Below are 230686 nucleotides of genomic sequence, written 5' to 3' on the forward strand. Positions count from 1 at the left end.
CCATGAACTCAGGCTTGGCAGGCAGCGTTAAACCGAAGTCGATCAACTTGCACGAGCGGCAATCGGGGGCCGCAATGAAGTTTCGAGGGCAAATATCGCGATGGATATAGCCCGCTTCGTGGACACACGCCAGGGCATCGGCCATTTGCCGCAAAAGAACGAGCTGCTTCCCTTCCAGCATCGGATCGCGGTCGACGATCAGCGAATTAAGCCCTTTGCCATCCAGGTACTCCATCAGGACGTACTGCTGACCGGTGGTCACCAGCCCGTGTTCGATCGTGCGGACAATACAAGGATGGATGAGGGACATCGCGATTTCCCCTTCTTTTGGGCGAGTCAGCCCAGCAAAACGGGAATCGAAGAACTGCTGCTTCTCGAGATCGAGTAGCTTCAAACCAAGCGTGCGACCGGTCGAGTGCTCGCGAACCTTGTAGAACTCGCTCATCGTGCCGGAGACCGCCTCTTTCAGGATCTCGAAACGAGAAGCAATATCCAGCTTGGCCTGGCTGGCGAAGAGAGAGGTGAACTTCTTAAGCAGGTTCATGAGAGAGGGGGACTCACGCGTGAGGGGCAAACTTGAACAGGTATTTCAAATTTAGGCCCCTGAACGGATCCCGCCTTCAAAATCAGCGCACGGGGAGCCGATTTCGTTGCCGAAGGGATGATTTTTAGGTTGTCTGTTCCGGTGCCTCTACCCCCCACTTTAAGCTGGCATGCAAGTCGAGACAAGCGGCTCTCGCTGGAAGAGCCGCTGGCGGGGGCAGAAGGAACAGCAACTATTTACCGCAATAGTCGATCGAGCGGGCGATTTCGAGCTTTAGCTTGTTACGAGGAACAATGCGATCCACGAAACCATGTTCCTGCAGGAACTCGCTGGTCTGGAAGCCGTCTGGCAGGTCGATGCGGATGGTCGCCTTGATCGTACGTGGACCGGCAAAGCCAACCAGGGCCTGCGGTTCGGCGAAGATCAAGTCACCCAGGGAAGCAAAGCTAGCCGCAACGCCACCCATGGTTGGATTGGTGAGCACGGAGATGAACAAGCCGCCCGCTTCGTGGAACTTCGCCAGAGCAGCCGTCGTCTTGGCCATCTGCATCAGGGAGTAAATCCCTTCGTGCATACGAGCACCACCGCCGGAACCACTGATGATGATCAGCGGCAGATCCTGGGCCGTGGCTCGTTCGATCAGTCGAGTTAGCTTCTCGCCGACAACGCTTCCCATGCTACCCATGATGAAGGCACTGTCGGTCACGCCGATTGCCACGCGGCGGGCACGGATCATACCGCAGCCGGTGATGGCGGCATCACGAAGCCCGGTCCGGCGCTGCTCCGAGACAATTCGTTCGGCATATGCCTTTTTGTCTTTGAAGCCGAGCGGGTCGAGCGAAGTGAGATCAGCATCCCATTCTTCAAAGGTGCCGGTATCGAGGACCTGTTCCAGACGCTGCTGGGCCGAGATGGTCCAGTGATAATCGCATTCAGGGCAGACGCTGAGCATTTGCTCGGCCTGCTTGCGGAAGATCACGGCCTGACAGCCGGGGCATCGTTGCCATAGGCCTTCAGGCACACCACGTTTCTTTGGCTTACCAGATTCATCAGCTTGAGAAACGAGATCCGGTGATACGGATGCCATATTCGGGTCCTCGACGAGGGGAGTAGTCGGAGAGGTTGCTTCCTCGGTCTTCGCTGCGTTCTTGCCCTGCTTAGACTTTGGAGACGACTGCGTTTTTTTCATACTGGATCAATTCCCACCATCCACATCGACGTTCGGCCTGCCACAAATCACCGAAGTCGGTTTGCAGGATCTCGCTGCGAATGATGGATGCCAGAGGTTCTGGGGCAACGACGATCACGGTGCCGTCCCCTTTTTGATGCTTTTTCCATATCTTGTCTAAGGCGTTCTGGACACGCAAGCGCACCTCGCCCAAAGTCTCCCCTTGGGGGGGACAGACCGCCTCTGGGTTTTCCTGCCACAGTCGATAGACCGTCGGCTGGTTTTGCTTGACCTCGGTGATCAGCTTTCCCTGCCAGAGACCGGCATTCAGATTCGCCAGAGAGTCCATCTGGCGTACTTTCTTACCCAGCGTCTTGGCAAACGCTTCCGCCGTCTGCATGCAGGCCTGACAGGGCCCACAATAGATTGCTTCGATTTGAATGGCTTGGAGCTGCTCTACCATCTCCGAAGCCTGACGGGTTCCTTCTTCGGTCAAAGGAACCGCCAAACGACTACGAATACGACCTTGGAAATCGTATTCAGTTTGGCCAGGACGAACAAGCACTATACGCAACATGGCAAGCTGTTCTCAATTAGTTCGAAACTTGGGCAGTGCGATAGAGCTCGTCGATCGCAGCACCGTAATCCGATTGATTGAAAATCGCTGATCCTATTACTAGAAGATCGGCCCCTGCTTCGGTACAAGCCTGAACGGTTTCCAGGTTCACGCCGCCATCTACCTCCAACAGGAGTTCCGGTGGGGCCACTTCTCGCAAGGTTTTAAGCTTCTCTAAGGCCACAGGGTTAAACGCCTGCCCGCCGAACCCTGCGTTAACACTCATGATTAGTATCAAGTCTGCCTTGTCAACGAAAGGCAGAACTCTCTCGACCGGGATATCGGGGTTGATGGTCACGCCAGCACCACATCCCAGGCTTTTGATCTCTTCGAGAATCTTGCCGGTATCGCTGCCAGCAGCCTCCTCATGAATCGTAATAATATCCGCGCCCGCCTCGTAGAACTGTCGGATATATCGTTCCGGATTCTCGATCATCAAATGGACATCGAGCGGAAGTTCTGTCAACTTGCGAAACGCAGCGACAATGGGCATTCCGTAAGTCAAATTGGGGACGAAATTTCCATCCATCACGTCCAAATGAAGTGCTTGCACGCCAGCGGCTTCCAGCTTCTCTACCTCACCGCGCATATCGCTAAAGTCAGACGACAGCACTGATGGCAAGATGACTGGGGCTTGTTGGCGAAGTCGTGCAAGATGCGAACGACGGGACATGCCAGACCTTGAGTCGGGGGGATGAACACTTCGGCGGCAGCAAGCGACATCGCTTGAGCCAAGGCAGCCAACACTAGAGTCTGCAGAAGTGGATTTAGGGGCACCAAGAGCCCCTCAAATTCGATTGGGTCGCATTGTATCACGCGGAATCGGGCTCGTCAGCTGCTAACGTTTAAGATCGAGGTAACCTGCTTCCAGGCCATCACTTAGACGCAGTGCATTTTACCGTAGGACACCTCATAACCCTTAAAATTGGTAGTTAGCGCGATCCACGACTGATCGGGACCAACCACGGCTGGCTAGTCGTCCCACGACTGTGGCTGGGGTAAATCGTCGATTGTCGTCAGGCCGAACAGTTGCAGAAAACGTTCGGTCGTCGTGTAGCGTTTGGTTCGTTTGTCTTCAGGATCTGGCTGCACGCGGAGCAAACGGCGACGAACGAGTTGGTTCAAAATTGGGCCGCTCGGCTTGGACCGCATGTCGTCAACTTCTTCGCGTGTCGCCCCTTGGTTGTAGGCAACGAGCGTCAGCACATCGATTGCCGGCTGCGACAGCTTGGCTTCGCGAACCTTGCCATAGAACTTCTCGCGCAGCGGGCGGAACTCGTCTCGCAGAGCCATTCGATACGTGCCACCAACCGACGTGATTTCGTAAGGGCACCCTTCGGCCAGATACTTTCGATTGAGCTGATCGACCAGGTCGTCGATCTCGTCTGGCTTCACACCACGCATCACCGATGCTGCTTTTTCGGCGGTCAGCTTATCGTTTGCCGGATTCCCGACAAACAAGATCGCTTCCAGAATCGTCGTCGGCGAAAGTTCGCACGGATCGTCCGCTTCGGCTTCATCAGCCAGGCGAGAAAGGGCTTCGGCGGTCGATTCGTCTTCGTGCGGCTCTTCCGCTTCCGCCTCTTTTTCCTCCTGAAACGGAGCAGGGCGGTTGCCGAGGGCTTCGGCATAGGTGGCCGATAACGCATCCAACGAAAGCCCGCCATCGTCGGCATCTTCCGCGAACATCGCTGCGAGATCGAATTGGTCCTCGTCGTCGGTCATATCGGAACTATAGCGATGCCGCCCCCCAAAGCTCAAGGCGAAGTCGCTGTTTCCCTTACCGCGCAGCAAAAAGGCCGCCCAATGAGCGAGCGGCCTTCGATGTACGACTTATCGCCTGAAATTCAGGCCAATCGCTTACCAGCGTTTGGCGACTTCGCGCTTCATCAGTTCCAAACCATCCTTCGCCAGTTGCAGTTCGGTATCGAACATCTTGCGCCAGATCTTGGTCGCGGCGGCAATTTCCGGCAAAGCGAGACCAAATGCTTCGACCACCATCCAGCCGTCGTAGCCCACTTCTTTCAACGTGTCGAAGTTGGTATCGAAATCGACATGCCCGGTGCCTGGCGTGGCACGATTGTTTTCAGAGATGTGCACGTGGTGCAGCACGTCCGAGCAATCGCGAATGGCCTGGGCGATGTCCCCTTCTTCGATGTTCGAGTGGAAGGTGTCGTACATCATCTTGCAGTTGGGGTGATCGACTTCACGCACGAACCGGGCCGAGTCTTTATGCACGTTCAACAGGTAACATTCAAAGCGGTTGAGCGCTTCGACGCCGAGCATGACCTTCACGTCGCCGGCGTATTCGGCAACTTGACGCATCGAATCGACGCCCCACTTCCATTCGTCTGCAGTCGGGCCGGCACCACTGAAGTGCCCGATGGCCGAGTGATATGGACCAACCAACGTTTCCGCCCCCAGGGCAGCACAGCAGTCGAGCGTCTTCTTGTTCAGTTCGACACCTTTGGCACGCACGGCAGCGTCGGCGCTGATCGGGTTGTCTTCCAGGTTACGAACCGTAACGGCGGTACACTTCAGATCCAGCGCCTTGATCTTCTCGCCATACTTGGCCCACTTGTCGACGTCCAAGTTGAACAGTGGAACTTCGACCCCGTCGTAACCCATGTTCTTCAATTCTTCGATCACCGGCAGCAAGCTGTCATCGGGATCGCCGGACCAAAGCAACAAGTTCATGCCAAATTTCATCGACGGGGTCTCCTGGAGTTGGTTTCGAGAGAGAACAGATGGGATTCTAGCTGGAGTGTGCCGGCAGCAATTGAGCCGACGATGTCCGAACGTCCTGCCTTAGCTCTGGCAGAAGGGTAGTAAACGTGTCAGGCAACGCTGGTAGTTTGACTCGTTGCATCACCTGATTCAACCGGTAGAGAAGTTTTTCGTCGTCGGGATAATCCTCGAGAAAACGGACCTCCACAAACCGCCCGATGAACCAGTCGAGTCGGTCCGCGGGACGCCCGGCAATCCGCTCGACGGTTTGCTGCACGAGCATGCCGTCAACCTCATTCATCGCAGCATAGTAGGCATTTAGCTCGGCCGGATCGTCTTCAATCAGGACCGAATCGAGGAGCAACTCGACCAGGATGTGTCCCAGAAAACTGGGACGCATGCCACTGTCTTTGCCCAGAAAATCGCGAATCCGCTTCGTGAAATCCCACTGCAGCCGGTTAAATTCTTCGGTTCGATGAAACCAGTCATCGTCCGCATGATGCTGCACGATACCAGCCGCAATAAGGGCTTCGCAGGGATCTTCCGATTCACAATATGGAATCGCTTTCTTGGAACGTGCCCGACATTTGCGATCGACCACGTTCAACCAATCTGGCACTGCCGTGCCAGCCAGAAAATAAGGCTCGTCCAAAAATCTGCGACCGTGGGCTAAGTAGTTCATGCCTTCATCATTGCCAACCAACGAAAAAGGGAAAGGGGCCATCGGCACCCTTTCCCTCGGTGTTTCCTGTAATTCAGGACCTCGGCAAGCCCTAAGTTCTCGCGACTAACGACGTCGCGCCCGCTGAGATCGCATTTGCCTGAGCTGCTCTTCTTTCTGTTGACGCTTGGCCTCAGCTTCTGCGGCTTTTTCACAATTGTCGAGCCCCGGTACCTCTTCGATATGCACGACGCCACCGGGAGTCCATGCTTTCACTTCGATCTTTTCCAACTGCGACGCAACGATCGTCGGGACGAGCAAGTTCACCCGCAGCGAGTCGCCAGCGGACGCGGTATCCAAGACAAACGTCGTCACGTAAGGAAGCTTGGCCGATTCCTCCGTAGCACTCGCCAGCATCGCTGCTTCGGTTTGCGACTGAGCGTCCATACCGGTCACGCCTAGCCCACGCACAATCGCATTGCCGGTTAATGTCGCCCCGAGGAGTTGCCCACCCGATTGCTTCTTGTGCATTGTTACCTGCACCACCGGAGAATCGAAATCCGCGGCCGTTTCAGGAATCGTTCCGCTCAGCTGAATCATCCCCTTGGTAGAGATCAGCTTCAGGGGCAGTTCTTCGGCGTCCCGTTTCTCGCCGGCACGGGTTTCTAAATTTCCGAGGATTGCAGCCAAGTGCTGATCAGCCTCTTGTCGCGCAGCGAGACCTCGGGTTTGCCATTTCGTCTGGAGATTCCAGACTTCTTGAACGGCCCGATTGCGAGTGTTCATCATTTGATTGGTTGCTTCGACAGCTCCATCCAAATCATTGCCACCCAAAACGGCATTCAACACCGCGGTGCCGACAGCTGCTTTCGACGCCTCTTGAACGTCTTTCATAAGCGATTCGTACTGCTGCATCTCCTCCGGTGTTACCGTCATCTTCTGATAAGCATCTGCGATCCCTTGCACATGCTCTTTCAGTGGCGGCTCGGATCGTTCCGCGATCTCGCCAAACGATTCGACTTTGGCCGAACGTTGCAGTGGCCTTCCGGCGACAGTCGCGTCGACCCCGAGGGCCTGAAAGAACTCGACTTCATCCGGTCGTAGCCATGCCTCAGCCGGCGCGAGTAGCTGCGCCGACGCAAGACTGGGACAAAGAAAGAGAATTGCAGTCCAACAGCCAACTGCCCACCAACCGCGCAAGATCTGAACGGAAATCATGGATCGTTCCCTGAGTGTGAGATTCTGACCGGCTTGCCTACCGAAAGGCAAAGCAAGGGTGCTCACCAGGAGGCCTCTCGCCGACGCGATTCGCTCCCCCTTGGCCCCGCTCGTTACACCACTCGAACAGGGGCCATGCAAACAATCTCATTGCGGAACGATGGCAGTCGAGACTTAGACGTCTTTCCAGCACTTTTCGGCGGCACTAGACAGAACGGCGTCGCAGACTTTGGCGGTCTCGAGGGCGCTGCGGAACGTTGGTTCGCACGGCTTGCCTTCTTCGATCGACTTCAGGAAGTCCGCCACCTGGTGCACGAAGCTGTGTTCGTAACCGATGCAGAGCCCTGGCACCCACCAATGATCCATGTACGGATGATCGCCATCGGTGATATGAATCGTTCGCCAGCCACGTACTTCGCCCACGTCGTTGTGATCGAAGTATTCCAGCTTGTTCAAGTCGTGCAGGTCCCAGCGAATCGAGGCGTTTTCTCCATTGATCTCGAAGGTGTACAGCGCCTTGTGACCACGAGCGTAACGCGTCGATTCGAACAAGCCGAGCGAACCGTTCTCGAAGTGGCAGAAGAAGGTACAAGCGTCGTCGATCGTGACGGCCTGCTTTTCGCCGGTCGCGGTGTGCGTACGTTCTTTGATGAACGTCTCGGTCATCGCATTGACGTCTTTGATCGAACCGTTCAGCCACAGGGCCGTATCGATGCAGTGAGCCAGCAAGTCACCGGTCACGCCGCTACCGGCCGCCGCCGCATCCAGACGCCACAGACCAGCACCACCTTGTGGCAGATCGGCACTGATGGTCCAGTCTTGCAAGAAGTTCGCACGGTAATGGAAGATGCGTCCCAGCTTGCCGCTGTCGATGATCTTCTTCGCCAGAGTCACCGCCGGCAGACGGCGATAGTTGTACCAGATGGTGTTGGCAACGCCTGCTTCTTCGACCGCTTTGACCATCTCTTCGCCTTCGGCGGCCGTGCGACCGATGGGCTTTTCACAGAGGACCATTTTGCCGGCCTTGGCAGCCGCGATCGAGATCGGCGCGTGCGTATCGTTCGGCGTGCAGATATCGATGGCGTCGATATCGTCGCGAGCGATCATCTTTTCCCAGTCGGTTTCGTACGACTCGTAGCCCCACTGCTCGGCGAAGGCCTTGGTCTTTTCTTCGCTACGACCACAAACGGCTTTCAGGACCGGTTGGTATTCGAGTTCCGGAAAGAAGTCCGGCACACGCTTATAGCCGTTCGTATGCGTGCGGCCCATGAAGCCATATCCAACCAAACCAATGCGCAGAGGTTTCTTTGCCATGATGTATTGTCTCCCAGAGTGAAAACGCGGCCCGATGCCGCGTTGGTGGTGATAGGGGATGGGTTCGAAGGTGGACTAGTTCCAACCGCACTGGTCGCGGACTTTGATCATCACGTCGAGGATCGTGTTCCACGTTTCCTGCGTCTCCAGCATCTCGTTGGGGAACATGCAACCGTCCCAGCAGATATGCTTGATGCCCCGATCCTGGGCTCCGTCGAGCCAGTACTTGCTACACTTCACGATGTCGAGCTTGCCGTTTGGATCGTCGGCTGGGCAGTGACGTCCGGTCTTATCGTGCGAGCCAGTTCCATGCACCGAACCATCGTTCTGGGCAACATGGAAGTCGATCGTCCACTTCTTCAGGGCTCCGGTCATTTCAGCATAAGCCGCCCAGAATTGTTCATCCGAATAGCCATCCTTCAGCAAGGCATGTTCCGGAGCGTTGTAACCCATCAGGTACAAGTAGGTGTGTGCCAGGTCGGCCTGGAAGCCAACCGTTTCTGGCATGCCGACCGCTTCGAGCAGATTCAGCATGTCCTTCCACGAGTGCATGCCGCCCCAGCAGATTTCGCCTTCCGCCGCCAGGCGTTCGCCATGATCGGCAGCGACTTTGCCCGCTTCTTGGAACGTTTCGGCAATCAGCTTGGTGTTGCCGGCGGGATCGGCTGACCAAGGCTCGACACCGCTGGCCGAGTCAATTCGGATGACGCCATACTGACGAACGCCATGCTCGTTGAAGATCTTCGCGATGCGGCAAGCTTTCTTCACAGCCAGCACGAAGTTGGCTCGTTCTTCGTCGGTCCCCATCGCAGGGCCACCGACGGTGCCTGGCCAAACCGGAGCCACCAGCGAACCGATCGCCAGATTCTTCGAGGCCACCAGGTCAGCAATCCGCTTCAATTCGTCGTCGGAAGCATCGGGATCAGTGTGTGGGTGAAACAGAAAGTAATCGATCCCGTCGAACTTGATTCCGTCGACTTCCGCATTCGCCGTCAGCTCCAGCATCCGTTCCAGGCTGATCGGTGGATGGTCGGTGCCTTCCTCTTTACCAACCAGGCCAGGCCACATGGCGTTGTGAAGTTTGGGGGCTGCATTGGGATGTTCGCTCATGAAGAGGCTCCAAGGGAGATGAATGGCGGATAAGTAGATGCCACTGCGGAATCAAAAGCAGCGGCCAGCGTGGTGGTCTCGCTCGAAGTCCAAGCTGTCCTGGGCAATCGAAGATTGCGATCAGAGCACGAAGCGACGAAGCGGAAGGAATAAATAGTTGCGGGGGTCGCTGGCGTTTGAATCACCATCCACGACTTCGGCGATGCCATCCCGTTGGACGATGATCTCGATCATCTCGGTTCGTCACTTCGGTGTGGTAGCATAATGCGGTGGACGGTGCCCCAGCGGGCACCAGACTGCCGAGTTACTGCCTCGCAAGGCAGTCCCAAGACGGTCAAGGGAAAGCGCTTGTTTTAACAATTTTTGTTGCCCTGACAAGTAAATGCCTTTCGTTTTCACCCCTTCTGTGCTGGAATTTCACACCTAGCAACCGTATGTTAGCGGACTCTTGTCCGTTAGCGCCTAAATCCTGTCCAGAAACGCCTAATACGGAAATGCCCCTGATGAGCAATCGCTGGATCCTGAGCGAATACGATGTCGAGTCCCCATTTCAGCAGCCAGCGCAGTTCTTGAAGACTGCCAAAGAGCATGGCTTGAGTGTCACCCACACGCGGATGTTCGGCGGGCGACGTGATGGCGTGGAACTGCTGACAGTGCAGAACGGCGACTTCTCGTTCACCACCATCCCAACGCGCGGCATGGGGGTCCATCAGGCCAAGTATGGCGACACCCGCATCGGTTGGAACTCGCCGATTGAAGGTCCGGTCCATCCGCAGTTTGTTCCTCTTTCCGATCCGAGCGGGCTCGGTTGGCTCGATGGCATGGACGAGCTGATCGTGCGCTGCGGTCTGGAAAGCAACGGTGCCCCAGAGTTCGATGCCGAGTCTGGTCGTTTGAAGTATGGCCTGCATGGTCGTATCGCAAATCAGCCGACCGAAGATGTCGTCGTCGAAGTTTCCGACGCAGGCGAGATGTGCATCACAGGCGAAGTCCGTGAGTCACGCTTTCTTTGCTACAACGTCGCCCTCAAGACCGAGATCCGCACGAAGGCAGGCGAGAACGGTTTCCGCATTCGCGATCAGATCGTGAATCGTTCGGCTCAGCCAAGCACCGCTCAGATGCTATACCACATCAACATGGGCGCTCCGATCCTGGGCGAAGGTGCCTCGGTCGTTTGCCCTGCGACCGAAATCTGCCCCCGCACCGATGTCGCGGCCGCTGGGATCGAGAACTGGTCGACCTACGACGCACCGACGACTGGCTATCAGGAACAGGTCTTCTTCTTCCAACTTGCCGCGGACGAAGCGGGCCAGACATGTGCCTTATTGAAGAATGCCGCCGGCGACCAAGGCGTCTCGGTTCATTTCAATATTCAGCAGCTGCCCTACTTCATCGTCTGGAAGAACACGGCCGCCGAAGCCGATGGCTACGTCACCGGCCTGGAACCAGCGACTAACTTCCCGAACCCACGTTCGTTTGAGGAGACGCATGGTCGCGTTCTGCAGCTTGCCCCAGGTCAGACCTATGAGATCGACCTGGGACTGCAATTCCATCCCGATGCTGTCAGTGTCGCGGCGATCGAAGAGAAGATCGCCGGTCTGACGAAGGGGACCGAGGCGAAAGTTCATACCTCGCCCCAAGCCAACTGGTGCAGCTAACGCGCCTTCACCGCTGCAAATGAACCGAAGCAGGCATTCAGATGCAGTACTTCTGCTTGCTGAAAGCCAACTTCGCGGCAGAGATCGACTTGATAGAGGACACTCCGAGGGGTGTCCTCTTTTTCGATATAGTCGAACACGGTTTGACGATAGGCGTCATCCTTCAAGCTGCGGAGGTACTCGCCGTAACGTTCCCACTGCACCTGGGTGGCCGCCGTCACATCCTGAGCGACCAGATCACTGACCAGAAAGATTCCGCCTGGTTTCAGCGATTGAAAGACCTTGGTGAAGACCTGCTTCCAGTCGGCATCGTCGCGAAGGTGATGCAGCACGGCGGCGGCCATTGCGACATCAAACGCTTCCTTGGGCAGCTCAAGGTCGCGAACATCGCCGCAAAGGGTCGTTACGTTGTCGGCGGAACTGGCTTCTAAACGCTGCCGGGCGCGATCGAGCATCGGCTGGCTGAGATCGATCAAAGTGCAATCGAGATTGGGAAGACGTTCCAGTAGTTTCAGCGTGTAGTTGCCCGCTCCGCAGCCGATGTCGAGCACGCCGGTGGCGTCGGGGCACTGCGCCGCGGCGACACGTGTAATCAGCTCTAGCACCACCGGGGCATCCATGGTGGCCGATTGCCCTGTTTCGAGATTCGAAAAACGCTCCACATCGTTGTCGAACCGGGCTCGAATTTCTTCGACGGTCGACTTGTTCGCTGAACTCATGAAGTCTCCTACAAAGATCAATGGGATTGTCTCGTTTCATCAGACAACCTGATTACGGGTTCGGTTCGCGGACGAACTAATCGCTACCTTCGGCATGATAAGTTTCGCATCCGCGCAATTCCGCTAGCGATGCTTGTTCTTTTTTTCTTTTGACGATTGCGCAAAGCCGATAAAATGCGACAGTCACCCCGGAGGCCCGCCCCCAGCTTCCCAGCCTCTTCCCACACCCAATCATAGCTGAGGTACGCATCGGATGGAGAACGTACTCACCGTGATCCTTGCTGGCGGCAAGGGTTCACGTCTGGAACCGTTAACACGTGACCGGGCCAAGCCGGCGGTCCCCTTTGGCGGCGTCTATCGCATCATCGACTTCGCCCTCTCGAACTGTCTCAATAGTGGATTTCGCAACATCCAACTGCTGACCCAATACAAGGCTCAAAGCCTCGACCGACATATCAATGTCGGCTGGCAGCGATTCTTTTGCCGTGAACTGGGCGAATGCATCGATGTCGTGCCACCACAACAACGTATCGACGAGCAGTGGTATCAAGGCACAGCGGATGCGGTTTATCAAAACATCTACGCGATCGAGAAGCATCGTCCTGAGTATGTCGTCGTCCTGGCTGGCGATCACATCTATAAGATGAACTATGCCTCGATGCTCGACTTCCACATCGAAAACGGAGCCGATCTGACGATTGGAGCACTAAAGACCACGGTCGAAGAAGCACGTTCGTTTGGCGTGATGCAGATCGACCGCGAGCAGCGGATCCTTGGTTTCGACGAGAAACCGGCCAATCCGAAGACCATCCCTGGCGACAACGAGCACTGCCTCGCTTCGATGGGTATCTACGTCTTCAACGCCAAGTTCCTCTTCGAGCAGCTTTGCAAAGACGCAACCAATCGGACCAGCGCCCATGACTTCGGCCGAAACATCATTCCGTCGATCATCGACACGCATCGCGTCTATGCGTTCCCCTTCCGGGACGAGAATCGCAAGCGGGATGCTTACTGGCGAGACGTAGGTACGCTGGATGCCTATTACGAAGCGAACATGGATCTCGTTTCGGTCGATCCTCTGCTCAACATCTACGACGAGGCCTGGCCGCTGCGAACCTACCAGCCGAATGTCCCGCCACCGAAGTTTGTCTTTGGCAGTGAAAGCGTATCGGATCGTCGCGGGTATGCCATGGACAGCGTCGTTTGTGGTGGCTCGATCATTTCTGGCGGCGAAGTCGAACGCAGCATCATCGGCCCACGCGTCCGTGTGAATAGCTTCTCGTCGGTGCATGACTCGATCTTGTTCGAGGGAGTCACGGTCGGGCGACATTGCCAGATCAACCGAGCGATCATCGACAAAGGGGTCTCGATTCCTGCTGATACGCAAATCGGTTTCGACCTGGAACTCGACCGCAAACGAGGCTTCACCGTGACACCTTCCGGCCTTGTGGTGATCGCCAAAGAAGACCTGATCGAGCCGCAGATGACCAGCGGCAAGCCACGCGTCGCGTAGGCCTAACGGTAACTTAGGAAAACTGACGTGGTTCGAATTTCGCGAAAGTTCTAAACTGACGTGAAATTCCAACCACGATGTTTCCAGATTGTTGCCGAGCCATGATTCGTGCCAAGAGTCGCCAAAAGACTGAGTTTGGCGATTTTCAAACGCCCCCGGAACTTGCCGACGCCGCCTGTCGCTTACTGCGTCAGGAAGGGATCATGCCTGCTTCCATTGTGGAACCGACTTGTGGTGAAGGCTTTTTCTTGAAGGCAGCCGCCGACACGTTTCCTCAGGTGAAGCAGTTGGTGGGGCGTGAGTGGAACGACACCTACGTCGACACGGCTCGCTCGCGACTTGAAGCCTGCGACATGTCGATCGACATCGCCCAGGCCGACTTTTTTCAGCAGGACTGGCAAACGACACTCGAGCAACAACCAGGCCCGCTCCTTGTGCTTGGCAATCCGCCATGGGTCACCAACTCGCAGCTCGGAACCCTCGACAGCGCGAACCTACCGGCCAAATCGAACTTTCAGAACGAGCGGGGCATCGCAGCGAAGACCGGAAAAGCGAACTTCGATATCTCACAGTGGATGATCACGCACCTGCTGGAATCGATGCCCGAGCAGGGAGGCGTGCTGGCCATGCTCTGCAAGACGGCGGTCGCCCGGAAGGTGCTTCAGCATGCCTGGAAACAGGGACTTCCACTGGAAGACTGCTCGATCCGCTGCATCGATTCGCGCCGCCACTTTCAAGCCGCGGTCGATGCGTGCCTGTTCATTTGCCACGTTCAACCAGGTGCTGCGTCGCGTCAGTGTGCCATCTTCCACGAACTCGAAGATCCCCGGCCGGCGTCGATCCTGGGCTATTACGAGGGAAGCTTACTGGCCGACCGGGAAGCCTTCGAACGTCATCGCGAACTATTGGCAAACGAACCGACCCGGCGTTGGCGTAGCGGACTGAAGCACGACTGCCGCGACGTGATGCAACTGCGCCGCGAAGGTTGGACGCTGGTCAACGGCCTTGGCGAAGCAGTCGAACTGGAAGACGACTTCCTCTTCCCCTTGATGCCTGCCGGCGCGATCCATCGGGGCGAAACCAAGAGCACCGAGCAGTTTGTGCTGGTTCCCCAAACGCATACTGGCGAAGACACGTTAAAGATCGCCACCATCGCTCCACGAACATGGGCTTACCTGCAGAAGCATTCCGAACGCCTGGCGGCGCGCAAAAGTTCGATCTATCGCGGCCGGCCACCATTTTCGATCTTTGGAATCGGCGAGTATTCGTTCGCGCCGTGGAAGGTCGCGATCTCGGCTTTGCACAAAGATCTTCGGTTCCGCGTGATTGGCCCGCAGGATGGCCGCCCGGTCATGCTCGACGACACGACCTACTTCCTCTCGTTTACTTCGCGAAAAGAGGCGAAGGCCGCCGCGGCACGCCTGCATAGCGACGAAGTGCAAGAATTTCTTTCCGCCTGGATCTTCTGGGATGCCAAGCGCCCAATCACGACTGAAGTGCTCCAGCGATTGGCGGGCTAAGTCTTACGTCGTGACAAAGGCCATCGGTGGAAAGCATAGGATCGGAATGCTCAGCGAGAGCGTTCCCAGCACATAACGAAAAGCGCCAATCGGCACACTGTCGTCGCTGGTCGGCGGATGGTCTGGCCGCATCAAGATCACCAGAAACAGCATCAGCAGCCAGTTGTACGCCCCCATAGTGATGATGAAAATCACGGCGAACGCCAGGAAAGCTCGGGCAATCAAGTGAGCCTTCTTGCCGAACAGCGTATAGGTCACATGGCCGCCATCTAGCTGGCTGACCGGAATCATGTTCAGCCCGGTCACCAGCAAGCCAACCCAGCCCGCCATGAAGTAGGGGTTCAGTTGGCTCTGGTAGATATAGAGCCCCGACTTGTAACCAGGGACCTGCAGCCACTGCATCATCCATTGCATGGCGAGTGGCAGATCGAGCTTGAACGAACCTTCGCCCGGTGTCGTCAAATCCATTTGAGTAATGCCATACCACAGGATCGGCACGGCAACGACCAGTCCGGCCAGTGGGCCTGCGAGACCGATATCGAACAATTGCTTTCGATTGGCCCGCATCCCATCCATCCCGATCACCGCCCCGAAGGTTCCGATCGGCGAGATCGGTACGGGAATGAAGTAGGGCAGACTGGCATGCACGCGGTAACGTACCGCCATCAAGAAGTGCCCCATTTCGTGGGCGAACAAAATCCCTAACATCGCGGCCATGTAAATAAAACCGATTCGCCACGCGGACGCGTAGTTCAACAGATCGCGGCGAAGCTCGGCTGCGGGATTCGAGAGATAGAGATCGTACTCACGCGGAATGCCCAGAGATTGAGGGTTCGACCAGGCCATAAGATTGATCGCCGCTTCGCCGGGCTCCCAGTGGGTCATGCCGGCGAAGAAGCAGGAAAGACAGGTGGCGATGAACAAGATGATCGGCAATCGCACGCGACGTTTTCGCGTTTGCTGCTGGATCATGCGGGTCGCTTCGGAAGAGAATTCGACCGAATCCGAATCCCATGACGTCTGCCGTCCTTCCTGCAAGGACGTTTCGGGCGAAGACGTTTGCTCGTCGGCACGAGATTCCATCGATTCGTTCATTTCGGCAAAGGTAACACGAGTCCGCGACGTGGCGGAGGCCGGACAAGCGAGTGGCCAGGCTGGAGTGGTCAGTCCCTAAAGCCTATAACGGTCGACTCGAATGGTAAAGGTAACTGCAGCCTGGCACATGTTCCGTCTCGATAAGCACCGTCAAAAAACTGCGGGATCAACTCGCCGCGACCCAACGGAAGCGGCGTAAATCCTTGGTGATTAGAGGACTTCGATGCTCTTGATTGCGTTGCCGCCCCCTTTGGCGGCGGCCAATATACAGCGTTTGGCCGCTTGAAAGATTTCGTCCGCCGGAAGACTCTTCGGTGGCACGCACGCACACGCGACCCCACCGCTCAGGGTGAGATCGACCCCGAGATGACTCTCGCGACGCTGCGACCAGTTGGTCACCAGGTCAATCACCTGTCGGGCCAGCGTCACGGCTTGATGCCGATCGTGGTCTTCCAGCATGATCGCCACGCTCGAGTCACCACATGGCATCACGCGTCCGAGACCGTCGCTCAATCGATCCACAATCGCCGCCACCAACTGACGCCACACTTCCACTTCGTCGATACCGGCAGTCACCAAAAAATGATCGAAGCGATTGATCTGCACCAGGGCCAGCGAGAACTCGCAGCGTTGACTGCGACTATGTTGCATCGCGATTGAAATCTCGCGGAGCAAGCGAGCATCGGCAAATATTGCTTCGGTCGGGCCTTCCTCGGCGGCCTCTTCTTCTTTCGTTTTCTTCTTCGGCAACACTGGTGGAATGCCACCGTTATCGGTCAGGCGTTTCACCGAATCGATCAGGCTTTGGGCTTCCGGAGCACGGATTACCAGGTCGCGATTCGGATTCGCCGAAATCGCCAGCGGAGCCGCGACCGACTCGGCCAACTGCGTGATCTGCAGATAGGCCTGACTCACGATCTCGCAGTAATTCATCCCGTCGGGAAGCGAGACCGAAAGTACGTTGGCCAATTGATATAGTTTGTCTTGAATGTCGACCACCAAGGTTTCGACTTGCTCGTCCGCGTCGTCAATCGTCGCTTTAAGTTGCTGCAGAAATTTCGGCATCAAGTACAAACGATGATGCGACAACACTTCTGCCAGGTTATGAGCCAGACGCAGCGTGGCCGATTGACCGCGGAGCCGACCGAACTCGATTCCAGACGAAGGATGCCCTTCGCGAATGACCTGCACCAGTGCCTCGGGCAGGTTCCAGCTTTGCAGCAACCGACAGCCGAGAATGTTGTGATCGAAACCGAGCGTTTCCCATTCCATCTCCGACAGGTCCGCTTCTTCCTGCAGGACCTTGTTGGCGAAGTTGGCATACGCATCCCCCAGGTCTTGCAGCATGACCAGGGCACCGATCTCGGAAAGCAGTCCGGCGATGAAGGCTTCGTCGCCGTAGTTCTTTCCCTGCATGTTGGCGATCTCGCGCGCGGCGACTGCTTTGGTCAACGCGAACTGCCAATATTGGGCGAGCACTTCCGCTTCGATCCCTTGCAGCATCTCTTTCGGCAAACTGAAGCCGAGCACCAGCAATTTCAGCGGCTTGATGCCTAGTAAAGCCAGGGCCTGATTGAGGTCCGAGACTTCGCCGGAAAGACCGAACAGCGGACTGTTGACCACCTTCAAAATCTTGACGGTCATCGCCGGGTCGCGCTGGATGCATTCCTTGATCTGAACGACCGTCGCATGCTCGTTGGCGGTCAGCTTCAAGACTTCCATGGCAACGGTTGGCAACGAATAGAGTTGCTGGGCCCGGGCCACCATTTGAGCGACCGGACTTGGGTCTTGCGACAGCTCCGCCCCGCGATCAAGTGTCTCTCGATCGCCGGTTGTTTCTGAAGGTACTCCTGCCACAGATTTCGTCCTTTGTCTCGTCTCGGTATCCAGAATCCGCCTCGATTCATTCTGCATCCTGAAAATATAGGTCAACTAATTCCCTTTGAACCCAGATTTCCCAACCTTGCCAAGCGACGTAAATTCCTTCCATGGAAGGCACAAATCGTTTGCCTAAAACCACCCTGCGGGGTACCTTCAAATGTGTTTCTACCGCAACAAGATCGCTATTACTGATACAGCCGTACCCCTGTAATGCCCCTCCGCCCCTCTCGATCGCGAAACGCGTTGCCGTCCGGGTTCACCCTGGTCGAGCTGTTGGTGGTCATTGCGATCATCGGGATTCTGATTGGGCTGCTTCTACCGGCGGTGCAGCGTGCCCGGGAAGCGGCTCGCCGCATGCAGTGCGTCAATCAGCTCAAGCAGATCGGGCTGGCCTGGCATAACCATACCGATACCTACAACGCCTTCCCGACCGGTGGCTATGCCCAGCAGGTTTACGTCTCGTTTAAAGATGGCCGCCCCGGGATGCTCGACAAGCAAGCCGCTGGCTGGGCTTTTCAAATTCTGCCCTACCTGGAGCAAGGTAACGTCCACGCCGGAAAGCCTGGCGGGACCGACAAAGAATCGGCCGAGTTCGCCATGGGAACCGCCATCGATCAATACTTCTGCCCAAGCCGTCGCTCGCCGACCGTTGAACCTGGATCGTACGCCCCCTTCTGTTGGAGCTACGATGGCCAGAACGGGACGCAGCTCAATCGGGTTCCATTGGCACAGATCGATTACGCCGGCGGCACGCAGGAAGATACCGGTGTCTTGGCGCGCAACTTAAGCGGGACTTGTGGCAACACCTCTTCCGGCAGCGTCTATCCCAAACGAAAGCTATACGACTTTGCCGACGTCACCGACGGTACCAGCAACACATTGATGGTTGGCGAGAAGCGGATCAATGTTGCCCGGCTCGGCAATGGCAGTCAGTCTGGCGATATCTATGGCTATACGTCGGGCTGGGAAAGTAACTCGATGGTGACGCACGAAACGATCCGCCGGACCGACCTGGCCCCGCTGGCCGACACGCATGGTTCCGGCGATGGTGAAATGCGTTTCGGCAGCTCACACGATGGCGGTCTGAACGCGCTGCTGGTCGACGGCAGCGTGCGGTTCATTCCTTACACCATCCAGCAGCAACTTTTCGAGCTATTGGGAAACAAAGCAGACGGCCAGGTCTTCGAGTTACCGCAGTAACTTCGAGTGCCTCACGCGAAAGGCAATTGCCAGATGCCTCTCGATTCTTCTGCACCGAAAGGCAACACGACGTACCAATCGATCATCGGCCAGACCATAGCACAACGTGGCGGCTGGGAAGTCGTTACTTTCTTTTCACTGGTCGCGTCGCTTGGCATGCTTCTGTTTGCAGGCTATCACCTTTGGACACAGCCGGCGCTGAAAGTCGATCAACGGATTGCCTTGCACCTGGGGATCGCCTTGCTGATCATCTATTCGCTCTATCTCGTTGCGACATTGCGGCGTTCACCTACACGTCCGATCACGAAGGTGGCTATGGAATTTATACCCACTCTCATCACAGCCTGGCCATCGAGCAGAAAACGAAGGCAAGCCGGCCGCTGAAGTTTCACTGGACATCGACGACCAAAGATCAGCCTGATATCGATGCCGCGTTAAGCCGACTTAGCGGGCATCTGGCAACCGAGATCTATCAGGCCATCGCGAAGGGAGATTCCGTCGTATGGACGAACGAATGCATCTTGCAGCCAGAGGGCTTGAAGGTTTCCAGACGGGGTGATCTTCCGGTCTCGATCGCTTACAGCGACGCGGCCTTCCTGGTAGAAGATGCCAATGAAGGCAGGCTGGTGCTGCGGGATCAATCAACCGGCAACGACGCCTTGCGATGCCGGTTGGGCGAGAGAAATGCCCGGCCGGTTTTGATTGCCGTACGACTACTCGCCCTGAGATCTCAGAGCGAGCAGCCTTCGTAACGGCTTGTTAGTCGAACTTCAGCGAGATCTGCTTCAGTCGTTCTTCGGTGTCGGCCATCAAGGCATCTTCGGCGGCTTCATCCGCGGCGACGTACGTTACCGAGAAGCGAAGGAACGAGCCGGCGTCGTCCCAAGGCACGGTGCAGATCGACTGCTGGGTGATCAGGTACTGCGAAGCTTCTTCGGCGTTGGCGAAGCTTGGACCACCTTCGATCCCGGTTGGCGACTTCGTGTACAAGAAGTAGGTACCGCCAGGCATTTCGCACTGGAAGCCGCAACGCTTCAGCATGGCCACCAGCTTTTCCAACCGGCGCTGATACTTGGCCTTGGTCTGCTTCGGGATTTCTTCGTTCCCCAGAGCCGCGGCGGCAGCCTTCTGGATTGCCATGAACTGACCGCTGTCGCAGTTGTCTTTGACGTCGCTGAAGGCCTGGACCAGCAGAGGATTGCCGCAGACCCAACCGATACGCCAGCCAATCATGTCGAAACCCTTCGACAACGAGTGGACTTCGACGCCGACATCCTTGGCACCAGGAACGCTCAGGAAGCTGAGTGGTTCGCCTTCGAAGGTAAGCACCGTGTGAGCGGCGTCTTGCACGACGACTAGGTTGTTTTCCTTCGCGAAGGCAACGACCTTTTCGTAGAACGCCTTGGTCGCGACCTTGCCAGTCGGGCTGTTGGGATAGTTGATCACCAGCAGCTTCGCCTTTTCCTTCACTTCCGCTGGAATGCCGTCCAGGTCGGGGAAGAAGTCGTTTTCGGCCAGCAGTGGCAACTTGTAGACGGTACCGCCGTAATAGGCCGAGTGCGTACCGGCGACGGGATAACCAGGCACCGTCATCAGGCAGATGTCGCCTGGGTTGATGAAGCAAGCTGGCAGCATGGCCAACGCGGTCTTGGAACCGATGCAGTGGTTCACTTCGGTCGCGGCATCCAGCTCGACGCCGAAGAATCGCTTCATGAAGCCAGCGACGGCGTTCTTGAAGTCGGCGATGCCATTGTCGGCGTAGCCACGGTTTTCTGGCTTGTTGATCTCGTCGGCCATCACCTTGCGAACAGCTTCGGGAGCCATCTCGTCATTTTCGCCGATACCGAAGTCGATCAGCTTGCGATCAGGGTAGTCGGCCAGGGCCTTACGCTTGGCCCGCTTGATCTTCTCGAACTTGTAGATCGCGGTTCCCTTACCGTAGTTTTCACCACCAATACGTTCGGCAAACAGCTTCTGGAAATAGGGATCGCTCATGGTCTTCGTTCTGAGGTTTCTATAGGTTCAAACGGATGGCCAGAATTCAAACCTACTAGCCTACCGCTGCCCGAAAGAGACAACAACCGGGGCAGGGCGGTTCGGCGGGCGGCTGCCAGCGAGGGGGAAAGCTCGACTTGTAAGCTGTTTGAGCGTGGGCCTTTAGAGCCTAACGCAGGCTTTGATAGAGCCGGACATGGCGGTCGATCATCTGCGGAATACTGAACTGCTCGGCGATCGTCTTGCGGCCAGCTTCGGCGAAACGGTTCCGCAAAGCTTCGTCTTCCAGCAGGAAGTTGGCGAACCGCGAGTACTCAGTCCGCTGCCCCAGGCCGACCAGATAGCCGTTTTCGTCATGCTTCACCAGGTCGCGGTTGCCCGGAATATCACTCACCGCGACCGGCAATCCGGTTGCCATCGCTTCCATCAACGCGTTTGACTGTCCTTCGTATCCGCTGGCCAGCATGAAGAGCGTGGCATGCTTCATCAAGTCAGGCACATCGGTCCGCGCCCCGACGATGCGGACGCGATCGTGAATGGTGACTTGTTCGGTGTAGCGCTGAAGTCGCTCTCGCTGGGGACCATCTCCGACAATCACCAGATAGGCGTCGTCGCGGATTCGCTTGAGGATCTCGGTCGCCCAGATCAGATCTTTCATCCGCTTCTGCGGCCACAGGCGGCCGACGGTCAGCATCATCTTGGCATGCGGGGGCAACTTCAAGTCTTGCCAGATTGCTTCTTTGCTCTGAGTCGGCGGGCCATCGATCAAATCGATCCCGTTGCCGATCGTCACAAACTTGTCGGCCCGACGTCCCTTGCGGGTATAAAAGTCGACAATCCCGGAACTGTTGCAAACGATCTTATCGGTGAATCGATCGAGATAGCGATCGATCAGATGCTCGTGGGTGATCTTCCATGGATCGACGCAGCGCTCACCGCAGAGGATATGCGGAACCTTCGCGGCCCGGGCAGCCTTGCGGCCGTAGCTGTTGGCGGCGAAGAGCCACGTGTGCACGATGTCGGGCTGAACCGCTCGAATATGCTTCTTCAGTCGGTAATATGCGGCCGGGTCGATCTTCAGCTTCTTCCCAATTACGGTGACCGGGATCCCGGCGGCCGAGAGTTCTTCGCTGTAAGGACCACCTCGGGTAAGACAGCAGACCGAGACATCGAACTGGTCGCGCGGAAGCCCCTTTGCCAGAAGGGTAAGCTGTTTCTCGGCTCCCGATCGATCAAGCGTCGGGATGATGAGCATGAGTTTCTGCATCGGTGCGTTTGCGACTTCCTATGCCACGCGGCGACGTTCTTTCTCTAGCGATTCCCACAGGAACTGCACGATTTTGGGGGCCATCAGGCTGTAGTAATTGTATCCATGGCCGCCCCCCTTCGTCTCGAGGTCGCAGGTATGCGGAACTCCCAAAGACGCGAGTTTCATTCGTAGCCGATCCGAGCTTTCCCACCAAGAGGTGTCCTCGGGACAGCAGCAAAAGAACTGGTTTCTCGGCCAATTCAGCGGATGAATATGAAGCGTCGCCGTATCCTGACGGGCCTGCTCGGTGCTGTCATACATCTGCCACAAGTTGTCTTCGTCGTCGTCCCGCATCCGATTCTGATAGTCGATCGCCGGACTGACGGCCGCCACGATCGGAAACAGATCCGGGAACTTGTAAGCGAACCGCAGCGAACCCTGCCCCCCCATACTGGTACCGAACAGGGCCACCTTGGGTGCCTTCGCCGCGAATTCACGCTCGATGAAAGGGAGCACACTGTCGAGCAGATATTGCTGCGACGTCCGCTCGGCGTCGAACTCGGGACAGATCCGATCAGTCCACCAGCTTCGCTCGGTTACCGGTGCCACCACCGGCAAGCCAACTTCTTCAAGCGACTCGACAAACGCCGGGCTATGGAAAAGCTTCCCCAGATGCACGCCATGTAAATAGATCCCGACGTACCCGTGCTCGTTTCGCTTCTGGGGCTCGAAGACCTCGCAAACGTGGCCGTCGACGTCGACATCTTTCCAGTTGCCGAAGGTTGGTTTCTCGGTCATGCAACTTCTTAATGACAGAACAAAAAGTTTTCTAGGATTCCTACTTCGGAAGTGGTATGATACTGCCCGATATCCCAGGCAGGGATCGTGTTTGAAGCAGAAACATTGATTGTATCACCACGAAGGCGTTACGGAATTAACGAAGGAAATCATTCATGAAACCACATCGCGGCGTTCTCATCCTGGTCCTTGGTATCTTGGGATTTTTCTGCTGCATCTGCGCGCCACTCGCATGGTGGATGGGCTCGCAGGACATGGCTGAGATCGAAGCTGGACGCATGGATCCCGAAGGCAAGCAGCTCACTCAGGTCGGTATGATCCTGGGTATCGTTGGCTGCGTGCTGCTGATCTTGGGTATCATCTTCCAGGTTGCCATGATGGCTCTGGCTGGCGGCGTCGCCGCAGTCGGCAACTAAAGCACAATCGACGGGATCAGGTCGCCACGACGAAATTCGTGTCGCCAAGGACCTGCTCGCCGTTCCAGCGATAGGCACACAAAAAGCCGCCTTTCGCTACGCTGTAATCAAGACACGCCACATTGCTGCCAAGCAACTGTGGCGTGTCTTTTTTTAGCCAATAATGCCCGACAAACACCGGTTTCTCGGTCGCTTCGTACGGCCTGGCCCTCTCCGCGATCGATGCCGGCAGCGGCAAATCGCACGTAATCGGATCGGTCATCGCGTAGCTGCCATAGGTATGCCCTTCTGGCGAAAGATACCAACGCATCCGCGTCTTCGTCCGTACATTGCCATCTTTGTCGGCGAACTGGATTCCTTCCGGCAGCACCATCTCTTTTCCCTTCAGCACCACTTCCACCGGATGAAACAACTCGCCATCCGGCAGACATGCCGCTTGAATCAGGCGATCGGTGAGCTGGCTTTCCCTGGCAAACGCCTCCTGTAGATGGTCGATTTCTACCCGGTCCCAGCAGGCATGCACCGCCCGCACCCCTTCCAGATCGAGCCACAACGGCAGCGTGCGGAACCAATCCAGGGCATCGGCAAGTTGACTGTCGCTCAACTGCTGCAACGTCTGCTGGCACTGCTTCTCGTTCTTGGGGGTATGCTGGCGGACGTATTCGCCTGGGCGATCAGGGTGCGGCAGGTGGAAGGCGAGCGTGTTGAGCTCGTGGTTGCCCATCACCGCTAAGGCTGCTCCGGTCTGGACCATCGGCCGTACGATTTCCAGCACTTCGCGAATCTGCGGGCCGCGATCGACGAAATCACCGAGAAAAATTACCTTCCGCTCGAGATGCTGATAAACTCCATCCTGCTGCCGATAGCCAAGTTTATCGAGCAAGGCCATCAGGGGCTGGGCGTGGCCGTGGATATCTCCGATCAGGTCGTACATTGCATTTCCTCGAGGCAGCAAAGCAATTCGCGCGGGTTCTACAGATTTTCTCAGGGCCAGCTTACAATGGCGATTCCAACGAAGAAATGCTCCCCCAGGACCATCCCAGGAAGTACCGTTGCAGATTCTGATTCCTCCCAACAAGCTGGCGGCCCGGGTCGCTGAACTTTCTGACGAACTGCGCGAAACGTACGGAGACCGGCCACTGACGGTCCTGGGCGTGATGACGGGCAGCCTGGTGCTGATGGCTGACTTGATCCGTCATCTCGAGATGCCTTTGAAGGTGGGCGTGATGCAGGCCCGCAGCTATCGTGGTACGGCGACCTCTTCGGGCGAACTGGCACTGAATCTCGACATGATGCCCAATGTGGCCGACCAGGACGTACTGGTGGTGGACGACATTTTCGACACCGGTCGCACGCTGGACCGAGTGCTGACCAGCATCAAAGCAAATGGGGCCCGTTCGGTTCGCTCGCTGGTGCTGCTCTCGAAGCCGGATCGCCATGAAGTCGATCTTCAGCCTGACTTTATTGGGTTTACGATTCCCAATCAATTTGTGGTCGGTTACGGTTTGGATTACCAAGATCTGTATCGCAATCTGCCATTCGTTGCTGTCCTGGAAGAACACGAGATCGCCGCGCACGCATGACCCCTCTCCGACTGGCTCTTGTCACTCGCCGATTTTGGCCATTGGTCGGCGGTGCCGAAATGGTGATGGCTAACATGGCGGAAGAGCTGACCCGTCAGGGGCACCACGTTCAGGTTCTCACCGCCCAGTGGCATCCCGATTGGCCGAAGCAGATTTCGCACCGTGGCATTCCGGTCGTTCGTTTGCCCAACCCCTCGGTCCGGGGCTGGGGAACGGTGTGCTATATGATGTCGCTCGGCCGTTGGCTTAGGACCCAACAACACGAACTCGACGGCGTCTACGTCTCGATGCTAAAGCATAGCGCCGTGGTGGCGACCTCTCGGTTGGCCGGCAGCAAAGTGCCGGTCGTGCTGCGTGCCGAAGGTTCCGGCGACACTGGCGATTGTGCGTTCCACGACACCGCCAACTTTGGCCTGCGGATTCGTCGCTATTGCCAGGAGGCCGATGCCTTCATCGCGCCGAGCCAGCAGATCTTCGACGAGATGCTCTCGGCCGGGTTCGAGCGAGAGCGGATTCGCTTCATTCCCAATGGCGTGAGGGTCGGCCCCCTGCGCACGGCGGAAGATCGTCGCCATGCCCGAGCTGCTCTCGGTGCGGCGAATCCGATCATGACCCTGGCCGAGTCGGCTCCGTTGGTAGCGTTCACCGGAAGGTTACACCCGGGCAAAGGGCTGGCCAAACTGGTCCGTGCGTGGCCCCAGGTTCTGCAGCGGTTTCCAGCGGCTCGGTTATGGCTGATCGGCGAAGGCCCGCAGGAAAGCGAACTCGCGGCGATGATTGGCGCGATGGGGCTACAGAGCCGCATCATTCTGCCTGGGGCTTTTGATACGGTGGAAGATGTGCTGGCCGCCGCCGACGCCTTTGTGCTTCCCTCCCTGCACGAAGGGATGTCGATCGCTCTGCTGGAAGCGATGGCCGCCAACTTGCCTTGCGTGGTGAGCGATATCCCTGGCAACCGAATTCTGATCGAGCCCGAAGAAACAGGCCTGACCTTTCCGGTCGACGACGTGCAAGCCTTGGCCGACGCATTGATCCGGATCCTGGAAGATCAGCAACTTTCCCAGGCACTCGGCAGCGCGGCGCGTAAACGAGTGATCGATCATTTCAGCCTCACGCGAACCGCCGAAGATCACGTCTCGCTCTTTCGCTCGTTAAGAGAACAAAAGCAGTTCGCTTAATCCTGCGAGCTTTCGACCTTCGATTGCGACGAGACCGGCTGAAGCTGCGAGTGCTCGACGATCTCGTTCAGAAACAAACGCCGGATCGCATCGTAGCCGCGATCGTTCGGGTCTTCGATGTTCTCGTAGAACCAGTAATACGGATCGTCGGCCACGTAGGTCGATCGCCAGAACTGCCGGCAATGCGAGCCATGCCCCAGAAAGGCCGCGTGGAGGGGCACATGATGCACATTCTCGCGAGCGTCAATCGCTTCGAGGATCGCCTCGTTGTAGCGTGAGTGAATCGCTAACGCGTCGGGCCAGTCGGGCAGAAATACGCTCGCGGGATCTCCTACTCCATCGGTCGGATCGTAAATGTCGGCCAGGTAGATCTCGCATCCGCCCGGGAAAGCCGCGTCGATCTTATCGAGCATCGCTCCGAGACGTTCACGAAACGCTTCGATCCAGGGCTCGGCCTGGGCCAGCGTTGCCCCGTACATCGCACACTCGCGTGGCGGTCGACGACCATAGCTATGAATCAAGTCGTTTCCGCCAGTGGTCATCACCACCAGGCCGAAAACGTCGTCGGGATGTTCGGGCAGGCGCTGCTCGATCGTCCGCATATGATCTTCAGATGTCGAGCCGGAGACCGCGAGGTTCTCGGTTGTGATGTTCGGCAGAACGACCGAAAGCGACTTGTCATGCATGTCGACATATTCGCCTTCCGGGTTTTTCCACAGCCGATTGAAGTAGCTGCGATCGCCCGAATCAGCTCCGAGCCCCGCCGTGATGCTGTCGCCAATGCCGAGCAGCAAGACCTTCTGCTCGGACCAGACATTGTCGAACGGAGCCGACGGCACCAAAGGCCCCGCTGGGCCGCTGCCAATCGGACGGAGCATGAAGTACTGCACGTAGAACAGCGCACCCGCCACCACCAGCAAACCGGTCGCGGCGAGAACTGCCAGACGGATCTTGTTGAACTTCATCGTTGCCCAGCTATTTCCGTTAATTGTGTGACCTACTGCGGTAGGTCTTCCAGCGGACGCAGTTCGACCGTTCCCTTTCGGGCAGGCGGGATCCGCGAAGCAATTGCGATCGCTTCTTCTTCCGTTTCGACATCCAGCAAATAGAAGCCCCCCAGTTGCTCGGTCGTTTCCGCGAAAGGCCCCGTGGTGACAAGCTGCTGGCCTTCGCGAACGCGGATGCTCTTGGCGGTTGTCACCGATTGAAGCGGAGCCGAGATGATCAGCTTTCCTTCTTGAACCAATTCATCGCAGATGCCCATGCTCGTGCGCATGCAATCTTCCCGTTCGTCGGAAGTCCAACTCGATTCGGCGCCATAAACTAGCAGCATGTATTTCATGTTGTTCTCGTTCTCGTTTCCGATCCGCAGTGGCATGGCTGAGTTCGCCTAATCCACTTCTGGTGCAAGTGTGATTGTAATTCGACGTATCGGCCTGCTACAAGGAATAGCCCCCAGCGATACGTGCGATCACGAGTTACACTAGAAGTAACCCATCACCTAACCTCGATCGATTCCTTGGATTGCGAGAATCGCCATGCCTCGAATGCCCCAACTCACCGCTTTGGCCGCCGCTGTCTTGCTTACCTTCACTTCGCTGCTGCTCGCGGCGGACGACACCGCCAAACCCAAGATTGTTCTCGCGGGCGACTCGACCGTGACCGACGGGGCAGGGTGGGGCGTTGGTTTTGCGAAGTCCCTCAGCGACAACGCCACGTGCGTCAACCTGGCGATGGGGGGCCGCAGTAGCAAGAGCTTTCGCGACGAAGGCCGCTGGAAAAACGTGATTGGCGCCGAGCCGACCTACGTGATCATTCAGTTCGGGCACAACGACCAGCCGGGCAAAGGCCCCAAGCGTGAAACCGATCCGAAGACAACCTTCCGCGAGAACATGGCCCGCTATGTCGACGAGGCTAAAGCCGCCGGCGCCCAGCCGATCTTAGTCACGTCGGTTTCGCGACGTTTCTGGGATGCCGATGGGAAACGGATTGAATCGATCCTGGGAGGCTACGCCGAAGGAACGCGAGCCGTTGCGAAGGAGAAGAACGTTCCGCTGATCGATCTGCACCAGATCTCGATCCGCGTCTACGAAGAGCTAGGCCAAGAGGCCTGCATCAAGATGCAGCCGCCCGGCCCGAACGGCAAGGAAGACATCACGCACTTCAATGCGGTCGGCAGCCAATTGTTTGGAACGCTGGTCGCCGCCGAACTGGCGAAGGTGTTGCCTGAGACCAAGCCGCTGATTCGCGACGACCTGCCATCGGAAGCAGAAGCGATCGAAATCTATCGCCAGGCAAAGTAATGTCGCGGCATAAAAAAACCGGAGAGCAGCCACGGCTGGCCAACTCTCCGGTCTTTTCGGTTGGGTCCGAACCAGGTTCGTCCCCGAACATTTGCTGACGGCTAAGCCCCAGGCCCGGAAACCGACATCTGAGGATGGGTATCGCGGAACTTATCGGCGGCACCATTGGTGATCTTGGTTTCGGTCAGTTCCAGCGTTTCCAGCTTCGGCATCTTTTCCGCGGTGGCGAACACTTCGTTCGTCAGATCACCGTTGTAATTCAAGTGAAGGTGCTTCAGTTCTGGCAGCGAGACGAATTGATCGAGATCACTATTCTGCAGCCCGGCACCTTCCAGCCAGACGGTCACAATATGCGAGTTCTCGACTTCAACCATTCCCCCTTTGCCTTCGACAAACTGCTTGACGGGGGCCTCTTTCGCGTCGAGTGAGCCTCCCATGCCACAGCCGCTGGCAAATAGCATGACGGTCAACGCCAGGCATGACGCACCGGCGGCGATGCCTGTGAAGTTACGAAACATTTGCATCGGTTCTATCCTGATCATTGATAAAAGTCTGGCGAATGGTTAAGGAAGCGTGACCGGCTGGCCATCGTTTCGCGAGACGAGCAACTCCAGGACCGTGTCTGGCGTGTTGTCCGCATCGAACTGAACCGTGTCCGGGATAAACTGCACGCTGCCGTCGCAGAAGACGAACTGTACGCCACCAGGATGCAAGCTGCTGTAAGACGAGCTTTCGTAGGCATCGTTGCGGGCGTAGTTGAGGGCACGAACCGTGCCACCCACGACCGAGTACAGCGTCAACGTGCTGATCGGGCTACCACCGGTCACCAGTCGACCTTCCACACCATAGATGTTGCCAGCGTAGTAATTTGCCTTGCCAGTGCCATTCTTGCGATTCATCTGCCAGCAGCGTTCGCCAATGGCAACCGTGTTCGAGGTTCCATCGGTAATGTCTTTGAAACGGCACTCGCTGTTTTCCCAGAAGATGCCGTCCGCGCCGTAGTTAGTGCCGGGGATGCCATCGTTACGGCAAGCCAGGTCGCTTGAGTTCGAGCCGAGGTAGTTCGACACGGCGGTTGCCTGATCATCGAGCTTACGCTGGTCATTCAGTTTTGGACCGGTATCGGTTGGGCAGCGGAACGCGCTCAGCGGCGTCTGCAAAACCTTCAGATCGTTGGCGGTATCGGCGATGGCCGTTGCCAAGGTCTGGTTCTGTGGATCCAAGGCATCGTAGACAGTCACTTGTTCAATGAACGGAAGGATGAATGCTCCCCAGCCCCAAGTCGGATCGCCGTCGGTGAAGCCAGACGGAAATTTGTAGCCAGGTGGAAACTGGCCGTAGGTGTCGTGGTGGTTGTGAAGAGCCAACCCCAACTGTTTCAGATTGTTGGTGCATTGCATCCGACGAGCTGCCTCTCGGGCTTGCTGCACGGCCGGCAAGAGCAAGGCAATTAATACACCGATGATGGCGATCACCACCAGCAGTTCCACCAACGTAAAACCCGATCGCACGAAGCGCATTTTCATCACGATCTCCCAAGTTAAGAAAAGGAATGAGGAGGTTTGCTAACGGCCAGTTGCCACAAGTGCAGACATACCGGTAGCCAAGAGCCACAATCACTGCCTTAGTCGCGGTTGGGGGAGATTAACCGCCAGAAGAGCTCAGGCAGAAAGTCGGGCTCGAACAGGGACCAAATGAGTTGAGATAAGGAATTTCTAATTCAACCGCACCCCAAACGGAGCGCAAGCTGGCCAGAATTACTTGGAGGATATCAAACTACCCCAGCAGAGCGAAAGTGATATTTTTGCCCTTTTAAAACCTTTTTGCGTTTTATTTTCAGGCGATAGCGTGTCCACCTAGTGGAGTGTCTCGCCAAAAATCTAACGATAAAACGCATCACTAGTGACGAATATCGCTGTCACGCCCGTTCATGCTCGAAGCTTGCTCGCGCAATCAACTTCAAAGCGAATGAAACCAGTCTCCAATCGCTGCCCCCATAGCCTTAGTCGATGAACGGCCAGAATTTAAATCGGAAATTGTGCTCGTCTGGGGTCAAATTCCAGGCCAAAAACAAAGCGGCGATGGCGAGTGCTTACAAACCTTTTCTTCCATGCAAATCAAATAGCGTGGCCTTAGGTTCGCCGGTTACCTACCCCCGGAAAGTGCCCTCCGCTGCCGATTTTTGATATAATTGAACATCTATATCTGACTAGAATGAACTGCTTACGGGAAGCCATTTGGTCTCTCCTGGTGTGCGTCTGATACCTTCCCGCCTGGCACTTCACCCCACCCACCCTATTCGTGAAGCACTTCCTGATGCTTCCTTCCTCAAAGGAATTCCTAGCTCATGTCAAACTCTCGCCATAGTTCTCGACGTCGGTTCCTGCAGGGCATGGCCGCTGTTGGTGCCGCCACCGTCATCATCCCATCGTCGCAACGTGCGTTCGGCTTCCAGAATGCCAACGACCGCCCCAAGTTCGCCACGATCGGTCTGCGTAATCAAGGCTGGACGATCACCTCGAAGACGATTCCTTTCGCCGACTTCGTTGCCCTGGCCGACGTCGATGCCGGAATCCTGGAGGACAACGTCGCCAAGGTCGAAAAGAAGCAGGGTAAGAAGCCTGACTCGTACAAAGATTACCGCAAGGTTCTCGATCGCAACGACATCGACGCCGTCATGATCGCCACGCCAGATCACTGGCACACCAAGATCGCCATCGAAGCGATGTACGCCGGTAAAGACGTCTATTGCGAAAAGCCACTGACGCTGACCATCGCTGAAGGCAAGCTGATCGAAAAGGTCGTCAAGGAAACCGGCAAGGTCTTCCAGGTCGGTACCATGCAGCGGAGCGAATGCGACAGCCGCTTCCTGCAAGCGATCGCCATGATCCGCGACGGCCGCATCGGCAAGGTTCAGAAGGTGACCTGCGGAATCAACGGCATGACCGGTTCACCAGAGATTCCGGTTGCGGAAGTTCCTTCCGGCTTGGACTGGGATTTCTGGCTCGGCCCAGCCGAGAAGGTCGACTACCGCGCGTTGCCAGAAATGCGCAAGGGATACGGCGGCGGTGTTCCGCTCTATAGCAATGGTCACTACTCGTTCCGTAACTGGCACGAATACTCGGGTGGTAAGTTGACCGACTGGGGTGCTCACCACGTCGACATCGCCTGCTGGGCGCTGGGCGCTTCCGACAGCGGCCCAAGCAAGGTCACGCCTCTGGAATACGAACTGGCCTGCGAATACAAAGACGGCAACCCAGTCGTCCACGATCGCTACAACGTGGCCACCAAGTTCAAGATCCAGGCCGACATGCCAAACGATGTCGAAATGATCATCACCAGCGAAGGTGACAACGGCATCCTGTTCGAAGGTACGGAAGGTCGCTTCTTCGTGAATCGTGGCAAGATCGTTGGGAAGCCGGTTGAAGACCTGAAGGAAAAGCCGCTCGCCGACGACGCGATCGAACTGGTCTACGGTGGCAAGGTTCCTGCCAACCACAGCGTGAACTTCATCGAATGCATGGATTCCCGTAAGCAGCCAGTCTCGGACGTTTGGTCACACAACCGTATGCTCGAAGTTTGCCATCTGTCGAACATCGCCATGCGTCTGGGCCGCCCACTCAACTGGGACGCCGACAAGCGCGAAGTCGTTGGCGACGATCAGGCCAACTCGTTCCTGTCGCGAGAAAGCCGCAAGGGCTACGAAATCCAGATGGGTTAAGCCTGTGGATTCATTCCCAAGCAAACTACCAAAAGCCACCGGTTGTCGCCGGTGGCTTTCTTCGTGAAGTCAGCGTTACCCTTTGATGGTCATAATCGGCCGCAGTTCCGCAACCGGCCGGGCCAGGCCGCCGCTCTCAATCGTTTCAATCACCGGGCCAATCCCTTTGTAGGCAAACGGGGCCTCTTGCCGTAGATCGGCCAGCTTCTTGGCGACAATATCACGACGTCGGGCGATCTCTTGGCGGCGAAAGTCGACCGGAGTCACCACGCGAAACGCCTTCATGAATTCATCGAACTCGCGGTCATACTTCTTCATCGAAGCACCACGTGAAATCTGGCGGCCGGCTCCATGGGCAGCGCTGTGGATGGCATTCTCTAGCCCGTTACCAGCCAGGACATAACTGCTCGCTCCCATCGAACCAGGCACCAACACTGGTTCGCCGTAGTATGCGAACGGCGTCGCTTCCATCTGCTCGAAACCGCGGGCCGGGCAAGCTCCCTTCCGATGCACGTAGACCGTGCGGCCGTCACGCTGCTCGGGCCAGATCATGTTATGCGGGGCATCGTACAACAGCGGAAAGGTGATTTCCCCTAAGACCTTTTCGAGACTCGCCCAGGCCATCAACCCCAGGAACATCCGATTGGCGAAGGCGAAGTTGGCGGCGTTGTGCATCGCATCCCAGAACACCCCTTCCTGCGGCGAAGCGAGCGGCAACACGTAGATCTCATTCGCGGGATGCGGCAGCGAAGAAGGGTAGTGCGTCCGAAGCTGACTACGGTAGTGGCTGCCGCTGGCGTAGCCGATCGACACGCTCCCCGTGTGCACCATCACGGTCACTTGCCCTGGCCGAAGTCCCCAGGCATGCGCGATCTGCGGCTCGATAATCCGCTCGACACGCTGAATCTCGACAAAGTGATTCCCACCGCCAATCGAACCAATCTGGCTATCACGATGCACACGGTCTGGCTCCCCTAAGTAGCTCTCGAGCCCCACGATCTTCGCCGCTGGCAAACTGCCTGCTCGATCGATCCTCGCCAGCGTTTGTTGCCGATCGGTTCGATGGAAGTAGCTCCAGAGACCGCCGTCGAATCTTGGATCGACCGTATCAAACAGGCCACGAATCCCATCGAGCAGCAGCGACTCCCGGTGCTGCCACTGCATCGGAATCCGTCGACCTGCCTCGAAGTACATTTCGCGAAACGTGGTCTCCAGGCTGTCGGCGTGTGATTCAACTTTGTCGACCGAGAGGTCAGTCAGATGCAACCGCATGCCGCAGTTGATGTCGTTGCCAATCGCCTGAGGAATGACGAAGCCTTCGGTCTGCAGCACCGTGCCGACCGGGATGCCACTTGCCTTGTGAAAGTCTGGCGTGACGGCGACTTTCTGCAGATGCGGCTCGGCATGAAACTGATCCGGGCAGGCCTGGTACATTGCCGTCGCGGTTGCTTGAACTTCAAGCATCGACTGAAGTTCCGCCACCGCAACGGGTTCGATCGGGACTTGCTCGTTCGCAAATACCGTGACGGGGATTTTATCCGAACGCAGCAGTTCGAGACAATTGGCATCGCGCCGAACCAAATTACCGAAAGCCATGCATCACCTGAATCCTTTGCAGAAAGCGTTTGGCTGGTCAGACACCGCCTGCTACGAAAGGTTCTGGCGTTGCGATTATTTTCCCTTGTCTTTCCACCATGCTTGCCACTGGGCGTTAAGCTCTTGGACCTTCTTCGGCTGCGTGGCTGCCAGGTCATTCAGCTCGGTGGGGTCGCTTGCCAGATCGTACAGCTCCCAATCGGTCTTTCCGTACTTCACCAACTTCCAATTGCCATTGCGGATCGCTTGGGCTTTGCCGAACTGCCAATAGATCGGCCCAGGTCGCGGCAAAACTTTCCCTTGCAAGGCATCGACAAGCGAAACCCCGGGCAGGTCGTGCTCGATATCGGCGCCAGCCAGGTCGAGCATCGTTGGCAGGAAGTCGACCAGGTGACCGGCCTGATCGGTGAAGCTGCCTGGCGAAATACGTCCCGGTGCCCAGGCAATCATCGGCGTGCGTGTGCCACCCTCGTAATCGGTCGTCTTGTACTTGCGGTAGGGCGTATTCGAGGCGTTCGCCCAGTTGCGTCCCTGGGTCAAGTAGCTGGTCACTTCCCACGGCATCGAACGCTTGACGGTCGAGCGATCCGAAGAATCTTCGCAGGCACCGTTGTCCGAAAGAAAGAAGATGACCGTGTTGTCCGCTTTGCCGACATCGTCGAGCTTCTTCAGAATTCGACCAATGTTGCGGTCCATGCGATCGATCATCGCGGCATACGTTGCCATACGCAGATCCCACCAATCACGGTCTGCCTCGGGAATCTCGTCCCAGCCAGGGAGGCCTGGATCGCGGGGCGAAAGGGTCGCGTTCGGCGGCAACACGCCGAGCTTCTGCTGTTGGGCGAAGCGTTGCTCACGCAGCTTGTCCCAGCCGATCTCTCCGTACTTGCCGCGATACTTAGCGATGTCTTCTTCACTGGCGTGCATCGGATAATGTGGTGCGGTATAAGCGACATACAGCAGAAACGGCTTCGTCTCTTCCTTGTACGTCTCCAGGTATTCCACCGCATAGTCGGTGAACGCATCGGTGGTGTAGAAGTCTTTGTCTTCCGGCGTGTAAGGCAGGAACTCTTGATCGTCGATCGCCCAGCGACGCACCTTCTTCTTGGCCGGCTCAGGTTCATCTTCGCGAGCATGCCCAGGGTTCCAGAAGTTACAGCACCCATCAGTCAGACCGTAGTAACGATCGAAGCCTAGCTTGTACGGTGTTTGCCCCGCGTGCCATTTGCCGACCATTAAGGTGCGATAGCCGGCCACGTCGCGCATCATCTCGCCAAAGGTCGGAGCCGAGTAAACCACATTGGCCGAGGCCCCCACGTGATGCCACCAATGCCCCGTCAACAGCGAGGCACGTGTGTGTTCGCACTTGGCATTATTGTAGAAGGTTCGGAATCGCATCCCTTCGTTCGCCAGGCGATCGATGTTGGGCGTATCGATCTCTCCGCCATACGCTCCGACGTCCGAGAACCCCATGTCGTCGCACATGATCAGAATGATGTTCGGCTGCTTCGCTTCGTCGGCCGATGCAAGGCCAGGGACACAGCACAATCCAAGCAAGGTTAACAACAACCAGTTCGTTCGCATGATGCAAACACCTTTCGGGGAGGGCATGATCAGGTGGGCGTGATCGATTCGATCGAGAGGGGAAACCGCGCGTCAGCACGTGCAGCTAGAAAGCATTCCTGCTGCGTGTGACGTTCTCGATTGTCTCTGCAATCGAGGTCCGTTTCCAGTTGAAAGTGGCGAAGTCGCCGAGCGCGGTCAAGATTTCCCGCGATGCGTGTGCGTTATTCCTTCTTCGGAATCACGCTCACCTCTAGATAATTGGCCAGTTCAACGACCGGCGGTGGAAAGTGGCTGTCGCAGTAGACTTCTTTTTCGTAGTCGCCTGATACGATTGTCAACGCGATCTGCTTGCCGGAAGGAACGTCGGCCAGATACTCGTCACCCAGCGTGACAATTTGCGACTGGTTGATCTTGTCGCAGATCGCTTTCACCTGATCGGGATCCAAGGTGAACTCTTCTTTCGCCTGGCGAAGTTTCTCGGCTCCCTTGTCCCAATAGGTATAAAGTGACGCACCATCGCCATGCACCTTCAAGATGTCGTAACCATCGTCGCCGCTTCCCAAGGCGTACTCTAAATAGAACTCCTCGCTCGGCTCGATGGTCACTGGCTCTCCTTTGAACAACTCGGCTTCGCTGGCCTGCGAAACCGGATGCGAGATCAACAGATGCGAGCCCACCACGACCTCTTGCGATTGCTGAGCGGGATCGCTGCAGCCGACGACCAGCAAGGTGGTCCATAGCACGATGGCGAAAGGACAATTGGAGGAAAGAAGGGCAGTTTTCATCACGAGGACAAACCTGAACAGCGCGCGAAGAGGATACCAGCCAGAATCAATCGGTCTCGATTCTTCTGACAGACAAAAGATAAAGCACCTTGCGCGGCATCGCAACGAGTTTCGCCACCGGCGGGGGAAACAATCGACTTCTACAGAATCGTGCTGCCGGTTAGAGGTACACCAGGAGGTTGTACCTTGGGCAGTACTTTCGCTTCCAGAAACTGCGTGATCTTCATGACCTCGTCAGGAAAGAGGTTGTCGCACGCAACTTCCTTGCGAATGGTTCCGATTTGCAGCGTGCAGTAGATCGATGTCCCGCAAACGACATCGGTGCTGTAACTGTCAGGCAGATTGATGAACTCGATCTCGTTCAACAGATCGCAAAACGCCTGGACCTCTTCGGGAGTGAGTTTTGCTTTGGTGGTGGGCTGTGGATTGGGACCATTGACGAGAAAGACGCCGGAGTAAACCACCGTGCCGTCCAAGAAGATCGTCACGTCGTTGATGACCATTCCTTCGCCACACTCCACGAACCGAAACGAGGTAGCCGGCGATGGCTCGATCTTCACGCCATCGTACCGCGGTGAAGTACGTACGATCCGTGGAGAAGAACCCGGGTGGGTCGAAACTATGCCGAAGGGACCGAACCAATACGCTACTTGAAAGATCGCCACCACGAAGATGCCAACTGCCAGAACCACTCCGGCTCGAAACATCCAAGTTGATTGTTGAACCATCGGAAAAACGCTCGCGGTGAGGGAACTGTCTGCCAGACAACCACTCTGGTCGGGTGGCGTACCAGTCTGACGATCCGCGATGGTGGATGGTTTCTTGTTTCGCGCAGCAAAAGAGGAGGCCGCGAAGCCTCCTCTTGGATTGAATTCGTTCGCCGAGCGATCGACTACATGTCAAAGATGCTCTTCGCTTCCTCGGGCTTGGCGGGACCGTCGTCGTCACGTTCGCGGCGATTGCGGCGAGCCTTCTTGGGATCTTCGGGAGCAGCGAATGGCTGGGAGGCTTCGATTTCGACCTGGCCCTTCAAGATGCCCGCGCCTTCGTTGTAGTACATGACGGTACCTTTCACGGTGTCGCCAATGCGAATCAACCGTGGGTCTGGCAGTTCGACCGAGACCTTGGCATCTTCCGCGACTTCAACTGTCACCTTGGCTCGACCTGCGGTCACGCTCCACTTGCCATCTCGGGCCACGCCACTGAGGCGTCCGACGACGGTGTACTTCGAGACTTCTTCATCGCTCGCTTCCGAGCTTTGTTCGGTCAGCGTTGGCAGCGACGAGTTGGTCACGCCCAGCTCGATCTGCGGGGTAGGGGTGAAAACGCTTACTTCGCTCACGGCTTCTTGGCCGAAACCTTTCTTGTCGAGGGTGGCCTGAAACATGACGAACATGCCAGGGCGGACCCATTCTTTCTCGGCTTCACCTCGGACGATGATTTCGTCCGGCTTCGATTCAACGCGGATCGTCCACTCGGTGTTTCCCTTTTCCGGCTTCACCTTGATCAGCGGGGCTTGAGCGGCAGTCAAGGTTCCGGTCAGGTTCAGTTTCTCTTGCTTCTGGCCTGGCTTCCCTTGGAAGTTGGGCATTCCCTGCTGCGGCGGCTGGTTGGGGTTCTGAGCCGAAGCGGACGACGCCACGAAGGCTACCGCAAGGCAAAGCGAGACAGACGAACAGAGTCGAACAATCGGGTGAAGCATGAGAATCCTGCCTGGTTCCGGAGGGGGAGATAAGCGCGGAGAGGGAGTTGATCGTTCAGAATAACGGCTTCATGGCGAATTTGCCAATCAATTCGAACCGCCCCCAACCCACAAGGAAACTGGGCTTTCAACCGCGAGTTGCGTGCCGAACTCGCCTAAACCAAAGCATGTCTGTCAGGAAATTTCACGAGGCTCCCCGTTGGCAGCGGTTGCCGCCCGGAAGTGCACTCGCGAAAATAAGTGCTGACAGGTTCGAAACTTGCAATGAAGAAGGCCCAGGCAAATGTCCACGCCCCCCCGAGGCAAATCGCGTCTCACCGTTCCCCAGTTCGTCGCACGGAAAGCAGAAGGCAAAAAGCTAACCGTACTAACAGCTTACGACTATCCGATGGCCAGTCTGGTCGATCAAGCTGGAGTCGATGCCATCCTGGTGGGCGATACCCTGTCGATGGTCGTTCAAGGGCACGATTCGACCATTCCGGTGACCCTGGACGAGATGATCTATCATGCCGAAATGGTGACCCGAGCCGTTCGTAACGCATTGGTCATCGTCGATATGCCATTTCCGTCGAACCTTTTAGGGGTGCACGAAGCGATCCGCAACGCAGGCCGGATCCTCAAAGAGACCGGCGCCCAGGCGGTCAAGCTGGAAGGGGGAGCCGATCAGGCGGAGGTGATCTCAGGCCTGGTGAACGCCGGGATTCCGGTGATGGCCCACATTGGCTTGCGTCCGCAGTTGGTGCATCAGATGGGTGGCTACAAAGTCCAACGCGATCAAGACCGTCTCTTCAACGATGCTCGGGCCGCGGCGGATGCCGGTGCGTTCAGCATCGTGCTGGAATGCATTCCGCAGACCGACGCCGCCGAGATCACCAAGATGATCGATATCCCGACCATCGGAATCGGCGCCGGCAAAGAATGCGACGGGCAAGTCCTGGTGCTCAATGATATGCTGGGACTAACGGAAGGCCACGTGCCAAAATTTGTGAAGCAGTACGCTAACATTCGCGAAACAATCACCGACGCCGTTCGCCAATACTGCGAAGAAGTCCAATCAGGCGAGTTCCCTGCTCCGTCTCATTCGTTCCGCTAGAACGAACCCGCGCCCCACTATCCGCGCGGCGAACGATCGCGTGAAAGGAATTTCGAACGATGCCGAATCGACTCGCCGAAGAAACGAGCCCTTACCTCCTGCAACACGCCAACAATCCTGTCGCCTGGTATCCGTGGGGAGAAGAAGCCCTGGCAAAGGCCAAGCAAGAGAACAAGCCGATCTTTCTTTCGATCGGCTACTCGGCCTGCCACTGGTGCCACGTGATGGAGCACGAAAGTTTCGAGTCCCAAGAGATCGCCGACTACCTGAACGAGCACTTCGTCAGCATCAAGGTCGATCGAGAAGAACGACCTGACCTCGACCAGATTTACATGAACGCCGTGCAGCTTCTGACGGGGCATGGCGGCTGGCCGATGTCGGTCTTCCTGACGTGCGAGCTCAAGCCATTCTTTGGCGGAACTTATTGGCCGCCGACTGCCGGTCGCGGCATGCCTGGCTTCGACCAGGTTTTGAAGGCGGTGGTCGATGCATGGGTGAACCGCCAGGACAAAGTCTTGGAGCAGTCCGGCATTCTGACCGAGCGTTTGCAAATGATCGGAGCCGGCACCAGCGAATCGTCCGAGATCGCCCCAGGTCGCATCCTGTTGGCGATCGATCAGATGCGACAATCGTTCGACGCAACGCATGGCGGCTTCGGATCGGCTCCGAAGTTTCCGCATACGATGAACGTCGACTTGATCCTGCGTTATTACGATCAATCGCAAGACGACTCGGTCTTGCCGATGGTCACGACAACGCTCGACAAGATGTCGATGGGCGGCATCTACGATCATCTTGGTGGCGGGTTCGCTCGCTACAGCGTCGACGAGTTCTGGCTTGTTCCGCACTTCGAGAAGATGCTGTACGACAACGCCCTGCTGGTTGGCAACTACGTCGATGCCTATCGCCTGACTGGCAACCCGAACTATGCTCGCGTCATCCGCGAATCGTGCGACTACATCCTGCGCGACATGACCGACGAACGGGGCGGTTTCCACAGCACGGAAGATGCCGACAGCGAAGGGGAGGAAGGCAAGTTCTACGTCTGGACTCCAGCGGAGGTGCATCAACTGCTGGGCGATCCGGTAATCGCCGATCGGTTCTGCCAGGTCTACGATATCACCGAGTCTGGCAACTTCGAGGGGCACAGCATTCCGCGACTGAAGAAGCCACTAGCTGAGTATGCCCGGCTGCTGGAAACTTCCGAGGAAGAACTGCGTGACGAAATGAATCGCGGCAAGGAAGTATTGTTCCATGCTCGGTGTGACCGTGTTCGCCCAGGCAAGGACGACAAGATTCTCGCCAGTTGGAATGGCCTGATGATCGAGGCGATGGCTGGCGCCGGAGCTGCCCTCGCCGAACCAACCTACATCGCCGCCGCTGAAAAGGCGGCTCGCTTCGTCTTGCAAGATATGCGAAACGAAGCTGGCCGCCTGCTGCACACCTATCGCCATGGCAAAGCCAAACTGGCCGCGTATCTGGACGACTACACCTACCTCGCTTCGGCGATGTTCGCCCTGTATGAAGCGACCTTCGACGAGCAGTGGCTGGTCGAGTGCAAGTCACTCGTGGATCAGGCCATCGAGCATTTCTACGACGACGACCAGGGTGGCTTCTTCTATACGGCCGACGATCACGAAGCGTTGATTTCCCGCAACAAAGACTTTTACGATCACAGCGTCCCCAGCGGCAATGGCGTGGCAGCCCTCGTGTTGGCAAAACTTGGACGACTGCTCGGCAACGAATCGTATCTGGCGCTGGCCAACGAAACGATTGCCGCTGGGGCCGATGTCTTGCAGAAACATCCGTTCGCGGCTGGCCAACTGCTGATTGCCCACCACTACCTGGAATGTGATTCGCGCGAAGTCGTGATCGCGGCGAACGATCGTGCCGAGATTGAACCACTCGTCCGACAATTGGCAAAAATCTATGACCCGACGGTACTTGTCGCCATTGCTCTCGAGGATGAGCCAGAAAGTCCGTTGCTGAACTTGCTGAAGGCAGGCAAAAAGCTGCTTGATGACGCAGCCCAGGTCTATGTCTGTGAGAACTTCCACTGCAACGCTCCGATCGCCGCATCGCAGTATTTGTCAGACTTAACGACGAATGGAAACGAAGCGGGACCTATGGTTTAATGCTGTATGGAGCGGAATCCTTTGCTCCACCACCCCGCAGCGAATGGAACACACCCGCGAGGTCCCCCACCTCGCTTCTCGACACCACAGCAACGACGGAGGATGAGACAATGCGTTTAATGGGTTTATTACTGGTACTTTCGATTGCCTGCCTGGGCTGCAAGCCACCTGAAGGCAAGACCAATCCCGGCAAGACCGGCAGCAACGAAACGGCTGCTCCAGCAGTTTCCAATGAAACCATGCCTCCTCCGGCAGAAGACGTGAAGCCGGCCGAAGAGCCTGCAGCTCCTGCTGAGGAAACAGCAAAGCCTGCGGAAGAAGCTCCGAAGGAAGAGATGACCAAGCCGGCCGAAGAAGCCGCCCCGATGGAACCGCCAAAGGAAGAACCGAAGGCCGAGCCCGCTCCACCGGCGGAAGCTCCGAAAGAAGAAGCCAAGACGGAAGAAGTCGATCCAGCTGCGGCTGCTCAGCCAACGCCAGCCGATGCCGTCGAAGGCCTGTTGGATGAAAAGCCAGCTCCTGAAGCAGGCGCCGAGATGAAGAAGCCAGAGCCAACTGAGACCGTTTCGACCGAAGCGACCGGCCCGGTGGAAACGGCTTTGACTCCGGAAAACACCCTGGTTCAGTTTGTCGGTACCCACGTCGGCGACAAACCAGATCCTCGGACCGGCAAGTTCGGCAAGCTGAGTGGCACCGCCAAAGCCGCGGACGGCAAGCTTTCGGAAGTCTCGGTCACGATCGAAACTGCTTCGATCGAAACCGAATTTGAGAAGCTGACCAACCACTTGAAGAGCCCCGACTTCTTCGACGTTCGTCAGCACCCTGAGGCGAAGTTCGTTTCGAAGAAGATTGAAGCAGGCGATGATGGCAAATTCAACGTCACCGGCGACCTGACACTGCTCGGCGAAACGAAGTCGATCACTTTCCCAGCGGTGGTGACCATCGGTAAGGAAGTGAACCTGACCGCTGAGTTCGTGATCGATCGTACCGAGTTCGGCATGAACTATAGCCCGGACAAAGTTCACAAAGATGTCACCATGACGATCAAGGTTGGTAAGTAAACCACGATGCCTTTCTCGTCGAATGATCTGATTTGGAGCCTGGTCGTCCCGCTTCTGGCGGCGACCGGGCTTCGTTTTGTACTGTCGTGGGTTGTCTCTCGGTTCGAGGCTGCTCCCTCAATCGAAACGTCCGAAGAGCCTTCAACGTCAACGATTGCTCCATCCGCGCTTCCGCTGGAAACCGCCATCCCGCTGATTGCCGCCGCAGCGATCGGCTACTTTCAACTTGAGCTGGGGCCGCTGGTTCCCAAGGCCCATTACGAATGGCTACCGCTCGGCGTTTTGATTGCCGCCGTGGTGGCGACGCTGGTTGGGTTCTTTCAACGATATGCCGTCGTTAGGTTCGGCCTTTTGCCTTTGGCCTACGCTGGGGTCGTCGGTGGCGTCGGCTATATGTTGATGCCGACCTGGGACGATCTTTCTCCTTCGTACCCCGTATACCTGACGTGCTGGTGCGCCGGGGTCTGGCTGTTGGCATGCACGACCGAATGGGCCCCCGATCGAGGTCGCTGGTCGTTCGCGATCGTCTGGTTGGGAACTTGCTTAGCGGTAGCGATTGTCGTGGCACTTTCCGAAAGCCTTCGTTTCGCCCAGATCGCAGGGCTTACCTTTAGCGGTTCGCTCGGTCTGGTAATTGGCGGTATGCTGATGCGGCGAGGCCTGCTGGGGGGCCTGGGCCTGACTTTAACGACCTACCTGGGCGGGATCCTTCTGATCGCCCACGTCAATTCGTTCAGCGATGTCCCTCTGGTCAGCTATTGGCTGCCGATGATGGGACCTCTGTTATCGGTTGCCTTTGCCACACTTTTGCCTGGCAAAATATCTGGGTTTGCCCGTGGCACCTGCGTTGTTCTGGTGGCAGCAATACCATCGCTGGTTGCCATCACCTTGGCAGTTCTCGCAACAATGCCTGAGTGATCTGAACCCGTTGGTTGCCAGCCACCCAGCGGCAATCAATGGCAGCCATAGACCGTTGCAACCTATTGAAGCGAGGCGATTTATGTTCTTTCGCCACAATTCATTCGGCCACATTCGGCCGTGCTGGTATAGCGATTGCTTCTGATTCTTCTGCACTCTTTCGTGCAGCCCCCTTTTGAATCGGTGAAAAGCCATGAGTATTCGCTATTTATCTCCCAATACGTCTCGGCTCATGCCACGTCGTCCGCAATATCCCGACGAAGTTGGCAAGGCCGGGAAGAAGGTTCAATCCTCGCTCACCAGCGACGATCGCGAGAAACTCGTTGCTCGACTGCGAACGATCGCCAAGCTGTTCGACGACGCCGTGACCGTGCCAGGTACCAAGATCACGCTCGGTTGGGATGCCGTCATCGGTTTGATCCCATTCGTCGGTGATACGGCGACCACTGCCGTTTCGGCCTACTTCCTGTGGGAAGCCTATCGACTCGGTGCGAGTCGCTGGACCTTGGTGAAGATGGTCGGCAACGTGCTGGTCGACTTCCTGGTAGGTCTGGTTCCGCTGGTCGGTGACCTGATAGACGTGACCTGGCGAGCCAATCGCCGGAACATGAAGCTGCTCGAGAAAGAACTTGAGAAGCAGCAGAAGCGTAAGAAGATCTAGGCCGCGAATTCGCTGCCTAGTACCACCATCCACTGCGAAGCATGATGGTGTCGCTCATATCGAGCGTGGCAGGATCGTACTTGTATTCGAGCTTTCGCCCGAACACATATCCGATCTCGACGAACGACTTGCCACCCCCGTCCGACTTCCGCTCCATGCCAATCAGCACGCGGTAGTCGCTGAGGGTCAAGTCGTCGTTCTGGCCGATTGGATGTTCGACGCTCCAGGTACCGCCACCGAACTCCCCCGAGACATACCACCAGTCTTCGTGCCCGTCGCCGTAGTTGAACAGCTGCATGTAACGAGGCCGAGGGAAAGTGAGTTCCAATCGGTGATCGTCGTCGGGCGTCCAAATTAAACCGACGGCAGGCAGAACCGAATAGTCTTCTCGGTTCAAGTACACCACACCCAGCAGGAACTGAACCGTATCAGTCCATTGGTACGAGAGCAGTGCCATTCCGCTGACTCGGAACGCGTCGCCATCGGTTCGCTTGAAGTCGCTATATACACCCGGCGTAACCGAGAGTACGGTTCCCCACTTGGGCGAAAGCTGCGACATCCAACGCGTGGTGAGGTAAGCCTGGTACAACGTAGCCGGGGCCTGGATCGAGTCAGGTCCGACCAGAAAGTACATGCCATAGCCCGGCGTTAACAACAGCGGCGATTCGCGAGTCGGGGCCGGAAAGCCGAGCGTGGCACTGCCACTCACTTCAGTCATCCCAATGTTGTCGCCACTGCCAGCAATCCAGGTGCTTTGGATCGTCAATGACTGCAGAATGCCGTTCTTCGCTGGGCTTAGCTTTGGTCGCGAGGTGAAGACTTCATCTTCGGTTAGAAACAATGCATCTTGCTTTTCGACATCGTCGGACAAGGTGCTCAGCTCGGGCGGATTCTCTGCCAGACGATATGCCGGCCCATCCGGATTGCTCAAAGCAGGATTGCTCTCGAACTGCGAAAGCGGATAGTTGTTCGGAAAGACTTCCGTGGGGGGAATCCGCTGAATAGGCTGGAACGAATCGTTGCCGAACTTCCCGAAATCTCGCTGAGCCCAAGGCTGCATTTGCGCGCGAGCTTCGTGCACGCCATTGCCCAGTAGCAATGTGCACACCACAAGCCAACACGTCGCGAAGATTGCTGGTAGCTTCAAAGACTCGTCCTAGAAATTGAACCCGGCCCGGATCATCAAGGTGTCGTCAACTTTCAGGTTCGGAACCGTCGGCGATCGATACAGAATGTTTCGATCCCAGACGTAGCCGATTTCGGCATAGGCCCGCAGGCGATTCGGATGGGTCGCCTCCAGACCGACGAAGACGCGGTAGTCGTTGATGTCGATCTGATCCGAAACGTCGTCCATCGTGGGGAAGTCGTACCGATGAATGGTCCAACTGCCGCCACCATATTCGCCACCGACATACCACCACACCTTTCGATCGCCAACCGTCGTCCAGTATTTCGACAGGCGAGGGTAGGGGAAGGTAATGTCGAATCGCGTCAGACTATCTGGTTCCCACAACAGCCCGAGCACAGGCAAAATCTTGGTATCCATACGGTCGAGATAGACCGCACCTGCCTTCAAGGTCATCGTCGGTGTCAGACGAATATTACCGACACCCAAGCCTTGCAGTCGAAGGCTGTCCGAATTGATCGTCTCGAAGTCGGTATACACACCCACGCGGAATCCGAGTTCCGCATACAGTCGCGGCGTCAGTTCTGGATTCCAGGCCAGGTCCAAGTAGGCACTGTAAGCATTCGCAGGCAAGTCTTGCACGCCGGTCGACGGACCATCCCATAAGTGCAGCACGAACGCCGGAGTCACCAGCAGCGGATGCTCGCTGAACAGGAAGTTCGGGAACAACGCCGTGACCGAGGTCTCGAAGTCCTGGATCTGCAGCGTGTCCGGGTCGTTGCTCAACTTTGGCAGGAAGGTCGTCTTGAACGCCAGGTTTTCCATGAAGCGTTCATACGGGATCTGAAAATCCTGCTGGTTGTAAGCGAATGGCTGAGCCGGCTGATAAAGCGGCTGCGGCTGCTGCGGATAAAGCGAGTTGGGGCCCGTCGAAAAACTCGGCGGTGGCGCAGAAGGAGCCGGTGGGAAACTACTCGGCGGTGGATAGCTCGAAGTCGGTGGAGCTGCGTAGGTCGGGGCGCTATAGGTCGGCGCCGCTTGCCCATAAGATCCGTACTGAGGTGCCGTTGAGTAGGGATCCCAGCCAGAGATTGAAGCTCCGGCTGAAGAACCAGTCACCGGGGCAGGGGCCACGGTTGTTTGCGCATCGGCAGACTGCTCGGTTACGAACACGCTCAGTGCTAGCAACAAGCAGCTTAAGATACGGAATAACGGCTGATGAGAAATTTTTTTCACGATGACGCTCAAGTCCCCCGTCAACTTGTGACGATACCAATTAGCTGGACCGGAGCGTGTAACTACCAAAGGGGCATCTTGCAGGTCAAGGCAAGATTGCCCCATTCTTATCGATAACGGCTAATTCTTTGCCGCCGTGGCCAATCGGCCAGTCGATTCCGCTTCCAGGAATTGAACCTTCAACCCCTGCTGGCGTTCGCCAAGGTTGATAGCAACCGTCAGACGGTGCTTGCCAGGCTTCCATTGGGCCTCGAACGTCTGGCTTGTTGGAATTGGCTTGCCATCGATCCACAGCGAAAGCCCTTCCGTACCATCCAGAGCGAACTTGAACGTCCCTTCGTTGGCGACATCCAGTTCGGTTTCCAGGTACGCAAAGCTTGGCTGATTGCGGTGAACGTCGAACTTCGGCAGCTCGGCCAGTGGCACGCTACCGTCGACCTGGGCGAAGATCGGCTGCCAGACGAACGCTTCGTTCCCCTGACCAACCGAGTTGTTGCTCGAGCGATTGATCACATGACGGGCAGCGTCGCTGTACGTCAGCGTCTGCCACGATCGTAGATAGCGTTTGTTGCCAATCGAAAACGCTTCGTCCTTGCCCAGCTTCGAGAGGAAGCTCGCCAGGTCAACGATTTCCTTCTGGGTCAGCGAGTCGATCGAACCATCGGGCATCAGCGAGCGTCCTTCCGCCCGATCGTCGATCGCCTCCTGAGGGATCTCGATCTCTTTGCCGTCAGCATCCCGCAGGACCAGCATCTCTTGGTTCTCGCGAACCGGGATCCCGGTCACCACCTTTCCTTCATCAGTCAGAATGATCAACGAGTGGAAGTTCTCTTTCACCTTGGCACTCGGACGGAGCAGTGACTCGACGATGTAGTCTGGCTGCGCACTGGCCCCCAGGCTGATCAAATTCGGGCCGACCTTTCCGCCTGACTCGCCGATTGCGTGGCACTTGTAGCAGTTGAGGGCTTCCTTGCGATAAATTGCCTCGCCGGCGTGCGGGTCGCCCGACTCCATGACCAGTTGCGTGATCTGAGCCAACTCTTCGTCCGACCATTGGCGAATGCCCTGAGTCAGCCCGCCCGCGGTTTGAACCGCACTGACCAGCTCAGGCGAAGCCTGGCTGCTGCTACGAACGGCCCGGAGTGCCAACTGAGCGGCGTCTCGCGGGAGCTTCTTATCCTTCAAGGCTTCTGCCAGGCGAACCTGACCTTGCTTGCGGCTGACGAATGGAGCCAAGACTGCTTCCGCCGAGACGTCCGACTTCTCTTTCGAGAGCAGCTCGGCGGCCTGATTGGCAGCCACCGGCAGATTGATTGTCGCCAGGCTTTCGATTGCCGCGATGCGGACAGGTGCCGTAGCCTGGTCGCTATGAATCAATCCCTTGAGCAGTTGCACGGTTGCTTCGCCGGGCATCTTGGCCAAGGCTCGAACGGCCGCTACGCGAGCTGCTGGTGGCAATTCTTTTTCACCAGCGGCGTACGAACGAACCAGGTCCTGCGAAGCAACGTTCCACGAGATCGCGGCGTCGAAGGCCAATGCAGAGACTTCTGGCGAATCGGAGCCGTACAACTTTTCGATACTCGCCAGATCCCCTTCCGGCTTGGTCTTGCGAACTTGCATCGCCACCAGGAACGACTTCAGAATCGGTACGATCTGAGCGTTGTCTTCTGCCCGGCTTCCGCCTGGCAGGATCGACGTGAGCAGTTTGCCCAACAGTTGCGAGTCACCCCGTTGTGCGGCCAACTGAACCAAACGGTTCGAGGTTGGTGCGTCCGCTTTGGACAGCATCACGACGGCCGCTTCCGCTACTTCCGGATTGGTGATCGATTCGAGGGCGAAGACCCAGCTTTCGGGATGCGCGAGGGCATCTTGCAGAATCTTCGAGTTCGTGTCGTTGCTGGCAACCGCTTCCTTCAGTTCTGGCACCCACTGCGGAGCGAGGTCTTCGGTCAATTGCCAGACAGCGAAGTCGAGAAATCGGTCCATTGGCTGACGCGTTGCTTCCAGGCCAACGATCATCGACTCGGAAGTTGGAATGGTCGCCAGGGCGCGAACCCCTTCCAGGCGAACGCGGGGATGTTCGTCACGAACGGCCGCAGCGAACATTGCCATCGGGTTAGACAGCTGATCGTGCCACTGCGAAGCGACGCGAACACCAGCGGCACGGATGTTGTGATCTGGCGAAGCCAACGTTTCGCTTAGAAGCGGTTCATTGATTTCGTCGAGCGTCTGATACGCCCACAGGCCTTCCAGGCGATGATGAGCGGTCGCCGGATCATCTTTGGCTTGAGCCTTCATCCAGGCGGCCAGTTTCTCTAGCACTTCGGCTCGTGGACGCAGCTTCAACTGCAGTTTGGCATGCGTGCGAACCCACTTTTCGGACGAGGTCAGCGCGGCTAACAGTTCGTCGACCGAAGCGGCTTCCAGATTGGTTGGCTTGACCAGCGGGCTTCCCTTCTTGGTGATTCTCCAGATACGACCATGGACATGATCGCGACGCTTATCACGGAAGTCGACTTCACCATGCTGAATGATCGGGTTGTACCAGTCGGCAACGTAAATGGCACCATCAGGCCCCATCTTGATATCGACCGGACGAAACGCTCCGTGGCTTGCTTTGATCACGTCTTCGGTCTGACGGCTCGCGAAACCGGAACCATCTTCTTCCAGCACGAAGCGGCAAACGCGATGGGCACGGAAGTCATTGGTCAAAGCACTGGTCTGCCAATCTTCGGGCAGGTGCGAACCACCGACCAGTTCCAAACCGCAATGCTTCGGGCTGCCTGGGTTCAATCCGGTCAACAGACGACGCGAGTTGGCGGCCGTGACAAACACGGCTCCTGGGAAGGTGTAGTTGATCCCTTCGCCATAGGCCCCGTCGGTCGCGAAGTTGGCACCATAGTTGTTGTAGTGATGTCCCCAGGTATTCACGAAGCCACGGCAGAAAACATCGAGCTCCATCGTTTCAGGTCGGAACTGCCAGATACCACCGGCATTCAAACGACGGACGCCATGCGGGGTTTCGATATGGCTGTGAATGTAGATCGACTGATTGAAGTACATCATTCCGTCGTAGCCCCACCGCAGCGTGTGCAGAATGTGGTGGGTATCTTCCGTACCGAAGCCAGACAAAACGACTCGCTTCGAGTCCGCTTTGCCGTCGCCATCGGTGTCTTTCATGTGCAGCAATTCCGTACTGTTGGCGAGATAAACGCCACCATCCCCGGGCAGCACGCCGGTAGGAATCAGCAGGCCATCGGCGAAGACCGTCGACTTGTCGGCCTTGCCGTCGCCGTCGGTGTCTTCCAGCATCAAGATCTTGTCGTTGGCGACCTGACCTGGTTCGATCTGTGGATAGACCTCGCTGGAGGCAACCCACAAACGTCCCTGGGCGTCGAAATTGATTTGAATCGGGCTGGCGATCATCGGCTCGGAAGCGAACAGGTTCACCTCGAAGCCTTCCGCCACGGTGAACGACTTGCGTTCCGCTTCAGGATCGGTGTCAGGGATCACCGTCAGGTTGCGTTGAGCCAGCGCGGAAGCAACCGGCGCGATCAGCATTAAAAGCAAGGCAAGGGCAGAGCGATACATTGGGTTGGTTATCTCAGTAGGAAGGATGAATTTCGCGGAAAAGAGCAGGCCGGCAAGCTCGATTAGTCGAGCTGAACTTTCACGTTCATGGGCTGCTTAAGCTCGAAGATCTTCTTGTCCTGAGCTTCCACCAAAGGATCGAACTGCGGGATCTCCACAGCGTTGTTGCCCTGTTCGTGCTTCCGAAACAGGTAGAGATACGTTTCGTTCTGAGGACGATAACGATCGAAGAAGAGCTGGTTCTTTCGCAAGATCGCCTCACGAAGTTCTTCCGCACGATCAGTGAGCGGGGCAGCCGGAACATCGACACCTTCGGCCCACTGCTTGGCGGTCGCCGTCACTTTAGGCTGGTCGTCGAGCTGGAGCGAATGCTCTCCTTCGTTCAGGAAATGTATCGCGTAAGTGATCGTGTTCTGATTGTCGGCCAGGGGCGAACGAGGATAAGGAATCGGCATCGCAACCGCTTTGCCCCCTTCCAATTCACTGGCAGGATTTGCCGTCGTCAGCGATCGCTTCGGCGAAAGCCCTATCCGTGAGGTCATCACCGGTGCGAGCTTCCAGTAGCCATAGCCAGTCAGGTGCAAGCCGTTGTCGGTGAGAAACGCAGGATCGCCCGACTCTTGTGGCTTATACCCAGAGACCGCCTTGCTCGCGTTGACGAACGGATGTCCCCGGTCGTAGGCAATTTCGGAGATCGCCTTCGAGTAGAGTTCAACATTCTGGTTGTACTGCTCGGGATTCGGCAGAGGCTCGCCAAGGTTTTCCATCGGCAGCGGCAGGATCATCACGATTCGCTTAGTTCGCTTTTCGAGTTCGTCGAGCAGCTTGCCGTAGTTCGCCTTGAAAGCCTCCAACCCTTTCTCACCTTCGAATGCTTCGTTGGTGCCGTAGCAAACGAAGATCACCGTTGGGTTCACCAGATCAAGCGACTTGGTTAGATGCGACCAGCCTTCTTGCTGATTGCCAAACCGGGCTCGGGCAATACCGGTGGCCGTATCACCACTCCAACCCAGATTGCGGATGCTGAAGTTGGTTTCGGGTAGCGACAACTGCAGCGCAAGCTCGAAGTAGCCATACTGCTGTTCGCGTTCGATGAAGGTGCCACCAACCAGAGCGATCCGGTCACCATCGTGGATTTCGTATGGCGTGGGGGTACCAACCGAGCCGAATTGGGCCAGTGCCGAAGTAACTGACAAGCAGGCGAAGACGATCCCCATGCAGAAGGGGGCGAACCTAGGGTTCGAGAAGCAGCGAATCACGGGCAGCTCCAGATCTGAGCGATTGAAAGGTTGGAAAGGCAGGCTTTAGGGGAGAACCGCTTAGTTTAGCCCGCTCGTATCGGAACTTCCAGCTAGGCAACCATTCGACGCGGTTTTAAGGAAATCTTATACCCCTTTACCCCAATCCGACCCTTTTCCGTGCAATCCTGTTAATATAATTGGTTGCTTCGGGCTGCCTGGGGAGCTCCTTGTCAATTGTTCCCTCCCGCGCTTCATGGTTGCCTGGTAGACATCGGAAATTTTCGGAGCCCCACATGCTGTTGAGTTCCTGCCCGCGTTGTCACGATTCGATACGTATTCCTACGGCGGCGACCGAGATGTCGGTCATTCGTTGCCCTCGTTGCAGCGAACAATTCCCGTTAGGCGAGATCATCAATCAGCTTCCCCCGGAAGCCGAGATCATTTCGGGTCCTGGCTCGGAAGTGAAGCTGGTCTTTCCGAACGAGCCGAGCGACGGCTCGGAATACGCGTTGGTCGACAACAACGAGGCACCGCGTACCGACTTTCAGTTCAAAGATTCTGGCCCGATGGCCAGTTCGCCTCCGATGGCGAAGATCGACTCGAATCGTCCGCCGCGACGGCCCAAGCGTCCCGAGCCGAATGTTGCGATCGAGTTCGTGAAAGTGATCGTGGGTGGTGTGGTCGGTCTTGGCCTGGCTCTCTTCGCCGTGATGTGGTTCATGCACAAAGATCCCATCGGGATCGTGAAGCAGCTTCCGGCTCAAGCCTACTTCATTGTGCCGCATGAACTGCGAACGCCGGACATGAAGACGCTCGCCAACAAAAATGGCGCCGAAGAAGAAGCTGCCGACGCGATGACACCAACCGTTCCGACGGAAACGATCCCGCTGGACAATCAGCCTCCTCAACACGGAGACGGGACGAACGAACCGGTCTCACGCAACGCACCAGCGGCCGAGAAGGAGGACGAAAGCCCTTTGGCAGCCGCCTTTCAGCAGCAAGTAAACGCCTCGAAGCAAGAGAAGCCCGCTCCCAAGCCTCGCGCCGCCAACAAACCTGCCAAGGTTGAACCGAAGGCCACGCCAAAGCCAATGGCAGAAGAACAACCCAAGGTCGAAGAGAAGCCGGAGGAAGAAACGCCTCCGATGATGACCGAAGCGGCCAAGCCGATGGTCGACCCCGAAGATGAAGAAGGGGAACCGACCGAACCTACGCCCATTGAGGCAGAAGTGATCGAAAAGATCACGCTCGCCAGCGAGGAACTCGGCGAGATCGGAGCTGAGATCCCGCCACATCCATCTGCCGAAACCACACCTATTGATGTGGGTAATGTTGACCTATCTCCGGTCGGTGATGGCGATAATTAGTCGCGAACTTCGGCGGCTTGACGCTCTGCGGATGGTTGTGAGCGATCTGATTTAAGATCTGATCGACCGCCGCAGCCAGGTCGTCGACAATGTTGGTCACCAAGGCAGCACCGGTGGCTTCTGCTTCGCGAAGCAATTCTTCTTCGGTCTGACGGCCGTAACCGGTTCGGACCAGAATGCCTCGGGCTCCGCAGTTCACCGCGGCCCGCAAGTCAGATCGCTTGTCGCCGACGACATAGGCCTGGCTCAGCGAGACATTTTCCTGAGCCGCTGCCGCGCTCAGCATCCCGATGCGAGGCTTGCGGCACTCGCAGTCCAGGGCATACTTCTTCACGATCGCAGCCGGGTGATGCGGGCAGTAATAGTACGCATCGACCGATGCCCCATGGTCTGCCAGCAGCTTGTCCATGTAGTTGTGGACGTCTTGCACGTCGTCTTCGGTGTAGTAACCGCGGGCAATCCCCGATTGGTTGGTCACCACAATCACTGGAATGCCAGCCTGATTCAGCCGAGCAATCGCTTCCGCCGCACCTGGAATGATGCGCAACTGGTGAGGCGATCCGAGGTATTTGACTTCCTCGTTGATCGTGCCGTCGCGGTCCAGAAAAACAGCCGGGCGACCGGGGCCAGTCCAGATTTTGGTATCAAGTGCCATGACAGCATTCCGTGGGCAGAAGCCAAGAGAGACCAGGTGAGGGGGGTGTTTGTACAATTTTCGTCGGCCGTACCCAAGGCCAATCTTAACTATGATTTGCCAGCGAATGGGGTATCCGGGGGGCTCGAAGAAGCTCAGTTTGGGCTAAAATGCCGTTCTCTGCCCTGAATTGTTGCCAGCATGTTTTCCGCAGGAATAGGCTCGAAGGACTGATGACGCAGGAAATTACGGCTCGCCTAATCGACCAGAACCTTAAGAACGGTCACCCTGAAATCGACTGGACCGATGCTTCGTGGCGCGAGGCTTACTCGGACCGCGATCTGGGCTGGCTCCAATTCAACAGTCGCGTGCTGCACGAAGCGCTCGATCCCCGCAATCCGGCACTCGAGCGGATCAAGTTCCTGGCCATCTTCACGTCGAACCTCGACGAGTTCTTCATGAAGCGTATTGGTCTGCTACGTACCCGTAGCCAGGCCGAACGCCTGAAGAACAAGGTGATCGGCCCCGTTCCGGTGCAGCAGCGATTGCAAGAGATGCGTCAGGTCATCCTGCCGATGCTATCAAAGCGAGCCCGTTGCTTCCGCCGCGATTTGAAGCCGCTGCTGGCAGAGCACAATATTCACCTGCTCGATTGGGAACAGCTTTCCGACTCGCAGCGTGAAAAAGCCAACCTCTATTTCAATCGGAACGTCTATCCAGCGCTAACGCCGCTGGCGCTCGACCCTGGGCATCCGTTCCCGTACATGTCGAACTTGTCGACGTCGCTCGGCTTCGTCCTGCGAGTTCCCGATTCGGAAGAAAACCTGTTTGCCCGCGTGAAGGTGCCCAACATCTTGCCACAGTGGATCCAGCTCGATTCCGAGATGGAAGAAGGGCGTTCGTACATTCGCCTGGCCGACCTGATCCATAACAATGCCGAGAAGCTCTTCCCCGGCATGACCATCATCGATTCGAGCCTCTTCCGGATTACACGAAACTCGGAAGTCGAAATCGAAGATGACGACGAATCGGAAAGCATCCGCACGATTGTCGCGGAAGAATTGCGTCAACGAAAGTTCGAGCCGGTGGTTCGCCTGGAACTGTCCGAGAATCCTAACCCGTGGGTTCGTTCGCTGCTGATGCATCAGTTCGAGCTCTCGGAAGATGACGTCTACGAATTCCAAGGCGAACTCGACTATGCCGGGATGTGGCCGCTCGCCTCGCTCGACATCAAAGAGCTTCGCGACGAACCGTGGAATCCAATCGTTCCCGCCGACCTGGCAGGGGAAGAAGCCGATATTTTCTCGGTCATCAAATCAGGCGACTTCCTGGTACATCATCCGTATGAAAGCTTCGACGCGAGTGTCGAGCAGTTCATTCGTGCGGCCGCTAACGATCCTAAAGTGATCGCGATCAAAATGACCGTGTATCGCGTTGGTGACGATACGCCGTTCGTGCGCAGCCTGATTCGCGCTGCCGAAACAGGCAAGCAGGTAGCTTGTTTGATCGAGCTGAAGGCCCGCTTCGATGAAGAACGCAACCTGCACTGGGCGAAAGAACTGGAAAAAATCGGCGCTCACGTCGTCTATGGCGTGCTGGGTCTGAAGACGCATACCAAGATCGCTTTGGTCGTGCGGCAAGAGTCGGACGGGATTCGCTGCTATGCCCATATCGGCACCGGCAACTATCACGTGAAGACCGCCCGGCTGTATACCGACTTGGGGCTGTTCACCTGCGATCCGATGCTGACCGACGACGTGGTCAACTTGTTCCACGCCCTGACCGGTCGCTCGCGAGAACCAAGCTTCCAGAAGCTTTTGGTCGCTCCGCCGAACATGCGCGATCAGTTCCTGGTCAAGATTCGTCGCGAGATCGAAAACAAAAAGGCAGGCAAACCGGCATTTATTGTCATCAAGGTCAACCAACTGGAAGACCCTGAAATGTGCCAGGCGATCGTCGCCGCTTCGCAAGCAGGCGTGAAGGTCGAGTGCATCGTCCGCGGCTTCTCGTGCTTGCGCGCCGGAATCCCCGGGCTGACCGAGAACGTCACGATCCGCAGCATCATTGGCCGCTTCCTCGAGCACTCGCGGATTTTCTTCTTCGCCAACGGTTCCGAAGATCCACTTGAAGGCGAGTTCTACATCGGTTCGGCCGACTGGATGCAGCGGAACCTGAGCAATCGCGTCGAAGCGGTCGCCCCGATCGAACTCCGTTCGCACAAGGAGCGTCTCTGGGAAATCCTCGACGTCGCCATGAAAGATCGCCGCCAGGCCTGGGTGATGACGCCGGACGGAGACTACGAGCAACTCATTCCCACCGAAGAAGATAGCGATATCGCCCGCCTGGGATCGCATCGCACGCTGATGTTGCTGTCCCAACAGCGTATCAAAGAACGCATCAAGTAATTGGCAGGGGTGCCAGAACCATTTGTGGCTTGTTACGTAAATGGCGATGTGTGAATAATTAGGTACCCCCACCACGACAGGAGTCCCCCCAGTCGAATCAGGAGCACGATCGATGCATGCATTGAAGAGCCTGACCCTTTGTTTTGGAATTGCTTTCCCACTGCAACTCGCCATCGCTGCGAACACGTTGCTGGCTCAAGCACCTCTCGAAGAGCGGGAAACGGTCTACGAAATTCAGCGTGACCAGCAGCTGAAAGTGGTCCCCGGTTCCGATACCACGCTGATCAACGATATTAAACATCGTACGACGCCCGTGATTCCTGAAGGGGAACTCGATCTGACGCCAGACGAGAAACGCAACATCTTCGTCTATGAAAAAGGGAACCGCGCCGTTGTTCATATCACGACGCGAAGTGTCCAGATCGACAACTTCTATCTGATGGAACGCCCGGCGGAAGGCTCTGGCAGTGGCAGCGTTCTCGACAAGCTTGGCTTGATCCTGACCAATTACCACGTCATCGAAGGGGCCCGTGAAATCCGGGCGACGCTTTTCAACGGCGAAAGCTACCCCGCCACGCTTGTTGGTCAGGACCCTGTTAACGACATTGCCGTGGTGAAGATCGATGCTCCGTCCGACCTGCTGCACCCGGTGCAGTTCGGCGACTCGTCACGACTACGCGTCGGCCAGAAGGTGTATGCCATCGGCAATCCTTTCGGTTTAGAGCGGACGATGACGATTGGCATCATTTCGAGCCTCAACCGCGTGCTGCCATCGCGGAGTGGACGAACCATGAAGTCAATCATTCAGATCGATGCCGCCTTGAATCGGGGTAACTCCGGCGGGCCGCTCTTCGACAGCAACGGCCGCTTGATCGGCATGAACACCGCCATCGCTTCCAGCACCGGCGAAAACACGGGCGTCGGCTTTGCGATCCCGGCTTCGGCGATTCAGCGCGTCGTGCCGCAGCTGCTCGAAAATGGACGTGTGATTCGGCCGGACATTGGCATCACGCGCGTCTATCAGACTGAACAAGGCTTGATGGTGGCGACCGTGGCTCAAGGTGGTCCTGCCGACCGAGCCGGAATCAAAGGCTTTCGCCTCGTCCGCGAACAGATCCAGCGTGGCCCATTCATTTACGAGCAGAGCCGACTCGATCGTAGCGAAGCCGACACGATCGTCGGTATCGACAATGTTCCCGTGCAGACCGCCGACGATCTGCTTTCGGCGATCGAGAACAACAAGCCGGGCGAGACGGTCGTGCTGAGCGTGATCCGCAAAGGAAAGAAGGTTGGCGTTCAAGTTGAACTGGCGGTTGGCGATTAAAGCCCTTCGCCGACTGGTTGAACGACCACGTCGCCCAGCGTCGTATTGTTCTTGATGAACTCCCGTGGGCTTCCTTCGCTCTGCAGCCAGACATCGAGAATGCCAGTTCCTGGCGTCAATTGCAGCGCGGCGACTGGCTGGCGTGGGTCTTCGATCTCGAAGGCCTGGACGTTCCCCATCCATTGCACCATCAGCGATTGGCCTGCTTCGGCGGGTTGATTGAGTCGAAGCTGCACCAGCATGGCATGCGGAACACTAACCTTCCAGCCCAAGGCGCGGTCTTGTTCGTAGTAGGCATCCTGGTAGCGGCACATCAGCGTCGATTCGGTGGCTTCCGAACCTAAGACGATCGGCGGCGTCTCGAAGTTGCGGGTCGCTTTCACATCCGCAAACCAGGCATTGTACGCTTCCGTCAACTGCTCGACCTTCTCCGGCATCGATGCCGCCAGGTCATTCGTTTCGCCAGGATCTTTCTGCAGATCGAACAACTGGATCCCGGTCCGCCGCTTCGGAGGAACTTCGTCGAGCTTCTCGAAACCGAAGCTACCGACATTCATCACCAGCTTGTACCGCTCGCCGAGCACCGCCGCGTTGTGATACGGCTCTGGCTGCAGCCCACGATGGACCTGGAAGAAAAGATTCCGCTCGCGCCACGCATCCCGCTTCCCTTGAAGCAGCGACCAGAAGCTGACGCCGTCTAAACGATTCGGCAAATCGGCCTTGGTTTGCGTCGCCTCGATCAGCGTCGGCAGCCAATCGATATGAGCCAGCCGAGTAGCCACTTTCTGGCCACCTTCCAACTGACTCGGCCACTGCACGAAGCAAGGAACGTGAATACCACCTTCCAGCACCATCGACTTCCGGCCGTTCAGGTCCCCGTTAAAACGGCTCTGCTGCGGCCCGTTGTCGGTCAAGAAGATCACGATCGTATTGTCGCGCAGCTTCAGTTCATCCAGTTTTGCGAGCAACCGGCCGAAGTTCTGATCGATGTTATCGACCATGGCGTACACCTTGGCGGTGGACTCGTCTTGCCCTTTCGCGGCATACCCTTTCCAGGCGGTCTCGTCGACAATCAGCGGCGTATGCGGGGCGTTGGTGGCGATGTAAGTAAAGAAAGGCTGGTCCTGATTCTGCTCGACAAATTGGATAGCCTCGGTGAAGAATATGTCGGTGCAGTAGCCTTTTGCCTGGACTGGCTGTCCGTCCTTCCACAACATCGGATCGAAGTAATCGTTCGGCTGATCGGGCGGCTGGGTAATTCCGCCTGACTTATGGATCAGGCTATGCTGGAAACCTTGATCCTGGGGGCGCATCGGATAGTTGTCGCCCAGATGCCATTTCCCAAAGACCCCGGTGACATAGTCCGCATCCTGAAAGACCTCGGCCATCGTCTTTTCGTCGCTGGCCATCCGAGCACCACCTCGGGAGGTGTGAATCACGCCGGTTCGATAGAAGTAGCGACCAGTCATCAGCGCCGCACGTGTCGGGGCGCAAACCGGGCTACAATAAAACTGCGTGAGCTGAACGCCCTGCTTCGCGAACTGATCGAGGTTCGGCGTTTGCACAATCGTGTTGCCATGCAAGCCAACATCGCCGTAACCTTGGTCGTCGGTCATTACCAGAATGACATTCGGACGAGCCTCGGCCTGGCAAACCTTGACGGTCGACAGCAGGGCACTCAAAACGACAAGAGAAAATGCGATACGAATCATCATGCAATAACCAATAGTTCTCATCCACGAACGTAACCGTGTCGAACCATTCTCTCGAATTCGCGAGCCTGTTTCCACGAAAAATCGGCTTGGATCGGTGCTTCCTATCCAAGCTTCATGCAAAGCGGATCCTATGCCACTGGAAGTAACCTACGAAAACGAGTCGTCCGATATTATCGAGGTTTTGCAGGGGATGTCGTGGACAGAGCGTCTGCAGGACTATTTCCGAGCCCTCACCCTGCTGACCATCTTATGGCCAATTGCCCTCTTGCTGGTGATCGTCCAGGAATGGTATTTCCTGATGCTACTGGGGGTTTTCGTCTTGATGGTGGGCGTGTTGCTGACCGGGATCTATATGTGGATGGTTGCTCGGCTGAAATACAAAGTCGCCGTCCCCCCTGGCAAACAAACGCTTCGTCTCTTTAACGACTACCTCGAATTCCAAGGCGATCGAGGTTGTTGCCGTCTACCGTGGAGCTATATCAAGCGGATCCGCATCTCGAAGAACTCGGTCGCGATCTATATCGAGTCGCTACGCGCCTACATCATCCCGCGGCGATACTTCGATTTCCCGGAAGCCGCCGAGGCGTTCGCCAACAAGGCGGAGGAACTGTTCCTCAAAGCTCAACAGCAGACGATGCCTCCTCCGACCTGGGAAGACTTTCATCGCGATTTCAAACTTGCCGAGTACAACCTGATCCAGGACGAAGTTCAATGGGAGAAGAATCTCTCATTGGAGTCTCGGCTGATCATCAATGGCCCCGACCCGGATGGCACCAATCCGATGCCAACGCCGGGCGGACTGGCGGTGCAGTTCATCTTTCCGGTGATCTTGATCGCGGCACTGATCGCCTTGAAGACGTTCGACTGGGACTCGCCCCGGTTGATCGGCACGCCATCGGAACCAACCTTCTTCTATTACTTCCTGCTGGTCCTGGCGACGTTCTTTATGTTGATCCTGGGGCAGCAGATCTCGAACTTCGTTCGATACTGGCGAGAACGAGCCCGGCAAGCGAAAAAGCCGAGACTGACGCGGATGTGGATCTATCGCGAAGGGATCGCGACATGGACGGAAGAAGGAGTCGGCCTCGACCAATGGGGGCTCTTCGGTCAAATTTCCGATGACCGCGAGGCGATGGTGTTTTACGATGCGAATCGCCAGATGTCCCAGATCATCCCCAAAGCGGTCATCAACAAGACTTCGCGTCCGGACGAACTGGTCGAACAGATTCATCGCCTGGTCGAAGAAGCGAACACGAACCAGGAAGAGATTGTGCTGGCCGAAGTGTCGGACAATCCATATCAGTCGCCATCCGCACAGTAGCCGCCTGGCTTACATCCGGGGCGAACTCCAACGGGCTCGTTGCTGCTGCTTTCGCTTGAGTACCGGATCGTTGGTCGTTAAGAGTTGCTCGACCAGTCGCTGGGCATCGTCCGCCAGATTGACGATGCGTGCTTCCCACATGGGATTGATGAGCGTGTTCTGGTCGAACAGCTCCGTCCCGAACGTATTCATCACCGCGCCGGCAATGTCGCGATTCATATCGGCATTGGCAGGCTCGTTGACCAACTGTGTGCCGAACGCCTCGATCGCCGATTCCAAAAGTAACGTCCACGAAGCGGTTTTGTGCGAAGAGCCCCGTTCCGATCGGATGTCGTTGCCAAACTCTCGAACCCGTTCCTGGTCGAAGCCGAAGCTGTTCACGTCGGTATCAGCGGCGATATACCCCAGCAACATGTCGGTCCAACGTTCGCTTCGTCGTCGCAGCCGGTTCAGCGGCACCATCATTGTCGCTTCGAGTCCTCGGCCATGCAGCAGTAAGTTCAAGGCTCGATTGCGAGCTTCCATGTGCCCGAGAAAGACACTGCGGGCCACCGGCTCGGCCACGTTCTTCATTTGAATACGGTCGTGGGCCACGCAGATCGAAATCCAGACTCGTGTCAGGATATCGCTGACCAAAATCTCTTCGATTACCGGCCGAGCCGCGTTCCAGAACCGTGGCAGATCGGAGACGCTGCCTGTTTCCAAAAGCTGCGAGTGCGTTTTCAGGCGGATCCCCCAGCGATCGAGGCGACACTTCGAGGCGATCCAGTATTGCTCCAAAGCAGTAGGACTATAGGTAACACGACCACGGAGATAGGCAGGGGCATGGATGGCAAGGTAGGCAGCAAGCTGGACATGTTCGCGGGCATGCATGGAGGAGTTACTTTACGTCTAGCAGTGTCTGGAGATCTTCTCAGGCGTCGCTAAAGCAACGTTTCCTGGCTCGCTATTCGAGCAATACTTCTAGAAGCAAAGAGGGTGCCAGACCGGCTGCCGGTGGCTGCAACAGACACGTAACCAACTTTCATAGCAGCACTTACAGTTTCTCGCCAACCTCTTCCCAGGGGCGTCCCAACCCAAAAGGGATGTTGCGGCAAGGCAACGTGTTGCCTTACCGCAACCTGAGATTAGGGATGGATTACCTCAAGTCCGCAAACGACGGATCGTAGGCCCGGGAGAAGTCTCATTCTCGACGAGGAGCAGGGCGTCGGCTTGTCGGCGCAACAAGGCCTCGCAGGCCGATCGAATCGGGAGCATCACTGGACCAAACGCTCACACGCCGAAGCTGGAAGGGATCAGACGTCCCGACTGGATTTCCCAGTAATAGCAATACATATCTTGTTTCTCACCGGCGACGAAGAACGACAGTTCGAGACGATTGGGATGAATGCTATTCAGACAGGTGGTGTTAAAGAGACGGTCTGGCGAGGGAACGTCGATCCGATGAAGTTCTTGGTGATCGAGCGTTTCGAGCAGAACCTGAACACCGGTGTTAGGACCTGACCGATTTCCGTTCGCCTCGAAGACATAGACGTTGTACGTGATGCCGCCGACCGACTCGATTTGAAACTCGGAATGCAGCTGATAACCTGCCTGGCAGAACTGCCCGTTGTGTCGGCGAAGCCATTCACCACCGCAATCGGCCAGACGCCTGATCGACGACTCGTAACAGAAACAAAAGGCGGCCAGCACGCAAACGATCAGTAGAATCGACTTGATTTGCTTCGACATGATCACCCCCCTGCCCAGCCAGAAGCCGCCTACCAGGATCAACTAGTTCGTTTACCGTAAGCTAATTCCCTAGAAGTGGCAAAATATTGGGCGAAAATTCTGACATCGGCCACCGATAGCTCTGATATCACGCCGCAAAGCAAGCACCGCAAATGTTGCCAAGAACCGGAAAGACCACGATTTACGATCGGGATTCGACCTTGAACCGATACTGCTTCCTCGTTATTAATCTCCAGCCCTTCGACGAACCCTCTCGGGATCCGTCAAATAGGACGAGACAGATTGCCAGATGGATCGGGCAATCTCGCCACCGCCAGAACGTAGAAATCACAAATCCATGCTGCGCGAAGAGTTACAACCGCTAGTTTTGCCGGAACTTGGTCTAGCCGACATCTTGGTGCGAACAAGCTTGTGGCTTGTTCCGCGTGGCTCTTTCGTTCGCGAAGGAGATCGCGTGCTGGAAGTTCTGGCCGGCGAAGTGACCTTCGATTTGGTCTCGCCGGCGACCGGGGTGCTGTGTGAAACCAGCACCGAAGAAGACGACATCGTCTCCGAGGGTCAAGTCCTCGGAAAGATTCGCGTTGGGGCGTAAGCAGCGCCCGATTCTCGCTTACTGATCGCGCGACAAGGAATCGATCTTCTCGATTCGTCGCTCGTGTCGGCCCCCCTCGAACTCGGTTTCGAGCCAGGTATCGACAATCTTCAGCACATCCCCTTCGGCGGTCAGACGTTCGCCGATCGAGATCATGTTGGCCTTGTTGTGCTGACGGCCAAGCTGGGCGGTCTCGATATTCCAGGTCAATGCGCAACGAACGCCGTGGATTCGATTTGCGGCGATTGCTTCGCCGTTGCCCGAGCCACCCAGAACGATGCCTCGCTCGCACTCGCCGGCTGAAACAGCCTTGGCGGCCGGAATAATGAAGTCGGGATAGTCACACGATTCCGCGGAATCGGTCCCGAAATCGACCACCTCGTGTCCCAGCGACTTCAAGTGCTCGATGATGATGGACTTGTAACGATAACCGGCGTGATCCGAGGCGATGGCGATCTTCATGGTGAAGCGGCAGGGAAAGAAAACAGCTAATCAGGAAAATGGAGGACCTACGCAGTTCGCATAAATCATCCCACAGGTGACCATTCGAGCGATCAATGATACCTCAATCCGCTCGGTTTGCCATGTCCCTGAGACCGGAGAGATTTGTCACGCGACGAACCTCCTGCCCATCGTTCGCTGGCAGATGCCACTGCTATCGTATCGGTAGCGTGTCGATCGCGGGGAACCAGGGTGGCGAATAGTCGAACAATTGCGAGGCAACATGCACTGCCACCTGCGTCGAGGCCTGGATCTCGCCTCGCTGGACCATAGCTTCAATCGGCAAGTCCCCCAGGACCAGCCGAACCAGTTGAGCCCCACTTAGTTCCAGGTAGCTTCTCCCTAACTTGCCGTCGGTCAACGTACCTTTGCGTTTGCTGAGTTGGATGCAGAATTTTTCTCCGTCGACCAGCACCCCCAGATCAACCGGCAGTTCCAACCCTCGCAATTTGGCTCGTTGATGTAGCAGCGTGCAAAACTCTGCCAACTGCTGCACGGCGTTCGGCATGCGGACGAGAATTTCTTCTCCTGGAGGCGAATTGCTGGTTCCGCCAACGCTCCGCAAAACCTGATGCAGCGGATCGTCGACCGACGATTCAAGTCGCAGTTCGCGATAGTCGGCTTCATAGAGATCGCTGCAGATGCGATTCACCAGCGGCACACGCACGGCGCGTTCGTGCGGCTGGGTGACGACCTCAAGAATCTGCCCTTCCTGCACGATGGCATAGCCGGCGATTCGATCGATCGCGTCATCCAGCGCCAACTTGTTTCCACCTCGGATCGCCACGTATAGGGCGTCGAACGCCTTTCGCCGAAGCAACCAATCCCACATGCCTGCGGTCCGGGGAGTTCCGACCTGGTGCGACTGAAACGACTTCTCGTACAGCGCGACCAACGCGTCCGCTTCGACCTGCCGCATCAGGCGAATCCAAAGCCCGGCTTCCTTGCGAGGTGGCTCTTCCCAGGTCTGCGACGTCGACTCGCCGCGGACAGAAGCCAAGAACGGCTCCGTAGCGGCGATACTTCGGAACCCGCTGGATAGCTTGATCCAGCCAAATCGCGTGAGCCGTTGTGCCATCGCCGCACTCGTGCGATGCATGATGAACGAGCCGGAAAGGTGATGAAATGATTCGTCGAGACAACCAAAGAACGCGTCGACATTCGTCACATCGACATGCTCGGGTGCCAGAACGAACTCGCTTGCGCGGAGGTAAGGCACCAACATACCGTGCAGCCAGATCTGTTGCGGGACGCAACGAATATGGCCGATGATTTGATTACCCAGCCGAAACGTGAGCCGTTCGCGGGCGTCGTAATCGGGGCGTTCCTGCTGCGAGTGGAACTCGTTCTCGTCGTACGAATACAGACAGTGTTTCATCAGTTGCAAGATGGCAAACTGATCACCTTCCTGGCTGCTGGTAAGTCGGAACCGGTCCGGATCTCGGCGAGAGAATCTCGCGAGGGCAGGTGTGCTGGGTGGCTGTTGAGTCGATGGCGGATAGGTCGAAGAAACGACGCGACGCATTCAATCCGACTCCGTTCAATAAAGACAAATCCCTTTGCGAAGTGAACTCTTCTCTTAGGTTAAGACTCTTTTTCAGCAAGGTCCAGTAGCAAATTCCGCAATCGTTCGATTGGAAAGAGAACGAACGAAAACTCGCGCGACGCCAACAACTGTTTGTCGTGCAACTGGTGCGTTAACTGATCACGCTCAATTCGAAGGCGCGCAACAGGTTCGGTGATTTGCGATCGTAGCTTCGCGTTGACTTCTTCCAACTGTCGATGCCACGCAGCTTTTTCCGGAAATTCAGGAATAGCGTCCAGCAAGGTTCGCTTTTGCGAGACGAGTGCCTCCCACTCGATGGCATCTTCCGCACACACTTCTACCGCGCGATCTGGATTGAAAACCGCATCGCGCAATTTGCGATCGATCGCCCGGACATCGTCCGCTTTCGCAGCAGGGCGTTCGATGGGCAGCAGCGCGGTTGCCGTAGCCGTGACGTACTGAGGTGGCTTGATCCCGTAGAACTGCCGAATGATTTCGTCGGTGACCTGATCATATTTCGCCCCGCCAATGCCATGGACAATCAGGTCGGATGCGGCGAGTCGCAGGATTGTCGTGTTCGACAAAGCGCGAGGCCGCAAGTAAGCTCCGTGCTCGACTAAACCTTGCAGCGTCGGCACCAGTCGATCATCCGCCGGGCAAGACACTTCCCAGCCGGCTCGATCCGATAAACGCAGGCCATCTTCATCGTGGGCGACCCACAGTTGCCGCCGATGCGCGTTGTCAGTCGTCCAGATCCAGAAGGGGACTTCGATCCAGCCATCCTTCATTTCCAAGTCGGGGACGGGATGGGAGGTACTGCGAATCCCCTGGACTTTGCGGTATTGGTTCACGCAGTCGTTGTAGATCGATCGGTATCGCTCCGCCTCGTTCAAAATTGAGGCCACGAACTGGCAAAACCAACTGGTCCGACATAGCTGGCTCAAGGGCACATCCAGCGTGTTCAAACCGAACGCCGCTTCCAAGCGATTCCGTGCCACCGAGAACGCTAACCCGAGCGGCTTGCCTGCTTCCACTTCGCGGACTACATCGGGCCAAACATGCAGGACCGCAGGGTCGTCGACAAAGGGCTGGAAGGTTTCGGCAACTCGCTGTGCAAAGGAGCGAAGCGTGTCGAGCGATTGGACCGAAGTCATCTCCCACGGTACGCGTGGCCCTGGTTCGTCGTAGGCGATACGTGCCGGGACGGGCTCGGCTGGCGTGCCGGTAAGCGCCGCGATCGAAGGGGCAGGGGCGACATCGTTGTCGACGATGACGTTGATCGCCAGTCCGTTGGTTTTGTTGGCGATTTGATCGATCAGAAAGTTCTTGAACCAGACACCTGGATGATACAGAGCCGGCTGATGCCCAGAAACAATCAGTGGCATCTGTTCGTCGATCGCGGCGGGAACCTCCCGATAAGGGGCCGAATGTTCCATCGCCAGACGGATCATATCGGCATGTGCCTGACGACGTAGGGTTGCGAGCGAAACGCCCCCGATCGATGCTTCCGCGGCGACCTGATATCGGCGGGCATTCTCTTCCAGCAGCAAGCCAGGCTCGAGCGGGCTTGGCTCGATCATCGCTTCGGCATGGCCACGCGGCGCGCGGATACGATGGTACCGGATTCCTGATTGCTCGCCGGTCATGGAAACTGCCGCGTTGGGAGAGAGGTTCAGCACGAGGCCATCGTTTGGACGCCTGCCTTGGCGAGGCCACTGCGTGCCAGGCTGCGATCCAACACGAAATGGTAGTAGTTCAAACGCGTTCCGCCGTCATCGAGCGCACCGCCGAACGAACGATTTTCGTCGAGGTAGATCAGCGGCACCGGCAGTTCCACGATTGTCAGGCCAGCCTTGGCAGCTTCAACCCACAATTCCAGCGGCATCGCATAGCCGGTTTCAGTGACGTTCATCTTCTGCAACGCTTCGACGCGATACGCTTTGAATCCGCAGAACGCGTCGGTCAATTGAAAGCCGAGCAGGCGATTCAATTCCGACGTGACACGACGATTGATAAACAACCGTTGCGCTGGCGGCTCGCTTTGTCCCTCGAACTGCTTCAGGTAACGGCTACCGGAAACGATGTCGACCGAACGGCACGCTTTGACGAACTTCGGAATCAACTGCGGTTCATGTTGTCCATCGCAGTCCATCGTGACGAGGATGTCAAACGCATGTTCCTGAGCGTATTGAAACGCCGTCAGTAGCGCGGCACCGTAGCCCGAGTTCTTTTCGTGGGTCACGACGATGATGTCGTCCCGCTCTTGCAGCAGCGACAACGTATCGTCGGTCGAGCCGTCGTTGACCACCAACACGGGGTGACCATAGCCGACGACCTGGTCCAGCACGGCATGAATCGTTTTGGCTTCGTTGTAGACAGGGAGGGCGATAAGGGCCTTCTCAGAATGTTGCATAAAGTTCGCCGATCGTTGCTGGACGTTAATTTACGACAGGTTTTTCGTAACCATTCTGCGTCGCGGTCAAACGGGTGGGGCCAGAATTCTTAGCCCAAGCTTCCGCTTGGCGGCTCGCTGCCCGGCCCGAAGTCGTCATAACCATTGTTATCTCAATGCCTTAGATTGACAAACTCCCTGCGGAAATTCGTCAACGCGGATCGTAAACCCGCCATTGGGGACACAACCGTTGTGGCAACAGTAGTTTGGATGCCGACTAAATCGGAGGCGTTGCAGAAATTTTACGCGAAGTGGATCGGGTCGGATTCCTGCTGACTGCTCCAGATATTCAGGTCAGGGAACGCTTCGGCCAGGATGGCCGCCAGGTTCTCTACCGCAAACCGTTCGCTCGCATAATGACCGGTCAGAATTAAAGCGATTCCCTGGGCTTTCGCTTCCAAGCAAGTGTGGAAGCTCGTTTCTCCCAGGATCAAGCAATCGACCTCTTTGGCGATCGCTGCCCCAAGCAGTTCTCCAGCCGATCCGCAACCAACCGCAACCGACTTGATTTCCGAAGTTCCCCGGCCCACCACTTTGACCATGGCGGCTTGGGTTGCCTGCTTGGCTTGTTCGGCGATCTGGGCCAACGGCATCGCGCCATCCGCCAACACTCCCCAGCGTCCGGTCCCCACCTGCGAGGTCGGCCCCGACACGCCAAGCAGATCGACCGGCAACAGTGGCTGAATATCGGATAGCCCCAAAGCGGAAGCCAACTGGAAATTGATTCCCTCGGCACACGAGTCGAACGCAGTATGGGGACTGTAAACCGCGATTCCGTTTTGGATCAGCTTCAGCAGCATCTGGCCGGTTGTATCGCGAGTCGTGATTCGCTTCAGCGGACGGAAGGGAAGGGGATGGTGCGTGACAATCAAGTTCGCTTTTCCCTCGATCGCCTCGTCGACGACCTCAGGTGTAATCGTCAAACAGGTCACCACGGCATGGACTTCTTGTGCCGTGTCGCCGATCAGCAAACCGACGTTGTCCCATGACTCAGCCAATTGGCTGGGGGCAAAGCGTTCCAGGAAGTCGCAGACATTGCTGAGAGGGATCGATGAAGCCACAAGCTACTCTTTCGTCACGAATCGAAGGCCAAGGGAACCGTTTTCCCTTAATCCTTCACTTCCACACGATGATTGAAAACCCGGGTACCGCCAATTTCTCGCAATCGTAGCAGCAATGTCGAGCCTTGCAGCTGTTTGCCATCGGGAATGCGATAGACAATCGTGGTCCGTCCCAGGCCGAAGTTCATGATCCGCTGCCGCATCTGTCGACGTCCGCTGGCATACAGCAAGCAGTCAAACGACATCAACTCTTCGGACAAGTTGTAAATCGTCGCTTCAACAATCAATTCGCCTGATTCTTCATCAAGGACCGAGGAGGACTCGACCTGCATCATGCCTGATCCGACTTGAATTTCGCGGTAAACGCTGAATTCGTATTCCTGATCGGTCGTGATGTTGAAGTCGATCCGCACCGGTTGCATCCCACTGTCGGCGTCGGCTCGCAGCAAAATCTTATACGGTGACTTCAATTCTCCACCGCGTGTCAGCTTGAATCGCAAAATGCCGGGGTTCACGTTCCAGACGTCGGGGGCCACAAGCCGTGCCGTGCCGCTAATTGCCGCCGGGAAGGTATTCTTGATCGTGGCATCGATCCGCTGCGTTCGTCCGAAGTCGCTTTCCAACTGAGCGGGATCGAACTGGAATGCCAAACGCATCGTCGCGACACTGTCGTTCAAGCCGATCAGAAACTGTGGAAAAGGCCCGACCGGTACGATTTGCTTGTTGCCATCTTGCTTCGGAACCATTTCGCGGCCCCACAAGTCGACGATCTTCACATCATCGCCCAGGTAGAGTGTCTCTTCCGTTTCTCGCGAGTTCCACACCACCATCACCGTTCGGCCTTCCCGCGCGAAGACGTAATTCCGGCTGCGGTTGGGGAGTTGAATCGATCCCTGGTACTTGGTTCCTGAAATCAAACGAGCGGTCGTACGCCAAGGCAGTAACAGTTCTGCCGGCGAACCATCTTCGTTCATTAGGCCATATTCGTGGTCGAACGGTTTCGGAATGAACGCGGCGTCGGCTTCGTGGATCTTGGCGGCCAGCATCTTCTCGACCAGGTCGCGGGCCCGCTCTTCGGTCGTATAACGCGAACGTGGCAGCGGGTAGATGGTTGCGAACCGAGTCGTCTGCCCCTTCGATTTATCGAGGTAAGCTCCCAGTTCGTCCTTGGTCATCGGGATCAGGCCGTCCAAAGAACCGTTTGGGGGCAAGATCGAATAGGCGAGGAAGTCGTACGGCGGCTTCTGCCCCTCAGGTGTCTGCGCCATCCAACGCCACGGAATCCCGAGCATGATATCCTGACCGCTGGTCCGCAGTTCCTGGCGAATCTGCTGTAGCTTCTCGAGTAGGTTCGTGTAGCCGACAAAGCTCACGTCGTCGTCAGCCCCCAGTTGCCAATAATGCACCGTCAACGAGAGCCGCGTGAGAATCGGTTCGACATAAGGTCGCCACAACAGCGGTTCGGCGAACACGTTGGCGACTAGCATCGTTTCCTGTTCACCAAACAGGTTGCGGATGTCAGCCGGCGGCTTATCGATCACCGCGACCATACTGATATTGTGCTTATGCAGCCGTTCGGCGAACCGGGCCAGGTTATTAGCCCGATCAGTATCGTTGTCGTTGTACCAGACCGGGAACTTCACCCAGTTGACGCCGGCGGTCGTCAGCAAGTCGAACATCCGCTGGAAGTCGAGCGGCTCTTCTCCATTGGGAAGCGACCAACCGAACTCGCCCCGTTCAGGGACTTTGTCGCGTGAAACAACCGCCAAGGTCATGATGCGGCGATGCATCAGCCCCGAGCTTCCGAGCATCGTCGCACGAATTTCGTAGAAGCCATTTTCCTCGATCGGTGGCTTCCAGTTGATATCGCCGGCGTAGCCAACATCCCAGTTCTCGTCCTGGTAGGCACGTTTGCCGAACAGTTCCGAGATCTTTTCCGTCTTACGGGCCACCACCTTACCATCGAGTCGGCTTTCCTGCCGGGCCAGCGACTGCCTCCCGACGTCGACAAGCTCGAAGATCACGGTCGGATTTTGTTCGAGGATGCCCGAGACATTGCAGGTTACTTCGATCTCTTGATCGTCGAGGTAAACGCTGCCGCCATCGAGCGTTGCCAACGTCATTTTCGGCAACCGGGCAAACCAGATATCGTCGAACCAGACCTTGCCGGTCAGGTCTTCATCAACCCCAGCCTCTGGCACGACATGCAGACCAATCACCGCCAGATCGAGGCCCGTGTTTTGCGGAGCGATCGGTCCGATACGGATCTTCACCCAGCCGCCAGATTCGCGGAACTTCTCTGAGTAGTAGGTCTCGACCGGTTGCTGCTTGTCGTTGAAGAACGTCAGCGAGATGTAGGCTTTGTCGTAATGCAAACCTTCGGTCTTCAGTCGGCCTTCCAGGACATAGCTGAAGATATCGCGAACGGCGATTGGCGGGCTGTAGATCGTGGCCGCCCCACCATCCAGGTCGACGAGCAGCGAGCGGCCATTGCCGGCGGTTTCGTCTTCGTTGATTTCGACATCGATATAGCGGGGATAGCCCGGGCCGGTTCGGCGGGTCCATTGATCGGGCCAAAGGTCGTAGTTCAAGTCGACCGTTTCACCGAAGTCGCACTGAAACAGTTCGATCGCCTCGGGATGCCGCTGTTCAATGGGCGCATCCTTCCAGTCCGCGGCCAGAATAAACAGAGACAAAAGAAACAACGGCGACATGGCTTTTCACAGGGGATTTTCAGAACTTCGTCCAGCAGAGCACGCAGCATCCACGCGCAATCCGCTAAACTCTTGCATACCCCGACGGGACCGCTGGCATGGCTCCGGAATTCCGCCATTCGCCACCACGATGAAAGTCGCGTCAAGCGTTATAATCGATGCATCTGTTCTGATTCCTGGTTACCTTCACGTGGTTTTCCATCATCTATGATCCGGCTGAGCGTCCAACTTCGTAGTCTTCGTCTTCCGTTCCGTAAGGCCCTGCAAACCGCTGGCGAGCTGGGTGCCGATGGTATCGAGATCGATCTGCGCAACGAATTGCGTCCGGAAGACCTCTCGCAAACCGGGATCCGTCACCTCAAGAAGATCCTTTCCGACTACAATCTGAAAGTTGCTTCGGTCAGTTTCCCAACCCGGCGCGGCTATAACGTGCTGGATGATCTCGAACGCCGTGTTGCCGCCACCAAGACGGCGATGACCGCAGCTTACGACCTGGGCGCGAAGGTATTGGTCAATCACATTGGCGGTATCGATCCCGACCTAGAAGCCGAAACCAATGGACGCCTGTTGGAAGTGCTCGACGACCTCGCTCGCCACGCCGATATTTGTGGCGTCACCTTCGCCGCGAAGACCGGCCAGGTCGATGGCCCCGTGATGAAGCAGTTTCTCGACCAGCTTCCCGAAGGAGCGATCGGCGTCGACTTCGACCCTGGGGCCTTGATCATCAACGGCTTCTCGGCGGACGAATCGTATCAGGCACTTGCCAAGTACGTGGTCAATGTCCGCGGTAAAGATGGTGTGAAAGATCTCGCTCGTGGTCGTGGTATTGAAGTCCCCTTGGGACGGGGCACGGTCGACTTTCAATGGTTGATCGCCTCGCTGGAAGAAGCGCGTTATCGCGGCTTCATCACCATCGAACGCGAACATCCAGAGAATCCCGTCCAGGAAGTGTCCGACGGACTGGAGTATCTCCGAAACGTTCAGATTCCGTGATCTTGTTTGGCGGTCCTTAGCCGGCACGCTAGGATGAACGAGAACGTCCACCGCTTGAGCTTTCTCGGAGAACAACCATGCCTCGTATCGCCCCTCTGCTGCTACTAATGACTTTGGCCGCGTCGATCTTGCTGCCGACTACTTCGTCAGCGGACGAGCCTGCCAAGCCCGAAGATACCCAGGCCAAACTATTCGAGGCTTTCACCAACGACATGAAAGATGTCGCGTTGATCGGTTCGTTCACGATCGTCGGCCAGGAAAACAAAGGGCTCAAGCCGGAACGCTACGAGATCAAGAGCGTCCGCAAACTGGACGAAGGAGACCTTTGGGTCTTCAACGCTCGGATCAAGTACGGCGACCACGACGTTCAGTTTCCGATCCCGTTGGAAGTAAAGTGGGCGGGAAAGACCCCTGTGATCACGCTTGATCAAACGACGATCCCGGGCCTGGGCACCTTCAGTTCTCATGTCGTGATCGATGGGGACAAGTACGCTGGTACCTGGATGCATGGCCCGGTCGGCGGTCACCTGTTCGGTCGAATCGAGAAGCTGGAAAAGGCTAAGGCCCCGGCGGAATCGTCACCAAACTAGCCATCGCCAAGGCTGCCGTTTCGACTCGCAGAATACGAGGTCCGAGCGATACTATCTGGCAACCAGCGGCGGCCGCTTGGGCGACTTCTTCCTCGCTGAAACCACCTTCCGGCCCGATGATTCCTAAGACCTGGCCGGCAGCCGCAATCGTTGCCGGCTGAATCGCGTCGCCGCTGGGATGCAGCATCAGGGCGACTTCCGGCTGCGAGGCCAAGACCTGCTCGAGCGTCTGCCCTTCAGCCACTTCCATCAGCACGTTGCGTTCGCACTGCTTGCTGGCTTCAATCACGGCTCGGCGTAGCCGTTCAATCGCCTTCTCGACCGGCTGGGCAACTCCGCGCTGCGTGAGTAGCGGAATCAACCGCGCGACGCCCAGTTCGACACACTTTTCGATCAGCCAGCGTTGACGATCCCCTTTCGGCAAGGCGACCGCCAGGGTCAGTTGCCGAGTCGCTTCGCGGGAAACTTCTTCCTGCTGGCGAACCGTACCGATCACCTTCTTTTTGCCGACCGAGATAAGCTCGATCTGGTATTCGATACCGGCACCGTCGAAACCGACGACCATGTCGCCCACGTTGGCGCGCATCACTTTGGCCAAATGCTGCGACTCGGCGTCGTCGAAGGTGACTTCACCGGCGACGGGAGGTTGATCGAGAAAAAATCGTTCAGACATGCGGCGTTGCGCAATCAAGGTTCAGGAATGCGTGAAGACTGCGGCCGGATTCTACCGAAACAAACTGAGGGCAGGAATGCCCTGCGCGGGTGCTATCGCCCGCGACCTGCTAGCAGCCTTCAAACGATTGTCCCCTACATGAGTCCCTTTTTCGAGAGCCCAGCTTATCTGGAGGCCGTCGCCCGTCTGGAGTATGCCCTCCAGCGTCGCGATCGCGTTGCGATTTTGACCGGCCCGATGGGTAGCGGAAAATCGACTTTGCTCGAGAAATGGACCGCCCAGCAGCGTCGCCAGGGATTGATTGTTCCCTATCTGAAGACGCCAGGAACCTTCGAACACGACTTCTTGTGGGAACTGGCCACGCAGCTCAAAGCCGACGTCGGCATGACTTCGACGCCGGCCGAACTGTGGTTCCAGATTCGCGAACAACTGACGGCTTATTCGCTCGAACAACGTCCGGTCGTCGTTGTTGTTGACCATGTCGAGGAAATCGCTCGCGAAACAGCCGATATCCTGCTTTCCTTGGCCCGCATGCACTGCGGGTCCGAGGCCAACAGCACGCTGCTGCTGTCGGTCGATCAGAAGTACCTGCACTCGTTCGATATCCGCTTGCTGAAACTGGCCGATCTGAAAATCGAACTGGAAGCCTGGGAACCGAGCGACGTAGCCCACTACACGGCCGCTTATATGGCGGAACACCCTGAGCCAACCTTGGAGATCGACGAAGCGGCGATCGAAGCTGTTTCGCGCTACTCCGAAGGCTTGCCGCGGGTGATCTCCCAGATCCTCGATCTTTCCCGGCTGGCCGCTGAAGCGGGCCAATCGGAAACAATCACGCCAGAATCGATCGAAGCGATTCGCGAAGAACTGCTCTAAGCCCAGTTCCGAAAGGCCCAACCGGCGATCATTTTGTCGAATCGGCCCAAGCTTTCGCGACCACTTCAAGCACTGCAAACAATTGCCATCTCTCGAGTTGCATCACGTGGCAACGCGTTCACAGGGCGATAACTGGCCTGGATTCAAGGGCGTATTCGGCTAAGATTGAGAGATTACGCAAGCAGAATATTTTAACCGGTCTAACCTATGTCGAATGACACCGGGTCCCAGCCTACCGCATCGGACCAAGATCCTTACGCCCCCATCCCGGTCGATCTGAAGAACCCGACGACTGCCGCCATTCTGGCCTGGCTCGTCCCGGGCGCTGGGCATCTTTACCAGGGTCGCCGTGGCAAAGGGATCTTGTTCTTGGTCTGCATCCTGTCGATCTACTTCCTCGGCTTGTCGATGGGTGGTGGTCGCGTGGTGTATGCCAAGTGGGATAACACCGAGAAGCGTTTGCCATTGTTCTGCCAGTTGGGCGTCGGACTGCCGGCGATGCCAGCGTTGATTCAGTCGGCGCTGATTCGTCAGAAGATGGACCCAATCGAAATCAATGGCGTCCGCTTCATGGCGCCGCCGGCCGATGTCAATGAGATGGCCGACCTGCATCGCACCTACGGCTACCTGTTTGAAATGGGCACGCTGTACACGATGATCGCTGGCCTGCTGAACGTATTGGCAATCTACGATGCTGGGGCCGGCCCAGTTTGGATGATTCCCGATTCTGAAAAGAAGAAACGTAGTCGCGAGGCAGCAGATTCCAGTAGCGACGACGAAGAGGAAGAAGCTCCGTCCGACGAGACGAAGCGTAACCAATCGGCCGAAAGCCCCGCCTAATCGCCTTCAACTGGAAGACCTTCGACCATGTTTCCCATCTCGCTCTTGGCTATGTTCCCTGGCTCGCAACTGGTGCTGTACGCGTTCCCACTGATCGTCGTGGTTAGCCTCGTATACGGTGCGACTCGGCACGAAACCTGGCCAGCCATCCTGAAGCACTCATGGGATACCGCCGTCTGGATCCTGGGATTTATGGGAGCGGTTTTTCTGGTAATTCTTTTGGCGGGCTGGACTCAGTAGGCGTCGCTTTCTGCGGAGCAATCCGCTTGTAGCCACCTTCCAGCCAACGCGGCACGTCGCTTTTGTAATACCACGAAAAGCGACTCTCGCTTGGCCCGCCTGGCAAGTTCGTCCAGGCCTCTTCCTTCGCCATGTCGGTCACCAGGTGATAACTTGGGGCGAAGGTCGACTCGCGTGTCGCTGTCTGCAGCACATGCCCTTGAAACACCGTGGCATGGCAACCAGGCATCGCATATTGCGGACTGTCGAAACCAAGCAGCCGCCCCACGTGCCCGCCACCAAAGAAGCGATCGGTAAAATGGAAGCTGTTGAACTGGCCCCAGGTCGTCTCCTTTTCGAGCAGCACCTTTTTCCCCGCCGTATGGATCATTTCGCCTTTGTCACGCGACTGCCACCACAGTGACAGGTCCTTCTTCAAGATCGCATCGCAGGCCGCGATGATCATGCTCGAGAAACCTGCACGTGTCACCAGGTACAACGTTCGGCGCGGGCCCATGCCTCGCTCATGCCCAAAGATCTCGAGCAAGGTGTTGCGATAGAATCGCTGAAAGGCGACCGCTTCAGTGCTCGCTGGATCGTAGCGGAAGTCCCAGCCTTTCAGCCTTTCCTTCAGTTCATCCGGCGCGAAAGGGAGCAGTATCGGCAGGATCTCGCGGGCTTGAATGCTCAGCAGGTCGTACTGCAGTTGCTGCATATCGGTGACCGTGATCTGCTCCATCTCGTTCAGCCGTTCGACGATTCGCCGCTTGCGATAATCTGGCAACGTCTGGCTGACCAGCTTCGGATGATCTGGCTGATTGATGTCTTCGTTGGCGGTCGCGATGTAGCCACACTCCGGGTTATAAATTCGCGGCAACTGGTCGATCCCGATCGAACCTTGCCAATGATTCCGCGCGTCCCACGCTGCCACCGGGCCCAGCCCGGATACATCGTGTCGCCGCCGTGGGAATCGCCCGTTCCCTTGCAGGCCGATATTGCCATACACATCGCTAACCACCCAGCACAAGGTTGGTTGCGGGCAATGCTTGGCGACATCTAAACCCTCGGCCGTACTCTCGGCCCGGAGCATCTGCAGCCACGAGGCGATTGCCATCCCTGAGCGTGCCTGCGTCCCGGTCCAGGCCAGCGAGAAGTAGTAGCCATCGCCGAACTGCTCTGGGTCGACTTCCAGAACGCCTTGCGGATTCTCGAACACCCGCATCATCGTCGCAGGCTTTCCTTTACAGCCAATCGCTTCTTCGCGGACGTGATAGTCGAACCAATCTTCGTCGCGGCGATACTGCCAGTTGCCTTCTTCCGACTTGCGAACGTCCTCGATGAAAAAGTCGGTCGTGTCCCCCTTCATGTAGGTGACACCCCAGCTAATTTTTTTGGTCCGCCCCACGGCAAACAATGGACACCCGGGCAGGGTCGCTCCCATCGCGAAGTTATCGTCCCACTTCAAGACCGCCTCGTACCAGATGGCAGGCAGGCGGTTCGTCTCCAGATGCGGGTCGGAGCAAAGGATCGGAGCCCCCGACTTCGACTTGGCTGGCCCCACCACCCAGGCATTGCTGCCCGCCAGTCGTGGCAGGTCCATCAGCACTTCCAACGCTTCGTCCGACATCCGCCGCACGTTGTGGACTTGGCGAACAAGATCGAAATCGACATGTTCGAGCCGGCCGGGAAAGAGCTCGCGCAGGGCGTCTTCGTCGCCGCCAGCTTGAATCAGTTCGATCACAATGCGTTCGTTTTCCAACTGACTCACCGCCAGGCCACCAAAGCTCAGCAGATTGCCGATGTAGAGCACCGAGACCGGATCCCAAGGGGTTGCCTCAAAGCCCGTTGCCCACATTGGTAGAGTGTGCCCGATCGCCTTCATCCCGTCGTTCACACCGGTGCAATAGTGGTGCACTTCGTGCTGGATGTCTTCGGGCCAATACTCCATCTCGTGCGGCTGATTGCGATGCAAACCGACGCGGCGAAAGAAGCGATCGGTTTCCAGCAGTTCGTCGCGGGGAGCAATCGCCTGGGCTGCTTGCCCGGAGGCAACTGCCCGGGCGAATAGAATCTGCGTCAGACGATCGGTCGCATGCATATAGCCGAGGCCATAGAGCGCATCGTCGCGAGATTTGGCGTTGATATGCGGAACACCAGCGTCGTCGCGCTGGATCGTGATGTCACGCGTAAGACGGGGAAATTCCATACGGTGTTAAGTCCTGTCGGCTGACCAGGTCTGTCGTCGCGTCAAAGTTGTTGAAACCCAAGGGACCATACTGTCATCGTAGCATTGTTCCTGGTCTTGTTTTATCGCCATGCGACCAATGGGGCGTCGTAGAAGCAATCGTACGGGGGCGTCTGGTTCCCTTGAAGGTTAAATTCCTTCGGGTAGCCCTCTTCTCGCGAACCGAGGGGACACAAAAGGGCCGTTTATCAGTTAACATCGGCATAATCCACCAGTCGTTGCCACCCGATCGGCTCGAAAACCAGCTTCCCACTCTCGGAAATTTACGGCAATTCGCGACTTGCAACAGCGTTTCAACAGCACGGACACGACGGCAAAGCCATCGCAGCATCGGCGGCGATGGCTGGGGTCATGGCTAACGGCCGTTAGCTTCGCCAGTCCATGGCTAGTGGGACTGGTCGCGCTGTTCATTTATCCATTCCTGGTATCGCTGTACTGGAGCTTCTGCGAATACGACCTGATTAACCCGCCTCGGTTTGTCGGGATGCAGAACTATCAGCAGTTGGCCAACGAGTTCGCCACAGGAACCGGTATCGCCACGGCCCTTTGGAACACCGGCTACTACGCCTTACTTTCGGTACCGCTGTCGATTGTTCTGGGGGTCGGCCTGGCGACCCTCCTGTCGTGCGATGTTCGCGGACAATCGATCTTCCGCACGCTGTTCTACTTGCCATCGGTGATCCCGGTCGTCGCTACCAGCATCTTATGGATGTGGCTCCTCAATCCGGCCGACGGCCTGGTGAACTCGATCCTAGGATCGCTTGGGTTATGGCAGCCGCAGTGGTTTGCCTCGCCAGCGGAACTGGTTTCAACCCAGTCGCTGCAGGCTTCCGCTTGGGAGAACGGCTCGGCCCCAGTCGGCTCGAAGGATGCCCTGATCTTGATGAGCCTGTGGGGCATGGGCAACTTTATGGTGATCTACCTGGCCGCGATCGGCGACATTCCGAAATCGCTGTACGAGGCCGCTCGCATCGATGGAGCTGGCCCACTTCGCCGCTTTTGGAACGTGACCCTTCCGCTGCTGACGCCGATCATCTTCTTCAACCTGGTGATGGGACTGATTCAGTCGGTGCAAGTGTTCACGCAGATCTACATCGTCAGCGAAGGACGTGGTGCTCCGGCCGACTCGACCCTGGTGATCAGCCTGCACTTGTTCTTGAGTGCCTTCCAGCATCTGAACATGGGCTATGCGTCGGCGGTGGCCTGGCTGCTGTTCGCTTTGCTGGGCGTGGGAACCTGGTTCCTGTTTACGACCTCGAAACGCTGGGTTTACGAGGGGATTCGCTGATGCATCGTCGCGCCGCGTTTCGCACCATCGCCTTGGTACTCTTAACCGCGATCCTTGCGATTGGTCTTTTGGTCACTCAGCAACTGCTCTCGAACGTCCGGCATGAAATCCCGGCCGATCGCGAAGAGGTCGTGTTCTGGCATTTCTGGGGCGGGGCAGATCGGGCCATCGTCGAAGACGTCGCCCAGCGATTCAATCAGTCGCAGGCGAAGTACTTTGTGCGACCGATCGCCATGCCCGGAAACAACCTCGACCTGAAGTTCTTCCTGAGTGTTACCGGAGGAGATCCACCCGACCTGCTGAACATCGACGACCCGGTGATCGCCGATTGGGGGCATCGCGGGGCGATCTTAGCACTCGACGAAGTTGCCACGCCCGCGGAGATCGACGCCCTAAAAGCCTGGCTTTTCCCGGCCGCAAGGCGTTTGGTCACTTACGAAAATCGCTTGTACGGGGTGCCCAACGGTCTCGATATCCGGGCGTTGTATTACAACCAAACGTTGCTCGATCGTTACGGTCTTTCGCCCCCGCACACGATCGAAGAACTCGACCACATCGCCACGACGATCGCTCCGCCCGACCAGGCCGAGCCGTACCAGCATCATGGATTTTTGCCTGACTCGCGGCGAATCTGGGCCTGGGGGCCGGTGTTCGGCGGGCAATTTTACGATGCCACGACGCACGAAGTGACTCTGACTTCTCCCCCCATCGAATCGGCGTTGGCCTGGATGGCCAGCTACCGAGATCGTTATGGCCCATCCGAGATCGCTCGCTTTCGGCATGGCGATCAGTCGCTTCCCGGCAAAACGTTTCCGCTGTTCGCCGAGCGTTACGCTGTGGTGATGGATGGTCAGTGGCGCGTGCGAGACATCCGTGCATTCCAGAAGTCGCAAGCCGAGAAGGGGGAGCCGGTGACGCAGTTCGGAGCGATCGCGTTGCCATCACCTCCGGGCGGAAAGCAGAACGCCGGTTGGGTCAACGGAAACAACTTTGTCATTCCCCGCGGTGCGAAGTCGGCAAGCGGTGCGTGGGCGTTCATTCAGTTCTGGTGCGGTTTCGCCGGCCACGAAGCGGAAGCGGCCCGAACCTGCGTTGCCGGCGGTTGGATCCCGGTTTCTCAGCAAGTGGTCGACCAGCCTGATTTCCAGACGTTTCTGAACGACGAACCTTTGTTCCGGACGTTCATCGAACTGGCCGGCAGCGACGAGCAATACCCGGTGCCGGTGATCCCAGGGGCACCTTATTTCAACAACGAAGTGAAGAACCTGGCCGAGAGCGCCATGGCCAGCCCGACACCACCGGACCTGAACCAGATGCTGCAAGACGCCCAGATGCGGATTCAATCGCACATTGATCGCGCGAGGAACTCCGAATGAATCGCCTGCAGAAATCGACCATCTATTGCCTGTTGATATTCTTCGTGGCGATCTACAGTATGCCGCTGCTAGTGATGGTCTCTGGTTCATTGAAGTCGCCATCGGAGATTCAAGCAGACCCGAACGGCTTGATACCGGAATCGTGGCAATGGCAAAACTATGTCGCCGCGATCGGGGCGATGCCGTTCTGGCAGTACCTTGCCAATACGCTGGTACTTTGCATCGGGTCGGTTGCCGGCACCGTTATCTCGTGCTCGATGGCGGCGTACGCGTTTGCCAAGCTGAAGTGGTGGGGACGGGATCGGCTGTTTGCCGTGCTGATCGGGACGATGCTGCTGCCGTGGCACGTGACGATGATCCCGCGATTCCTGCTGCTACGCGAGATCGGACTCTACAACAGCCTCGGGGCGTTGATCCTGCCGACGTTTCTGGGAGATGCTTTCTCGATCTTCCTGCTGCGGCAGTTCTTCCGAACGATCCCGGAAGATATCAGCGAGGCAGCCCGGATCGATGGCCTGGGCGAGTGGGGAATCTATTGGCGAGTGATTCTGCCGATGTCGATTCCGGCCCTGGTGACGGTCGGTTTGTTCCAGTTCGTCGCCTCATGGAACGATTTCAGCGGACCGCTATTGTTCTTGAGCAACAAAGACAAGTTCCCGCTCGCGTATGGGCTGGAACAGTTCGTCAGCAGCTACGCCGACCAGACGCACCTATTGCTGGCGGCGGCAACGCTTTTCACGCTGCCGATCGTGGTACTGTTCTTCTTTGCACAGAAGACGTTTTTGAAGGGTATCGCCACCACCGGGCTAAAAGACTAGCCGGAATTTTCAGCGCGCAGAAGCAAATGCCGTCGCCTGACATTTCGAGAGGCGACGGCGGCGCTGTTTGAGGAGGGCAGACCAAGGGGAGCCGATCTTACGATCGCTCGCCGCAATTACTTCTTGCGATGACGGATCTTAGCACGCATACGGCGTTTTTTGCGTCCAATCTTCCGTCGACCCTTACCGGTTTTCTTCGTTCCCACGAAATTCTCCGTATCGCTTCCGCTGTACTAATTGATATTGAAATCCCCCTGAAGGGGAAAGCTATTCAGGTGGAAACGTCGCATTCTACCAGAGAGACGCCATCATTGACAAGGAACCCACCCAGAGGTTTGCGGTCGATCTAGGCAGAGTCTTTCCCCAGGACGAATAGCTTGATCAACAAAGGCAGAATAATCAGGTTGCCCGCCAACGCCCCAAGCATGGTCAGCCCCACCAGCACGCCGAAGTAAATCGTTGGTACGAAATCACTAACGCACAGGATGCTAAACCCGGCAATCAAGGCAAAGGTGGCAAATATGACCGCTTTGCCCACGCTCTGCTGTACCTCGACCAGGGCAGCTGAAGGAGCGTTGCCGGCGGCAAGACTTCGCTGGAATCCATAGATATAGTGAATCGACGCATCGACACCGAGCCCCATCGAGACCGCCGCGATCATCGCCGCCCCCATGTTGATATGATAGCCCAGCAGCCCAAACGCGCCGGTCACCATCAAGATGGGCAAGATATTGGGGATGAGCGCCAACAAGGCAAGCTTCAAACTGCGGAAGGCTAAGGACATCGTCAGCCCGATTCCCACGATGGCCAGCCCAAACGATCGCCACTGATCCCGGATCAGGCTATCGATCAAATGCGTCAGCAGCACAAAGAACCCGCTGACAATGGGCGGATGGTTTTCGTACTTCGCGTCGGGCTCGGCCGCGGCCAGCTTTTTCTGGTGATACTCTTCGACGATGCGATGGACCGCGTCGATCGCTTTCTTTTTGGTCTCGGCGTCCTGGCGTTCTTTCGACAGAAGCATGATCCGGAACCAATACTGGTCCGGGTTCTGTTCATCTTCCGAGTACAGCGAGTCGAGCGTCTCCGGCATTTGCGACCGCAACGACTTCATGCCGATATTCATCAGGGCGAACTTCGGCATGAAGCTCAGTCCCTTCTTGTCGGATGATTCGATCATCGCCGAGATCACGTCCGCCAGGCTCAGCACTTTCTCCAGTTCAGGTACTTCCTCGCGCAGCTTGTTCTCCAAGGCGCGGATCTCTTGGATGTATTCCCAGGTCAGGTGATTGGGCGCCGGCACCGCGACATCCCAGACGCCAGCTCCACCCAGGCGATCTTCGACGAAGGCATAGGCCTGCACGATTGGCGTGGTATCGCGGAAGTTCTTGGTGAAGTCGCTTTCGACCTTCAGCCGCGTCCCACCCCACATCGAAATTGCAAACGCAGCCAGAATAATTGCGCTGATCAGGACCGGGCGTTTAACGATCGAATCGACCGTTCGCGACAGTCCGTTCCCCAGCTTCTCGTCCCCCCACGGTTTCGCCGGATCGACCGCGAAAGGACTGCCCAGCAGCACCAAGCCAGGCAAGAAGACCAACACCGCCGGCAAGACCAGGATCGCACCGACCGCCATCATGATGCCGAAGTCGTGAACCGGACCAACGTTCGTGATCAGCAGGGCCGAGAAGCCGACCGCGTCGGTGGCACACGCCCAGAAGACCGGGGCCAACAAGTACTGCGAAGCGGAGGCCAAGGCTTCTTTCGGTTCTTGGCCTGCATCGCGGCACTCGCGAAACCGCAGGATGTAATGCACCACCGTCGCCACGCCGATCACCGTAACGATCGCCGTCAGCATCGAGCTCACCATGCTCAGCTGCATGCCACTTAATGCCAACGCGGCGTGAGTCCATTGCAGCGTGACTTGAACGACGACGATTGCGATCACCATCCAGCGAAGACTACGAAATACCAGCAGGATGACGCATGCCAACAATATCGAAGTCGCCCAGCCGAGTCGCGCCCCATCTTCTTCGACGTATTGGAAGCCATCGACCACCATCACAGGCTCGCCGGTAACCATCCCTCCGGGCAGTTCCGCGAAGATCGCTCGCAGCTTGCGAATCAGTTCCGCTCGGTCGACCTCGGTTTCATCTTTGGGGGTCAATTGGATCGGTAACGCGACGATCGTTCCTTCGTCGTTGTGGGTATAGCCAGCGAAGAGCCTCTTCAATTGATCGCCGGCGTCAGAGTCGGGATCGATGACGAAGTCGCGGGTCAACTCTCGGTCGAGCGACAGAACTTCGCGAATCCCGTCGAGCTTTTCGATCTGCAGACGAACCTCGTGAACGCGGTCGAGGCCGCTGCCATCGGCGTTGAAGAGCTCGGGGTCCTGGTAAACCCCCATGATCACTTCGTTTCCGCCGAAGATGCGATTGAACCGCTTATGCGATTCGATCAGCGGATCGTCGGCGGCGAACATGTTCTCGATCGAGCGATCAAAAGAGAGGTCATGTCCGAGAAACACAGCCCCAACGGTCAGCATAATACCAACCAATAACAGGGGCCAACGCAGAGCGATCCATTTCTCGAACAAGCTTTTCACTACGAATCCTTACCTAGGGCGGTTGTCGTCACCGGGGTGAAACGTCTGGTATATTCTACGAAGTCCCCCTTTTCATACGAGTCGGCTTCTTCTGATCGGTCTGCACGATGGATTCCACCCCAGATCCCACACCCACCACGCCCCGTCGCGAAAGTGTGTGGCTCGACTGGCAGTGGTACCTGGTGTTAGTGCTGGCCCTGGTGATTCGTGGGGGAATCGGTCTCGTCCAGATGGATAACTTCCACGACGACCCCGACAGCTATCGCTTGCTGGCCAACAACATTATCCAGCTGCACTCGTTTACCACGTCCGATCCGGTCGAGCCGACCGCATTTCGACCGCCGCTGTATCCACTTCTGCTGGCCATCACCAGCATTTCGCGGCATGTTCTGCCGAGCGAAGTCATGGGATTGCACGTGATTGTCGGCCTGATCACCGTAGGCCTGACGTTCTTCTGGACAATCCAGATGGGGCTTAGCCGATGGCGAAGCCTGGCGACGCTGCTGGTGGCGGTCGATCCGATCTTGCTCAATCAATCGACGCTGGTCATGACTGAAACGCTGGCAACCTGCCTGGCGATCTTGACCCTCGTGGCCGTTTCGGCCCTGGCTTCGACCGGGGAGACGTCAGAGTCGGCTCCAACCAGCCGCGATCTTACCATCCAAGGGATGAACGTCGCCGGGGCGGTGGCCCTGGCTATTTTCTGCCGGCCCACCTTCCTGATTTGGGGTGCTCTCATCCCGCTGTCCCTGCTGGCCTGTCGGTTTAGCTGGAAGCTAAGATTTACATCGATTGCTGCGTATGGCTTAACGATCCTCTTCCTGATGGCACCCTGGGTAGTCCGCAACTGGATGGTGTTTGATGCTCCGGTTCTGGGAACCAGTCACGGGGGGCACACGCTGTTGTGGGGGAACAACGAGTCGTATTACGAGTACCTTCGTTCGGGCGACACGCCGGTCTGGGACAACACCGAGTTCCATCAGAAATTCGCCAAACGCCATCCTTACGATGGCACCTCTGCTAGCGAATTGGCTCGGGATCGGGCCGCTTATGCAGAAGCAATCGAGACGATGCAGGCCGATCCGGGCATGGCAGCTTACAGCTCGCTGGTCCGGCTGGGGATGTTCTGGCGACCACTTCCGAATGCGTTGAGCGTAGATGAAAGCAGCAAGCGTGCTGCCGTGCGATATGCGATCGGGGCATGGTATCTGGTGCAGTTTTCCCTGATAATTGCCGGGCTAATCGGACTTGGCAAGCAGCTTCTGCGGCCGGGCTGGATTGCGGCACTGACCTTAATGGGCAGCTTTACGCTGGTTCATCTCTTCTTCTGGAGCAACATGCGGATGCGTTCGCCGCTGGTGCCAATCTTGGCGGTGCTAGCATGTGCTGGCATCGAGCTGATTCTTCGCCGCCGCTCGCCACGTTAAATGGCCTGAAGCTGGCTTGCCCTGGTCAAGACGCATCCCTATAATCCGCCCCGCTTTAAAGTCTCGGGGTGCCGCTCGCAATCATAACGGCACGTCGGGAATGACCAACATTCAGAGTCAAGCGGCAAGGAAGCCAGGACCCTGTTCCCCCCTCGCAGGAAAAGTCCGAAGACGCGCTCGATGATTTCGATGCGTGGTTCCGCGTACTTCACGCGTGCGCTCAAAATGTGCGCATCGCTGGTGGTGTTGGCCCTTCTATCGGCATTCGCTTCCGCCGAAATTCACCTTCCTTACGAAGATGTTACCCGGCCGATCTACGTCCGAGCCGACGATGCCCGGCATTGGCAAGATGGCGACAAAGAAGTGTGGATCTTGCATGGCGACTGCGAAATCGTCCAAGGCAAGACGATCGCCAAAGCCAAAGATGCCGTGCTGTGGATCGAGTACGCTCAGCCATTCCGCCTGGTGCCGCACAAAGTCACCGTTTACCTCGAGAACAAAGCGAACGTCACCTGGCGCGACGCCAAAGGGCCAGCCTCGGTGGAAGACTCGACCTGGCTTGGTCAGTTCTTCACGACCTCGCGTATTCAACTGCCAGTCGATACGACGAAGGCTCCGCCTGCGGTCGCTCCGGCGATTTACCATCGCGGACAGAACGCTCAGCCTTCCGACGAAGACTACGCCCCCAAACAGGCCATCGAGGCCCCAATCCAGCAGATCCAGTTTGAAGCTGGCGATCCAATGCCACCGGCATTCGCGGCCCCACAGCCTCAGATCCGTGTTCGCTTGTCACAGCGTTATTCGACCGGCTTCCATGTCGATGTCGAAACCGATCCAAACACGGGCGAAACGATCGGCCGTTTCGATCAAGGGATGAACCTGATGATCGATGGCCTGGGCGAATTGAACTCAGTGAGCCTCCTCGCCGACCGGGCCATCATCTGGTCGAAGCAAGGACTCGAGGGACTCGGTACAACTGACGGAATCGTTGGCGATGGCGAGTTCGAGGTCTACCTGGAAGGAAACGTCGTCTTCCGCCAGGGAGAGAAAGTCGTCTATGCCGAGCGCATGTATTACAACGTCGCGCAGAAGTATGGCACGATCCTTAAAGCCGAACTGCTCACCCCGGTGCCCGAGTACCAGGGGCTTGTTCGTTTGAAGGCGGACGTGCTGCAGCAAGTCGATCCGTCGCGGTACCAGGCCTTTGGGGCGGCGATCACCACAAGTCGCATGGGCGTGCCACGGTACTGGTTCCAGTCGAATCAGATTGAATACACCGACCAGGAATCGGTCGTCACCAATCGCCTCGGCGAAGCCCAGATCGACCCGATCACCGGCCAACCCAAGATCGATCACAAGCGACTGGCGACTTCACGGAACAACACGCTGTATGTCGGCGGCACGCCGGTCTTTTACTGGCCCGTTTTGTCGGCCGATATCAACGATCCCGTTTTCTATCTGAACAAGATCAGCTTCAAGAACGATAGCGTCTTCGGCTTCCAGGTCCTGACCGAGTTCGACAACTACGAGGTCTTCGGCATCGAGGATCCGTGGGAAGGAACCGAGTGGCTGACCGATCTCGACTACCTCTCCAATCGCGGCATGGGTGTCGGAACGCGGTTTAACTTCAACAACACGTTCTTCCCGTACTTCAACAATCCAGCCACCGGCTTCCTCGACGCGTGGGCGATCTACGATACCGGCACCGATAACCTGGGGGCCGATCGTCGAGACATTCCACCTGAAACCGACTTCCGTGGACGGGTCTGGGGCCGCCATCGCCAGATGACCTTCTGGGACTTCCAGTTCACTGGCGAGTTGGGGGTGATCTCGGACCGCAACTTCCTCGAATCGTATTACGAAAAAGACTGGGACACCCAGAAAGACTTCGATACCCGTTTCGAGCTGAAACGACTGGTCGGCAACCAAAGCTTCAACATTCAGGGAGCCAACCGGGTCAACGACTTCTTCATGCAGACCGAATGGCTGCCGAAGCTCGACTACTACATGCTGGGCCAACCGTTGGCGTTCGATCGCTTGACCTATTTCTCGCACTCAACGATTGGCTATGCCCGCCTTCGTCCGTCTTCGCCGCCGGAGGATCCAACGGAACTGGCGAAATGGTCGGCCCTGCCGTACGAAACAGACTCGGAAGGAATCGTTGGTTCGAGTCGTCACGAGATCGACATGCCGCTGGAGCTATTCGGCTCGAAGGTCGTTCCCTATGCCCTGGGGGACGTCACCTACCAGGCCCAAGACATCAACGGCGACGACATGCTGCGTGGTTATGCCCAAGGGGGTATCCGTGGCAGCATCATGGCCTGGAGCGTGAACCGCCAGATTCAATGCCAACTGCTGAACATCAACGGCATCGCCCACAAGGTGACGCTGTATGGCGACATGTACTATGCCGACTCGAGCCAGGACCTCTCACGGGTCGCCATCTACAACAAACTGAACGACGATTCGCAGGAAGCGTTCCAGCGACGTTTCGGCGTCGACACGTATGGCCTGCCAGCCGGGGTGCCGGTCCCATGGCAGGTCGATCCGCGAAACTACGCGTACCGTACCAACCAGCAAGGCCAGGTCACTTCGTCGGTCAGCGAAATCGCCGACGACATGACCGCCGCCCAGCTTCAATTGCGACAGACCTGGCAGACCAAGCGTGGCGGACCAGGCAACGAAAAGATCATTGACTGGGTCAAGCTCGACGTCGGCGGAACGATCTTCCCGGACGCCGACCGCGACAACTTCGGCGAAACGGTCGGCCTGCTGAACTACCAGTTCAACTGGCAAGTCGGCAACCGCCTGTCGGTGTTCTCGAATGGTTTCTGGGACCTGTTCGACGACGGCCTGCAGACGGTCACCATCGGCAGCGCGATCAACCGCACCCAGGTCGGCAACTTGTACCTCAGCTACACCAACACGGTGCAGCCGTTCCAGAGCCAGTTGATCCTGGCTTCGCTGCAATATCGCTTGAGCGACAAGTGGTTTGGCGGCCTCGGTACTGCTTACGACCTGACCGGCAACACGAACCTCGGCCAGAACGTCTTCCTGACGCGGATCGGCGAGTCGAGCCTCGTAACGCTGAACTTCACGGTCGACAACAGCCGAAACAATGTCGGCATCGGCATCAACATCGAACCACGCTTCTTCGCCTCGGGCCAGTACAGCAAGATCAACGGCGAACCGATTCCGCCGCTGGGAGCTTACGGGCTCGAATAAACCTCGGAGCAGGGGACCAGCAGCGGATGAAGAACGACCCGACACCCAGCGGCTGGATTCGCAAGTTCCGCCTCGCCTTCTCAGGCATCTTCTGGGCGATCCGCACCGAGACTAGCTTCTCCGTTCACCTCCCCTTGGCGGCGATCGTCATCGCAGCCGCAGCGCTGCTTCAGTTCGACCAGGTTCGTTGGGCGATCCTTTGGCTGACGATCGGGCTGGTTCTGGTTGCCGAGCTATTGAACACCGCGCTCGAATCGATGGCCCGGGCGGTGGACCAAGAGTTCAACGTGCATCTCAAACGAGCGCTCGACGTCGGAAGTGGAGCTGTCCTGGTAAGCAGCATGTTCGCGACGGTCGTCGGCGTGATGCTGTTCTGGAACCCGTTCTGGGCGTGGTACGCGTCTTAGAACGTGGGGCAAGAGCGATCAATAAACAACAGTACCCTGCGGTAGGGTGAATACCGCAGGGTACTGTCAACATCACAGTCGAGCTGAAGAAATTTGCTTAGCCGAATCCATCCCCCAAAGTTCAGGCTCGATGTGTTTGGCAACCTCCTGTCACGGTCGCATGGCAGCGTATGGGCAAATGCAAACCAGGTCAGCCTTGACCTTCGAAAGCTTGTCTCCCTTGGACTTTCGATTGCTGGCCCCAGAGGTGGTACCCTCTCGCATGGGGAATAACTTATCGACCCCAGAACAATTTGGCTAGTCTTTTTTTGATTTTCTTCACGATACCGATCGTGAGAATTTCATCGGCTTGTGAAGTCGCGATTCGCGCAGCAAAAAAGCCGCCAGCAACATGTGCTCGCGGCTCTTTTGTATTGTGCGTTGTTCGAAGTCGAACTAAGCGACGATCTCGTTGATCTTCACCTTGGTGTAGACCTGACGATGGCCCGTCTTACGCTTGCTGTTCTTACGACGACGAAACTTCTGGATGGTCAGCTTTTCGCCCTGGACGACGCCCAGAACTTCTGCGGTGACCGAAGCACCAGCGACGGTTGGCTTGCCGATCTTCACGCCGCCTTCGCCCGACACGAGCAGGACGTTTTCAAACGTGAGGGCGTCGCCAGCGGAAGCTTCCACACGGTAATCGATGCGGAGTTCCTGGCCTTGTTCGACTTTGATTTGCTTACCGTCTTCTTGAATGATCGCGTACATCCGATTGAATCCAATCGTGGTTCTATATTTTGAACGGCCCCAGGCGGGGCAAATGGGTTCAGGGGAAACCACACAATTTACCGACAAACACGGCAACTGTCGAGGGCTCCCAGCCGATTTCTTGCAACTTCAGCGGTCGTCCGCGACCGCCGGATGCAATCTGCCACAGGCCCCTCTGCCGTGGCAAAACATGCGGCAGAGGGTAATAACCTAACTCACGGCAAGTCAAAGACTTACCGACGGCCGTTACGGGCCGTTTCCTGAGGGTCGGCCATGTAGATGCGGCGTCCTTCGGCATCTTTGCATTCCACTTCGACATGCTCGGGGAAGACCGATTCGCTGCCGATGATGTGGACCACCACGCTGTTGTCGTCTTCAATCTGGGCGATTTCGCGACGCTTCTTGTTGTTCAGATAGGCTGCCACTTCTTCGTTGACGCGGCAGTTGATCAGCGAAGCCTTTGGCTGCTGAGCTGCGGCAATCAGAACACGCGTCACCTCGATGGCCATGCTTTCCGATGACTTCACCACCCCGCGGCCACTGCAGCATGGGCAGTCGCGGAAGATGCTTCGCTTGAGGCTTGGTCGGACACGCTGACGCGTCATTTCGACCAGGCCAAATGGGCTGGTTCGCAAGATCTTGGTCCGAGCCCGATCACGCTTCACGGCATCCTTCAGGGCTCTCTCGACGTTCGCACGATGCTTTTCACGACGCATGTCGATGAAGTCGTTGACGATCACGCCACCCAAGTCACGCAGACGCAGCTGCCGAGCGATTTCCTTGGCTGCCATCAGGTTCAACTGATAGGCCGCTTCCTCGGAGGAGCCGTCGTAACGGAAGTTACCGCTGTTCACGTCGATCGCCACCAGGGCTTCCGTCTGATCGATCACGATCGAACCGCCACGCGACAAAGGAACCTCACGCTGGTGGATCTTGGCGATCTCTTCGTCGAGGTTGTATTTGCGGAACAACGCTTCCTTGGTGTCGTGTCGCTGCAAACGATCGACGAAACGCGGCATGACCAGTTGCAGGAACTCTTTGGCCGCTTCGTATTGTTCTTTACGGTCGATGTAAATGGCGTCGACATCCGCCGCGAAGATATCGCGAATCGTGCGGATGATCATGTCGCTTTCTTCGTAGATCTCGCAAGGACCAGTGGTCTTCTTGATGCGTCGGACGATCAATCGCCACAGACGCAGCAGGTAAGCCATGTCGCGCGAGAGATCCTTCTTGGTTCGATCCTGACCGGCGGTGCGGACGATGAAGCCAAGCCCCTTCGGCGGATCGAGATCGAGCAGCGTGCTACGCAGACGGCGACGCACCTGATCGTCTTCGATCTTCCGCGATACGCCCACGCGGCCCAGTGCTGGCATCAGTACCAGGTAACGACCTGGGATGCTGATGTAGGTCGACAGCGTTGGACCTTTGTTGCCGATCCCTTCTTTGATGACCTGGACGAGGACTTCGTCGCCACGCTTGAAGATCTCTTGAATCGGAGGCTTCACGCGAGGGCGGGCCCCTGGACGCTGACGGCGACCACGACGCTGCTGCGTCTTGGTGCCACCGCTGGAAGGTGCGTCGTCTTCGACGTCGTCGTCGCCATCTTCTTCATCGTCATCGCCGAAATCGCTGCCGAAGCGCGACGCGGCGAGGTCTTCAGGACGATCGTACTGGGCAGCTGGATCGTAGCCACCCTGACGGAAGTACTGGGGCTCGACGTCGCTGATGTGCAGAAAGCCATTCTTGCCGACACCGAAGTCGACAAAGGCAGCTTGAATGCTGGGCTCGAGATTGACGACGACACCTTTGTAGATGTTGCCGACGAAGTTTTCCTGGCTGGTGCGCTCGAGATAAAACTCTTCGAGAATCCCATCTTCAACGATCGCAATCCGGCATTCTTCCGGCTGCGAGACGTTGATCAGCATCTCTTTTTTCATGAAAAGCTCGCTTTGGTGCATGGGGTCCATGACCGCGAAAAGCTTTTTCGAAAGGGATGGTATCAACTGATGTTGTCTCAGCCAGGCAGAAGCCCCGCAGCCGAGTCCGGTCCGGTTCTTCTACTGCAGCAGCTGTTGAGCAATCTGAAGTGGTATGTCGCGGGTTGTCCGGTTTTCCAACAGTGTGTTCCTTGCTGGGCAAGCGATTTCAGGGCGAGCGATCTTCGTAGGACGCCAGATAGGGATCGTGCGATGTCTCATTTCCGCCTAAGGAACCTGCAGAGCTTTTGGTCATTGTGTGGTCCTCCGAGTCGGAGGAGCTGAGCTCTGGCGGTTGGCGGCTTCTGGATCGCGGCCTCTTACCTGGCGATCAACAGCAACGTAGCTGGGCCACGGGTATGTCGCTGGTCGCGTGAAATCGGGTCAGATCGCTGGCAGGCTTTTTAAAAGTCCCCGCTGACGATCCGCTTGCCTTTCATTTCGATAAAGCGTTCGAGTCTTGAACCTGTGTCAAGGGATCCAGCGAATTTCGATTCGCCGGACAAGTATTTGTGTGATTTGTCTGCCAGGCAGTGCATGGGCATTGCCTTCAATGTCGCTGCCACTTCTGCCCATGAGGGCGGGCGTGGTCTAGGCCTCGTCGGGGAACAATTGCCGTAAGTGTTCTCGTAGCAATCGCTTAATTTCCCAAGCGTTGTCCATATCTCGCACGCGAGCGGCCAATTCGCGGCATTTCTCGGTGGAAACGGTGCGGCAAATCTGCTTGATCTCTGGAATCGCGCTCGGCGTAACACTCAAGCTACGCAAACCCATGCCAATTAGCAACATGGTGTAAACGGGATTCCCCCCCATCTGGCCGCAAAGCGTGACATCGATCTTTGCTTTTTGGGCCGAGTCGACCGCCATCTGGATAAGTCGTAAAACAGCCGGGTCGCAACTATTGTAAAGTGCGGCCACGTCTGGATTATTGCGATCGACAGCTAATGTATACTGAACCAAATCGTTGGTTCCAATACTGATGAAATCGATTTCCCGAGCGAATCGGTCCAGCATTACCACGCTGGATGGGACTTCAACCATAATGCCGACTTTGAGGTCTCGGTTGAAGGCGATCGACTGCTCTTCCAGGTCTTCCATCAGATCGGAAAGCAACATCTTGGCCTGCCGCAACTCGTGCAGCGTACTGACCAACGGGAACATCACCGAGACATCCCCCAACACGCTGGCCCGTAAAATGGCCCGCAATTGTCGACGGAACTGGTCGGTGTTTCGGAGCGAAAGGCGAATGCTTCGCAGGCCCAAGAAGGGATTCTGCTCTGGCGGATGATCTTCGCCGAAGATCTTGTCCGCCCCCAGATCGAGCGTCCGAATCACGATCGGGCTGCCCTGCATGTCGCGAATTACCTTGGCGTAGACCTGGTAATGGTCTTCCTCGGTGGGCTCGCAATCTTGACCGAGATACAGGAACTCGGTCCGGTATAACCCCACGCCGCTGGCACCACGTTCGATACACGCGTCGGCTTCGTGGGGGAATTCGATGTTGGCCATCAACGTGATCGTCTCGCCATCGGTGGTGATGGCCGGCAAATCACGGAGGCCGCGAAGTCGGATCTTGGTTTGACGCTGCTGCTCGACTTCCTTCTCGTAGCGCGCGATCGTCTCTTCGTCTGGCGAGACAATCACACGGCCTTGATGCCCATCGATAATGAGCATTGTATCGGTCTGGATGTCTCGCAGATTCGCCCCGACACCAACCACAGCTGGCAACTCGAGGGCTTCGGCAACGATAGCGGAGTGACTACCAGGTCCGCCCACTTCCGTCACGATGCCACGAATGTTGACCCGATCGAGATTTGCCATCTCGCTGGGCGTCAGATCGTTGGCAAGCACGATTGAAGGCTGCTTGGCCGCCAACTTCTTCTTGGCATCCGCCCCGAACAGAACGTTCAGCAGACGCTGTTCGATATCACGAAAGTCGCCGGCTCGTTCCCGCAGAAATGGATTGGGAACGCGTTCAAAGAACTGGATATAGCGGGCAAATGACTGCGAAACGGCGTATTCTGCCGTGTAATGACGATAGCGAATCGAGTCGATCAACGACTCGTTAAGCTTCTCGTCACGGACCATTTGCAGGTGAGCCGAGAAGATCGCGCCATACTGGTCCCCCAGTTCGACAGCGACTTCATCCTGGCTGGCCTGGATCTGTTCGGCAACAAGATCCATGGCCCCAGACAGACGCTTCAGTTCAGCGTCGACGTTCGCCCGAGAGATGAATCGACGTGTCACGCGAGGTTGCTGGTCGTCGACCACCATCGCTTTTGCGATAGCGACGCCGGGAGAGACAGCAATCCCTTGGAGAACACGCATTGATGATTGACTCACTTGATTAGGGAGAAACGAGCTGCCGCTTTCAGCGAACGACTACTCGCCCTCTTCTTCATCCTCTTCGACGAAGCGACGGACAACTTCGACCAGAGCATTTGCGGCGGTTTCGGCATCCGGACCGGTCACGATGATCGTTAACTCGGTACCTTGCTCGGCGGCCAGCGTCATCACATCCAGGATGCTTTTACCGCTGACCGTCAGGCCATCGCGAGCGATCTCGACCTGGGACTGATACTGTAGCGCGACCTTGACGAACATGTTCGCCGGACGTGCGTGTAGTCCCTGCCGATTCGGCACGACGACTTTTCGAATGATGGATTCCTCGCCCATCCAACCATTGCCCCGTATGAAGGAGCTGTCGAGAGACTCTTGTCGGCGTTACCCCAACACCGACCGATTCGACAGCTCCGCCAGGAATAATGCGACTGTTTAGCTGCCGAACTGGTTGTTGTCCGCTTCGTCCAGCAACGTCTTGATGTCTTCGACCGACTTCGACTGCTTGAGGAACTTGCAGAACATGTCGTCGCGCAACTGACGCGAGATGTTTTCCAACGCTCGCAGGTGATCGCCAGGGCGATCCGGAGGGGAAACCAGCAGGAAGAACAGGTGAACGGATTCACCATCGAGGCTGTTGAAATCGACCCCTTCGGTGCTCACACCGACGGTGCCAACCAGCTTTTCGACGCTTGGATGCTTGGTATGCGGAACAGCGATGCCACGGCCGATGCCGGTGCTACCTAGCTCTTCTCGCTTGAGGATCGCCTTGATGATGCTTTCGGCGCTATCTTCCATGATATCGCCTGAGGCAACGAGACTGCCGGCCAATTCGCGGATAACGGCTTCCTTATCCTTCGACGCCAGTTCCGGCTTGATTGCCTTCACACTGATAAAATCGGCAAACTTCATTAGCTAGGTTCCTTTTCATGATGGACCGTGCCGGTCCAAGTCGCTGCAGAGACTCGGTGCCAGATGTCCAGCGTGGTTTCGCCAGCGTGGTCGATATCTTATCCCTCGAAGTTCGTTTCCGCGTCGGGAGCAGGCTGCTGCCCCTTACCGCGGTGAGCCTTCAGCTTCTCTTTATGCTTACGCAGCTGTTGTTCCATCTTGTGAATCGTGCTGTCGAGTGCTGCGAGCAAGCTTTCCGCCGAATCGGTCGCGACGAAGTCCTCGGTCTTCTCGGCCGTAACGCGCAATTCGACTTCTGGCTTTTCGGTGTGTTCCAGGTCGATCGTAACTTCCACCCCAGTGATCCGTTCGAACAAACGATTCAGCTTCGAAACTTTCTCGGTGATCGTCTCTTGCGAAGCGGGGCTCAAATGACCATGGCGCGTTGAAATGTTGACTTGCACGTCTGAAATCTCCTGACGGGGATGATCCGACTAAGTGGGGCTAAAGCGTGGGAAATCGGTTGGGGACCGACGTTGCCGACGGAGGACTAGCCACTGTTTCATCATCGATGCTATAGCGGAAACATCCCAGTCTACAAGCAACGCAACGAGCTGACAAATGGAGCCACCACCCGTTTCGGTTCAATTTTTCAACGTTTTTTGATAAATCGAGAACGACCTGTAGGCGGCACCTCGGTCCCATATTCACTCTACCTCATTCCCCCCGCAAGGCGAGCAATCTCGTCAATTCAACCATATACACCGCAAGGGGTGTCTCTAGGGTGGGCTCGAACCACATTTCCCCCACATCGACGGGAACACTCGCCAGAAAGAGAGTTCAGAAGGTCCAATCTTTAGCGATAGAGCGATGCCGGCTGACTGGCCACCTGATCGGTATCGTCCAGCAGGGTCCTGGCCCATCCTCGAACGGCCGTTTCTGGGTGCTGGCAAAGAGTTTCCAGCTGCGAGCGGGTCTGCTCGGTCATCTGATCCGATGAGAAACCACACAGCAAACGGTAGATCAGCGGTCCATGTTCAGGGCTGTGACTTTCCAGGGCGTATTTAACACAACGAGCCAGGTGCGGATCTTGTCCAACGAACTGCCGGGGATCGAATCCATGAACTTGAAGTTCAAACGGTCCTTGGCTCCAGATCGCGGCGAGCGACTGGGCGTCTTCGACCTGAGCCAGAGTTACCTTGGCCAGGCTGGCCTGACCAATCTCGGCCCGCTGGCTCAATCCACGCAAGTAGAGCAGGGGATCGTCGACCGTTTGAAGCGTTTCCGCGAAGTGGGTCCCGGTGCGAACGCTCAGCTCCGATGCGTCTTCCGCGGCAGGCTCTTCCGAGCGAACACCTTGATGTACTTGCGCGGCAATCCGCTGGCCCGGCTTGAGCGTGAACGGCCCACGGCAACTCGATAGATGCAGCTCCGAGGTTCCTGCGAGCCCTTCAATGTGGACTTCCTGATTTCCCTGGGCCGAGGCAAAGTCGATCCCAGCGGCAGTAACGGCCGAGGTTCGGAGGCGAGCCCGAACTGGCAAATCACTGGCGACCATCTCCAGGTCCTGGCCGGCAATCTGAAGCTTCAGCTTGGCTCCAGCCTCAAGAGCGACTTCCACGGTGCCATACCGAACGGTCAGAATTTCACCGGTCCAATTCAGCTCCGAAATCGCGGCGACTTCGATTTCCACGTCATCGTGCTTCAGCAGGCACTGCCCACCAGGCGTGATCACCATTCGACCGTTCGCAAAGCGATCGAGGTCTCGCGAAACCCACGAGGCCGATCCCTTCGAGAGCAGCAGCGTTCCGGCAGCGGAATCGATTTGATAGGCATGCTCGTCCAGCGGCCGCAAAGAATTGCCACTGGCAACTGGCATGTGGAACGCAGTCGTGGCGACTTCCGGCAGACGACGCGGAGGCTCATTGGTGACTGGGACTGGCTCTTTGGGAGGCGTTTCCATGGGCATAGCTTGAGCCAGGAATGCCTCGGGGGCAGGCGTTTGCGGGGCGATCATCGGCCCGGTGGGCTGCGGTGCGTCGGCTGGGGCAAGCTGCTGTTCCCACTGCTGAAGCACGATTTCGCGAACCTTCTCGCGATTCATCACGGCAGCGGTTACCAATGCGGTGACACACGCGGCCAACGTGGTGAGCTTGAACATCGTTCCGATCAGCGAGCCTTTTCGGGCCGGCTGTTCGGCTTGTGGCTTTCGTTCAGCGCGCGGCCGCGATGGTGCTTCGCTGCTGAATGCCAGGGCGGGCAATTCAATGGCGATCTCGTCATCGGTTCCTGCGACGGCGGCGGAAGTGCCTGGGATAACGGCATACAAACGTTGACGAAGAGTTGGTTCGACAGGGGCAGGGGTCGAAAGCCACTGCGAGAGGATTTCGTGACACGCCGCGACTTCGGCCAGCAAGCGATCGGAAGCGAAGCATTCGTTTTCTAGCTTGACCACTTCTTCGGCAGGCAGGGCGTGATCGAGGTAACGCATCACTTTCTCGAGACTCGCGCAGCCACGTGCTTCGATCGTCAATGGAACGATTTCGCGCCGGCCGACGCGATCTTGCAAGTGCCGAAGCAACTGCGCGACGAACGGGCTTTGTTCGATTTTCTGCGAAATGATTGCCGCTTGCTGCTCATTGAGAAGACCGTGCTGGTGAGCGAGCAAGGTTCGTAGTGTCAGGCGCATCCGTTCCCCTGGACTGGTCTAACCGTGCCGAAGATCCTTTCTTCCAGGAATGAAGAAAGATGATCCGCCGCATGGTACCGGGGCCCCAACGATTTACCCAATAGCGGTTTATGCATCAAACGCCCCCACGGATGACCCAGAAGAAACAGCTTTCTTAGTCCGTAGTTTTTGACAGCGTCGATTTCGAAGGGTATCTATTCCCATCTCCGAAAATGAGCGACGAAGTTCGCCTTCCGACTGCCCATCCGGGCCTCTATTTACCGGTCTAGCGATATGGTGCTAGCGATTAGTCGGGTTCTATGACAGCAGTGCCAGCGAAAAACGGCAGCGTTGCCGAAATCCACCTACGAATGCCGCTAGCAGCAGTCGATGAATGCTAACGGCCACACGGTTGTGGTCACGCATGGCATGGTCGCCGTGTGACGCAGGAAGCCAGAGTGTGGAACGGATGCCAGTATCTCCGCATTGTTTGGCAGCCTTGAGGACCGTCCCTTTCGGCAACCCAAGGCAAAGTCGTGGAGCAATTTGTCATGAAGACGTTTCTAATTGTACCTGGTGCCTTGGCAGGATTGCTAAGTGCCAGCGCTTTGTTTGCCCAAGCCCCGGGCAATCCGTATCAACCTTCGGCGTATCGCCCCGGTGCGACCTACTATGCCGAACCAAGCGCGCCCGCCAAGTTGTGGTCGCAGCCAACCCAACCGGTAAGCTACAAGCCGGAAGCCTCGCTCGAACCAATCCAAGGCGATAAAGCCTATATGGATGCCCTGGAAGGAAAGCATCAGCCCGCTCCATCGGTGATGGACAGCATGGGCCCTGCTTCCTCCCCTTACTCGCCGAGCGACTGCCTCACCGGCGATTGCAATTCGGGATATCCCTCGCTGGGAGCTGTTTACGGCGACTGCTGCCAACCATGCTCGCGCTGGTTCGCTTACGGCGGTGCCTTGATCATGAACCGTGACCTCGAAAAAGAAGTCTGGCTCAGCTACGACACGGGCGACATTGGCCGCCAGGTGATGGGCTCGCACGATGCCGGTATGGACTGGTCCGCTGGTTACGAAGTTCGCTTGGGTAAATACCTCGGTGCCAGCAACTGGGCCGTCGAAGGTGTTTTCTGGGCCGTTCGTGACTCCACCGAGTTCACCGTCACCAACAACGAAGTCACCGGTAGTTTGAACACCGTTCTGGAAGACGCTTTCCATAGCCTGTCGTACAACAACGGTGGTGTTTCCAACGTCAGCTCGTACTTCAACAATGCGTTGAGCCATCGTCTTCGCCGTACTTCCGACTTCTACAACTTGGAACTGAACCTGTTCCAGGATCCAACCCTGTACTCGTGCAACACCGGCTGCACCAGCTTCTCGGTTGGCGTGCTCGGCGGTATCCGATACTTCCGATTCTCGGAATCGATGTCGTACTCGGCTGACACGGTCGACTATGCCTACACCGGCGAAGTGAACGAAATTAACTATAACGTTGACGTCTCGAACAACCTGATCGGTCCCCAGATCGGCTTCATCGGCAACCTGTCGCACGGTCGCTGGAACGTCCACCTGGGTAGCAAGCTGGGTATCTACGGCAACATCGCGACGCAGGACTCGGAAATGTTCGGTGCCGCTGGTTACGCCTTCGTCAACGACCCTGCCAGCCCGAACGATGGTCGCGAATTCAACCTGAGCAGCTCGCGAGGTCGCGTGTCGTTCCTGGGCGAATTGGACTTGGGCTTGGACTACAAGCTGTTCGATTGCTTCACGCTCTCGGGCGGTTACCGTGCGGTCGCTGTCAGCGGTGTCGCCTTGTCGGCCGACCAGATTCCGCAGAACTTTGAAGACTATGCCATCATCAATCACGTCCAAGCTTCCAGCGACGTGATCCTGCATGGTGCTTACTTCGGCGGCCAGTTCGTCTGGTAAGCCCAAACGTTCACGACCTGTTTTGCCAAACAGAAAAAAGCCGTTCCTTCCGGAGCGGCTTTTTTTTAGTTCTTGATTCAGACGTAACCGCTCCTCGACGGGTAGGAAGAGCGGTCGATCGCATTTCTAACGCAATGCGTTAGGTCGCGGCCTTGGCTTCGGCTCGGTGGAGCAGTTCGACCAGCGTGATCGAAGGATTGCTCAACTTCAGAACCGGAGCGAATTCTTCGTAGTCCTTGTCGACCTTTTCCAAGGTCTCGGCCACCGATGGGCCACCCTTCATCACCTTGTCGTAGGCGGCCTGGAATCGATCCAGTTCGTTCCACGATTCGTCAGCGGTCGCCGGCAACAGGGCCGACAGGGCAACAGCGACTTTGCCAGGTTCTTTGTTTGGCGATTCAATGTAGTCTTCCAGATCGAGGTGCGATTCGATCAGCTCGGCGAAGCTTTCTGGCAAGCTCCAACCACGAGCGATCACGCCACCTGCTTCCGCATGGGTCCAACCGAACGTCTGGCGTTCCAGGTCAGAGATACGGGCCTGGCCTTCGCTACGACCTTCGATCAGGCCGCGATATTTGTCGCCCAGTTCCTTGGCCAGCAGTGGCACGGCCATGTCTTGCAGCAGAGCGGCGGCGAAAAGATCTTCAGCATCCTTCAAACCAAGGTGCTTACCAACAGCGCGGGCAAACAAGCCACGACGCAGCGAGTCTTGCCACAGACTCTTCAGATCGAATGGACCGCTCTTGGGGTTGGGCATCAGGCTGAAGACCGCGCTCCACAGAGCGAAGTTCTTGATCGTGCGGATACCGACCAAGGTGATGGCAAGCTTTACGTTCGAGATCTCGCGCGAGAAACCAAAGTACGAAGAGTTCACGAAGCGCAATACCTGGCCGGTCAGACCTGGATCGGCTTCGATTGGTACCGCGAATTCGGCAGGACCATTTTCTGGATCTTGTGCCAGTTCGAGCAGACGAATAGCGCTTTGTGGAAGTGCTGGCAACTGTGCCCCGGCCAGCAGGTCTTTCAGAGAGTTGTTTTGAGTCATCTTGAATTGCATCCCGTCATTCTTGAAAGCAGATAAGTTCCCCGGTCGCTGTCGGTGAACGCAGACTACACGTGAAATAAATAGGTCACTCCGATCCTTGGGGCAACTTTCGAACCGCGAACCGCTCGCATTATGCAAAAAGTCTTTGATGCAACGCCGACAGACGATGATTTTTCGCCTCATCAGCGATGAACTCAGTGATGCGAAAAGAAAACGCGCCGCCAGATTGCGACAAAAGCGCAGCAGCTTCAACCTTATCTATTGATTGAAGTTAAGACGAAACGCCCTTCGACTACCGGCGTCGCGGCACACTCGCTGCAAATCAATCTGACCAGTCAAACCTTGCTTGTCAGATCTCGCAGAACCATAGCCCCCGTGACTCGCGTCTTATTCATCTTTTTGCTCGTCCTTTTTGCCCTATGGCTGGGGACCAGCGTGGAGCTTCCCGCACCGCCGCAAGGTGCCGAAGCGAACTCGCTGGTGATCTGGCGAAGGACCGAGAGTGGCTGGATCCGGGCAGAGAGTTGGCTCGTCTCGCGCGACCATCTCAATCGCGAGCCAACGCCACCACTTTACCCCGTGGCAGCTTTGCCAATGATTATTACGCTGAGCATCGGCGCCCTGCTGATTGGACAGCCGAAAGAATGTCGTGATCAGATACTAGACCAATAGCCAATTCGGCGCGTGGTCTATTCTTCTTCCATATCCTCGCCGCTGTCGGCATTAGCTTCGATTTCGGCCTTCAGTTCGTCGATCTTCAACGCCAAGCGGGTCAGATCCGGGATGTTATCGACACCCATCTTCTTGAAAACGTTGTGACGGCGCGCTTCGACCGTACGCAGGCTGACGTCCAGGCGATTGGCGATCACTTTGTTCGCCTTGCCGATCATCATCAGCTTCATGACGTCGCGTTCGCCGGAGTTCAGCTTCTCGTAGTTCTCGCGAGCCTCGGTCGCTTCCCGCGATTCCAATCGCCAACGCGAGTCGAGCGTGATCGCTTCATTCACGGCGTCGATAATTTCCTGCTGCTGACAAGGCTTCTCGAGGAAGGTGATCGCGCCGTTGCGCATCGCTTTGACCGCGATCTGCATGTTGGCGTGGGCCGAAATCAAGATGACCGGAATCCGCTCGCCCATCTCGACCAACTGCTCTTGCAGCTCCAGCCCGCTCAACCCGAGCATCCGCATATCGGTAATCACACAGCCAGGGCGATTGGGATCGAACGACTGCAGATACTGCTCGGCCGATGCGAATGTCTCGACTTGAAGACCAAGTGAGCGAATAAGCATTCCAATCGATTCCCGTGCCGCAGGGTCGTCATCAATGACAAACACGGTCGGATTCGTCGACATCACCAGTTACCTGTTGAATGGAGGTGGGAAGCGTGAAGAAAAAGATCGTACCGCGCGAGGGAGCAGGTTCAACCCAAATTTTCCCCCCGTGCGATTCGATGATGGTACGACTGATCGAGAGCCCCATGCCCATTCCGGTCTCTTTGGTCGACTGAAATGCCTCAAAAACATCGAAGTTGGGTGGGACCCCAATACCATAGTCCCGAACCGAAACCTGAGCCAGTGACTCGTCTTTGTTCTGCACCAGGCTCGTGTGAATCTCGATGATTCGTTCGCTGTTGGTATCATCGATCGCATCGGTCGCGTTGCTAATCAAGTTGATCAATACTTGTTCAATTTGAATTTTATCGACAAATACCTGCGGTGTGGAAGGATCTATAGCGATCGAGACTTCAATCGCTTGTTCTTCCAACAGTGGCGCGAGCAAGGCGATCGCATCGTTCATCAAGTCGCTCATGTCGACTCCTTCGACGCGTGGCGCCGTTCGACTCACGTAATTGCGGAGTCGTCGAATGATCTCGGCGGCTCGTCTCGCTTGCTGTCCGATCCGGGAAACGCACTGCTGCACGCTGGCCTTGTCGACCGGATCGGGTGCCTTCAGCAGGTTCTCGCACGTACCGGCGTAGTTCGAGATCGCGTAGAGTGGCTGATTCACCTCGTGAGCGAGGCCTGCCACCAGTTCGCCCATCGCTGTCAGCCGCAGGAAGTGAGCCAGCTCGGCATTGCGACGGCGGATCTCTTCTTCGGCATGAACCTTCTCGGTGATGTCGTGCACCACGCCGACAACGTGCGTGAACTGACTTCCGGAAACATGCACCGGAGAAATGGATATTTCAACCCAGCGGAATTCGTCTTCGTTGGCATGAATTCGCAGCGTATCGCGGGCCGGCCGACACGAATGAATGCCGGCGACGATCACGCGGAAACGGGCTTCGTACCGCGAGTCGCAGCGAATCACGCTTAAGCCGTTTACGCGGACAGCTTCCCGCGGACAACCGACGATATCGAGGAAGGCCTGATTGCAGTCGACGACGCACATTTCTCCTTCGACCAGCTGCACGATGAAGATCCCATCGCTGGCCGAGGCAATCGCACGGTCGCGAATACGCATCTCAGTTTCGGCTTCTTTGCGAAGCGTGATGTCCTGAAAGACGTACTGGGTCGCCTCTTGGCCGTAGTAATCGACCGAAGTCGACATCAGCTCGACATCGAGAGGCCGACCATCGATGCGTTTGAGAACGTACTCGTTCATCTGCAGCGGGGCCCGGTCGCTAACCGCCGATTCGGTCAGTTTTTCCATTTCGTGCACGTCGGGGATTTTAAAGTCGGCGATCCCCTTGCCGACCAGTTCCGATGTCGTATGGGCTCCGAGGCACTTTAGCGCCATCCCATTAGCGAGAACGATCTTCCCTTCGCAGGCCACCACAATCGAAGTGGGTGAATGATCGATCAACGCTCGATAACGCTGCTCGCTGTTACGAAGGGCCTCTTCCGCTTCGACCTTCTCCCGCTGCAGACGCCATTCGCGAATGGATCGCTTGGCCAGCCGAGGCAAGTCCGAGAAGCCGCTGTCCGACTTCACAACGTAGTCGATCGCCCCTCGCTTGAGCACGTCGACCGCCGTTTGCTCGTCCCCCTGGCTGGTGATGATCATCACTGGGTAGCGAGAGCCTTTCCCTTGCGGTTCGATGAGTTCCGCGCCTAAGCCATCTGGGAGCGAAAGATCGACGATCACCAGATCTGGCAGAGATGCGTCGATCGACTTCCGCGCATCCTTCAACGAGAACTGCGTGGTGAGCTCGAAATCTTCCATTTCGGCTCGGAAGCCACGCACGATCAGACGGGCGTGGGCCGGGTCGTCTTCCACAATCAGTAGTCGTAGCTTTCTTGCCATCATTCTACCGCGAGAGGATGTCCGGCGCGATCCGTCGCCAAGGGAGTGTTGCCGGGAAACAATCAGGTACGCCGCTTAATTATTACTGCGGGGCGCGTGGTTCAGTTCCGTCCAATAAGTGCCGATGTGCCGCATCAAGTTGGCAAACTGCATGTATTCAATCGGCTTAACCAGATAGCTATTGGCGAATCGATCGGTCGCGCCCTTAACATCCGCCTCGGCATCCGACGTGGTGAGAATCACCACAGGAATCTGTTTCAGCTGCGGATCTTCTTTGATTCGCTGCAAAACGGTCAGCCCGTCGAATTTCGGAATTCGTAAGTCGAGCAGGATCAGGTTGGGTAGCGGCTTGGGCTCTTGCCCCTTGCCATCGCGACAGAGATAGGCCAGCGCGGCTTCACCGTCGGTCACATGATCGATGAACAACGCTTCGCCGAATTCTCGAAGGGTGCGCATCATCAGCTTGGCATGGGCGGGATTGTCTTCTACCAGCAAGACACGCCTTGAATCGGATACCATCGATTTGCCCCCAAGTGTGATCAACCAGGCGAGATGAGCTTTCCTGGTTTCAATCGTCATCCATCGTGACGATCTTCCAACGCTTTCACGTATTTCTCGTCGGATTGCTGACTACCAAACTTTCTTTCAATTAGTATCGTCCCGAATGCGAGCAAAAGCAACGAGATAAAGATCCAAGCCAAGTCACACAAAGCCGTTAAAGCCGCTGGCACCGCTAAAAACGGAGTGCACATGGCGCCCACGATGTTGCCCAAGACGTAGCCCACCACGGCCCCTGGCCAGAATCGTTCGCGCACCCAACCAACCAGGAAGCCAATCATGCCTCCTCCGCCCACCATGCCGGCGCTCCATGTCACCCACTGATCAGTCGCCACGGCCGAACCATAGACATCGGTCGCTTGAAACGACTGCACGATCGGCATGGCAATGCGTGCCAGGATCGCCGAGAAAGCGACCAGCAGCATTAGGAAGATAAGTGGAAAGGACTGACCTTTAAACATCCGCGGCCTCGATTAATAGTCACCAACACGCAGTTGGCCATCCGCACGATGCCCAAGCTGGCGATAAGTCACGCCGTTGATGCTCTCGGCAATGAACTGCACGCTACCGTCGCCATGGGCGGCGTTCAAACCGCCTGGATGGTGGCTACCAACACCGCCGACATAAAGCAGCGGATCGTTGGGAATCACTCCAAAGATTCCAGCCGCCTTGGAAGGCAGCGGAATGCCTTTGCCGTCGAAGTTCATAAAGTCCTTCTCGGTTAAAAGCTGAGCTTTCGCGTTCGCTTCTTTGGCCTGGGTATCTTCTTCGGCCTCTTCTTCGTCATCTTCCGAAGCAAACTCTTCGATCCCACCGAATTCCCCCTGGATATCCATCGAATCCTGCGGAGACATCTCGAGCGTATTAAGCCATTCCTTGTCGGTGTAAACGTTCGGCAACGGAATCGGAGCCCCACCAGCGTTCGGCTGCGAGCCGGTGTTTCGCAGCGAGGCACGGGTACCGCTCATCCATCCCAGATTGCTCGGAGGCGTTACTTCCGCTTCGCCGAGGAACAGCGTGAACGCGAGACCATCGCGGAAGTCGTTGGCCGAGAGCGCCTTATTCAAAATGAACGCGCCGGTATTGGTCGTGTTGATCGGTAGCTCGCAGTGGTTATGAAAACCAACGTAGTGCGACAGGCCGACGCGACTATTGGCGCGACTAGTCGGGCTGGAAGGACAATCGAGCACTTCCAAATAGAGCTCGCGTGGACCGTTCTGAGCCTTGTCGTAAACGCTCTTGGTGAAGTCGATGTGATCGTACGTCGTCGCATCACCCAGGTAAGGCAGCGTCGCCGAGATCCAGTTGTGATGGTATCCGTGCGGCGAGTTCTTGATCGGGCCGGTGTCGTTGATCGAGCCAGCAGGGAAGACGTTGTTGGCCGATTCGTAATTGTGCAGAGCCAGGATCAACTGGGCGAGGCGATTGGTGCACGACAAACGTCGAGCGGCCTCGCGTGCCTGTTGAACGGCCGGCAGCAAGAGAGCGATCAAAACACCGATGATGGCGATCACCACCAACAGTTCCACCAGCGTGAATCCGCGTTTGTTTCGTGTAGTCATTTATTCTTGCTCCGACTCAGGGAGGGAAAGATTGATAGTTCGTTTCGCTCGGATCGTTCTGGCGGGGTTGTCTCCCAATTGAACGTCGACCTCGACCTTCCGCTGGCTGGGTTGGTCGGACTCCGAGGTCTTAATTGTGACCGTGGCCGGGTACTTCATTCCCTGGGCACCGGCAGCGAGATTCCAGGTTTCTCCGGAATAGGCAGCATCTTGGGCCAATCGTACCTGGGCAAGCGAGATGCCGGCTTCCGCCAGAAGATCGACTTGCGATTGATCGATGTTGCGGCGCTGGCTGGAAGTCTGTGTCGTGACACGCGACAACGACGCGGTCGCGATCAACACCGCAGCGACCATTGCCACCAGCACGATCACCGTCACAAAGCCACGCCGGCAGCGAGGGGAACGTTTCATGGTTGCCTCCCGACCGCTTGTTCGATGCGATACGTTTCCGAGGAAGGCTTGCCGACGTTCGGCTTCACCACCAACTGAACCAAATTGCTCGAGGGCTGCGACAACTTGACCTCGCAGCCACGCAGGCGATAACCTTCGTGGCGTTTGCCAGAGGACTCGCCTTCATCGAATTGCTCGATCCGCTCGACAAGGCCCTCGTTGATGTCGTACTGGACGGACGACTGAGGCAACTTCAGTTCAAGCCGGTTCGGCTCGGGTAACGTGGCAGACTCGGCGGACCGCAAGTCTTGCCGCAACTGTCGTTCAAGTCGCACGACACCTTGCTGCAGATCGATCCAGCTGAACGCATTTCTAGCCTCGATCTGCGATTGGTGCACCAGCTTGATCGACAACGTCGCGATCACGCTTCCCACCGCCATCACCACAATACATTCGACCAGACTCGATCCTTGTATTCGGAAACGTTTCATGGCTGAGCCTCCTCGGCTGGAGCGTCCGGACCTGCAGGGGCCTTGCCCGTGAATCGCCAAGTCACCAACGAGTAACTGGGCAGCGTCCTCGAGGCAGGTACCCACGACAGTTCAAACCGCTCTCCGGCGACTGGTTCGTCGACCTGGTTGATCGCGATCTGCAGTGTCTTTGGGGGCAGACTTTGCTGCTGCTCCATGCTGGTTGCCCACTGCTGGACGACTTCGGGCGAGACCGATTCACCGCTTTCTGCCGCCAGGATTCGCTGGGCGAGATTGTTCAGGGTTTGCTCGGCTGCCAGGCGATGCTTGGCCAGACTAATGCGTGTCGACTGCAGCACCTGGATCGACAACACGGTCGTCAACATCGCGGCCAATACCGACAGTGCGACCACGCACTCGAGTACGGAAAGTCCCGATTTTTGAACGTTGCGTTGCATATCAGTTCCACCCCGCCGTGGATAACGAAAGATTGGTCACCAGATTTATGATAGGCAGGAAGATTCCGATGGCACCAAAAAGAACCGAAGTTGCGGCCAACAAAACCAGAATTGGGAGAAGTATTTTCATCGCTGGCGCCATCCGCAACAGATGCCGACGACGCTTTCCGACGGAGACCTCCTTAAGCGCCCACGCCAGATTGCCAGCCTCTTGAGCCGAAGTGACCAGCGCTGCTTCCCCCCGATTCAAAACACCTTCCATCCGTAGGGCTTCAATCCAGTTGCCGCCGGCCCTTTGCTGGGCATGCACATGCCGGGCAATCCGCCGCACCCGGTCGGCCGGGAACTTGGTCTTGATCACCTCCAAGGCACTTTGCAGCGGCAAGTCGGCCGCGACCACTACCGATAGTACGTTCAGCAAGCGACATTCGTTCAACGGACCATGCACCCAACGCAGGCCCCAGGGGAGCTCGCTAAACCAACCGAACTGCACCATCACCACCATCAAAAACAGGAGGAAGGCAATCGGAATCACAAAGTACAAGCACCACAAGATCACGTCGGTCGACCATTCGCTCCAGCCCCAGATCGCCGGGAACGTGCTCGAACCAATATCGAAATCGTTCAGAATCATCGCCAAGACCGGCTTGATCTTCGCTTCCATGAACGTGAGTAACGCGACCTGGAAGAAACCCACCATCACCACGGTGATCAAGCCGCCGAGGAAGATGTCGAGGTTGCCATAGTTCACGGTGTCGTCACCGGTGAATCGCTTGGAATGTCGATTCACTTCCGGAATGCTTCCCAGGGCACTTCCCAGTTCCAGAGTCATCAACGTTTCCGCGGGCAGGAACACCTTCGACTTGCGGGCCGCGTCGACCATTGGCATGCCGGCACCCATCGACTTGGCCAACTGACCTGCCCGGCGTTCTTGAAGCCCGGTTGCTTCCTGCCGATAGGCCACCACGCTGGCGATCGGCGGGATCCCTTTTTCGAGCCCTGCCAAAACAACCGACATCAGCCCGCGATTCTCCATCACGCGATACCGCTGAATCCCGAAGCCAAACAGGACCAGGCAAACAAACGGAATGAGGATGATCGCCACGAAGCCCGACACACCAACCCACCAGCCCATGCCGCCAATGCAGATGAATAGCCACGCCAACAGTCGCAGCGAGCGACGCATCATCGTCGGCTGCTCGTGCGTGGTGCTATCCCACTGGGTAGCCAGAACCAGCAGGACCATCCCAAGCAGGACAGCCATCCACAGATTCTGAAGGTGATAAAATACGTCCATTTAGCTCAACGCTTGAATGAGATCGATCATCGGCGAAATCAACACCGCCAAACGAATGGCCGCCCAGAACAGCGCCGCCAGCACGATGGTGGTGATAAACGGAGGTCCAATCTTTCGAATCAACTCACGCCGCAGCGCGAGGCGTTCTTTCAACAGCAGCTCGGCACTCTCGAGGGCTTCGTCCAATTGGCCACTTTGTTCGCCCCAGCGAATCAAAGGCAAGATCGACGAAGGAACATCGAACGAGTTCTGCCAAACCTCGGCCAGTGACTTGCCTTGTTCCAATTGTTCGCCCCAGATGACAACCAGTTCAGAATAGCGTCGACTGGAAACAGCATCTTTCAGCAGCGGCAACGCTTCCGAGATTGGCAGCCCCTGGCGAATCAAGATTCGTAGCTTTACCAACAAGTCGAGAACTTCGTACCACCAATGCACCTTGCCCAGGATCGGCAAACTGCGACGCAGCATGGCGGCCTGGGCTGGGGTTAGACAGGCCGGAATCAACAGCATGCCTACCATGCCCAGACAAAAGAAACTGGTCCAGGAAATCGTGGTCGACTGGAAAATGGCCGGGTCGAATGGCAGGTCGAGTTCAAACTCTTCGTAGATCGACATGAACTGCGATTGGATCATCGGCATGATGAACACGTTCAGCAGGTCAATCAGCACCAGCGTTACCGTCGCCAGCAACATCGGATATGAAAGGGCGGCCCACAGGTCTCGCCAGTATTCTTTACGCCAGCTTTCTTCTTCCAGCAGATCGAAGAGGGTATCCCCGAGCCGATTCGACTGGATGCCAGCGACCAGTAGTTTTTGATGGTACTTCGGCAGACGCACGAAGCTAAGGTCGTGATCGACCAGGGGATTACCCCCAGCACGTACCTCGGCAGCCAGTTGATGGAAGGCCTGTTTCAGCTTTCGGCGCGAGGCCTCTTCCGCAAACGCATCCAACCCTTCGTCCAGCGGCAAGCCCGCCTTCGACAACTCGCTGATACAACGTAGCAGTTCGGCCGATTCCTCTTCGTTCAGTTCGATCGTCTGCGGCGGCGAAGTCGCCACGGATGAACCTCCGGTCGACTCGTCCAAGCCGGACGGCGCGCGATCCCGATCGGAATCGTGGTTCGAATCTTCCAAAGGTGATTGCATGAACGAAACGCGGGGAAGGGGATTTAGTTAGCGGGAATCAACACGTAGCGAAGAATAGAAATCCAAGGAATGAAGAGCATCAAGGCATACAACACCACCACGATGCCACCAATGCCCAGCGTCGCGTAGATCGGCAACTGGTTCTGGATCCAAAGGCTCTGGCGCCGGGCCTGGGCGAAATATCTCTGCCCGGCCAAAGCCAGGCTCTCGGCTAAGGCATCAGGTTCGAGCTTCGACGCCAACAACCAACGACTGATTGGCGTTAACTCGGCTGGAGCGGAATGCACGTCCCCTTTTTCAATTCGGTCGGCCCACTCTTTGCCGCTGGCGGTCATCTTGCGGCTACCAGTGGCGGCGGTGGCCAGTCGCACCGCTTCTGGCAAAGGACATTGATGTTTCAGCAACAGGCCCATCAGGTCGAATACCATTGCCCACTGACAATTGCGAGCGATCTTCCGAGCCCCAGGTAATAGCCAGGGCACGATACCATTGCCCAGAAACAGCGACGAAGGCCAAACCTGAAGCAGAGCGATCAACAGTAGCATCAGCGTGCCGATCGGGATCAAGGCGAGGAACATCGGTCGCAGTGCCAGGAAGAAATCGATGGCGGTATAAATGTGCGAGTCGGCCGGAATGAACGAGGTCTCGCAGACCGTTCGCATCTGGTGCAGCTGCTCCATCCCGATCGTGGCGCCGAATACGCCGGTCAAAATCAGAATAATGGCGGGATACACCGAAGCCGTGAGGTACGAGATCCGCACCTTTTGAATCCGTCGAGCGGTGGCGGCGATATCCTCTAAGGCAGAGGTCAGGCGACCACTTCTCAGCCCGGCCGTCACGACAGCCCGGTACATGGGCGGGAAGCCAGTGCCAAGTTCTTCGATCGCTTCGTCGAGCGATTGCCCGGCATGAATTCGCTGAGCAAGATCCTCACCCAGTCGACGCAGCCGGCCGCTGAGTTCCTTGCTCATCCGTCCCAAGTGTGGGTCGAGAGGCAATTCAACCCGCGATAGAGAAATAATCTCGGCGTTTAAGGCGAGAATATCTTCCAAACGGTATGATGGACGAGACGATGCCACACACACTTTCCAGAGAAAAGAATCGAAAGCCGAACCGTCGTATTCTAGCAACCAATCCCCCTCGAAGGAAGAAATCGGCTACTTTGTCTGCACTCAAATTTCCCCTGACATGTCTCGTCGCGTGCCTGGTGGTTGGCTGCCAGAAGCCGGAAGAACCTCCGAAACCGACGCCTCCGCCCATTCGTACCGAGTCGATTGCCCCGGCCCAGACCCCAGAGCCGACCGCCAAGATCGATCCGCCAGCGACCGTTCAACAAGACTCGGACCGGACCGTTCGGCTTTCCCCTTTGATGGCCGCCCTGGCCGGAAAGCAGCTAGAAGTCGACGATCGCGACCGGATTTCAGGCTTCGGTACCCGAGCCGACCAGGCGATCTGGCAAGTTCATTTGGCCGTTCCTGGCACCTACCGAGTCGAGGTCGACGCCGTTTGCTTGAGCCCAACGCAAGAAGCGCAGATGCGCATTCACATCGGAGAACGGCGATTCGTTGAAGAGAAGATCACGCTGAGTAAAAACGATCAGCCGGTGATAACGACGCAAATGGGAGAAATCACTCTGGACGCTCCGGCCGACTATCGCGTCGTGGTTGAGATGACCGGAATCCCGCTGGTGGGAGAGTTCGCGATGACCGAGATGCGACTCGTTCCCCTGGAAGATGAACCGCTCCCGCTACCGAAGTTCGAGGCCGGTGACGGGTCGCCTCAGAAGTAGGCTGGTTCAGCCGAAAGCTACTTCTGTTTCTTCTGCTGCTTCAGAATCGATACGATAAAAAACATTGCTATGCCTCTCTCAAAAACCGTTGTTCCTATAACCATCTTAAGCAGAACCCAATCAGGTTCGCTGTGGTTAGCCGAATTTAGACGAGAGTACGGCTCTACTTGTTCCATCGGCGGTTTCACGGGCGAATGATTGCCCAAAACCGAAAGAATGCGTCCCTTCGCTGCGGGTCGATGGAACCGTATCTCACCACAGCAGTGCTGGCGATCCCCGAGAGATTCTGCCTGCTGAATTCACGCGAGGGGCTTGTCAGGCGCTAGTAAATTTCGCAACATTTCTCAAAAGCTCCTAAGATTTTCTCATTGTTACCTCGTCGGCCCGGGTTAACCTCAAAGGTTTGCCCGCTCCTCATGCTCCCGCAATAGTTCACAGGCAGCCCCAATGCTTGAAACGATCATTACGCTTGGTTCGTTCGTCTTCTTCACCGCGCTTGTCGGTGCCATCACCTGGGTTCTCACCCGGAAAGACGACCATAGCTCGTCGGCTGGTTACTTCCTGGCCGGACGCTCGCTGACTGGCGGTTACATCGCTGGCTCGCTCATGCTGACTAACCTCTCGACCGAACAATTGGTTGGGCTCAATGGAGCAGCCTTCAAAGATGGTATCTGCGTAATGGCCTGGGAAGTCCTGGCCGGTGCCTCGCTGGTGATCATGGCGTTGTTCTTTCTGCCACGTTACTTGAAGAGCGGTATCGCGACGATTCCGGAATACCTCGAGAACCGCTTCGGCGACTCGACCCGTGCGATCACGTCGCTGATCTTTATCGTCGCTTACGCAGGGATCTTGCTGCCCATCATCCTTTACACCGGGGCGATGGGGCTGAGCGGTATCCTTGATATTAAAGGCATTCTGGGCATTACCCAGGACGCAACCGCCAGCGGTGCACCGGACGCCGGCATGAGCGGTGCCGACTATGGCATCTTGTGGGGCACCGTTTGGTTGATCGGCATCATCGGTTCGGTCTACGCGATTTTCGGTGGTCTGCGAACGGTTGCCGTCTCTGATACCATCAACGGCTTCGGCTTGCTGGTGGGTGGTTTTCTGATTGTTTACTTCGGTCTGCAAGCAGTCGGTGGCGATGGCATCTTCTCCGCTTTGAACACGATGCAGGAAGCCCACCCCGAGAAGTTCAACTCGCTCGGACCGTCCACGTCTTCGGTGCCATTCACCACGCTGTTCAGCGGCGTGCTGCTGCTCAACTTGTTCTATTGGTGCACCAATCAGCAGATCATTCAGCGTACCTTCGGTGCCAGCAGCTTGAAGGAAGGGCAGAAGGGCGTGCTGATGGCGGGCGGCTTGAAAGTTCTGGCCCCGATGATCCTGGTTGTGCCTGGTTTGATTGCCTATCACTTGTATGGCGACACGATTGCTAACGACCAGGCCTATGGCGAGTTGGTGAAGAACGTCTTGCCGAAACCACTGGTTGGCTTCTTTGCCGCGGTGATGGTGGGTGCGATCCTCAGCTCGTTTAACTCCGCTCTTAATAGCACGGCAACCTTGTTCAGCCTGGGTGTCTACAAGCAGATGCTGCACCCCGATGCCACCGACGATCGCGTGATCTGGTCGGGCAAGGTATTCGGTACGATCCTGGCGATCGTCTCGATGACCATCGCTCCGCTGCTGGCGGGCCAAGAGAGCATTTTTGGTTACCTGCAGAAGATGAATGGCTTGTACTTCATCCCAATTTTCTCGGTCGTTTTGGTCGGAATGATCTCGAAGCGTGCTCCGAAGATCGCTGCTGACATCGCGCTAATCACTGGCTTTGCCGTGATCGCGATCTTCTATTTTGGCATTCAGCCTCTCACTGCGGGAAAATCGTTCGACTTGAACCAGTCGTTCTACGACTTCCACTTCCTGGGCCTGGTCTTCATTATCCTGGTTGCCTTCCAACTGCTGATGGCATTGGTCGCACCACGCGATACGCCTTACGTCCAGGAAGATGCCGGCGTCGTCGACATGACCAGTTGGCCGTTCGCCTGGCCCGTCGGCATTGGCCTGATTGTTGTGGTGAGCAGCATCTATATCTACTTCGCGAAACCGGAAGTGATCTTCCCGCTGGTTCCACCTCCATCGGCAGAAGCGGCCGAGGTTACCATTCCGGAACTCGAAAGTTAGATCGAGCCGGAAGCGACATGATCGCGGGCGAGGCTACGAGGTGCCTCGCTCGGACTGAGCGATCATCACCTCGAGACATTCTTTCAGATGGGTTCGTGCTCGATGCAGTCGACTGCGAACCGTTCCGACAGGCAGTTCCAGCACGTCGGCGATGCGATCGTAGTCCATCCCTTCCAGCTCGCGCAGGACGAGTACGTCGCGATGCTCTTCGGTAAGTTTGCCGATGGCTTCATGCACCTGGCGAACGCTCTCTTGCTGTTCCAGACGATGCCCAGGTCCTTCGCCTCGATCGACCGGCTCGTTGCCGATGTCTTCCCGTACCTGATCGATCGAGTGCACCTTCTTACGTCGACGACGATGGCTGATCGCGATGTTAAACGAGATGCGATAGAGCCATGTGTAGAAGGCACTGTTGCCCTGGAACGATCCCAGCTTCAGATAGGCCTGGACGAACGACTCTTGCACAACATCTTCGGCATCCTCTTTGGAACCGAGGATATGCAGCATCGTGTTGAATAGTCGCTGCTGGTAACAGCGCACAATCTCTTCATAGGCAGCCGAATCGCCTTGAAGAATGCGCTGAATCAGAAACGAGTCGTCGGACACGAAGAACTAGCCAGAAGGTTGAGATGAGGAGTGATTGTTGCCAGGTAACTGACCAACGAGCCTCAAGGGGACCGCGACGAGTGGCTCAATGGGGACGAAGAAAGGATAGCTTCATCGTAGCTGAAATATCGAGCTTTATCGAGGTTCCAGCCGAGGTTGCCACTAGGAAGGATCGCGATGGACCGTATCGGGCGAGAATGCCGGCAAACAAACGGCAATATATTCGGCACCTTCGGAATGGGGACTACTGTAGCGAATCCATTCTCCTTTTTTCGCAATTATTGCCTGACCCGCCGAAACGGCTTGGACACCTTCCTTCGATTCCACGGTCAGCTCGCCTTTGAGAACCAGCGTATATTCGTCGAACTGCGGCGTCTGCCCCGGTTCGACCCAGCCACTGGGGCTGATCATGCGAGCGATGCTCACCTCCGACGTTTGCGAGTTTACGTGACCGATAAACTCTTGAATGACCTTCGGCTTATTGCCGGCGGCTTCAATGATGGAAGGGGCAGGAATAAATGTCGGCATGAAGGGGGCATCCTGAAACGAGAGTAGACTCCCAGAAAAGATGCCCCATTCTTATGCACTAACGCGCGGCCAGGCAAGTGGCTCTTTGCGGAGCCGGGCATAGACAAACAGCGTGACCGACAGCAGGAAGATCACCACGCTTACATTCTGCGAAATCGTCAGGCCAGTTCCACCGATCGCGTACTCGTCGGTTCGGATCACTTCCAGCAGGAAACGAGCGACCGAATAGAGCCCCAAAGTCAACGCGATGACTTCCCCATCCACTTTGCGAAATGGATAGTACGCCAACACCAGCAGACACAAAATCAAACCATTAATGCTGCTGTAAATCTGTGTCGGATGAACGGGCAACGAACGCGCCGGCAACTCATCGACATGCAGCGGCACCGAGCCCTTATCCTTGAGCTTCATCTCCAGTAAGCCACGCGATGCTTCTTTCGTCATCCAGGTCGCCATCAAGCGACTTCGCAGCACTTCCATCGGTGGAACCGGCTGCCCCTTCAAGGCATATCCGTTGATGCTAAGCACCGTATCACCGATCTCGATCTTGTCGTTCTTACTGGCGGCCGAGTCAGGCAAGATGTTCGCGATCCGCACATCCCCTTCGTCGTCCTGGGCGAACAGCAGACCATAGAACGAACCGTTCTCCATGTGCCGCTGAAATGGTGGCGAGTCAGGCGGAAACTGCACGGCGGTCGGCAAGGTGCAAAGGCCGCCGTAGCAGCAGCCATTCATGAAACAGCCAAGCCGACCGAAGAACATGCCAATCATCAAGCTTGGGGCGATCAAGTCGGCCAACGCGAGGGGGGGGATTTGCTTGCGATAACAAAACACGGCAAACGAAACCGCCGCACCGATCAGCGAACCGTACACCACGATTCCCCCTTCGGTTACTTTGAAGATCTCGCCAAGCGTTGCCCGCCAATCGCCGGGACGATAGAAGTTGTCCCAATATTGAATCACAAAGAAGACGCGCGCACCGATCACACCGCAGACGATTATCACCATTGCCAGTGAATAGATGACTTCCGGATTGAGTCCCATCCGCTGGGCACGATACGCCGCCAGGCCAACCGCGGAAACAATCGCCGCAACAAGCAGCACACCATAGCCACGCACCGGAAAGCCCCACTGGCCCGCCTCTTCGACCCGCAGCATCGGCAACACGTAGACAATCGCGGCCGAGACCACTACGAACAGCGGTAGATGTCCCAGCAGCTCTTGCTGGAACTTGGGCTTTCGCGAGAGTAGCCCAATCCAGATGGCAACGATGATGCCCCAGACGATTAACAGCCATCCCCAGCCCACCACAGGCAGGCCAAAAAGTTGCTCAGGAACGGGGATCAATAACAGGGTGCGTTGCACGATCGGTATCGGGGAAAAGAGGATTACGGAACATCCACCGGGCTGAACAACATGTTGTCGATCAGACGTGTCGTTCCGACCCGAGCAGCCACCAGGATAACGACCTGGGCATCGATTGTCTGTACCGATTCCAGGGTCGTTGGGTCGGCTACGGCAATGTAATCCAGCTTACCAATCCCGGCTGCCGCCAGCGTTTGCTCCATTGTACGCACCAGTTCGGCGGCGTCTCGCTGACCGGCGGCGATTTGCTGGCCTGCCTCGGTCAGACTTCGTGAAATGCTCAACGCAACTTCACGCTCTTCCGATGACAGATAGCGATTCCGCGAGCTCATCGCCAAACCATCCGCTTCGCGAACGATCGGACAACGCACGATTTCGATCGGCACAATCAAGTCACGAACCATCTCTTGGATGACGCGGACCTGCTGAAAGTCCTTCTGCCCGAAGTACGCCTTGTCGGCCGGGGCGGCTTGAAACAGCTTCAACACGATGGTCGCCACGCCGTCGAAATGCTCTGGCCGAAATGCCCCTTCCAGTGGAAGCGACACCTTGGGAGCTTGAACCACCGTCGAACTGCCGGGCGGGTACATCGCTTCCACATCCGGAACCAGCACCCACACGGGATCGAACCGGGAAAGCAGCTTCAGGTCGGCATCGAGCGTTCGGGGATACTTTTCGAAGTCCTCGCCCGGGGCGAACTGCGTTGGATTGACGAAGATCGTCACGACGGTCACGTCGCATTCGTTCTGCGAAGCTTCGACCAGGCTCAAGTGCCCTTCGTGCAAAGCCCCCATCGTTGGAACGAGTCCCACATGCTTGCCGGCGGCTTGAATCTTGCGGATCTCGGCGCGGAGCAGGGCAGGGTCGTGAAACACTTTCGGTTGAACAGCCACTGGACGATTCCTTGACGGAAAGAAGACAGCAACGGCGAACAATGACGCTTAGCTTGTGGTCTAAGGCACCTACAAAAAAAGGGCTGCGCGAGATGCACAGCCCTTCTTTGTTCAAGTGAACCAGGTCGTGATTTAGACCAGGTTCGCGGCACGCATCTTGGAAGCCTGGCCAGCTTGACCGAAGGCAACCATGCGATCGATACAAACCTTCTTCATCGCTTCGCGAGCTGGAGTCAGGTAAGCACGTGGATCGAATTCCGATGGCTTTTCCATCAGGATCTTACGGATGGCACCGGTGATGGCCATACGGTTGTCGGTATCGACGTTGATCTTACGAACACCGCTCTTGATACCGCGTTGAATTTCTTCGACAGGCACACCGTAGGTTTGCTTAATTTCGCCGCCGTACTGGTTGATGATGTCTTGCAGTTCTTGAGGAACGCTCGAGCTACCGTGCATCACCAGGTGGCAGTTTGGCAGACGCTTGTGAATCGCTTCGATACGATCCATGGCCAGCACGTCGCCGGTAGGAGCCTTGGTGAACTTGTAAGCACCGTGGCTGGTACCGATGGCAACGGCCAATGCATCGACGCCGGTTTCGGCAACGAAGCGTTCGGCTTCTTCTGGGTCGGTCAGCAGCTGGTCGTGGCTCAGTTCGCCTTCAGCACCGTGACCATCTTCTGCTTCGCCCATGCCGCTTTCCAGCGAACCCAAGCAACCCAGTTCGCCTTCGACGCTCACGTTCTTGGCGTGGGCCATTTCGACCACCTTCTTGGTGACGTCGACGTTGTATTCGTAGCTGGCTGGGGTCTTGCCGTCCGCTTCCAGCGAACCGTCCATCATCACCGAGGTGAAGCCATTTTCGATGGCGCTCATGCAGGTTTCAGGGCTGTTGCCGTGGTCCTGATGCATGACGATTGGAATGTTCGGGTAGAGTTCCGAAGCGGCCAGCATCAGGTGACGCAGGTAGTTGTCCTGCGAGTACTTACGAGCACCACGCGAAGCCTGAACGATCACCGGCGAATCGGTTTCCTGGGCGGCTTCCATGATCGACTGGATCTGTTCCATGTTGTTCACATTGAAAGCAGCCACGCCGTACGAGTTTTCAGCAGCGTGATCCAACAGCACGCGAAGGGGAATCAAAGCCATGAGGTCTCTCCTGGTTCAAAGCGATAACATGGCTGCGTGAGGAATCACAAAGCCCCCTAGGGCAGCCCGACTATTTCTCAGAAAGTCGTTATTATCAGAGAGTTTGCGGCGTGGGGTCAATCCCCTGTAGACTCGTCAAAGTGCGAGGGAATTACACCGTCCGTAGAGTCTTCGTTAAGGGGGAAATTTTCCTTGACAGTGTCGCGACTCTGGAAAAGATCGTCGAATTGTGTGCCCGCCAGGCGAAGCAACATGATCTGACGTCGCGTTTTGCCGCCGTTTTCACGCTCGAAAAAGCTCTTGCCCAAGCCCTTCGCCTCGGTGGTCCCACTGATGATAAGGGTCTGCCCCGGCTCGAGGATGGCCGAGAACTCGATCTGCTCGAGGACCTTTGATTCCTTGCGTGTCTCGATGCGGAACATGCCTTCGCCTGCTTCGACATGCTTCTTCGGCTGGCCGTGATGAATCTCAGGCGTAACAACCACCTGGACGCGGCCATCGTTCTGAGGATAACCCTTCAGTACGAACTTCGATTCGGCATCGTAATAGGTCTGACCCCGCAGCGTGCCATCGACCGTTTCCAATAGCGACAACTCTGGCTGGGTTGGCACCATAACATATTCAATGCGTTTGCCCCGCGGGAACCGGCGGCGATTGATGGCGACCTTCTCGTCGCCGTCGACGCGCACCATCTGCTCGCCGTTAAGACCTTTGTTGCCATCTTCTTTGCTGCCGATGATCTCGCGAATGGGAGCCGGCAGATGGAAATCGATGATCCCGACTCGGAACCCGTTGGCCATCAGCTCGCGACGTTTATCGAGGGGCAATGCCTGCTCGTCGATCTCTTCCCAGATGCTCTGGCATTTGGTCTCATCGAGGCTGGTGAGCGAGACCCGTGCGATGTCGAGCATCACGGTGTCTTCCGATAGCGGCCGGCTTGGCAGTTCACTCGGAGCGCCCAGTTCTTCTGGTTCCCACAGCGCACGACAGCCCCCGGCGAATAGCAACGCCATCAGAAGCAGTGTGGTTGTCCTTCGAGCATCCATGCCAGAAGCAATCTTCGATGTGGGAAAAGCAGGCCGTCGCCAAGCGCGCGTAGCACTTGGCGGCTGGATAGTAGGAAAAGCGTCAAGCTGCCGCAAGCGAGGTTTCTCGCGACGCTAGCAGCTTGCCTATTCCCCTGCTGGCAGAGGGACCTGGGCCGGGTTTCGCAAGTAGGAAATCAGATCGATGAACTGCTCGTCGGTCAGCAAGCCACCTTCCTGATTCGGCTCGGCTCCAAGCTGCAGATCGGGCATCGGCGAAAGACTGGTCTTCTTCTGCGCTTCGATCCCTTCCTTCTCGACCGTCACGCGATCGGTCGGCGTTTGCAGGGTGAGCGTCCGGTCGGTTTCTTCCGCCACAATCCCACTCAGCACGCGGCCATCGTCCATCTGCACCACCGTCATCCGGTAGTCGGCACTGACCACGGCGCTAGGGTCGATGATGTTTTGCAGCAGGTAATCGAGATTGCTGCGATTGCTGCCGGTCAGGTCCGGACCGATGTTGCTTCCATCGCCGTACAGGCGATGGCACTTCGCACACAAGCCACTAAAGACGACACGTCCCTTGCTCATGTCGGCGCCGGCCAGGGCATCTTCCGTGAGGCGACCTTTCCAGTAGGCCATCGCCATCTGCTTCTCTTCGCTCGACTCGCGAACTTCGCCCCAGACGTCATTCACACGCTTCGAGAGCGTATCGTCTCCCAGGTTTCGCAGTTGACGAACATGGAACGCCGTCACGTCCGACTTCCGAACTTGCCCCTTCGCCAAGGCATCCAGCAGGACATTCGCGAAGCTTGATCGCGACAACAGAATCGCCAACACCTCAGGCCGTTGTGGTTCGCGGAAACGACGATAGTTCTTCACCAACAGCTCGGCAGCGGCGGGATCGTTGAACAATGCCATCCCGCGGGCTGCGACCACATTCACGCTGGGGGTGGTGATCAACTTCTCGCAAATCTTCCGCAAGTCATCCGGCTTTGCTTCGATGAGCGAGGCCAGCGCCGAGCAGCGAATCTGCGTGTCGGCCTCGTTGTTCATGGCCAACGCCCGCAATTCGTCGAGGGCCCGGCCGTCGCCAAACACGGCTCCTAGTTCGCGGAGTTTCTGCGAGATCTCAGGGTTGTCGATCTTGGCGAGCTCGGTTGAAGACGCGTCCCAGGCATCGGGCTTGCGAGCCTTCGACCAGCCTCGGAGTGCTTCGCTCATCCCCGCCAAAACAGCATCCGCCTTGGCAGGATCGAACTTCGCGGCCTGGGCGACAACGGCATTGATGGCCGCAGGATGCTTTTCAATTTCTTCGGTCAACCGCCGCGTAATCAACTTCGTGGTCGTTGGCCAGGTTGAAGCGGCGACCACTTCCACCAACTGCCCTGGCTTCTGCTCGGCCACTGGAATGAGCCCATACCAGGTCATCAGCGGCAAATTGTGATCTTCGGCGTACTGGGGATGCTTGACCAATTCGGCCGCGACCGCCGTTCGCATCTCGACCGGCAGGCGATGCATGGTCGAAGTCAACGTCAGCAGCACCAATCCCGATGGATCGCTCTTGGCCATTTCAACCAGCTTCGGCAACAAAGCCTTTGCTTCGGCCTCGACCTTCGCGGCTTCCTTTTTGTTTCCAGGAACAGGGCCGTGAATCCCATCGAGCGGCCACTGGTCGGTCAGCAATCGCAACGCCCAGACGCGAATGTGTTCGTTCTCGTCCTCCAGCAGCGATGTCAGCAGTTTCGGATCTGCCGCTCCGATCGCGTTCAGCTTCCAGAGATATCGCAGCCGATTGCGAGCATGCTTGGCATCGGACGTCATGGCCTGGTCCGGCGTGGTCTGCTCGACCATCGACTTCAACAAGTCGGCCAGCGGCGTCATGTCGTTGCCGGCCATCGCTTGTTCCTGCAGAACCAGCCGAGCCATCCGCGGGGCCCAATTGTTCTCTAGCTGCTGCACCATGGGATTCAGGAAATAGGTCTCGCCGGAAGGTGGCCGCTGAAAGCGACTCGCTTTGTCGTACGAAATGCGATAAATCCGTCCGCTGGTGCGATGCACGCCGGTATGATCGTGGCACTCGCCGGTGTCGCTCCAGTCGATGATGTAAACGCTTCCGTCAGGGGCGGTGCTCAGATCCATGCCGCGGAAAAAGGGATCACCACTCTTCAAAATGTCTTTACCATGCTTGCCGACGTAGCCGCTTCCCTCGCGTTCGAGGATCTCTTGATTAGCCCGGTAGCCATGCATGTTGAAGGTGAACAAGTTGCCGCGATACGCTTCCGGCCAGTTGTTTCCCTGATAGATCATCATCCCCACATGGGCATGCCCGCCGCCGAATTTGTCGGCTGCCCCGTCGCGTGAGTCTTGCCAGCGGCCGGTCGTATCGAAGTGCCAATGGTCGGCATGATGATCGATTAGTTCGTACGTGTGCGGATTGGGATCCAGGGTGAACGACTGCTTGAAGTGAGCCCCTGGGATGGTGTGCCAGAGATGGCCATTCACCGTGTTGATAAAGAACAGTTCGCCGAACTCGTCCCAGTCGTGTCCCCAGGGATTGGTTGTGCCGCAGGTGAGCACTTCGACATGCTTTGTCCGGGGATCGTACCGCCACATGCCCCCTTCCAGATGATGCCGCTGCTCGTCAGGCGTTCCAGGCAGACCGATCAGCCCAGGGCACGAGTGTCCACAGCGACCGTAAAGCCAGCCATCGGGACCGAATCGAAGACCGTTGGCGAAGTTGTGATAGTTGTCTTTCGCGACCGTGAACCCATCCAAAACGACTTCGGCCGGACCATCAGGCTTGCCATCGTGATCGGCGTCAGGCACGAACAAGACATTCGGCGGACACATCAGCCAGACGCCACCCAGGCCGACTTCGACACTGGTCAGCAGCTGGACGTCGTCGACAAACACGTTTCGCTTGTCCAGTTTGCCGTCACCGTTAGTATCTTCGAAGAAAAGCACCCGATCCCGCAAACTGCGGTCGAACTTCATGCTGGGCTGATCGTACGTATAGTTCTCTGCAATCCACAAACGTCCCTGGGAATCCCAGGTCATCGCGATCGGATTCTGGACGTCGGGTTCGGCGAAGACCACTTCCGCCTGAAAACCTTCCGGCACCTCGAAGCTGGCAGCCGCCTGGTCTGGGGGCATCGGCTGGGCGTCTTTGTCGCGTTCCGAGTTGTGGGGCTGGGGAAAGTCCGCCAGGACGGGACTGGCCAGCAGAAACAGGATCAGAAGGCTTCGCATGGAGTTTGCTCGTAAGACGGGACGCAAGGAGGGGGGCTAAGGAAGGAAATTTCTGAGAAAACCTAGTTTAATCGAACGGAATCCCATGCGGCAAATAGCCGGCGAGAACCTCCTTCCGATGGGTCCCCTGCAGCCATAAAGCTTCTCGTCAGCGGGCCTTAGATTTGTTACCATCCGAGTTTCCCACGGACACACTCCGCCAGACAGGGTGTCTCGCGAAGACCCCTCGCAAGCCAATTCAATATTCTCACGAACGGAAGTCGGCATGACTATCGACGCTTATTCCTATCCCCCTTGCGGCACGAACAAGAAGATCAAGTTCTATTGCCCGGACATGATCGCCGATATCGAGAAGATCGAACGGATGCTCCAGGGAGAGCAGCGGGTGGCCTGTCTCGAATTCGTTCGCAAGCTTCTGGAAAAGTACCCGAACCACTCGGTTCCGCTGTACTACAACGCGGTGCTGAACCTGCAACTGTCGGACGAACAGCACGCAGAAGCCGCGGTCAACTTGTTCCTGGAACATCACCCAGACAATCCCGCCGCTCACGCGTTGAAGGCCACGCTGGAAGCCGCTTTGGGCAAGGGGGATTCAGCCATCGACGAGCTGCAAACGTCGCTCGAAAAGACCGAAGAACGTCTGCATCCTTCGCTGTACGATGCGTTCGGCGCCGTCGGCCAGATGTTGCTGATGACCGGCAAGGTGCTCGGTGCCCGCAGCCACTTCACGCTGCAGTCGAACCTGGCTCCTGAAGACGACAACATGCCGATGCAGATGCTGATGCGTCTGAATCACGCTCCTGAAATTCCGATCTTCCTGAAGCAAGACCTGTCGCTGGCCGAATGCCCCGCCGACTTCCCTCGCAAGGAAGAATTCAACAAGGCCCTGCAAGATGCCGCCCAAGGTTTGTGGCGTCGCGGTCTGGCCCAGTTTGAAGAGCTTCGCGCTGGGGCACCTCGCAATCCGGCAATTCTCGAGAACATCGCCAGCCTGCAGTTCAGCCTCGGCCAGGACGACACCGCCGCCAAGACGCTGCACACCTATGCCGTCGCCGAGCAGCGTGCCGATTTCGAGGCCGCCACAGAAGCGGAAGCACTTGCCAAGGCCCTGACCGATCAGGAAGAAGAGCAGATCGACGTCGTCAACGCATCGATGCCGATCAAAGAAATGGAACAACTGCTCGAAAAGCTGCGTGTCGACGAACGAGCCGAATACCTGCCAATCGACCTTTCGCAGCTTGGCACCGAAGACACGCCACCGCCACGTGCCGCTTACCTGTTGCTCGACAAGGCCCGCACCGCCTCCGACGCTGACCTTACCCTCGACACGATTTCGAGCGTCCTGGGCGAAGTGCTGGTCTTCGGTAAAGAAACCGATCGCGCCGCACGAGTTGAATTCACGTCGGCGAAGGGTCCTCGCTTCGATCAGGCGATCGAACTGCTGAAAGAGATCTGCGGCGATACGATCGAGCCGACCGTCGAAGAACACGTGCAGGGCCGCATCTTCGCCCTGCAAGACCTGATGAACTGGCAGTGGCGTCTGCCGGACGATATCAAGCCGGAGACGCGCAGCCGTTTGATGGCCGAGAAGCGGAGCGAAATCATCCTCGAACAGTGGGTCAACTTCCCGCTGAAGACCCTCAATGGCAAGTCGCCGCTGGAAGCTTCTAAAGATGCTGATCTCCGTTTGCCGCTGGCAGCCGAAGTGCTGACGCTGGAAATGGTGGGTCAGCAAGAGAAGTGGAAGTTCGACTTCGGCAAGCTGCGTGAAAAGCTCAACCTGCCAGGTGGCGGCCTGCTGCCACTGGAAGGGCTCGATGTGGTTTCGCTACCTATCACGCGACTGCACCGCGTGCCTGCGGCTCAGCTTTCCGACCAAGACCTGGTGCAGGCCTACGGCCGCAGCGTCATTCGCGGGCTGAACAAGGCTGTCGAGCACTTCGCCCATGAACTGCTCAACCGCGACTCGCTGAAGGATCAGATCGATCGGGCTCAGCTATATGGCGAGCTGGCTCGCACCGCGCCCGAAAGCGACGAAGCCCTGGATTACCTGCAGAAGGCACAAGCCGAAGCGATCGCTCAGGGTCAATCACCAGGTCTGTGGATGGTTGCCGAGCTGTCGATGCGATTCGAACGTCGCGAAATGATGGAAGCTCAGCAGTTGATGCAGACGCTGATGTCGAAGCATGCCCAGGAACCACAAACGGCCCAGGCACTCTTCGGCGTGCTGCAGCGATTCGGTTTGATCACTCCGGATGGACGAATGGCGGGCGGCATGCCTGCTGGCGGTCCGCCTGCGGGTGGCCCTCCACCGGAAGCGGCTGGCGGTTTGTGGACACCTGATGCTCCGGCTGCCCCACCAGCAGCTCCTTCGCCGCAAGCTCCACCAGCCGGTGGTGGCGAAGAAAAGAAGTCGGGCCTCTGGCTGCCAGGAATGGACTAAGCCATGGCCATTGCCGACGACGCACACTTCATGGGGCGAGCACTCGAGCTCGCCCGCCAAGGGCAGGGGCATGTCGAGCCCAATCCGATGGTTGGCTGCGTCATCGTGCAAAACGGAACGATTGTTGGCGAAGGCTATCATCAGCAATTCGGCCAACCTCATGCGGAAGTCAACGCGATCGCCAACTGCGGCGACGCGTCGCTGGAGGGAAGCACTTTCTATGTCACCCTCGAACCATGTTGCCATCACGGCAAAACGCCCCCATGCACCGACGCCTTGCTGAAGGCTCGACCGGCACGGGTCGTGATCGCCCAGCAAGATCCTTTCCCACGCGTTCAAGGTGGCGGTATCAAGATCTTGCGTGATGCAGGCATGGAAGTGGTGGTGGGTGTTTGTGGTGACGAGGCGAAGCAGTTAAATGCCGCTTATCGTAAACGCCAGCAAACGGGCAAGCCGTGGGTCATCGCAAAGTGGGCGATGACACTCGACGGCAAACTCGCAACCGCCAACGGCAGCAGCAAATGGATCAGCAGCCCCGAGGCCCGCGCGGAAGTGCATCGCATTCGCGGCTTCTGCGACGGCATCATGGTCGGCAGCACAACGGCCCGTCTCGACGATCCACTGCTCACGACTCGCCCACCAGGACCTCGGACCGCAGCGCGGATTGTTTTCGATAGCCAGGCATCGCTGCGCGAGTCGAGCCAACTGATCGCCACCCTCGATCAGGCTCCAGTGATCTTGGCTGTGTCGTCGACGGCGCGGCCAGAGCGACTGGAACGCTTACGTCGCGCAGGCTGCGAACTGATCATCTGTGAAGGAACGGACCACGCAGCCAGAGCCGAATCTCTTCTGCAACAGCTTGGCGAGCGCGGCATGACGAACTTGCTGGTCGAAGGGGGAAGCCAACTGCTCGGCTTGCTGTGGGATCAGCGTCAAATTGACGAAGTCGTCGCGTTCGTCGCCCCCAAGATCGCAGGCGGAAGCGACGCCATCAGCCCCATCGGCGGCCACGGCCTGACGAACATGGAAGATGCCACCCAGCTCCAACGCACCACCTTACGAACCTTCGGCGACACGATCTGCCTGCAAGGTTTCACCCGATTCAGCGACGAACAAAGCTTGCGATAGTTGGGGTGCCATGGCCACGGCTTTGCGTGGCCATGTCTTGATCAAAAGTTTGTTGCTCAATCTCTCTGGAAGCGACATACTTCACGTATGGCAACTGTTCATCGCAAAACGATTCAACGCTTTGAAACTGAGGGAGAAGCCCATTTCCTGACCTTCTCATGCTATCGACGTTTGCCTCTCCTTACTCGCGATCGAACGCGTCAATATTTTGTAGATGCGGTCAATCTGAGTCGAGAAAGAAATCGATTTGACCTCTGGGCCTTTGTCATCATGCCCGAGCATGTCCATTTAATTGTGTTACCGCACAGTGATGTCAAAGTCTCTTCGATACTTTCAACAATCAAGCAATCCGTTGCAAAGCGAGCATTACTCTGGCTTAAAGTAAATGCCCCAAGTTTCTTGCCACAGATAGAAGACTTGCAGCCCAGTGGGAAACGATGTTTTCGCTTCTGGCAGCGAGGACCTGGGTACGACCGCAACCTACGGTCGGCGAGAGACGTCCACGAAAAGATTCGTTACATCCATCAAAACCCAGTTCGTCGCGGGCTTGTTGATGATGCAACGAATTGGCCGTGGTCCAGTTTCGCTGCATGGCAGTCTGGGATTGATACGCCGATCTCAATTGATCGATCCGAAGTCCCCGTACTCTCGAATTCTGATGATGATATCAGATCGGAATATCTGCGGAGTTGACGAACCGCAAGTAGGCATGGCCACGCAAGGCCGTGGCCATGGCACCCATATCGTCAACTTGTTAGTCCTCGTTCAACTTTCCTGGTTTCAGGATCTGCTGTTGAAGACGGGAACCTTCGCTGACCAGTTTGCCGGCCAGGATGTCTTCTTCGGTGAACTTGGCGAAGAGGACGTGCCCCTTCTTACTCCGCTGCCAGTCGTACGAAATGTAAATTGAACCGTCCGGGGCCTGGAATCCGTCGGGGTACGATACGCCTTTGCGTTCGTCCAACATTAGACCGCCACGCCACGACTTGCCTTCGTCGTCCGATAGCCAGGCGGTCAATTGGCTGCGGCCTTCGTTCTGGTCGATCTGCTTGCCATGCTTGACCAGCAGCCACTTGCCGGAAGCCAACTCGCGCAGGTGAAATCGCGCGGCTGGGTGCTTGATCTGAGGCGGAAAGACGGGCTCAGACCATGTTGCGCCGACATCGTTGGAGGTCGTTAACATCGCGCCGCGACGTGTTCGGGCCAACATCCAAAGCGAGCCATCTTTGCGTTCCAGTGCGCGATGCTCGATCCAGTCTGGCTCTGGAAATTGCACGGCACCGCGTCGCGTCCAAGTTTCGCCCTGATCTTTCGAGACCAGAATGTTGCCCCCTCGCAGCGGATCGAGTTCTGGAAACACGCCCACGCCGTAAGGGCCCAGCCCACGATTTTGCAGAAGCTGAGCAAACAAAATCCATTCGCCGTTGGAATGAACGATCGGCTTGTTCAGCATCGAACCGTGCCAGATGCGTTTCGGTTCACTCCAAACAAGTTGATCGGCGTCGGGATTGTCGCAGCGAGTACACCAGAGTCCGCCCCGCCCGTCGAAGTGGTTCATCGTTTGATCGAAGAAGAGCCAAAGGCGTCCCTGGGGATCGGTCCACAGGTTCCCCACGATCACACTGCGAGGTAGCGGCAGGTGCTTCGCCCGGCTATCGATCACCAGGATCGGCTCGCTCCAGGTATGCCCGTCGTCGTCGCTTTTGGCGAGTAGCATGTAAGCACTCGGCCCATCTTCGCCCCCGATCCAAGCGGCGAACAAACGCCCCTTTGGGCTTCGCTCGATGCCGATCGTCATGCCGTAGTCCAGGTTCTTGACATGATGCTCGGGACCGGGCTTTGTATTCAACGTCGGCGGCAGCAAGGCGAGGTCGGCGACCTGTCGCAGCGTGGCCAACTCGACCTGGCGAGCCTCTTCCGCCGTGGTCTTCGTCAAATCGGTCGGCTCATCCGCTACCGCAAAAAACGGAAAAACAAACGCCAAAAGAACGGCGAAACCAAGATTCGCGCGCAGCATAAAACACCGGTGGGTAACAAGGAAGGAAGTTCAGGCAGGAATCGCAATGACGCGGAGTGGCCGTTCGCTTAGAACAGTTCGTGAATCAGTTCGCCACCTTTGACCAGTTGCAGCGGTTGATCGAGGTCGGTGACATATTCGTCATGAGGATTCATCCCCAGCACATGGCAGAAGCTCCGGAACAGGTCTTGAACTTCGACCGGACGATCGGAGACCGAGACACCTTCGTCATCGGTCGCCCCAATGACCTGGCCCATGTTCACGCCGCCACCGGAAAGGCAGGTAATCCAACCATCGGAGTAATGCTCGCGGCCGCCATCAGGCTTGAACTTCGGCGTCCGGCCAAACTCGCCCATCCAGACAACCAGCGTGTTATCGAGCATGCCACGTTGATCGAGGTCGCGTAGCAGGGTCGCGTAACCGCGGTCGATCCCTTCGGCCAGCTTCGGATTTTCGTCCCAGCCTTTTTTGTGCGTGTCCCAGCCTTGATCGCTGACGTTACCGGTGCTGAATACTTCGACGAAGCTGACGCCCGTCTCGACCAGGCGGCGAGCCAGCAAACATCCCTGGCCGAAGTCGGTCTTGCCGTACGCTTCGCGTAGGCTTTTAGGTTCTTTATCCAAACGGAAGGCTTCGAGTTTGGGGCTTAGCACGAAACGCTGCGTCTGCTGATAGATCTCTTGCTTCTCGAGCACGCGTTTCGCCCCGCCGCTGGAAGCGAACTGGGCATCGAGCCGGGCCGATAGATCGAGCCGTCGGCGAAGGCGTTCTTCGGGAACGGTGGTCAGGACATCTTCTGGCAGCGTACCGGCCTGATCGATTTTGAACGATTCGTAGCGGGGGCCAAGCACACCGCTGTTCACGTCACGCGTCTTGATCCGCGGCTTGCCAATCCGCACAAAGGCTGGCAGGTCGTACGTTGGGTCGAAGCGATCGCGGGCAACCACGCTGCCCCACGTTGGATACTGGATCGAAGGGTTGATGGGGTAGCCGCTTCGCACGAGCTTGATCGCGCGAAAGTGATCGCGCTCGCTGCTTTTCATCGAGCGGATCAAGGCGATCTTGTGCATCATCTTCGCCGTTTCGGGCAAATACTCGGCGATGTGCACGCCTGGCAGCGAGGTCGGAATCGCCTTGGCAGGTCCTTGATACTGCGATCCGATCTTAGGATTGAATGTTTCAAACTGGCTGGGACCGCCATCCATCCACAGCAAGATCATCGCCTTGCCGGTCTTTCGCAGTTCGTCCGCTTGGGCCACCAGCATGTCGCGCCACGACAAGGTCATGGCGCCTGCGGCGGAGGCAGTCATCAACTGCTTGAGAAAACCACGCCGATGCGAAACATGGTCGCGACCAGCCACTAAATTCCAAAAGGGGCGAATCATGGAATCTTCCTCGGATATTAGTTGCGGGTTGTGAACTCGGCGGTGTTCAACAACGCCCAGAGCAGGTCTTCAAACGCTTCGCCGCGCGACTCGACTTCTTGAACATAGTCGTACGCGATCTCTAGTTCCTTCTCTTGCGGAGCCCGTCCGAGCACGTTGACGTAGAGACGCTGAATAGCCTGGCGATCGTCAGGCGTTTCTTTCAGCATGCGGGCCAGCTTGGTCTGTTGATCATCGCCTGCTTTCACCTGGTTTTGAAGCTGACGATTGTTCATCAGGAACATGGCCTGTTGCATCGTCTGCGGGCGGAAGGCTCGGCCGAGGGATGGATCGTAGCCGAAGACCTCGTTCACCAGGTCTTGCGTGCTTTTGGGTGGTGGTGGGAACCGCATTTCGGCGGTCGGCTTCATTGGCGTTCCTTCGACGTTCGGAAGTTCGACCGCCGTGACCAGGCTATTGAAGACCACGTCGCCACGCATCTTTCGCAGCTCGGCGGAAGTCAACTGACCAGCCAATTCGTCCTTCGCATCCAACTGGCGTTGGTACGCTTTGGTATTCAAGATGACGCGCATCAGCGGCTTGGCATCGTACTCGCTGGCGATGAAGTGCGCTGCGACGGCATCGTGAACCGAAGGAAGGCTCGGGAAGCCTGCCTCTTCCGAAATCTCGTCGACCGGATCGCAGAATGGCTGATCCATCAGGCGTTCCCAAATGCGGTTGGCATAGGCTTTGGCGAACAAGGCGTTGTCGGGCTGAATGACCCAGTTAGCCAGCAGCACGCGGCGGTCGAGATCGCTGGCACCTTCCGACATGGCATCGCCCGAGAAGACCGCTGGCATCATCGCCTGATTGGTGTCAGGCATCTTATGCTCACCTTTTTCTTTACTGCCCACTTCGATCTGGCTGCTGTCGTTCCAAGGCAGCTTGGCGTTGGTTCGCACAAAGAAGGCTGCCATTTGATGGAACCGCTCCTGGGGAATATCCACGAACGGATGATCGTGACACTCGGCACATTGAATCTGCGTCCCCAGGAAGATTCGCGTTGTTTCGCCAGCCAGCCGGCTGGTGCTCGCCTGATGGAAGCCAACAAAGAACGCCGGCGGGTTGTCCCCTACTTTGCCGGTCGCGGTCAGGATGCGGTAGGTCACTTCGTCCCAGCCGGTTCCTTCGTTCAACTGCTGAGCAAGCCAATCCTGAAAGACCTGATAGTCGAGATAGGTCAGCTCTGGCTGTGGGATTCGATAACTGAAGACGTCGCTCCAATACGTCGCCCAGTTGCCGCCGAACTCTGGGCTGTCGAGCAAGCGGTCGATCATCAACGCCCGCTTGGCAGGGTTGGTGTCGGCGAGGAAATCGGACCGTTCTTGTTCGGTCGGAATACGGCCGATGACGTCGATCGTCACGCGGCGCAAGAAGGTCTCGTCATCGATCAGGTCGGTGGCTTCCGTAATGTGGGCTTCTTCCGCAATCAACTGATCGAGCGATTCAGGCGTCAGCAACTGCACATCGGTCCGCGGATGACGGGCGAAAGGGGGGGCGACTTGGGCCACCTTTTCTTCGGCGGCTTCCTTTTTCGTCGGCTTTTGCTTCGGCTCTGGCTTCGCTTCCGCCAGTTTCTTGGCGACCGCGTCGAGCTTGGCAATTTCGTTTTGAGGAACAAAGAGCACGGCATCGACGATGACGATCCCTTTCGCATCTTTGTCTGAGATCGCGATCACGGCATCTTCATCGGCGTTGAAGTCGAACTGACCCAGCGACTGAAACAGTGCCGGACCTTTCGGAGTTTCCCGCTGATTCAATGTCAGGCTGGCATCGCCCCCGGCGTGATGGATTTCGATCGGAGCGGCTGCGGCACGATTGCTGTTCGCGTTGTACGCCAGGTAGACGCCATACTTCCCAGACTTGGGCAGCTTGTGGCGGAAGGTGAGCGACTTGGGAACGCTCGCTTCATCTCGACCTGGGACACCACTATGGATGTAGCCGTCGCCGATGTAGGGCTTGGTGTGAATTGATGGTTGCCATGGCCCCATCAATTCAGCAGCGGTGTTATCGAGCAGAATGCCTGGCAATTGCTTCGTGTCGATCGCGTCGGCCGCACAGAGCAGCGTCGGTGCAATCAGCAAAAGGACAACACTCGACAAATACGTCCGGTGACGACGAGTTCGCAGCCGCATAGGTCTGGTTTCCCATCAACAGTGGTGAGAAGGGTGATGCCTCCAAAGGAAGGAGACCGGCAGGGACCGTCGAGTGTAAGAAAAAAACGAAACTAACGTCAATCTAAAAGTGACGAAGAATCTTTTCTGCCTGCCTTTAGGGAATCATCTGCCCCGCAGATTCATTCCCTCGCTTAGAAGTGGGGCAATTCGGTCGACTTTAACGACAAAAGCCCGAAACCACTCGTGGTGGCTTCGGGCTCCTGAAGGGGGACTCCCCTATTTAAACAAACGCCGGAATTTTGCGGGCGTGCTTATCGTGTCAGGCGAAGTTCGTTAAATGTAAGCCAAGCCTTGAGGGAGGTCTTCCAGGGGAAGTCTCCCCCAAGGCGTTGGCCCAACAACCACTTCGCAAATCCATCTCAGGTGTGGTCAATCACTAAACATCCATGAATCGACAGTCCGTTATCGGATCGTCAACTTCCTGTGTTAGTTCACGTCGACCTTCACGCCAGGGGCGTTGATGTCGGCTTTGACACCTGGACGGCTGTCATCGAGCTGCGGAGCCTGACCATCCAGCGTGGTCGTAGGCTGCTGCGGCCAGTGATCCTGATCGAAACCCTTCGCCTTGTTCAGCGTTTCTGGATTCACGTTCAGAACCAGCATGTCCTTGTCGTTCTGTGCGTCGTGCTTCCAACCGAAGTTCTTCCACGACACGGCGAACATGTGATCACCGATACCGGCCAGGCCACCAACCGAAAGGGCAGCGTAGCGGATATCACCGTTATTCATATCGACCATCAGGTCGTTGATCGAACCAACCGATTCGTTGGCGTTATTGACGACCGACATGCCAATGATGTCCGCAGCACGATGAACGTGTGCCGACTTTTTGAGACTCTCTGGCTGGTCGTTGCGATCAGCACCGACACTGACACCAATCGGACCGACCTGAACGTTGACGCCACCATCGCGATCTGCGTAATGCTTGTCGATCGCAGCGGCGAACTCTTCGGAAGCCATGTTCGGCCAATTATCGGAATCGAAACCAGGTGCCTTCCGCATCGTTTCTTCATTCAGATCGAGCACCAGGACAGCCTGGGTATCGTCCGTGGCTGGACGGTAGTTGAAGGCTTCAAACGGGACGGCGAACAACTTGGTGCCTAGTCCGAGGAAGCCGCCGTAAGCAACCGCAACGTACTTCACTTGACCGCGATCGGTATCGATCACAATGTCGCGAACGTTGCCGAGATCTTTACCGGCTTCGTTTTGGATAGCCATCCCTTGAATATTGCTGGCACGATGGGCGACCATCGCTTGCGAAACTTGATTGGCTGGTTGTTGCGTGCGATCGATGTTGGCACGAACGGCTGGCTTGTTCGTTTTCACATCGACTCGTGGCGTGTCGACCTCCACGGCTGGATCAGCCTTGGGAGTATCTTCGGCACTAACGTAGGTCGTGACGCATCCAGCGGCCATTAAGGCAGCAGCAACGACTGCAGGAATGTTGCGTGACATAGAACCTCTCCTTGTACGGAATCGGCAGGGCTTTGGAATCGCGTTGCTCAGTTCTGCCGACCAGAGAGCAACGTGGTTGATTGGGTTTCGCTCGACGAGGGCCTGCTTCGAGGCAGGCGTTACCGCCTCCATCGTCGAGCGGCATCTGCCAAGATCTATTTGCATGTCCCGTTCCAACACGCAGTAAAAATCCAGAGATTGCTGCTAAGTCCTTCATTTCTCGCGGTTTTCGCAGGAAGAAATAAATCGCGTGATGCGGGGATGACCGCTCGCTGCGCGTCGATCATCCTTCGAACGAGAAAAGCCTGGTCGCAGAACAACCAGGCTTCGCTCGTTTCGTGTGTTTGCTTTCAGGCAGCCATCAAACGCGGCGGCGAATCACGCATACCAACTCTTCTTTGTGCATCAATTTACTGCGGCCACGGATGCCCAGCTTGCTGGCCAGTTCGCGCAATTCTTTCACAGTGCGGTCTTCCAGACGCTTCTCTTGCATTTCGCACGTCGGCGATTCTGGGGGAGCCAGGTCGGTGTCAATCGTTTCGGTAACCATAGTAGTCATTGAAAGTTTCCCAGCGAAAAGAAAGGTTTGTTGGATGTGGTTGATGATGCCACCTTCCGGCGGATGTCTTATCTACAGCACGGCCCAGATACGCAAGCCAACACCGACGACCATCAAAACGGCGATGGAAAACCAGAACAAACGATCCAGCATGACCGCTTCGGAATGCCGGTCGACCGCCTCGGACGGTTGACGTTCGGTATAAATCGCGTCGACTGGATCGTTCACCGGAACCATCAATGTCCCATCGGGCATATGAGGCTGAATTGTTCCCGTGTGCAGGCAGGCGGAGTCAGTTGGGCGGTTCATCGTTTCGGTACTCGAATCAGGCTTTTGCATTGGACTGGGGGTGCTTTGCCGAAGCGTCTTACTCCATGACGTTCATCGGCTCGTTATCAGGATCGGTATCGATGACGGTGGATGGGTTTTCGACTTCATCCCCCGGCGTGATCGCAGGGGTATCTTCGGGAGCCGGAGTTTCTGCTGGCGGTTGACATCCGCTGCCAATCACCAGTGCGACTGCGGCCAATCCAAGCATCGAGACAGCTGTGGGGAGGCTTCGCCAGTTCATGGTGGTAATCCTTGCATCAAGGGGGTTATGCGTTTTTTGACGAAGCTGACGATGCAAGCTGTGTGCCAATGGAAGGAAGAGCCCTTCCGATGCAATCAGTGGCGGGCAAGCAGCCCTAGGAGCCAAGAAAAGGCCCCGTTTTTGAGAATTTGGCCACCCCGTGGGCGGTCTCTCGACGCTCAAGATGAACGTCGGACGTACAGAACTGCTACTTCTCTTCTTTGCGAAGCCGACCAACGCTCGACTGGAAATATTTCCGACGTCGAGTCGATTGCTGCTGAGAATTAGCTTCTTCTTCCGACTGTTCGGAAGCGGCAATCAGATCCGCCAGGTTGGCGGCACATAGACGACAGCCGATCTGTTCCAAATGGAACGAGATGTAAGTTGACTCTTCAGGCGACGGAATCACCCCTAGTAAATATTGCTGAAGCTGCGGCCGTGTTGGGCAAGTTACTCGATGCCGCCGCCAGATTTCCCCCAGGCTATGCACGCCCGCATCGCGACGGGCGAGGATCTCTAGCAGCCGTTCTTTCAATTCTGGCTGTTCCCGAATCTGCTCTTCCACCGACGTCGCTTCTTCGACCGCCAGTTCTTCGTTCAGGTAAGCTTCCAGATCGGCATTGGTGAGAGTTCGCATCACGCTTCCTTTTTCCTCATGAACAACTCCGCGATCCCGACGAACACGGAGTCAAGGCTCGCTGCTCGGGGTTAGCCCTCCGAGTGGTAGACTTCTTCGTAAGGTTGCACGACGACAAACCCGTTGCCGATAAACTCCATCTGGAATGACTCGCCACTGGACCGTCCCAGCAGCGAGCGGAACGTGATATCCGTCTTTAGATTCGGCGACAACGTTCCGCTCCAGGCAACCGTCGCGTTCGGATCGGTATAGACCGGCTGGTTGGGCGTGACGACCAGGGTCAGCGGTTCGTAATGCGTGGTGATGGCCACCATGCCGGTTCCGCTGAGGGTCATCTGAAATAAACCGCCGGCCATCATCGACGAGACACGTTTCATCATCTTGATGTCCCAGGTTACGGTCGGCTCGAAGGCCAGCACGTCGTTCGCATTGACCACGATTTCCTGGTTTTCCAGACGCAAGATCTGGATCTTTTTGCCGTAGTCCGCCAGGTAAACCTTGCCATTGCCGGTAACCTTGGTCAGGCGAGCCCCTTCGCCGGTGAGAGCTTTCTTGAACAAGCCGCCCAGCCCTTTGTCGAGCATGCCTTCACGTTCGAACTTCATGTTGCCGAGGTACGAGATCATCGATCCCATCTTCGACCAGACATAGTTGCCGTTGAGATTCACTTCCAGGATGCGAGGGCTTTCCATTTCAAAGAAGCCTTCGCCCCGATCACGCTGCTGCGTTTGTTCGACGAATTCGCGAAGTGTGTATCGGTTGTCAATGCTAGACATGTCTTAAGATTCCCCCGACTAATAAGAAAGAAAAGAACGTGAATCGCCGTTTGCCTTGCGACCCTGCTGGAAAATAACTTCGCCTGTTACGACTAGGTATAGAGTTCTGGAAAGACCTCTTCACTTAGCTGCTGGTTCTTCACACTTCCACGAAGCTTGTTCGTGAAGTCGTGCTTGTAATTGGCCACGTGCTGTTCCGAAATATCTAATTTCGTGGCGACATCCTTGTTCGCCCAACCGCGGACGAACAGTAGCTCCATGCACTGGATCTTCACCCAGTCGCCTCGCTCGCGCCATCGTTCGATTTGTTCCTGGATCGCTGCGACCAGGGCTTCTTCTTCCATGCGGCGTCGTTCGCCACTGCGGACCAGGCTCGAAGCAGGTCGGGCCGGGCCTTCTAGTTCCCAAGTATCGCTGCTCGACTTGCCAGCCCCGGCCGAACTGAGCGGCAATGTTGGGCGGCGACCTTCGCGGCGAAGATGATCGGTCAGCTTGTAAGCACAGATCGCGAACAGATAACTTTCCAGACTACGGCGGCCGTCGTAGTTGGGCAGGCTGTTTAAAAAACCGATGAAGGTTTCTTGAACAACATCTTCGCTGTGAGCACGTCGACGAAGACGGCTTTCGACGAAGGCCAACAAGCGACCTTCGTATCGATCGATCAAATCTTGCCAGGCATCCTCTTCGCCATCGCGGATGCGGGTAATCAGCAAGGATTCGGTTTCAGAAACGCGTGTAGGTGGCAAAGCGAAAGGTTCCCTTTCGAGGCCAGATAACAAGACACCGACGAGTTGGCGATTCGGCCAGAAACCGCCAGGATTCCCAAGTTATAGCATGGGAAATGATCGGACGAAAATCACGCCTGCGACCAAAAGTCCGCTGACGGCAAAAACCGTCCCTGCCGAGACCAGCCAAGGAGAGACCTTCGCTTCTCGACGCGTCAGCGCCAGACCGATGTAAGCAACCGACATCAGCCCGATAAGGAACAGGAAGCCTGTGCCGATATAAATGACCCGGCTGATCCGTTTCTGGACAGACCACAGATCGCGGATCTTTTGCTGAATCGCCGGATCGAACTTCAGGAGGGCATGCCATTGATGCATGACGCCAAACGAGGGCGTTAACTGTTCCTGATAGTTCTCGGCGACGACTTCTTCCTTCAGATTTTCCAATTCGGCGGCCAGCATAGTGCCGGCCTGGTTGTTGGAGAGGAGGTCGTTGGCATAGGCCTGTAACGCCACGGTCACTTCGCGATCGAGCGACTTGCTGCATTCCATGCCGCGATCGTACGGGCCGGAACTCACTGAGACGTAATAGATACCATCCTGTTCCCAGCGAGGTGGCTGCTCGACCCAGGCAGGGCGACCTGGCGGGATGATCCGCGACGGGTCGACGGAAAGGTCGCCTGACTTCAGTTGATTGCGAAACTCTTGATAGATCGATCCGGCCAACTGCCCGATCGACTTGCCGGTTGCAGCCACGCCATCTTCAGTGGTGGGTTCACTGGCGGCCTGGCTAAGATCGCGGGGGAAGTGTTCGATCTCGGCGGTGGCCGATCCACTTCGAACCGCTGTCGTTTCAAACTGGGAGCTGACTCGCGCTACCGGACGATCGTGGATCACGGAAACCGCTTCCTGGCGACTAATGACCGTTCGGGAAGGAACGGAAATGAACATCAAGCCGGCACACAGCAGACCTAGTCCGACCATTCCGGCTGCGACCACCCCCAGGACAATCTTCGCACCATGCTTACCAGCCATGGCAACCAAACCGATTACTACGGCAATCAATCCGACTGCAACCAATCCAACCAGCAGGATGGCGACAGGGGAGAGCACGGAGACTGTCATGGTTTGTTGCATCATCGGATAGAAAGGGAACGAAGGTCGATAACCGTTGTTCGTCGACAGTCGCGACTTATTGGCGACCACGCGAAGCGATTACGGCGATCACAATCACGGCGGCGCCCGCGGCTACGGCCAGGACAGCGAGCCCGGCTAGAATCATTATCCAACTCATGGCCATGATGGTGGTATTCCTCGTGGTGGCATTCCATGTGTCCTACGCCGGCGACTACTGGTCGCGCGACGTGGTTTCTTTTAACTCTTGTTCGTAACGTCGACGTTCCAGGTCGCGACGCTCTTGGCTGAACCAAGGCGCCGACAGCTGAATGGTCGCCACGGTAGCCCCGACCAGCATAATTCCCCACGGCTGGAGGAACGTCCAGAACGTCGAGAGAATCGCGGCCCAGGCCACAAATACACCCGTGTGCCAGATGCTCAGCCAGTTGGTCCGCAGCGGATCGGCCAGTTTCCACCAGCGTGGCACCAGGAAGACCAGTCCGAAGTACATCATCAAGCTGCCGATCGATGCCGAGGCACTCATTCCGCCCAGACCAAACCACCCCTTCGAGGCGGCTCCGATCGAGAGCGTTTCCATTGGCAAGATAAACAGTCCGATCCAGGCCGCGACGCCACACAAGATGCCGATCAACATCATCACGATCCGCCGGGCAGCCTGATCACCAGGCTTGTCTTCCCAGAACTTCGCGGTGATCAACACCGACCAGGTTGTCACGATCGTCAGGCCTGCGAAGAAGACATACGCAGGTCCCAGCGTTACGATCGCCGATTTGGTCAGCGCGGCTTCGCCTTCCGAAATCAACAGCAGCACGAACGAAACCAAGACCGCCATGATGCCGCTGACAATCAGCGAGCCCAGCAGTTCTTGAATCCGTTGCCTTGGTGTTCGGATGGCAAACGCGGCCCGTTCGCGATCTTTTCGCTTGGGATGCCACATCGCATCTTGCGAGGCACGATACTTTCGCTTCATCGCTTCCGGATGATAACGACCGCTCGAGTCTTTTTTAACCGGCTTACCATCGCCCCCAGGGACGTCCTCTTGGAAGAGCTTTACCATCTGGCGAACCATCAGGTAAGCCATGTAAAACGCTCCACCGACCAAAGCGACCGGCACCAGGTACGAAAGGTTGGCGACCAGGCCGAACGCGATCGCGGTCAGCACGACCACTTTGATGGGCAAGCTGGTGTTGTTGTGATTCCACCAGGTCTTGAATTTGCTGGTCAAGCTTCCGACCGCCATGGCGATCGGTTCGTCGTCCAGTGAACTCTTCGGTACCGGAGCTTCGACATAGCCGATCTTCGCTTTGACTTCCGTAGCCACGGCTGGCTGGACAGACTTGGCCGCCGATGTTGGTACCGACGTGTCGACGGTCGAGACTGCCGCGGTTGTCGACACTTTCAAGCCAAGTTGTTCCAGCATCTCTTCGGCCGAGTTCGTCCGTTTCTCGGGATCTTTCTCCAGAGCGGCAGCGACGACCGATCGATAAGGCTCGGCCAGGTCGCCCAAGTCAGGGCTGGCGGTCAGATGCTTCATGATGATTTCCTGGCTGCTTTCCCCTTCAAAGGGAACGCGGCCGGTCAGCATCTCGAACAGGATGATCCCCAAGGCATAGACGTCGATCTCGCGACCGTAGCGTCCCTGGCCAATTTCCGGGGCCATATAGTGGAACGTGCCAACGCTTTCCGTCTGTCCGCTGCGGCGACTGACCGAGATAAATTTCGACAGGCCATAGTCACCAATTTTGACGGTGCCTTGGTCGTTGAAGATGTTGCCTGGCTTCAAGTCGCGGTGAACAATACCGTGGTCATGTAGGTAGTTGACCGCCGAAGCGATCGACTTGAACCACGACAAGGCATCTTCCCGCGGCATGCCGTTGGGATGGCGTTCGATGAAATCTTGCAGGCTGTCGCCATGGACATATTCCATGACAATCCAGCCCTCGCCTTCGCTGTCGTAACGGATGTCGAAGAGCGCGACGAGATGCGGGTGCTTGAGATTCAAGCAATGCTTGGCGCCCCGCATTTCAATTTCCAGATTACGCTGGATGTGCTTCAGTGCGACTTCTTTGCCGGAATCGGTGGTCGCATAGTAGACTTCGCCAAAACCTCCGGCCCCGATGCCACGTTTGATGGTATAGCCATCTAACGGAGTGGAACCGCTCTTGTAAGTAAACCGCATAGGGCTTTCTTTCGGTTTGACGAATTTCGCAGGGCCGACTTCATCGTCCCCGGGTTGGTTGTCCGGAGTAACGGCGGCTGCCGACTGGTTCATGGTCTAGTCCCTGGCCAATGGATTAAGTGATGCGTTAAGGCAAACTTCGCGGGGCTGACTTCCAGGGGGGAAACAGCCGAGTCGCGAATCGCTCGCCCTCTTCATGCTCGAGCCAACGGCTCGATGCAGAACGAAACTTCTTCTCCTTGGACCGACTCTCCTATCTTGATCGATGAGGCAGGCTGGGTCGAATCGCTTTGAAATAAAGGCAATTTCGACTTCAGCTGCAATTTGCTTCCGAGCCGGTAAACAACGACATCCTGCTGCCATTTGGGGCAGACAATATGATTGTTCGATTTCGACCCCATCAGCAGCGAATCGGCCAGCAGCACAATGCCATCGGCGGCCGGTTCGGTACGATGCCGGCTGATGATGTGCAGCACGGCCGAGGTGCTTAACGGGTGCGGCTGCGTGAATTGGACCTTCACGCCACGCCCCAGGGTCATGATGTCGCGACTGCGGAGCAGGGTAGGCCCCTGGATCGATTGATCGTTGACCTTTACTTCGGATAAAGGCTCCACGATGTATTCGTCGCCAGATCGTTTGATGGCGGCATGGCGACGGCTGATGTCTCCCATGATCGGAATATCGACCTGGGATGAAGCCATCGCCTGACCAATATTAATCCGATCGGCCAGCAGCAGCATGTAGCCGCCGACTCCATCGATCCACATTTGCAGGCGGTCGCTCACATTCCCCCTTCGATACGCGAAATTGGGCTCTACAACTGACATTCGCTCTTATCTCGTACCTACAGCCAACAGTTTATCAAAAGGTCGGTCCTCTCGAGTGCATTACTATTCGTCCCCGGCGGGGAAATATTGGAAGCTGGCGTCGATATTGTTACCAGGCGGCAGCTCCCCAGGTTTCGGCGATGCGATCATTGGCCTGGGGCGTTCCATCGATGGGCCTGCGCGTGCCGAGATGGCGATCGACTTTGTCCAAGTCGTCGCCATCCCGTTCTCGCTGGAGATCTTCAAGGGTCGTTCCGTGCCCTAGTTGAGCTGCGACAGCTCGATTCGCTTGGTCAGCTGTTCGCTGGCCTTGGTGTCGATTTCGACCAGTTCTTCGTCTGCTTCGAGCTCGATTTCGAGACCGAAGTAGCTGGCGACTTCCTGGCTGATGTCAGCATCGACCTGTTCGTCCAGTTGGATTTCGCCGGCCAATTCACCGTCGACATCGACCATGCGTTCCGCCACGTCGATCCGGGTGCGGATCTCGTCGATCAGACGCTTGGTCTTCGACAGATGGCTGTCGTCGAAGGCAAACTTGCTCGAGGTCTGGGCGACTTCCACCATCTTCTGACGAGCTTCCAGGTTCTCGACGTCAACTTCCAACTGACGACGAGCGGTCAGCATGCCATCGAGCTTGGCTCGTGCGGCATCCAAACCTTGCTGACGAGCACGCAGAATGCTTTCCAGCTTCACGCGGGTCGCATCCTGGGTCTTGAAGCGTTCAAAACGGCCAGCCAGGTCGGTCTGGACGGCGTTTCGGCTGTACGAATGACCGGCATAGGTGAAGTGGGTACTGCCACTATCCAGGTCGTTCTTCAGACGAACGATGTCGGTCTTGCTCGAAACGAGCTTCTCTTCCATGTCGTTCAGTCGACCTTCGAGACGTTCGACTTCGACTTCTTCCTTAGCAATCAGATGCATGTTTCGGCGAATCTCTGGGGTGAGATCCGTAATCATCTTGCGGGCCCGATCGAGCTCGAACTCGACAGGGACGTTGTTCTTCACGCTGTCTTTCAGTCGGCTGGCCGACGTCGAGATGTAGCTAAATGCGTCGGTTCCAAACAGGAGACCAACGAGCAATGCGGCACCAGCACCAGTGCATGCGAGTTTTCTGACCATGACTCAACCCTCTCAACAAATAAACGGAATGACCCTCGAACTTTTCCTGCTCGGCACACCCTTCTGGATCACAAAGGTCTGCGTGACCGAGCGGCTAACTTGCAGGCATAGATAGGAGTTCGCCGCCGATTTGCCGATCTTTGGATTTTTTTCCCGTTTTTTGACATGCTGTCAGCGGGACCGGTGACGAGAGCAGAAATAGGCCTTAAATAGACGCTTCACCCAGATGGGGCGTTTTGGGAACGATCGGGCATAATGCCCCTCCCAAGCCCCTTAGTGCTAGCGGAAAGCTGCGGTAAAACGCTGACTGGCCCTCAAAAGGTGGGACAGTTAGGATGGCAGTTGGTGAGAAAAGTGTTGATGAAAATGGCAGTCGTTGCCTTAAGACCACACACTATCGCCGGCGGCCAACCGCAAAATGAAATGGGCCGAGAAGCCCCAACTAATTGAAAAATTTCACCTTAGGAAAGAATCGCGACGCCCCATTAAGAAATTGTGCGAACTTGGCACCATGGTTGCGGTGTCATGTTGTGACCTGAAGCCGTCCACTTAACGAGCAGTTTGATCACCATGCAAACGGCTCGATCGGTAAGGAGATTTCCAATGGATCACTCGACGCCATTCAAACTGGTTCACGAACCACCAAAGAACCCTGAGGGGAACTTTGTGGTCTACCAGCCACTCCCCGAAGATTCGCTGGCTCTGTTGTCGGATTGGATGGATCACGCTCTAGAGATCCTGGAAGAGGAAAACGCTAAGTTCGTGTCGCCTATTTCCAATCGCAAGAACTTGGTCAGCCAACGATAGACTCGGGCTAAAAACTATACCGCAGTGCTAATTACCGGCCGTTCTCCGGGGCGGCCGATACAACTGCCGGACCATTCTTCGCTGAGTTCTCAGCCTGCCGGGTTACCGGTCTTCCCTTAAGACCCATCAAGACCACACCCAGCACCGTAAGCACCACGCCAAACGCCAGGTTGATGGTGAATGCTTCGTGGAAGATCATCACTCCAGCCAATGCCGAAAGCGGATTTTGCAGCGAGTTCGCCGCGTTACCGATGTTCACAGGGGCATAGCGAAACGATAACGTCAGGGCCACGAACGCTGCGGCGTTCAACAGACCGGCGACCAGCAGCACGCCATATTGGGGCAATGTGGTACTGGCGATTTGATCAAATCCGGCGGTGAAATAACCTAGCGGCCCTAGAATCACCATCCCGACGCAGCAAATCAACGACGTGCTGAGCGCCATACTGACCTCGCGCGAAACCCCTCGGCGGATAGCCACGCTTAAGAAAGCATAAGAAATGCCGGCTACCATCGGAGCGAAAATACCCGCAACAATCAGCGTCCAGCCGGTTTGATGATGGACGACCGATTGAATTGCTCCTCGGCCCGCCAGACTGAGCGAAACAAGCGCTAATACCAGTGAGAAAGTTCCCCAGGCCTGCCAACGCGTCAGCGATTCCTGAAGCAGCAACTTGCTGATAACAACCCCCACTACGATCATCGTCCCCAGACAAAGGGGAACGCTCATCGCGACTCCGACCACGCCGAAGCTCCACTGCAGGGTCGCATTCCCCAAAAGCTGGCTGGAAGTCGCGGCAGCGATCAGAATCAACAGAGACGATACCTTCGGGAAGGGGGACCGACCGGTCCAGACTTGCCAGATAGCGACCGGGCCAAAGATCGCGACCGTCGGAATCGCTTTCAGAAACGAAACCCAAATCGGATCAAGGTCGGTCAGCCAACGCAAACAAACGTTCGCCAGCGAGTACCCCACCGCAGCTAAAACACCGCAAAAGAGGCCGAGCCAATCGCTCGTTGAGGTTCGCTCAGTCATACGGTTCCAGGGAAATCGGTCATTTGTTACCGCAGACCTGTGGTCGACATTCGCAGGTCTACGGTCTATTCTGTCGGGGGTATGGGATAGGGAATGGCCATGAATGACACAATTACCCATCATCTGATTCGACAACTACATCGCTCGCCGTGGCGAATGACGGCTGTCGTTACCGGCGGGGGAAGCGAAGCCCTCAGCCAACTGCTGAGCGTGCCTGGTGCGTCGGACACCGTGCTTGAAGCCATCATTCCGTACTCGGCGGCTTCCCTCGAAGACTTTCTCCACTTCAAGCCCACCCATTATTGCAGTCGAGCCACAGCCCAGGCCATGGCCATGCGGTCCTTTTTCCGGGCTCGGGAATTGCAATCTCGAATTTCTCCCACAGATATTGATGACATGCACCTGGTGGGGATTGGCTGCAGTGCCAGTTTGCGTAGTCTACGCCCCAAAAAAGGAGAGCACCGCGTTCACATCGCCGTGCAAACCGCCACCACCAGCAGCATTGCGTCGTTGGTCTTAACGAAAGACACGCGTGACCGCGGCCGCGAAGAGAACGTCGTTGCGGCGCTGCTCCTCAATCGGTTGGCCGATGCGACCGGCATCAGCGACCGCATTCCGCTGGATCTGCTGCCTGGCGAACGCGTCGACGAAACGGCCGCTGTCGCGTGGCCATCGTGGACCGAGCTGATGCTGGGCCAGCGTTATGCGGCCTGCGTTCCGCGGGCACTCGAAGAAAACACGACCGAAGACTTTCGTGGCGTGCTTTTCCCCGGTGCTTTTAATCCACTGCACGAAGGTCATATCCGCATGGCCGAGATCGCCGAAAAATTGACCGGGCATCCAGTCGACTTCGAGATCTCAATCGAAAACGTCGACAAGCCACCGCTCGATTTCTTCTCGATCCAGTCGCGTGCCCGGCAGTTCGATGGCCCGCTACGCTGTTGGCTGACCCGCGCTCCGACCTTTCTGGAGAAGTCGAAGATCTTCCCGGAAGCGACGTTTGTCGTGGGTGCCGATACGATCGTGCGAATTGCCGAACCACGCTACTACGACGACTCGCCCCAGCTTCGAGATGCCGCGTTGGAAGAGTTTCGCCAGCAAAACTGCCGCTTCCTGGTCTTCCCTCGGGTCGTCGACGAAGACTTCCAGGCCTTCGAAGACCTGACCCTGCCGCCAGCTTTGGCCAATTTGTGCCAGCCAGTCCCTGCTTCGGAGTTTCGGATGGATATCTCCTCTTCCGAGATTCGTAGTGGGGGTAAATAGCGCAAAGCTTCTCAATCGAACCAACACTCCACACGTTCTCCAATCCGATAGCTCGGGTAACTAGGCGATTCTGCCGCTTTGCCACCGGGCCAGTTGGCGACCGTCGGCAGTAGGAGTTGGATCTATTCAACCTTACACGCGAGATGCGCTTAACAATGGGGCCGATTGCGGCTGTAAGCTCCCTTTCTTATGATTGAGGTCGCTCGGCATCTACCAGCCGTACTGTCCCCTGAATATGAAGGCCGAAACATGACCACCGCTCCCCATATCGAACCAGGCAAAGAGACTCTGCCGCTCTTCTGTGGTGTGGACGTGGGTGGCACGAATATCAAGATCGGCCTGGTCGACGATCACGGCAACACGGTCCAGTACAAGAAGATCCCGACTAACGAGACCGAAGGTCCTCAGCGGTACATGGAGCGATCGACCGAAGTCATCCGAGAGATGATGAAGGCGATTAACCGGCCGATGAGCGACATCACCGCCATCGGTCTCGCCACGCCCGGCACGATGGACATTGCCGGCGGGATGCTGCTGGAACCCCACAATCTGCCGAACTCTTACAACTTTCCGATCCGCGATTGCCTGTCGAAGCTGACCGGCCGGCCGGTGATCTACGCCAACGATGCCAACGCGGCCGCGTTCGGCGAATATTGGCTGGGCTCGGGCAAAGAATTCCGCAGCATCGTCCTGCTGACCCTGGGCACTGGCGTCGGTGGTGGCATTATTGTGGAAGACCTGCTGATCGATGGTGAACATAGCCATGGCGGCGAGTTGGGTCATATCATCATCGATTTCAGCGAAACGGCCCGGACAATTCCGACCGGGCAGCGAGGGCATCTCGAGGCCTACGCTAGCGGCACCGCGATCATCAAACGGACTGCCGAAGCCCTGCAAGGCGACCTCCAGAAAGAGAGCTCGCTGCATGCCCGGATCGACGCCGGCGAGAAGCTTACCCCCTTGATGGTGGCAGAAGAAGCGGAAAAAGATGACTCGTTATCACTGCATATCGTCATGGAAACGGCCCGCTATCTCGGAATCGGCATCGTCTCGCTGATGCACACGATTGACCCTGGGGCAGTCATTCTCGGAGGGGCCATCAACTTCGGCGGCCACGATACCGAACTGGGCTGCAAGTTTCTGGATCGGGTCCGCCAAGAGGTCAAAGCTCGGGCATTTCCGGTCCCAGCTCAGAAGACGGTGGTCGATTTCGCCCGTCTTGGGGGCGATGCCGGCTATTTGGGGGCTGCTGGCAAGGCCAGAGTCGTGGCTCACCGCGATTCCCTGACTGGCTAGTCCTGTAGTATAATGGGGCGTTTACCCGAATCATTCGGATACTCGCCAAGGTTCAGCAGTCGAACCACCAACCAGCGCAGGGCACCTTCATCACGATGGCAATCATCGACCAGAAGTACATTCGTAATTTCTGCATCATCGCGCACATCGACCACGGCAAAAGCACGTTGGCCGACCGTCTGCTGGAAAAGACCGCCACGGTCAGCTCGCGCGAAATGAAAGAACAACTGCTGGACGACATGGAAGTCGAACGCGAGCGTGGTATCACCATCAAGGCTCGCGCTGTTGCCATGCGCTACAAGCATGAAGGTCGCGAGTACGAAATCAACTTGATCGATACACCTGGCCACGTTGACTTCCAATATGAAGTCGGTCGATCGCTGACCTGCTGCGAAGGCGCCGTGCTGTTGGTCGATGCCTTCCAAGGGGTCGAAGCCCAAACGGTGGCCAATGCCTTCATGGCGATGGAACACGACCTGGAAGTGGTTCCATGTCTCAGCAAGATCGACCTCAACCATGCTCGCCCCGAAGAAGTGGCTGAGGAAATCGAACAAACACTCGCCCTCGACGCGACCGACATCTGCGGTATCAGCGGCAAGACAGGGCAGGGGGTCGACGCGCTGCTGACTCGCATCATCGAACGCATTCCTGCCCCGACCGGTGATCGCGAATCGACGCTGCAAGCGATGGTGTTCGACTCGCACTACGACAAGTTCCGCGGTGCGATCACCTATGTCCGCGTGATGAACGGCCGCCTGAAGAAGGGGGACAAGATCCGCTTCATCCGTGGTGGCACCAACCACGAAGTTCTGGAAGTCGGCCAGTTCGTGCCACGTCCGGTCGCTCGCGACGAACTGTCGGCCGGCCAGGTCGGTTACGTCATCTGCAATATCAAGTCGCTCGAACTGGTCAATATCGGCGATACGATCACCGTCCAAGGGGACAAGGGTGCTCCGGCACTGCCTGGTTACCAGGAACCGAAGCGGATGGTGTTCTGTGGCCTTTATCCATCCGATGGCCAAGACTTCGAACAACTTCGCGACGCGCTGAAGAGCCTGCGAATCAACGACCCCAGCTTCACGTTCGAGCCGGAAACGAGCGATGCGTTGGGCTTCGGTTTCCGCTGTGGCTTCCTCGGTCTGTTGCATATGGAAATCGTTCAGCAGCGTCTGGAACAAGAGGCCGACATCGACCTCGTGCAGACCGCACCGAACGTGACCTATCAGATCATCAATTCGCAGGGCGAGAAGGTCGACATCCACAAGCCGCAAGACGTGCCCGATGCCGGCGAGATCGAAGAGTTCCTGCAGCCGATCGTCCGAGTCAGCTTGATCCAGCCGTCCGACTACATCGGTGCGGTCATGCAGCTGTGCAACGAGCGTCGTGGCATTCACGTTCGGACCGAGTACCTTTCGCCGACCCGTTCGATGTTGGTCTACGACATTCCTCTCGCGGAAGTGATCTACGACCTGCACGACAAGCTAAAGAGTGCCACCCGCGGCTACGGCACGATGGACTACGAAATTCGCGGCTACGAAACGGCCGACCTGGTTCGTATGGACATCCTGGTCAACGGCAAGCGAGTCGACGCGCTCAGCATTATTTGCGATCGTGCCGACGCCGATCGTCGCGGGCGTGCGGTCGTGAAGAAGTTGAAAGAGGAAATCGATCGTCATATGTTTGAAGTGGCCGTTCAGGCGGCCATCGGCAGCCGCGTGATCGCACGCGAAACGGTCAAAGCCCTCCGCAAGAACGTGACCGCCAAGTGTTATGGTGGTGACATCTCGCGTAAGCGAAAGCTGTGGGCCAAGCAGAAGGAAGGTAAGAAGCGTATGAAGTCGATCGGTTCGGTCGATATTCCGCAGAAGGCCTTCATGGCAGTTCTCGAAACTGGCGAGGACCGCTAAAAATACGCCTTGCGCCCCATCAGGCCAAACTAGAATGGAAAAGGCGACGGTTCCCCAGACCATCGCCTGACATCCCTGCCCAAACCGGAGGATTCCATGCGACTTGGCCCGTTGTTGATCTTGCTGATCTTCACTGCGTCGATGGCGGCTTTCGCTATCGCAACGGCAACACCGGCTCCCAAGTACCGCGTTGCCAGCGGCTCGATGGCTCCGACATTGCTCGGGCCGCACTACCATCAGCACTGCCAGTCTTGCCAGGCCGAGAGCATCCTCGATGGCGGCAATCTTCCGGAACTGACGACCTGTCCGAACTGCGGCTTTCAAGCCAATGTCGTCGATGCTTCCCAAATTCATCGAGGAAGCGAACTGGTCTGGGAACCGGTCACCCTCGACGAGCTTCGCCGCTGGGATATCGTCTTACTCCAGAACCCTGACGACGCGAACGATTGGCAAGTCAAACGGGTCGCCTTTCTGCCGGGCGAATCACCTCGCATCGAAGCCGGCGAACTGTATCGCGGCACTCGGCTGATCCGCAAGTCGCCTCAGGAACGCGAAGCCTTGAAGCAGTTGGTCTACGATCAAAGCGACGAATCGCCCGACCATCCTCGGTTCTTAAGCCAGCGAGCCACCAGCAGTGGTTGGAACGTCCGGCCGGGTTCGATCGGCTTTGCACCGATCAGTCACCAACCCGATAGCGACGATGATTGGCTGATCTATCACCATCAGCGTTGCCTTCCTCCTCCGAGCCCTATCGGCAACGATGCTCCGCCGCTGGACAGCTACACCTACAACCACAATGTCTCGCGAGAACTCTTTCCGGCGAACGACCTCTGGCTGGAATGGACCTTCGGGCACTGGATGGCCGATCGCTTGATTCTGAAGATGCCCCAGGACGACGACTTCACCACGATCACCATCGACTTGCAGGCTCGGAAGATCACCTCCGAGAGCTGGCGTCAGACGGTCGTGCTGCCGCTCGATGTCGATTCACTGGAGAAGCGAACGATCCGGGCCGGCCGCTGCGACGGGCAATGGTTCGTTGAGATTTCCGATCCACAAAGGCAACGCTTCTTTCCGCTCGGCGCGGCGGTCGAACCGATTGGCAGCGAGCCCTTCGCCTTGAAGATCGAAGGAGGTCAGGCCGTCCTTCGCGAGACCAAAATCTTCCGCGACATCGTCTGGCTTGGTGCCCCCCGCAGCGAAGCGGACTGGTCGCTGGGTCGTGAGCTGACCGAGCACGAAATCTTCGTCCTGGGGGACAACGTCCCGATCTCTGAGGACTCACGCGGGAAGCTGGGGCCAGTCGATGCTCGCAAGAGTTTGCGTGGCAAGGTGTTGCGAGTGCTAGCGGACTGACCCTCCATCGGCACTACGCCCGCACGACCCGCGCTGCGTCAGATTGGCCGATTGGTTATAGTGAGAGGTGCCTCGTTTCCGAACCGCCTCGAAGAAAGGCCTTCGCGTCGGTTCCCATTCACCCGCGATTCTCCTTCCACCGGAGAACGGAGCAGAGACCTCAATGGCCAAGAAGAAGCGTGCCTCGTCGCCGATCGCGCCGAAGAATGCGACCACTACCAAGTCGCGTAAAGCGGGCGATTCGGATCACTTTGCCGTGACTCGCGAATTCGTCGAGTCGCTGGTCGTGGCCGTGATTCTGGCTCTGCTGTTCCGCGCTTTCGAGGCGGAAGCGTTCGTGATTCCGACCGGCTCGATGGCCACCACGCTTCTGGGTCGCCATAAAGATGTCGTCGACGAATACACCGGCTACGAATACACCGTCGGCTCTAGCGGCGAAGTCGACCGTTCCACCAACAAGCAAGTTCAGAACGTGGTCGAAGCGATCGATCCGCTTTACCACCGCCTGACCGATGTCAGCAACAATCCATCCTACAGCGGCGACCGCATTCTGGTCAGCAAGTTCGCGTACGACTTCGCCGATCCGGCGCGTTGGGATGTCATCGTCTTCAAGTATCCGATCGAACCGCAGACGAATTACATCAAGCGATTGATCGGTCTGCCAGGCGAAACCGTTCGGATCTTCCATGGCGACATCTACATTAAGAAGCCAGGCGAGACCGAGTTCAAGATCGCCCGCAAGCCGCCTGCCAAACAGCTGACGCTGCATCGGCTGATCTACGATACCGACTACCCATGTCCGATTCTGGAGAAGGCTGGCTTCCCTGATCGCCTGGAAGTTTATCCATCCGATACCCGAGCCAATTGGACCAAGGAAGAGAACGGGGCGTGGGTCTGCCATCCGAAAGGAAGCCCGACCTGGCTTCGCTATCGGCATGTCCTGGCCGACAACGGTAAGAACGTCAGCTACTGGGCATTGGCCGAGACCGGGCAGCGTGTCAACACGCAGGAAGCTCGCGAAGAGTGCAGCCAGCTGATCACCGACTTCAGCGCCTACAACACCGACACGACCAACCATTTCCGCAATCGTCGCACCAGCTCGGGCATGCACTGGGTGGGCGACTTGATGCTGGAATGTAACGCTGAGATCCGCAGCGAAACGGGCACGTTCTCGCTCGACCTGGTCGAAGGGGGTACGCACTTCCGCTGCGACATCGATGTTGCCACTGGCATGGCGACGCTGAGCGCCGACAAACCTTCGATCGAGTTCGACGAACCAGGCAAGATTGAAGCCCAGACTTCGATCAAAGGGCCTGGGACCTATCAACTTCGCTTCGCCAATACCGACGACGAACTTCGCCTGTGGGTTGATGGCAGCCTGGTCACGTTCTCGTTGCCGGCAACCTACACGCCTCAAGGTGAAGTCGTTCCGATGTGGAGCGAGGAAGATCCTGGCGACCTGCTGCCGGTTGGCTTCGGCACGACCGATGTCGAGTTCAAGCTGAGCAGCGTGCGTGTCTTCCGCGATGTCTATTACATTGCCGACGGCAAGCAGTTCGAGTTCGGCCGCCAATCGAATACGCTTCTCGACTATCAGCGTGACAGCCACCCTGGCTGGAATGCTCCGTCGGACGACGAGATCCGAGAAGTGATGACCGACCCAGCTCGCTGGAGCACGACGAGCTTGTTCCGCTCGCGTCGCGAAGCAGTCTTCACGCTGGAAGACGGGCAATATTTTCCCTTGGGGGACAACAGTGCCGAAAGCCAGGATGGTCGCCTTTTCCCTCTCGGTCAGCAATTTGTGCCACAGCACATGTTGATCGGGAAGGCACTTTTCGTGTATTGGCCACATTCCAAGAACACGCCCGTTCCGTTTTTCCCTAACTTCGCCCGGATGAAGTTCATTCAGTAAACGGCAGGAAACGCAGGATTCATGGACGAATCAACGATTCTTTCAGCTCAGAACCTCGTCAAAACGTATGGACGACGTCGCGTTGTCGATGGCGTCAGCTACGAAGTGAAGCGAGGCGAAATCGTCGGTCTGCTCGGATCGAACGGTGCCGGTAAGACCACCAGCTTCCGCATGACCTGCGGCATGGTCACGCCGAACGAAGGCCGCGTCGAGCTGAATGGCAAAGACGTCACCTTGTGGCCGATGTTCAAGCGTTGCCGCGACGGCGGCATGGGCTACCTGGCTCAGGACAGTAGCGTCTTCCAGAAGCTGACCGTCGAACAAAACCTGCTGGGCGTGATGGAACTGCTGCGGATCGATTCGTACCATCGCAAGATGCGCTGCGAAGAACTGCTGGAACGGTTTGATATCACGCACATTCGCAAGTCGAAAGCGAAGAGCCTCTCCGGCGGTGAACGTCGCCGTTTGGAAATCGCTCGTTGTTTGGTCTCGGATCCTGAGATCATCATGCTCGACGAACCTTTCACCGGGATCGACCCGGTCACCGTCGACAGCATTCAGTTGGTCATTCGCGAGCTCCGCCAAAGCGGCATCTCGATTTTGATCACCGACCACCAGGCGGAAAAGACGTTGGAAATCGTCGACCGCTGTTACGTCGTCCATCGGGGAAACATCCTTTGCCATGGTTCTCCCGACGAAGTCGTCCGTCATCCGGAAGCGGTGAAGTACTACTTCGGCAATCTGTCTCGCAACAACTTTGGCGACCGAGGCGACCTGGACGCAGCGGCCTAATCCAACAACCACAATCGAGAACCGCCGATGGCACACCGCGTGTTTCAAAGCTGGAATGGCTGTGACGGTGAGATCGGATTGGAGATCAGCGCCCAATCGGCCTGCCCCATCTCGGGCACGTACGACGGGGTCGTTGTCTACAACCGCGATCGCTATGGGTTCCCTATGCGGACGGTGATCTCGAAGGCAACTGGCCTCGTCTATACCGATCCCCGCCCCGCCGACGACGCCATCGACGACTTCTACCGTAATGGCTATCGCCGCTTTTACAAGTCAGCCGCGGTTCCGAAGTGGAAGCATACCGCACGCAACGCTCGAATCGCCGGCCAGCGTATGGATGTCATCCAGTCGCTGACCACGAAAGGTTCAACCGTCCTGGATGTTGGCACCGGCTCAGGCGAACTGCTTTACGTGGGTCGCCGCGCTGGCCTCGAGATGCAAGGCATCGAAGCCGATCAGGCCTATGCCCAGTTTGGCCGTCGTAGCTATGGCGTGAAGATCATCAATCAATCGCTGCAACGAGCACGATTGCCGGAAGCCCATTTCGATGTCGTCACGATCTACCACGTTCTAGAGCACCTGGCCGATCCGACCGCCGCATTGAAGAAGCTGGCCACCGCATTGAAGCCAGGCGGGCACCTGGTGATCGAAGTGCCAAATGTCGACTCACTCGACGCGCAATTCCGACAGAAGTGGCACCCAGGGCACTTGTTTCATTTCAACTGTGCGACCCTTTCGGCATTGGCCAATGTCTGCGGATTCGAGGTCGTGACGGTCTATACCTGCGACCGGCTGAGCGTGGTGTGGGCCATTTTGAGAAAGCCCGAAGTGGCGGTCGATCGCCGCTGGCCTTACTTGATCGAAGGGAACTTCGATCACACCTGGCAGATCCTACAAAGCCAGGCCCGTCAAAGCTGGATGACGAATTTTAAGCACAAGTTCATGCGAAACAGCAAGAAGCTGCAGCGCAATCTTCATGAATGGATCAGCGCGATGTCGGAACCAAGTCATCGTAAGCTGGTCGACAAGGTTTCGCGCCGCAAAGCCGCCTAGCGACCGCATTGATTTGCCTGCCATTCCCAGGCTCGATATGATCAACCGGTGTGGCCAACGCGACTCTCTTTTTTGGGCCACCGATCATCGCTGGAAGCTTTTCGGTCATGCCATCTGCCCCAAGTGCTCAGAACCCTTTCCGTAGTCCCTCGCCAGAGGAAACGGCTGCGCCCGCGACCTCTTCGGTTGCGTACGGCCTGGGGGTTGCCTCGACGGTGATCATGACCTGTGGTGTGATTTACCTGCTGCTGGCAATTGTGGCAGTGCCGTTATCGATTCAGATGTATCGTACGGTTTCCTCCGATACCGATAGTTACGGGCAACCGGCGTTCTACCTGGAAAGCGCCTTGAAAGCGATCGTTTACGAAATCGCTTACGCCGTGCTGGGTGGCTTGCTGGTGTATGCCGGCTGGTCGATTCGCAAACGCAAGAACTACTGGGTAAGCGTGATCGGTTCGATAGCAGGATGCTTACCCCTCCCTCTGGTGCTCGTCTCCTTCTTTCCTTCCGTGTGGGCGCTATGGAAGTTATCGCGTCCGGTCATTCGTGGTCAGTTTGTCACTCAGATCGTGCCCCCCGATGGCGATTCTTAGTTCGCACCCGTTTGCCGTGAATTTGCCTTGGACACCCCATTTTGCATATTTATCCTCGTGCCCAACGCAAGATAATTCTGGTATCGTTGTTCTAAACGTTTCGGGGGGCGAAACTTTCAGCCAGGAGTACGGTTTAATTTGGTACCGTATCGACGGCCGTAAGACATTCGATCGAATTCCCATCTCGTACCCTACCCAATCCGATATCAATGGCCAGGCCCAAACAGGAAACCCCTACCTCCGGTGAACTGGAGGTACTTAAAGTCCTTTGGAAACGCGGACCCAGCACGGTCCGCGAAGTTCTTGAGGAACTCAATCAACAAGGCCGCACGCGAGCTTACACTTCGGTGATGAGCTTGATGAATGTGATGGCCGATAAAGCCTTGCTGGAACGCGAGCCGCTGGGCCGTGCCTTTCAGTACTCTGCCAAGAAGCCCCAAGAGAAGACGCTCGGCGGAATCGTCAGCGATTTGCTCGGACGCGTCTTCGAAGGCTCGGCACCGACACTGGTAGCCCATCTTCTGGAAGAAACCAAACCCAACGCCGTCGAACTCGATGAAATTCGTAAGGCACTCAAGCAGTACGAAGAGGAGAACGAGACCTGATGTGGAGTCTCCTGCAAAGCCCGCTGGGAATGAAGCTCACCCTAGTCCTGCTTCATTTTCTCTGGCAAGCAACTCTCCTCTTTGGTTTCTGGCGGCTAGCCATCTCGCTGCTTTGCATCCGCACCCCTCAGGCACGCCACAGCGGTGCCTTGGGCACATTGCTGCTGATAATCTGCTGCCCTGTACTAACGTCTTGCCTGATCGACTCGACCAGCCTTCCTACGGCAATCGATCAGAACGGAATCGCAGCGACGCTGATCGATTCGCCCAAGTCAGCCTCTTCGGATGATCTCGCCGGGCAGGCACTTACCAGTGCCTCTTCGCTTACCAGCAATAGCTCGATCAAAGCCCTGTCGCTAGGCGGCTGGATCGTCCGCTCGCAGCCGTACTTGATTCTGGGCTGGAGCGTAGGCGTGCTGATCTTGGGCACGCGTCTGTTCCTTGGCTACATCGGCACAATCTGGCTACGACGATCGCAATTAACGCCTGTTGAATCTGACTTGCTCGTACGCTTTGCCAACCTGGCAACTCGCTTGAATTTGCTTCAGTTGCCTCCGATTGCCTACTCCAAGCGGATCGGCCAGGCGATGACCGTTGGCCTGCTTCGTCCGATGGTTCTGCTGCCGGCAGCGTGGGCGGCTTCGATCTCGCCAGAAATCCTCGACGCCGTCTTCGCCCACGAACTGGCACACATTCGTCGCCAAGACCTGTGGATCAACTTCCTGCAGCGTCTGGCTGAAACGTTGTTCTTTTATCATCCGGCCGTCTGGTGGCTGTCGTCCGAGATCCGTCAAACGCGAGAGTCGTGTTGTGACGAACTCGCTGTTGAAGCTTTGGGCCAACGATTGCACTATGCTCGATCGCTGCAAGAGGTCGCTCACTGGCAATTGGAACAGCCTGCTTCGTCGCTGGCGACTCCGTTCCTGGGAGGGCCGCAGCAAAAGCTATTGGATCGCGTGCGTCATATTCTCGGTATGGCAACGCCACCGGCAGGCGAACGCTGCTGGGCAGCAGGCTTGCTGCTCGCTTCTATTCCGGTTTGGCTTTGGATGCTGTCGGCAATCTTTTGGCCTGACTCGGCACCGCAAGCGTTGGCCAAAGACCGTCAATCCGCGATTGTCGAACTGGAAGATATCGAACCCGAGGACGCCGCACCAACGTCGGTTTCCCCTGAGCATGCCATGCGTGACCATCTCGAGCCGCACCATCACAATTTGGAACAGCATGCCGAACTCCATCGTCGTGGACACCATCATCATCATCACGACGATGCAATCGATGATGTTCGCCAAGAAGACCAAGAGATGCTGGAAGTCTTGAAGCAGCTCCAGCAAGAGGTTCGCTCGCTGCGTGCGGAAGTTGAGCAACTGCGTCAGCGACCGCCGTTGCCACCGCCAGCCGTACAGCGTCGCATGATGCAACAGCGTCCCAAGGTAGTACCGTTCTGGCATCAGCTGGCCGAAGGGCTCGACGACGAGTAGTCTTCTCGTGCCGACCAGCGTATAACAAGCGGCAAACCTTACTCGCTTCGTTTTGACCAACAGCCTGCAATGAACTCTTCGCCTTCCTCCCGCCCCTCGTGGCAGCTTCCGACCGGCGTTACCCGTGGTTCGCTCGACTATATCGAGTCGGCCGCGATCGCGGATGGCTACGACGAAGATCTGGCGTTCGGCAGCGACTTCCAGTTCGACGAAGAGACCATCGCCAACTTCATTCCATCTGAAGGCCTGGTGGCGGACCTCGGCTGTGGCACAGCTCGGGCACTGATTCCGCTGGTTCGCCGTGGCAACCGGGGACTCGCGGTCGATCTGTCGCCTGAGATGCTACGCATCGTCGCCGAGAAAGCGAAGCAAGAGCAGCTCGACATCGCGTGTGTCGAAGCCAATCTGTGCGAGCTCGATATGATTGCGAACCAATCGGTCGACCACGCGATCTGCATGTTCAGCACCTTGGGCATGATCAAAGGGGCCGACAATCGACGGACGTTCCTCGACCATACCTATCGCATGCTCAAGCCAGGCGGACGATTCGTTGTGCACGTGCATAACTTCTGGTTCAACCTGTTTGAACCGAATGGAGCGTATTGGCTGGCATCGCACCTGGTGAAGTCTCGGATGACCAAAGGGATGGAACGGGGCGATAAGTACTATCGCTACCGCGGCATCCCCAATTTCTTTTTGCACGTCTTCAGCCGGGGCGAATTTGCCCGAGCTTTGAAACAAAGCGGCTTCAAGGTCGTGCGGCAGATTCCACTGCGGATGGATCGCCAGGGAGAGCTTCCTAACTCGTGGTTGTTTGGCGGATGGCGGGCGAGCGGATGGATCGCGTTGTGCGAGAAGTAACGCGTTCCGTTTCTCGATAACGCTACTTTTTGCGACGCCTCGAATCGATATCGTCGTAGTGGTATGGTCCTGGAAAATCGACCAGACCACGACGTTCGTTCGGCAGCGGCAATGGCCCTGCAATCTCGGCGGCGGCACGGCGTCCCGATTCTTCCGGCAGTTCGTCGGCACCAGCGAAAGACTGGGGCTCTTCCTGATGTAGATGAATCGTTTGCGTTGGAAACGCGAATTGAACTCCCAGGCGTTTGGCCAAACGAACGATCCCCACGAACAATTTGTGGCGTTCGCGAAGTTCGATATTCCAGTCCGCGCAGTCGAGGTATAAGTTCACCAGGATATCGAGCGAGCTTGAATTGAACTCGTTTAAGAATACCTGGTAGTAGTCTTTTCGCGTGTAAGGCTGACGTCGAATCAGCTCGCGAATCCCTTCGCAGAAGGCATCGATTTGTTCCGGGGTCGTATCGTACTGCACACCAATCACCGTCTTAATTCGGCGAAAGGTTCGCTTCCCCATGTTGTCGACTTTGGCGGTGATCAGCAGACTGTTCGGCAGCGTCACCAAACTGTTGTTGAACGTGCGAATCTTGGTACTACGAAGCCCCATCGCTTCGACCGTACCTTCAACTCCTTCGGTGATCACCCAGTCGCCGATTTCAAACGGTCGATCGACCATCACAGTGAGCGAGCCGAAGATATTGCTCAGCGTCTCTTTCGCAGCCAACGCAATCGCGATACCACCGATACCGAGCGAGCCCAGCAAACCCACGATCGGCAATGAAAACGATTCAGCAAACACCAGAATGCCGATGCAGACCGAAAAGGTCTTCAATGTTTTGCTGATCGCCGGCAACAGCAGGTCGTCGTACTTCTTGCCATTTCGGGCGGCGGCATGGATCAGGTGAACGATAACCAGATCGATCATGCGAAAGAAGAACCAGATCGCCGAAACGATCCCGAACAGTTGTACGCCGTAAAACAAAATCGTGCGAAACAGATCGGGCAGACGGAAGAGCCATAGTCCGTAATACCACGTGATCGCCATTGCCGTGAGACCGATCGGCGTCCAAGCCTTCTCGAATGCCTGGCGAATGTCTTCGTCGTTTGGTGTTCGCCCGAAGCGAACCCGGCGGATGAATCGCAAGAGCACCTGCAGGACCACATCAACCAGGTAGCCTGCCACGATCAATGCGAGCAGACAAATCCACTGGTAGGTTGGCAGCAGAAAGTGTTCTTCGCGATAGAACGGGGGAACTTGCGATTCGAGCCATAAGGCAAAGGTTGGCTTCGGCTTCGTGTCGGATTCGCCGCTCTGTTCGTCTCGCTTTTCTTGCGCCTCGATATCGGGCGTGTACTTCTTCATCAGATCGCTGACGGCTTCGACAGCTTTCGTGCTGAACCGCCATAGCCCCTGGGGGCCTTTGGTCAGCGTGATCTTGGAAGCGTCTTCCTCTTGATCGAAGGGAACCCGGCCATCACCATCGCCGAAGACAGGAACCTCGATCTTATCGGTCTTTTCCGGAACAAGGTCCGGATTCACATCCCATAGCGTGGAAAGCAGCTGAAACAACTCGTAGCAAAGATCGCGCTGCGAGAGCTTTTGAATTTCAGGCCGATCGCTGAAGTCGACACATTCAATTGCCGTATCGTAATCAGCATCCTCAATCGCCTCGAGAAATGTTCTGACGGTTACCTGAGGATTCCCTTGCTTGAGGAGCAGCTTGGGATCGACCGCCGGCGCCTCTGCTGGCTTCTCGGCCGCGACGCCATCACCGGTGGTGATTCCAGGAATCGCCTGCGCATGGGCCGATGCTGCCAATAGCAGCAGACAGAGCAAGATGCCGCCAAACAGTTCGCGAATCAATTTGCTGGCCATGATGGGGGAAGTCAAACCGAACTACGTTAGGGAGATGGATCGCTGCCATGCTAACGTACCTTCCCCGCGAATCAGTGCGGGAAGTTTCTTAGAGACCAACGATGCTATTCGTTCGGTTCGAAATAAAAAAGGCCCCCGGAAAGTTCGGATCCCAGGGGGGCAAAGGATTCCGTTCTTCTCCGGGAGCGATTGGTCGGTTCAGGGAATCGACATCCTGTCGAAATGAGCCGATTCTTTCGGTTGCGCCATCGAGAGTTTTCAAGCGAGACGTTCAACTTCCTTGTCAAACGGCCGGCTCACGATCCGCGGAAAGCCGCCAAAAGCAGCTTTCCCTATGCAGGAAACACCTCATCGATTTTGCCCACGAACGACACGTTTTTTACTCCGCGAGGAAGTCATGTCGTCCGTGTGAGGCGGTAAGTTATTGGTTTTCCAAAAACCGATCAAGCCCGTTTCTTGAAAAGAATCGGAGAGAAAACTGAACTTCTTTCAGCTTGCTATCACTGCCTCGCGAGTCATGCGGCGAGGAGCCTCCCAATCGCATTCGTTCCGAACAAGATAGACCGAGTTGCCACTCTTATCTTGAGCATGCTTCAGACCGGCTTCACAACGTGCGACCATGTGCTGTGCTTCGTCACCTTCCAAGGCCTGCGACACACCACACGAGATGGTCAACTTGATGGTGTCGGTTGCTGTTTGCAGTTCCAATCGACCAATTGCCTGACGTGCTCGCTCCGCGACGGCCGACGCTTCTTCGCCGGTGGCGGAAGGTAGCATCGCACCAAATTGGTTGTCACCCATCTGGCAAATATGATCCATATCTCGCAAGATCGCTTGAAAGACTTGCAGGACGGCGCTCTGAATTTTCTTCGAGTCGTGATGCGAATCAAGCGGCTTGCCATCAACCGAATCGACACTCGCCAGGATCATTGCGAGTGGTTGACGCTTACGATGGAAAAGCGCCAGACGGCGACTCACATCCAGCATGAAGGCATCGCGGCGACCGATCGCCGACGACTCCTCGGAGGCTTCCACTGCGGGATCGGCCTTACGATGGGGCACTTCATGGCAGGTCTTGCCATCGTGCCAGCACGCACGATTACGACCACGACGCTTCGACGCGTACAACGCACGGTCGGCACGCCCCAGCCATTCCGCAGGCTCGCTGTCGCGAACGATTTCGGCAATACCGAGACTGGCGGTGACCTTCAGCGGACGTCCTTCAAATTCGAGAGGCAGGCGTTCGATATGCGAGTTAATTCGTCGAGCAGTCAGCTTGGCATCGAACAACTCGGTTGCCGGCAGCAACACGGCGAACTCTTCGCCACCATATCGCATCGCAATTCCGCCGACACCTTTCACGGCCGAGCGAATGACCTCGCCCACTTTCTGCAGACAATAGTCGCCGGCCTGGTGTCCGTTGCGGTCGTTGAATGTTTTGAAATGATCGATGTCGATCATAATGAGCGAGGCAGGGCGTTTCGATTCGCGTTTCTCGTTGAACAGACGCGCGATCTCTTCGTCGAATACACGGCGGTTCGGCAAGCCGGTCAACGCATCGGTACGTGCTTCGACACGGTGCGAACGCAGTAGTTGCGATTGTTCCTGCAAGCGGGCTTCGGCCACGTTCAAACGCGAATCGAGATGACGATTTGCTTCCATCAATCGCGAGATGACGCGTGTTACGGCGTCCGGGTCCGACATGTTGGTCATACTGACCAGGTCGTGATTGATTTGTTCGACCGATTGCGAATGGGCTTGAACGTCCGTCCGCATTCCCTTGGCCAGGTCGCGAACTTCGTCCACGACATCGCTCAGGTCTTCCGCAGCGACCGTCGTAACGGCCGTGCTATCAGGCGTCACGGGACTTTCTGGCAATTGAACGACTTTTCGCTCTTGATCATTTACCAGTGTGGCTTGCTTCTGCTTTGCCGCAGGATACCGCAACCAGGTTGCGGCAACATAGCCAATTTTGAAGAAGATGAGGCAAAGAAGCAGGTGAAGCAGTGTGAATTCGGACATCTCTGGATACGCGCTTACCGAGACAACAATAACGATCGTAGCGATTGTCCGGAGACAAGCCAGAGGATCGCAGAGGTTATTAGCACGTGTTCGCGCTTGGGGGCAGTAACCTCTATATAGTTACTTAGATCACAAACGCGTCCGGTCAAACGAATCGTGCAAGATAGGATTCGAAGTTCCGAGGCTCAAGAGTTTTGCGCGTTCCCACACATTTTGCGGTTCTCCCGCATGTTGAAAAATGCAACCTATACTTCCCCCAGGGGTTGCCCCTATAGCCCAGTTTTTTAATCCGCTTCGCTCTATTTACGGCGACAGCTTATGAAGTCCCAGCTTGTAGATTCAGGGGCAGACTGATGATGCTTGCGAAAAGTAACACACCGACTCCATTTCCACGCGTGCTCGTTGTCGATGACGATGACGCGATCATGCGTGCCGTTTCGCGAGTCCTCGGCTCCGACGAATCAATTCAGATCGTCGGTCACACCACGCATGCGCAAGCCGGTCTTGCGATGGCGGCATCATTGAAGCCTGACGTGGTCCTGATGGACATCCACATGCATGGCCTTGATCCGTTCCTGGCGTGCAAACAAATCACCGAAAGCACTGGCGGTCATTCGAGGATCCTGTTTTATACCGGCTTCCCGAGAGATAACTATTTGGACCGCTGCCTGGCGGTTGGCGCCGCCGGAATCGTCTCGAAGCATTCCGAATCACTTCGGAACCTCGCGTTTGCCATCCGTCATGTGGCGGCCGGTAATACCTACTTCTCACCAGAACTAGACAAACGCCTGGTCGAGCGGGAAGATGGCGTCACGTCGTCACGACTGGCGACCTTAAGCGATCGCGAGATCGGCGTGCTCCGCGAACTTTCTCTCGGTCGAACGCAATCGGAAATTGCCGACGCCCTCGATATCAGCGAACGCACGGTCAACAAGACGGTGGGGGACCTGAAGATCAAGCTCGAGGTCCAGACGATCAACGAAATGCTGATCTTTGCCGTGAACGAAGGTTTGGTTCACCCAGAGCTTCAGTTCGTCGACCGTCAAAAGAAGGACGACTAAAAGTAGAGCGACCGTTTGTGGTAGGATGAATCCGTCTGCCCCGGAGTTCGTCCTACTTCAGAAAGTTCGCTATGCTGACTGCCGCCCAAAAAGAACGTGCCCTCGAACTGGTTCTCGCCCTGATGGCGATCCCGGGCAAAAGCGGATTGGAATCCGAGGTGGCGGCGAAGGTTCAACAGGAACTCACTCAGGCCGGCCTCTCTGCCGACGCCCTCGAGTTCGACACCGCGCATCTGAAGTGCCCGATTCCGGAAAGCACAACCGGCAATCTGATTGTGAAGCTGGATGGCACGACTTCTCTACCACGTCGGATGCTGATGGCCCACATGGATACTGTGCCGATTTGCGTCGACGCTCGTCCGGTGGTCCAAGGCAACCAGGTTGTTTCCCAGGATGATCATACCGGCCTGGGTGCCGATGATCGTGCAGGCGTCGCGGCGGTGCTATTTGCCGCGACCGAGATCTTGCGAGAAGGCACCTCGCACGGTCCGCTCACATTTCTGTTTACCGTGCAGGAAGAGATCGGCCTGCATGGCGCGAAGAACCTCGATCCGGCAATGCTCGGTTCACCAGAGCTGGCCTTCAATTGGGATGGTGGCGATCCCACCAAACTGACCGTCGGTGCGATCGGCGGTTATCGGATGACGATCGACATTCGCGGCCAGGCAAGTCACGCCGGTGTCGCTCCTGAGAAAGGTGTCAGCGCGATTACCGTCGCGGGACTAGCCATCGCTAAACTGCATGCTGCCGGACTGCTGGGAAAGATCGACCAGGGCGAGTTGAAAGGGACTAGCAACATTGGCGTGATCGAAGGGGGCCATGCGACTAATGTGGTTGCGGATCGTGTGCAACTGCGAGCTGAAGTTCGCAGTCACGTGACTTCTTCCATTGAAGTTTTCGTACGCCGCTTCGAGGAAGCCTTTCGGCAAGCCGCAACCGAAGTGACCAATACAGAAGGCCAACACGCGTCGGTTCAGTTTGATGGAAATCTAAACTACGAAGCATTCAAAATGGGGGAGGTAACCCCAAGTGTCCAGTTGGCCAGTCGCGTCTTAAATGACCTAGGACACAAACCATTTGCTTCGATTGCTAATGGTGGCCTCGATGCCAATTGGATGTTCCGGCACGGAGTTCCAACTGTCACACTGGGGTGTGGTCAACACAACCAGCACATGGTGACCGAGATGCTCGACATCGAGCAGTTCTACATCGCTTGCGAGGTCGCCTTACAGATTGCCTCAGGGGCAGGAGCCGCCGAATGAAGCCTGAAGATGAACTCTGCCTTTGCTTCCACGTGAGCCTTCGCAAAGTGCAGAACTTTTGCCGAATCGAAAAGCCACGCCGGGCATCTCAACTATCAGAGTGTGGCGGTGCCGGAACCGGCTGTGGCTGGTGCCGCCCGTTTCTGCAGAGGATCTTTGACAATCAACAGCAATCGGACGCCGAACCGATTCCAGATTCGAAACAATACCAGCAAAGTCGCGCCGCTTATATTCGCGACAAGAAAGAACGCGAGCAATAGAGGCCGTCAGCTCGCGATTACTCGGGCGTCTTGAAGGCGTCCAACGCCTCTTCTCGGGTCGGATATCGCTGCCAGAGCGATTCAATCTTCGACCGTTTCAGTACGTTCAGGCAGTCTTCGTTAAGGCCTGCCAGAACTAGCTGACCGCCTCGCTTCTTGATGAGCTTCCAGATCCGAATCAAAAACTGGATGAAGAACGATCCGAACGATTCGGTGTGCGAAAGGTCGACGATCACCAGCGGCGGTGTTGCATGTTTCGCAACCTCGACGATCTGTTGAACGACCTTGCTTAAGTTCGACTCATCCAGACTCAGATACTCTGGCCCAAAGTCGAGAATCGTGATGTCTCTCTGGCGCAGAATGTTGACCATTACATAGGTGCCGATGTTGGCAGGCAAAACTAAGGTGTGGGGGTTAGTTCAAACCGACAGACTAGGCGTCAAACAGTCGCAGGGAAGGTTAGGAGCCACCCTAGTGTCAAGCACAAAACCGGCAATTAGAGAAAAACCAGTCTGTCGGGTAGTTTATCTTTCTATCTCCGTAACAACAACCCCTCAACTTTTTAAATATTTACGAAGTGATTTCAAAACAATTGTATACTTGAGTACCACCCTGAACTATCCGTGCCTGCAGAGGGATGCCCTATTATTCCTCTGGGTGCCCTACTTGAAGCGGGTTCGGTTGTACGGTTTTCCACAGACTTTCGGATAGCCGTGCCTAGGAAATCATGCGAGAGGAGATGGAGCGTTGAACCGATTCGAAGAAACGGACTCCGACGAACGTTCGCCAGCTCATGACAAGCGCCGAACGATTGAGATCAATAACCTTCTGGAACAGATCCGACAAACTGCGGATAAACTGCAACGCGATGAAGCGACGCGAGGCGATCTGAAGCTTCTAGCGAGATCGCTGAAAGAACTGCGATACGCGTTCAAGGTCTTCACGCCTTACAGAGATAAACGCAAAGTCACCATCTTTGGTTCCGCAAGAACTGCCCCAGATCATCCAACTTATTTGGCCGCTCAAGAGTTTGCCGCCCATATGGCACGCGATAGTTGGCTGGTGATCACAGGTGCCGGAAGCGGCATTATGGAAGCCGGGCACCGCGGTGCTGGTCGCGAAGCGGCGATGGGTTTGAACATTGTCCTGCCGTTCGAGCAGGAAGCGAACCCGGTCATCCTGGGCGATGACAAACTGGTGAACATGAAATACTTCTTCACGCGCAAACTAATGTTCGTGAAGGAATGCGATGCGGTCGTTTGTCTGCCAGGGGGGTTCGGCACCCTCGACGAGGCCTTCGAGGTGCTAACGCTGGTGCAGACCGGCAAAAGAGACCTGTTTCCGATCGTGCTGCTCGATGCACCTGGGGGGCAATACTGGCGGAAGCTGGACGACTTCATACGCGAGTCACTGCACCACGATGCATTGATCTCGCCAGAAGATTTCGCCCTGTATAAGGTGACCGATAGCGTCGACGAAGCGGTCGCCGAGATCGAACAGTTCTACAAGGTATATCACAGCATGCGTTACGTTCGGCATCAATTGGTGATCCGCACCAAGACTCCGATCGCCGACTCGCTGTTGAATGAAATCCGCGAGGAATTCCGCGATATCCTGAGCAGTGGCGACTTCGAGGTCCGCCGGGCTCTGCGCGAAGAAGATGAATCCGATCTGCAGCACATGCCAAGGCTCGTCTTCAACTTCAACCGACGCAACCTCGGAAGACTCCGCCTGCTGGTGGATTGCATCAACGCCGGCAGTATCGAGCCTGCCTCCCGCGAGTTCCCCTAATGCCTGCGATGCCCACGGCAGACGCCCTACATGAACCCAACGAAAAAAGGCCGCCAGGAAATATGGCTGGCGGCCTTTGCTATTTCATCGGCAGCGGAGCCCCCCTTGGCCCGCCACCTCTGAATGATTGGCTGAGCGAACTATCGCGTGGTGTTTCGACGCGAGCGGTCGGCGATGCGGCCGCGAGGAGCTTCCTTGTTCGCCTTCAGATAGGTCATCAGGTCGCCGATCTCTTCGGCGGTCAGCTGATCCAGCAAGCCCGTTGGCATGACGCTAACCTTCGATGGTGCCAGTTCGTCGACGTCGGCTTCGGCCACGGTGGTCTTGTTACCCTGGCTGTCGATGACGATGTAGCCACCGCTGGGGCTGGTCGAAACCAGGCCAGAGATCACCTTGCCGTCGACCGTCAAGATTTGCTTGGTCGCGTACTGGTCCGAAATCACATGTGACGGGAACAGGATCGATTCCAGAATCTGCTTCTTCTGGAAGCGTCGCGAGATCTCGGTCAGGTCGGGACCAATCGCTTCACCCAGGTTGCCCATACGATGGCACGACGCACACTGAGCCTTCTTGAAGATCGCCGCCCCTGAGGTCATATCACCACCGTGATAATCTTCCGAGGTGAGGAACTCCAGCAGTTCGTCCAGGTTCCAGTTGCTCGATTCCGAGTCCACCAGTTTGGCTTCCGGCAGGTCTGGGTAGGTCTCGGTGAACCAGTCTTGCCAGGCAGCAATCTGCTTGTCGAAAGGATCGCCTGGGTTAGCAACCGTTTCGCCCGTCCACTTGATCAGCAGCTGGTTGACCGCTTGTTTGCAGGTCGCGTCGTTCCGCAGAGCCAGCAAGATCAGCTGACGGAAGGCCTGAGGATCGTTTTCCGTTTCAGAGCTGGTCGCCAGTTTCTCGATAACGTTGGTTCCGAATGGACCATCGAGCACCGGCAGCGATTTGACCAGCAATGGGAAGTTCGGGCCTTCTGGCTGTTGGGCCAGACCAAACGCGATCGAGGCACGGCGTTCTGGTTCTCGCTCGAAGGCGTTTCGCAGGTAAGCCATGTTCTCGGGCGTGCCGTTACCAGCGAGGATCGCCACGATCCCTTTTCGCATCCGGGCTGCCACGGCCGAGTCGTCACCGACCAGCTCTTCGTCGATCATCCGCAAGATGTTCAACGTTTGTTCATCAGGATTCTCCGGCAACTCAAACAGGACAGCCAAGGCAGCGTTGGGCCACATATGTCCCATCGTCAAGGCAACGTACTGTTCCTGCGGTGTGAGGCACTGCACGAACTCTTTGGTAGCCGTTTCGATGTAGCCTCGCAGGCCTTCACCACCTTCGATCTTCAAACCATTTTCGAGGTGCCCCAGCAGCTTCAACTTCTGCTCCGAAGTCCAGCCTTCGCGGATGAACGACATGTGCATGGCGAGGTTCAAACGTTCGGCTGCGGGGATATCACTATCGAGGTGAGCGATGTACCGATCAGTGATGTCAGAAACCTGAAAGTGAGCCAGGGTGCGAATCAATTCTCGATTCATCTTGTCGTCACTTGCGGGGAACTCGACCGCGATGCGATCGGCCAGACCTGGCAGTTCGTTATCGTTCAAGTCGCCACGATGGATGGCCAACTGAATGACTCGCAACATCGACATGAACTCGTCATCCGAGAGATAGTCATCCAGCCGCATCTGAGCCTTACGAGCGATTCGCAGTGCGATGTCGTGATCGGGCTGAGCAACCATGGCAGCCACACTACCGGTGTTGAACAAGCTGGCCGAATCGGTCACCAGGACGTCTTCGATCCACTGGTCAATCGGTTGGTTCTCGAGCAGTCGACGAGCCGCGTACACTTCGCGACGATCGGCCGCGGTCAGCAGCGGACGCAGTTCACTCAGGTTCACTTCCCCCTTGATCTCGATCAGCGTTTCGCAAACTTCGCGACGAACAGCCGAGCTGTCGTGGGCCAGTAGCTTACGAAGACAATCAACCGATTCTTCACCAGGATAGTTAATCAGCAGCGAGACTGCCTTCTGGCAAACTTCGTCGTTATCATCCTTGGTCAGGTCCAACAGCATGCTCTGGGTTGGGGTCGGACCATAAAGCTGCATCAAGTCGAGAGCACGGGTTCGGTAGTAAGGAGGGTTCTCCTTCGCGATCGCCACGCCTTGAATCTGTGGATTCCACAGGTCGCCCAGTTCCGACTGGATCTCGGCGATGCGTTGACGTCCCCACGAGCTTTGTGGCTGTGGATGACGAATCGCCTTCGCGATTCCTTCGCCAAGGTTATCCACACCTTCCGGCGTGTCTCCCTTATAAACGATTCGGTAGAGGCCACCTTCCGTGCCACGACCACCGGTGGTGAAGTAGATCCAGCCATCGGGACCAACCTCGATATCGGTGACGTTCATCGGCTTGCCTTCGAGCAACGCTTCGCTCTTGGCGGTGTAACCGGCACCTTCTCGCTTCAGATCGATCGTATTGATGCGGCCGTTGGCCCAGTCAGTCACGAACAAGCGATTCTGGTACTTGGCTGGATACTTGAAGTGATCGTAGACCACGAGACCGGTTGGCGAACCAGCCCCAGTTTCCAGGATCGGCGGCACGCAGTCTGGATAGTAGTTAGGCCACTTCGCCCAACCACTTCGCCAGCCGAAGTCGCTGCCAGGGATCACTTGATAGATGCGGGTCGGACGATGCCAGACCAAGCCTTCGTCCCATTCCATGTCGCTATCGTGGATGAACAAGTCGCCATCGCGATTGAATGCCAGGTCGTAGGCGTTACGAATACCGCCTGCCACGATTTGCAGCGACTGGCCTTCGATGTCGGTTCGCAGAACCATGCCGCCTGGGGCTTTCACACCGACGGCATGACCGCCTGGATCTTCAAAGCGAGGAACGAGGTCCCCTTCGTAGAAGTGACGGTGTGGGCTCGATTCGGAAACTTCGGAGTCGAGCTTGGTATCGTTACCGGCGACCATGTAGATCAAGCCGTCCGGGCCGAGGGCCAGACCGTGCGGGCCATGTTCGCCGATGGCACCATCGAACTTGACCAGCGTGCCGACTTCTTCGACGTCGCCGTCTCCGTCGGTGTCGCTCAAGCGATACAAGCCGGTCCCTTCCGAGCCTTCGCCGACGACAAACACGTCGCCGTTGAGGGGCAGGATACCTTGGACGTTCTTGATCGTGTCGTTGTAGGTACGCATCGAGTCGACGACGCCGTCATCGTTCGAGTCGTACAGCAGCATCAGGTTGCCACCTTCTTTCGAGGCGATGATGTTGCCGAATTCGTTGAAGGTCATCGAGATCAAAGCGCCGGTCTTTTCAGCGGAGATCACTTCCTGAATGGCAAAGCCTGGCAGAATGCGGAAACGCGATTCTTCGGTCGGCGCCTTTTCTTCAGTTGGGGTCGCGGCCACTTCAGGCTGCTTGGCCGGGGTCTTCTTGGCCGTCGAGATCGGCTTGGCTTCGATCGGACGCTGCGAAGGCTTTGGCACTTCGGCAAACGTCGGAGCTGGCGGCACAGGTGGTCCGTTGGGTCGTGCGGTCGGGGCGGCCGCGGTCTGCGCAGGTTCCGCTGCCGGGGCCGCGACATTCCAAGGACGCGTGGTGTTCGCCGGTCCCATTTCCATGGCATTGGACCAGCGGGTATCGCTATAGAAGTTCGATTGCCACAGCGGGAACGGTCGCAAATCGGTTCGCCAGGTCGAGTTCGATGGGAAGGTCACCTTCTGATTGTTCGGTCCGAAGATGGTGATCTCGGAAAGCAGACCTGCGCTATTGCCGGTGGTATTTCTCACCTGGACGGCGATGACGTTGGTACCGATCTCGAGATACTGAGAAATGTCGAAATTTCGACGGGTTTTCCAGTTACTTCCTTCCGCGACTTTTTTTCCGTTAATCCACATCTCGAATTCGTCGTCGGCGGTGATCATGATTTGACCACCGGTCATCTGCGAGATGCGGATGTTCTTTCGGAAGTAGCAACTTGCCGATGGCACCTGGTCCTTTTGGTGTTGCGGCGCCCAGATCCATTGAGGCTCGGTAGCCTGGGCATGGACCATGCTGGGACTTGCCGTTGTCAGCACCGCGGCGACGATCAGCAGCAACCAAGGAGTTTTGAGGGTGGTGGACATCTTCAATCTCATACCAATGACGTAACGTTTGCTTGGTGCGGGTAGCGTACGAAAACCCACGCCCGGCGCAATCAAGTCTCATCCTTCATTGGAAAGATCGGGTCTGACCTCCCATAAAATCAGCAAAATCGCAACAACTGGCAAAAATTGCCTAAGTGGACCTGCTATCACTTCGTTCCCCCCGAAATATGCAAAGAGCGACCTCCCTCCATTCACTTGAGCCAAGGGAATCCGCAGAGCGGCCGTTATTGACCCACTTTTTTTATCCGTTTACGATTCGAAGGGGATTGTTTAGGAAATATGCATCGAATGGGTCAGTAGACAGCTCCGCTAGCGGCGAAGGAGTAGCCGACGCCGGCCTTTTATCGATGCGTTCTTGGTAAGAGGTTGCGTAATGACAGTTGTCCGTGGCGCCCTGGGTATCCATCTTTTCTTCTCTTTGTTGATGCTGACCGCGCTGGTCGGCTGTACCAGCGGAGCTTCCGATCTCTCTCCGGAAGAGCTCAAGCAGGCCATCAAGGAATTTAACTTTGATGAAGGCTTGCCATTCCCTGACTTCACCCCGCCAGCCACCCTGGAAGAGCTCGACTCGGCCAACAAGTGGACCGACAAGACCGTCGTCGATCCGCTTCCCCATCTGGACGAAGAGCTGAAAGATTTCAAACCGCCAATGACTCCGGCGGAAGCCTGCGAAATCCGACCGAAGGATGACGCCGACTACAAGAAGATCCTTCAGTCGATGCGGATCCAACCATCCAAAGAGAATCCAGCCGAACAAGACGCCAGCTGGGTCCACCACGAAAATGGTGACGTCAACAGCTTGAACCCACTGCGTATGAGTTCGGTGGGTGACTTCTTCTACGTTTACATGTGCGGCGTTTCGGCCACGACTTCGACCATCGATCTCGAATCGGTCGGCGATGGCCGCTTCATCAAGACGTGGCAGGGGAACGAAGACAACACGATTCAGAAGGTGGTCATTCGCGACGACCTGACCTGGAGCGATGGCACGCCGATCACCGCCTACGACTGGGAATTCACCTACAAGGTGCTGCTGCATCCGAAGCTGAGCGTAATGTTCCCAGCCCTGCCAAGCTCGCTCGACAAGGTGAAGCTGATCAAAGCCTACGACGACCACACCTTCGTGATCTTCCACGAGATGTCGAGCCCGGTGAACGACATGAAGTTGGAATTCCCGATCGTGCCGAAGCACTTGTACGAGCCAGCTATCGCAGTTGATCCTACGCTGACCGATAGCGACTTCTTCCTGGAACAAGAGATTCACCCAACCGTTGGTGGTCCTTACGAAGTGACACAGCGTGATCGCAATCAGCGTATCGTGCTGAAGCGTCGCGAGTCGTTCTACATGAAGGATGGCAAGCAGATCCAAGCGAAGCCACACTTCGCTGAGATCCGTATGGAAATCATCGAGAACCCGAACCAGGCTTTGTTGGCGATGACCGCCGGCAAGCTGGACGACTCGCAGATCTCGGCCACCAAGTGGGACACCGAAACCAACACGGCCGAGTTCTACGAAAAGAACATCAAGGTCAAGCACATCGCCTGGTCGGAAGGGCACATCGCCTGGAATACCGAGACGCCTTATTTCAACGATGCTCGCACCCGTCGCGCGATGAGCCACGCCATCGATTACGACGCGATCATTAACGGCATCATGAAGGGCATCCACGAACAAGCCAACGGCCCGTTCCATCCTTCAGCCTGGTTCGCTCCGCAGCCTTCGCTGCCGATGTATGACACCGACCTGGCCAAGTCGCGTGAACTCCTGACCGAAGCTGGCTGGACCGACTCCGACTCCGACGGCATCCTCGACAAGGAAATCGACGGCAAGAAGGTCGCCTTCTCGTTCCAATTGATGCACCCAGCCGGTAGCCCAGTCTCGGAACAGATTGCTCGCCAGGTCTCGAACGACTTGGGTAAGCTTGGTATCAAGGCGGAACCTCGTCAGTTCGAGTGGACCGTCCTGCAAGACAAGGCTCGCAGCCACAACTTCGATGCCCTGATGGCAGGCTGGGGTGCCGGTGGCGATCCTTTCTCGACCGACAATATCTACGGCACCGGGGCTCCCCGAAACTATGGTCAGTACTCGAATCCAGAAGTGGACAAGCTGTACAAATTGGGGTTAGCCGAACTTGACCGCGAGAAGCGAGCCAAGCATTATCATGACATCGCCAAGATCCTTTACGAGGATCAGCCATACACTTGGCTCTATTACCGCGCTGACCTGTATGGCTTCAATAAGCGCATGCGAGGATACCAGTTCAGCCCGACCGGACCTTGGTTCTATGAACCAGGTGCGTTCTCGGTTTGGAAAGCCCAGTCGGAATAACCACTGGGCCTAGCGTAACGCGATCCTCGCCCCTCTTTCGAGACAACCAGGGAGCACTGGCTGCATGCTGACGTATATTGCACGCCGCTTATTTATTGGAGTCTTTACCATCCTGGCGGTAACGTGCCTGGTCTACGGTTTGATCCGTAACATGCCAGGCACGCCACTGACGCAGATGACCGAGACCGCCAACGTGCGGCAGATGATGGACGAACGTCAGCAGGAAGAGCTGATGAAGCAGTACCATCTCGATAAGCATTGGATCGTCGGGTACGGCTATTGGCTGGGCAACGTGTTCCAGGGAGACCTCGGACGCGGGATCAACTTCTCGGACCGCCGCCGTGTGACCACCATCATCGGCACGCGACTTCCCAACACGCTCAAGCTAACCGTCACCTCGCTGCTGTTGACGTATATGCTCTGTATACCGATGGGGCTTTACTCAACGGCGAAGAACGCCACGCCAGGCGAACGCACGCTGGCGATCACGCTGTACATTCTGTATGCGTTACCGACGTTCGTGGCGGCCATCTATTTGAACTTATTCTTCGCGGTGAAGCTCGACTGGTTACCGCTCAGCGGGATGACCAGCGAGAACTACAGCAGCCTCAGCACGCTCGGCAAAACGTGGGACGTGCTGAAACACGTGATCCTGCCGATTACTTGCCTCACCTATGGTTCGCTGGCGTACTACACCCGCTTCATCAAAGCGAACATGCTGGAAACGATTCAGCAAGATTACATTCGCACCGCGCTGGCCAAAGGGGTGAGCCCTCGCCGAGCGCTCGTTGTGCACGCCTTCCGCAACTCGTTGATTCCACTGCTCACGCTGGTCGGTCTGACGTTGCCGGCCCTGCTGGCTGGCTCGGTTATTCTGGAATCGATTTACCAGTGGGACGGGATCGGACGGCTCTTCATCGAAAAGATCTCGCAACGCGATTACCCTGTGATCATGGGCCTGGTGCTCATGTTCTCTGTCATGACTCTGATCGGCCAGCTGTTGGCTGACGTGCTTTACGCAGTTGTCGACCCTCGGATCACGTATTCCTAAGCATGAGCGCCGTTCAAGAACTCGCCGAACAACCGATCAAGCCGCAGCAGTCGCTCGGCTTCTGGGCTACCAGTTGGCGACATTACCGCAAGCGTAAGTTTGCCATGGCCGGCTTGATCTACGTGATCTTCCTGGGCCTGGTCGCGATCTTCTCGCCAGCGATCGTCGGCACGAAGCCGATCGTCTGCTACTACAAAGGCAACATTTATTTCCCGGCGATGGGCTATTACAACCCGTCGTGGGAGAACGCGATCTTCACCACCGGCGATCACTTCAACAATCGCTACGAACCCAACCTCAAACAGAACGACCCCAATAGCTGGGCAATCTGGCCGTTGATCCGCCAAGACCCGATCGAACGCGTTCAGGCCGATTGGTTTGAAGGGCAACCTGCGAATCCCCTCAGCATCGAGGGCAATCCGAGTGGCCAGCACTTCTTTGGCACCAGCAGCGTCGGCGTCGATGTCTTCGCCCAGTTGGTCCATGGTACTCGCGTCGCCCTTCTAGTCGGCTTTGTCTCGATGGCGATTGCTTCGGTCATCGGGATCATTATCGGAGCGGTCTCAGGCTACTACGGTGGCTGGGTCGACTTCATCCTGTCGCGGTTCATTGAAATCATCTTGTGCGTGCCAACGCTGATTTTGGTGATCGCGTTGTTGGCGATGGTGGTCAGCCCCAGCATCTGGCAGGTCGTGTTTGTGATCGGACTGACCGGCTGGACCGGGATCGCTCGCTTGACGCGTGCCGAGTTCATGAAACTGAAACAGATTGAATACGTGGCCGCTGCCAAAGCGATGGGAGCCGGACCACTGCGAATCATGTTCGTACATATTCTGCGAAACGCCTTGGCTCCAATCCTGGTGCCGATCAGTTTCGGGATTGCCGGGGCAATTTTCACCGAGAGTGCGCTTAGCTTTCTCGGTATCGGGGCCGACTCGCAAACTCCGACCTGGGGCGATGTCCTGAAAGAAGGTCAGGACCACATTCGTTCGATGTGGTGGCTGAGCTTCTTCCCTGGTCTCGCGATTTTCACCACGGTTTTGGCCTACAACTTGATTGGCGAAGGCATCCAGGAAGCCACCGATCCTCGCACCCGCGACGTCTAAACGATGATCAAAACACTGCTTAAAGTTGACAACCTTCAGACTTACTTCCACGGCGAAGAAACCGTCAAAGCGGTGGACGGTATCTCGTTCTCGCTCGATGAAGGGGAAACCCTCGGCATCGTCGGCGAATCAGGTTCCGGCAAGTCAGTCACTTCGCTGTCGATCATGCAACTGCTGTCGCGCAATGCCAAGATCGAAGGTGGAACGATCTCGTTCCTTGGTACCGATCTCGTGCGACTGCCCGATCCCGCGATGCGGAAGATCCGCGGTAAAGACATCAGCATGATCTTCCAGGAACCGATGACCTCGCTGAACCCGGTCTTCACCGTCGGTTCCCAGGTCATGGAAGCGATCCAACTGCATCAGCAGGTCAGCAAGAAGGAAGCCCGCGAAAAGACGATTCAACTGTTCGACGAAGTCGGCATTCCGGAACCGCACAAGCGTGTCGATTACTATCCGCATCAGATGTCTGGCGGGCAAAAGCAACGCGTGATGATCGCCATGGCACTGAGTTGCAATCCGAAGCTGCTGATCGCCGACGAACCGACGACGGCGCTCGACGTGACAATCCAGGCTCAGATTCTCGACATCCTTCGCCGCCTGCGTGATAGCCGCGGCATGTCGATCTTGTTCATCACGCACGATCTGGGGGTGATTGCTGAAATCGCCGACCACGTGCTGGTCATGTATCGCGGTAACATCGTCGAACATGGCGACATCCACCAAATCTTCGAGAATCCCAAGCATCCGTACACTAAGGGTCTGCTCGCTTGTCGACCACGCCTCGACACGAAGTTCCGTCGCCTGCCAACGGTGAGCGACTTCATGGACTCGAAGAAAACGCCGACCGGCATCGAGATCACCGAAAAGGAAATGACGCCCGAGAAGTTCGACCAGTTGATGGTCACCGGTCGCGGTCGTCTTCTCCATCCGAAACCACAGCTCGAAGCGATCGGACACAAGTGGCGTGACGACGTCTACTCGGCCGATACCAAGTGCGTTCCTGACAACGAGAACCCGCTGCTTTCGGTACGCGATCTGAAGGTCCACTTCCCGATTCGTAAAGGGATCTTCTCGCGGGTTCAAGGGCATGTGAAAGCAGTCGACGGCGTCAGCTTTGATGTTTACCGAGGACAAACCCTGGGTCTCGTTGGCGAGTCTGGCTGCGGCAAGACAACCACCGGCCGAGCCATTCTGCGATTGATCGAACCGACTAGCGGCACCGTTGAGTTCGAGGGGATCGATGTCCGTTCGCTGCGTGGCAAAGCCCTTCGCGAAATGCGAAAGAAGATCCAGATCATCTTCCAGGATCCGTACGGCAGCTTGAATCCACGTATGACGATTGAGTCAGCCGTTTGTGAGCCGATGGTGATTCAGGGAATCGGTGGCTCGAAGAAAGATCAACGCGATCGCGCTGCTTACCTGATGAACGAAGTCGGCATGAACCCCGACCACCTGCGTCGTTACCCGCACGAGTTCTCAGGCGGTCAGCGTCAGCGTATCTGCATTGCCCGAGCACTCGCCGTCGAGCCAGACTTCCTGGTCTGCGACGAATCGGTCTCCGCTTTGGACGTGTCGGTTCAAGCTCAAGTGCTGAACCTGCTGAAAGACCTGCAAGAAAAGCTCGGCCTGACGTACATCTTCATCAGCCACGATCTGAGTGTGGTGAAGTTTATGGCCGACATGATGGCGGTGATGAACGCCGGCGAGATCGTCGAGTTCGGTCCGGCCGAAGATATCTACGCGAATCCGAAAGAGGAATACACGCGAAAGCTGATCAACGCCACGCCGCGTGACGACCTGGAACACATCATCAAGCGTCAGGAAGAACGCAAACAGGCCCGGGCAGAACGCCTCAGCTCGGTGGCGTCGGTATAAGATCGCCAGGGCAGGGGACTCTATAAGTCCCCGCCAGGTACCTCGATCGCTTCACGTAGCATCGGAGCGTTTAAGCGTGATGCTCGTTCCAATGCTTTAGGTAGATCGACACGCCCATCGCAAACACTCCCATCCCTGCCAACACGGCAAAGAGGCCGGATGGAAACATCGAAGGCATCGACTGGGCGGCACCATGTTCTAGTACCGATCCATAGATCAAGAAGATGCCCATCGCCGCAACGGCGCCACCGATCTGATTCAGCTTCCAGTGATGATAGGTGGTCGGAGTCATGGCTAACCTCACTTACTGAAAAAAGTCATGTGGTTGCCTCAATCTCTATTTCAAGCATAGCCTGTATTTCTCGGCCTGGCATGCCTCTGTCGGTGCATAGGCAAACGAAGCTCACGATGCAGGCGTAACCAATAGCGCGCAAAGTTCCAGCTTCTCTCGCAGGTCGGCCGATTCGACCATGCGGGCCTGCTGCCGAAACGCCGCGATCGTCTTTTTCCAGAACCCATGCGTGACGCTGTAATCGCTTGGCTCCGGATCGGTCGGACAGTAACGCCACTGGCGACCCCCGAGATGCTCTTCATTCATGATCTGATTGGCAAGTTGTTCGAGCATGGTCGGGTCGGCCGCCATCGATTTACTTCGCAGCAATAGAATGAGAAGCCCGAGTCGGCAAAGAAGGCGAAATCGTGGCGCAGCTTCTAAAGGGATCCGCCAGGTCAGGTAGCGTCCCAAATGCTGGTCCGCCTCTGATCCGACAACGGCGGCACTCTCCAAAGCGATTGCCAGGCAAGTGTCGTACGCATCACATGGATCCGCTTCATCTTGCAGACGTACGGCACATGCAAAGAGCCGAATTCGATGCCCTTCCTCGGCGGTCGGACCAGGCGGGTAGGGTGGTGGATTGGGTCGATCGGGATCGACCCAACAGGTCAGGCTCAGCACCTCCCGGAGATCGACATCCATCGGCCTGACAAAGGTGCCGGTGCTGCATAGCTGCTTCAGCAGCACGAACATCTCTTCCTTGCCGAAGCCGTTGTCCGCCATGGCGATTTCCTGGAGCCTGGCATCGCTCATCTGCGGACAAAGCCACTCGACCAGACCCTGCTCGCTCGGTGGAAAGCGTTTCAGAAGTTCCTCGGCAATCGTCATCAGGCAGCTCCTCTGTCTATCCGGCGGGGCTGATGTTCCCGCGGAAGATGAAATAGACCGCCCCGCAAATGCAAAGGCCGGCCCACAGGAAATCGAGCCGCAGCGGCTGCTTCATGTAGAACAGGGCGAACGGTATGAACACCGTCAGCGTGATCGCTTCCTGCAAGATCTTGAGTTGCCCCAAGTCCATCTGTGCAAAGCCAATACGATTGGCAGGCACCTGAATCAGGTACTCGAAAAAGGCGATCCCCCAACTGGCCAGGACTGCGAGGATCCATGGTTTGTGCCCCATATCTTTCAGGTGGGCGTACCAGGCAAACGTCATGAAAATGTTCGAGAGGGTTAGCAGAAAGGCGGTCGTTAGGATGGTCGACATAGCGTGAACCTGGTTCCAGGAGGTATAGTCCAATCAAAACGGAATTATGTCGCCGCGACCCGTTTCGGGCGATGGTCCCTGGTTTCGTTTTCCCCTGTTTTTCCCGCTTACGCCCCTTCGGCTAATCTCCGCAAACTAGACAGTGCTGGTATACTGGAGCACCCTGGAAGAGAAACCCCTGATATATGCTGCACTGGTACGACGTCACCGCCTGTAACGCGCGATTCGGCAACGATTCGCAGACCGTCCATTCGCTCCGCCGATTTCGCACGCGGTGGTTGAAGCAGGGACGGTCTTTCGAAGCAGCCTTGGCCGATGTCGCTCCCGAGGTCGCCCAGGTCCTACGCGAGGAAACCCAGCCCCATACCTTGCAGCTGGCGGAAAGGCTCGACTCGCAGAAGGACGGAGCCACCAAGCTCCTTTTCCGCACTGAAGAGGGGCTGATGATCGAATCGGTCATTCTACGGGCCGGAACTGGCCGAACCTCGCTCTGCATCTCGTCGCAGATCGGCTGCGCGGCCGCTTGTCGGTTTTGTGCAACCGGGCAGATGGGAATTGCCCGAAACCTCTCAGCTGCCCAGATTCTCGACCAGGTCGTTCAAGCGAACGAACTGCTGATGGCCGAAGACCGCCGAGTTCGCAACATTGTCTTCATGGGCATGGGGGAACCGCTGCACAATGCCGAGAACGTCCACACGGCGCTCAGCGCGCTCACTTCTCCGTTAGTGTTCGATTATGCCCCCCAAAGAATATTGGTTTCGACGGTCGGCATTCCGGATGAAATGCTACGGATCGACGCGAAGTTTCCCGATCTGAAGCTCGCCTTGAGCCTGCATAGCGCCGACGTGGCCGGCCGACAGTCGCTGATCCCGCTCGCGAAAAGTGTCCCGCTTGAGCAGCTGCGCGAGACACTTTTGAAGCTTCAACTCTCGGAGCGGCGCCGAATCATGATCGAGTATCTGATGCTTGATCAGCGAACCGACCGCCCGGAGGATGCCGAAAAATTGATCGCTTTCCTCAAAAACATCCACGCCTACATTAACCTGATCCCTTACAATTCGATCGACGGTGCCGACCACCTTCAGGGAAGCAGTACCGAGGCACGCGAACGATTTGGCAGGGCACTCCAGGCAGCCGGTTTTCCGGTGACCATTCGCTATTCACTGGGGTCCGATATCGCCGCTGCCTGTGGCCAGCTTATCCAGCGAGAGAATCGCGAGATTGCCAAACAATTGAAGTCTGCCGTAAACCGTTAATCGGACTCGACACCAGGAGGAGCTACGGACATGTCCGCACCGATTCAGTGGGAATATCCGGTTTATCTGATTGCCCATGGAGGTGGTTACACCTCGATCGTCGACCCTCAAGATACCGACGAACAACCACAGCACATTCTGACGACGCATTCCTCCGAGTCGGTCGCCCTCAGCTTCATGCAGCAGTTCGCGATCATTGGCGAACCTCGTCAGTTAAACAACGATCGCGAGTTCCGCTGGTTTCTGAAGAGCCTGAAGCTGCCGGTCACCAAGGTCGCCTACGATCCGCAGCCGGTCGAGTTCGACATCAACGCCAAGTGGGTCTCTTCAATCAAACGATTGCTGGAAGACTTCTTGATCGTTGATAACTCTCCTTGGAACTACCCGGTCTTCGTGGTAGAGACCGAAGAAGGCTTTTCCAGTATCTCCGGCAACGACGAAAACGGAGCATCGATCACGCTGCTCAATCTGTTCACCGAAGAAGAGAAAGCCAAGGCTTACGCCAAGAAGCAGGAAGAATCTGGCAAGGTTATTACGCTGCATAACATGGAACATGTCCGCGAGATCTTGCTCGGCCTGCGCCAGTCGGTTTCGGCTGTGGCGATGGACCCAGTCTTTGAAGAAAACGAAAGCAGCTCGCAATACTGCATCGGTGTCGACGCATTGTTGGACAAGTACCTGGTTCTCGATCAGTAAGACCAACCAGCACCAACCGCAAGGAAGCCGGTCATGGGGGAAGACAGTTACGCACCGTACCTGATGTTCTTCGGTGGAATTATCCTGATAATCTGGCTGCTAATGCGTCGCAGTTGGAAGAGCCAGGCCCAGGTTCGTAAGGCTCGTAAGAAAGAAGGGCACCTGGTTCGAAACCCTCGACCGGCTCAGTCGCAGTGGACCATGTCAGATGGTCCACACGAACTGAACCAATGGCAAGTCGAAATGCTCGAGCGAACGCGCGAGTTTCAGGGATTGGTCGACACGAAGCTGCTGATCTTGCAGCGAACGCTTGTAAAACTGGAACAAGCCGCCAGCCAACTTCCCGCGGAAGAGCGTGAAACGCTGCGGCCCGTCGTAGAAGAAAGCGAACAAATCGTTCGTGAAGGAAGCCCCAACTTTCGGTCTGTCTCAGAGCTTCTCTGCGACGACGAGAAACTGGCCGACATTTACAGCCTGGCCGACAACGGCTCGTCCGCCAGTGAGATCGCCCAGCAGTTGGACATCGAAGTTGAACACGTCGAAGCCGTGCTAAGGCTGAGAAAGAACTGACGTTCGCCTCTAACTCGATTCTTCAGGTCGTCGCCTTGGGACGCAACAAGATCGGCACCAACCAGATCAACAGGCCCCACACCAGCAGATCCAGACACAACGCCTGCCAGTGAAACGTTTCTAACTCGCCACGCTGCCAACGAGCAATTGGAAACGGAAAGCCAATCTTCGTCCAAAAACCAACCGGCAAACCATATCGCATCGGCCAGTTGCTCAACACTGCCAGTCCGACCAAGATAGCCGACCAGACGCCCCTGCGTGAAGCAAAGCTTCGGCGTTGTGGCTTGTCAGAGAGAGTCTTGGTGTTCATGCGCTGCTTTTAGGATCGAGTACGAAAAGCTTCGTTACTGTCAGTTTGCCAGAATGCGACTTCGATCGCCAAGATTTTGTACAGTGGCTTTGCATCCCGCGAGACAAGAAACAGAAAAGCCCACGTCCTGAGATCGTGACGTGGGCTTCGTTTAGTTTTCGACCGACGCTTAGTGAATGCGCTGCCCTGGCTTGGCACCTTCATCGGGGCTCAGCAAGAACACTTCTTCGCCGCCAGGACCGCTGTCCCCTTATTTTATTCTTCAAGACGATAAGAACAGTACTCTGGATTTTCGGGATCCCAAAACACGAGCAGTCGATCACACTCTGGGCACTTATAGAATGTGAATCCGTTAACCGCTAAAGCGGCAGAAATATCATCGGTTGGAAAAGCAGACTCAGGTGCTTTTGAAAACTCTTTAACTAACGGCCACATTTTTGCATCAGGAATTCCCCAATATAGATCTTCGCAAGGAGATTCGATATCAATTAATACAAATCCACATCTACATCTTGTTTTTGACATATCCATTTCCTCACGAGGATAATAGGCCGGGCTCCTTTCCTGACCTCGTTCCTTACATCGATCTCCATTCAGCAATAAACTGCCCTGCCAACATTGCAAATACAACCAAGGGATCTTCCTTCTTGTTTTTGGCTAACTCTTCAAGCGCGAATGCCCATCCAGCTGCGTTTGATTCACCAGTTAATGAATGCAGCCAATCCGCAAACCGAAAATAAAAACCGTTTAGGTGAAGAATTGCGCCTAGTTTTTCAAAAGCCTCTTGGTGACCGTATAGCAAGTATTCAAGATCCTTCAGTGATTTAAAATACATGCCCGGCTTTTCCATAGCTCGCTGAATTAAATCACTGCAAAAAGACTTATAGTCAGAATCCGAAATGGATGTCATTAGCATATTCCCATAGAAGAAATTAGCGGGGCGGGGTTCCTGACCCATTCTCTCTTCTCAGCTGCTCGAACTCCCAGCAATTCTCTTTTACGTGATACTGAGCTTCTGCTGATCGCAACAATTCATCTAGTGACGCATAGTACCCTTCAACCCTAGCATTGCCATCGCGGCTTATGAGATTTAAAAACACACCTTCATCTTGTGTGCATTTCCACGCCTCAACTTCCATTACGTCATATATTCCCTGGCCTGGAAGTGACTTGGCCACCGCTATTCGGTGGATCGTGAGCTCCTTAAAGCGATCAAAGAGATCTACAAATTCTTCGTATCCTGCTTCGTCGCTCCCGAATTTCTCGGCAATCATCCGCCATGCACTTCCTTCGTATCTCGTCCAACGACCATGAATTGACTTTCTCGATTTGCCGTACTTCCGAGCTACCCAATTTGAAAACTGGCCAAATGACAACGGCCCTTCCATGAGGCGTGATCGACGTTGCGGGAATTTCTCAGAGAATCCCTGAAAAGCTGCTTCAATCGCGTGAAGCTTTCTTAGTGCTGGATTCTGCTTAGCTCGGAGTATGAACTCGCGGACAAAACTGCTTGCGTTGTTCACTTTCCCACTCGATTTGTTTAGGCCGGAATATAAGGGGGCGGAACTCCTGCCTCAACAACAATAAAAAGCCCTCCCAAGGTAATCCCTGGCAGGGCTTTTTGGTTTTCGTTTGGCGAACCCAACCTAGTGAATGCGCTGCCCTGGCTTGGCACCTTCATCGGGGCTCAGCAGGAAGACTTCTTCGCCGCCAGGACCGCTGGCGCAGACCATGCCTTCGCTCAGGCCGAACTTCATCTGACGTGGCTTCAGGTTGGCGACCATGATTACCAATCGGCCGACCAGTTCTTCCGGCTTGTAGGCAGCCTTGATACCGGCGAAGACCTGCTTGCGGTGATCGCCACCGAGGCCCAGCGTCAGCTTCAGCAGCTTACGAGCATCAGGCACTTCTTCTGCCGACAGAACGCGGGCAACACGCAGGTCGACCTTCACGAAGTCGTCGATCGTGCATTCTTCGGCCATCGGTTCGTCGACCATTGGCTGGGCACTGTCTTCAAACTTGGCGGCCGTTTCGTCGGCCTGGCTGGCACCGGCCGGAGCTTCGGCGGCGGCTTCTTCTTTACTGTCTTCAATCATGGCATGCACCTTTTCAATTTCGACGCGTTGGATCAAGTGTTCAAATTTGTTGACCGCCGTACCAGTCAGCGGCGTTTGCGATTGCTGCCAACTGACGATCGGATCGTTCAGCAGATTGCCGGTATCGACCGCCAGCTTCGGCAGAACTGGAGCCAGGTAGACCACAATTTGACGGAACAAATTGATACCGACCGTACACACATCTTGCAGCTTCTGGGCGTTCTCCGGATCTTTCCGCAGTTCCCACGGCTTGTTCGATTCGATATACGGATTGGCGGCGTCGGCCAGCTCCAGGATCAGACGCATCGCCTTGTTCAAGTCGCAATCTTCGTACGCCTTGGCGATCTCTTCGCCTGCCTTGGCACCCTTTTCAAACAGGCCGCCATCTTCCGGATAAACTTCCGAGAGGCCGGTCTTCTCAACGAACTTGGCGGCCCGCGAGGCAAGGTTCACGATCTTGCCACGCAGGTCGGCGTCGACCTTCTCGACGAACTCTTTCACGTTCAGATCCAAGTCGTCCAGTCTCGGGCCGAGCTTGGTGGCGTAGTAGTATCGCAGGTAGGCCGGGTCTAAGTGCTTCAGGTAGGTCGCCGCTTTGACGAACGTCCCGTCGCTCTTCGACATCTTCTTGCCATCGACCGTCAGGAATCCGTGAATGTGCACCTTGGTTGGCAGCGTGAAGCCCGCCGTCTTGAGCATGCCAGGCCAGAACAGCGTGTGGAAGTACGTGATGTCTTTGCCGATGAAATGATGGACTTCCGTTTCTGGATTCTTCCACCAGTCGGCCAATTCTTCGCCGTTCTTCTTGCACCACTGCCAGGTCGACGCGATGTAGCCAATCGGAGCATCGAACCAGACATACCAATAGTCGCCAGGACTATCGGGGATCTCGAAACCGAAGTAAGGCCCTGGACGCGAGATGTCCCAGTCCTTCAGCTCTGGCTCTTTCGGGTTATCGAGAAAGTGGCCCTTCAGGTAGTTGGCCACTTCGTCCTGCAGATGCTTGCCACACTGGGTCCACTCGTTAAGGAACTCGTGCAGTTGTTCCAGGCGAACGAACAAGTGCTTGGCGGTCTTCAGTTCCGGCGTCGCTCCGGAAAGGGTGCTCTTCGGATCGATTAATTCGGCCGGCGTGTAGGCGGCGCCACACTTCGAGCAGTTATCGCCAGGCTGGTTCTCGGACTTGCAATTCGGACAAGTTCCCCGGACGAAACGATCGGCGAGGAACGTTTTCTTTTCCGGGTCGAACAGCTGATGCACATCCTTCTCGACCACCAGGTCGGCATCGCGCAGCGACTGCCAGAACTCGTGACAGAGGACACGGTTCTCTTCGCTATTGGTCGAGCCGTAATTGTCGAACTCGATCCCGAAGCCAGCAAAGTCTTGCTGGTGCTCTTCGCTCATCTTGGCGATGAACTCTTCTTCGGTCACCCCGTTCTTCTGAGCGCTGATCATGATGGCGGTGCCATGCGTATCGTCCGCGCAGAAGTAGCGGCAATCGTTTCCAAACAGGTTCTGGAAACGGACCCAGATATCGGTCTGGATGTATTCCACCAGATGCCCGATATGGATCGGCCCATTCGCGTAGGGCAGGGCCGAGGTGACCAAAATGCGTCGTGCCATGGGGGATTCCTCTTGGGTGAGGTCCTATCGCAGGGGTTTTGTCTTCAAGAACGGGGCATTGTACCGCACACCGCCATGTGCGCGGAGTGCGGTCCCCGGTGCTCCCCCTAGACAGAAGTGGGGGGCAAAAGGTTCAATTTCCGGCGATTTCGGCCTGATTACTGGCCTGCAAGCGGTTCCCGCTGGCAACATCGCAAGCTACGCAAGCTGCTCTTTCAGCCAAGCCAAGTCACGTTTCATGGCGGCCAGATGGTTCGAGACCTCAGCCCCTGCGTCGCCATGTAAGTACTCTACATGCAGCGAGATTGGTGCCTGGTAATTGCTTTCCTTCAGCAGTTGGAAGAACTGCTTCGGCATTTCCCCTTCGGTTACCGAGCACCACTCTGGCCGGCCGTTATTGCCTTTGAAGTCTTTGACATAGACCGAGCCGAGATGCGACTGAACCAGATTCCACTGGATTGGCCAGGCCATGTTCCCTTCGCAGCGTGCATGGCCGATATCGAAGGCCATGGCAACGTACTTCGGATCGTACTGACGAACCAATTGCATCATGTCCCAGATCGGTGCCCCCATGAAGTTGGCACCGGAGTGATTCTGGTAGACCGCCTGAATTCCGATTTCCTCGTTCATCGCGGCAAGGTCTTTCAGCTTGGCCCCTGCTTCGCGAAGCTGCGGCAGGATCGGCTTCTTCAAGTCGTACCGGTAGTAATCCATCCGGTAGCTCGGGATCCCCAACTCCTTGGCAACCTTCAACGTCTCTTCCGCGTTGGGCGAATCGACACTGTTGATGCTCGACGTCATCACGTCGATGGTCAGGTCACGTTTCTTTAAAGCTTCGACGAACTTCGGCAGCTCGTCAGCGACTTGCTCTGGCTCGATGTGCCCGCGACGGCGGATCGGAGCTTCGATGCCATCGAAACCGATCTCGGCGATGGCGTCGGCCATTTGGTCGTAGGAGAGTGGCTGCAGGAACTTGGTGAAGGTGATCACCTTCCAGCGAGACGGCTTGGCTTCTTCGGCGGAAAGCGTGCTGCCCAGTCCCATCGCTGCCGCAGTGCCCAGGGAAGTTTGCAACATTTGTCGACGGTTCAACGCGAACATGTTCGATTCCTTATTTTGAAACCGGGATCACTTTGCGAACCCGATGGTTGTTGGTGTCGCCAATGTAGAGCGCGTTGTCCGCTCCGATGCCAATCCCGTGCGGACGATCCATCTTGGCTTGCGTGGCGGGGCCACCATCGCCGGAGAAGCCGCGGCCTTTCGGTCCGACGCCGGCAACCGTACGGATGCGATCGTTCTGAACGTCGATCTCGCGAATGACCTGGTTCTCGGTGTCGACGACGTACAGCTTGCCGTTGGGTGCCTTGGCGATTCCCTTCGGGCCGTTCATCGTGGCTTCTTTCGCACTGCCGCCATCGCCGCTGTAGCCTTGTTTGCCGCTGCACGCAACATGCTCGATCTTGCCGCTGTTCAGATCCAGGCGCCAAACACTATGGCCTTCACGGAGGGCAATCCACAGATCGTTGCCGTCGACGAATAAGGCCCGTGGTCCGAGGATCGGCTTGCCTTCCACAGTCTGGCCATCAACCGGAAGCTTCTTCTCGCCATTGCCAGCAATCGACTGCACGGTGCCGGTGGCGAGATCGATCGCACGAATACGATGGTTGCCGATATCGGCCACAAACAGCTTTTGGTTATCGGCAGAAAGATCGATGCTATGCGGCTGATTGAATTGAGCCTTCGTGGCAGGACCACCATCGCCACCGTAGCCAGCTTTACCCGTTCCGCCCACCGTCGAAATGGTGCCGGTCTTGGCGTCTACTTTGCGGATGACATGGTTCCGCATTTCAACGAAGTACATGTCGCCGTTGTTGGCAAAACGAACCTCGTAAGGTTCATTCAACTGCGCGTCGGTGGCAGGACCGCCATCGCCGGAATAGCCTTTGGTTCCGTTGCCGGCGACCGTCGTGATCTGCTTCGTCTTCAGATCGACGCGAAGCACACGGTGGTTCTCGACTTCGCAGACATACAAAGCTTCGTCCGGGCCGATCACTACACCAAAAGTTTGACCGATGTTGACCTGATCGACCGGTCCGGCGCTCGCCGAAACCTGTTTCTGACCGGTTCCGGCAACGGTGACGATGTCGCCATAGTCGGTCGCCTGAACGACCGACGCGGCAACGAGACTAATTAGCAGCGAGAGCAAGCAAAGGGGGGAATGCATGAGGTAGGCTCGCAAGTGAGGGATTTCAATTTAGCTGACAATCATTGCGACTGGCCCCGCATTATAGTCCCCCTGAACCGTAGCTTCACGGCTTAATCAGAATTTTCCCTGCCAGGGTGCCCGCTTGTCGCAGGGTGTTATCTTCCTGCAGTTGATGGGCGGCGGCGGCCTCGGAAAGTGGGAACACTTTGCCGATCTGCGGCTTCAGTTTTCCTTCGGCGAGCCAGCGACTGATCTCTTCGCCACACACGGCCATCTCTTCCGGGGTTGCCTTGAACATGACGAACCCATGCAGGCTACAGCCCTTCACATAGAACGGACCCACCGGGAACTCTGGCCGGGCATCGCGGCCGGCCATCAGCACCATCCGGCAACGCTCGGCGGCGATGCTCACCAGGAAGTCGAAGTCAGGCTCGCGAACCGTTTCCCAGATCACGTTCACGCCGCTGGGGCAGACCTTCAAGACTTCTTCGGTGACGTTCTGCGTCTTGTAGTTGAAGACGTAGTCGGCCCCCAGTTCTTTGCAAAGCTCGGCCTTGGCATCATTACCGGCGGTGGCGAGAACCGTCGCGCCGATCGCTTTGGCCATCTGAACGACCATCGAGCCAACCCCACCTGAGCCGCCATGCACGAAGATCGTTTCGCCAGCCTTCAGTCGGGCATTGTCGGCACCCAGTCCCATGTGAGCGGTCACGCCGGTTAGCGCACAGGCAGCCGCTGCGTCGTCGGAAACGCTGTCCGGGGTCGCGTAGAGCCAGTGTTCGTCGACGACGGCATACTCGGCGAACGTTCCTTGGCGACCGACCAGGCCCTGGTTGGTTCCCCAAACTCGCTGCCCAACCGCGAACTTGCTGGCCCCGGGACCGACCGCTTCGATCGTTCCGGCGAGGTCGCTTCCGGTGACGAACGGCTTGGGCAATTCCCAGTAGTTCGCCCCATTGCGAAGGTAGGTATCGATTGGATTGAGGGCAGCCGTACCGACTTTCACCAAAACTTGCCCTTGCCCCGGCTCAGGCGTTGGCAGCTCGCCAACTTGGATGACTTCTGGTGGTCCTGTTTCTTCAATGTATGCCGCTTTCATCGCGAACCCTTCCTCGGTTGGGGTGATTGTCGTTGGTCGACCACTTTCATCGTACTGCCCGCGACTACCCACAAACAAGCTGGGCAAACGGCATTCGTGGCTGTGCACTAGCTCGCCTTAGTGCACAATAGAAGGAAGACCCCGCTACTACAGGAAGGAACGTGCATCATGAAGAACACCGCCCTCATCACCGGAGCTTCCAGCGGTATTGGCCGCGAACTTGCCTGGGTACATGCTGAGACCGGAGGCGACCTGATTTTGATCGCCCGTCGGGGCGAAGTTCTGGAAGAACTCAAGCAACAATTGATCGAGAAACACAAGGTCGAAGTCCTTTGCATCGCCATCGATCTGAACGAGCCTGACGCGGTGAAGAAGGTCTACGACCAGGTCGACGCCGCCGGTATTGAAGTCAACTTTCTGATTAACAACGCCGGCTTCGGAAACCACGGTCCGTTCTACAAACATGACTGGAGCACCGATGGTGGCATGATCCACTTGAACGTCACCGTGCTCAGCGAGATGACGCATCGTTTTCTGCCTGACATGCTGCAGCGGAAACATGGACACATTTTGAACGTCGGTTCGACAGCTGGCTTTTTGCCAGGGCCGACCATGGCGGTCTACTACGCCTCGAAGGCTTACGTCCTTAGCTTTTCGCAAGCGATCGCCGAAGAGGTCGCCGAGTTTGGGGTGACCGTTACCGCCCTTTGCCCTGGGCCGGTCGCGACCGAGTTCTTCGATCGTGCCCACGCCAAAGATGTCGGCATGTTCAAGAAGGGTGCCAGCGCTCGCAAAGTGGCCGAACTCGGCTATCGATCGATGAAGAAGGGACGATTGGTCGTGATCGATCAGTGGGGGCTCTGGTTCCTGCTGAACTTTGTCACACCCTGGGTTCCGCGCCGCACGTTGTTGAAGATTTCTCGCTGGCTATTGGGAAGTTAATCGAAACACGCGCAACCGAGAATTCATTTCTTTGCAAACCCGAACGCAAGCCGATTATGATGACCGGTAGTTCGGGGGCCGATGGCGTCCCCAAGCCGGCACTTCGCATTTGAATCGGGGACAAGTGATGAAGAACGTACTCGCGGCATTCTTGCTTTCGGTTAGCTTGTTCATTTCACCCTCGTTCTGCCTGGCGGAAGAGACCAGTCCGGACGAAGCCGCAATGGCCCAAGAGGCCTTCGTATATGGCTATCCGCTGGTGATGAACTACGCGACGATGTACGAGTACTTCATCGACAGCACGTCGAGCCAGTACAAGTGCGGGTTCAACGAGATCTATAACTCGGCTCACGTCTACACACCAGCCGATACCTCGGTGGTCACGCCCAACAGCGATACGCCGTACTCGTTCTTTTGCGCCGACTTGCGGGCCGAACCGATCATCTTCGCCGTGCCAGAGATGGAAGCGGAGCGTTACTACTCGGTGCAGTTGGTCGATCTCTACACGTTCAACTATGGTTACGTCGGCAGTCGAGCCACCGGCAACAAGGCTGGCAAGTTCATGATCGCTGGCCCGAACTGGGATGGCGAAACGCCATCAGGGGTCGATAAGGTCTTCCACTGCGAGACCGATTTTTCGATGGCCATTTTCCGGACGCAGTTATTCGGCCCCGACGATCTCGAGAACGTCAAGAAGATCCAGACAGGCTATCAGATCATTCCGCTTTCGCTTTACCTGGGCGAGCCTTCGCCAGATTCGCCTCCACCGGTCAACTGGCCGAAGATCGACAAGCAACTGGCGGCGACCAATCCATATGCTTACCTGGCGTTTGTCCTTCGCTTTTGTCCTGCCATTGGCGAAGCCAAGTCCGAAGAAGGCTTGCGGGCACGCATGCAGAAGATGGGCGTCGAGGGTGGCAAGCCATTTCCTTGCTGCGAGTTGACCGGTGCCCAGGAAGTTGCCCTGCGTCTTGGGGCCGAGAATGGTCTGACCGCGATCCGTGAGAAAGCGGATGGCGTCGGAACTTCAATCAACGGCTGGCGGGTCATGAATGTTCAAGCCGATCGCGAGTCGTACCAGGGAGACTGGCTCCTACGAGCAGCGATCGCGATGGCAGGGATCTATGCCAACGACTCGATCGAGGCCACCTATCCGCTGGCTCGGGTCGACAGCGAAGGCAATCCGCTGGATGGCAAAGAAAACCGCTATACGATCACCTTCCCAGCCGAGCAGTTGCCACCGGTGAACGCCTTTTGGTCGATCACCATGTACGACGGAACGACGCAATTACTGATCAAGAATCCGATTGATCGGTACCTGATCAATTCGCCGATGCTGCCTGAGTTGAAGAAGAATGAAGATGGTTCGCTGACCCTCTACATTCAAAAAGAGCCTCCAGCCGAAGCGCTGAAGGCCAACTGGTTGCCGGCCCCAGATGGGCCGATCTATATGGTGATGCGGCTCTATTGGCCGAAGACCGAAGCTCCTTCGATTCTGCCTCCAGGTCAAGGAACCTGGAAGCCTCCGGTAGTCGTCAAAGCTGACTGAGCCTTAAGCAGCCTGACGCAGTTTCAAAGCGTGCGAACTTTCCTCGTCGAAGTTGGTCAAGCTACGGACGGCGTACGAATCGTTGCCGTTCGAGGCGTAGTAGATCCGAGCGTTCACTTCGCCTAGCAGCCCCATGCCAAACATCTGCGAGCCCAGGATTGTGCTCAACACGGCCAGAAGCAGCAGTGGGTTGCCAGTCATGTCGACGCCGCCGGCCAGCTTCATGCCGATCGTCGTCAGCACGCTCAGGAAAGCAATGCCGAGACAGGCAAAGCCCATGCGGCCGAATAGTTTCATCGGGCTGGTGAAGAACTGCTGCATGTAAGTAACGGTCAGCAGGTCGAGCACCACGCGGGTCGTACGACCGATGCCGTACTTGGTTTGACCGAAACGGCGAGCATGGTGACGGGTCACCACTTCGACGCAACGGGCACCACGCTGATGGGCCAGAATCGGAATGAATCGGTGCATTTCGCCGTACAGTTCCAGTTCGACGGCGATCTCGCGGCGGATTGCCTTCAACGTGCAACCCAGGTCATGGATCGGGAACTTGGTAACGCGGCTGATCAGCCAGTTAGCGATCTTCGAGGGAAGCTTGCGATTGACCCAGGCATCCTGACGATTCTTCCGCCAGCCATGAACCAGGTCGTAACCTTCGTCGATCTTCGAGAGCATCATCGGGATGTCTTCGGGATCGTTCTGCATGTCCCCATCCAGGGTGATCACCACGTCCATCGACGCGTGCTGGATCCCGGCATGCATGGCGGCCGTTTGTCCGTAGTTACGACGGAACTCGACCACTTTCACATGCTTGTCGGTCGCCGCGACTTCCTTCAGCTTGGCGGTCGATCCATCGCTCGAACCGTCATCGACGAACAAGATCTCGTAATCCCGCCCCAGATTCGCTAGCACCTGGTGCAAGCTGCTATACAGGAGAGGAATCGTCTCGATTTCGTTGTAAACCGGAACAACAACGGAAACACTCATGGTGATCAAAACCCGCGTGAAATTCGAATAAATCAGGGCTCAAGTTCCAGCATCGAAATGCCGACGAGCCCGGCAGCGCGGGGATGTTAGCAAACGGAGCGTTTCGGGAGCAAGGGCAGGTGTGGAAAGCCGCCTGGCAGGGCGTTCACCTTCCAAAAGCCTCGCCCCAGCCGGCCACCCTATGGCCAGCCAATTTCATAGCCCAGCACTTCCGCACATCGCTCGACCAGCGGACGAACCGCCTCTTGATGTTGGGCCGAATAATAGGGAATCAGGATCCCTTCGCCCGGCTTGAGCACCAGATTCAGATCGTGCTCGCTCGTGGGATCATCGGCCAGGACCACCGCGATCGATTCTTGTTGCAGGGCACGCTGCTGCTCGATCAGTTCGGCCGGGGCGTTCATCCGCAGAAGTGCCGCGATCGTTTCTCCCACGGCGTCGGCTCCCCCTTCCCGGTCGATTTCACAAAAGGGGAAAGCCTCTTGAAATCGCGCGGCGATCTCTTCAGGGCTCAGAAATGGGGCGTTATTGCGAGGTGTCAGCAGGTGGCTCATGCGATGCATTTTACGAGGGGGTAGGATCTCTGTTCAACGCAGTTTCCAAATGAGGCAAGCCCTAGAAAAAGCTAAGCGCAAGGCAACATTCTCCTTTTTTTCTCGGTTTTATCGCCTTTGGCCCCTCGCCTTTCGCCTGCGGGGTCTGCATTGTGATAGTTGGGAGAATTTCGCGGGCTGAAGCAGCCGTATTGCTTGTTTCGCCACCCCCTCGCAGGCCAAGTTGTAAGCTAGGCTTGCTGAGAGTGCCCTGTCACCTTGCCCGATCCATACGCAAGGCTCGTCCACTTAGAAGGTATTTCCATGAGATTTCCGCTACTGTCGTTTGCATTGCTGTTGGTTGCCTCGCCGGTCTTTGGCCAAGGTACGCCTGCTCCGCAAAATTCCGCCCCGCAATATCCTACCCCTCAGTACACCGCTCCGGTTGCTCCTGTTTATCCCGGGTATGGCATGTTCACCAACACCGCCACCGCGGCTCAAGGTGCCCTGGAAGGGATGGCCGACGTTGCCAGCGCTGCCGGGTCGTACAACCTGCAAACCTCGGAAGCCAATATCAACCAGCAAGAAGCCAACCGGCTGTCGATCCAAAACCAACAGATCTATGCCGACACCTATTACCAGATGCGTGCCGAGCACGACGCGTACGAAGCGAAGAAGCATCCGCGTCCAACCGAAGAGCAACTGGTGCACCTCGCCCGGGAAGGCATTCCGAAGCCGCTCCCGTCGGGTAGCCTCGATCAGGTCGCCGGTACGGTCAACTGGCCAGAACTGCTGCAATACCCCGAGTTTGCCGAGGATCGCAAGCAGATCGAAACCATGCTGAAATTCAAAACCGATCATGGCTCGCTCGGAGCCCAGCAGTCGGCACAGTTCACGCAGGCGGTCGAAGACATGGCCGTGATCCTGAAGCGTGGCATCTCGAAGGTTCCGCCTCAGAAGTACATGGAGTCGTACGACTTCCTGAAGAGCCTTCTCTATTCGACCACGCAGAACCAACTGCCGTAAGCATCCCGCACACTCAGCCACACTTGGAGATAACGCGTCGTGAAACGCTCATTTTTTGCCTTTGCTCTGCTGCTGGTAGCCGTGTCGTTTGGCTCGGTCTCGGCAGCAACTGTTGAACAATCGATTGAAAACCTGAAGTCGACCGACGAAGCGACTCGCATCGCGGCGATTCAAGAGCTCGGCTCGCTCGGCGACAAGGCTGCTTCGGCCGTCACTCCGCTGACCTCGCTGCTGCAAGATACTTCGCCGCAAGTTGCCGCACAGGCCGCCCATGCCCTCGGCCAGATTGGTGTCGCCGACGACACCACCCTGGAAGGCTTGTTGGCGCTGACCGGTTCGCAAGATCCACAAGTTCGCCGCGAAGCGATCTCGGCTCTGTATGCGCTGCATCCTGGCCACGAAAAGATGTTGCCGATCTTCGCCAAGCTGCTGGGCGATGCCGATCCAGCTGTTCGCTTGCGCGTGATGAACGCCCTGACCGAAACCGGCAAGCCAGCCGTCCCCGAACTGATCGCTGCTCTGAAGAGCGAGAAGGGTGCCTTGTGGGCTTGCTTGATCTTGCGTGAACTTGGCCCAGAGGCTTCGGACGCCGCTCCGGAACTCGCCAAGGTGCTGACCACCGGCAAGGGTGCGTTGAAGCGTGAAGCGCTGCTGGCCCTGGCCACGATGCCGAAGGCTGCCACTGCCTTTACAGATGCTATCGTCAAGTGTCTGGACGATCCAACGCTGGCCGTTTCGGCTACCTACGCCTTGGGTCGCATGGGCACCATGTCGCCAGAAGTCGAAGCGAAGATCAAAGCTAACGTCGAAAGCAAAGACAAGCTGCTGGGCACGATGAGTGCCTGGGCTCTGGCCTTCACCCATCCCGACAACGAAGCCTTCAAGCAAGATGCCGTTCATCGTCTGGCTCAAGGGGTTGGTTCGTCCAACGCGATCATCCGTGCCATGTCGGCCCAGGGACTGATTTCGCTGCAGGCCAAGCCAGAAACGCTGAAGGCCGAACTGCAAGATCCCCTGAACGATGCTGGCGAACCGGTTGTCAGCAACGCCATGGGCTTGCTCTCCACGATGGGTCCTTCGGCCGTCGATTACTTGATCGCCGCCTTGAAGCACCCAAGCACGCGTTTCGATGCGATCGCGATCCTGGGTAGCCTCGGCAAAGACGGTGCTCCGGCAACGTCGAATCTGATCGCCTTGATCAACGACGAAAACCCACGCGTTGCCAACCAGGCAGTCGTGGCTCTGGGAAACATTGGTCCTGCCGCCAAGGCTGCCACGCCCGAGCTGACGAAGTCGCTCGAATCGGGCGAAGGTTCGATCGCTCATAATTCGGCCTTGGCCCTGGGACGTATCGGTCCTGATGCGGTCGAAGCGAAAGCTACCCTGCTGAAGGTCATGCAGAATCACTCCGATCCTGCCATGCAGCTTTCGTGTGCATGGGCCTTGCTGAAGGTCGACAGCGACTCGGCTGCGACCCGCGAAGCAGTCCTGCCAGTGCTGAAGGACGCCATGAAGTCGGACAACCCCATCATTCAGAATGCCGCCAAAGAAATGCTCGGCAAGCTGAACGGCGCGATGTAATCGCGTTCGATTACAAACCAGCAAAACGGCACGTCATCCCAGGATGACGTGCCGTTTTTTGTTTCTTGAATCGATCGAAGCCGCCAGGTAGCTCGCCGCCTGAGCTCGGTCGTGGAATGCTCGGGTCACGACCCAGCCCAGAACGGCGATAACCTGACTCACTAGTTAGGCGGACTCGACGATTCCGGCCTCTTGCACCACCTGGGCTAACCATTGCTCGATACGTTCGTCAGTGAGATCCCACTGGTTGTCATCGTCCAAGCCAAGTCCGATGAAGTGGGTATCGTCGTAAAGGGCCTGAGAGTCGTCGAACTCGTAGCCGGCGTTCGACCAAACCCCGATTATTTCCGGCGAACCCAACCGACGAATCGTCTGCCAAAGCTCCCCCATCGCGTCGAGGTAGTTGTCGGGATAGCCAACGGCGTCTCCCATGCCGAAGAAGGCGACCTTCTTACCGGTCAGGTCTAAGCCTTCAAGCTTCGGCAGAAGGCTGGCCCAGTCATCCTGCATTTCGCCGACGTTCCAAGTCGAAACGCCGAACAACAACAGATCGTGTTTCAGCAGATCTTGCGGGCTGGCTTTGTACACATCGACCACGTCGGTCACGCAGTCGCCAAGCAGTTCCTTCATCTTCTTCGCGGCCCCTTCGGTGTTTCCGGTGGTCGAGCCGTAGAAGATTGCCATCGAGATATCCATGGTTATTTCTCTTGTCTCTTGTTCTAAGGGAAGGGCAGGGGACTACGCGTCGCGCGATGGTTGCGACGCACCAAGACGCTCGCGACAAACCGACGCCCGACGATTGTCTCCGGCATCGTTGAAGATCTGAGCGAGTCGCTTGAGGCAGCACGCACACTTCAGCGACGCCAGTTCATCGAGACTAGCGTCGGCCACCGCCAGGTAAGCCTGCTGCGTCTTGTTCTGTCGCGTCAGCACGGTCACCAACGCGACACGGTAGAAGAAGATCTGCGGTGCCATGGCAATCACGCCCACCAGGATCGGTTCGATCAGCTCGGCCGGGTAACCAGCCTTCGACATATAGAACGCCACTCCATACCGGGCGTTGTGCGAGTCAGGCTCGACATGGCAGGCTCGCTGACAGACATCAGCCGCCAAGGCAAACTGCCCCACCATCCCCAAACCGCGAGCGAGCCGCGCGAGGACTTCGCCATCGAGGATCGGCAACTGGGCCAGGTGGCAATAGACATCGACCGCCAGCTCAGGCTGATCGATCTGGGCATAGCAATCGGCCAGGGCCAACTGGCCAGAAATCGAAAGCCCTTGCAGCGACAACGCGTACTCAAGAGCCTCTTTTCCGGGGGCGAAGTCGCACAATGCGTGGCACAGCACTCCTTTCAGCTCCCAGCCCGATGGATCATCGGGCTGGGTCTTTAAGTGGAGGGCCAACGTGTCGACGGCCTCTACGTAACTTCCCTGGTAGTAATAAAATAAAGCCTGATGAAAGGCACTTTCGGTCGGGACCATTTCGTTCTCGCCTGAATGGAGTATCGAAAGGGAAAGCGGTTCGTTCCCGCTGCCAGGCAGCCCAAAAGAAGAACACGCAGCCAAGAGACTGGGGCGGACAATCAAGGCAAAAGAAGCCTTTGGGTCACGTCCCGGTGGCTAGCGAACGGCACCAAACCGCGGCAGCTTGCTATAGATACTGAGTCTCAGTTGCATTCATTCTAGCGGTGTCCCTACGACAGGGCAATCCGTTTTCCTGGTTTTTAGCCGCCACCCCAGACGTGGCAGAGAGCTTTCAGGTCCCCTTTCCGTTGGTTCGACGCGACGATGTCGCCCCAGCCGACATGCCAGGCGACTCGATCGACATCCAGGCAGGAAATGGAGTCGAAAGAAGCCGATATCATTGCCCGGTACATCGTTTGCAAATGCCATCTGGTGATGATTGGCCGGCGGTTCTCTCACGCGGGCAAGTCGTCAGGAAGAGGCACCGAGACGCCCCCTTCAGGTATGAACTGGGGGCTGCAAAACGAAAGTCACGCATGCATCGACGACAATGGCTGTCCCAATTCCTGGGAAGTGGAATCGGGGCTGGGCTCCTGCTTGCTGGCCGTCCGGTATCGGTCTGGTCGGCGGATAATCCGATTCACAACGAGCCCGAAACGCAGAAGTCGATCCACAAGGGAATTGCCTGGATGATCTCGGCCATCCAGCGAGACGGCACGGTCGGCACCGATCGCCTGTACGGGCCTGACCTCTCTTGCTCCGCGATCACTGGCCTCATGTTCCTTTCACAAGGAAGCACCCCGTACGGGGGTGAATACGCCAAGTATGCCCGAAAGGTTCTGCATGGCGTCCTCGATCAGATCGAGCATCGCCCCCTCGCCGGTACCAAGGTCCGCGAACGAACGCTGGTACAGCGTAAGATCGGAATGAATGCCGACGTCTTCTTTGCGACGCTGTTCCTCAGCGAGGTCTACTTCGAGGCGAACGAAGAGATCGACGTGATTCATGCTGCCCTGGCCAAGCTGGTCGATCACATCGGTCGCAGCCAACTGAAAGATGGCACGTGGGGAACGGAGAGTTGGGCACCGATCCTGGGAACGGTCCTCGGCTGGGAAAGCCTCCGTTCGGCAAGCTCAGCCGGCTTTCCGATTCATGCCTCCGCCGAGCGGGTTGGCGAGTCGCTGATCAAAGATCTTCGCAAACGGCCGAAAGAAGAGGATGGCTGGATGCATCACTTCTACAAAGAAGCCTCGAGCCTGCGGGTGCTTTACTCGATGGGTTATCGCGACGATCCTCACTTCCTCTCGTCCGCCGATAAGCTGTTGAAGCTGATCACGACCGATCGCCGGGCGTTTCAGTATGCCGGTGGTGAAGAATACCTGTCGTTTTACCTTGTCACGCAGTGCATGCTGATGGAACTCCAGCCGAGTTGGAAGCAGTGGTCACCAACGGTCCGCAAGGAACTTCTGCGAACGCAAAACGCCGATGGCAGTTGGACCGGGCACCATTGCATCACCGACCGAACCTTCTGCACGGCGGCCGCTTTGTTGACGCTGCAAAGCACCAACCATCAGCTTGCGATCTCTGACCTATGATCGCCCGTCGTCGATTCGTGGGCGGGCTGATCGGTTCGCTGCTGCTTCCCGCCGTACGGCTGCATTCCGCACCGAAAGCAACCACCATCGCGGCAGCCCGATCGCAAGGTCTGGCCTGGCTGCTTTCGCAACAAGCCGGCAGCGGCGGCTGGCACTCGCGGACCTATGGTAACTTACGCGAAGGGATCGGGCTGACGTCGCTCGTCTTAAAGGCGATCGCATCCACCGGGTCCCAAGTCCCGGACGATGCATGGCAAGCGGCCCTCGCCGCAGGTCGGCGTGGCGTGAACTTTCTGATGCGTCGCCAAGATTCGCATGGCCTGGTCTGCGGCCCCAACGGAGAAACCGATCAGCCGATCTATGCCACGGCACTGCTGCTTGAAGCGGCGGCGATCGTGCCGGAGTGGGAGCTTTCGGAGTCTCTGCGTGCGAAGCTTATTGCAGCACTGTGGGATGCCCAGTTTGGCCCAGCTGCTGGCTGTCAGCCGAAGGACGAAGAGTTCGGTGGCTGGGGTCCCTTGCCGCCGGAACGATCGGCCCGTCTGCCAGGCGACAGCGCGAACATCGCGGTGACCGCTCATGTGTTGTCGGTGCTGAGGCAATACGATGCCTTGCCAGAAGAGACCAACGCCAGGGCGCGCACGTTCATCGATCGCTGCCGAGGCCGCGACGGGTTTGGGTTCGTTCCGCCGGCGGATTCCCCCCTCAACAAAGCAGGCATGGTGGAGTCCGACGGCAAGCCAGACGTCGCGGCCGGTTACCCTTCGGCCACATGCGATGGCTGGCTGGCGATGCAGGCCACTGGGCTGTTTGCGTCGGCTGAACTTCGCCAGGCGTTCGAGCAGTATCTGGCGATGCCACTTCCCTCGGTGGCGGAAGATCTTCCGGAAAGAGCATCGCGAGCCAGGCAGCAATTGGCTGGGCTGTGGTTCTACCACGCGGCAAGAGCAAGCGAAGTTGCGAAAAGAATATCGTTACCCAAGCTTTCGCAGAAGCGGGAACAACTTCGAGAGCGGCTTCTATCGCAGCAGCAGGATAATGGTTCCTGGCAGAATGCGATCGCCACGATGCGAGAAGACGATCCGTTGGTGGCGACGTCTATGGCAGTGATCGCACTTCAAGAGATGATGCCGCCGGAGAAGGTAAGCCCTTAGGTGGTTGGGTCGTGGCGGCGTCGAGCAAGAGAGGCCTGGCGAAAGCCATCTTCGACTAGCAGTGTCAGCATACCGATCGCGACACATACGGGTACGACGAAGGCCCAACTGATGCCGGTACCCCAGGTCAATGCGACCCCGGACAGTGCTACACATGCGACACGTACCGCTACCCACCAGGCAACGGCCAGAAACGATACGCTGGTAACGAACTTCGAAATTAAGCGTTTCATCACAGGCAGTCTCACAGAGAGAACTTCAACCAACTGCCCCAGCTCAAATATAGTCTGCAATCGCCCTGGAAGTTGAAGTTCCGATTATTCCGTCACCGGCGACTCGCCAGCGATGCTTCCCATCGCTCCCCACACTCCATAAGGGCTTACGCCTGGCATATCCGTCACAATCGGCCCCTGCGAGAGGTTGCCGGTATCGATGTCGTCGTTCACTGCATTGCTCGATCCATCGGCCATCAAGAGGTAGCTTATCCCTCCATGAACACTGCCGACGGTATAGAGCCCATCGACGGCCGCGTTCCCTTCGACGGCACAGCTTACTTTGTTGGGTGCCAGGATCGTATTGACCATCGCTGGTCCCGCCGCACCATCAGCCCAGCGATAGCCACGCGTCTGAGGATGATCCGACCAGGGCCGATCTTGCGGCAACTGATCGCAGAGGATCGGACTGGCGAGAAACTCGACCGGATGATCGACGGTGATCTTGCCGACCTGTGCCTCCGCCAACATCACCGTCGCGGCGGTTCCATCGCGGAAGTCTGTGAACCGGGTCGTTCTTCCGGGAGCGAACGCCCCGCGTGGTGGCTGACCTTGGCCATAGATATCGGTCGTATCGCCAACGGAAAACATGTAGTTGACTACCAGGCGGTCCTCATCATCGGATCGTCTCAAGCCAATCTCGGAAGGACACTGCAGCAGGTCGAGTTGCGTTTGCCAGGGCGGGTAGTCTTCGTTCCAAGGCTCTGGTCCCCAAGCTGGATACTCGGAACCGCCGATCTCCATCGGCTGGGCAATTTGCTGATAGATGGCCTCTTGCTCGACAAACGGCAGCAGCGCCACCATTCCGCTGATTCGCCGCTGGTTGTCTTCAGTTCCGAAGCAGCAATCGGGCAGATGCCCATGCGTCATGTGATAGTTGTGCAGGGCGAGTCCAAGTTCCTTCAGATTGTTTTGGCACTGCATCCGGCGCGCCCCTTCCCGCGACTGGCGGACCGCAGGCAGCATCAGAGCAATCAAGACAGCAATGATCGCCACGACCACCAGCAACTCTACCCAAGTGAAACCGGAGGGAGCGTGACTTCGCCGTTGATCTCGATTAGTAGTTTCTAGCATCTAATTCCTCTTCTCCGGCAACGGTGCCCAGGGCTCCCCAGACACCATATGGATTGCGATTTCGACTCGCGCCGTCCGACTTCTGTTTGGCATTGATGTTCTCTGCAATGAAACGGGACGAACCATCCGCGAATAAAACCTGCGATCCTCCGACATGGTAACTGCCGGCCGAATAGATCCCGTCGACTCCGTCGCTACCGCCGACGGCGCAGCTAGGTGCATTAGGGGGCAAGAGGGTGTTGAACATCGGCATGCCAGCAATGCCGTCTTCCCACAGCCAGCCCCGTCCCTGGGGATGCAACGCGACCTTCGGTAAATAGTACGGTGTCTTGGAATCGCGTGTTTGCCAACAGAGTCTTGGATCGTTCAACATGGCCCTGGGTTGATCGATCGCGATCTGCCCTTGGAGGGCCAGTCCGCGAGGAATGGCGATTTCTCCCATCAAGATCGTATAGGACGTGCCATCTGTAAACTCTGTAAACTTTCGAGCGAGACTGCCACCAAAGGCTCCTGTTGCCTGGGAAGGCTCTGGCAGAATCTGAACCGAGTCACCGATACAAAACGCATAGTTCGTGGGATTACCTCCATGCACAAATCGACTTGCGGTGGGGCAAAGCAGTTGCTCGACCTTTAAGTTGTGCCAAGGCAACTGGGTTCGATCCTCCTGCTGTTGCATTTCCATGTTCTGCTCATAAAGATTCGATTGCTCCAGGTAAGGCAACAAGAGAACCAGCCCACTCATCCGTTCGAAGTTCCCTTCTTCGAGCGTGCGGTCGATCGAGTGCCCCATGATCGCCGGCGGAAATGTTCTGTACATGTCGTGATAGTTGTGCAGCGCGAGCCCTAGCTGCTTCAGGTGAAAAGCGCATGTCATTCTATAGCTGGCTTCTCGAGGATGACCTAACCCTGGCATAAGCAGGGCAAAGAGCAGCAGCAAAATAACGATCACCGCCAAGACTTCGACCCACGAGTAGCCCGATCGGGAACAGCCAGGGAAGCATGTTTTTGGTGCATTAAAAATCATCGTCGATCTCTTCGTGCCCATTCGCCGTACCAAGGGAGCCCCACACGCCAAAGGGACTCGCCCGTTGCTCAACCTCTGGGGCAGCCTTGTCCATCTCGAGCGGTGCTGCCCCAAGGTCTCCGCAATCGATCCGTTCCCAAATCATTTGGACTGAAGCATCCCCCAGCAGCACCTGACATCCTCCAGGGTGATGACTTCCCGCCGAGTAAATGCCGTCGACTGCTTCTATTCCACCGACGGCGCAACTGGGACTGTTCGGAGGCAAGATCGTATTCACCAGCCCAGGTCCCGCCGCACCATCGGCCCAGTTGTATCCGCGGCCATAGGTATGTAGCGAGACGTCGTTGCGATAATAGCGATTGCTCGCATCGACCAGTTGCTGACAGATGCCGACGTCGTCCAAGACATTGCGAGGGAGATTCACCGCGATCTGACCGATTGTGCGACGACCGTCGGGCGGCCTGATCTCCGACATGAAAATCGTTTGCGAGAGACCATCGCCGATCTCATCAAGACGCGTGCTAAGACCTGGCGCAAAGGCACCCCGGGCTTGTGGCAGGTAGTGGATATCGCTGGCGACATCGCCAATGCAAAACGCGTAACTTGTCCAGCGATAGTCACGATCGACTACGGTATCGGCTGCTGTCGGACAACGAAATAACTGCACCTCGGCCTGCCAAGGTGGATAATTCAAGTCCCACGGTGCGGGACCTCCGGGAGGCTCGCCTTGCATGATTTGATCGAAGAGCCTGGTCTCTTCCAGATAGGGTAGCAAGGCAACGAGACCGTTCAGGCGATTCTCGTTGCCGCCGGCTCCCGTCCCTCCGACCGCCTGTGGCAGCACACCGTGGGCATCGTGATAGATGTGCATCGCCAGACCCAATTGCTTGAGATGCATTTGACACGCCATGCGTCTTGCGGCCGCCCGACCTCCGGTTCTACCGAAGGGAAGCAAGCAGAAGGAGAGGGCCATGATGATAAACATCACGGCGAACAACTCTTTGATCGTGAATCCGTGCGAATCGTTTCTCATGGCGATCCCTCGGCGGCTGTCGGTTCCGATACCAGACGTGAGGCCTTGCGATACCTTCGTATTTCAAAGAGCGCTAACGGAACAATCCAGCTCAGCCAGGCATTGATTTGATAGCCGACAATCGTTTCGGTGTCGGTCACAATCGTCAGCCCTGCCACAATTCGGAAGAGCAACGGAGCGATCAACAAAATAAAGCAGTACGTCGCCCAGCGCTGATGCGATAGAAAGTCTCTTCGCATCGCGTAGCGGGCAGCGACGACGATGGTGATGCCAGTGGCAACCGCTTGGGTCGCGAACCCCCAACCGGCAAGTGGTCCGGAGAAGGACCAGATCGACATGACGATGCCACTGGGAACGACCAGCCCCAAGACCAATCCCAATTGCACTTTGCCCAGCCTGCGATGGAGCGTCGCGTGCGTTCGCCACTTGCCGCTCAGCATCAGATAGGTGGCGATCAACAGGGCGATCGGCGAGGCGATGATGTGGGTATAGAAGGCCGGCGGATAGGCTCCCTGAAAGGTTGCTTCTCGCCCTAGCAGAAACACCGCCTCGAAGTTCGGCGGGAAATAGTTTCGATACTCGGTGACCATCGAAACCAACACCTTCGCCATCAAAACCGCCACGGCGATCATCGCGACGGTTTTCAGTTTGGCAAATCGGCTTTGATGTGTGTGCGACTTCACAACCAGGCGGCCGAGTACCGCATCCCTGAGTATCTTCTGGATTAGATCGAAGACGAGCAGGGGTATGGCCGGCGACCTTGGCGGCTTCACACCCCACTACAGAGCGTACCCCAGGTCGCCGAAGAAGTCGACTACATTGCGGTTCAACTAGTCGATTGGTGCCCCATAGATCTGCTTGCACAGCTCTTTGGTCAGCAGGTTGGCGGCACCTTCGCCACTGGGCGTGTTCTGCAGATTGGTCAGCACGATCAAGGTCATTCCGGTCTGAGGATCGAATCCCATGAACGACTGATACCCTGGCAGCGAACCATCGTGCCCCAGCAGCGGACCGAACTTGGCGATCCCCAGGCCATAGGCCGTTGCTTCTGGCTGCATCGGATTGTTCGGCTTGAAGCTGTCGAGGCGAATGTTGTGCCAGGCTTCGTCCAGCAGGCCGCCAGCAACCATCGCTTCGACATAGGTGGCCAGGTCTTCCGCCGTCGAAACAGCGCCACCAGCCGCCCAGGCCCACGATGGGTTTCCGTTGGTCACATCAGTCGGCAGCAGCTTGCCTTCGACTGCCAGCTTCTGCTGATCTTTCGGCAAGGCGAGATCGTCCAGCGTCGACTCGTTGGTCCCGAAAAGATAGCCGTGAGCATACGGCGACGGCATCTTCCAATCGGTTGCCGTTGGCATCGAAGTATGCTTCATGGCAAGCGGCGTGAAGATTCGCTGCTGGAAAGCTTCTTCCAGCGACATACCGGTCAGGCGTTCGATGATCACCCCGAGCATGATGTAGTTGGTGTTCGAGTAGTTGAACTCGGCCCCTGGCTTGAAGAGGGGCTTCTGCTCGATGCCAAGCTGAATCAGCTCTGCCGTCGTGAAGCCTTTTTGCGGCTGTTGATCAAGCTGGCGATTCACCGACTTCAGGTCGCTGTAGGTCGGGATTCCACTTCGCATCGCGAGCAAATCAGCGATGGTAATCTGATCGCCTTGCGGGACATTGTCGAAGAATTTCGAGACCGTGTCGGTCAGCTTCAACTTGCCTTCTTGAATCAGTTGCAGCACCACCGTGCCAGTCATCGTTTTGGTGTTCGATCCGATGCGAAACGCCATGTCGGTCGTCACTGGCTGACCGGTCTTCAGATCGGCGACGCCAAATGCCTGAAGCCATTGGTCATTCCCTTTGCGAAGCAGCACGACCGCTCCAGGGATCGCGTTATCTTGCATCAGCTTTTCGACGGTCGACGCCATCTTCTCGCGATCGCCAATCCCCTCGGCGGAACTAATTTCCGAGAAGGTCATGGCGAACAGCAATACCAGGGCCACAATAGTAAGGGGTTTGCAAATTTTCACTTGGCTTCTTCCTAAAGCAGGGTTGTTGTGTGGTTGTTTCCGAAATATAGGTCACACAGTCCACCTGCCAATGCTACCGCTCATATCGCGCAAGGGTCCTGATCGAATCGAATCTCCGGAAAATTGGCATTGCGATGGCGACAAATTCCGATTGCCGATAGTCTACGCCAATAGACATGTTCCCCCCCATTTCAGGAGACTTCCGATGCCTTCCATCGTTTCTCGATATGTCGCATTGCTGGCGATTCTGCTCGGTGCCCCAAATTTGGTCTTCGCTGGGGAAGAGCAATCGTCTGCTCCGATGAAAGTCGCGTTCGAGCTGGGCCATTCAGGGAAAAAGAACCAAGAGCTGCTCAAGCGGATTCGTAGCGAGGAAACCAAGATTCAGTTCATCGATACGCCACTGGAAGAAGTCGTGCACTACCTGAAGCAACTTCATCACACGGAAGTTCAGATCGACCAACATGCGTTGGCGCAAGCCGAACTGAAAATCGACCTGCCGATCACATTGAATGTGGAAGGGGTTGACCTGGAAGATGGCCTGAATGTTCTGTGTGCCCGAAATAAGCTGGGCTGGTACATCGAGAACGAGATGATCTTTATCACGTCGGCCCAAGCCGAAGCATCCCACATGACCGTTCGGGTCTATGCGAACCCAGATGGAATCCTGGACGAAGAAGAATTGACGCTGGCGATCACCGGCACCATTCAACCCGATAGCTGGTCGGACTCGCGGCAGGGAGGTAGCATCCGTGCTGTTCCCTCTGGCAACTTCATCCTGGTGCGCCAAAACCGCTTAGCTCACGAGCAGATCGAATCGCTGATCCGACTGCTAAGTGGGATCGAAGACTAGAGCGTCCCACTTGGAATGCCATGCCCGCGATCGGCCGGGCGTGGCATGATTTTTTCCAATGTCTGCCTCAGGCCTAGTGCCCGATCATCTGCTTGTCGGCATCGGGCTTGTCGTGGATGGCGAAGCGATTGACCATGTGGGCGGAAGCTTCGTTCAGCCCGATCAACTCGACTTCGACTTCCTGCTGGCGATACTTCACGATCACGCGGTCGAGCGCACCAATCGCGGTGATATCCCAAAAGTGAGCATCGGTCACATCGATGTTCACTTTCTTCAGCTTCTCTTGATAGTCGAACGACTGGATGAATCGATCCGCCGAAGCAAAGAATACCTGGCCAGTCACGCTGTAGGTCTTGCCATCCGCTTCTTCATGCGGCACACCTTCGACCACCAGAATCTGGCCGACCTTGTGGGCAAAGAAGAAGCCGGAAAGCAGCACACCGACCAGCACCCCTTGGGCCAGATCGTGCGTCAGGACCACCACCAGCACCGTGCTGACCATCACCGCGCTAGAGCTCTTCGGATGCAGCACCAGGTTTTTGAGCGACTCCCATTTGAAGGTGCCGATCGAGACCATGATCATCACCGAAACGAGGGCGGCCATTGGGATCATCGAAACGTACTTGCCGAGGAACACGATCAAGATCAGCAGGAAGACGCCAGCACAGAGTGTCGACAATCGTCCGCGACCGCCCGACTTCACGTTGATGACCGACTGGCCGATCATGGCACAGCCCGCCATACCACCGAGGAAACCAGCAACGATGTTCGAGCAGCCTTGGCCGACACACTCTTGGTTCTTATTGCTTTGCGTGTCGGTCATCTCGTCGACGATCGAAGCGGTCATCAGCGATTCCAGCAAACCGACCACGGCCAGAGTGACCGAAACCGGGAAGATGATTTGCAGCGTTTCAAATGTCCAAGGAATCTCCGGGAGCATAAAGACCGGCAAGCTGTCCGGCAGGTGTCCCATGTCGCCGACCGTTCGGATCTGAAAACCGAACGCGACCGAAATGGCCGTCAGCACGCTGATCGCGATCAGAGGAGAGGGAATCGCTTTGGTCAGGTAAGGAAACAGGTAGATAATCGCGAGACCACCTGCCACCATCGGATAGACCACCCACGGCACGTTGATCAGTTCCGGCAACTGCGCCATGAAGATCAAGATGGCCAACGCATTCACGAAGCCGGTGATCACCGACTTCGAGACGAATCGCATCAGCACGCCCAACTGGAAATAGCCGGCAGCGATCTGCAGGATGCCGGTCAGGATCGAAGCGGCCAGCAGGTACTGCAGGCCATGCTCTTTCACCAGCGTGACCATCACCAGGGCCATCGCCCCGGTTGCCGCCGAGATCATGCCAGGTCGACCGCCGACAATGGCTGAGATCGTCGCGATACAAAACGAAGCATATAGCCCGACCTTCGGATCAACACCGGCGATGATCGAAAAGGCAATCGCTTCGGGAATCAGAGCCAGGGCCACGACCAGGCCGGCCAGCAGGTCTTTCGGTACGTTGGCGAACCATTGGTTGCGCAGGGTATCGATTGGTTTCATCGTGGGAAATTTCCAGCAAGGCAGAGGGAGGGACTTCGCCGAAATAGCTCCGGCTCAGGTGCCGCTAAACAGGTAAAAACAAAGTGCAGTACAGCGGATTCAAGAATGCTCGCACAAAGCCTTGTGGGGCAGCCGTTCACCTAAACGGGGCCACGAAGGGGACGAACTTCACGCTGAGAGAAATAAACTACACCGGTCTAACTACCATTACGGGGCACATTTATGGATCTTATGGCAGCGATTGTACTACAAGCCATTTCAGCCCGATAGTTCTAAAATCGGCCAAATGGATTCCAGATCTGCCCCGCCGAGAGCCTGGCCGCCGCGTAACCGCCAGCAGGCACATGAGTTAAATCAGGTTGGCCTAGTGCTGCGAATTGATCGTCGAGGCCTGACCGCAGGCAACCGGTTCGCCTTGGCGAATGTAGCCCCACTCGCCCACCCCATCGGTTTCAAAGCGAACGAACATGTCGTCGAGCCGATGCGAACGGATGCGGAGCGATCGGGTATCTTCCGACAGTTCGACCTGACTTTCGCCCAGGTCGCGACGATCGAGCAAACCGACCACGTTGGGATCTTCCAGCAACTCGGCATCGTCCGGGACAATCGAGAACATGCAGTCCCCTTCGATATCCCCAGGCGGAATGGCACACAGAATGAACCCGATGTGTTGGGCACCATCGAGTGTTTGCAGAACAATGGCTTTCATGGCAGGCTGGTTGAGCTTGAGAAGAGGGCCCCTGAGTCTTTTCCTAGGGACGATTCTAATTCAAACCTTGCCAACCGCGCGCTCGATTTTTCTATAATTGCGCGGACTCCCTTCTCACCCATCCACGGATGCACATGACTTTCGATCAACTTACGATCCGCCCCAAACTGGAACAGCACGTCGACCGCCTGGCAGGCCAGATCGGTCCGAGAATTCTCGCCAAGCCAGAAACCATCGCGGCGACGCTCGAATACATCCAGACGCAGTGGCAAGAGATGGGGCACGACGTTCGCGAAGAACCTTACGAATCGGTCGATGGCCCGGCGATGAACCTGGTGGTCGAAATCCCTGGAAGCGAGCCCTCGAAAGAGGTCGTAGTCTTGGGAGCACACTACGACACGGTCGCGACCACCCCCGGTGCGGACGACAACGCCTCGGCGGTTGCGGTATTGTTGGAAGTGAGTCGTCAGCTGAAAGAACATACGCCGCGCAAGACGTTGCGTTTTGTGGCGTTTGCCTGTGAAGAAGCTCCTTACATGAGCCTCGACTCGATGGGCAGCCAGTACCATGCAAGGGAAGCGAAGAAACGCAACGAGAAGATCGTGATGCTATGCCTGGAGATGGTGGGTTACTTCCGCGACGAACCGAACTCGCAGCAGGTGCCAGTCACGATTCCGAAGTTTCTGCATGGGCTGTTCCCGAAGCGAGGCAACTTCCTGGCGGCGGTTGGCAACCTGAATTCGATGCAACTCTCGTGGGCGTTTCGGCGCGGCTTCAAACGTGGCACCCAGCAGCGACTGTTTTCGATTTGCCTGCCAGAGAAGATCAAAGAGATTCGCCGCAGCGACAACAGTTCGTTCTGGGACCAAGGCTACCCGGCGCTAATGCTGACTGACACCAGCTTCCTGCGCAATCCGAACTATCACCAGCCTACCGATACGCCTGACACGCTCGACTTCGAGGCGATGACGCACGTCGCCCAGGGAGTGGCGAGTGCCATGAAGTATCTGGGGCGTTAGACGGAACCGCTAAGCAATGCGGCGCGAGACATCTTCGACCGTAGCCAACCAAAGCGAAAGCTGATCGCCCTCAGCCCAAAGCTGCTTCAGTTCAGAGTCGTCCGATACCACTCTCTCGAGTGCGACTTGAGCAACCGGAACCAGCGTGTCGGTTGCCAGGTGGGAATGCGATTGAACCCAATTGGCCAACGCATCCATCGAAGCTTCGTGCAGACCTGGGCGACCTCGTAAATGTGCGAGTGCTTCGCATGCGGCCAGCATCTGCGATCCGTCGCTGGCATCGATGGTCTCCCCCTCCGGGACATTGGCAACAACCGACAGCGACTCTTCGATCAACGCCAGATCGTCGCTGCGCAGCAACCGATCCTGCCAATCACAGGCCGCGTCATTATCAAAGATTTCGTGTCCCCAAGCGCCCATCGAAGCTGCGTCTCCATACGAGATTGAAAGTCTTGGGGACCAAAATACGATTTTGCGTCCAACTCCTCAATCCGGGTAAGAAGTTCAACAAAACAGATTCGCCATTCACAAAGACTTTGCAAACAGTTCGGACAGTTTTTGATAGCTATTCTTTGATGGGGGGCGAGGCTATCTACGGAATATTCCAAACAGCCCATTAGTGGTAAACCGTTGAATTTATCGATCACTGACCGGCTGACTCCAGTCGGGACCATCGGCCATCACACTGTCGTTAATCTCCAACATCTTTGATTTCAATTGCGAAACCAGTTGAGGCTTTTCCGCCGCCAGATTGTGCTTCTGTTGCGGATCAACAGAAAGATCGTAGAGCTGGAAGTTCTTGTAAGTCCCTGCTTTTATGCGAGGAATCCAGGCTTCCTGGAACATGTTGTCGCTACTCATTTCGTAGTTCCGTTCGGCGACCAGGCTGTAGTTGCCGTCGCGCATCGCCACGATCGGACGCGACCGTTGCAGATGCCAGAACAAAGGTTGATGCCGAGTGAACTCGCCGTGGCCACGCACCAGTAATGGGGCCAGGTCGCTGCCATCCAAGTGGCGACCCTCTGGCGGGGTAATCGCAAGCAAGCCGCAAATCGTTGGAAAAATATCAACGATTCCTGCCGGAATATTTCCTGAGATTTCTTTTCCTGCCTCGATCTTGCCCGGCCAATAGAAGATCCCTGGGACGCGGATGCCACCTTCCCAGTTCACACCCTTCTTGCCGCGCAGGCCACCGGTTCGATCGTCTCGATAGCTGCCGTTGTCCGAGGCGTAGATGATCAACGTGTTCTCTGGCTTGTCGATCTCGTGCAGTTTCTTCACCAGGCGAGCGATCGCGCGGTCGGTGTTGTCGATCGTGCCGGAGTAGATCGCTCCGTTGTCTTTTAATTCGCCGTAGTCCGAAACGATTTCGTCCGGCGCGGCAATCGGCGCATGCGGTTCATGGAACCAGACATTCAAGAAGAAAGGCTTCTTCGCATCGCGACTGTTTTCCAGCCAATCGATCGCCTCGTCGACGACGATCTGGCACGAGTATCCTTCGAGTTCGCCCAGCGGCTTGCCATTGCGGATGAAGTTGTTCGGGTTGCGATGACTTGGAATGGCGTTCTTCACCGTCGCAAACCAATAGTCGAATCCATGCTGATCGGGCGTCGGCTTATCGAGCTTCGGGGTTGGCATCCCCAGGTGCCACTTGCCGATGTGCGCGGTCGCGTACCCTTCGTTCTTGAGAAGCTCGGCCAAGGTGTTTTCGCGGAGCAGCAAATGCGAACGCTGCGGACCATCTTCGATCCAACTGTAAACGCCGGCACGAATGTGATGGCGTCCGGTGAGCAACGTGGCCCGCGTCGGCGAACAAACCGCACATCCGGCATAAAAGTCATGGAACCGCGTTCCACCAGCTGCCAGGGCATCGATCGCAGGCGTTTTGACCGGGCCGCCGTAGCATCCCACGTCCTGGTATCCCAGATCATCCGCCAGCAGCATCACGATATTGGGGCGGTCGGCTGCCTGGGTCACGCCGGCCAGCAGGGCGATCGCCAGCGCAACGATGGGTGAGACGCATTTCATTTCGTAACCTTTGGACGATTGGGGCTATAGGTAAGGTGAGGTCCTTGCCAGATCCGTACGCTTCGCAGCGATCCACTCGAAGTAGGTAGACTCTAGCCTCCTCGCCAACTATGTTGAAGCGAACGCTGAGGGAAGTCAAAAGGATTTGCCATTCGCTTTGACTTCCGGCAGTGCCCACCTCATACCCCACCGATTCCAGACCTCCCCTGGTTTTCCCATCTGTGCCTTTTCAGGAACATGCTATGCCGTCTGCCTTGCTGACGAAGCCCATGGTACGCACCCTCATGGTGTTGGGCCTTTTGACTGCCACCTGCCATCAACTGCCAGCTGAAGAGACTCCTTTTGATCCCACGCGTTTGGAAGTCACCACGCTCGCCACGCAATTGAAGCAGCCTATGGAACTGGCCGTCGCTCCGGACGGTCGGATCTTCTATATCGAAATCAAAGGCCAATTGAAGGTCTACGATCCGGTGTCGCGACAAACATCGCTGGTCGGCGAAGTGGAAGTCACCACCGCGCAAGAGAACGGTCTGATCGGTCTCGCACTCGATCCGAACTTTGCCGAGAACAACTGGCTCTACCTTCAGTACTCGCCACCGGAGTTTTCCGGTCAGCATGTCAGCCGCTTCACCGTGGTCGACGGCAAGCTTGATATGGCCAGCGAAAAGCTGCTGCTGAAGTACGAAGAACAACGTCTGCAATGTTGCCACCACGCCGGCTCGCTCGAGTTCGGTCCGGATGGTTGCTTGTTTATTGGCACCGGCGACAACACGCACCCGCACGGCGACTCCCATGGTTACGCCCCGATCGACGAGCGCGAAGAGAAGTTCCCCTGGGATGCTCAGAAGTCGGCCAGCAACACCAAGAGCTACAACGGCAAGGTGCTTCGTATCCGTCCGATGGCCGACGGCACCTACGAGATCCCCGATGGTAACTTGTTCCCCAAAGATGGTTCGCAAGGGCATCCTGAAATCTATGTCATGGGCTGCCGTAATCCATGGCGCATCAGTGTCGATCAGAAGACTGGCTATCTTTACTGGGGTGAAGTCGGCCCCGATGCCGGCAACGATGGCCCGCGCGGACCACGTGGTTACGACGAAGTAAACCAGGCTCGCAAGGCAGGCAACTTCGGTTGGCCTTACTTCATCGCCGACAATCAGCCTTACCACGACGTCGACTTCACCACCGAGAAAATCGGTGCCAAGTTCGATCCGGCTCATCCCGTGAACGAATCGCCGAACAACACCGGTATTCGCGATCTTCCGCCAGCCACCGAAGCGTTCATCTACTATCCTGGATCCGCCTTCGAGAAATTCCCGGAAGTGGGTTCCGGCGGCCGCACGGCATGTGCTGGTCCTTCGTACGACTTCGATCCAGCGAACCCCAGCCAGACGAAGTTCCCGCCGCACTACAGCCGCTGCGTGTTCGTCTATGAATGGACCCGGCACTGGATTCTGGCGGTTCATTTGACCGAAGAATCGGACATCGCCAAGATCGAACCATTCATGCCGGATCACAAATTCACGCGTCCGATCGACATGCAATTTGGCCCCGATGGTGCTTTGTATGTCGTCGAATATGGCGAAACCTGGGGCGTCAACGACGACGCCAAGTTGGTCCGGATCGACTACGTTCGCGGCAACCGACCGCCTGCCGCCATCGCCGCTGCCGAGAACAATACCGGCAAAGAGCCCTTGGCAGTCAAGCTTTTCAGCGAAGGCACGCTCGATAAAGATGGCGACGCGCTCAGCTATGCCTGGTACAAATATCGCGCCGGCGAACAGAACCCGAAGCCCGTTCTGATCTCCAAGGAAGCCAACCCGGAGATCGCCTTCACCGAGCCAGGCGTCTTCAACGTCGAGTTGAAAGTAACCGACCCATCTGGTGCGGAAGCGGTCGCTTCGGTTCCCGTGATCGTCGGCAATGCTCGGCCCCAAGTTTCGTTTGTGTCGCCCGTCGATGGCGAATTCTTCGATTCCGTCGCGGCGATTCGCTACGAACTGAAGGTCAAAGATATCGAAGATGGCACCTCCGACTTTGAGGAAGCGGACGAAACGGGTGCCGACGAGATCGATCAGGAAGCTCCGCGTCGTACGGCGCTGAATTTGAGCCTGGGAACCGGTAGCATTCCACGCGGTCCTGGCGGAGCGATCGACGACAACGATCCGATCGGGCTTCGCTTGATGAAGAAGAGCGACTGCTTCAACTGCCACGCAGTCGACAGCCTGCGAGTTGGTCCTCCGTTTTTGAAGGTGGCCGAAAAGTACCGTGGCAACGCGGAAGCTTTGGAAGCCTCAGTCAAACGCGTACGTGAAGGATCGGCAGGCGTCTGGGGCAAAGTCCCGATGCTGCCTCACTCGCAGCACTCGGTCGAAGAGATTCGCGACATGGTGAGTTGGGTTTATACACTTGAGAAAGACAACGCCGTCAAAGTGTTCGACGGGTTTGTCGGCAACATCGAACTGACGCCAGCGGAAGTCGAGAAGGCTGGCTACGTTCAACTCGAAGCGAGCTACCGTGATCTCGGCAACGGCGAAATTCCACCGCTAGTGGGTACCGCCAAGATCTATCTCCGACAGCGCAAGGTGGAAGCGGAAGATGCCGACGAAGTGCATGGCCCACGCATCCTGGGTGGACACACCGCTTCCGGCGGCAAGTTCCTCGGCTCGATCGATCACGACACCTACGCTCGTTTCGATCAGATTCCGATGGATCACGTCGGAGGGCTGACGTTCCGCGTCACCTCGGCAGGCTCTGGCGGTCGGATCGAGGCACGTATCGACGCCCTGGATGGCCCAGTTATCGGTTCGGCTGACGTTGAAGTGAATGGTAGCTGGGATGGCTTCCATGACGTCACGTCGAAGTTTGAACCGCAGAGCGGACGTCACGATATCTTCGTCGTGTTTGTCAATGAAAATCGCCGCGGAGGTCTGATGAACCTCGACAGAGTTACTTTTGAGCCCGTGAAGAACTAGTCCCGCTTGAAAGCGACCGGCATTCCCTGCTTTTGGGGAATGCCTAAAAATACGATACCTACCCTTACGGGCTAGTAACAAACACACCTGCCGCCGAATCTTGACACAATTGACTTGAGCTCCTTTTCCACACAACTCACTTCTGTTAACTTTGGATCAAAAGTTTTCCGTATTTTTTAGTTTTTTTCGCTATTTACGATTGCAGGCAGTCCAGGGAAGAACGATAAAAGCCGTAGCGATTTAGAACCCACTCTTGATCTCTTTACGGCGTGCAAATTAGCACTCTGTGAAATCATCTATCCAGGGTCTCTCTTTCGCGCCACTTATCATTCTCGCGATATCTTCGTTCCCGTCCTCGCTGCAGGAGCCTCAACCATGCCGCATTCGTCTGTTTTGATGCGTCGACACCCTAGAGCTTTTACTCTGGTCGAGCTGCTAGTCGTCATTGCCATTATCGGCGTTTTAATTGCCCTTCTGCTACCTGCAGTCCAACAGGCTCGTGAAGCCGCTCGTCGCTCGCAGTGCATTAACAATCTGAAGCAAATTGGTCTGGCGGCGCACAACCACCACGACACGTTCCTGAAGTTCCCAGCCGCGTTGTATAACCACAACAACGGCTATGCTCCCAACAACGAATCAGATCAGATTGGTCCGAACTGGGCCGTCAAGCTGTTGCCTTTCGTCGAACAGTCGGCCCTGTACGACATCTTCGAGGTGAACGAAAACAACGCCAACACGGTCGACAAGTGGCAGCGAGACGTGACCCTGCCCAATGGTCAGCTCGCCCGGGCCCAAGAGATCCCTGCTTACATGTGCCCATCCGACGCGGCATCGAAGACGCCTTACAGCGGTGTTGGCGGCAACTGGGGCCGTGGCAACTACGCTGCCAACGGCGGCTTCGGCTCGTGGTGGACCGATGGTCAATCCTACACCCCGAATGGCTACAGCACTTCGGTGAACTCCGACGGCTGTTTCACCGTGAACAAGGGCCGCAACATGGCCGCTGTGACTGACGGCACCTCGAACTCGGTTCTGGTCGCTGAAGTCCGTATCGGTGAAGTCGATACCGATCAGCGTGGCGTGTGGGCGATGGGCGTTTCAGGCTCGAGCATCGTCAACAACTTCTCGCGTGGTGACTGCCACGGCCCGAACGACAAGAATGGCAACTCGGACGACGTCTACGACTGCCAGGACTTCGCCGATGGCACCGGCGGTTGCTGGGAAGGTTGCACCAACACCCAGGCCGTGGCTCGCTCGCTGCACCCCGGCATCGTCAACGTGGTGATGATCGACGGTAGCGTCCGTAGCGTGGCCGAAACAATCGACCAGCCAACGTGGGCCTTCATGCATGCCATCCGCGATGGTGTGCCTTACCAGAAGCCGTAGTCCCAGCTTCGTCGACATCAGGACGATCCGCAGCGTATCTCCTCCGTTGCGGATCGTTTTCTCACTTGATCCCACGACGCAGTCGTTTGGCCAAAGGGGCATTGGCCCAACGTCTGTGGTCGTGGGTACTTTCTTCCAATCTCTCGATTGAAAAGGTCCTCGAACGTGACTGCTTCTCGCCTGTTTCTTTTGCTTGGTGCTTGTACGTTTCTATTCGCCAGCGGCTGTGGTGAAGCCGGCTCGAAAGTCTCTGGCACGCTCTCCAACGGCGGTGAGTCGCTGCAAGTCAGTGACCAAGGAGACCTGCAGATTCACTTCATCCAAGAGCAAGGTGGCACGTTGACCGGTCAGACTTTCATGACCAGTGTCGATTCGAGTGGCCATTTCGAGGCGGAAGTTCCTGCGGGCGAATATCGGATCGCGGTGCAGCAGTTGGATCCCTATCCGAACGTCGATAAGCTGAAGGGGAAATTCAGTCAGAACAAGACCCCGATCAAGCAAGCCATCCAACCTGGCGACAAACTGGAAATCGACCTCAGCAGCTATGAAAAGTAACGCCAGTAAATATCTCGCCCTGGCAATCACTCTTCTTCTCGTCGCATCGGTGGCCTGGTTTATTACCCGGCCACGTTGGCCTCGCCCGAATCCCGATCTTTCTGGAATGGTTCAAGCCCGTGTGCCATTCCCGATTGTCTTCACCTCGCGCAGCAACGATGCCAGCATGCGAGCGGCAGCCGACGAAGGAGAGCAGTTCAGCTATCCTGGTCAGTCGCTATGGCAGGCCAGCGAAGGACGGCTGCGGATGCTTTTGCCCAGCGGTCAGGTCAGCGAGCTGACTTGGGAAAAGCCGTTGCCGGATGGCTCGACGCTGATCGACGTGATGAGCCCCAGCATCTCGCCCGATGGACGAAAGATCGTCTTCGCCGGTCGCAAGGCTGCACCAGACGCGGGGCACTTCCGCTTGTACGAGATCGGCGTCGATGGCGAAGGACTTCGGCAACTGACTGGCGGCCCGGACGATATGGGATGCACGCAAGTTCCGCCGATGCGTTATGCCGAGCACGGCACTCAGATGCTAAGCGACGACGAACGTCGAAAGATCGACTATGACGATGTCGATCCGACGTACGCCCCTGGTGGGCATATCGTCTTCGCCTCGAGCCGTACCCCAGACCTCGGGCGTGACCACGCGCGAAGAAGCACGACGCTGTGGATCATGAACGAAGATGGCCGCGACAAGAAGCCTTTGTCAGCTAATCGTAACAACGACCGCTGGCCCTGGATCGCAGACAACGGCTACATCGTCTTCAGTCTCTGGAGCCGCAACCGAGAAGTGGTCTCGGCGGATCAACGTTCAATCGTGCCGATCAGCACGGTCGAAAGCTCGGCGACGCTTCCGACCGATCAGTGGCTGGGGGCCCACATCGAACCCAACGGCGACTACTTCGGCAGTGTGCTCAAAACGCGAGAGCCCGTCTGGCGTCCGCGTCGACTCGAAAACGACAACTTCGCCTTCATGACGCCAACCGCAGATGGCACGCTGACCGTCGTCCAAGCTAAGGCTGGCACCATTTCCAGCTCTCCGAGTTCGCTTGCCGCCGACTCGAAGCTGCCTGCTTCCAGCGATTCGGCAGTAGTTGCTGGGCCAACGCAAGATCAAGCGGGAAATCCTCTGCAACTTGCCACGCCGTCGATGGGACCAGGCCACAAGATCTTGCTTGCCGGCAATGTAGCCAGCGACTCGGGGGAATGGAGTCGAGAAAACTTCGGCATCTACATGGCGGAAGATAACTGGGAACGCGGCAACTCGGCCGAAGAGATGAAGCTGACCCAGTTGTTCGACGATCCGCAACTGGTCGATGCCGAGCCGGTCGCTGTGATGCCACGACCGATTCGGTACAACTATCAAAGGTTGGAAGTCGACCAGGGGATGGCAACCGTCGCGATGATCAATGGCGAGACGCATGTCGGGCCGACCGCTCGGGTCCACAACTCGGCGATCTACCTTGAAAACAATCGCGACGCCCCAGGACAGATGCCTACCCAGGGAGACTCGCCGATCTTCAGCGCACCGCCGCGTGATTTGATCGAGAAGATCCATATCTACGCATCGCATCGCGATCGCTTCGACGCGCCGGACACGCTACGCGTACCAGGTGGATTTGAACTGGTTCTGGAGGTTCCGATCGATCAAGACGGGTTCGAGTTCCGCATTCCGCCCGGTTCGCCAACCGTGCTGGCCGGGATCGATCCTAAAGGGAAGATCGCCAGTTGGCAGGGGAGGGGACTGAACGAGGATGGCGAGATGCCTCGATTCTTCGCCTTTGCCGGCGACCACTACAGCGGCGCTCGACCTGGATTTACGCACTTCTGCACCGGCTGTCATACCGGGCACAGCGGCACACCGACGCTGCGTAAGCCGCCGAAATAACGGCGTCCGCTACCGTTGCCGATTACGCAATTCGGGGCGATCTCGCGTGAAAATGCATGTTTCAGGCGAAAGTAAATTGCCGCTAACGAATCGCTTAGGTGATTTTAAGGAACTCTATCTTCCTTAACATTTTCCGCCCGATGTGCCATTACAAAATAAATATTTTTTGGCACAATTCAAATTACATCGCGCGGGCCGAATTCGATTCGACAGCCTCCCCGTCGCGACTTGTCACTCAGGCCCGATCGATTCGCTTCTCGATTTAGGCCAAGCCTCTTAATCTCATCTTCTCAACTTGAGGAACGCTCATCATGCGCGTCGTTGGACTCGCCGGACGCTCTCGGCACGGCTTTACCCTGGTCGAATTGTTGGTGGTGATTGCCATCATTGGTGTATTGATCGCACTGCTGCTTCCCGCGGTACAGCAAGCCCGCGAGGCAGCTCGTCGCATGCATTGCGGCAACAACATGAAACAGATGGGGATCGCGATTCACAACTATCACGATACCTATCGCTACTTTCCACCAGGCCGCGTTCAATCGGGCGAGCCTTATTGGGGTAACTGGTGCATCGCGATTCTGCCATTCATCGAACAGAATGCCCTGTACGAATCGTACGATCACACAGTGACCTGCGACCATGCCAACAATGCCGACGAAGTGAAGATGCGACTGGAAGCGTTCATCTGTCCTAGCGACACGATGCCGACTCCGATTCGCCAGCCTTCGTCCGGGTTCGCTCGTGACGCCCACGCCATGTCCTACAAAGGGATGAGCGGGTACGTCGAAAACGAAGCGTACAACTGGGACCACATCAAAGAAGTTGACATGACGACGCAGAAGTGGAAAGGCATCTTCCACAGCGTCGGCAACTACAACAACGACAAGCTGAACTTCGAGAAGATGGCCTCGGTCACCGATGGCACTTCCAACACCTTGATGGTGGGTGAATTTCATCAACCGAAAGATGAAGCTGGCCGTGGCGCCTTCTGGGCACACTCCAAGTGGGGCTATGGTGTCGGGTACGTGATTCTCGATCCGTACATCTTCGGCAACGAATACAACACCTGCACGGCCAATACCAGTACGAACGTTTGCCGACGGGCCTGGGCTTCGCATCACCCCGGCGGCATGAACTTCCTGCGTGCCGATGCGTCGACGTTTTTCCTGCCAGAAACGATCGACCTGCGTATCTTCGGCGCTCAAGCGACGATGGGCAATGGCGAAGTCGAGCGGATCAACTAGTCCGCTTTCGTATTATCGCGTTGCTCTCTCTAGCTTAGAAAATCAAGGATCCATCATGAGAAGTTGCCATCCCATTACGTTCGTGGTGTGCGGTCTGGCCGTTGCCCTTCTGACCGGCTGCGGTCAATCGCAAGGCGAGTTCGTTCCCGTTTCCGGAAAGGTGACCGTCAAAGGAAAGCCGCAAGCGAACCTGATTGTTAGCTTTCTTCCGGTTGCCGATGGCGAAGAAGCGGTCGTTGCCTCTTCCGGCCTGACCGACGACGAAGGGAACTTCACCCTGAAGACGTCGGGCGCGGAAGGGACTGAAGGAGCCATGATTGGTCCCCACCAGGTGCGGATTCGTAACCGCATTGTGCTGGGGGCGGAAGATGCGACGGTGCCTGAGAAGTCGTCGACGGTCCGCTTGCCTGCCAAGGCGACCGACGGCAGCATGACCGTCGAGGTCCCGCCCGAGGGCCTCGACGATCTGCAGTTTGATCTCTAAAGATCTTAGACTGGCCACTTTTTACCAAGAGCCTTTTGCTGCATCTCGGTAAGCTGCTTGATGCCACCCTTGGCCAGCTTCAATAGTTTGGCCAGCTCTTCTTCGCTGAAGGTGGCTTCTTCGCCGGTCCCTTGGATCTCGATGAACTTGCCGCTGCCAGTCATCACGACATTCATGTCGACCGTGGCGGCAAAGTCTTCGACATAGTCGAGGTCGAGCACAGGGGCACCGTTGACGATCCCGACGCTGACCGCGGCCAAGCTGTCTTTGAACACTGGTCGCTTCGGATCTGGCAGTTCAATCGTGCTGATCGCATCGGCCAAGGCGATGAACGCGCCGGTGATGCTGGCGGTTCGCGTGCCGCCGTCGGCATCCAGCACGTCGCAGTCGACCGTGATCATCTGTTCGCCCAACGCTTCCAGATCGACGACAGCTCGCAAGCTTCGACCGATCAACCGCTGGATCTCGGTGGTGCGTCCATCGACCTTACGAACTTTACGCGTCGGCGTACTGCCTGGCAGCATGTTGTACTCGGCGGTGACCCAGCCCTTTTCGCTTCCCTTCAACCAAGGTGGAACCGACGACTCGACACTCGCGGTGCAAAGCACGGTCGTGGTGCCGGCTTGGATCAAGACACTGCCGGCAGCGTTCTTGGTGTAGCGACGCTTGATTTTAATCGAGCGAAGATCGGAAGCAGAACGGCCATCGTGACGGGGCATGATGTTTTCCTTCTCAGGCCTCAAGGGGCCAACATAAAAAAGCCAGGAGTGGTTGCTCCTGGCTAAGGGATTTGCCAACGAGGGCTTGGCTGCAAGTTGGTTCTAGTCGACGTGAATCTTGTCGACGGCTTCGGTCAGCAACCAGACCAGCAGACCCTTCTGGGCATGCATACGGTTGCCGGCCTGTTCGACGATGCGGCTGGTTGGGCAGTCCATCACTTCGTCGGTCACTTCCTGACCTCGCTTGGCAGGCAAGCAGTGTAGGAAGATCGCGTCCTTTTCGGCAGCCGCCATCAGCTTGCCATTCACCTGGAAGTCGGCGAAGTCTTTCTCGCGTTTGGCTTGTTCCGCTTCCTGACCCATGCTGGCCCAGACGTCAGTGTAAACCGCACAAGCACCGGTGACCGCTTCGATTGGGTCGCTGGTCTGTTCGATCTTCGCGCCGGGGGCATGCTTCAAAACGCGATCGATGAACTCTTGCTCGATTTCATAGCCCTTGGGCGCGGCGATCGAGAAGGTCATGCCGGTCTTGGCACATGCCAACGCCAGGCTGCGCGAAACGTTGTTGCCATCCCCAACGAACGTCAGCTTCTGGCCTTCCAGCTTGCCGAACTCTTCATGAATGGTCATCAGGTCGGCCAGGGCCTGGCACGGATGGCACAGGTCGGTCAGGCCGTTGATGATGATGGTATCAGCGTACTTGGCCAACGTTTCGACCTTCTCGTGTCCTTTCGCACGACAGACGATCACGTCCAGGTACTGACCAATCACGCGGCTGAAATCTTGCGGAGCTTCCCGCTTTCCCCAGCCGACATCTTCGCCGAGAAAGAGACTGCTTCCGCCAAGCTGAGCCATGCCGGCCTCGAAGCTAACACGCGTACGCAGCGACGGCTTCTCGAACAACAGCCCGGCCACTTTACCCTGCAGGACAGGCTCGCGGACGCCCGACTTCAAGCGTGCTTTGAGCTGATGCCCGAGCTCGAAAATTCGCTTTAGTTCGTCGTCGGAAACGTCAAATAAGCTCAAGAAATGTCGCATGGAAACGATCTCACGAAGGTAAGGAGGCGTACGGTGCCCCAAAAAAGAGATAAGGACTACTCTGCCGTGGTGGGCAGATTCTTCAGAACGTCGGCCAGAATGTCACAACCATGATGGACTTCTTCCTCGCTGACATTCATGGCTGGCAACAAGCGAATCACACGACCTTGCGTGCAGTTGATCAGCAGTTGCTTTTCGAGGCACGCCTTCACGGCAGGAGCACCATCGACCGAAAGTTCAACGCCGATCATCAGGCCTGCGACGCGAACCTCTTGAATCAGATCGCACTCTTCCTTCAAAGCGGTGAGTCGCTCGCGGAAGATTTCGCTGATCTGCTTGGCTTTTTCCAGCAGGTTATCACGTTCGATCTGCTGGATCGCCGCGATGCCGGCTCGGGCAGCCAACGGATTGCCACCGAATGTGGCGGCATGCATGCCAGGCTTCAAGCTGGCGGCAATTTCAGGCGTGGTCAGCATGGCACCGCCAGCGACACCACCACACAAGCTCTTGGCCAGGGTCAGAATATCGGGCTGAACACCAAAGTGCTGATAGCCAAACCATTCGCCCGTTCGACCGCAACCGGTCTGCACTTCGTCGAAGATCAGCAGCAGGTTGTTTTCGTCGGCGATCTTTCGGAGACCTGCCAGGAATCCTTCCGGCGGAAGCTTTACGCCCCCTTCCCCCTGGATCGGTTCGATCATGATGGCACAAGTATGCTCGTCGACCAGATCACGAACCGCTTCCAGATCGCCGTGAGGAGCATACGTGAAACCAGCCATCATTGGGCCGATTCCCTGGTGATACTTTGGCTGCGCGGTCGCGGTGACGGCACCGTAGGTTCGACCATGAAAACCACCGAGGAAGGTGATGATCTTGTACTTTTCGTCCGGCGTGTGCAGACGAGCCAGCTTGATCGCGGCTTCGTTCGCTTCCGCGCCGCTGTTACAGAAGAAGGCCTTGCCGCCAAAGCTGCGGTCGGAAAGCATCTTCGCCCATTCGCCTTGGACATCCATGTGCCAGGTATTAGGAACATGGATCAGCGTGGCGACCTGTTCTTGAACGGCAGCGACGACCATGTCGGGGCAGTGCCCCAGCAGGTTGCAGCCCCAACCCGGAAAGAAGTCGAGATACTCTTTCCCTTCAGCATCCCAAACCTTGGAACCTTCGCCACGCACCAGGTTCACCGGATAGCGGACGTAGTTCGGCACCACGTACTTTTCAAAAAGCTGAACGGTGTCCGCAGAGCTTAGGTGCTCTTGATCGGTGGTCGACATGGTTGGTTCTCCAAGACCGGGTTCTTCAACTAGGAAAGTCAAAGGACATCGGTCGGACGTAATAAGTTCGTGTTAGTGAGCGAAATCGCTCGAGGCGACTGCACGCGACTGGCCAAGGGCGAATCATCGTGCCGCGGTGTTGTCTTGAGGTTGGCTCCCTGGTTCGGATGACGAAAGTCAGGGAACAGCCAATGCCGGGAGGCCAATCGTCGCCTGGTTACAGGACGATTTCGGTGCCCACCCCAGTGTTGGTGTAAATTTCCAGCAGCAGCGAGTGACGCAGACGGCCGTCGATAATGTGGACCTTGCCGACGCCCCGTTCGAGCGTCTCAAGGCAGGCTTCGACCTTAGGGATCATACCCGAGGCGATCTGCCCAGACTCAATCATGCTCAACGCCTTCTCGCGGTTGAGCGAGTGGACGAGCGTGTCGGGATTGTCTTTGTCGGTACGCACACCATTGACGTCGGACAGGAAGACCAGCTTTTCGGCGCCCAGGGCTTCGGCAACGGCATTGGCGGCCGTGTCGGCGTTGACGTTCAGCTTCTGACCGGTCTTCTTGTCGATGCACATGCTCGGGATGATCGGCACCTGGCCGGCGTAGCACAGGTTCTCGATCGTCGCACGGTCGACTTCAGTCACGTCGCCAACGTGGCCCAGATCGATCTCTTCGCCATCTTTGCCAGGCAAGGTCATGCGTTCGCCAAACAGCACGCATTGCGGATCGAGGTTCAAGCTCATCGCGCGGCCGCCGATGTCTTCGATCTCTTGCGTGATGTTGCGACAGACTTTGCCGGCCAGAATCTCTTCGACGATCTTCAGCGTGGCGTCGTCGGTGTAGCGACGTCCCTGGATGAAGTGGGGCTCGATCTTCGCTTCGGCCATTGCGCGGCTGATGGCAGCACCACCTCCATGGATAACGACCGGACGCATGCCGACGGTTTCCATGAAGACAATATCAATCAAACAGTGACGAAGTGCGTCTGGATTTTCCATAACGCTTCCGCCCAACTTGATGACCGTGACTTTGTTGCGGAAGCGGCGGATCCATCCCAAGGCTTCAATCAGGACGTCCGCTTTTTCGATGGCTTCTTTCAATGATGGATCTCTTCGTGGAGTGGAGCGAGCTCCGAGGTTCGAACGCTGTCGAACAAGACGGGCCAAATGACGACAGATCGGGAAGACGCAATTCCCCTGTCAAGACACCCTCTGTCCGGGAAAACCCAACATTTTAGGGTGTCTGAAATCAGTGTGTCAACGCAAGACTGCCCAGTTTCCCTAACAAGCCCCGGGATTTGGAGGCCAGGCAATGAAGTTCGAGAGAAGAGAGGAAATTACTTACGTTTGAGTTCCAAATTGGCCTCGGACGTGCCTCCGGGTGGCACTTCGAAGATAAGCTCGGTGTCGTTATTGTACCGGGAGGGAACCCGTTCTTTCGTAAGGCCCAGGATCTCCCCATTGGGACCTTCTTTTCCTACGACAGTGCTGACAGAAACGCGATGTGGCCCAACCAAGGCTCCCGTGCCGTCGTACAATGAGACAAGCGAAAAGCGTCCTTCTGGGTCGGATCGAGCGTATGAACCTTGGCCTGCTTCCAACTGACCGGCCGCCGCCATGGGCTCGAACCCGATGACAGCATCGGCGAGCGGTTCTCCATCGAGGGTCACGACCCCTGATACGGGGACAATCTTCTCCGACGAAAAACAGCCTGAAAGAACGAGCAGCGGCAACAGCATCCCCCAAGATCGCATCATGGAACTATCCTTCTGGCGGCAAGCGAATGGCTCGCCCGGCTTGGTTTAGGGGAGCGTGGCGACTTCGCTGCGACCAATCGTCGAGAGCGCCTCGAACACCACGCTGTCGATTGTTTGCGGAAGCGAGGTCACCGAGCCATCGCACATCGCGAAGTTGATAGTGCCGGCCGCATGCAGCGAAGCGAACGCGCGATAACACTTCCAATGCTGACTGCTGCCGGTCGCAATGTAACAGGCCTCCCAGTCTGGAATGCGCGTGTACGACTCCGGCTGAGCCGCACCCAGGTTGTGAAAGTTCTGCGAGCTTGCCCAGAAGGTCTTACAGTCAGGCCGCGTCTTGGTGTGATATTCGCCAATCAACAGCGTGTTGGTCGAACCGTCTGAGATCGATGCGAATCGCTCGCACGTCAGGCCATTCACACCGGTCACATGCAGTGGCCCAATCGATGCCTTCTCGGCCGCGGTGTAGGTCCCGGCGTAGGGTGGATAGTCGAAGTAACCGTTCGCACCCCGGAATCGCCGCCCCATGTTGCCTTTGTAAGACCCTGGGGCGATGTCGGTGGACACCAACTGGCTCGGCGTGACCAGCACATCGGTCGCCAGATCCGAGGGACACATCATTGCCGGCAGCGTGGTTTTCAGCACGTCCAAGTTGTTGGCGTGCGAGTTAAACACGGTGGCATCGTACCGTTCGAAGAGTGCGCCCTGTTCCATGTACGGCAAGATCGCGATCGCCCAATTGGTCAGGTTCTGATTCGCCGCGGCGGTCGCACTCAGGTTCACACTACCTGGCGGGAAAAGCTTGTAGGTGTCGTGATAGTTGTGCATCGACAACGCCAACTGCTTGAGTTGGTTGCTGCATTGCATTCGCCGAGCCGCTTCGCGCGCTTGCTGGACAGCGGGCAACAGCAGGGCAATCAGAACGCCGATGATGGCAATCACGACCAGCAGTTCCACCAAGGTAAAACCACGGACGGTACGAGGCAGAGAAGATCGCATGTTCGAGTTCCTGAGGATGAGAAGAAGGAACCGCGCTGGCGGGCCTCCCCACACTTTCAGGGAAAGGACTCCACCCATTGGGACGAACGCCGAAAGTTAGCCTATCGACTATTTTCAATAACCACAACTTTTTTCTTGCCCCATCACTTCGCCTGAGCTGCCACATTGCTCTAGGTCCAAGCTCGCCCCCCTCGCTACGATAGGAGGCCTGATACGAATTCCACCCAGGGTGCTAGCATGCGAAACGTTGCAATCCTCCTTCTATTTCTGGCATTACCATCGCCCCTCTTGGCTCAAGAGGTCCGCACCTATCCTGGCGTGCCTCCTTTGCAAGAAGGTCTGCCAGAGTACCTCGCGTTTCTGCAGCAGCAGCAGCTTCAATCGCTGAAGCTGTTCACCACCTACCTGGCCGAGCGGGTTGAGAAGAAGGCAGTTCCGGAAGGGATCTTCCTCAACGCCCAAGCGATCTACATCGAAGCCCAGGTCAAAGCGACGCCGAATCCGGCCGAGAAGCGCGAGATGCTGGCCGAGCTCTCCGAACTATATGCCAAGCGGAAGCAGCTTGATGCCGACTCCCCAAACGCGACTTGGTTTGGTGTCGATCGCGTAGAATTAGGGAAGATGATGCAAACGGAGTTCGAGGCCTTTAGCAAGGAAGCCGAACGACCGTCGACAAACCCCAAGCGGTAATCCCATGTCGCACTACGCCCCGTTCGTACCTGCCCCACGTGTTTCGCTGATCGACGCCCAGGGAGAGTCGATTCCGTTGTCGCAACTCTATGGTCAGCGGCCACTATTGCTGCAGTTCTCGCGTCATCTGGGGTGCGTCTTCTGCGTCGATCATGCCAAGCAACTGCTGAAGAACTACGAAACATTCCAGCGGCATAAGATCGACGTCGCTTTGGTGATCATGGGCGAGGCGGAAGAGGCTCGCAAGTTCCGCGAAGCTTTGAAGCTGACCTTCCCGGTCTATGCCGATCCAGACCAAAGTGTCTACCGAGCTTTTGATGTGCCCCGAGGCAACGTTTGGCAAGTTGCCGGTCCACATCTTTGGTGGGAAGGTCTTAAGGCATTAACACGGAGCGGTATCGGTGTTCCGAAAGGCGACCTGATGCAGCTTTCGGGGACCTATCTGATCGATACCAACGGGCTGATCGTGTGGGACTTCCGACCGGCTTCGTCGGTCGAGTTTCCGAGCATCGATGAAATTCTGGTTGCGGCCGATACACTCTCGCCGATTGCGGACGCCTGATCGAGGGCTCCGCGAAATACCTTCGCCGATGGTAGCCAAGCCAACAGAACGGCGGACTCTCTTCCGCTTCAATGGGGCGACTTGTGCTGAGTCCACTAGTTTGGGTGCCCCCAGCCCCAAAAGCCTTTGAGTCGGCTTATAATTCACCCTCTCCCAAGTTGCGCCCTTTCGTACGGATGACCTCCCAATGTCGATGACGCAGGCCGAACAAACTGCGCCGAAGACGTCTATGACGTCGAAGGGAGATCTGAGCGCGGTGATGATCATCGCGACGCCAGCCCTCGCCGAGCAGTTCCTCGAATTCTGCGTGGGGACGACCGATACCTGGCTGGCGGGCAACTGCTTGTCGGCTGAGAACTCGGTCCCAGCAGTCGCGGCCGTTGGCCTGATGGCCTACACCTGCTGGATGATCTTCGTCATCTGTGCTTCGATCGGGATTGGTGCGACGGCGGTCGTGGCCCGGCAAATCGGAGCGGGTAACTGGAAAGATGCCGAGCTCGCCACCGAACAAGCGATCTCGCTTGGGATGATTCTTTCGGCGATCACGACCGTGGTGCTTTGGTTTCTGGCCGACGACTATGTCGCCGCGATGCAGCTAGAAGACCGTGCTTACGAGCTTGCGCTGCAGTATCTTTACATCCTGATACCGTCGATCCCTGGCTTCATGATGATCGCCGTGACAACTGCCTGTTTGCACGGGGCAGGGGACACCGTCACCGGCCTGATTGTCATGACGATCGTCAACGTATTGAACATTGCCATTAGTGCGGCGTTGGCTATCGGCATCGGTCCGATTCCAACTCTTGGTTGGAGCGGCATCGCCATCGGCACCGCGGTTTCGCACGTGATTGGTGGCATCCTGCTGCTGGCGATCTTGTTCCAAGGCCGCGCTCACTTGAAGGTGGAATGGCGTGGCATGTGGCCTGATCCGGTTCGTATGCGGAGATTACTGCGGGTTGGCTTGCCAGGCGGACTCAACGACGCCATCGTGTTGTCGGCGCACCTCTGGTATCTCGGAATCATCAACAGTCTCGGCACCACTCAGGCCGCCGCTCATGGATTGGCGATCCGATTAGAGTCGCCTGGCTTTCTGTCGGCGTGGGCGTTCGCGGTAGCCGCATCGTCCCTGACCGGACAACACCTCGGCGCCAACAATCCGGCAAGGGCGAAACGAGCGACTTACGTTTCGCTGTCGATCTGCTTCGCCATGTTATCGGCTTACTCGTTAATCATCATCTTCGGTGGCAACTGGCTGACCGGCGTATTCCTGGGCTTTCCAGAAGAAGGAAGCCGAGCGTTCGACACCAGCGAGGCTGTGCTCCGCATCTTGTGGATCATGGCGGTCTGCTTGCCGTTTTACTCGGTCTTCTCGGTTCTCAGCGGTTCGCTGCGCGGGGCAGGGGATACGACCTGGCCTCTGCTGATCACCTTCATCGGCTTCATCGGCGTTCGTATGCCGTTCACCTATTGGATGGTGTGGGAGCAGTGCGAACTCCCGTTGGTTGGCATCGAAGTCACCGGCCTCGGCTGGGGCCTGACCGGTGCTTGGATCGCGATGCTGCTGGACAACATCGTCCGCATGCTTCTGATCTGCGTTCGGTACTGGGACGGTACCTGGACACGCATCGAAGTCTAACTGCTTAGCTGTCAGCCGTTGGCTGTTCGATCTGCAGCTTCTTCAGCCGCTCTTGATGAATCTCGGCCATGGCATCGGCGGCACCTGGCACGTACTTGATGATCGAGTCGAAGGCATCCTTCGGCAGGCTGACCAGGTCGGTCGGATCGACCGCACGCACGGTCGCGGTTCGTGCGATATGCGACAGCAGCGCCAACTCGCCAATCACGTCCCCTTCGCCCGTCGTGCCGACAATCTTGCCATCCAGTTCGATCTCGAGCTTGCCGCTCACCACGAAGTAAAGCCGATCACCAAAGTCGCCTTGATGGAACAACGTTTGGCCAGCAGCCAGATGTTCACGACGAACGTTTTGTTCGTTGTGAACGTTGAGCTGCGTAATGTCACGCGGCAGGAAGAAGTCTTTCAGCCAGTCGATAAACACACGCACCTTGCGATCGAGCCCCGGCATCTTGCCGACATAGATCGCTCGCCACATGACCCAGGCAAAGAAACCAGAAAACGTGAAACCGAAGACTTCGGCGACCGCACTACGGGCACCCAATGAGGCAAGCTTGCCGAGGCCTGCGAACTTGAACTGACGACGCGGCTTGCCAAGCACCGTGCCAAGGATGTTCTCGGCGCAGAGGGTCGCCTGGCGCACGGCATATTGTGCGGTGGGCGGGCTGAAGTAGCCTTCGCCACTCGGCACGGCGGCACAGTCCCCCAGACTCCAAACACCAGGGTGGCTGGTCGATTCCATCTCGTCGCTGACCAGCACGCGGCCTTTTTCTTTTTCCAGTGGTGTATCGAGGATCACAGGATGTGGCTCGACCGGCACCGTGGCAACCACGGTTCGCGTCATGATCGTTTGCTCGACCTTGGTTTGCTTGTCGAGCATGATTGCCCGATCGGCCGACACTTCATGCAATCGCTGACCGATGAGAATCTCGATGCCCCGTTTGCGAAGCAGCTTGTCCGCATAGCTGGCCAGATTCTCTTTCATTTCAGGAAGAATGCGATCGGCACTTTGGATCAGCACCATCCGTAGATCGCCTGGCCCGATGTTGGGGAAAGCACGGACCGCCTTCTTCAGGAAGTCATCCATTTCCGCGATACACTCGACGCCAGAGAAGCCACCACCGGCGACCGTGAACGTCAAAAGTCGCTTTCGTTCTTCCGGATCCTGGCAAACGCTGGCTTCTTCCAGCATTTGCACGATATGATTTCGAAGGCGAAGGGCATCGCCCAGATACTTGAACGGGATCGCGTGCTCGTAAAGTCCTGGCACCATGTGATGGGCCAATTGGTTACCCAGGGCGATCACCAGATGATCGTACGAGATGGTTTCCGAGCGTGGCGTCAGCCCCGGAGCAAGCTGGACGGTTTTATTTTCGACGTCGATCTTTTCGACACGACGAACGTAAAGCTGAACGCCCGGTGCAATCCGACGAATCGGACTGATCACGTGTAACTGTTCGACCGCACCCGACACCACTTCCGAAAGTAACGGTTGAAACGTGATATAGTTTTCTTCACTGACCAGAATGACTTCCAAATCGGCTTTGGCTTTGTGGTAACGCGTCAGACGTCGCATCAGTTCGCTGGCCGTATAAACGCCACCGAACCCACCACCTAGAATCACGATCCGTTGCTTTTCCATCGAGTCGTCCATTGCCAGTAGGGATCTGCCGAGTAAGGAATCCGCCCTTGGGTCGCTATTGTAGCGGTTTTGAGGAAGGCAATCGATTGACAACGCTTGCTTCCTGGCGAGTCCCTTTTTACAGTAAAAAATGCTTAAGGTTTAGCGCGGGGCCTTTCGCGCAAACCACCTATCTATCGGGAAAGAGGCCGAGGTATTGCCAGACCTGGGCCATGCATCGAATGAAAATCCGCGTGCTTATGCCATCGGTCGACACACCCTGTCGACTCCACTATACGACATCGGTTTTGATCGACGGCCATCTTGCGATCGATACTGGGGGACTTCCTTACCTGAGAACGGTCGAAGAGCAGCGGCAAGTCGATCACATCTTGCTGACGCATTCGCATATTGACCACATCGGGGGGCTGCCGATCTTCATCGACAACACCTATCAGCCGACCCCGCAGTGCCCGGAGATCTACGCTGGATCGGCGACGTGGGACAGTCTCGAGAAACATATCTTCAACGATCTGATTTGGCCCAATCTCGATCGTATTGGCGGGACCGAAGCCCCGTTCTATCGCAAACATGTGGTCGACGCGCATCGCTCCTTCACCGTCGGCAAGTATCAGGTCACGCCAATCCCCATGGAACATATCGTTCCGACCCTCGGTTACTTGCTGGAAGAGGAAACCGGCAACGTGCTGTTTGCCTGGGACACGGCGCCGTTCCCTGAGTTCGTGAAGATGATCGATTCGATCTCGAACCTGAAAGCGATCTTCCTCGACGCGAGCTTTCCCAACAAGCTTGGCTGGCTGGCCGAGAAGAGTCAGCACACGACTCCCAGCCAGTTCGGGCGGATGGTCGAACAAGTTCCATCCAATGTCCGCGTCATCGCGATGCACTTGAAGCCAGGGCATCATGATGAATTGATTGAAGAGCTTCAGCAGCTCAACCTTCCGAATGTGGAAGTAGCTTGTGGCGAGGCCGTTTACGAGATCTAAGCCCGACCGCCGTCGTACAGCTTCACCAGGCGATCGTGATACGGACCATCCTCCATCAGATCCAAACTCTTCGCGAGTCGGCGCTGATCTGATTTGCGAGGTAAATGCTCCAGGGCGCGGAGGACCCGTTCGATCTGATCGGTTTCAAGGCTGCCCGTGAACGGTAGCCCGAGCCCCATGATGAACTTGGCGCGCTGCAAGTCGGCGAACTTCTCAGGGTCGTCCTGCATCGCCTCGAACAAGGCCGTGACCGCCTTCTGGGCGAGTTCCAGTTCGCTCCAGTCATGCTCTTGGGCGGCCTCAAGCATGTACAAGTATTGGTAGATGGCAAACGACATCGGACCTGACGTGATGCCGACGCGCTGCTTATTCTCGATGTTGGAACGCGGCCCTTCGCTGAGAGCCTGGGCGAGGTGCGGGTCCCAGCCTTGAACGATCTTCAAGCGAGCCAGTCGCGGGCTCAACAGATATTCACGGGTGCTGCTCAGGTAATCGGCCTCGGTGATCTTGGCCGCCACGATCGCATCGCCCCCAGGCAGATCGACCAGCTTTTCCGTCGCACTGACCGGCAGCGGAACTCCGCTGACATCGGGGATCGAGTAGACACCGACCGCCATGCCCGCCTTGGCAATCTGCTCGACCAACGGACGCATGTTCTCGACGATCTGGGCATCGGTCGCGAAGGGAGGCAGATTGGTTCCTGGCCGAATGAAGACAACCGGATAGCCATGCTCGCGAAGCACTTCAATCAACTTCGCGTTGGCTTCTTCGCCATCTTCCGGTCGCAGCAGCGCCATACGTACCAGATCAGGGGCATTGGCCTGAGCGGCGACCTCGAACCAGCGTTGCAGCTCTTCGACCGTTCGCAGATGCCCATGCCCGGTCGAGGCAGCCAATAGCACGGCCTTGGCTCCGGCGGCTGCTAACTTCTCGAGATAGTGCACCAGGCGATCTTCGTCGAGCTTACGCCGGGGCAAGTCGCCGCAGGTCGGATCGAAACAGGCCACGGTGGCTTGGGGATAGCAGTCGATCGGATTGTTGATGATCTTCCGAGCCAACGGATTCATGGGAGCGCTCACAAAAAAAGGGTGAGTCGTCAAATGGCGACTCACCCTAGCTTAGGAGATCTCAGGCGAATTGAAACACCTTGCTTACGGGAGCGTGGTAGCTCCCATGAGGTACTTATCACATTCGCGAGCAGCGGCACGGCCTTCGTTGATGGCCCAAACTACGAGGCTCTGACCGCGGCGGCAGTCACCAGCGGCGAAGACACCGTCGATCGACGTTGCGAAACGACCGTAGTCTGCTTTAAAGTTGGAACGCTGATCGGTTTCCAAACCCAGCTTTTCGACCAAGGTCGCTTCTGGACCGAGGAAGCCCATGGCCAGCATCACGATGTCGGCCTTGAAGACCTTCTCGCTGCCAGGGACTTCGGCCATATTCCAACGACCGCTGTCGTCTTTGGTCCACTGCACGTTCACCGTCTTGATACCGGCCAGGTTGCCGTTACCGTCGTCGACGAATTCCTTCGACAGGATGCAGTATTCGCGTGGATCGTTGCCAAACTTGGCTTCGGCTTCCTGGTGACCGTAGTCAACGCGGAAGATACGAGCCCATTGCGGCCATGGGTTGTCAGGAGCACGTTCGGCTGGTGGCTGCGGCAGCAACTCGAAGTTCACGACGCTGTTGCAGCCGTGACGAATCGAAGTGCCGATACAGTCGGTACCCGTATCACCACCACCGATGACGATCACATCTTTGCCCTCGGCCGAGATGTATTTGCCGTCGGCCAGTTTGGAATCGAGCAAGCTCTTGGTGTTAGCTCGCAGGAAGTCCATGGCGAAGTGAACACCATTCAGCTCTCGACCTGGGATTGGCAGATCGCGAGGCTTGGTGGCACCCGTGGCGAGGATGATCGCGTCGTTCTTTTCTTTCAGCTCGGCGACATCAACGTTCTGGCCAACATGGGCGTTGGTGACAAACTTGACGCCGGCAGCTTCCATCAAATCGACACGACGCTGAACAGTATCTTTGTCGAGCTTCATGTTCGGAATACCGTACATGAGCAAGCCACCGATACGGTCGTCACGTTCGTAAACGGTGACGTTGTGCCCAGCTTTGTTCAACTGTTCTGCCGCGGCCAAACCGGCTGGACCAGAACCGATGATGGCAACCTTCTTACCGGTACGATGTTCCGGCACCAGAGCGGTCACCCAACCTTCTTCAAAGCCACGATCAATGATCGAACATTCGATGTTCTTGATCGAGACCGGAGGATTGGTGATGCCAAGCACACAAGCGTTTTCGCAAGGAGCCGGGCAAACACGACCGGTGAACTCTGGGAAGTTGTTGGTCTTGTGCAGACGATCGAGCGCTTCGCGCCAACGTCCGCGGTAGACCAGGTCGTTCCATTCCGGAATCAGATTGTCGACAGGGCAGCCGGTCGTGCTTTGGCAGAAAGGCACGCCACAGTCCATGCACCGGGCTCCCTGCGTTTGCAGGTGGCTGTCGGTGACTTCAATCTGAAACTCGTTGTAGTCGTTGATTCGAACCAGCGGGTCGCGATATGGAATCGTGTTCCGCTGAAATTCCATAAACCCAGTTGGCTTACCCATTGCTTTCGGCTCCGCTTAGTTGAACGTCTTCTTCTTCATCGTGCTGCATGCGTTCCATGAGGACGCGTTTGTAGTCGACCGGCATGACCTTGACGAACTGCGTGACTGCGTTGTCCCAGTCGCCGAGAATCTTCTCGGCAACAGCGGACTTCGTGTACTTCGCGTGCATC

202 protein-coding genes (2 of these 202 only partly in view) are annotated in these 230686 nt (G+C 56.8%); 78 read left to right on the plus strand and 124 right to left on the minus strand.

The window, feature by feature from the left end; all coding sequences use genetic code 11:
* From AB1L30_RS18470 to AB1L30_RS18515, 10 genes are all read right to left on the minus strand, one after another.
* On the minus strand, positions 1 to 544 hold the 5' portion of the coding sequence (locus tag AB1L30_RS18470; protein ID WP_367014859.1) for a serine/threonine-protein kinase. 335 nt of this gene lie to the left of the window's left edge; the window shows 544 of its 879 coding nt (coding positions 1–544); its start codon is at positions 542 to 544; the stop codon falls past the left edge of the window.
* A gap of 232 nt (positions 545 to 776) precedes the next feature.
* Positions 777 to 1631, minus strand: coding sequence for an acetyl-CoA carboxylase, carboxyltransferase subunit beta (gene accD / locus AB1L30_RS18475; protein WP_367014860.1), 855 nt, complete (start codon positions 1629 to 1631; stop codon positions 777 to 779).
* A gap of 70 nt (positions 1632 to 1701) precedes the next feature.
* Positions 1702 to 2289, minus strand: a complete 588-nt coding sequence (locus AB1L30_RS18480) for a histidine phosphatase family protein (RefSeq protein ID WP_367014861.1) — start codon at positions 2287 to 2289, stop codon at positions 1702 to 1704.
* A gap of 16 nt (positions 2290 to 2305) precedes the next feature.
* Complete coding sequence (rpe, locus tag AB1L30_RS18485; RefSeq protein WP_345090639.1) at positions 2306 to 3001, minus strand: ribulose-phosphate 3-epimerase; 696 nt, start codon at positions 2999 to 3001, stop codon at positions 2306 to 2308.
* A 299-nt stretch (positions 3002 to 3300) separates the two neighbouring features.
* Positions 3301 to 4053 (minus strand): SMC-Scp complex subunit ScpB, encoded by a 753-nt coding sequence (locus tag AB1L30_RS18490; RefSeq protein WP_367014862.1) that lies wholly within the window; start codon positions 4051 to 4053, stop codon positions 3301 to 3303.
* Between the two features lie 135 nt (positions 4054 to 4188).
* Positions 4189 to 5037, minus strand: coding sequence for a sugar phosphate isomerase/epimerase (locus AB1L30_RS18495; protein ID WP_367014863.1), 849 nt, complete (start codon positions 5035 to 5037; stop codon positions 4189 to 4191).
* A gap of 46 nt (positions 5038 to 5083) precedes the next feature.
* Positions 5084 to 5779, minus strand: a complete 696-nt coding sequence (locus AB1L30_RS18500; protein ID WP_367014864.1) for a hypothetical protein — start codon at positions 5777 to 5779, stop codon at positions 5084 to 5086.
* 63 nt (positions 5780 to 5842) lie between these two features.
* On the minus strand, positions 5843 to 6934 hold the full coding sequence (locus AB1L30_RS18505) for a hypothetical protein (protein ID WP_367014865.1): 1092 nt from the start codon (positions 6932 to 6934) through the stop codon (positions 5843 to 5845).
* A 174-nt stretch (positions 6935 to 7108) separates the two neighbouring features.
* Complete coding sequence (locus AB1L30_RS18510; protein ID WP_345090624.1) at positions 7109 to 8248, minus strand: Gfo/Idh/MocA family oxidoreductase; 1140 nt, start codon at positions 8246 to 8248, stop codon at positions 7109 to 7111.
* A gap of 75 nt (positions 8249 to 8323) precedes the next feature.
* Positions 8324 to 9358 carry a TIM barrel protein gene (locus tag AB1L30_RS18515; protein ID WP_367014866.1) on the minus strand — a complete coding sequence of 345 codons (1035 nt, stop codon included), beginning with the start codon at positions 9356 to 9358 and terminating at the stop codon, positions 8324 to 8326.
* A gap of 503 nt (positions 9359 to 9861) precedes the next feature.
* Here AB1L30_RS18515 and AB1L30_RS18520 point away from each other — a divergent pair.
* On the plus strand, positions 9862 to 11016 hold the full coding sequence (locus AB1L30_RS18520) for an aldose 1-epimerase family protein (protein WP_367014867.1): 1155 nt from the start codon (positions 9862 to 9864) through the stop codon (positions 11014 to 11016).
* On the opposite strand, the gene AB1L30_RS18525 is transcribed toward AB1L30_RS18520, so the two are convergent.
* Positions 11013 to 11735 (minus strand): class I SAM-dependent methyltransferase, encoded by a 723-nt coding sequence (locus AB1L30_RS18525; protein WP_367014868.1) that lies wholly within the window; start codon positions 11733 to 11735, stop codon positions 11013 to 11015. The genes AB1L30_RS18520 and AB1L30_RS18525 overlap by 4 nt on opposite strands.
* A gap of 253 nt (positions 11736 to 11988) precedes the next feature.
* On the opposite strand from AB1L30_RS18525, the gene glgC reads away from it, so the two are divergent.
* Together glgC and AB1L30_RS18535 are read left to right on the plus strand one after the other, a co-directional pair.
* Entirely contained in the window at positions 11989 to 13248 is a 1260-nt protein-coding gene (gene glgC / locus AB1L30_RS18530; protein WP_367014869.1) for a glucose-1-phosphate adenylyltransferase, read from the plus strand.
* 101 nt (positions 13249 to 13349) lie between these two features.
* Positions 13350 to 14768 (plus strand): hypothetical protein, encoded by a 1419-nt coding sequence (locus AB1L30_RS18535; RefSeq protein ID WP_367014870.1) that lies wholly within the window; start codon positions 13350 to 13352, stop codon positions 14766 to 14768.
* Positions 14769 to 14771: 3 nt separating this feature from the next.
* Here AB1L30_RS18535 and AB1L30_RS18540 read toward each other — a convergent pair whose 3' ends face one another.
* Both AB1L30_RS18540 and AB1L30_RS18545 read right to left on the minus strand, forming a co-directional pair.
* A complete protein-coding gene (locus AB1L30_RS18540) occupies positions 14772 to 15851 on the minus strand; it encodes a site-2 protease family protein (RefSeq protein ID WP_367014871.1) in 1080 nt (359 codons plus the stop codon).
* Between the two features lie 222 nt (positions 15852 to 16073).
* The gene (locus AB1L30_RS18545; protein ID WP_367014872.1) at positions 16074 to 17720 is read right to left on the minus strand and encodes an HDOD domain-containing protein; all 1647 of its coding nucleotides are present in this window, start codon (positions 17718 to 17720) and stop codon (positions 16074 to 16076) included.
* A 267-nt stretch (positions 17721 to 17987) separates the two neighbouring features.
* On the opposite strand from AB1L30_RS18545, the gene AB1L30_RS18550 reads away from it, so the two are divergent.
* Together AB1L30_RS18550 and AB1L30_RS18555 are read left to right on the plus strand one after the other, a co-directional pair.
* Positions 17988 to 18944 (plus strand): DUF1559 domain-containing protein, encoded by a 957-nt coding sequence (locus AB1L30_RS18550; protein ID WP_367014873.1) that lies wholly within the window; start codon positions 17988 to 17990, stop codon positions 18942 to 18944.
* A gap of 33 nt (positions 18945 to 18977) precedes the next feature.
* The gene (locus AB1L30_RS18555; protein ID WP_367014874.1) at positions 18978 to 19328 is read left to right on the plus strand and encodes a hypothetical protein; all 351 of its coding nucleotides are present in this window, start codon (positions 18978 to 18980) and stop codon (positions 19326 to 19328) included.
* A 375-nt stretch (positions 19329 to 19703) separates the two neighbouring features.
* Here AB1L30_RS18555 and AB1L30_RS18560 read toward each other — a convergent pair whose 3' ends face one another.
* The 3 genes from AB1L30_RS18560 to AB1L30_RS18570 all read right to left on the minus strand — a co-directional run bounded on the left by AB1L30_RS18560 (position 19704) and on the right by AB1L30_RS18570 (position 22986).
* Positions 19704 to 20939 carry an LL-diaminopimelate aminotransferase gene (locus AB1L30_RS18560; RefSeq protein WP_345090596.1) on the minus strand — a complete coding sequence of 412 codons (1236 nt, stop codon included), beginning with the start codon at positions 20937 to 20939 and terminating at the stop codon, positions 19704 to 19706.
* A 169-nt stretch (positions 20940 to 21108) separates the two neighbouring features.
* Positions 21109 to 22194, minus strand: coding sequence for a glycosyltransferase (locus AB1L30_RS18565; RefSeq protein WP_367014875.1), 1086 nt, complete (start codon positions 22192 to 22194; stop codon positions 21109 to 21111).
* Positions 22195 to 22224: 30 nt separating this feature from the next.
* A complete protein-coding gene (locus tag AB1L30_RS18570) occupies positions 22225 to 22986 on the minus strand; it encodes an alpha/beta hydrolase-fold protein (protein WP_367014876.1) in 762 nt (253 codons plus the stop codon).
* 155 nt (positions 22987 to 23141) lie between these two features.
* Between AB1L30_RS18570 and AB1L30_RS18575 the strand changes: the two genes are divergently transcribed.
* Positions 23142 to 23402, plus strand: coding sequence for a DUF4190 domain-containing protein (locus tag AB1L30_RS18575; RefSeq protein ID WP_367014877.1), 261 nt, complete (start codon positions 23142 to 23144; stop codon positions 23400 to 23402).
* A gap of 16 nt (positions 23403 to 23418) precedes the next feature.
* Here the strand turns inward: AB1L30_RS18575 and AB1L30_RS18580 are convergent, their stop codons facing one another.
* On the minus strand, positions 23419 to 24336 hold the full coding sequence (locus AB1L30_RS18580; protein ID WP_367014878.1) for a metallophosphoesterase: 918 nt from the start codon (positions 24334 to 24336) through the stop codon (positions 23419 to 23421).
* Positions 24337 to 24454: 118 nt separating this feature from the next.
* On the opposite strand from AB1L30_RS18580, the gene hpt reads away from it, so the two are divergent.
* Positions 24455 to 24985, plus strand: a complete 531-nt coding sequence (gene hpt, locus AB1L30_RS18585; protein ID WP_367014879.1) for a hypoxanthine phosphoribosyltransferase — start codon at positions 24455 to 24457, stop codon at positions 24983 to 24985.
* The gene (locus tag AB1L30_RS18590; protein WP_367014880.1) at positions 24982 to 26163 is read left to right on the plus strand and encodes a glycosyltransferase family 4 protein; all 1182 of its coding nucleotides are present in this window, start codon (positions 24982 to 24984) and stop codon (positions 26161 to 26163) included. Before hpt ends, AB1L30_RS18590 begins: the two co-directional genes overlap by 4 nt.
* Here AB1L30_RS18590 and AB1L30_RS18595 read toward each other — a convergent pair.
* Positions 26160 to 27128 (minus strand): SGNH/GDSL hydrolase family protein, encoded by a 969-nt coding sequence (locus AB1L30_RS18595; RefSeq protein WP_367014881.1) that lies wholly within the window; start codon positions 27126 to 27128, stop codon positions 26160 to 26162. The two genes, AB1L30_RS18590 and AB1L30_RS18595, sit on opposite strands and share 4 nt — an antisense overlap.
* A 32-nt stretch (positions 27129 to 27160) precedes the next feature.
* A complete protein-coding gene (locus tag AB1L30_RS18600) occupies positions 27161 to 27541 on the minus strand; it encodes a YciI family protein (RefSeq protein WP_367014882.1) in 381 nt (126 codons plus the stop codon).
* A gap of 160 nt (positions 27542 to 27701) precedes the next feature.
* Between AB1L30_RS18600 and AB1L30_RS18605 the strand changes: the two genes are divergently transcribed.
* On the plus strand, positions 27702 to 28466 hold the full coding sequence (locus tag AB1L30_RS18605) for a rhamnogalacturonan acetylesterase (RefSeq protein ID WP_367014883.1): 765 nt from the start codon (positions 27702 to 27704) through the stop codon (positions 28464 to 28466).
* Between the two features lie 101 nt (positions 28467 to 28567).
* Here AB1L30_RS18605 and AB1L30_RS18610 read toward each other — a convergent pair whose 3' ends face one another.
* Both AB1L30_RS18610 and AB1L30_RS18615 read right to left on the minus strand, forming a co-directional pair.
* On the minus strand, positions 28568 to 28990 hold the full coding sequence (locus AB1L30_RS18610; protein ID WP_367014884.1) for a hypothetical protein: 423 nt from the start codon (positions 28988 to 28990) through the stop codon (positions 28568 to 28570).
* A gap of 39 nt (positions 28991 to 29029) precedes the next feature.
* On the minus strand, positions 29030 to 29992 hold the full coding sequence (locus AB1L30_RS18615; protein ID WP_367014885.1) for a DUF1559 domain-containing protein: 963 nt from the start codon (positions 29990 to 29992) through the stop codon (positions 29030 to 29032).
* A gap of 821 nt (positions 29993 to 30813) precedes the next feature.
* On the opposite strand from AB1L30_RS18615, the gene AB1L30_RS18620 reads away from it, so the two are divergent.
* Positions 30814 to 32187: a Gfo/Idh/MocA family oxidoreductase gene (locus AB1L30_RS18620; RefSeq protein ID WP_367014886.1), complete on the plus strand. Its 1374-nt coding sequence runs from the start codon at positions 30814 to 30816 to the stop codon at positions 32185 to 32187.
* A 75-nt stretch (positions 32188 to 32262) separates the two neighbouring features.
* On the opposite strand, the gene AB1L30_RS18625 is transcribed toward AB1L30_RS18620, so the two are convergent.
* The 5 genes from AB1L30_RS18625 to AB1L30_RS18645 all read right to left on the minus strand — a co-directional run bounded on the left by AB1L30_RS18625 (position 32263) and on the right by AB1L30_RS18645 (position 37836).
* On the minus strand, positions 32263 to 33783 hold the full coding sequence (locus AB1L30_RS18625; RefSeq protein ID WP_367014887.1) for an RtcB family protein: 1521 nt from the start codon (positions 33781 to 33783) through the stop codon (positions 32263 to 32265).
* A 75-nt stretch (positions 33784 to 33858) separates the two neighbouring features.
* Positions 33859 to 35367, minus strand: a complete 1509-nt coding sequence (locus AB1L30_RS18630; protein WP_367014888.1) for an arylsulfatase — start codon at positions 35365 to 35367, stop codon at positions 33859 to 33861.
* Between the two features lie 203 nt (positions 35368 to 35570).
* Positions 35571 to 36134 carry a hypothetical protein gene (locus AB1L30_RS18635; RefSeq protein ID WP_367014889.1) on the minus strand — a complete coding sequence of 188 codons (564 nt, stop codon included), beginning with the start codon at positions 36132 to 36134 and terminating at the stop codon, positions 35571 to 35573.
* Positions 36135 to 36274: 140 nt separating this feature from the next.
* Positions 36275 to 36841, minus strand: coding sequence for a DUF6438 domain-containing protein (locus AB1L30_RS18640; RefSeq protein WP_367014890.1), 567 nt, complete (start codon positions 36839 to 36841; stop codon positions 36275 to 36277).
* Between the two features lie 185 nt (positions 36842 to 37026).
* Positions 37027 to 37836 carry a hypothetical protein gene (locus AB1L30_RS18645; RefSeq protein WP_367014891.1) on the minus strand — a complete coding sequence of 270 codons (810 nt, stop codon included), beginning with the start codon at positions 37834 to 37836 and terminating at the stop codon, positions 37027 to 37029.
* Between the two features lie 283 nt (positions 37837 to 38119).
* Here AB1L30_RS18645 and panB point away from each other — a divergent pair, with 283 nt between their 5' ends.
* From panB to AB1L30_RS18670, 5 genes are all read left to right on the plus strand, one after another.
* On the plus strand, positions 38120 to 38929 hold the full coding sequence (panB, locus tag AB1L30_RS18650; RefSeq protein ID WP_367014892.1) for a 3-methyl-2-oxobutanoate hydroxymethyltransferase: 810 nt from the start codon (positions 38120 to 38122) through the stop codon (positions 38927 to 38929).
* A 59-nt stretch (positions 38930 to 38988) separates the two neighbouring features.
* Positions 38989 to 41064: a thioredoxin domain-containing protein gene (locus AB1L30_RS18655; protein WP_367014893.1), complete on the plus strand. Its 2076-nt coding sequence runs from the start codon at positions 38989 to 38991 to the stop codon at positions 41062 to 41064.
* 110 nt (positions 41065 to 41174) lie between these two features.
* Positions 41175 to 42125, plus strand: coding sequence for a YceI family protein (locus AB1L30_RS18660; protein WP_367014894.1), 951 nt, complete (start codon positions 41175 to 41177; stop codon positions 42123 to 42125).
* Positions 42126 to 42131: 6 nt separating this feature from the next.
* The gene (locus AB1L30_RS18665; RefSeq protein ID WP_367014895.1) at positions 42132 to 43043 is read left to right on the plus strand and encodes a hypothetical protein; all 912 of its coding nucleotides are present in this window, start codon (positions 42132 to 42134) and stop codon (positions 43041 to 43043) included.
* Between the two features lie 193 nt (positions 43044 to 43236).
* Positions 43237 to 43704, plus strand: a complete 468-nt coding sequence (locus tag AB1L30_RS18670; RefSeq protein ID WP_367014896.1) for a DUF4112 domain-containing protein — start codon at positions 43237 to 43239, stop codon at positions 43702 to 43704.
* Between the two features lie 16 nt (positions 43705 to 43720).
* Here the strand turns inward: AB1L30_RS18670 and AB1L30_RS18675 are convergent, their stop codons facing one another.
* The 4 genes from AB1L30_RS18675 to AB1L30_RS18690 all read right to left on the minus strand — a co-directional run bounded on the left by AB1L30_RS18675 (position 43721) and on the right by AB1L30_RS18690 (position 50916).
* Positions 43721 to 44785 carry a DUF6268 family outer membrane beta-barrel protein gene (locus AB1L30_RS18675; protein WP_367014897.1) on the minus strand — a complete coding sequence of 355 codons (1065 nt, stop codon included), beginning with the start codon at positions 44783 to 44785 and terminating at the stop codon, positions 43721 to 43723.
* A gap of 75 nt (positions 44786 to 44860) precedes the next feature.
* Positions 44861 to 46066 carry a hypothetical protein gene (locus AB1L30_RS18680; RefSeq protein ID WP_367014898.1) on the minus strand — a complete coding sequence of 402 codons (1206 nt, stop codon included), beginning with the start codon at positions 46064 to 46066 and terminating at the stop codon, positions 44861 to 44863.
* A gap of 120 nt (positions 46067 to 46186) precedes the next feature.
* Entirely contained in the window at positions 46187 to 49657 is a 3471-nt protein-coding gene (locus AB1L30_RS18685; protein ID WP_367014899.1) for a PVC-type heme-binding CxxCH protein, read from the minus strand.
* Between the two features lie 62 nt (positions 49658 to 49719).
* Positions 49720 to 50916, minus strand: a complete 1197-nt coding sequence (locus AB1L30_RS18690) for an SGNH/GDSL hydrolase family protein (protein ID WP_367014900.1) — start codon at positions 50914 to 50916, stop codon at positions 49720 to 49722.
* Positions 50917 to 51191: 275 nt separating this feature from the next.
* Here AB1L30_RS18690 and AB1L30_RS18695 point away from each other — a divergent pair, with 275 nt between their 5' ends.
* Positions 51192 to 52265 (plus strand): hypothetical protein, encoded by a 1074-nt coding sequence (locus AB1L30_RS18695; protein ID WP_367014901.1) that lies wholly within the window; start codon positions 51192 to 51194, stop codon positions 52263 to 52265.
* Here the strand turns inward: AB1L30_RS18695 and gmhB are convergent.
* Entirely contained in the window at positions 52213 to 52920 is a 708-nt protein-coding gene (gmhB, locus tag AB1L30_RS18700) for a D-glycero-beta-D-manno-heptose 1,7-bisphosphate 7-phosphatase (RefSeq protein ID WP_367014902.1), read from the minus strand. The two genes, AB1L30_RS18695 and gmhB, sit on opposite strands and share 53 nt — an antisense overlap.
* Positions 52921 to 53132: 212 nt before the next feature.
* On the opposite strand from gmhB, the gene ppk1 reads away from it, so the two are divergent.
* Together ppk1 and AB1L30_RS18710 are read left to right on the plus strand one after the other, a co-directional pair.
* On the plus strand, positions 53133 to 55304 hold the full coding sequence (gene ppk1, locus AB1L30_RS18705; protein WP_367014903.1) for a polyphosphate kinase 1: 2172 nt from the start codon (positions 53133 to 53135) through the stop codon (positions 55302 to 55304).
* A gap of 112 nt (positions 55305 to 55416) precedes the next feature.
* Positions 55417 to 56628 carry a trypsin-like peptidase domain-containing protein gene (locus AB1L30_RS18710; RefSeq protein WP_367014904.1) on the plus strand — a complete coding sequence of 404 codons (1212 nt, stop codon included), beginning with the start codon at positions 55417 to 55419 and terminating at the stop codon, positions 56626 to 56628.
* Here the strand turns inward: AB1L30_RS18710 and AB1L30_RS18715 are convergent.
* Entirely contained in the window at positions 56625 to 58343 is a 1719-nt protein-coding gene (locus AB1L30_RS18715; RefSeq protein ID WP_367014905.1) for an arylsulfatase, read from the minus strand. The genes AB1L30_RS18710 and AB1L30_RS18715 overlap by 4 nt on opposite strands.
* Positions 58344 to 58473: 130 nt before the next feature.
* Between AB1L30_RS18715 and AB1L30_RS18720 the strand changes: the two genes are divergently transcribed.
* Positions 58474 to 59664: a YcxB family protein gene (locus tag AB1L30_RS18720; RefSeq protein WP_367014906.1), complete on the plus strand. Its 1191-nt coding sequence runs from the start codon at positions 58474 to 58476 to the stop codon at positions 59662 to 59664.
* Between the two features lie 9 nt (positions 59665 to 59673).
* On the opposite strand, the gene AB1L30_RS18725 is transcribed toward AB1L30_RS18720, so the two are convergent.
* Entirely contained in the window at positions 59674 to 60537 is an 864-nt protein-coding gene (locus AB1L30_RS18725) for a hypothetical protein (RefSeq protein WP_367014907.1), read from the minus strand.
* Between the two features lie 399 nt (positions 60538 to 60936).
* On the minus strand, positions 60937 to 61395 hold the full coding sequence (locus AB1L30_RS18730) for a hypothetical protein (protein ID WP_367014908.1): 459 nt from the start codon (positions 61393 to 61395) through the stop codon (positions 60937 to 60939).
* 337 nt (positions 61396 to 61732) lie between these two features.
* Between AB1L30_RS18730 and AB1L30_RS18735 the strand changes: the two genes are divergently transcribed.
* Positions 61733 to 61987 (plus strand): lipoyl domain-containing protein, encoded by a 255-nt coding sequence (locus tag AB1L30_RS18735; protein ID WP_345090490.1) that lies wholly within the window; start codon positions 61733 to 61735, stop codon positions 61985 to 61987.
* Positions 61988 to 62005: 18 nt separating this feature from the next.
* Here AB1L30_RS18735 and rpiB read toward each other — a convergent pair whose 3' ends face one another.
* The 6 genes from rpiB to AB1L30_RS18765 all read right to left on the minus strand — a co-directional run bounded on the left by rpiB (position 62006) and on the right by AB1L30_RS18765 (position 70261).
* Positions 62006 to 62449 (minus strand): ribose 5-phosphate isomerase B, encoded by a 444-nt coding sequence (gene rpiB / locus AB1L30_RS18740; protein WP_345090486.1) that lies wholly within the window; start codon positions 62447 to 62449, stop codon positions 62006 to 62008.
* Between the two features lie 193 nt (positions 62450 to 62642).
* Positions 62643 to 64013 carry a hypothetical protein gene (locus AB1L30_RS18745; RefSeq protein WP_367014909.1) on the minus strand — a complete coding sequence of 457 codons (1371 nt, stop codon included), beginning with the start codon at positions 64011 to 64013 and terminating at the stop codon, positions 62643 to 62645.
* A 59-nt stretch (positions 64014 to 64072) separates the two neighbouring features.
* Complete coding sequence (locus AB1L30_RS18750; protein ID WP_367014910.1) at positions 64073 to 65713, minus strand: hypothetical protein; 1641 nt, start codon at positions 65711 to 65713, stop codon at positions 64073 to 64075.
* Positions 65707 to 66447 carry a glycosyltransferase family 2 protein gene (locus AB1L30_RS18755; protein ID WP_367014911.1) on the minus strand — a complete coding sequence of 247 codons (741 nt, stop codon included), beginning with the start codon at positions 66445 to 66447 and terminating at the stop codon, positions 65707 to 65709. The genes AB1L30_RS18750 and AB1L30_RS18755 overlap by 7 nt, the downstream gene beginning before the upstream one ends.
* Before the next feature lie 281 nt (positions 66448 to 66728).
* Positions 66729 to 67547 carry a Nif3-like dinuclear metal center hexameric protein gene (locus tag AB1L30_RS18760; RefSeq protein ID WP_367014912.1) on the minus strand — a complete coding sequence of 273 codons (819 nt, stop codon included), beginning with the start codon at positions 67545 to 67547 and terminating at the stop codon, positions 66729 to 66731.
* 47 nt (positions 67548 to 67594) lie between these two features.
* Positions 67595 to 70261, minus strand: coding sequence for a hypothetical protein (locus AB1L30_RS18765; protein ID WP_367014913.1), 2667 nt, complete (start codon positions 70259 to 70261; stop codon positions 67595 to 67597).
* 207 nt (positions 70262 to 70468) lie between these two features.
* On the opposite strand from AB1L30_RS18765, the gene AB1L30_RS18770 reads away from it, so the two are divergent.
* Positions 70469 to 71254, plus strand: a complete 786-nt coding sequence (locus AB1L30_RS18770; RefSeq protein WP_367014915.1) for a sugar phosphate isomerase/epimerase family protein — start codon at positions 70469 to 70471, stop codon at positions 71252 to 71254.
* 77 nt (positions 71255 to 71331) lie between these two features.
* Positions 71332 to 71844 (plus strand): hypothetical protein, encoded by a 513-nt coding sequence (locus tag AB1L30_RS18775; RefSeq protein WP_367014917.1) that lies wholly within the window; start codon positions 71332 to 71334, stop codon positions 71842 to 71844.
* On the opposite strand, the gene AB1L30_RS18780 is transcribed toward AB1L30_RS18775, so the two are convergent.
* Positions 71813 to 72517 carry an RsmE family RNA methyltransferase gene (locus AB1L30_RS18780; protein ID WP_367014918.1) on the minus strand — a complete coding sequence of 235 codons (705 nt, stop codon included), beginning with the start codon at positions 72515 to 72517 and terminating at the stop codon, positions 71813 to 71815. The genes AB1L30_RS18775 and AB1L30_RS18780 overlap by 32 nt on opposite strands.
* A 138-nt stretch (positions 72518 to 72655) precedes the next feature.
* On the opposite strand from AB1L30_RS18780, the gene AB1L30_RS18785 reads away from it, so the two are divergent.
* Both AB1L30_RS18785 and AB1L30_RS18790 read left to right on the plus strand, forming a co-directional pair.
* Positions 72656 to 73393: an ATP-binding protein gene (locus AB1L30_RS18785; RefSeq protein WP_367014920.1), complete on the plus strand. Its 738-nt coding sequence runs from the start codon at positions 72656 to 72658 to the stop codon at positions 73391 to 73393.
* A gap of 207 nt (positions 73394 to 73600) precedes the next feature.
* A complete protein-coding gene (locus AB1L30_RS18790) occupies positions 73601 to 74233 on the plus strand; it encodes a DUF6677 family protein (RefSeq protein ID WP_367014922.1) in 633 nt (210 codons plus the stop codon).
* A gap of 190 nt (positions 74234 to 74423) precedes the next feature.
* Here the strand turns inward: AB1L30_RS18790 and AB1L30_RS18795 are convergent, their stop codons facing one another.
* Positions 74424 to 76658: a penicillin acylase family protein gene (locus tag AB1L30_RS18795; RefSeq protein WP_367014924.1), complete on the minus strand. Its 2235-nt coding sequence runs from the start codon at positions 76656 to 76658 to the stop codon at positions 74424 to 74426.
* A 319-nt stretch (positions 76659 to 76977) separates the two neighbouring features.
* On the opposite strand from AB1L30_RS18795, the gene AB1L30_RS18800 reads away from it, so the two are divergent.
* Genes AB1L30_RS18800 through AB1L30_RS18810 form a run of 3 tightly spaced genes read left to right on the plus strand, consistent with a single transcriptional unit; the run spans position 76978 to position 80179 of the window.
* On the plus strand, positions 76978 to 77985 hold the full coding sequence (locus AB1L30_RS18800; RefSeq protein ID WP_367014926.1) for a sugar ABC transporter permease: 1008 nt from the start codon (positions 76978 to 76980) through the stop codon (positions 77983 to 77985).
* Positions 77985 to 79361, plus strand: a complete 1377-nt coding sequence (locus AB1L30_RS18805) for an extracellular solute-binding protein (protein WP_367014928.1) — start codon at positions 77985 to 77987, stop codon at positions 79359 to 79361. The genes AB1L30_RS18800 and AB1L30_RS18805 overlap by 1 nt, the downstream gene beginning before the upstream one ends.
* On the plus strand, positions 79358 to 80179 hold the full coding sequence (locus AB1L30_RS18810) for a carbohydrate ABC transporter permease (RefSeq protein ID WP_367014930.1): 822 nt from the start codon (positions 79358 to 79360) through the stop codon (positions 80177 to 80179). The genes AB1L30_RS18805 and AB1L30_RS18810 overlap by 4 nt, the downstream gene beginning before the upstream one ends.
* A gap of 346 nt (positions 80180 to 80525) precedes the next feature.
* Here the strand turns inward: AB1L30_RS18810 and AB1L30_RS18815 are convergent, their stop codons facing one another.
* Positions 80526 to 82784 (minus strand): MMPL family transporter, encoded by a 2259-nt coding sequence (locus AB1L30_RS18815; RefSeq protein ID WP_367014932.1) that lies wholly within the window; start codon positions 82782 to 82784, stop codon positions 80526 to 80528.
* Between the two features lie 107 nt (positions 82785 to 82891).
* Between AB1L30_RS18815 and AB1L30_RS18820 the strand changes: the two genes are divergently transcribed.
* From AB1L30_RS18820 to AB1L30_RS18830, 3 genes are all read left to right on the plus strand, one after another.
* The gene (locus AB1L30_RS18820) at positions 82892 to 84211 is read left to right on the plus strand and encodes a hypothetical protein (RefSeq protein WP_367014934.1); all 1320 of its coding nucleotides are present in this window, start codon (positions 82892 to 82894) and stop codon (positions 84209 to 84211) included.
* A gap of 189 nt (positions 84212 to 84400) precedes the next feature.
* Positions 84401 to 87436 carry a hypothetical protein gene (locus tag AB1L30_RS18825; protein ID WP_367014936.1) on the plus strand — a complete coding sequence of 1012 codons (3036 nt, stop codon included), beginning with the start codon at positions 84401 to 84403 and terminating at the stop codon, positions 87434 to 87436.
* A 26-nt stretch (positions 87437 to 87462) separates the two neighbouring features.
* Positions 87463 to 87843, plus strand: coding sequence for a diacylglycerol kinase (locus tag AB1L30_RS18830; protein ID WP_367014938.1), 381 nt, complete (start codon positions 87463 to 87465; stop codon positions 87841 to 87843).
* A 435-nt stretch (positions 87844 to 88278) separates the two neighbouring features.
* On the opposite strand, the gene rplU is transcribed toward AB1L30_RS18830, so the two are convergent.
* The 7 genes from rplU to AB1L30_RS18865 form a co-directional block, all read right to left on the minus strand.
* Positions 88279 to 88593 (minus strand): 50S ribosomal protein L21, encoded by a 315-nt coding sequence (gene rplU, locus AB1L30_RS18835; RefSeq protein ID WP_345090428.1) that lies wholly within the window; start codon positions 88591 to 88593, stop codon positions 88279 to 88281.
* Between the two features lie 233 nt (positions 88594 to 88826).
* On the minus strand, positions 88827 to 90530 hold the full coding sequence (locus AB1L30_RS18840) for an Rne/Rng family ribonuclease (protein WP_345090425.1): 1704 nt from the start codon (positions 90528 to 90530) through the stop codon (positions 88827 to 88829).
* A 630-nt stretch (positions 90531 to 91160) separates the two neighbouring features.
* A complete protein-coding gene (ptsP, locus tag AB1L30_RS18845) occupies positions 91161 to 92897 on the minus strand; it encodes a phosphoenolpyruvate--protein phosphotransferase (RefSeq protein WP_367014940.1) in 1737 nt (578 codons plus the stop codon).
* A 54-nt stretch (positions 92898 to 92951) separates the two neighbouring features.
* A complete protein-coding gene (locus AB1L30_RS18850; protein ID WP_345090420.1) occupies positions 92952 to 93245 on the minus strand; it encodes an HPr family phosphocarrier protein in 294 nt (97 codons plus the stop codon).
* 99 nt (positions 93246 to 93344) lie between these two features.
* Positions 93345 to 93821, minus strand: coding sequence for a PTS sugar transporter subunit IIA (locus tag AB1L30_RS18855; protein ID WP_345090417.1), 477 nt, complete (start codon positions 93819 to 93821; stop codon positions 93345 to 93347).
* Between the two features lie 98 nt (positions 93822 to 93919).
* Positions 93920 to 94264, minus strand: a complete 345-nt coding sequence (raiA, locus tag AB1L30_RS18860) for a ribosome-associated translation inhibitor RaiA (RefSeq protein WP_345090415.1) — start codon at positions 94262 to 94264, stop codon at positions 93920 to 93922.
* Between the two features lie 392 nt (positions 94265 to 94656).
* Positions 94657 to 96489 (minus strand): hypothetical protein, encoded by a 1833-nt coding sequence (locus AB1L30_RS18865; RefSeq protein ID WP_367014943.1) that lies wholly within the window; start codon positions 96487 to 96489, stop codon positions 94657 to 94659.
* Positions 96490 to 97019: 530 nt separating this feature from the next.
* Between AB1L30_RS18865 and AB1L30_RS18870 the strand changes: the two genes are divergently transcribed.
* Entirely contained in the window at positions 97020 to 98399 is a 1380-nt protein-coding gene (locus AB1L30_RS18870; RefSeq protein WP_367014945.1) for a BBP7 family outer membrane beta-barrel protein, read from the plus strand.
* 139 nt (positions 98400 to 98538) lie between these two features.
* Here AB1L30_RS18870 and AB1L30_RS18875 read toward each other — a convergent pair whose 3' ends face one another.
* Positions 98539 to 99444, minus strand: coding sequence for an HDOD domain-containing protein (locus AB1L30_RS18875; RefSeq protein ID WP_367014947.1), 906 nt, complete (start codon positions 99442 to 99444; stop codon positions 98539 to 98541).
* Positions 99445 to 99819: 375 nt separating this feature from the next.
* On the opposite strand from AB1L30_RS18875, the gene AB1L30_RS18880 reads away from it, so the two are divergent.
* Positions 99820 to 100116: a hypothetical protein gene (locus AB1L30_RS18880; RefSeq protein WP_367014949.1), complete on the plus strand. Its 297-nt coding sequence runs from the start codon at positions 99820 to 99822 to the stop codon at positions 100114 to 100116.
* Between the two features lie 17 nt (positions 100117 to 100133).
* On the opposite strand, the gene AB1L30_RS18885 is transcribed toward AB1L30_RS18880, so the two are convergent.
* From AB1L30_RS18885 to AB1L30_RS18935, 11 genes are all read right to left on the minus strand, one after another.
* The gene (locus tag AB1L30_RS18885) at positions 100134 to 100796 is read right to left on the minus strand and encodes a response regulator (protein ID WP_367014950.1); all 663 of its coding nucleotides are present in this window, start codon (positions 100794 to 100796) and stop codon (positions 100134 to 100136) included.
* Complete coding sequence (locus tag AB1L30_RS18890; RefSeq protein WP_367014952.1) at positions 100765 to 102693, minus strand: PAS domain S-box protein; 1929 nt, start codon at positions 102691 to 102693, stop codon at positions 100765 to 100767. The genes AB1L30_RS18885 and AB1L30_RS18890 overlap by 32 nt, the downstream gene beginning before the upstream one ends.
* Positions 102694 to 102765: 72 nt before the next feature.
* On the minus strand, positions 102766 to 103209 hold the full coding sequence (locus AB1L30_RS18895; protein ID WP_367014953.1) for a response regulator: 444 nt from the start codon (positions 103207 to 103209) through the stop codon (positions 102766 to 102768).
* Between the two features lie 56 nt (positions 103210 to 103265).
* Complete coding sequence (locus tag AB1L30_RS18900) at positions 103266 to 103709, minus strand: hypothetical protein (RefSeq protein ID WP_367014954.1); 444 nt, start codon at positions 103707 to 103709, stop codon at positions 103266 to 103268.
* A gap of 12 nt (positions 103710 to 103721) precedes the next feature.
* Positions 103722 to 104810, minus strand: coding sequence for a DUF1559 domain-containing protein (locus AB1L30_RS18905; RefSeq protein WP_367014955.1), 1089 nt, complete (start codon positions 104808 to 104810; stop codon positions 103722 to 103724).
* Positions 104811 to 105221: a hypothetical protein gene (locus AB1L30_RS18910; RefSeq protein ID WP_367014957.1), complete on the minus strand. Its 411-nt coding sequence runs from the start codon at positions 105219 to 105221 to the stop codon at positions 104811 to 104813.
* Positions 105218 to 105691, minus strand: coding sequence for a hypothetical protein (locus AB1L30_RS18915; RefSeq protein WP_367014959.1), 474 nt, complete (start codon positions 105689 to 105691; stop codon positions 105218 to 105220). Before AB1L30_RS18915 ends, AB1L30_RS18910 begins: the two co-directional genes overlap by 4 nt.
* The gene (locus AB1L30_RS18920; protein WP_367014961.1) at positions 105688 to 106128 is read right to left on the minus strand and encodes a hypothetical protein; all 441 of its coding nucleotides are present in this window, start codon (positions 106126 to 106128) and stop codon (positions 105688 to 105690) included. Before AB1L30_RS18920 ends, AB1L30_RS18915 begins: the two co-directional genes overlap by 4 nt.
* A gap of 1 nt (position 106129) precedes the next feature.
* Positions 106130 to 107392: a type II secretion system F family protein gene (locus tag AB1L30_RS18925; protein ID WP_367014963.1), complete on the minus strand. Its 1263-nt coding sequence runs from the start codon at positions 107390 to 107392 to the stop codon at positions 106130 to 106132.
* A 33-nt stretch (positions 107393 to 107425) separates the two neighbouring features.
* The gene (locus tag AB1L30_RS18930) at positions 107426 to 108484 is read right to left on the minus strand and encodes a type II secretion system F family protein (RefSeq protein WP_367014965.1); all 1059 of its coding nucleotides are present in this window, start codon (positions 108482 to 108484) and stop codon (positions 107426 to 107428) included.
* A 110-nt stretch (positions 108485 to 108594) separates the two neighbouring features.
* Positions 108595 to 109656 (minus strand): type II secretion system F family protein, encoded by a 1062-nt coding sequence (locus AB1L30_RS18935; RefSeq protein ID WP_367016446.1) that lies wholly within the window; start codon positions 109654 to 109656, stop codon positions 108595 to 108597.
* A 77-nt stretch (positions 109657 to 109733) separates the two neighbouring features.
* Here AB1L30_RS18935 and AB1L30_RS18940 point away from each other — a divergent pair, with 77 nt between their 5' ends.
* Positions 109734 to 110360 (plus strand): hypothetical protein, encoded by a 627-nt coding sequence (locus AB1L30_RS18940; protein WP_367014967.1) that lies wholly within the window; start codon positions 109734 to 109736, stop codon positions 110358 to 110360.
* Positions 110361 to 110807: 447 nt separating this feature from the next.
* On the plus strand, positions 110808 to 112541 hold the full coding sequence (locus AB1L30_RS18945) for a solute:sodium symporter family transporter (protein ID WP_367014969.1): 1734 nt from the start codon (positions 110808 to 110810) through the stop codon (positions 112539 to 112541).
* 33 nt (positions 112542 to 112574) lie between these two features.
* On the opposite strand, the gene AB1L30_RS18950 is transcribed toward AB1L30_RS18945, so the two are convergent.
* The 7 genes from AB1L30_RS18950 to AB1L30_RS18980 form a co-directional block, all read right to left on the minus strand.
* Positions 112575 to 113147, minus strand: a complete 573-nt coding sequence (locus AB1L30_RS18950) for a sigma-70 family RNA polymerase sigma factor (protein ID WP_367014971.1) — start codon at positions 113145 to 113147, stop codon at positions 112575 to 112577.
* Positions 113148 to 113309: 162 nt separating this feature from the next.
* A complete protein-coding gene (locus AB1L30_RS18955) occupies positions 113310 to 113675 on the minus strand; it encodes a hypothetical protein (protein WP_367014973.1) in 366 nt (121 codons plus the stop codon).
* A 51-nt stretch (positions 113676 to 113726) separates the two neighbouring features.
* A complete protein-coding gene (locus tag AB1L30_RS18960) occupies positions 113727 to 115040 on the minus strand; it encodes a prolipoprotein diacylglyceryl transferase family protein (protein WP_367014975.1) in 1314 nt (437 codons plus the stop codon).
* A gap of 23 nt (positions 115041 to 115063) precedes the next feature.
* Positions 115064 to 115933 (minus strand): pantoate--beta-alanine ligase, encoded by an 870-nt coding sequence (gene panC / locus AB1L30_RS18965; protein WP_367014977.1) that lies wholly within the window; start codon positions 115931 to 115933, stop codon positions 115064 to 115066.
* A 132-nt stretch (positions 115934 to 116065) separates the two neighbouring features.
* A complete protein-coding gene (gene fba, locus AB1L30_RS18970) occupies positions 116066 to 117082 on the minus strand; it encodes a class II fructose-bisphosphate aldolase (protein ID WP_345090345.1) in 1017 nt (338 codons plus the stop codon).
* 116 nt (positions 117083 to 117198) lie between these two features.
* Positions 117199 to 118128: a hypothetical protein gene (locus AB1L30_RS18975; protein ID WP_367014979.1), complete on the minus strand. Its 930-nt coding sequence runs from the start codon at positions 118126 to 118128 to the stop codon at positions 117199 to 117201.
* 126 nt (positions 118129 to 118254) lie between these two features.
* Positions 118255 to 121359 carry a PVC-type heme-binding CxxCH protein gene (locus AB1L30_RS18980; RefSeq protein ID WP_367014981.1) on the minus strand — a complete coding sequence of 1035 codons (3105 nt, stop codon included), beginning with the start codon at positions 121357 to 121359 and terminating at the stop codon, positions 118255 to 118257.
* A gap of 265 nt (positions 121360 to 121624) precedes the next feature.
* On the opposite strand from AB1L30_RS18980, the gene AB1L30_RS18985 reads away from it, so the two are divergent.
* The 3 genes from AB1L30_RS18985 (at position 121625) to AB1L30_RS18995 (ending at position 125623) form a co-directional block, all read left to right on the plus strand.
* Positions 121625 to 123802, plus strand: coding sequence for a hypothetical protein (locus tag AB1L30_RS18985; RefSeq protein WP_367014983.1), 2178 nt, complete (start codon positions 121625 to 121627; stop codon positions 123800 to 123802).
* A gap of 3 nt (positions 123803 to 123805) precedes the next feature.
* Positions 123806 to 124930 (plus strand): bifunctional diaminohydroxyphosphoribosylaminopyrimidine deaminase/5-amino-6-(5-phosphoribosylamino)uracil reductase RibD, encoded by a 1125-nt coding sequence (gene ribD, locus AB1L30_RS18990; protein WP_367014985.1) that lies wholly within the window; start codon positions 123806 to 123808, stop codon positions 124928 to 124930.
* 87 nt (positions 124931 to 125017) lie between these two features.
* On the plus strand, positions 125018 to 125623 hold the full coding sequence (locus tag AB1L30_RS18995; protein WP_367014987.1) for a transposase: 606 nt from the start codon (positions 125018 to 125020) through the stop codon (positions 125621 to 125623).
* A gap of 61 nt (positions 125624 to 125684) precedes the next feature.
* On the opposite strand, the gene AB1L30_RS19000 is transcribed toward AB1L30_RS18995, so the two are convergent.
* The 14 genes from AB1L30_RS19000 to AB1L30_RS19065 form a co-directional block, all read right to left on the minus strand.
* Complete coding sequence (locus AB1L30_RS19000) at positions 125685 to 126866, minus strand: sialidase family protein (RefSeq protein WP_367014989.1); 1182 nt, start codon at positions 126864 to 126866, stop codon at positions 125685 to 125687.
* A 149-nt stretch (positions 126867 to 127015) separates the two neighbouring features.
* Positions 127016 to 128332: a DUF1501 domain-containing protein gene (locus tag AB1L30_RS19005; RefSeq protein ID WP_367014990.1), complete on the minus strand. Its 1317-nt coding sequence runs from the start codon at positions 128330 to 128332 to the stop codon at positions 127016 to 127018.
* Positions 128333 to 128349: 17 nt separating this feature from the next.
* Positions 128350 to 130506 carry a DUF1549 domain-containing protein gene (locus AB1L30_RS19010; protein WP_367014992.1) on the minus strand — a complete coding sequence of 719 codons (2157 nt, stop codon included), beginning with the start codon at positions 130504 to 130506 and terminating at the stop codon, positions 128350 to 128352.
* A gap of 468 nt (positions 130507 to 130974) precedes the next feature.
* Positions 130975 to 132003: a PRC-barrel domain-containing protein gene (locus tag AB1L30_RS19015; RefSeq protein ID WP_367014994.1), complete on the minus strand. Its 1029-nt coding sequence runs from the start codon at positions 132001 to 132003 to the stop codon at positions 130975 to 130977.
* A gap of 361 nt (positions 132004 to 132364) precedes the next feature.
* Positions 132365 to 132562 carry a Rho termination factor N-terminal domain-containing protein gene (locus AB1L30_RS19020; RefSeq protein ID WP_367014995.1) on the minus strand — a complete coding sequence of 66 codons (198 nt, stop codon included), beginning with the start codon at positions 132560 to 132562 and terminating at the stop codon, positions 132365 to 132367.
* A gap of 72 nt (positions 132563 to 132634) precedes the next feature.
* Complete coding sequence (locus AB1L30_RS19025; RefSeq protein WP_345090316.1) at positions 132635 to 132871, minus strand: hypothetical protein; 237 nt, start codon at positions 132869 to 132871, stop codon at positions 132635 to 132637.
* 58 nt (positions 132872 to 132929) lie between these two features.
* Positions 132930 to 133133, minus strand: a complete 204-nt coding sequence (locus AB1L30_RS19030; RefSeq protein WP_367014997.1) for a hypothetical protein — start codon at positions 133131 to 133133, stop codon at positions 132930 to 132932.
* A 208-nt stretch (positions 133134 to 133341) separates the two neighbouring features.
* Positions 133342 to 133770, minus strand: coding sequence for a hypothetical protein (locus AB1L30_RS19035; RefSeq protein WP_367014999.1), 429 nt, complete (start codon positions 133768 to 133770; stop codon positions 133342 to 133344).
* 71 nt (positions 133771 to 133841) lie between these two features.
* On the minus strand, positions 133842 to 134546 hold the full coding sequence (locus AB1L30_RS19040; RefSeq protein WP_367015001.1) for an AIM24 family protein: 705 nt from the start codon (positions 134544 to 134546) through the stop codon (positions 133842 to 133844).
* Between the two features lie 92 nt (positions 134547 to 134638).
* Positions 134639 to 135292 (minus strand): sigma-70 family RNA polymerase sigma factor, encoded by a 654-nt coding sequence (locus AB1L30_RS19045; RefSeq protein WP_367015003.1) that lies wholly within the window; start codon positions 135290 to 135292, stop codon positions 134639 to 134641.
* An 81-nt stretch (positions 135293 to 135373) separates the two neighbouring features.
* Entirely contained in the window at positions 135374 to 136396 is a 1023-nt protein-coding gene (locus AB1L30_RS19050) for a hypothetical protein (protein ID WP_367015005.1), read from the minus strand.
* A gap of 223 nt (positions 136397 to 136619) precedes the next feature.
* Positions 136620 to 138680 (minus strand): serine/threonine-protein kinase, encoded by a 2061-nt coding sequence (locus AB1L30_RS19055; protein ID WP_367015007.1) that lies wholly within the window; start codon positions 138678 to 138680, stop codon positions 136620 to 136622.
* 101 nt (positions 138681 to 138781) lie between these two features.
* Positions 138782 to 139372, minus strand: a complete 591-nt coding sequence (locus AB1L30_RS19060) for an FHA domain-containing protein (RefSeq protein ID WP_367015009.1) — start codon at positions 139370 to 139372, stop codon at positions 138782 to 138784.
* Between the two features lie 303 nt (positions 139373 to 139675).
* The gene (locus AB1L30_RS19065) at positions 139676 to 140533 is read right to left on the minus strand and encodes a hypothetical protein (protein ID WP_367015011.1); all 858 of its coding nucleotides are present in this window, start codon (positions 140531 to 140533) and stop codon (positions 139676 to 139678) included.
* Between the two features lie 603 nt (positions 140534 to 141136).
* On the opposite strand from AB1L30_RS19065, the gene AB1L30_RS19070 reads away from it, so the two are divergent.
* Entirely contained in the window at positions 141137 to 141340 is a 204-nt protein-coding gene (locus tag AB1L30_RS19070) for a hypothetical protein (protein ID WP_345090290.1), read from the plus strand.
* A 31-nt stretch (positions 141341 to 141371) separates the two neighbouring features.
* Here the strand turns inward: AB1L30_RS19070 and AB1L30_RS19075 are convergent, their stop codons facing one another.
* On the minus strand, positions 141372 to 142376 hold the full coding sequence (locus tag AB1L30_RS19075; protein WP_367015014.1) for an EamA family transporter: 1005 nt from the start codon (positions 142374 to 142376) through the stop codon (positions 141372 to 141374).
* A 99-nt stretch (positions 142377 to 142475) separates the two neighbouring features.
* Here AB1L30_RS19075 and AB1L30_RS19080 point away from each other — a divergent pair, with 99 nt between their 5' ends.
* From AB1L30_RS19080 to AB1L30_RS19130, 11 genes are all read left to right on the plus strand, one after another.
* Positions 142476 to 143639, plus strand: coding sequence for a hypothetical protein (locus AB1L30_RS19080; protein WP_367015016.1), 1164 nt, complete (start codon positions 142476 to 142478; stop codon positions 143637 to 143639).
* Between the two features lie 249 nt (positions 143640 to 143888).
* Positions 143889 to 144935: an ROK family protein gene (locus AB1L30_RS19085; RefSeq protein WP_367015018.1), complete on the plus strand. Its 1047-nt coding sequence runs from the start codon at positions 143889 to 143891 to the stop codon at positions 144933 to 144935.
* A gap of 95 nt (positions 144936 to 145030) precedes the next feature.
* The gene (gene lepA, locus AB1L30_RS19090) at positions 145031 to 146842 is read left to right on the plus strand and encodes a translation elongation factor 4 (protein WP_367015020.1); all 1812 of its coding nucleotides are present in this window, start codon (positions 145031 to 145033) and stop codon (positions 146840 to 146842) included.
* A 96-nt stretch (positions 146843 to 146938) separates the two neighbouring features.
* Positions 146939 to 148198 (plus strand): S26 family signal peptidase, encoded by a 1260-nt coding sequence (locus tag AB1L30_RS19095; RefSeq protein ID WP_367015022.1) that lies wholly within the window; start codon positions 146939 to 146941, stop codon positions 148196 to 148198.
* 163 nt (positions 148199 to 148361) lie between these two features.
* Positions 148362 to 150110: a signal peptidase I gene (lepB, locus tag AB1L30_RS19100; protein ID WP_367015023.1), complete on the plus strand. Its 1749-nt coding sequence runs from the start codon at positions 148362 to 148364 to the stop codon at positions 150108 to 150110.
* 21 nt (positions 150111 to 150131) lie between these two features.
* Positions 150132 to 150902, plus strand: coding sequence for an LPS export ABC transporter ATP-binding protein (gene lptB, locus AB1L30_RS19105; RefSeq protein ID WP_367015025.1), 771 nt, complete (start codon positions 150132 to 150134; stop codon positions 150900 to 150902).
* 27 nt (positions 150903 to 150929) lie between these two features.
* The gene (locus AB1L30_RS19110; protein ID WP_367015027.1) at positions 150930 to 151955 is read left to right on the plus strand and encodes a class I SAM-dependent methyltransferase; all 1026 of its coding nucleotides are present in this window, start codon (positions 150930 to 150932) and stop codon (positions 151953 to 151955) included.
* A gap of 107 nt (positions 151956 to 152062) precedes the next feature.
* On the plus strand, positions 152063 to 152548 hold the full coding sequence (locus AB1L30_RS19115; protein WP_367015028.1) for a hypothetical protein: 486 nt from the start codon (positions 152063 to 152065) through the stop codon (positions 152546 to 152548).
* 209 nt (positions 152549 to 152757) lie between these two features.
* A complete protein-coding gene (locus AB1L30_RS19120; protein WP_345090260.1) occupies positions 152758 to 153153 on the plus strand; it encodes a BlaI/MecI/CopY family transcriptional regulator in 396 nt (131 codons plus the stop codon).
* Entirely contained in the window at positions 153153 to 154634 is a 1482-nt protein-coding gene (locus AB1L30_RS19125) for a M56 family metallopeptidase (RefSeq protein ID WP_367015030.1), read from the plus strand. Before AB1L30_RS19120 ends, AB1L30_RS19125 begins: the two co-directional genes overlap by 1 nt.
* Positions 154635 to 154703: 69 nt before the next feature.
* Positions 154704 to 155495: a methyltransferase domain-containing protein gene (locus tag AB1L30_RS19130; protein WP_367015032.1), complete on the plus strand. Its 792-nt coding sequence runs from the start codon at positions 154704 to 154706 to the stop codon at positions 155493 to 155495.
* Between the two features lie 22 nt (positions 155496 to 155517).
* On the opposite strand, the gene AB1L30_RS19135 is transcribed toward AB1L30_RS19130, so the two are convergent.
* Together AB1L30_RS19135 and AB1L30_RS19140 are read right to left on the minus strand one after the other, a co-directional pair.
* Positions 155518 to 157368, minus strand: a complete 1851-nt coding sequence (locus AB1L30_RS19135; protein WP_367015033.1) for a mechanosensitive ion channel family protein — start codon at positions 157366 to 157368, stop codon at positions 155518 to 155520.
* A gap of 489 nt (positions 157369 to 157857) precedes the next feature.
* On the minus strand, positions 157858 to 159390 hold the full coding sequence (locus AB1L30_RS19140; RefSeq protein WP_367015035.1) for a diguanylate cyclase: 1533 nt from the start codon (positions 159388 to 159390) through the stop codon (positions 157858 to 157860).
* 353 nt (positions 159391 to 159743) lie between these two features.
* On the opposite strand from AB1L30_RS19140, the gene AB1L30_RS19145 reads away from it, so the two are divergent.
* From AB1L30_RS19145 to AB1L30_RS19155, 3 genes are all read left to right on the plus strand, one after another.
* Positions 159744 to 160451 (plus strand): response regulator transcription factor, encoded by a 708-nt coding sequence (locus AB1L30_RS19145; protein ID WP_367015037.1) that lies wholly within the window; start codon positions 159744 to 159746, stop codon positions 160449 to 160451.
* A gap of 71 nt (positions 160452 to 160522) precedes the next feature.
* Positions 160523 to 161713, plus strand: a complete 1191-nt coding sequence (locus AB1L30_RS19150) for a M20/M25/M40 family metallo-hydrolase (protein ID WP_367015039.1) — start codon at positions 160523 to 160525, stop codon at positions 161711 to 161713.
* Positions 161710 to 161973, plus strand: a complete 264-nt coding sequence (locus AB1L30_RS19155; RefSeq protein ID WP_367015041.1) for a (2Fe-2S)-binding protein — start codon at positions 161710 to 161712, stop codon at positions 161971 to 161973. Before AB1L30_RS19150 ends, AB1L30_RS19155 begins: the two co-directional genes overlap by 4 nt.
* Positions 161974 to 161990: 17 nt before the next feature.
* Here the strand turns inward: AB1L30_RS19155 and AB1L30_RS19160 are convergent, their stop codons facing one another.
* Positions 161991 to 162344: an STAS domain-containing protein gene (locus AB1L30_RS19160; protein WP_367015043.1), complete on the minus strand. Its 354-nt coding sequence runs from the start codon at positions 162342 to 162344 to the stop codon at positions 161991 to 161993.
* A 376-nt stretch (positions 162345 to 162720) separates the two neighbouring features.
* On the opposite strand from AB1L30_RS19160, the gene AB1L30_RS19165 reads away from it, so the two are divergent.
* Positions 162721 to 163764 (plus strand): TIGR00730 family Rossman fold protein, encoded by a 1044-nt coding sequence (locus tag AB1L30_RS19165; protein ID WP_367015045.1) that lies wholly within the window; start codon positions 162721 to 162723, stop codon positions 163762 to 163764.
* A gap of 140 nt (positions 163765 to 163904) precedes the next feature.
* Here AB1L30_RS19165 and AB1L30_RS19170 read toward each other — a convergent pair whose 3' ends face one another.
* Positions 163905 to 167888: a HEAT repeat domain-containing protein gene (locus AB1L30_RS19170; protein ID WP_367015047.1), complete on the minus strand. Its 3984-nt coding sequence runs from the start codon at positions 167886 to 167888 to the stop codon at positions 163905 to 163907.
* A 394-nt stretch (positions 167889 to 168282) separates the two neighbouring features.
* Here AB1L30_RS19170 and AB1L30_RS19175 point away from each other — a divergent pair, with 394 nt between their 5' ends.
* The 4 genes from AB1L30_RS19175 to AB1L30_RS19190 all read left to right on the plus strand — a co-directional run bounded on the left by AB1L30_RS19175 (position 168283) and on the right by AB1L30_RS19190 (position 174273).
* A complete protein-coding gene (locus AB1L30_RS19175; RefSeq protein ID WP_367015048.1) occupies positions 168283 to 170238 on the plus strand; it encodes an ABC transporter substrate-binding protein in 1956 nt (651 codons plus the stop codon).
* 64 nt (positions 170239 to 170302) lie between these two features.
* A complete protein-coding gene (locus AB1L30_RS19180; protein WP_345090225.1) occupies positions 170303 to 171289 on the plus strand; it encodes an ABC transporter permease in 987 nt (328 codons plus the stop codon).
* 2 nt (positions 171290 to 171291) lie between these two features.
* Positions 171292 to 172395 (plus strand): ABC transporter permease, encoded by a 1104-nt coding sequence (locus AB1L30_RS19185; protein ID WP_367015050.1) that lies wholly within the window; start codon positions 171292 to 171294, stop codon positions 172393 to 172395.
* Positions 172396 to 172398: 3 nt separating this feature from the next.
* Positions 172399 to 174273 (plus strand): ABC transporter ATP-binding protein, encoded by a 1875-nt coding sequence (locus tag AB1L30_RS19190; RefSeq protein ID WP_367015051.1) that lies wholly within the window; start codon positions 172399 to 172401, stop codon positions 174271 to 174273.
* Between the two features lie 70 nt (positions 174274 to 174343).
* On the opposite strand, the gene AB1L30_RS19195 is transcribed toward AB1L30_RS19190, so the two are convergent.
* The 3 genes from AB1L30_RS19195 to AB1L30_RS19205 form a co-directional block, all read right to left on the minus strand.
* The gene (locus AB1L30_RS19195) at positions 174344 to 174565 is read right to left on the minus strand and encodes a hypothetical protein (protein WP_367015053.1); all 222 of its coding nucleotides are present in this window, start codon (positions 174563 to 174565) and stop codon (positions 174344 to 174346) included.
* Positions 174566 to 174676: 111 nt separating this feature from the next.
* Entirely contained in the window at positions 174677 to 175435 is a 759-nt protein-coding gene (locus AB1L30_RS19200; protein ID WP_367015054.1) for a hypothetical protein, read from the minus strand.
* Between the two features lie 16 nt (positions 175436 to 175451).
* A complete protein-coding gene (locus AB1L30_RS19205; protein WP_367015055.1) occupies positions 175452 to 175811 on the minus strand; it encodes a DMT family protein in 360 nt (119 codons plus the stop codon).
* 185 nt (positions 175812 to 175996) lie between these two features.
* Here AB1L30_RS19205 and rlmN point away from each other — a divergent pair, with 185 nt between their 5' ends.
* Genes rlmN through AB1L30_RS19220 form a run of 3 tightly spaced genes read left to right on the plus strand, consistent with a single transcriptional unit; the run spans position 175997 to position 178333 of the window.
* A complete protein-coding gene (gene rlmN, locus AB1L30_RS19210) occupies positions 175997 to 177067 on the plus strand; it encodes a 23S rRNA (adenine(2503)-C(2))-methyltransferase RlmN (protein ID WP_367015056.1) in 1071 nt (356 codons plus the stop codon).
* A 30-nt stretch (positions 177068 to 177097) separates the two neighbouring features.
* A complete protein-coding gene (locus AB1L30_RS19215) occupies positions 177098 to 177763 on the plus strand; it encodes a hypothetical protein (protein WP_367015058.1) in 666 nt (221 codons plus the stop codon).
* Between the two features lie 33 nt (positions 177764 to 177796).
* Positions 177797 to 178333: a hypothetical protein gene (locus AB1L30_RS19220; RefSeq protein WP_367015060.1), complete on the plus strand. Its 537-nt coding sequence runs from the start codon at positions 177797 to 177799 to the stop codon at positions 178331 to 178333.
* 22 nt (positions 178334 to 178355) lie between these two features.
* Here the strand turns inward: AB1L30_RS19220 and AB1L30_RS19225 are convergent, their stop codons facing one another.
* From AB1L30_RS19225 to AB1L30_RS19260, 8 genes are all read right to left on the minus strand, one after another.
* A complete protein-coding gene (locus AB1L30_RS19225) occupies positions 178356 to 178643 on the minus strand; it encodes a hypothetical protein (RefSeq protein WP_367015062.1) in 288 nt (95 codons plus the stop codon).
* Between the two features lie 255 nt (positions 178644 to 178898).
* A complete protein-coding gene (locus AB1L30_RS19230) occupies positions 178899 to 179168 on the minus strand; it encodes a hypothetical protein (RefSeq protein ID WP_367015063.1) in 270 nt (89 codons plus the stop codon).
* Between the two features lie 52 nt (positions 179169 to 179220).
* Complete coding sequence (locus tag AB1L30_RS19235; protein ID WP_367015065.1) at positions 179221 to 179553, minus strand: hypothetical protein; 333 nt, start codon at positions 179551 to 179553, stop codon at positions 179221 to 179223.
* 22 nt (positions 179554 to 179575) lie between these two features.
* Complete coding sequence (locus AB1L30_RS19240; RefSeq protein ID WP_367015067.1) at positions 179576 to 180166, minus strand: hypothetical protein; 591 nt, start codon at positions 180164 to 180166, stop codon at positions 179576 to 179578.
* Between the two features lie 123 nt (positions 180167 to 180289).
* A complete protein-coding gene (metG, locus tag AB1L30_RS19245) occupies positions 180290 to 182362 on the minus strand; it encodes a methionine--tRNA ligase (RefSeq protein WP_367015069.1) in 2073 nt (690 codons plus the stop codon).
* Positions 182363 to 182560: 198 nt separating this feature from the next.
* Positions 182561 to 183463 (minus strand): TIM barrel protein, encoded by a 903-nt coding sequence (locus tag AB1L30_RS19250; RefSeq protein WP_367015071.1) that lies wholly within the window; start codon positions 183461 to 183463, stop codon positions 182561 to 182563.
* A 10-nt stretch (positions 183464 to 183473) separates the two neighbouring features.
* On the minus strand, positions 183474 to 184586 hold the full coding sequence (locus tag AB1L30_RS19255) for an SMP-30/gluconolactonase/LRE family protein (protein WP_367015073.1): 1113 nt from the start codon (positions 184584 to 184586) through the stop codon (positions 183474 to 183476).
* An 85-nt stretch (positions 184587 to 184671) separates the two neighbouring features.
* Positions 184672 to 185667 carry an NADPH:quinone reductase gene (locus AB1L30_RS19260; protein ID WP_367015075.1) on the minus strand — a complete coding sequence of 332 codons (996 nt, stop codon included), beginning with the start codon at positions 185665 to 185667 and terminating at the stop codon, positions 184672 to 184674.
* A gap of 168 nt (positions 185668 to 185835) precedes the next feature.
* Between AB1L30_RS19260 and AB1L30_RS19265 the strand changes: the two genes are divergently transcribed.
* On the plus strand, positions 185836 to 186609 hold the full coding sequence (locus AB1L30_RS19265) for an SDR family oxidoreductase (protein ID WP_367015077.1): 774 nt from the start codon (positions 185836 to 185838) through the stop codon (positions 186607 to 186609).
* Positions 186610 to 186736: 127 nt separating this feature from the next.
* Positions 186737 to 188158: a DUF1254 domain-containing protein gene (locus AB1L30_RS19270; protein WP_367015079.1), complete on the plus strand. Its 1422-nt coding sequence runs from the start codon at positions 186737 to 186739 to the stop codon at positions 188156 to 188158.
* 3 nt (positions 188159 to 188161) lie between these two features.
* On the opposite strand, the gene AB1L30_RS19275 is transcribed toward AB1L30_RS19270, so the two are convergent.
* Both AB1L30_RS19275 and AB1L30_RS19280 read right to left on the minus strand, forming a co-directional pair.
* Positions 188162 to 189145, minus strand: coding sequence for a glycosyltransferase family 2 protein (locus tag AB1L30_RS19275; protein WP_367015081.1), 984 nt, complete (start codon positions 189143 to 189145; stop codon positions 188162 to 188164).
* A 179-nt stretch (positions 189146 to 189324) separates the two neighbouring features.
* Positions 189325 to 189699, minus strand: a complete 375-nt coding sequence (locus AB1L30_RS19280) for a hypothetical protein (RefSeq protein WP_367015083.1) — start codon at positions 189697 to 189699, stop codon at positions 189325 to 189327.
* 303 nt (positions 189700 to 190002) lie between these two features.
* On the opposite strand from AB1L30_RS19280, the gene AB1L30_RS19285 reads away from it, so the two are divergent.
* Positions 190003 to 190704: a hypothetical protein gene (locus AB1L30_RS19285; protein WP_367015085.1), complete on the plus strand. Its 702-nt coding sequence runs from the start codon at positions 190003 to 190005 to the stop codon at positions 190702 to 190704.
* A 39-nt stretch (positions 190705 to 190743) separates the two neighbouring features.
* A complete protein-coding gene (locus tag AB1L30_RS19290) occupies positions 190744 to 192285 on the plus strand; it encodes a HEAT repeat domain-containing protein (RefSeq protein ID WP_367015087.1) in 1542 nt (513 codons plus the stop codon).
* A gap of 165 nt (positions 192286 to 192450) precedes the next feature.
* Here AB1L30_RS19290 and AB1L30_RS19295 read toward each other — a convergent pair whose 3' ends face one another.
* From AB1L30_RS19295 to AB1L30_RS19305, 3 genes are all read right to left on the minus strand, one after another.
* Positions 192451 to 192981 (minus strand): flavodoxin, encoded by a 531-nt coding sequence (locus AB1L30_RS19295; RefSeq protein WP_367015089.1) that lies wholly within the window; start codon positions 192979 to 192981, stop codon positions 192451 to 192453.
* Between the two features lie 42 nt (positions 192982 to 193023).
* A complete protein-coding gene (locus AB1L30_RS19300) occupies positions 193024 to 193767 on the minus strand; it encodes a hypothetical protein (RefSeq protein ID WP_367015091.1) in 744 nt (247 codons plus the stop codon).
* 242 nt (positions 193768 to 194009) lie between these two features.
* Positions 194010 to 194150 (minus strand): hypothetical protein, encoded by a 141-nt coding sequence (locus AB1L30_RS19305; RefSeq protein WP_367015093.1) that lies wholly within the window; start codon positions 194148 to 194150, stop codon positions 194010 to 194012.
* Positions 194151 to 194285: 135 nt separating this feature from the next.
* Here AB1L30_RS19305 and AB1L30_RS19310 point away from each other — a divergent pair, with 135 nt between their 5' ends.
* Positions 194286 to 195344 carry a hypothetical protein gene (locus tag AB1L30_RS19310; RefSeq protein WP_367015095.1) on the plus strand — a complete coding sequence of 353 codons (1059 nt, stop codon included), beginning with the start codon at positions 194286 to 194288 and terminating at the stop codon, positions 195342 to 195344.
* A complete protein-coding gene (locus tag AB1L30_RS19315) occupies positions 195341 to 196498 on the plus strand; it encodes a hypothetical protein (RefSeq protein WP_367015097.1) in 1158 nt (385 codons plus the stop codon). Before AB1L30_RS19310 ends, AB1L30_RS19315 begins: the two co-directional genes overlap by 4 nt.
* On the opposite strand, the gene AB1L30_RS19320 is transcribed toward AB1L30_RS19315, so the two are convergent.
* From AB1L30_RS19320 to AB1L30_RS19345, 6 genes are all read right to left on the minus strand, one after another.
* Positions 196495 to 196731 (minus strand): hypothetical protein, encoded by a 237-nt coding sequence (locus tag AB1L30_RS19320; RefSeq protein WP_367015099.1) that lies wholly within the window; start codon positions 196729 to 196731, stop codon positions 196495 to 196497. The genes AB1L30_RS19315 and AB1L30_RS19320 overlap by 4 nt on opposite strands.
* A gap of 84 nt (positions 196732 to 196815) precedes the next feature.
* Positions 196816 to 197844, minus strand: coding sequence for a DUF1559 domain-containing protein (locus AB1L30_RS19325; protein ID WP_367015101.1), 1029 nt, complete (start codon positions 197842 to 197844; stop codon positions 196816 to 196818).
* Positions 197828 to 198889: a DUF1559 domain-containing protein gene (locus tag AB1L30_RS19330; RefSeq protein WP_367015103.1), complete on the minus strand. Its 1062-nt coding sequence runs from the start codon at positions 198887 to 198889 to the stop codon at positions 197828 to 197830. Before AB1L30_RS19330 ends, AB1L30_RS19325 begins: the two co-directional genes overlap by 17 nt.
* Positions 198858 to 199901, minus strand: a complete 1044-nt coding sequence (locus tag AB1L30_RS19335; protein WP_367015105.1) for a DUF1559 domain-containing protein — start codon at positions 199899 to 199901, stop codon at positions 198858 to 198860. Before AB1L30_RS19335 ends, AB1L30_RS19330 begins: the two co-directional genes overlap by 32 nt.
* Positions 199898 to 200584: a DUF2306 domain-containing protein gene (locus AB1L30_RS19340; RefSeq protein ID WP_367015107.1), complete on the minus strand. Its 687-nt coding sequence runs from the start codon at positions 200582 to 200584 to the stop codon at positions 199898 to 199900. Before AB1L30_RS19340 ends, AB1L30_RS19335 begins: the two co-directional genes overlap by 4 nt.
* A 147-nt stretch (positions 200585 to 200731) precedes the next feature.
* Entirely contained in the window at positions 200732 to 201919 is a 1188-nt protein-coding gene (locus AB1L30_RS19345) for a serine hydrolase domain-containing protein (protein ID WP_367015109.1), read from the minus strand.
* A 205-nt stretch (positions 201920 to 202124) separates the two neighbouring features.
* Here AB1L30_RS19345 and AB1L30_RS19350 point away from each other — a divergent pair, with 205 nt between their 5' ends.
* The gene (locus AB1L30_RS19350; protein ID WP_367015111.1) at positions 202125 to 202772 is read left to right on the plus strand and encodes a hypothetical protein; all 648 of its coding nucleotides are present in this window, start codon (positions 202125 to 202127) and stop codon (positions 202770 to 202772) included.
* A gap of 73 nt (positions 202773 to 202845) precedes the next feature.
* On the opposite strand, the gene AB1L30_RS19355 is transcribed toward AB1L30_RS19350, so the two are convergent.
* Positions 202846 to 204330 (minus strand): SulP family inorganic anion transporter, encoded by a 1485-nt coding sequence (locus AB1L30_RS19355; protein WP_367015113.1) that lies wholly within the window; start codon positions 204328 to 204330, stop codon positions 202846 to 202848.
* Positions 204331 to 204694: 364 nt separating this feature from the next.
* Positions 204695 to 205039, minus strand: a complete 345-nt coding sequence (locus AB1L30_RS19360; protein WP_367015115.1) for a hypothetical protein — start codon at positions 205037 to 205039, stop codon at positions 204695 to 204697.
* 134 nt (positions 205040 to 205173) lie between these two features.
* Here AB1L30_RS19360 and AB1L30_RS19365 point away from each other — a divergent pair, with 134 nt between their 5' ends.
* Complete coding sequence (locus tag AB1L30_RS19365) at positions 205174 to 206058, plus strand: M20/M25/M40 family metallo-hydrolase (RefSeq protein ID WP_367015116.1); 885 nt, start codon at positions 205174 to 205176, stop codon at positions 206056 to 206058.
* Positions 206059 to 206067: 9 nt separating this feature from the next.
* On the opposite strand, the gene AB1L30_RS19370 is transcribed toward AB1L30_RS19365, so the two are convergent.
* Positions 206068 to 206478 carry a DUF4259 domain-containing protein gene (locus AB1L30_RS19370; RefSeq protein ID WP_367015118.1) on the minus strand — a complete coding sequence of 137 codons (411 nt, stop codon included), beginning with the start codon at positions 206476 to 206478 and terminating at the stop codon, positions 206068 to 206070.
* A gap of 216 nt (positions 206479 to 206694) precedes the next feature.
* The gene (locus tag AB1L30_RS19375) at positions 206695 to 208086 is read right to left on the minus strand and encodes a sulfatase-like hydrolase/transferase (RefSeq protein ID WP_367015120.1); all 1392 of its coding nucleotides are present in this window, start codon (positions 208084 to 208086) and stop codon (positions 206695 to 206697) included.
* 269 nt (positions 208087 to 208355) lie between these two features.
* Between AB1L30_RS19375 and AB1L30_RS19380 the strand changes: the two genes are divergently transcribed.
* The 6 genes from AB1L30_RS19380 (at position 208356) to AB1L30_RS19405 (ending at position 216606) form a co-directional block, all read left to right on the plus strand.
* Complete coding sequence (locus AB1L30_RS19380; RefSeq protein ID WP_367015122.1) at positions 208356 to 211061, plus strand: PQQ-dependent sugar dehydrogenase; 2706 nt, start codon at positions 208356 to 208358, stop codon at positions 211059 to 211061.
* Between the two features lie 375 nt (positions 211062 to 211436).
* Positions 211437 to 212447: a DUF1559 domain-containing protein gene (locus tag AB1L30_RS19385; RefSeq protein ID WP_367015124.1), complete on the plus strand. Its 1011-nt coding sequence runs from the start codon at positions 211437 to 211439 to the stop codon at positions 212445 to 212447.
* A 165-nt stretch (positions 212448 to 212612) separates the two neighbouring features.
* Positions 212613 to 213002: a hypothetical protein gene (locus tag AB1L30_RS19390; protein ID WP_367015126.1), complete on the plus strand. Its 390-nt coding sequence runs from the start codon at positions 212613 to 212615 to the stop codon at positions 213000 to 213002.
* A gap of 106 nt (positions 213003 to 213108) precedes the next feature.
* Positions 213109 to 214878 carry a hypothetical protein gene (locus AB1L30_RS19395; protein ID WP_367015128.1) on the plus strand — a complete coding sequence of 590 codons (1770 nt, stop codon included), beginning with the start codon at positions 213109 to 213111 and terminating at the stop codon, positions 214876 to 214878.
* Between the two features lie 311 nt (positions 214879 to 215189).
* On the plus strand, positions 215190 to 216122 hold the full coding sequence (locus AB1L30_RS19400; protein ID WP_367015130.1) for a DUF1559 domain-containing protein: 933 nt from the start codon (positions 215190 to 215192) through the stop codon (positions 216120 to 216122).
* Between the two features lie 55 nt (positions 216123 to 216177).
* Positions 216178 to 216606: a hypothetical protein gene (locus AB1L30_RS19405; protein WP_367015132.1), complete on the plus strand. Its 429-nt coding sequence runs from the start codon at positions 216178 to 216180 to the stop codon at positions 216604 to 216606.
* Between the two features lie 5 nt (positions 216607 to 216611).
* Here the strand turns inward: AB1L30_RS19405 and rph are convergent, their stop codons facing one another.
* The 6 genes from rph to AB1L30_RS19435 form a co-directional block, all read right to left on the minus strand.
* Positions 216612 to 217325: a ribonuclease PH gene (gene rph / locus AB1L30_RS19410; protein WP_367015134.1), complete on the minus strand. Its 714-nt coding sequence runs from the start codon at positions 217323 to 217325 to the stop codon at positions 216612 to 216614.
* Between the two features lie 102 nt (positions 217326 to 217427).
* Positions 217428 to 218363, minus strand: a complete 936-nt coding sequence (gene argF / locus AB1L30_RS19415) for an ornithine carbamoyltransferase (protein WP_367015136.1) — start codon at positions 218361 to 218363, stop codon at positions 217428 to 217430.
* Between the two features lie 56 nt (positions 218364 to 218419).
* Positions 218420 to 219637: an aspartate aminotransferase family protein gene (locus tag AB1L30_RS19420; protein WP_367015138.1), complete on the minus strand. Its 1218-nt coding sequence runs from the start codon at positions 219635 to 219637 to the stop codon at positions 218420 to 218422.
* Positions 219638 to 219854: 217 nt separating this feature from the next.
* Positions 219855 to 220733: an acetylglutamate kinase gene (argB, locus tag AB1L30_RS19425; protein WP_367015140.1), complete on the minus strand. Its 879-nt coding sequence runs from the start codon at positions 220731 to 220733 to the stop codon at positions 219855 to 219857.
* Between the two features lie 236 nt (positions 220734 to 220969).
* Positions 220970 to 221389: a hypothetical protein gene (locus tag AB1L30_RS19430; protein WP_367015142.1), complete on the minus strand. Its 420-nt coding sequence runs from the start codon at positions 221387 to 221389 to the stop codon at positions 220970 to 220972.
* A 45-nt stretch (positions 221390 to 221434) separates the two neighbouring features.
* Positions 221435 to 222388 (minus strand): DUF1559 domain-containing protein, encoded by a 954-nt coding sequence (locus tag AB1L30_RS19435; RefSeq protein ID WP_367015144.1) that lies wholly within the window; start codon positions 222386 to 222388, stop codon positions 221435 to 221437.
* Positions 222389 to 222625: 237 nt separating this feature from the next.
* Here AB1L30_RS19435 and AB1L30_RS19440 point away from each other — a divergent pair, with 237 nt between their 5' ends.
* The 3 genes from AB1L30_RS19440 (at position 222626) to AB1L30_RS19450 (ending at position 225276) form a co-directional block, all read left to right on the plus strand.
* Complete coding sequence (locus AB1L30_RS19440) at positions 222626 to 223078, plus strand: hypothetical protein (protein ID WP_367015146.1); 453 nt, start codon at positions 222626 to 222628, stop codon at positions 223076 to 223078.
* A gap of 4 nt (positions 223079 to 223082) precedes the next feature.
* Complete coding sequence (locus AB1L30_RS19445; RefSeq protein ID WP_367015148.1) at positions 223083 to 223640, plus strand: peroxiredoxin-like family protein; 558 nt, start codon at positions 223083 to 223085, stop codon at positions 223638 to 223640.
* A 187-nt stretch (positions 223641 to 223827) separates the two neighbouring features.
* Positions 223828 to 225276, plus strand: a complete 1449-nt coding sequence (locus AB1L30_RS19450) for an MATE family efflux transporter (RefSeq protein WP_367015150.1) — start codon at positions 223828 to 223830, stop codon at positions 225274 to 225276.
* A gap of 4 nt (positions 225277 to 225280) precedes the next feature.
* On the opposite strand, the gene AB1L30_RS19455 is transcribed toward AB1L30_RS19450, so the two are convergent.
* Positions 225281 to 226915 carry an FAD-dependent oxidoreductase gene (locus AB1L30_RS19455; RefSeq protein WP_367015152.1) on the minus strand — a complete coding sequence of 545 codons (1635 nt, stop codon included), beginning with the start codon at positions 226913 to 226915 and terminating at the stop codon, positions 225281 to 225283.
* A 212-nt stretch (positions 226916 to 227127) separates the two neighbouring features.
* Between AB1L30_RS19455 and AB1L30_RS19460 the strand changes: the two genes are divergently transcribed.
* Positions 227128 to 227901, plus strand: coding sequence for an MBL fold metallo-hydrolase (locus AB1L30_RS19460; RefSeq protein WP_367015154.1), 774 nt, complete (start codon positions 227128 to 227130; stop codon positions 227899 to 227901).
* Here the strand turns inward: AB1L30_RS19460 and AB1L30_RS19465 are convergent.
* From AB1L30_RS19465 to gltB, 3 genes are all read right to left on the minus strand, one after another.
* Positions 227898 to 228968: a hypothetical protein gene (locus AB1L30_RS19465; RefSeq protein WP_367015156.1), complete on the minus strand. Its 1071-nt coding sequence runs from the start codon at positions 228966 to 228968 to the stop codon at positions 227898 to 227900. The genes AB1L30_RS19460 and AB1L30_RS19465 overlap by 4 nt on opposite strands.
* 84 nt (positions 228969 to 229052) lie before the next feature.
* Positions 229053 to 230516, minus strand: coding sequence for a glutamate synthase subunit beta (locus AB1L30_RS19470; protein WP_367015158.1), 1464 nt, complete (start codon positions 230514 to 230516; stop codon positions 229053 to 229055).
* Positions 230509 to 230686, minus strand: the end of a protein-coding gene (gene gltB / locus AB1L30_RS19475) for a glutamate synthase large subunit (RefSeq protein ID WP_367015160.1). Its footprint extends 4433 nt past the window's final position; the window shows 178 of its 4611 coding nt (coding positions 4434–4611); its start codon lies beyond the right edge, outside the window; it ends in the stop codon at positions 230509 to 230511. Before gltB ends, AB1L30_RS19470 begins: the two co-directional genes overlap by 8 nt.

The sequence above is a fragment of the Bremerella sp. JC817 genome (assembly GCF_040718835.1).
In the GTDB taxonomy this organism is placed as follows: domain Bacteria; phylum Planctomycetota; class Planctomycetia; order Pirellulales; family Pirellulaceae; genus Bremerella.

What these genes read in the sequence shown, in the direction of transcription:
- accD (WP_367014860.1), bottom strand. Translation starts at nt 1,631, where the DNA reads ATGGCATCCGTATCACCGGATCTCGTTTCTCAAGCTGATGAATCTGGT.
- AB1L30_RS18480 (WP_367014861.1), bottom strand. Translation starts at nt 2,289, where the DNA reads ATGTTGCGTATAGTGCTTGTTCGTCCTGGCCAAACTGAATACGATTTC.
- rpe (WP_345090639.1), bottom strand. Translation starts at nt 3,001, where the DNA reads ATGTCCCGTCGTTCGCATCTTGCACGACTTCGCCAACAAGCCCCAGTC.
- AB1L30_RS18490 (WP_367014862.1), bottom strand. Translation starts at nt 4,053, where the DNA reads ATGACCGACGACGAGGACCAATTCGATCTCGCAGCGATGTTCGCGGAA.
- AB1L30_RS18495 (WP_367014863.1), bottom strand. Translation starts at nt 5,037, where the DNA reads ATGAAATTTGGCATGAACTTGTTGCTTTGGTCCGGCGATCCCGATGAC.
- AB1L30_RS18500 (WP_367014864.1), bottom strand. Translation starts at nt 5,779, where the DNA reads ATGGCCCCTTTCCCTTTTTCGTTGGTTGGCAATGATGAAGGCATGAAC.
- AB1L30_RS18505 (WP_367014865.1), bottom strand. Translation starts at nt 6,934, where the DNA reads ATGATTTCCGTTCAGATCTTGCGCGGTTGGTGGGCAGTTGGCTGTTGG.
- AB1L30_RS18510 (WP_345090624.1), bottom strand. Translation starts at nt 8,248, where the DNA reads ATGGCAAAGAAACCTCTGCGCATTGGTTTGGTTGGATATGGCTTCATG.
- AB1L30_RS18515 (WP_367014866.1), bottom strand. Translation starts at nt 9,358, where the DNA reads ATGAGCGAACATCCCAATGCAGCCCCCAAACTTCACAACGCCATGTGG.
- AB1L30_RS18520 (WP_367014867.1), top strand. Translation starts at nt 9,862, where the DNA reads ATGAGCAATCGCTGGATCCTGAGCGAATACGATGTCGAGTCCCCATTT.
- AB1L30_RS18525 (WP_367014868.1), bottom strand. Translation starts at nt 11,735, where the DNA reads ATGAGTTCAGCGAACAAGTCGACCGTCGAAGAAATTCGAGCCCGGTTC.
- glgC (WP_367014869.1), top strand. Translation starts at nt 11,989, where the DNA reads ATGGAGAACGTACTCACCGTGATCCTTGCTGGCGGCAAGGGTTCACGT.
- AB1L30_RS18535 (WP_367014870.1), top strand. Translation starts at nt 13,350, where the DNA reads ATGATTCGTGCCAAGAGTCGCCAAAAGACTGAGTTTGGCGATTTTCAA.
- AB1L30_RS18540 (WP_367014871.1), bottom strand. Translation starts at nt 15,851, where the DNA reads ATGGAATCTCGTGCCGACGAGCAAACGTCTTCGCCCGAAACGTCCTTG.
- AB1L30_RS18555 (WP_367014874.1), top strand. Translation starts at nt 18,978, where the DNA reads ATGCCTCTCGATTCTTCTGCACCGAAAGGCAACACGACGTACCAATCG.
- AB1L30_RS18560 (WP_345090596.1), bottom strand. Translation starts at nt 20,939, where the DNA reads ATGAGCGATCCCTATTTCCAGAAGCTGTTTGCCGAACGTATTGGTGGT.
- AB1L30_RS18565 (WP_367014875.1), bottom strand. Translation starts at nt 22,194, where the DNA reads ATGCTCATCATCCCGACGCTTGATCGATCGGGAGCCGAGAAACAGCTT.
- AB1L30_RS18570 (WP_367014876.1), bottom strand. Translation starts at nt 22,986, where the DNA reads ATGACCGAGAAACCAACCTTCGGCAACTGGAAAGATGTCGACGTCGAC.
- AB1L30_RS18575 (WP_367014877.1), top strand. Translation starts at nt 23,142, where the DNA reads ATGAAACCACATCGCGGCGTTCTCATCCTGGTCCTTGGTATCTTGGGA.
- AB1L30_RS18580 (WP_367014878.1), bottom strand. Translation starts at nt 24,336, where the DNA reads ATGTACGACCTGATCGGAGATATCCACGGCCACGCCCAGCCCCTGATG.
- AB1L30_RS18590 (WP_367014880.1), top strand. Translation starts at nt 24,982, where the DNA reads ATGACCCCTCTCCGACTGGCTCTTGTCACTCGCCGATTTTGGCCATTG.
- AB1L30_RS18595 (WP_367014881.1), bottom strand. Translation starts at nt 27,128, where the DNA reads ATGAAGTTCAACAAGATCCGTCTGGCAGTTCTCGCCGCGACCGGTTTG.
- AB1L30_RS18600 (WP_367014882.1), bottom strand. Translation starts at nt 27,541, where the DNA reads ATGCCACTGCGGATCGGAAACGAGAACGAGAACAACATGAAATACATG.
- AB1L30_RS18605 (WP_367014883.1), top strand. Translation starts at nt 27,702, where the DNA reads ATGCCTCGAATGCCCCAACTCACCGCTTTGGCCGCCGCTGTCTTGCTT.
- AB1L30_RS18610 (WP_367014884.1), bottom strand. Translation starts at nt 28,990, where the DNA reads ATGCAAATGTTTCGTAACTTCACAGGCATCGCCGCCGGTGCGTCATGC.
- AB1L30_RS18615 (WP_367014885.1), bottom strand. Translation starts at nt 29,992, where the DNA reads ATGAAAATGCGCTTCGTGCGATCGGGTTTTACGTTGGTGGAACTGCTG.
- AB1L30_RS18620 (WP_367014886.1), top strand. Translation starts at nt 30,814, where the DNA reads ATGTCAAACTCTCGCCATAGTTCTCGACGTCGGTTCCTGCAGGGCATG.
- AB1L30_RS18625 (WP_367014887.1), bottom strand. Translation starts at nt 33,783, where the DNA reads ATGGCTTTCGGTAATTTGGTTCGGCGCGATGCCAATTGTCTCGAACTG.
- AB1L30_RS18630 (WP_367014888.1), bottom strand. Translation starts at nt 35,367, where the DNA reads ATGCGAACGAACTGGTTGTTGTTAACCTTGCTTGGATTGTGCTGTGTC.
- AB1L30_RS18635 (WP_367014889.1), bottom strand. Translation starts at nt 36,134, where the DNA reads ATGAAAACTGCCCTTCTTTCCTCCAATTGTCCTTTCGCCATCGTGCTA.
- AB1L30_RS18640 (WP_367014890.1), bottom strand. Translation starts at nt 36,841, where the DNA reads ATGTTTCGAGCCGGAGTGGTTCTGGCAGTTGGCATCTTCGTGGTGGCG.
- AB1L30_RS18645 (WP_367014891.1), bottom strand. Translation starts at nt 37,836, where the DNA reads ATGCTTCACCCGATTGTTCGACTCTGTTCGTCTGTCTCGCTTTGCCTT.
- panB (WP_367014892.1), top strand. Translation starts at nt 38,120, where the DNA reads ATGTCCACGCCCCCCCGAGGCAAATCGCGTCTCACCGTTCCCCAGTTC.
- AB1L30_RS18655 (WP_367014893.1), top strand. Translation starts at nt 38,989, where the DNA reads ATGCCGAATCGACTCGCCGAAGAAACGAGCCCTTACCTCCTGCAACAC.
- AB1L30_RS18660 (WP_367014894.1), top strand. Translation starts at nt 41,175, where the DNA reads ATGCGTTTAATGGGTTTATTACTGGTACTTTCGATTGCCTGCCTGGGC.
- AB1L30_RS18665 (WP_367014895.1), top strand. Translation starts at nt 42,132, where the DNA reads ATGCCTTTCTCGTCGAATGATCTGATTTGGAGCCTGGTCGTCCCGCTT.
- AB1L30_RS18670 (WP_367014896.1), top strand. Translation starts at nt 43,237, where the DNA reads ATGAGTATTCGCTATTTATCTCCCAATACGTCTCGGCTCATGCCACGT.
- AB1L30_RS18685 (WP_367014899.1), bottom strand. Translation starts at nt 49,657, where the DNA reads ATGTATCGCTCTGCCCTTGCCTTGCTTTTAATGCTGATCGCGCCGGTT.
- AB1L30_RS18695 (WP_367014901.1), top strand. Translation starts at nt 51,192, where the DNA reads ATGCTGTTGAGTTCCTGCCCGCGTTGTCACGATTCGATACGTATTCCT.
- gmhB (WP_367014902.1), bottom strand. Translation starts at nt 52,920, where the DNA reads ATGGCACTTGATACCAAAATCTGGACTGGCCCCGGTCGCCCGGCTGTT.
- ppk1 (WP_367014903.1), top strand. Translation starts at nt 53,133, where the DNA reads ATGACGCAGGAAATTACGGCTCGCCTAATCGACCAGAACCTTAAGAAC.
- AB1L30_RS18710 (WP_367014904.1), top strand. Translation starts at nt 55,417, where the DNA reads ATGCATGCATTGAAGAGCCTGACCCTTTGTTTTGGAATTGCTTTCCCA.
- AB1L30_RS18715 (WP_367014905.1), bottom strand. Translation starts at nt 58,343, where the DNA reads ATGATGATTCGTATCGCATTTTCTCTTGTCGTTTTGAGTGCCCTGCTG.
- AB1L30_RS18720 (WP_367014906.1), top strand. Translation starts at nt 58,474, where the DNA reads ATGCCACTGGAAGTAACCTACGAAAACGAGTCGTCCGATATTATCGAG.
- AB1L30_RS18725 (WP_367014907.1), bottom strand. Translation starts at nt 60,537, where the DNA reads ATGCATGCCCGCGAACATGTCCAGCTTGCTGCCTACCTTGCCATCCAT.
- AB1L30_RS18730 (WP_367014908.1), bottom strand. Translation starts at nt 61,395, where the DNA reads ATGTCGAAGCAAATCAAGTCGATTCTACTGATCGTTTGCGTGCTGGCC.
- AB1L30_RS18735 (WP_345090490.1), top strand. Translation starts at nt 61,733, where the DNA reads ATGCTGCGCGAAGAGTTACAACCGCTAGTTTTGCCGGAACTTGGTCTA.
- rpiB (WP_345090486.1), bottom strand. Translation starts at nt 62,449, where the DNA reads ATGAAGATCGCCATCGCCTCGGATCACGCCGGTTATCGTTACAAGTCC.
- AB1L30_RS18745 (WP_367014909.1), bottom strand. Translation starts at nt 64,013, where the DNA reads ATGCGTCGCGTCGTTTCTTCGACCTATCCGCCATCGACTCAACAGCCA.
- AB1L30_RS18755 (WP_367014911.1), bottom strand. Translation starts at nt 66,447, where the DNA reads ATGCAACATTCTGAGAAGGCCCTTATCGCCCTCCCTGTCTACAACGAA.
- AB1L30_RS18765 (WP_367014913.1), bottom strand. Translation starts at nt 70,261, where the DNA reads ATGTCGCCGTTGTTTCTTTTGTCTCTGTTTATTCTGGCCGCGGACTGG.
- AB1L30_RS18770 (WP_367014915.1), top strand. Translation starts at nt 70,469, where the DNA reads ATGATCCGGCTGAGCGTCCAACTTCGTAGTCTTCGTCTTCCGTTCCGT.
- AB1L30_RS18775 (WP_367014917.1), top strand. Translation starts at nt 71,332, where the DNA reads ATGCCTCGTATCGCCCCTCTGCTGCTACTAATGACTTTGGCCGCGTCG.
- AB1L30_RS18780 (WP_367014918.1), bottom strand. Translation starts at nt 72,517, where the DNA reads ATGTCTGAACGATTTTTTCTCGATCAACCTCCCGTCGCCGGTGAAGTC.
- AB1L30_RS18785 (WP_367014920.1), top strand. Translation starts at nt 72,656, where the DNA reads ATGAGTCCCTTTTTCGAGAGCCCAGCTTATCTGGAGGCCGTCGCCCGT.
- AB1L30_RS18790 (WP_367014922.1), top strand. Translation starts at nt 73,601, where the DNA reads ATGTCGAATGACACCGGGTCCCAGCCTACCGCATCGGACCAAGATCCT.
- AB1L30_RS18795 (WP_367014924.1), bottom strand. Translation starts at nt 76,658, where the DNA reads ATGGAATTTCCCCGTCTTACGCGTGACATCACGATCCAGCGCGACGAC.
- AB1L30_RS18805 (WP_367014928.1), top strand. Translation starts at nt 77,985, where the DNA reads ATGCATCGTCGCGCCGCGTTTCGCACCATCGCCTTGGTACTCTTAACC.
- AB1L30_RS18810 (WP_367014930.1), top strand. Translation starts at nt 79,358, where the DNA reads ATGAATCGCCTGCAGAAATCGACCATCTATTGCCTGTTGATATTCTTC.
- AB1L30_RS18820 (WP_367014934.1), top strand. Translation starts at nt 82,892, where the DNA reads ATGGATTCCACCCCAGATCCCACACCCACCACGCCCCGTCGCGAAAGT.
- AB1L30_RS18825 (WP_367014936.1), top strand. Translation starts at nt 84,401, where the DNA reads ATGCGTGGTTCCGCGTACTTCACGCGTGCGCTCAAAATGTGCGCATCG.
- AB1L30_RS18830 (WP_367014938.1), top strand. Translation starts at nt 87,463, where the DNA reads ATGAAGAACGACCCGACACCCAGCGGCTGGATTCGCAAGTTCCGCCTC.
- rplU (WP_345090428.1), bottom strand. Translation starts at nt 88,593, where the DNA reads ATGTACGCGATCATTCAAGAAGACGGTAAGCAAATCAAAGTCGAACAA.
- AB1L30_RS18840 (WP_345090425.1), bottom strand. Translation starts at nt 90,530, where the DNA reads ATGAAAAAAGAGATGCTGATCAACGTCTCGCAGCCGGAAGAATGCCGG.
- ptsP (WP_367014940.1), bottom strand. Translation starts at nt 92,897, where the DNA reads ATGCGTGTTCTCCAAGGGATTGCTGTCTCTCCCGGCGTCGCTATCGCA.
- AB1L30_RS18850 (WP_345090420.1), bottom strand. Translation starts at nt 93,245, where the DNA reads ATGGGCGAGGAATCCATCATTCGAAAAGTCGTCGTGCCGAATCGGCAG.
- AB1L30_RS18855 (WP_345090417.1), bottom strand. Translation starts at nt 93,821, where the DNA reads ATGAAGTTTGCCGATTTTATCAGTGTGAAGGCAATCAAGCCGGAACTG.
- AB1L30_RS18865 (WP_367014943.1), bottom strand. Translation starts at nt 96,489, where the DNA reads ATGCGCCTGACACTACGAACCTTGCTCGCTCACCAGCACGGTCTTCTC.
- AB1L30_RS18870 (WP_367014945.1), top strand. Translation starts at nt 97,020, where the DNA reads ATGAAGACGTTTCTAATTGTACCTGGTGCCTTGGCAGGATTGCTAAGT.
- AB1L30_RS18875 (WP_367014947.1), bottom strand. Translation starts at nt 99,444, where the DNA reads ATGACTCAAAACAACTCTCTGAAAGACCTGCTGGCCGGGGCACAGTTG.
- AB1L30_RS18885 (WP_367014950.1), bottom strand. Translation starts at nt 100,796, where the DNA reads ATGTCGACGAATCCGACCGTGTTTGTCATTGATGACGACCCTGCGGCA.
- AB1L30_RS18890 (WP_367014952.1), bottom strand. Translation starts at nt 102,693, where the DNA reads ATGATGGCAAGAAAGCTACGACTACTGATTGTGGAAGACGACCCGGCC.
- AB1L30_RS18895 (WP_367014953.1), bottom strand. Translation starts at nt 103,209, where the DNA reads ATGGTATCCGATTCAAGGCGTGTCTTGCTGGTAGAAGACAATCCCGCC.
- AB1L30_RS18900 (WP_367014954.1), bottom strand. Translation starts at nt 103,709, where the DNA reads ATGTTTAAAGGTCAGTCCTTTCCACTTATCTTCCTAATGCTGCTGGTC.
- AB1L30_RS18905 (WP_367014955.1), bottom strand. Translation starts at nt 104,810, where the DNA reads ATGACTACACGAAACAAACGCGGATTCACGCTGGTGGAACTGTTGGTG.
- AB1L30_RS18910 (WP_367014957.1), bottom strand. Translation starts at nt 105,221, where the DNA reads ATGAAACGTTCCCCTCGCTGCCGGCGTGGCTTTGTGACGGTGATCGTG.
- AB1L30_RS18915 (WP_367014959.1), bottom strand. Translation starts at nt 105,691, where the DNA reads ATGAAACGTTTCCGAATACAAGGATCGAGTCTGGTCGAATGTATTGTG.
- AB1L30_RS18920 (WP_367014961.1), bottom strand. Translation starts at nt 106,128, where the DNA reads ATGCAACGCAACGTTCAAAAATCGGGACTTTCCGTACTCGAGTGCGTG.
- AB1L30_RS18925 (WP_367014963.1), bottom strand. Translation starts at nt 107,392, where the DNA reads ATGGCTGTCCTGCTTGGGATGGTCCTGCTGGTTCTGGCTACCCAGTGG.
- AB1L30_RS18945 (WP_367014969.1), top strand. Translation starts at nt 110,808, where the DNA reads ATGCTTGAAACGATCATTACGCTTGGTTCGTTCGTCTTCTTCACCGCG.
- AB1L30_RS18955 (WP_367014973.1), bottom strand. Translation starts at nt 113,675, where the DNA reads ATGCCGACATTTATTCCTGCCCCTTCCATCATTGAAGCCGCCGGCAAT.
- fba (WP_345090345.1), bottom strand. Translation starts at nt 117,082, where the DNA reads ATGGCTTTGATTCCCCTTCGCGTGCTGTTGGATCACGCTGCTGAAAAC.
- AB1L30_RS18975 (WP_367014979.1), bottom strand. Translation starts at nt 118,128, where the DNA reads ATGGATGCTCGAAGGACAACCACACTGCTTCTGATGGCGTTGCTATTC.
- AB1L30_RS18980 (WP_367014981.1), bottom strand. Translation starts at nt 121,359, where the DNA reads ATGCGAAGCCTTCTGATCCTGTTTCTGCTGGCCAGTCCCGTCCTGGCG.
- AB1L30_RS18985 (WP_367014983.1), top strand. Translation starts at nt 121,625, where the DNA reads ATGACTATCGACGCTTATTCCTATCCCCCTTGCGGCACGAACAAGAAG.
- ribD (WP_367014985.1), top strand. Translation starts at nt 123,806, where the DNA reads ATGGCCATTGCCGACGACGCACACTTCATGGGGCGAGCACTCGAGCTC.
- AB1L30_RS18995 (WP_367014987.1), top strand. Translation starts at nt 125,018, where the DNA reads ATGGCAACTGTTCATCGCAAAACGATTCAACGCTTTGAAACTGAGGGA.
- AB1L30_RS19005 (WP_367014990.1), bottom strand. Translation starts at nt 128,332, where the DNA reads ATGATTCGCCCCTTTTGGAATTTAGTGGCTGGTCGCGACCATGTTTCG.
- AB1L30_RS19010 (WP_367014992.1), bottom strand. Translation starts at nt 130,506, where the DNA reads ATGCGGCTGCGAACTCGTCGTCACCGGACGTATTTGTCGAGTGTTGTC.
- AB1L30_RS19015 (WP_367014994.1), bottom strand. Translation starts at nt 132,003, where the DNA reads ATGTCACGCAACATTCCTGCAGTCGTTGCTGCTGCCTTAATGGCCGCT.
- AB1L30_RS19020 (WP_367014995.1), bottom strand. Translation starts at nt 132,562, where the DNA reads ATGACTACTATGGTTACCGAAACGATTGACACCGACCTGGCTCCCCCA.
- AB1L30_RS19025 (WP_345090316.1), bottom strand. Translation starts at nt 132,871, where the DNA reads ATGAACCGCCCAACTGACTCCGCCTGCCTGCACACGGGAACAATTCAG.
- AB1L30_RS19030 (WP_367014997.1), bottom strand. Translation starts at nt 133,133, where the DNA reads ATGAACTGGCGAAGCCTCCCCACAGCTGTCTCGATGCTTGGATTGGCC.
- AB1L30_RS19035 (WP_367014999.1), bottom strand. Translation starts at nt 133,770, where the DNA reads ATGCGAACTCTCACCAATGCCGATCTGGAAGCTTACCTGAACGAAGAA.
- AB1L30_RS19040 (WP_367015001.1), bottom strand. Translation starts at nt 134,546, where the DNA reads ATGTCTAGCATTGACAACCGATACACACTTCGCGAATTCGTCGAACAA.
- AB1L30_RS19050 (WP_367015005.1), bottom strand. Translation starts at nt 136,396, where the DNA reads ATGACAGTCTCCGTGCTCTCCCCTGTCGCCATCCTGCTGGTTGGATTG.
- AB1L30_RS19055 (WP_367015007.1), bottom strand. Translation starts at nt 138,680, where the DNA reads ATGAACCAGTCGGCAGCCGCCGTTACTCCGGACAACCAACCCGGGGAC.
- AB1L30_RS19065 (WP_367015011.1), bottom strand. Translation starts at nt 140,533, where the DNA reads ATGGTCAGAAAACTCGCATGCACTGGTGCTGGTGCCGCATTGCTCGTT.
- AB1L30_RS19070 (WP_345090290.1), top strand. Translation starts at nt 141,137, where the DNA reads ATGGATCACTCGACGCCATTCAAACTGGTTCACGAACCACCAAAGAAC.
- AB1L30_RS19075 (WP_367015014.1), bottom strand. Translation starts at nt 142,376, where the DNA reads ATGACTGAGCGAACCTCAACGAGCGATTGGCTCGGCCTCTTTTGCGGT.
- AB1L30_RS19080 (WP_367015016.1), top strand. Translation starts at nt 142,476, where the DNA reads ATGAATGACACAATTACCCATCATCTGATTCGACAACTACATCGCTCG.
- AB1L30_RS19085 (WP_367015018.1), top strand. Translation starts at nt 143,889, where the DNA reads ATGACCACCGCTCCCCATATCGAACCAGGCAAAGAGACTCTGCCGCTC.
- lepA (WP_367015020.1), top strand. Translation starts at nt 145,031, where the DNA reads ATGGCAATCATCGACCAGAAGTACATTCGTAATTTCTGCATCATCGCG.
- AB1L30_RS19095 (WP_367015022.1), top strand. Translation starts at nt 146,939, where the DNA reads ATGCGACTTGGCCCGTTGTTGATCTTGCTGATCTTCACTGCGTCGATG.
- lepB (WP_367015023.1), top strand. Translation starts at nt 148,362, where the DNA reads ATGGCCAAGAAGAAGCGTGCCTCGTCGCCGATCGCGCCGAAGAATGCG.
- lptB (WP_367015025.1), top strand. Translation starts at nt 150,132, where the DNA reads ATGGACGAATCAACGATTCTTTCAGCTCAGAACCTCGTCAAAACGTAT.
- AB1L30_RS19110 (WP_367015027.1), top strand. Translation starts at nt 150,930, where the DNA reads ATGGCACACCGCGTGTTTCAAAGCTGGAATGGCTGTGACGGTGAGATC.
- AB1L30_RS19115 (WP_367015028.1), top strand. Translation starts at nt 152,063, where the DNA reads ATGCCATCTGCCCCAAGTGCTCAGAACCCTTTCCGTAGTCCCTCGCCA.
- AB1L30_RS19120 (WP_345090260.1), top strand. Translation starts at nt 152,758, where the DNA reads ATGGCCAGGCCCAAACAGGAAACCCCTACCTCCGGTGAACTGGAGGTA.
- AB1L30_RS19125 (WP_367015030.1), top strand. Translation starts at nt 153,153, where the DNA reads ATGTGGAGTCTCCTGCAAAGCCCGCTGGGAATGAAGCTCACCCTAGTC.
- AB1L30_RS19130 (WP_367015032.1), top strand. Translation starts at nt 154,704, where the DNA reads ATGAACTCTTCGCCTTCCTCCCGCCCCTCGTGGCAGCTTCCGACCGGC.
- AB1L30_RS19135 (WP_367015033.1), bottom strand. Translation starts at nt 157,368, where the DNA reads ATGGCCAGCAAATTGATTCGCGAACTGTTTGGCGGCATCTTGCTCTGT.
- AB1L30_RS19140 (WP_367015035.1), bottom strand. Translation starts at nt 159,390, where the DNA reads ATGTCCGAATTCACACTGCTTCACCTGCTTCTTTGCCTCATCTTCTTC.
- AB1L30_RS19145 (WP_367015037.1), top strand. Translation starts at nt 159,744, where the DNA reads ATGATGCTTGCGAAAAGTAACACACCGACTCCATTTCCACGCGTGCTC.
- AB1L30_RS19150 (WP_367015039.1), top strand. Translation starts at nt 160,523, where the DNA reads ATGCTGACTGCCGCCCAAAAAGAACGTGCCCTCGAACTGGTTCTCGCC.
- AB1L30_RS19155 (WP_367015041.1), top strand. Translation starts at nt 161,710, where the DNA reads ATGAAGCCTGAAGATGAACTCTGCCTTTGCTTCCACGTGAGCCTTCGC.
- AB1L30_RS19160 (WP_367015043.1), bottom strand. Translation starts at nt 162,344, where the DNA reads ATGGTCAACATTCTGCGCCAGAGAGACATCACGATTCTCGACTTTGGG.
- AB1L30_RS19170 (WP_367015047.1), bottom strand. Translation starts at nt 167,888, where the DNA reads ATGTCCACCACCCTCAAAACTCCTTGGTTGCTGCTGATCGTCGCCGCG.
- AB1L30_RS19175 (WP_367015048.1), top strand. Translation starts at nt 168,283, where the DNA reads ATGACAGTTGTCCGTGGCGCCCTGGGTATCCATCTTTTCTTCTCTTTG.
- AB1L30_RS19180 (WP_345090225.1), top strand. Translation starts at nt 170,303, where the DNA reads ATGCTGACGTATATTGCACGCCGCTTATTTATTGGAGTCTTTACCATC.
- AB1L30_RS19185 (WP_367015050.1), top strand. Translation starts at nt 171,292, where the DNA reads ATGAGCGCCGTTCAAGAACTCGCCGAACAACCGATCAAGCCGCAGCAG.
- AB1L30_RS19190 (WP_367015051.1), top strand. Translation starts at nt 172,399, where the DNA reads ATGATCAAAACACTGCTTAAAGTTGACAACCTTCAGACTTACTTCCAC.
- AB1L30_RS19195 (WP_367015053.1), bottom strand. Translation starts at nt 174,565, where the DNA reads ATGACTCCGACCACCTATCATCACTGGAAGCTGAATCAGATCGGTGGC.
- AB1L30_RS19200 (WP_367015054.1), bottom strand. Translation starts at nt 175,435, where the DNA reads ATGACGATTGCCGAGGAACTTCTGAAACGCTTTCCACCGAGCGAGCAG.
- AB1L30_RS19205 (WP_367015055.1), bottom strand. Translation starts at nt 175,811, where the DNA reads ATGTCGACCATCCTAACGACCGCCTTTCTGCTAACCCTCTCGAACATT.
- rlmN (WP_367015056.1), top strand. Translation starts at nt 175,997, where the DNA reads ATGCTGCACTGGTACGACGTCACCGCCTGTAACGCGCGATTCGGCAAC.
- AB1L30_RS19215 (WP_367015058.1), top strand. Translation starts at nt 177,098, where the DNA reads ATGTCCGCACCGATTCAGTGGGAATATCCGGTTTATCTGATTGCCCAT.
- AB1L30_RS19220 (WP_367015060.1), top strand. Translation starts at nt 177,797, where the DNA reads ATGGGGGAAGACAGTTACGCACCGTACCTGATGTTCTTCGGTGGAATT.
- AB1L30_RS19225 (WP_367015062.1), bottom strand. Translation starts at nt 178,643, where the DNA reads ATGAACACCAAGACTCTCTCTGACAAGCCACAACGCCGAAGCTTTGCT.
- AB1L30_RS19230 (WP_367015063.1), bottom strand. Translation starts at nt 179,168, where the DNA reads ATGTCAAAAACAAGATGTAGATGTGGATTTGTATTAATTGATATCGAA.
- AB1L30_RS19235 (WP_367015065.1), bottom strand. Translation starts at nt 179,553, where the DNA reads ATGACATCCATTTCGGATTCTGACTATAAGTCTTTTTGCAGTGATTTA.
- metG (WP_367015069.1), bottom strand. Translation starts at nt 182,362, where the DNA reads ATGGCACGACGCATTTTGGTCACCTCGGCCCTGCCCTACGCGAATGGG.
- AB1L30_RS19250 (WP_367015071.1), bottom strand. Translation starts at nt 183,463, where the DNA reads ATGTTCGCGTTGAACCGTCGACAAATGTTGCAAACTTCCCTGGGCACT.
- AB1L30_RS19255 (WP_367015073.1), bottom strand. Translation starts at nt 184,586, where the DNA reads ATGCATTCCCCCCTTTGCTTGCTCTCGCTGCTAATTAGTCTCGTTGCC.
- AB1L30_RS19260 (WP_367015075.1), bottom strand. Translation starts at nt 185,667, where the DNA reads ATGAAAGCGGCATACATTGAAGAAACAGGACCACCAGAAGTCATCCAA.
- AB1L30_RS19265 (WP_367015077.1), top strand. Translation starts at nt 185,836, where the DNA reads ATGAAGAACACCGCCCTCATCACCGGAGCTTCCAGCGGTATTGGCCGC.
- AB1L30_RS19270 (WP_367015079.1), top strand. Translation starts at nt 186,737, where the DNA reads ATGAAGAACGTACTCGCGGCATTCTTGCTTTCGGTTAGCTTGTTCATT.
- AB1L30_RS19275 (WP_367015081.1), bottom strand. Translation starts at nt 189,145, where the DNA reads ATGAGTGTTTCCGTTGTTGTTCCGGTTTACAACGAAATCGAGACGATT.
- AB1L30_RS19280 (WP_367015083.1), bottom strand. Translation starts at nt 189,699, where the DNA reads ATGAGCCACCTGCTGACACCTCGCAATAACGCCCCATTTCTGAGCCCT.
- AB1L30_RS19285 (WP_367015085.1), top strand. Translation starts at nt 190,003, where the DNA reads ATGAGATTTCCGCTACTGTCGTTTGCATTGCTGTTGGTTGCCTCGCCG.
- AB1L30_RS19295 (WP_367015089.1), bottom strand. Translation starts at nt 192,981, where the DNA reads ATGGATATCTCGATGGCAATCTTCTACGGCTCGACCACCGGAAACACC.
- AB1L30_RS19300 (WP_367015091.1), bottom strand. Translation starts at nt 193,767, where the DNA reads ATGGTCCCGACCGAAAGTGCCTTTCATCAGGCTTTATTTTATTACTAC.
- AB1L30_RS19305 (WP_367015093.1), bottom strand. Translation starts at nt 194,150, where the DNA reads ATGATATCGGCTTCTTTCGACTCCATTTCCTGCCTGGATGTCGATCGA.
- AB1L30_RS19310 (WP_367015095.1), top strand. Translation starts at nt 194,286, where the DNA reads ATGCATCGACGACAATGGCTGTCCCAATTCCTGGGAAGTGGAATCGGG.
- AB1L30_RS19315 (WP_367015097.1), top strand. Translation starts at nt 195,341, where the DNA reads ATGATCGCCCGTCGTCGATTCGTGGGCGGGCTGATCGGTTCGCTGCTG.
- AB1L30_RS19320 (WP_367015099.1), bottom strand. Translation starts at nt 196,731, where the DNA reads ATGAAACGCTTAATTTCGAAGTTCGTTACCAGCGTATCGTTTCTGGCC.
- AB1L30_RS19325 (WP_367015101.1), bottom strand. Translation starts at nt 197,844, where the DNA reads ATGCTAGAAACTACTAATCGAGATCAACGGCGAAGTCACGCTCCCTCC.
- AB1L30_RS19330 (WP_367015103.1), bottom strand. Translation starts at nt 198,889, where the DNA reads ATGGGCACGAAGAGATCGACGATGATTTTTAATGCACCAAAAACATGC.
- AB1L30_RS19335 (WP_367015105.1), bottom strand. Translation starts at nt 199,901, where the DNA reads ATGAGAAACGATTCGCACGGATTCACGATCAAAGAGTTGTTCGCCGTG.
- AB1L30_RS19350 (WP_367015111.1), top strand. Translation starts at nt 202,125, where the DNA reads ATGCCTTCCATCGTTTCTCGATATGTCGCATTGCTGGCGATTCTGCTC.
- AB1L30_RS19355 (WP_367015113.1), bottom strand. Translation starts at nt 204,330, where the DNA reads ATGAAACCAATCGATACCCTGCGCAACCAATGGTTCGCCAACGTACCG.
- AB1L30_RS19360 (WP_367015115.1), bottom strand. Translation starts at nt 205,039, where the DNA reads ATGAAAGCCATTGTTCTGCAAACACTCGATGGTGCCCAACACATCGGG.
- AB1L30_RS19365 (WP_367015116.1), top strand. Translation starts at nt 205,174, where the DNA reads ATGACTTTCGATCAACTTACGATCCGCCCCAAACTGGAACAGCACGTC.
- AB1L30_RS19370 (WP_367015118.1), bottom strand. Translation starts at nt 206,478, where the DNA reads ATGGGCGCTTGGGGACACGAAATCTTTGATAATGACGCGGCCTGTGAT.
- AB1L30_RS19375 (WP_367015120.1), bottom strand. Translation starts at nt 208,086, where the DNA reads ATGAAATGCGTCTCACCCATCGTTGCGCTGGCGATCGCCCTGCTGGCC.
- AB1L30_RS19380 (WP_367015122.1), top strand. Translation starts at nt 208,356, where the DNA reads ATGGTACGCACCCTCATGGTGTTGGGCCTTTTGACTGCCACCTGCCAT.
- AB1L30_RS19385 (WP_367015124.1), top strand. Translation starts at nt 211,437, where the DNA reads ATGCCGCATTCGTCTGTTTTGATGCGTCGACACCCTAGAGCTTTTACT.
- AB1L30_RS19395 (WP_367015128.1), top strand. Translation starts at nt 213,109, where the DNA reads ATGGTTCAAGCCCGTGTGCCATTCCCGATTGTCTTCACCTCGCGCAGC.
- AB1L30_RS19400 (WP_367015130.1), top strand. Translation starts at nt 215,190, where the DNA reads ATGCGCGTCGTTGGACTCGCCGGACGCTCTCGGCACGGCTTTACCCTG.
- AB1L30_RS19405 (WP_367015132.1), top strand. Translation starts at nt 216,178, where the DNA reads ATGAGAAGTTGCCATCCCATTACGTTCGTGGTGTGCGGTCTGGCCGTT.
- rph (WP_367015134.1), bottom strand. Translation starts at nt 217,325, where the DNA reads ATGCCCCGTCACGATGGCCGTTCTGCTTCCGATCTTCGCTCGATTAAA.
- argF (WP_367015136.1), bottom strand. Translation starts at nt 218,363, where the DNA reads ATGCGACATTTCTTGAGCTTATTTGACGTTTCCGACGACGAACTAAAG.
- AB1L30_RS19420 (WP_367015138.1), bottom strand. Translation starts at nt 219,637, where the DNA reads ATGTCGACCACCGATCAAGAGCACCTAAGCTCTGCGGACACCGTTCAG.
- AB1L30_RS19430 (WP_367015142.1), bottom strand. Translation starts at nt 221,389, where the DNA reads ATGATGCGATCTTGGGGGATGCTGTTGCCGCTGCTCGTTCTTTCAGGC.
- AB1L30_RS19435 (WP_367015144.1), bottom strand. Translation starts at nt 222,388, where the DNA reads ATGCGATCTTCTCTGCCTCGTACCGTCCGTGGTTTTACCTTGGTGGAA.
- AB1L30_RS19440 (WP_367015146.1), top strand. Translation starts at nt 222,626, where the DNA reads ATGCGAAACGTTGCAATCCTCCTTCTATTTCTGGCATTACCATCGCCC.
- AB1L30_RS19445 (WP_367015148.1), top strand. Translation starts at nt 223,083, where the DNA reads ATGTCGCACTACGCCCCGTTCGTACCTGCCCCACGTGTTTCGCTGATC.
- AB1L30_RS19450 (WP_367015150.1), top strand. Translation starts at nt 223,828, where the DNA reads ATGTCGATGACGCAGGCCGAACAAACTGCGCCGAAGACGTCTATGACG.
- AB1L30_RS19455 (WP_367015152.1), bottom strand. Translation starts at nt 226,915, where the DNA reads ATGGAAAAGCAACGGATCGTGATTCTAGGTGGTGGGTTCGGTGGCGTT.
- AB1L30_RS19460 (WP_367015154.1), top strand. Translation starts at nt 227,128, where the DNA reads ATGCATCGAATGAAAATCCGCGTGCTTATGCCATCGGTCGACACACCC.
- AB1L30_RS19465 (WP_367015156.1), bottom strand. Translation starts at nt 228,968, where the DNA reads ATGAATCCGTTGGCTCGGAAGATCATCAACAATCCGATCGACTGCTAT.
- AB1L30_RS19470 (WP_367015158.1), bottom strand. Translation starts at nt 230,516, where the DNA reads ATGGGTAAGCCAACTGGGTTTATGGAATTTCAGCGGAACACGATTCCA.